This is a genomic window from Nostoc sp., assembly GCF_036916575.1.
In the GTDB taxonomy this organism is placed as follows: Bacteria; Cyanobacteriota; Cyanobacteriia; order Cyanobacteriales; family Nostocaceae; genus Nostoc.
In genome coordinates this window covers 1-189,339 of sequence record NZ_JBALGC010000143.1, presented here as the reverse complement: position 1 = coordinate 189,339, position 189,339 = coordinate 1, and the positions used below count along the sequence as shown (strand labels likewise).

The 189,339-nt window shown below is 41.7% G+C and carries 153 protein-coding genes, 1 other RNA gene and 9 pseudogenes; 82 read left to right on the top strand and 81 right to left on the bottom strand.

The features are described 5' to 3' along the window. A partial coding sequence (locus tag V7L29_RS32610) for a DUF4347 domain-containing protein (protein WP_334738084.1) occupies positions 1-1,756 on the bottom strand: 1,756 nt, incomplete at its 3' end. Between the two features lie 847 nt (positions 1,757-2,603). Here V7L29_RS32610 and dnaX point away from each other — a divergent pair. Then, on the top strand, positions 2,604-6,038 hold the full coding sequence (dnaX, locus tag V7L29_RS32605) for a DNA polymerase III subunit gamma/tau (protein ID WP_334738083.1): 3,435 nt from the start codon (positions 2,604-2,606) through the stop codon (positions 6,036-6,038). Positions 6,039-6,187: 149 nt separating this feature from the next. On the opposite strand, the gene V7L29_RS32600 is transcribed toward dnaX, so the two are convergent. After that, complete coding sequence (locus tag V7L29_RS32600) at positions 6,188-7,594, bottom strand: glycosyltransferase (RefSeq protein ID WP_334738082.1); 1,407 nt, start codon at positions 7,592-7,594, stop codon at positions 6,188-6,190. 810 nt (positions 7,595-8,404) lie between these two features. Between V7L29_RS32600 and ebsA the strand changes: the two genes are divergently transcribed. Continuing rightward, positions 8,405-8,779: a type IV pilus biogenesis protein EbsA gene (ebsA, locus tag V7L29_RS32595; protein ID WP_334689326.1), complete on the top strand. Its 375-nt coding sequence runs from the start codon at positions 8,405-8,407 to the stop codon at positions 8,777-8,779. 399 nt (positions 8,780-9,178) lie between these two features. Here ebsA and V7L29_RS32590 read toward each other — a convergent pair whose 3' ends face one another. The 3 genes from V7L29_RS32590 to V7L29_RS32580 form a co-directional block, all read right to left on the bottom strand. After that, positions 9,179-9,982 (bottom strand): PEP-CTERM sorting domain-containing protein, encoded by an 804-nt coding sequence (locus tag V7L29_RS32590; RefSeq protein WP_334738081.1) that lies wholly within the window; start codon positions 9,980-9,982, stop codon positions 9,179-9,181. 265 nt (positions 9,983-10,247) lie between these two features. Then, positions 10,248-10,880: an RloB family protein gene (locus V7L29_RS32585; protein WP_334738080.1), complete on the bottom strand. Its 633-nt coding sequence runs from the start codon at positions 10,878-10,880 to the stop codon at positions 10,248-10,250. Beyond that, positions 10,865-12,181 (bottom strand): AAA family ATPase, encoded by a 1,317-nt coding sequence (locus V7L29_RS32580; RefSeq protein ID WP_334738079.1) that lies wholly within the window; start codon positions 12,179-12,181, stop codon positions 10,865-10,867. Before V7L29_RS32580 ends, V7L29_RS32585 begins: the two co-directional genes overlap by 16 nt. 227 nt (positions 12,182-12,408) lie before the next feature. Between V7L29_RS32580 and V7L29_RS32575 the strand changes: the two genes are divergently transcribed. Continuing rightward, on the top strand, positions 12,409-14,325 hold the full coding sequence (locus tag V7L29_RS32575) for a GTPase family protein (RefSeq protein WP_334738078.1): 1,917 nt from the start codon (positions 12,409-12,411) through the stop codon (positions 14,323-14,325). Between the two features lie 418 nt (positions 14,326-14,743). Here the strand turns inward: V7L29_RS32575 and V7L29_RS32570 are convergent, their stop codons facing one another. Further along, positions 14,744-15,475 carry a peptidoglycan-binding domain-containing protein gene (locus V7L29_RS32570; protein ID WP_334689331.1) on the bottom strand — a complete coding sequence of 244 codons (732 nt, stop codon included), beginning with the start codon at positions 15,473-15,475 and terminating at the stop codon, positions 14,744-14,746. A 200-nt stretch (positions 15,476-15,675) separates the two neighbouring features. Between V7L29_RS32570 and V7L29_RS32565 the strand changes: the two genes are divergently transcribed. The 3 genes from V7L29_RS32565 to V7L29_RS32555 all read left to right on the top strand — a co-directional run bounded on the left by V7L29_RS32565 (position 15,676) and on the right by V7L29_RS32555 (position 22,090). Further along, positions 15,676-15,807 carry a hypothetical protein gene (locus V7L29_RS32565; RefSeq protein ID WP_334738077.1) on the top strand — a complete coding sequence of 44 codons (132 nt, stop codon included), beginning with the start codon at positions 15,676-15,678 and terminating at the stop codon, positions 15,805-15,807. Between the two features lie 286 nt (positions 15,808-16,093). Then, complete coding sequence (locus V7L29_RS32560; protein WP_334738076.1) at positions 16,094-16,732, top strand: serine/threonine protein kinase; 639 nt, start codon at positions 16,094-16,096, stop codon at positions 16,730-16,732. Between the two features lie 24 nt (positions 16,733-16,756). Beyond that, positions 16,757-22,090, top strand: coding sequence for an AAA family ATPase (locus V7L29_RS32555; protein WP_334738075.1), 5,334 nt, complete (start codon positions 16,757-16,759; stop codon positions 22,088-22,090). Between the two features lie 340 nt (positions 22,091-22,430). On the opposite strand, the gene V7L29_RS32550 is transcribed toward V7L29_RS32555, so the two are convergent. The 3 genes from V7L29_RS32550 to V7L29_RS32540 form a co-directional block, all read right to left on the bottom strand. Beyond that, entirely contained in the window at positions 22,431-22,826 is a 396-nt protein-coding gene (locus V7L29_RS32550) for a hypothetical protein (RefSeq protein WP_334738074.1), read from the bottom strand. A 613-nt stretch (positions 22,827-23,439) separates the two neighbouring features. Continuing rightward, positions 23,440-24,669 (bottom strand): ABC transporter substrate-binding protein, encoded by a 1,230-nt coding sequence (locus V7L29_RS32545; protein ID WP_334689334.1) that lies wholly within the window; start codon positions 24,667-24,669, stop codon positions 23,440-23,442. A gap of 203 nt (positions 24,670-24,872) precedes the next feature. Further along, positions 24,873-25,421, bottom strand: coding sequence for a 2'-5' RNA ligase family protein (locus V7L29_RS32540; protein WP_334738073.1), 549 nt, complete (start codon positions 25,419-25,421; stop codon positions 24,873-24,875). A gap of 394 nt (positions 25,422-25,815) precedes the next feature. Here V7L29_RS32540 and V7L29_RS32535 point away from each other — a divergent pair, with 394 nt between their 5' ends. From V7L29_RS32535 to queF, 5 genes are all read left to right on the top strand, one after another. After that, positions 25,816-26,082, top strand: a complete 267-nt coding sequence (locus V7L29_RS32535; RefSeq protein ID WP_334689336.1) for a YciI family protein — start codon at positions 25,816-25,818, stop codon at positions 26,080-26,082. Between the two features lie 37 nt (positions 26,083-26,119). Continuing rightward, an RNA gene (gene ffs, locus V7L29_RS32530) (signal recognition particle sRNA small type) lies at positions 26,120-26,216 on the top strand. Positions 26,217-26,241: 25 nt separating this feature from the next. Beyond that, the gene (locus tag V7L29_RS32525) at positions 26,242-26,628 is read left to right on the top strand and encodes a phasin family protein (protein WP_334689337.1); all 387 of its coding nucleotides are present in this window, start codon (positions 26,242-26,244) and stop codon (positions 26,626-26,628) included. Between the two features lie 143 nt (positions 26,629-26,771). After that, positions 26,772-27,191: a hypothetical protein gene (locus V7L29_RS32520; protein WP_334689338.1), complete on the top strand. Its 420-nt coding sequence runs from the start codon at positions 26,772-26,774 to the stop codon at positions 27,189-27,191. A 61-nt stretch (positions 27,192-27,252) separates the two neighbouring features. Next, positions 27,253-27,666 (top strand): preQ(1) synthase, encoded by a 414-nt coding sequence (gene queF / locus V7L29_RS32515; protein ID WP_334738072.1) that lies wholly within the window; start codon positions 27,253-27,255, stop codon positions 27,664-27,666. A gap of 270 nt (positions 27,667-27,936) precedes the next feature. Here the strand turns inward: queF and V7L29_RS32510 are convergent, their stop codons facing one another. From V7L29_RS32510 to V7L29_RS32495, 4 genes are all read right to left on the bottom strand, one after another. Continuing rightward, the gene (locus V7L29_RS32510; RefSeq protein WP_334738071.1) at positions 27,937-29,337 is read right to left on the bottom strand and encodes a cytochrome c biogenesis protein; all 1,401 of its coding nucleotides are present in this window, start codon (positions 29,335-29,337) and stop codon (positions 27,937-27,939) included. Positions 29,338-29,403: 66 nt separating this feature from the next. Next, the gene (locus V7L29_RS32505; RefSeq protein WP_334689341.1) at positions 29,404-30,144 is read right to left on the bottom strand and encodes a cytochrome c biogenesis protein CcdA; all 741 of its coding nucleotides are present in this window, start codon (positions 30,142-30,144) and stop codon (positions 29,404-29,406) included. Between the two features lie 482 nt (positions 30,145-30,626). Next, positions 30,627-31,523 (bottom strand): NmrA family NAD(P)-binding protein, encoded by an 897-nt coding sequence (locus tag V7L29_RS32500; protein WP_334738070.1) that lies wholly within the window; start codon positions 31,521-31,523, stop codon positions 30,627-30,629. Between the two features lie 512 nt (positions 31,524-32,035). Continuing rightward, positions 32,036-33,118 carry a peptidoglycan-binding domain-containing protein gene (locus V7L29_RS32495; RefSeq protein ID WP_334738069.1) on the bottom strand — a complete coding sequence of 361 codons (1,083 nt, stop codon included), beginning with the start codon at positions 33,116-33,118 and terminating at the stop codon, positions 32,036-32,038. Between the two features lie 486 nt (positions 33,119-33,604). On the opposite strand from V7L29_RS32495, the pseudogene V7L29_RS32490 reads away from it, so the two are divergent. The 5 genes and pseudogenes from V7L29_RS32490 to V7L29_RS32470 all read left to right on the top strand — a co-directional run. Next, positions 33,605-34,135: pseudogene (locus V7L29_RS32490) on the top strand (DUF3370 family protein); the annotation flags it as partial. 221 nt (positions 34,136-34,356) lie between these two features. Then, positions 34,357-34,692 (top strand): hypothetical protein, encoded by a 336-nt coding sequence (locus V7L29_RS32485; protein WP_334689344.1) that lies wholly within the window; start codon positions 34,357-34,359, stop codon positions 34,690-34,692. Between the two features lie 269 nt (positions 34,693-34,961). Next, positions 34,962-37,178: a peptidase domain-containing ABC transporter gene (locus tag V7L29_RS32480; RefSeq protein ID WP_334689345.1), complete on the top strand. Its 2,217-nt coding sequence runs from the start codon at positions 34,962-34,964 to the stop codon at positions 37,176-37,178. 79 nt (positions 37,179-37,257) lie between these two features. Further along, positions 37,258-37,632 (top strand): biotin/lipoyl-binding protein, encoded by a 375-nt coding sequence (locus V7L29_RS32475; RefSeq protein WP_334738068.1) that lies wholly within the window; start codon positions 37,258-37,260, stop codon positions 37,630-37,632. A gap of 251 nt (positions 37,633-37,883) precedes the next feature. After that, the gene (locus V7L29_RS32470) at positions 37,884-38,435 is read left to right on the top strand and encodes an HlyD family efflux transporter periplasmic adaptor subunit (protein ID WP_334738067.1); all 552 of its coding nucleotides are present in this window, start codon (positions 37,884-37,886) and stop codon (positions 38,433-38,435) included. Positions 38,436-38,720: 285 nt separating this feature from the next. Here V7L29_RS32470 and V7L29_RS32465 read toward each other — a convergent pair whose 3' ends face one another. The 3 genes and pseudogenes from V7L29_RS32465 to V7L29_RS32455 form a co-directional block, all read right to left on the bottom strand. Continuing rightward, positions 38,721-39,536 (bottom strand): PEP-CTERM sorting domain-containing protein, encoded by an 816-nt coding sequence (locus V7L29_RS32465; RefSeq protein ID WP_334738066.1) that lies wholly within the window; start codon positions 39,534-39,536, stop codon positions 38,721-38,723. A gap of 314 nt (positions 39,537-39,850) precedes the next feature. Next, positions 39,851-40,060 (bottom strand): annotated as a pseudogene (locus tag V7L29_RS32460) (nitrogenase component 1); the annotation flags it as partial. 15 nt (positions 40,061-40,075) lie between these two features. Further along, positions 40,076-40,351 (bottom strand): hypothetical protein, encoded by a 276-nt coding sequence (locus V7L29_RS32455; protein ID WP_334738065.1) that lies wholly within the window; start codon positions 40,349-40,351, stop codon positions 40,076-40,078. A gap of 310 nt (positions 40,352-40,661) precedes the next feature. Here V7L29_RS32455 and V7L29_RS32450 point away from each other — a divergent pair, with 310 nt between their 5' ends. Beyond that, positions 40,662-41,189, top strand: a complete 528-nt coding sequence (locus tag V7L29_RS32450; RefSeq protein ID WP_334738064.1) for a hypothetical protein — start codon at positions 40,662-40,664, stop codon at positions 41,187-41,189. Positions 41,190-41,249: 60 nt separating this feature from the next. Beyond that, positions 41,250-41,948, top strand: coding sequence for a type 1 glutamine amidotransferase (locus V7L29_RS32445; RefSeq protein WP_334738063.1), 699 nt, complete (start codon positions 41,250-41,252; stop codon positions 41,946-41,948). 121 nt (positions 41,949-42,069) lie between these two features. Here V7L29_RS32445 and V7L29_RS32440 read toward each other — a convergent pair whose 3' ends face one another. Next, positions 42,070-42,507, bottom strand: a complete 438-nt coding sequence (locus V7L29_RS32440) for a hypothetical protein (RefSeq protein ID WP_334689354.1) — start codon at positions 42,505-42,507, stop codon at positions 42,070-42,072. A 402-nt stretch (positions 42,508-42,909) separates the two neighbouring features. Between V7L29_RS32440 and V7L29_RS32435 the strand changes: the two genes are divergently transcribed. Continuing rightward, the gene (locus V7L29_RS32435) at positions 42,910-43,524 is read left to right on the top strand and encodes a Uma2 family endonuclease (RefSeq protein WP_334689355.1); all 615 of its coding nucleotides are present in this window, start codon (positions 42,910-42,912) and stop codon (positions 43,522-43,524) included. A 331-nt stretch (positions 43,525-43,855) separates the two neighbouring features. Here V7L29_RS32435 and V7L29_RS32430 read toward each other — a convergent pair whose 3' ends face one another. The 3 genes from V7L29_RS32430 to V7L29_RS32420 all read right to left on the bottom strand — a co-directional run bounded on the left by V7L29_RS32430 (position 43,856) and on the right by V7L29_RS32420 (position 46,297). Further along, positions 43,856-44,227: a four-helix bundle copper-binding protein gene (locus tag V7L29_RS32430; RefSeq protein WP_334689361.1), complete on the bottom strand. Its 372-nt coding sequence runs from the start codon at positions 44,225-44,227 to the stop codon at positions 43,856-43,858. Between the two features lie 626 nt (positions 44,228-44,853). Then, positions 44,854-44,976: a PLP-dependent transferase gene (locus tag V7L29_RS32425; protein WP_334738088.1), complete on the bottom strand. Its 123-nt coding sequence runs from the start codon at positions 44,974-44,976 to the stop codon at positions 44,854-44,856. 139 nt (positions 44,977-45,115) lie between these two features. After that, entirely contained in the window at positions 45,116-46,297 is a 1,182-nt protein-coding gene (locus tag V7L29_RS32420) for a pyridoxal phosphate-dependent aminotransferase (protein ID WP_334738087.1), read from the bottom strand. Between the two features lie 197 nt (positions 46,298-46,494). Here V7L29_RS32420 and V7L29_RS32415 point away from each other — a divergent pair, with 197 nt between their 5' ends. Together V7L29_RS32415 and ribD are read left to right on the top strand one after the other, a co-directional pair. Continuing rightward, positions 46,495-47,094: an MBL fold metallo-hydrolase gene (locus tag V7L29_RS32415; protein ID WP_334689357.1), complete on the top strand. Its 600-nt coding sequence runs from the start codon at positions 46,495-46,497 to the stop codon at positions 47,092-47,094. Positions 47,095-47,325: 231 nt separating this feature from the next. Next, positions 47,326-48,534, top strand: coding sequence for a bifunctional diaminohydroxyphosphoribosylaminopyrimidine deaminase/5-amino-6-(5-phosphoribosylamino)uracil reductase RibD (ribD, locus tag V7L29_RS32410; RefSeq protein ID WP_334689358.1), 1,209 nt, complete (start codon positions 47,326-47,328; stop codon positions 48,532-48,534). 49 nt (positions 48,535-48,583) lie between these two features. On the opposite strand, the gene V7L29_RS32405 is transcribed toward ribD, so the two are convergent. Next, a complete protein-coding gene (locus V7L29_RS32405) occupies positions 48,584-48,802 on the bottom strand; it encodes a hypothetical protein (protein ID WP_334689359.1) in 219 nt (72 codons plus the stop codon). 394 nt (positions 48,803-49,196) lie between these two features. Here V7L29_RS32405 and V7L29_RS32400 point away from each other — a divergent pair. Beyond that, a pseudogene (locus V7L29_RS32400) lies at positions 49,197-49,406 on the top strand (transposase); the annotation flags it as partial. A 466-nt stretch (positions 49,407-49,872) separates the two neighbouring features. Here V7L29_RS32400 and V7L29_RS32395 read toward each other — a convergent pair. The 3 genes from V7L29_RS32395 to V7L29_RS32385 form a co-directional block, all read right to left on the bottom strand. Beyond that, entirely contained in the window at positions 49,873-51,792 is a 1,920-nt protein-coding gene (locus tag V7L29_RS32395) for a protein kinase domain-containing protein (RefSeq protein WP_334738062.1), read from the bottom strand. Between the two features lie 109 nt (positions 51,793-51,901). Further along, positions 51,902-52,066 carry a hypothetical protein gene (locus V7L29_RS32390; protein WP_334738061.1) on the bottom strand — a complete coding sequence of 55 codons (165 nt, stop codon included), beginning with the start codon at positions 52,064-52,066 and terminating at the stop codon, positions 51,902-51,904. A 78-nt stretch (positions 52,067-52,144) separates the two neighbouring features. Beyond that, positions 52,145-53,194: a hypothetical protein gene (locus tag V7L29_RS32385; protein WP_334692644.1), complete on the bottom strand. Its 1,050-nt coding sequence runs from the start codon at positions 53,192-53,194 to the stop codon at positions 52,145-52,147. Positions 53,195-53,830: 636 nt separating this feature from the next. Here V7L29_RS32385 and V7L29_RS32380 point away from each other — a divergent pair. The 4 genes from V7L29_RS32380 (at position 53,831) to V7L29_RS32365 (ending at position 57,959) form a co-directional block, all read left to right on the top strand. Next, positions 53,831-55,759 carry an alpha-amylase family glycosyl hydrolase gene (locus V7L29_RS32380; RefSeq protein WP_334738060.1) on the top strand — a complete coding sequence of 643 codons (1,929 nt, stop codon included), beginning with the start codon at positions 53,831-53,833 and terminating at the stop codon, positions 55,757-55,759. A 545-nt stretch (positions 55,760-56,304) separates the two neighbouring features. After that, positions 56,305-57,045 carry a hypothetical protein gene (locus V7L29_RS32375; protein WP_334738059.1) on the top strand — a complete coding sequence of 247 codons (741 nt, stop codon included), beginning with the start codon at positions 56,305-56,307 and terminating at the stop codon, positions 57,043-57,045. A gap of 212 nt (positions 57,046-57,257) precedes the next feature. Then, positions 57,258-57,554 (top strand): hypothetical protein, encoded by a 297-nt coding sequence (locus V7L29_RS32370; RefSeq protein ID WP_334738058.1) that lies wholly within the window; start codon positions 57,258-57,260, stop codon positions 57,552-57,554. Between the two features lie 123 nt (positions 57,555-57,677). Beyond that, a complete protein-coding gene (locus tag V7L29_RS32365) occupies positions 57,678-57,959 on the top strand; it encodes a class I SAM-dependent methyltransferase (protein WP_334738057.1) in 282 nt (93 codons plus the stop codon). A 47-nt stretch (positions 57,960-58,006) separates the two neighbouring features. On the opposite strand, the gene V7L29_RS32360 is transcribed toward V7L29_RS32365, so the two are convergent. Next, positions 58,007-58,411: a hypothetical protein gene (locus tag V7L29_RS32360; RefSeq protein ID WP_334692649.1), complete on the bottom strand. Its 405-nt coding sequence runs from the start codon at positions 58,409-58,411 to the stop codon at positions 58,007-58,009. A gap of 191 nt (positions 58,412-58,602) precedes the next feature. On the opposite strand from V7L29_RS32360, the gene ppsA reads away from it, so the two are divergent. The 14 genes from ppsA to V7L29_RS32290 all read left to right on the top strand — a co-directional run bounded on the left by ppsA (position 58,603) and on the right by V7L29_RS32290 (position 77,994). Beyond that, positions 58,603-61,104, top strand: a complete 2,502-nt coding sequence (gene ppsA, locus V7L29_RS32355) for a phosphoenolpyruvate synthase (RefSeq protein WP_334738056.1) — start codon at positions 58,603-58,605, stop codon at positions 61,102-61,104. A 266-nt stretch (positions 61,105-61,370) separates the two neighbouring features. Then, the gene (locus tag V7L29_RS32350; protein ID WP_334738055.1) at positions 61,371-62,033 is read left to right on the top strand and encodes a glutathione S-transferase family protein; all 663 of its coding nucleotides are present in this window, start codon (positions 61,371-61,373) and stop codon (positions 62,031-62,033) included. Positions 62,034-62,285: 252 nt separating this feature from the next. Then, positions 62,286-62,873, top strand: coding sequence for a GNAT family N-acetyltransferase (locus V7L29_RS32345; protein WP_334738054.1), 588 nt, complete (start codon positions 62,286-62,288; stop codon positions 62,871-62,873). A 46-nt stretch (positions 62,874-62,919) separates the two neighbouring features. After that, positions 62,920-64,449 carry a dolichyl-phosphate-mannose--protein mannosyltransferase gene (locus tag V7L29_RS32340; RefSeq protein ID WP_334738053.1) on the top strand — a complete coding sequence of 510 codons (1,530 nt, stop codon included), beginning with the start codon at positions 62,920-62,922 and terminating at the stop codon, positions 64,447-64,449. A 541-nt stretch (positions 64,450-64,990) separates the two neighbouring features. Then, on the top strand, positions 64,991-65,140 hold the full coding sequence (locus V7L29_RS32335) for an ATP-binding protein (protein WP_334738052.1): 150 nt from the start codon (positions 64,991-64,993) through the stop codon (positions 65,138-65,140). Positions 65,141-65,881: 741 nt separating this feature from the next. Further along, complete coding sequence (locus V7L29_RS32330; protein ID WP_334692655.1) at positions 65,882-66,445, top strand: helix-turn-helix domain-containing protein; 564 nt, start codon at positions 65,882-65,884, stop codon at positions 66,443-66,445. A gap of 13 nt (positions 66,446-66,458) precedes the next feature. Beyond that, positions 66,459-69,179 carry a peptidase domain-containing ABC transporter gene (locus tag V7L29_RS32325; RefSeq protein WP_334738051.1) on the top strand — a complete coding sequence of 907 codons (2,721 nt, stop codon included), beginning with the start codon at positions 66,459-66,461 and terminating at the stop codon, positions 69,177-69,179. A gap of 79 nt (positions 69,180-69,258) precedes the next feature. Then, complete coding sequence (locus tag V7L29_RS32320; RefSeq protein ID WP_334692657.1) at positions 69,259-70,782, top strand: HlyD family efflux transporter periplasmic adaptor subunit; 1,524 nt, start codon at positions 69,259-69,261, stop codon at positions 70,780-70,782. A gap of 117 nt (positions 70,783-70,899) precedes the next feature. After that, entirely contained in the window at positions 70,900-71,652 is a 753-nt protein-coding gene (locus V7L29_RS32315) for a peptidylprolyl isomerase (protein ID WP_334692658.1), read from the top strand. Between the two features lie 1,607 nt (positions 71,653-73,259). Continuing rightward, a complete protein-coding gene (locus V7L29_RS32310) occupies positions 73,260-73,502 on the top strand; it encodes a hypothetical protein (RefSeq protein ID WP_334692659.1) in 243 nt (80 codons plus the stop codon). 353 nt (positions 73,503-73,855) lie between these two features. Further along, positions 73,856-75,022: a phosphotransferase gene (locus tag V7L29_RS32305; protein WP_334738050.1), complete on the top strand. Its 1,167-nt coding sequence runs from the start codon at positions 73,856-73,858 to the stop codon at positions 75,020-75,022. Between the two features lie 27 nt (positions 75,023-75,049). After that, positions 75,050-76,150 (top strand): T3SS effector HopA1 family protein, encoded by a 1,101-nt coding sequence (locus tag V7L29_RS32300; RefSeq protein ID WP_334692661.1) that lies wholly within the window; start codon positions 75,050-75,052, stop codon positions 76,148-76,150. Further along, a complete protein-coding gene (locus tag V7L29_RS32295; RefSeq protein ID WP_334692662.1) occupies positions 76,147-77,187 on the top strand; it encodes an aldo/keto reductase in 1,041 nt (346 codons plus the stop codon). The genes V7L29_RS32300 and V7L29_RS32295 overlap by 4 nt, the downstream gene beginning before the upstream one ends. Before the next feature lie 30 nt (positions 77,188-77,217). Further along, positions 77,218-77,994 (top strand): peptidylprolyl isomerase, encoded by a 777-nt coding sequence (locus V7L29_RS32290; RefSeq protein WP_334738049.1) that lies wholly within the window; start codon positions 77,218-77,220, stop codon positions 77,992-77,994. Between the two features lie 851 nt (positions 77,995-78,845). On the opposite strand, the gene trmB is transcribed toward V7L29_RS32290, so the two are convergent. After that, positions 78,846-79,520 (bottom strand): tRNA (guanosine(46)-N7)-methyltransferase TrmB, encoded by a 675-nt coding sequence (trmB, locus tag V7L29_RS32285; protein WP_334692667.1) that lies wholly within the window; start codon positions 79,518-79,520, stop codon positions 78,846-78,848. 851 nt (positions 79,521-80,371) lie between these two features. Here trmB and gyrA point away from each other — a divergent pair. Then, complete coding sequence (gene gyrA / locus V7L29_RS32280; RefSeq protein ID WP_334692668.1) at positions 80,372-82,978, top strand: DNA topoisomerase (ATP-hydrolyzing) subunit A; 2,607 nt, start codon at positions 80,372-80,374, stop codon at positions 82,976-82,978. Beyond that, the gene (gene lnt, locus V7L29_RS32275; RefSeq protein ID WP_334738048.1) at positions 82,959-84,575 is read left to right on the top strand and encodes an apolipoprotein N-acyltransferase; all 1,617 of its coding nucleotides are present in this window, start codon (positions 82,959-82,961) and stop codon (positions 84,573-84,575) included. Before gyrA ends, lnt begins: the two co-directional genes overlap by 20 nt. A 2-nt stretch (positions 84,576-84,577) precedes the next feature. Here lnt and V7L29_RS32270 read toward each other — a convergent pair whose 3' ends face one another. Beyond that, complete coding sequence (locus V7L29_RS32270; protein WP_334692670.1) at positions 84,578-84,715, bottom strand: microviridin/marinostatin family tricyclic proteinase inhibitor; 138 nt, start codon at positions 84,713-84,715, stop codon at positions 84,578-84,580. Positions 84,716-85,112: 397 nt separating this feature from the next. Here V7L29_RS32270 and V7L29_RS32265 point away from each other — a divergent pair, with 397 nt between their 5' ends. Next, the gene (locus tag V7L29_RS32265) at positions 85,113-85,325 is read left to right on the top strand and encodes a hypothetical protein (protein ID WP_334738047.1); all 213 of its coding nucleotides are present in this window, start codon (positions 85,113-85,115) and stop codon (positions 85,323-85,325) included. A 454-nt stretch (positions 85,326-85,779) separates the two neighbouring features. Beyond that, entirely contained in the window at positions 85,780-86,193 is a 414-nt protein-coding gene (locus tag V7L29_RS32260) for a hypothetical protein (protein ID WP_334692672.1), read from the top strand. Positions 86,194-86,280: 87 nt separating this feature from the next. Here V7L29_RS32260 and V7L29_RS32255 read toward each other — a convergent pair whose 3' ends face one another. The 5 genes from V7L29_RS32255 to V7L29_RS32235 all read right to left on the bottom strand — a co-directional run bounded on the left by V7L29_RS32255 (position 86,281) and on the right by V7L29_RS32235 (position 93,395). Then, positions 86,281-87,285, bottom strand: a complete 1,005-nt coding sequence (locus V7L29_RS32255; RefSeq protein WP_334692673.1) for a transaldolase — start codon at positions 87,283-87,285, stop codon at positions 86,281-86,283. A gap of 149 nt (positions 87,286-87,434) precedes the next feature. Continuing rightward, complete coding sequence (gene pyk, locus V7L29_RS32250; RefSeq protein ID WP_334738046.1) at positions 87,435-88,865, bottom strand: pyruvate kinase; 1,431 nt, start codon at positions 88,863-88,865, stop codon at positions 87,435-87,437. 274 nt (positions 88,866-89,139) lie between these two features. Continuing rightward, the gene (gene gap, locus V7L29_RS32245; RefSeq protein WP_334738045.1) at positions 89,140-90,183 is read right to left on the bottom strand and encodes a type I glyceraldehyde-3-phosphate dehydrogenase; all 1,044 of its coding nucleotides are present in this window, start codon (positions 90,181-90,183) and stop codon (positions 89,140-89,142) included. Between the two features lie 252 nt (positions 90,184-90,435). Next, positions 90,436-91,479 (bottom strand): DUF2891 domain-containing protein, encoded by a 1,044-nt coding sequence (locus V7L29_RS32240; protein ID WP_334738044.1) that lies wholly within the window; start codon positions 91,477-91,479, stop codon positions 90,436-90,438. Between the two features lie 932 nt (positions 91,480-92,411). Further along, positions 92,412-93,395 carry a CHAD domain-containing protein gene (locus V7L29_RS32235; protein WP_334738043.1) on the bottom strand — a complete coding sequence of 328 codons (984 nt, stop codon included), beginning with the start codon at positions 93,393-93,395 and terminating at the stop codon, positions 92,412-92,414. A 292-nt stretch (positions 93,396-93,687) separates the two neighbouring features. On the opposite strand from V7L29_RS32235, the gene V7L29_RS32230 reads away from it, so the two are divergent. Then, complete coding sequence (locus V7L29_RS32230; protein ID WP_334738042.1) at positions 93,688-94,755, top strand: DUF3616 domain-containing protein; 1,068 nt, start codon at positions 93,688-93,690, stop codon at positions 94,753-94,755. A 102-nt stretch (positions 94,756-94,857) separates the two neighbouring features. Here the strand turns inward: V7L29_RS32230 and V7L29_RS32225 are convergent, their stop codons facing one another. From V7L29_RS32225 to V7L29_RS32215, 3 genes are all read right to left on the bottom strand, one after another. Further along, positions 94,858-95,262 (bottom strand): NIL domain-containing protein, encoded by a 405-nt coding sequence (locus V7L29_RS32225; RefSeq protein ID WP_334688215.1) that lies wholly within the window; start codon positions 95,260-95,262, stop codon positions 94,858-94,860. Positions 95,263-95,586: 324 nt separating this feature from the next. Next, positions 95,587-96,291 (bottom strand): actin-binding WH2 domain-containing protein, encoded by a 705-nt coding sequence (locus tag V7L29_RS32220; RefSeq protein WP_334688216.1) that lies wholly within the window; start codon positions 96,289-96,291, stop codon positions 95,587-95,589. 23 nt (positions 96,292-96,314) lie between these two features. Then, positions 96,315-97,862: an FAD-binding oxidoreductase gene (locus V7L29_RS32215; protein ID WP_334688217.1), complete on the bottom strand. Its 1,548-nt coding sequence runs from the start codon at positions 97,860-97,862 to the stop codon at positions 96,315-96,317. A 318-nt stretch (positions 97,863-98,180) separates the two neighbouring features. Here V7L29_RS32215 and V7L29_RS32210 point away from each other — a divergent pair, with 318 nt between their 5' ends. Beyond that, on the top strand, positions 98,181-98,786 hold the full coding sequence (locus V7L29_RS32210) for a CDP-alcohol phosphatidyltransferase family protein (protein ID WP_334688972.1): 606 nt from the start codon (positions 98,181-98,183) through the stop codon (positions 98,784-98,786). Positions 98,787-98,932: 146 nt separating this feature from the next. Here V7L29_RS32210 and fdhD read toward each other — a convergent pair whose 3' ends face one another. After that, positions 98,933-99,772 (bottom strand): formate dehydrogenase accessory sulfurtransferase FdhD, encoded by an 840-nt coding sequence (gene fdhD / locus V7L29_RS32205; RefSeq protein ID WP_334738041.1) that lies wholly within the window; start codon positions 99,770-99,772, stop codon positions 98,933-98,935. Between the two features lie 143 nt (positions 99,773-99,915). On the opposite strand from fdhD, the gene V7L29_RS32200 reads away from it, so the two are divergent. Both V7L29_RS32200 and V7L29_RS32195 read left to right on the top strand, forming a co-directional pair. Then, positions 99,916-101,097: a serine hydrolase domain-containing protein gene (locus V7L29_RS32200; RefSeq protein WP_334738040.1), complete on the top strand. Its 1,182-nt coding sequence runs from the start codon at positions 99,916-99,918 to the stop codon at positions 101,095-101,097. A gap of 638 nt (positions 101,098-101,735) precedes the next feature. Beyond that, a complete protein-coding gene (locus V7L29_RS32195; RefSeq protein ID WP_334738039.1) occupies positions 101,736-103,958 on the top strand; it encodes an FdhF/YdeP family oxidoreductase in 2,223 nt (740 codons plus the stop codon). A 200-nt stretch (positions 103,959-104,158) separates the two neighbouring features. On the opposite strand, the gene V7L29_RS32190 is transcribed toward V7L29_RS32195, so the two are convergent. The 3 genes from V7L29_RS32190 to V7L29_RS32180 form a co-directional block, all read right to left on the bottom strand. Beyond that, a complete protein-coding gene (locus tag V7L29_RS32190; RefSeq protein WP_334693080.1) occupies positions 104,159-104,608 on the bottom strand; it encodes an orange carotenoid protein N-terminal domain-containing protein in 450 nt (149 codons plus the stop codon). Between the two features lie 489 nt (positions 104,609-105,097). Continuing rightward, positions 105,098-105,403: a hypothetical protein gene (locus V7L29_RS32185; protein ID WP_334693079.1), complete on the bottom strand. Its 306-nt coding sequence runs from the start codon at positions 105,401-105,403 to the stop codon at positions 105,098-105,100. A gap of 342 nt (positions 105,404-105,745) precedes the next feature. Then, positions 105,746-105,928, bottom strand: coding sequence for a hypothetical protein (locus V7L29_RS32180; protein ID WP_334693078.1), 183 nt, complete (start codon positions 105,926-105,928; stop codon positions 105,746-105,748). Between the two features lie 208 nt (positions 105,929-106,136). Here V7L29_RS32180 and aroA point away from each other — a divergent pair, with 208 nt between their 5' ends. From aroA to V7L29_RS32155, 5 genes are all read left to right on the top strand, one after another. Beyond that, positions 106,137-107,417 (top strand): 3-phosphoshikimate 1-carboxyvinyltransferase, encoded by a 1,281-nt coding sequence (gene aroA / locus V7L29_RS32175; RefSeq protein WP_334738038.1) that lies wholly within the window; start codon positions 106,137-106,139, stop codon positions 107,415-107,417. Between the two features lie 700 nt (positions 107,418-108,117). After that, a complete protein-coding gene (locus tag V7L29_RS32170; protein WP_334693076.1) occupies positions 108,118-108,669 on the top strand; it encodes a PEP-CTERM sorting domain-containing protein in 552 nt (183 codons plus the stop codon). 227 nt (positions 108,670-108,896) lie between these two features. Then, positions 108,897-110,513, top strand: coding sequence for an alkaline phosphatase D family protein (locus V7L29_RS32165; protein WP_334738037.1), 1,617 nt, complete (start codon positions 108,897-108,899; stop codon positions 110,511-110,513). 281 nt (positions 110,514-110,794) lie between these two features. Then, the gene (locus V7L29_RS32160; RefSeq protein WP_334693074.1) at positions 110,795-111,814 is read left to right on the top strand and encodes a FecCD family ABC transporter permease; all 1,020 of its coding nucleotides are present in this window, start codon (positions 110,795-110,797) and stop codon (positions 111,812-111,814) included. A gap of 64 nt (positions 111,815-111,878) precedes the next feature. Beyond that, positions 111,879-112,487 carry a hypothetical protein gene (locus tag V7L29_RS32155; protein WP_334693073.1) on the top strand — a complete coding sequence of 203 codons (609 nt, stop codon included), beginning with the start codon at positions 111,879-111,881 and terminating at the stop codon, positions 112,485-112,487. 48 nt (positions 112,488-112,535) lie between these two features. On the opposite strand, the gene V7L29_RS35720 is transcribed toward V7L29_RS32155, so the two are convergent. Together V7L29_RS35720 and V7L29_RS32150 are read right to left on the bottom strand one after the other, a co-directional pair. Then, positions 112,536-112,760 carry a 2OG-Fe(II) oxygenase family protein gene (locus tag V7L29_RS35720; RefSeq protein ID WP_442944305.1) on the bottom strand — a complete coding sequence of 75 codons (225 nt, stop codon included), beginning with the start codon at positions 112,758-112,760 and terminating at the stop codon, positions 112,536-112,538. An 18-nt stretch (positions 112,761-112,778) separates the two neighbouring features. Next, positions 112,779-112,943 (bottom strand): hypothetical protein, encoded by a 165-nt coding sequence (locus tag V7L29_RS32150; RefSeq protein WP_334693072.1) that lies wholly within the window; start codon positions 112,941-112,943, stop codon positions 112,779-112,781. Positions 112,944-113,329: 386 nt separating this feature from the next. Between V7L29_RS32150 and V7L29_RS32145 the strand changes: the two genes are divergently transcribed. Continuing rightward, positions 113,330-114,370, top strand: coding sequence for a FecCD family ABC transporter permease (locus V7L29_RS32145; RefSeq protein ID WP_334738036.1), 1,041 nt, complete (start codon positions 113,330-113,332; stop codon positions 114,368-114,370). 77 nt (positions 114,371-114,447) lie between these two features. Further along, entirely contained in the window at positions 114,448-114,615 is a 168-nt protein-coding gene (locus V7L29_RS32140; RefSeq protein WP_442944304.1) for a TOBE domain-containing protein, read from the top strand. Here V7L29_RS32140 and V7L29_RS32135 read toward each other — a convergent pair. The 13 genes from V7L29_RS32135 to V7L29_RS32075 all read right to left on the bottom strand — a co-directional run bounded on the left by V7L29_RS32135 (position 114,552) and on the right by V7L29_RS32075 (position 131,262). Further along, entirely contained in the window at positions 114,552-114,716 is a 165-nt protein-coding gene (locus tag V7L29_RS32135; RefSeq protein ID WP_334738089.1) for a hypothetical protein, read from the bottom strand. The two genes, V7L29_RS32140 and V7L29_RS32135, sit on opposite strands and share 64 nt — an antisense overlap. A 66-nt stretch (positions 114,717-114,782) precedes the next feature. Continuing rightward, entirely contained in the window at positions 114,783-115,397 is a 615-nt protein-coding gene (locus V7L29_RS32130) for a 2OG-Fe(II) oxygenase (RefSeq protein WP_334738035.1), read from the bottom strand. 43 nt (positions 115,398-115,440) lie between these two features. Continuing rightward, positions 115,441-116,433 (bottom strand): iron-siderophore ABC transporter substrate-binding protein, encoded by a 993-nt coding sequence (locus V7L29_RS32125; protein ID WP_334738034.1) that lies wholly within the window; start codon positions 116,431-116,433, stop codon positions 115,441-115,443. A 3-nt stretch (positions 116,434-116,436) separates the two neighbouring features. Further along, positions 116,437-119,160 carry a TonB-dependent siderophore receptor gene (locus tag V7L29_RS32120; RefSeq protein WP_334738033.1) on the bottom strand — a complete coding sequence of 908 codons (2,724 nt, stop codon included), beginning with the start codon at positions 119,158-119,160 and terminating at the stop codon, positions 116,437-116,439. Between the two features lie 266 nt (positions 119,161-119,426). Next, complete coding sequence (locus tag V7L29_RS32115) at positions 119,427-119,915, bottom strand: helix-turn-helix transcriptional regulator (protein ID WP_334738032.1); 489 nt, start codon at positions 119,913-119,915, stop codon at positions 119,427-119,429. 42 nt (positions 119,916-119,957) lie between these two features. Further along, entirely contained in the window at positions 119,958-120,419 is a 462-nt protein-coding gene (locus V7L29_RS32110) for a hypothetical protein (protein ID WP_334738031.1), read from the bottom strand. A gap of 374 nt (positions 120,420-120,793) precedes the next feature. After that, positions 120,794-121,498 carry a 2OG-Fe(II) oxygenase gene (locus V7L29_RS32105; protein WP_334738030.1) on the bottom strand — a complete coding sequence of 235 codons (705 nt, stop codon included), beginning with the start codon at positions 121,496-121,498 and terminating at the stop codon, positions 120,794-120,796. A gap of 50 nt (positions 121,499-121,548) precedes the next feature. Beyond that, entirely contained in the window at positions 121,549-122,361 is an 813-nt protein-coding gene (locus tag V7L29_RS32100; protein ID WP_334738029.1) for an iron-siderophore ABC transporter substrate-binding protein, read from the bottom strand. A gap of 972 nt (positions 122,362-123,333) precedes the next feature. Continuing rightward, a complete protein-coding gene (locus V7L29_RS32095) occupies positions 123,334-123,873 on the bottom strand; it encodes a hypothetical protein (protein ID WP_334738028.1) in 540 nt (179 codons plus the stop codon). A gap of 37 nt (positions 123,874-123,910) precedes the next feature. After that, positions 123,911-124,927 (bottom strand): iron-siderophore ABC transporter substrate-binding protein, encoded by a 1,017-nt coding sequence (locus tag V7L29_RS32090; RefSeq protein WP_334738027.1) that lies wholly within the window; start codon positions 124,925-124,927, stop codon positions 123,911-123,913. Further along, on the bottom strand, positions 124,927-127,524 hold the full coding sequence (locus V7L29_RS32085; protein ID WP_334738026.1) for a TonB-dependent siderophore receptor: 2,598 nt from the start codon (positions 127,522-127,524) through the stop codon (positions 124,927-124,929). The genes V7L29_RS32090 and V7L29_RS32085 overlap by 1 nt, the downstream gene beginning before the upstream one ends. 150 nt (positions 127,525-127,674) lie before the next feature. Next, positions 127,675-128,643, bottom strand: coding sequence for a helix-turn-helix transcriptional regulator (locus V7L29_RS32080; RefSeq protein ID WP_334738025.1), 969 nt, complete (start codon positions 128,641-128,643; stop codon positions 127,675-127,677). Between the two features lie 1,734 nt (positions 128,644-130,377). Further along, on the bottom strand, positions 130,378-131,262 hold the full coding sequence (locus tag V7L29_RS32075) for a metal ABC transporter permease (RefSeq protein ID WP_334693058.1): 885 nt from the start codon (positions 131,260-131,262) through the stop codon (positions 130,378-130,380). Positions 131,263-131,660: 398 nt separating this feature from the next. Between V7L29_RS32075 and V7L29_RS32070 the strand changes: the two genes are divergently transcribed. Next, complete coding sequence (locus tag V7L29_RS32070; protein WP_334693057.1) at positions 131,661-132,050, top strand: SCO5389 family protein; 390 nt, start codon at positions 131,661-131,663, stop codon at positions 132,048-132,050. Between the two features lie 38 nt (positions 132,051-132,088). On the opposite strand, the gene V7L29_RS32065 is transcribed toward V7L29_RS32070, so the two are convergent. After that, positions 132,089-132,832, bottom strand: coding sequence for a metal ABC transporter ATP-binding protein (locus tag V7L29_RS32065; protein ID WP_334693056.1), 744 nt, complete (start codon positions 132,830-132,832; stop codon positions 132,089-132,091). A gap of 59 nt (positions 132,833-132,891) precedes the next feature. Here V7L29_RS32065 and V7L29_RS32060 point away from each other — a divergent pair, with 59 nt between their 5' ends. Continuing rightward, positions 132,892-133,911, top strand: coding sequence for a metal ABC transporter solute-binding protein, Zn/Mn family (locus V7L29_RS32060; protein WP_334738024.1), 1,020 nt, complete (start codon positions 132,892-132,894; stop codon positions 133,909-133,911). Between the two features lie 404 nt (positions 133,912-134,315). Continuing rightward, complete coding sequence (locus tag V7L29_RS32055; protein ID WP_334738023.1) at positions 134,316-134,531, top strand: hypothetical protein; 216 nt, start codon at positions 134,316-134,318, stop codon at positions 134,529-134,531. A 13-nt stretch (positions 134,532-134,544) separates the two neighbouring features. On the opposite strand, the gene V7L29_RS32050 is transcribed toward V7L29_RS32055, so the two are convergent. Next, entirely contained in the window at positions 134,545-134,847 is a 303-nt protein-coding gene (locus V7L29_RS32050) for a hypothetical protein (protein WP_334738022.1), read from the bottom strand. Between the two features lie 111 nt (positions 134,848-134,958). Between V7L29_RS32050 and V7L29_RS32045 the strand changes: the two genes are divergently transcribed. Then, positions 134,959-135,303, top strand: coding sequence for a hypothetical protein (locus tag V7L29_RS32045; protein WP_334738021.1), 345 nt, complete (start codon positions 134,959-134,961; stop codon positions 135,301-135,303). 257 nt (positions 135,304-135,560) lie between these two features. Beyond that, positions 135,561-135,813: pseudogene (locus V7L29_RS35715) on the top strand (ISAzo13-like element transposase-related protein); the annotation flags it as partial. Here V7L29_RS35715 and V7L29_RS32035 read toward each other — a convergent pair. After that, positions 135,799-138,537 carry a TonB-dependent siderophore receptor gene (locus V7L29_RS32035; protein ID WP_334738019.1) on the bottom strand — a complete coding sequence of 913 codons (2,739 nt, stop codon included), beginning with the start codon at positions 138,535-138,537 and terminating at the stop codon, positions 135,799-135,801. The pseudogene V7L29_RS35715 and the gene V7L29_RS32035 sit on opposite strands and share 15 nt — an antisense overlap. A gap of 295 nt (positions 138,538-138,832) precedes the next feature. Here V7L29_RS32035 and V7L29_RS32030 point away from each other — a divergent pair, with 295 nt between their 5' ends. Both V7L29_RS32030 and V7L29_RS32025 read left to right on the top strand, forming a co-directional pair. After that, entirely contained in the window at positions 138,833-139,078 is a 246-nt protein-coding gene (locus tag V7L29_RS32030) for a hypothetical protein (protein WP_334738086.1), read from the top strand. A 30-nt stretch (positions 139,079-139,108) separates the two neighbouring features. After that, complete coding sequence (locus V7L29_RS32025; protein ID WP_334738018.1) at positions 139,109-139,345, top strand: ParE family toxin-like protein; 237 nt, start codon at positions 139,109-139,111, stop codon at positions 139,343-139,345. Between the two features lie 110 nt (positions 139,346-139,455). On the opposite strand, the gene V7L29_RS32020 is transcribed toward V7L29_RS32025, so the two are convergent. The 8 genes from V7L29_RS32020 to V7L29_RS31985 all read right to left on the bottom strand — a co-directional run bounded on the left by V7L29_RS32020 (position 139,456) and on the right by V7L29_RS31985 (position 146,890). Next, positions 139,456-140,058 carry a cytochrome c oxidase subunit 3 gene (locus V7L29_RS32020; RefSeq protein WP_334691716.1) on the bottom strand — a complete coding sequence of 201 codons (603 nt, stop codon included), beginning with the start codon at positions 140,056-140,058 and terminating at the stop codon, positions 139,456-139,458. A gap of 139 nt (positions 140,059-140,197) precedes the next feature. Further along, positions 140,198-141,850, bottom strand: coding sequence for a cytochrome c oxidase subunit I (gene ctaD / locus V7L29_RS32015; protein ID WP_334738017.1), 1,653 nt, complete (start codon positions 141,848-141,850; stop codon positions 140,198-140,200). Between the two features lie 335 nt (positions 141,851-142,185). After that, positions 142,186-143,166 carry a cytochrome c oxidase subunit II gene (locus V7L29_RS32010; protein WP_334738016.1) on the bottom strand — a complete coding sequence of 327 codons (981 nt, stop codon included), beginning with the start codon at positions 143,164-143,166 and terminating at the stop codon, positions 142,186-142,188. Between the two features lie 2 nt (positions 143,167-143,168). Next, positions 143,169-143,774, bottom strand: coding sequence for a DUF2231 domain-containing protein (locus V7L29_RS32005; RefSeq protein ID WP_334691713.1), 606 nt, complete (start codon positions 143,772-143,774; stop codon positions 143,169-143,171). Beyond that, a complete protein-coding gene (locus V7L29_RS32000) occupies positions 143,771-144,265 on the bottom strand; it encodes a DUF2231 domain-containing protein (protein WP_334691712.1) in 495 nt (164 codons plus the stop codon). The genes V7L29_RS32005 and V7L29_RS32000 overlap by 4 nt, the downstream gene beginning before the upstream one ends. Positions 144,266-144,734: 469 nt before the next feature. Beyond that, complete coding sequence (locus V7L29_RS31995; RefSeq protein ID WP_334738015.1) at positions 144,735-145,235, bottom strand: phosphate-starvation-inducible PsiE family protein; 501 nt, start codon at positions 145,233-145,235, stop codon at positions 144,735-144,737. 194 nt (positions 145,236-145,429) lie between these two features. Further along, entirely contained in the window at positions 145,430-145,660 is a 231-nt protein-coding gene (locus V7L29_RS31990; protein ID WP_334691710.1) for a hypothetical protein, read from the bottom strand. A gap of 408 nt (positions 145,661-146,068) precedes the next feature. Beyond that, on the bottom strand, positions 146,069-146,890 hold the full coding sequence (locus V7L29_RS31985) for an NADPH-dependent oxidoreductase (RefSeq protein ID WP_334691709.1): 822 nt from the start codon (positions 146,888-146,890) through the stop codon (positions 146,069-146,071). 231 nt (positions 146,891-147,121) lie between these two features. On the opposite strand from V7L29_RS31985, the gene V7L29_RS31980 reads away from it, so the two are divergent. Beyond that, positions 147,122-147,298 (top strand): hypothetical protein, encoded by a 177-nt coding sequence (locus V7L29_RS31980; protein ID WP_334691708.1) that lies wholly within the window; start codon positions 147,122-147,124, stop codon positions 147,296-147,298. A 3-nt stretch (positions 147,299-147,301) separates the two neighbouring features. On the opposite strand, the gene V7L29_RS31975 is transcribed toward V7L29_RS31980, so the two are convergent. From V7L29_RS31975 to nifH, 6 genes are all read right to left on the bottom strand, one after another. After that, positions 147,302-148,015: a 2OG-Fe(II) oxygenase gene (locus V7L29_RS31975; RefSeq protein WP_334738014.1), complete on the bottom strand. Its 714-nt coding sequence runs from the start codon at positions 148,013-148,015 to the stop codon at positions 147,302-147,304. Positions 148,016-148,125: 110 nt separating this feature from the next. After that, complete coding sequence (locus V7L29_RS35710; protein ID WP_442944303.1) at positions 148,126-148,335, bottom strand: hypothetical protein; 210 nt, start codon at positions 148,333-148,335, stop codon at positions 148,126-148,128. A 149-nt stretch (positions 148,336-148,484) separates the two neighbouring features. Next, positions 148,485-149,603 carry a homocitrate synthase gene (nifV, locus tag V7L29_RS31965; RefSeq protein ID WP_334738085.1) on the bottom strand — a complete coding sequence of 373 codons (1,119 nt, stop codon included), beginning with the start codon at positions 149,601-149,603 and terminating at the stop codon, positions 148,485-148,487. Positions 149,604-149,744: 141 nt separating this feature from the next. Further along, positions 149,745-151,202, bottom strand: coding sequence for a substrate-binding domain-containing protein (locus V7L29_RS31960; RefSeq protein ID WP_334738013.1), 1,458 nt, complete (start codon positions 151,200-151,202; stop codon positions 149,745-149,747). Positions 151,203-151,645: 443 nt separating this feature from the next. Further along, positions 151,646-151,999, bottom strand: a complete 354-nt coding sequence (locus V7L29_RS31955; RefSeq protein WP_334738012.1) for a hypothetical protein — start codon at positions 151,997-151,999, stop codon at positions 151,646-151,648. 148 nt (positions 152,000-152,147) lie between these two features. Continuing rightward, a complete protein-coding gene (nifH, locus tag V7L29_RS31950; RefSeq protein ID WP_334738011.1) occupies positions 152,148-152,972 on the bottom strand; it encodes a nitrogenase iron protein in 825 nt (274 codons plus the stop codon). Between the two features lie 898 nt (positions 152,973-153,870). Between nifH and vnfD the strand changes: the two genes are divergently transcribed. The 3 genes from vnfD (at position 153,871) to V7L29_RS31935 (ending at position 159,673) form a co-directional block, all read left to right on the top strand. Further along, the gene (gene vnfD / locus V7L29_RS31945) at positions 153,871-156,243 is read left to right on the top strand and encodes a nitrogenase vanadium-iron protein, alpha chain (RefSeq protein ID WP_334738010.1); all 2,373 of its coding nucleotides are present in this window, start codon (positions 153,871-153,873) and stop codon (positions 156,241-156,243) included. Between the two features lie 409 nt (positions 156,244-156,652). Continuing rightward, the gene (gene vnfK / locus V7L29_RS31940; protein WP_334738009.1) at positions 156,653-158,038 is read left to right on the top strand and encodes a V-containing nitrogenase subunit beta; all 1,386 of its coding nucleotides are present in this window, start codon (positions 156,653-156,655) and stop codon (positions 158,036-158,038) included. A 102-nt stretch (positions 158,039-158,140) separates the two neighbouring features. After that, positions 158,141-159,673, top strand: coding sequence for a nitrogenase component 1 (locus V7L29_RS31935; protein ID WP_334738008.1), 1,533 nt, complete (start codon positions 158,141-158,143; stop codon positions 159,671-159,673). 153 nt (positions 159,674-159,826) lie between these two features. Here V7L29_RS31935 and V7L29_RS31930 read toward each other — a convergent pair whose 3' ends face one another. Beyond that, positions 159,827-160,183 carry a hypothetical protein gene (locus V7L29_RS31930; RefSeq protein ID WP_334738007.1) on the bottom strand — a complete coding sequence of 119 codons (357 nt, stop codon included), beginning with the start codon at positions 160,181-160,183 and terminating at the stop codon, positions 159,827-159,829. Between the two features lie 222 nt (positions 160,184-160,405). Here V7L29_RS31930 and V7L29_RS31925 point away from each other — a divergent pair. Next, positions 160,406-161,614: pseudogene (locus V7L29_RS31925) on the top strand (nitrogenase component 1); the annotation flags it as partial. 260 nt (positions 161,615-161,874) lie between these two features. Here the strand turns inward: V7L29_RS31925 and V7L29_RS31920 are convergent. Then, a pseudogene (locus V7L29_RS31920) lies at positions 161,875-162,195 on the bottom strand (ISLre2 family transposase); the annotation flags it as partial. Positions 162,196-162,996: 801 nt separating this feature from the next. Here V7L29_RS31920 and V7L29_RS31915 point away from each other — a divergent pair. The 4 genes from V7L29_RS31915 (at position 162,997) to V7L29_RS31900 (ending at position 166,894) form a co-directional block, all read left to right on the top strand. Next, on the top strand, positions 162,997-163,788 hold the full coding sequence (locus V7L29_RS31915) for an ABC transporter ATP-binding protein (RefSeq protein WP_334738006.1): 792 nt from the start codon (positions 162,997-162,999) through the stop codon (positions 163,786-163,788). 40 nt (positions 163,789-163,828) lie between these two features. Further along, entirely contained in the window at positions 163,829-164,989 is a 1,161-nt protein-coding gene (locus V7L29_RS31910; RefSeq protein WP_334693431.1) for an iron-siderophore ABC transporter substrate-binding protein, read from the top strand. A gap of 55 nt (positions 164,990-165,044) precedes the next feature. Next, positions 165,045-166,265, top strand: coding sequence for an acyl-CoA dehydrogenase family protein (locus V7L29_RS31905; RefSeq protein WP_334738005.1), 1,221 nt, complete (start codon positions 165,045-165,047; stop codon positions 166,263-166,265). 110 nt (positions 166,266-166,375) lie between these two features. Further along, complete coding sequence (locus V7L29_RS31900; protein WP_334693165.1) at positions 166,376-166,894, top strand: GrpB family protein; 519 nt, start codon at positions 166,376-166,378, stop codon at positions 166,892-166,894. A 277-nt stretch (positions 166,895-167,171) separates the two neighbouring features. On the opposite strand, the gene nifE is transcribed toward V7L29_RS31900, so the two are convergent. From nifE to V7L29_RS31880, 4 genes are all read right to left on the bottom strand, one after another. After that, complete coding sequence (gene nifE, locus V7L29_RS31895; RefSeq protein WP_334738004.1) at positions 167,172-168,557, bottom strand: nitrogenase iron-molybdenum cofactor biosynthesis protein NifE; 1,386 nt, start codon at positions 168,555-168,557, stop codon at positions 167,172-167,174. A gap of 512 nt (positions 168,558-169,069) precedes the next feature. Then, positions 169,070-169,225 carry a hypothetical protein gene (locus tag V7L29_RS31890; protein WP_334738003.1) on the bottom strand — a complete coding sequence of 52 codons (156 nt, stop codon included), beginning with the start codon at positions 169,223-169,225 and terminating at the stop codon, positions 169,070-169,072. A 348-nt stretch (positions 169,226-169,573) separates the two neighbouring features. Then, entirely contained in the window at positions 169,574-169,951 is a 378-nt protein-coding gene (locus V7L29_RS31885; RefSeq protein ID WP_334693168.1) for a hypothetical protein, read from the bottom strand. 21 nt (positions 169,952-169,972) lie between these two features. Further along, positions 169,973-170,380, bottom strand: a complete 408-nt coding sequence (locus V7L29_RS31880; protein ID WP_334693169.1) for a hypothetical protein — start codon at positions 170,378-170,380, stop codon at positions 169,973-169,975. Between the two features lie 607 nt (positions 170,381-170,987). Between V7L29_RS31880 and V7L29_RS31875 the strand changes: the two genes are divergently transcribed. The 3 genes from V7L29_RS31875 to V7L29_RS31865 all read left to right on the top strand — a co-directional run bounded on the left by V7L29_RS31875 (position 170,988) and on the right by V7L29_RS31865 (position 175,742). Continuing rightward, on the top strand, positions 170,988-172,433 hold the full coding sequence (locus V7L29_RS31875) for an NAD(P)/FAD-dependent oxidoreductase (RefSeq protein ID WP_334693170.1): 1,446 nt from the start codon (positions 170,988-170,990) through the stop codon (positions 172,431-172,433). 215 nt (positions 172,434-172,648) lie between these two features. Then, positions 172,649-172,960: a hypothetical protein gene (locus V7L29_RS31870; RefSeq protein WP_334738002.1), complete on the top strand. Its 312-nt coding sequence runs from the start codon at positions 172,649-172,651 to the stop codon at positions 172,958-172,960. Positions 172,961-173,339: 379 nt separating this feature from the next. Next, positions 173,340-175,742, top strand: a complete 2,403-nt coding sequence (locus V7L29_RS31865; protein WP_334738001.1) for an FAD-dependent oxidoreductase — start codon at positions 173,340-173,342, stop codon at positions 175,740-175,742. A 10-nt stretch (positions 175,743-175,752) separates the two neighbouring features. Here the strand turns inward: V7L29_RS31865 and V7L29_RS31860 are convergent, their stop codons facing one another. Further along, positions 175,753-176,820, bottom strand: coding sequence for an NAD/NADP octopine/nopaline dehydrogenase family protein (locus V7L29_RS31860; protein WP_334738000.1), 1,068 nt, complete (start codon positions 176,818-176,820; stop codon positions 175,753-175,755). A gap of 505 nt (positions 176,821-177,325) precedes the next feature. Between V7L29_RS31860 and V7L29_RS31855 the strand changes: the two genes are divergently transcribed. The 6 genes from V7L29_RS31855 to V7L29_RS31830 all read left to right on the top strand — a co-directional run bounded on the left by V7L29_RS31855 (position 177,326) and on the right by V7L29_RS31830 (position 182,736). Further along, positions 177,326-178,576: a substrate-binding domain-containing protein gene (locus V7L29_RS31855; protein ID WP_334737999.1), complete on the top strand. Its 1,251-nt coding sequence runs from the start codon at positions 177,326-177,328 to the stop codon at positions 178,574-178,576. 32 nt (positions 178,577-178,608) lie between these two features. Further along, positions 178,609-178,752 carry a hypothetical protein gene (locus V7L29_RS31850; protein WP_334737998.1) on the top strand — a complete coding sequence of 48 codons (144 nt, stop codon included), beginning with the start codon at positions 178,609-178,611 and terminating at the stop codon, positions 178,750-178,752. A 48-nt stretch (positions 178,753-178,800) separates the two neighbouring features. Beyond that, positions 178,801-179,679 (top strand): substrate-binding domain-containing protein, encoded by an 879-nt coding sequence (locus tag V7L29_RS31845; protein ID WP_334737997.1) that lies wholly within the window; start codon positions 178,801-178,803, stop codon positions 179,677-179,679. 336 nt (positions 179,680-180,015) lie between these two features. Next, entirely contained in the window at positions 180,016-180,894 is an 879-nt protein-coding gene (locus V7L29_RS31840) for a substrate-binding domain-containing protein (protein WP_334737996.1), read from the top strand. Between the two features lie 64 nt (positions 180,895-180,958). Continuing rightward, positions 180,959-181,657, top strand: coding sequence for an ABC transporter permease (locus V7L29_RS31835; RefSeq protein ID WP_334737995.1), 699 nt, complete (start codon positions 180,959-180,961; stop codon positions 181,655-181,657). Next, positions 181,654-182,736, top strand: a complete 1,083-nt coding sequence (locus tag V7L29_RS31830; protein WP_334737994.1) for an energy-coupling factor ABC transporter ATP-binding protein — start codon at positions 181,654-181,656, stop codon at positions 182,734-182,736. Before V7L29_RS31835 ends, V7L29_RS31830 begins: the two co-directional genes overlap by 4 nt. 89 nt (positions 182,737-182,825) lie before the next feature. Here the strand turns inward: V7L29_RS31830 and V7L29_RS31825 are convergent. From V7L29_RS31825 to V7L29_RS35705, 3 genes and pseudogenes are all read right to left on the bottom strand, one after another. Further along, positions 182,826-183,806: pseudogene (locus tag V7L29_RS31825) on the bottom strand (IS701 family transposase). Between the two features lie 401 nt (positions 183,807-184,207). Then, a complete protein-coding gene (locus V7L29_RS31820; protein WP_334693179.1) occupies positions 184,208-184,801 on the bottom strand; it encodes a TetR/AcrR family transcriptional regulator in 594 nt (197 codons plus the stop codon). 826 nt (positions 184,802-185,627) lie between these two features. Next, positions 185,628-186,086: pseudogene (locus V7L29_RS35705) on the bottom strand (IS1 family transposase); the annotation flags it as partial. A 206-nt stretch (positions 186,087-186,292) separates the two neighbouring features. Between V7L29_RS35705 and V7L29_RS31815 the strand changes: the two are divergent. Both V7L29_RS31815 and V7L29_RS31810 read left to right on the top strand, forming a co-directional pair. Beyond that, positions 186,293-186,409 (top strand): annotated as a pseudogene (locus tag V7L29_RS31815) (transposase); the annotation flags it as partial. A gap of 364 nt (positions 186,410-186,773) precedes the next feature. Next, positions 186,774-189,339 (top strand): NACHT and WD repeat domain-containing protein (locus V7L29_RS31810; protein WP_334737993.1); only part of this gene is annotated, 2,566 nt, incomplete at its 3' end.

The window sequence follows — 189,339 nt, the reverse complement described above, 5'->3', positions numbered from 1 at the left end:
CGGGTGTAAAGGTATATGCTCCGGTGCTAGTGTTGAGGCTGAGTGTACCGTAAGTTCCGGTTTTGGTTACAGTTGTGCCATTGACTGTACCACCAATAATCCCGTAGGTGAGGGTTTGTCCGCTATCTGGGTCAGTAGCTATTAATGTACCAGTTTGAGCAGTAAAGGTGTCATTATTGGCTGTATCAGTGTAACTGATTGCAGTGGGAGTATTCAGAGTAGGAACAGTATTAGCAGGGGAATTATTTAGTACAACAATTCGCTGATTGCCATAATCAGGCACATAAGCTTTGGTTTGCCCCCCGGAAGTAGTGAAAAAAGCTAAACCGATGGGGGAGTTAAACTGGTTTTCGCCAGAACCGCTAGAACCAAAGGAAGAATCATAAGTGATTCCCCCTGTGGTGGAGTCGAGGTTGTAGATATCGATGTTGTTGCCGCTATAGTCTGTGACGTAAAGGAAATTGCCGTTAATTTCCAACCCAAATTGCCTGGTGATATTGGGAGAGTTATTCGGCAGGGTCAGTGCAGCATCCCAGGTTAGTTGACCTGTAGTGGGGTTAACCGTCATGACAACAATTCGCTGATTGCCATAATCAGGCACATAAGCTTTGGTTTGCCCCCCGGAAGTAGTGAAAAAAGCTAAACCGATGGGGAAGTTAAACTGATTTACGCCAGAACCGCTAGAACCAAAGGAAGAATTATAAGTGATTCCCCCTGTGGTGGAGTCAAGGTTGTAGATATCGATGTTGCTGCCGCCATAGTCTGTGACGTAAAGGAAATTGCCGTTAATTTCCAGCTCATATTGCCCGGTGATATTGGGAGAGTTATTCGGCAGGGTCAGTGCAGCATCCCAGGTTAGTTGACCTGTAGCGGGGTTAACCGTCATGACAACAATTCGCTGATTGCCATAATCAGGCACATAAGCTTTGGTTTGCCCCCCGGAAGTAGTGAAAAAAGCTAAACCGATGGCGCCGTTAAACTGGTTTACACCAGAACCGCTAGAACCAAAGGAAGAATTATAAGTGATTCCCCCTGTGGTGGAGTCGAGGTTGTAGATATCGATGTTTTTGCCGTTACTGTCAGTGACGTAAAGGAAATTGCCGTTAATTTCCAGCCCAAATTGCCCGGTGATATTGGGAGAGTTATTCGGCAGGGTTAGTGCAGCATTCCAGGTGAGTTCCAGAGTGTGGTGATAATTTGCCAGAGTGTCTGCCTGAAAAATAGTGGTGGCTTCTGTCATCCAGTTTTCCATACCCAAGTTGGTACGGCTAGCAATAATCCGGCTACCTGTCTGGTCAGCTAGTTGTTGAATGAATACTTCATCTGCACCGACTCGGCAACTGCACAGCACGATTTCATTCACTGCCCATTCGGACAACAGTGCCCGATGCGTTAGTATTGTCTGGCTTACAATCAAAGTTTTTCCCAGGTGAATTTTTCCGGGTTCTCCATGCGCCACAATGACTAAGCGTTCGTAGTGTCCCAGACTGAGCAACTGTGTAATTTGGGTGAGTCCTTCAGCTTGTGGGTCAATGACTGCGGCGTTTATCCCAGGTTGTAGCCCGACAATAAGGGTTGCATAATCCTCAACAGTTGGGTCAATTACAACCAGAGTTGTAGGGTTCAGAGGCTCATCTGTAGCATTCTTGACTTTAGTCGCATTGTGTCTAGAGGTAGACAGTGTGCTTTGGTTAAAAGTTTCGATATGAGCAACAGTCGCATCAATAAAAAGCAGTTGATTCGGTTTGTAATTCATGTTTAGGAAAATTTTGGGTTTACTAATTAAATGTTGCTGACTAGTACCGCAAGGCGGAAGTCAAAAGTTAAAAGTATTATGGAATAAGCTCTTTAGGGATTTTAAATGGTTGCTCTATTTACGCCGTGGCGTACTAGTTGGTATAAAACTTACGCACAAGAGATCCCCCAACCCCATTAAAAAGGGGATCTAGGTTTTAGGTTTTTAGTGCGTAAGTCCTATGGTATTTAAAAGCAGACCTAAATAGCTTGCTGATTGATTATTTGTAGAACAAGGACAAAGACTATACAATTGCTACTGTTATGCAACGCCTGAAAATCTTTAACTAAAGAAACCTCAAAACGTTAGTTTATGTAGCCTCAGCCTCCATGTCACAAGTTATTAGAAGTAGTTTAAAAAAGTATTTTTTTGTGATTTATGTAAATTTAACGATACTTTTTATTTAAAACTACAGTATAAACACTTAAAAAATTGCGTTTCTGTTCTGAGTCTAGCTTGAGATATGTATAGGACTTACGCACTGAAGCCTGAAACGTAGATTCTCCCTAGCCCCTTAAGGAGGTTGGGAGATTTGAGTGCCTAAGTCCTGATTGGGCAATAGTTATTCTTACTCACTTCTCTTGATAGAACAAGTGTACTAAATAATATGCTATAATTCCCATACATTGATGTTGAAATCATCTCTGGTTGCTTGCTTTGCTGAATGCCAAAATTTCCGGCATTAGTTGAGTCTGGCGCTATGGCAAAATCGACAAACAAAGCAGGTACGAAAGTTTAAAATAGTTGAATCCTAAACTCGACTCGGTGCTACTAATTAACTTTGAAAGGCATTGAAGTCTATATTTCCATGTCTTATGAACCCCTGCACCACAAATATCGTCCCAAAAGTTTTGCTGAACTGGTGGGTCAAGAGGCGATCGCCACCACCCTCACGAACGCGATCAGCACATCCAAAATCGCCCCCGCCTATTTATTCACTGGGCCTAGAGGTACGGGGAAAACTTCTAGTGCCCGGATTCTGGCTAAATCCCTCAATTGTCTTAAAAGTGACAAGCCCACTGCTGAACCCTGCGGCGTGTGTGAGGTTTGTCAGGGGATCACCAAGAGCTATGCCTTAGATGTAATTGAAATCGACGCCGCCAGTAATACTGGTGTCGATAATATCCGCGAGTTGATTGAAAAAGCCCAGTTTGCTCCTGTGCAGTGTCGCTACAAGGTTTATGTAATCGACGAATGCCTAACTGGAGATTCTCTGGTCTTGACTGATGACGGACTTAACAGAATCGATGACCCCAAAATCAAAGATAAGAGGGTTCTGAGTTACAACAACTCATCTCTTAAGTGGGAATTCAAGAAAGTTGTCAGGTGGTTAGACCAAGGAGAACGGCAAACCCTGGTTATCAAGACAACTAACCAAGAAATTAGATGTACGGGTAATCATTTAATTAGGACAAACCAGGGATGGCTACCAGCAAAGGACGTAAAAGAAGGAGTGAAGATACTATCCCCTGTGAATGTGGATGCGGCATCGTCATTTACAAATTTGGTATCGATGGACGCACCCGGAGATTTGCTAGCGGACACCAGTTTAAAGGCAATACATCAGGGCAAAAATCATACGACCTGGAATCCATCCTTAAACAAGCCGAATTACTCCGACCTTTCTGTGCTTGCGGGTGTGGAGAAAAGCTGGATATCCCAACCTTTTTACAAAAAAAGGGCCGAGGAATTATCAGTATTCAGTCTCGCTGGGAAAAACATCCATATAAAAAAGGACACGGAATTTGGGAACTTAGAACAGAAAAGTTCCTTGCAGATGCGGCAGTTATACAACCAAATGCACTTGGGCTTATCTACGGAACCTTGCTTGGAGATTGCTCTATCAGCTATCCCAATAAATACAGCAGATTCCCCAGATTGTGTTGGACACACTCAGAAAAGCAGCAAGAATGGTTGGAATACAAAGCCTATCGCCTTCAAGAATTGCGTCCAAAACTGCGAATTACATCTAACAAAGGATACGGAAACATATCAGTTACCTGTAACACAGGTTGCCATCCCCAACTCAAAGATGTCTTTGACATCGTTAAACCGAATAGGGATAAAAAACTTGTCTCTATGGACTGGCTTAATCGAATTACCCCAGAAGGAATTGCTTGGTGGTTTTGCGATGATGGTTCACTTGCCCTCAGTCCAGAAGGAAGTCCACAAATTCAACTACATACGGAAGGATTTTCTGCCGCAGAAAACCAACTCATTGCTACTTGGCTTACAGCAATGGGATACTCAGCAACAACAAAATTTTACACTAGAAGTAGTACAGGCAAGACATACCACTATATACGGTTGGGGGCAAGCACCAGTAGAAAATGGCTGGCAGACCTTAAACAATATTCCATTCCCTCGATGGATTACAAGTTTGGAGACAGTCGTATCTGTTCACCTCGCTGGGATTGAGCGAGTCTATGACATTGAAGTAGCAGATAATCATAACTTTGTGGCAAATGGGCTTTTGGTACATAATTGCCACATGCTCAGTAATCAGGCGTTCAATGCGCTACTTAAGACACTCGAAGAACCACCGAGACATGTAGTTTTTGTATTGGCAACAACAGACCCACAACGGGTGTTACCAACGATTATTTCGCGCTGTCAAAGGTTTGATTTTAGACGCATTCAGTTAGAGGCGATGGTTAGGCATTTAAGTGCGATCGCCTCTAAAGAAAACATTCATATTTCACCTGACGCTGTAACCCTGGTAGCCCAACTTGCTCAAGGAGGATTGCGGGATGCCGAAAGTCTACTTGACCAATTGGGTTTGTTAGTGGGTGAAGTGACACCAGAGCGAGTTTGGGATTTGGTGGGGACAGTAAGCGAACAGGACTTACTGGGGCTTTTAAATGCGATCGCTCAAGATAAACCCGAAGCAGTTCTGGACTGTACTCACAGAATTCTAGATCGGGGTCGAGAACCGCTAACTATTCTGCAAAATATCGCCGCTTTTTACCGTGATTTACTGATTGCCAAAACAGCACCTAACCGCCACGATTTGGTTGCTTGTACTCAACAAACCTGGACAGCGCTGGTTGAGTTTGCTCAATACTTGGATATGAGCGCGATTTTAGCAGGACAGCAACACTTGCGAACATCAGAAGTGCAAATTAAAAATACCACCCAGCCGCATTTGTGGTTGGAAGTAATATTACTAGGATTACTACCCAGTGCTACGAATATTCAGCCACAAGCTCCAAGTGTCACGCCGCAAGTTAACATACCCGCTATATCTCCAAGCTATCATCCTCCAGCAGTTGCTCAAAATCAGGCAGTCTCTTCTGTACCTTTAGCTGATTCGCAAACAAATCATAATTCTGCATCTCCCAATCATCAAACGGCTGTCCAAAATCAGCCTGTCACTTCATCTCCCGCAGTTGAACGGCAAACAAATCACAATTCTGCTGCTAATTCAGTTTCACCACCAACCCCAGAACCTGTTGCTGTTCCTGTATCACCTGCGAACGTTGAACCAGTAACTTCAGAAGTTATTGGGGAAGCAGAGTATGACTTAACTCAGGTTTGGCAAAAAGTGCTTGCTAACCTCCAGCCAAAATCAAGGCAAGAAATGCTGCGTCAAATGAGCCATCTCATAGAGTTCGATGGTGTTGTGGCTCGAATTGCGATCAAACAGGCATGGTATGACAAGGGGAAATCTTATCTACCAATGATTACAGCAGCTTTCCAGCAGACTTTCCAGCGTGAAATCCAGATAAATTTAGAAAAAGGAACTTCTTCAAACTCTACCTCAGCCAAAAAAAATCCTCCTCCAAAAGACTCTACTCGCCCTCAGCAGCCACCAACTCCCAGTTACAACCAGCAAATTCCTTCTCCAGCATCAGTACCACAGCCACCAACTCCCAGTTACAACCAGCAAATTCCTCCTCCAGCGTCAGTACCACAGCCAGCAACTCCATCACCAGCACCGACACCAGCACCAGTAAAAAGCGAGTCGGTAGCAAGCAATGGAAATGGCCTAAATGGAAATGGAGCAAATGGAAATCGGGCAAATGGAAATGGGGTAAATGGAAATAAAGTGCAAGCTTTGCCTCCATCCCCAACCCGAATAGCCGCACCTGATTGGGAAGTTGACGAAGTAGCGATCGCAGCTGTGCGTCTAGCAGAATTTTTTAACGGACAAGTTATCCGCTTCACAGAGGATTCAACAGAATTATCCGATTCTATGACTACACCTGAATGGGTAGAGGAATCAGAAGTTGATGATGAATGAAAATTGGGCATAAGGCATGGGGCATGAGGGGATAATGAGGCAGAGGGCAGGAGAGAACTTTCTTAGGTCTTTTCCACTCTGCCCAATGACGCCACTTGCTTTAAGTCGGCAGAGCCGCCCAACGCAGTGGCTCCCCAGTGCTCTATGCCCTATTCCTCATTCCCCGTATGCAAGGTTTTCACCCATTTCAAGCGCTTTTCTCTTACCGACATCCGAGCAGTAGTACTGCTCATGACGACTAACCAGTGCAACATATATAAATTGCCACGCAGGGTTTGCACCAGCATCATAAAATATGTAGAAAGTGGGAATTTTTGATCTTGACGTACCCGCTTCAGACCTGTAAACATCCCTACCATCGACATAGAAATGGACAAGCCTGTGATCGGACTTAAAATTGGTGGGCGATGACGAGCGATCGCCATTAATAAATCTGGTACTGTTGCTGTCGGCAAAATATACATAATCAGCAGAAACATCAGCAAATCCCAGCTTTTGCGTGTTCCCATACGGTTTTTGAGAATTAAATCCCAATAATCCAAATAGCGTTGATATCCGCCTTCTGCCCAACGGTTGCGCTGATGCCAGAGTGAAACTGCACTTATCACTCCTTCTTCTTGCACTGCTGGATGAAAAACACACTCAATATCCCATTTGTCTAAATGTAAACGGATTGTCAAATCCAAATCATCGGTAATGGTTTCCTCATTCCAGCCACCGCAGTTCTCCAAGGCTGAACGCCTGACAAATTGACCATTGCCCCGTAGTTCGCCAATGCCACCAAGGGCAGTCCGCTGTTGCTGAAACCAGGTATCAAGTGCCATTTCTGCCATTTGACCCTTAGTCCAAAAGTTTTCTTTGGCGTTGGCGATCGCTTTTCGCACCTGCACCGCCCCCACCTTTTCTCTTTGAAATAAAGGTATTACTTGTAGTAACAAATCTGGTGTCACTTGGGCATCAGCATCAAATACTGCTATAATTTCGCCTTTTGTCAGCGGCAATACCTGATTCAACGCCCCCGATTTGCCACCACTAGCTTCTGCTGAACGCCTTAGTACTTTCAGTTGCTGGTGTTTCTGCTCTAGTTCTGCTAATAAATGTGGCGTGCTATCACTGCTGTGATCGTCAATTATCCATACTTCGTAGTGCCCACCTGGATATTCCAGATTACAAAGATTTTTGACTAATTTAGCAATTACCGCTTCCTCATTTTTCGCAGCCACTAGCACCGATACAGAGGGCAAATCTCCCTGTATTTCTTTTGGATAGCGACGGGATTTAGTAAACACTACCACCAAAGCATGAAATCCTAGAATGGTGGTCAGTCCTAGAATAAATATGGAAGCCCAAGAAACTAAATGTAGAGCGATCGTGCCACTCCAGACGATAGTCAAGACTAAAGCTGCTTTGCGTCTACGACCTTGAAACCGGGGTGTTAAAGACAAAGGATCTGTCTCTAACACTGACTCCTCATCTACTGATAGGTCAGACAATAAGGAGTTGAGCGGATCAAGCTCTTGATAAGAATCTTCTTCGGGCCAGGAATTCGCTGGCATAGGTTAGGTTGCTTGATTCAAAAACCAGTATTTGTCTACAGTTAGTAATTTTACGGACAAATATCCCTAAGCTACTTTTCCCGATATTAATCGGAATGGGCAAACTGCAATACCCGCTATCCCTAAGCCAAAAGCCGCTGGGACTACCTTTGTTGTCACCGCCACTCTGCGTAATTACCTCGCATTAACCACGTTTGCTACTCTTAGACAGAGGCTTGATTCCTTTGATAGCCACTTGGGCAGGAAGCTTGTAAAGTCGGACTTTCTCCAATGAGAACTCCGGTTTGGGCAAAGGTAATAGCAAGGTAGCAGCAGCTTGTTGTTGGGAGAAACAGCAATAATGCCATCCACCACTTTACAGTCGGGATTTTTAGTGTTATAGTCTCCAACTTCGGTAACAGTTAATGCAGGATCATTGTAACCGAAATTTTAATATTTCTTAGCAGTAACTTCATTTATTGGGCATTGGGCATGGGGTATTGGACATGGGGCATGGTTATTTTCTCCTTGTCTCTGTGATCTCCCACCCTGCGGGAAGTTAAATCTATATCTCCCCCAGTCTTTTTTCTCTACGAGACACTGCGCGTAGCTTACTTCTCTGTAGGAGTACAATTTTGCGGAAAGTCTGATGCCTACGGCGGGCTGCGCCAACGGAGAAAATCTCCATTCAAAATTCTCCAAGATGAATGCATGAATTTTGAATTGATTTCTCCCCCACTCCTCCCTATGTGCTTTAGACACATCTTTTGGGAATACTACTAATAGCCACTAATATCCCCAGTTGCCAACTAACTTGAGGAATATTTAACAATGTCTATTGAGCAACTCCAGCCTGCCACTCAACAACAAGCTAGTGTTTACTTACCTTACGTTCAGGGCGCTAGGCGTAATTTCTTACCCCATGCCATCAGTCTTTATCAAAAAGGGGTCTTGGAGGGACACCGGAAGATAGAAGCCAGTGAACATGTCCCCTTTGTCGCCTCCTGGAATGTTGCTACCCTACCCTCAGATTTAATCCGTTGCCGAATCCAGTTTGATGGCAACGCTGACCTGAGTTACGAACTGATGATGGCTAGTTTCGAGTTTATTAATTTTTTAATTGAACTTATGGAGAACTATAAACGTTATCGCGTGACCGATTTTTCACAACCGTTTTACCGCAAGCTACTGCGTATAGATGATTGATTAAACTCAGCCGGACTTTTGCCAGTTCGGCTTGTCTTTAAAACTGTTTATATCTAATTTATTACTCAATACGGTTCAGTTAGCGCCAAAAACCTTTCAGGACTTACGGAAAAACTCTCTGGAACTCTTATTCCTTTGTGTCCTTTGCGCCCTTTGTGGTTCGTTTTTCTTAATTTTCGGGTAAGTCCTGCTCTTAACTGAACCGTATTGATTTATTACTCACCTGAGCGACTAGAAGTCAGATGTTAGTTGCTCCTCCGTGGAAACTAAAAAGAGCGCACTGGCTTGGTTACACGAGACTTTATCTGCCTTTACAGGTTAGCAAAACCTTGATTTTGTATTAGTCCACGGAGGTGGACGAGAGCTTGTGTAGTGGCGACTTCTAGTCGCCCAATACTTTTAAAACATCTTCTTTGAACAGATGTCTTTTCTTCTTTTTAAAACAATACCAAAACCAGCGACTATCAGGGTTCCGAGAACGCTTGCGGGTTCTGGAATAGAAGTTTCATTGATAGGTACTTTGATTCTTAAATTCGCCAAGGTAGCGTTAGTCAGAGTCAAGGATGTTACACTTGGCAAACCTGGGATATCGGACTGGAAATCAAAGACTGTAGGAGTTAAACTAGCATTGCGATCGCTATATCTCTCCCCATATCCACTCACTTCAAAAGTGCCCTGATACTGCTTTCCGGTGTCTGGGTCGGTGACAGTACCAGTGTATAAGGCTTTTGTGAGATTAAATTCATCCTGAACTACTCCTTGAAATGTCGTTCCTGGTAATTGTCCCTGGTATTTATACGGTGTCAACTGACCACCAGAGAGAACCGGCGATGTGAGAACACCATCAAATGAGACAATCGGAATGCCTTTAAAGTCAACAAAGTAATGCAGACTTCCATCAGAGCGTGTTTTTACCTTTAAATAGTCTGACTGGTATACAGGAACATAATTAGGATTATTATTAGTACCTAAGTTCCGGTAATAAGTTCCAGTGTTATCCGTATCAATACGAGTAATACTTTTATTAAAATTGGGATTATTTCTGGGAAGTTCGATTGTTCCTGATAATGTGCCAGTACTTTCAATTGTGATGAATTGAGCGGCGGAAGCACTTGCTCCATTAAAACCGATCATCACTGCTGCTAAACAGCTACTGCTAACAACTGCACAACCTAGCTTAATCTTTGATGAACTTAGTTTCATTAACAACTTGCTCCTAGAATCGCCGATTAAAAAACACACCTAATCTGCTGAGATTCATTGCAAATATTTCTCAAGCATGATTTATTATTCCCAAGTTTGTAATGGAAGTTTCATCGATCACAAAAAATCTTGTCAATCGCTATCTTTATTGTTGCTTGCATAGACGCAAAGCGACTTGTTGTCAGACATTGCTTCCGAGCATTTCAAGTTTTTATGACAAGCAATAATTAGATAAAGCTGATTAAAATAATTTTAAGTAATTTCTCTAATTATTCTTTAAACTTAATAAACTACTAATCAGTTTAGGCAAGCCACTACAGCAGGGATTTGAATGCTCAGATAATTCATTACGTTCTATTTGCTTTGCCATCTTCTCAGCACGTTGAATCACTTGTTCAGTTAACGATTTCAATGGTTTTGGATACAAGCACATTGATTTGTCGTAATCGGGTATATGCATTTCAAGCAAATTAATTAACCTATCACGAGTGATTTGTGAAAAATGGTCTTGAAAGTGAATTAGATACCAGAGTTCAAAACAAGGATTTGTAATTGCCAGATCAATTTTTTGGCTTTTAGCTCGATTTATTGCACTTTGCCAATTTGCCAGACTTTTTTCAATATGCTCATCTCCGTCAAAAACAGCCCAAGCCTTATCTTCTTTACTCCACTGCTGATTATCTTTCCTCTGCTGTCGTTCTTCAATGAGTCTTTCAATAATGCTGCGTGGATCAGTTTTGTTTTGATGAGGTAATACAATAATATCTAAAGTTGATGAACGTAATTCATTGCGGATACTATTGAAATAAATTGGTTCTGTTTTACTTCCTTCACAAGCAATTAGTATTTTCTGAGCAATATTTCTACTAGGTGGGTGACGGTTTAACTTTCTTGGCACTGCTCATCACCCTGTAAAATCATTTCCTCTTCAGATGGGAGGAATGGAACGGCTCCAAAACGACCATCTAAATAAGCTTTGTCAATCGCCAAATCATTTCGCACATGGAAATCAGTCAAGGGATATAACTCAGTGCTTTGATCAGAGCGCTTTTGTGTAAACCAAATTTGATCGCGTCGTAACAAGTTATTTCTTTGTAAGGTATTATCATGACTTGTCAAAATAAGTTGAGCGTTTTCTGGATTGGTTTTAGGATTTTGAAATCTTCTGATAATACTTCTAACAATATTGGGATGAATGTTTGTGCCTAATTCATCGACAATTGTTAATCCTCCTGTTTTCAGAGCTACTACTATCCGAAATGCTAAACTAAATAAGCGTTGAGTTCCAAGAGATTCTTCATCAAAAAGCCAAGCCACTAAATCACCGTCATGGGTGTGATGTACAGCATATATATTGTAGTCACTTGGATCATCATATTTCTTTACCATATCGATTCTTGACAATCCTGTGTCAAATTTTCGTACAATTGTCAATGCTTCTTCAAAAATTTCATTGGCTATAGGATGATCAGTACCTTGCAGTAATGTGATCGAGGTAATATCGTACATTTCATTTCCTAAATTAATTCCAACCCAGCGAGCTTTTAACCAGCGTAAAAGAGACTCAATTACATCTACCTTAAGTTTTCCTAATGTACTAATAAATAACTCATTTTCTCTAATACTATCCTGGAGTTGATTATGTGCTCCAGCAAAATCATCACCAGTTTTCCAGATAAATTTTTTGTTACTCTCATCCCATTGACGATGAAATAAACGACGAATCCGTTTAGTTTTGTTTAAAGCATAGTCTAAGTTTTCTGAAATTATATTATTTTTATTAATTACTAGTGAATAAGTATAAATATTATTATTGAATAAAGTTCTTAATTCAAATCTTGTAGGTTTTTGAGCAGAGATCCTATCTAATTTAAAAGGGTCTAGTTTTGCATATTTTAAGATTCTCTGGAATTTCACCACTTCCTGAGTACCATAAACCATAATAAGCAATAAATAATCCAGAGCTTGGATAATATTACTCTTGCCTGATGCATTAGCTCCAAAAATTGCCAGAACAGGTAAAAGCTCAATGTCCCATCCTTCAACATGATATCCAGATGCAATTTCATGATCTGACTTCACTCGTTTGCGTTTGCTGCTTTGACTTGTTTGACGATCGCTTTGTTTTTGAGCAACCGCACTTAGGGTTACAGGTTCTTTAATTGAGCGGTAGTTTTCGACTGTAAAATCTACAAGCATAATTCAAGGCGCACAAGGCAGTTTTTTGTGATTTATTCACGTAAATATTATCTTAAAGGTAGGCAAATCTCCACTTTTACCACAACACATCATATAAACTAGCAGCCAGTGTGAGCTATTATCAGCAAATTATTACACTCTAATACACGCGGTAATCCAGAAGTCACCACAAGATATTAGATCGACAATAGCAATATAAGAAGTCTAACCAAGGCAGGTATAGGGCAATGGTGCGATTAAAACCGTGGCAGTGGGTCGTCTTAGCAATCCCGATCGCTTTTATCATCATTTTTTTACTGGTATCCGCCGGTTCACAAATTCATGCGTGGGGCATTAATTGGATTTGGGGTGTATTTACCCTGGTATTTGTTGGTTGGCGTTGGCTGTTGGTGAAATGGACTCAACCAGCTGTTAACCAAGTGGAAGCTGTATTAACCCAAGTCCGCGAAGAACTGGAATCCACAGCAGAGGATACAGTAGGGTCACCAGTGGGAAGTGATGTTACAAAGCAAGCAGAAACCGCCCTCCAAGAGATTTTGCAAGCAGCACAGAGCGATCGCCCGATTTGGGAAGACTGGCAAACTTTTTGGACGCGATGCCAGGATTTGGTTGTAGCGATCGCTCATATCTACAATCCTCAAATTCAATATCCGCTGCTGAACATCTACGTCCCCCAGGCTTACGGGCTGATTCGGGGAACGGTGGATGATGTGGATCAGTGGATGCAGAAGTTATCCCCTGTCCTCAATCAGGTAACGGTTGGACAAGCATACCAAGCATACGAGGTCTACCGGAAGTTGGAGCCATCGGCTCGGAAATTCTGGAAAGCTTGGAACTGGGCACAGTGGGTCTTAAATCCGGTGGCAGCGGTAGCAAAACAAGTCAGTCAGGGTTACAGTAACCAGGCAACTCAGCAATTATTAGGGAATTTGAGCCAGTTATTCCGCGAAGCTGCCCTTAGGAACTTATGCCGACAGGCGATTGCTCTCTACGGACGTAGCACATTACCAGTTTCAGCATCCTCATTTACACCAACTTTACCCAAGGCAAAAACCCAAACACTCCGAGAAATCCTGACTCAAGCTCAACCAGCCGAGGTGGTTGAGCAAAAACCCGTGAATATTCTGCTGGTGGGGCGCACAGGGTCGGGAAAAAGTAGCCTGATTAACACACTATTTCAGGCGGATCTCGCAGCGGTAGATGTTTTGCCCAGTACTGATCGCATTCAGAATTATCAATGGCAAACTCAAAGTGGGGAAACCCTGACGCTTTGGGATACACCTGGTTATGAACAAGTCAACCGTGCTGCTCTCCGAGACCTAGTGCTTGATTATGCCACCGACGCAGATTTGCTACTGTTAGTTACCCCTGCTCTCGATCCTGCCCTCCAAATGGATGTAGACTTTCTGCAAGACATGAAAGCAGAAGTTGCAGATTTACCTGTGATTGCGATCGTTACCCAGGTAGATCGTCTGCGTCCCATCCGCGAGTGGCAACCGCCTTATGATTGGGAATGGGGCGATCGCCCCAAGGAAATTGCGATTCGCGAAGCCACTGAGTATCGCGCCAAACTGCTAGGAAACTTCTGTAATCTAGTTTTACCTGTGGTTACAGCTGACAGGAAAACAAGTCGAACCGCTTGGGGAGTGGAAGCGTTATCGTTGGGATTAGTAGATGCGATCGCCCCTACCAAGCAACTCCGTCTCGCCCGCTTTTTGCGTAACCTCGAAGCCCGCACCGTCGCCGCAGCCAAAATTATCGACCACTATACTTTCCAGATGACGACAACACAAGGACTAACGGCATTGCTCAAAAGTCCCGTCCTCCAGTTTGTTTCTACGCTCTCAACCGGATCTCCAGCCCTAGCCTATATGTTGGCGGAGCAAATTCCCGTAGAACAGTTGCCGATTGTGATTGGCAAACTCCAAATGGGATATGAGCTTTTCTCGCTTTTGAATACAGGTAACCTTAACCGGCTCAACTTTGAATTGGTATCCCTCTGGCCGCTACTGCTGGAAAACTCCGCTTCACCCGACCGCAACGCCTGGGCATTTGGTCACGCCCTAGTAGAGTACTGGACTCAAAATCTAACGGTTGAACAACTCCGGGAGCGATTTGAGTACTATCTATCGATTGCCAAATAATTTGTCTGCGTTGAGCAATTAATGTCCATTAGCGATGTCTAAGACGGGCTACTTCTTGTGCATCTTCCATTCTCTGGCAACTGCTACGCCTAAATAGCGAGTTTACTAACTATGGTACGTATTACAAGCAAATGAAGCAATTTTCCCCACAAAAACCAAGGGGAAATATACTAAATATAAACATCTTGAAAAAGCTGGTGTCAAGCTTACCTCAAGGCAGTTGAGCAAGTAGCTACCACCAAGATTGAAGCGTTGCAACGAGCTATAGATACCTAAATTATTTTTTTCTGAAGTTGTCACCAATAGCCAGAGACTGAGAACGAGACAAAGTTGAAAAATTCAGAGTGGAGGAAACCTCCACTCTGGTTTTTCGCTTAACTCAGAGTTATCTCTGAATTTTGCTGTATGTCCCATTTGTTTACTTCTTATTCCAGAGACTTAAAAATGCTTGAGAGATGGCTGGGGTGATCTGACTTTGTAAGTGGTTTAGTGCATCACGATGATTTTGATTGTTGTCATCATAATAAGTGAACACATTCGTCAGCTTGACAATCTCAGGATTTTGATCATTTGTCCCCCTCCATTTGTTAGTAACTTTGTATAAAACGTCCTTGGGTAGATTTTGTTGTAAGTTATTTAAGGCTGCGATGTAAGAAGGATTTTGAGGATTCTTTTGGAATTGGAGGCACAAATTTATCAGCTTGAGTTGTGAATGTGGCTTATTTGTTAGACTAGATTGCTGTAGAATTTGACGCTGTTCAATAGTAGCAATGCCATTTTCAGTTAAACCCTGAGATTTTTGAAATTTCTTGACTGCTGTATAAGTAGCTGGCCCATAAAATGGCTTGTCTGGAGGAATTTCGGCATTGGTTGCAAAACCGTGAAACTTCAATCTATTCTGAAGCCCTTTGACTGTATCTTCCATTACACTTCGAGTCTCCAAATCAGCGTTACCATTAACCACAAGTTTTTGTGAGTACTGTTTCTGAAACTTTTTAATCGCTTCTTCAGTAGGATCATCTGTCAAGGAGTTGTTATTACGCTTCCAGGGAGCAAATTTTGTCAGATCAGGGTTAGGGTCAATCTCAGGAGCTAAATATCCCAGCCCGATCAATATATGACGAATGACTTCAGGGCTACTAACAGCCATGCTTTTTGATTCCTTTGCTACTAAACTACCATTTAATGTATCTTGTTTTACAAAAATTAAGTAAGTAGAAATAAACAAATCTAACATGTCTTGTTTGCAAAGCGTTCTAAAAGTTAAGCGATGTGTGACGACAAGCTGCAACTCTTTGAGACGTTCGGCTTAGGCGACTATACACCGAGAAAAAAAGGTGGTTTTAAATCTTGGTGAGCGATCGCGATCGCTTATTCTCAACTATTGATGATACTACGCAATGTTTCCTTTACACCAGCTTGCAAGCGGCTCTCCGTACTTGTGCGATCGCTCTTTGCTATTTTGCCACATTTGTAAAATAAAGTTGCGATGTTAGTCGATTTTATCTAACTTTTATCAAACGGGCAGAAATGTTTTTAATTAAAAAGGTTGTTAATTTTTCATAATTTATGTGCAGAGTATTTTTTTATTAAGTTTCTTAATATTTTTAGACTACACAAATCTAATAAATAACTTATTTTAATAAAAAATTAACAGCAATAATTTTCGGCTAAATAAATTAAGTTTTATGTTATAAAAAATTGTTTATTGGGAATACTTAATTATTAAAGCCATTCAGAATAATTTGTTGAGAGGAGGTCAGCGCATATGACAATAGAACTAGATTGGACAGTTGTAATGGAAGGATATCAAATTGTTGAGCAACTTTACTTCAGTTCTAGGACTATTGTCTATCGAGGTATTCGAGATATAGACCTGCGACCTGTGATCATCAAATACCTCAAACGTGATTACCCATCCTTTAGCGAATTGTTACAGTTCCGCAATCAGTACACAATCACCAAAAATCTTGACTTACCGGGTGTCGTTCAACCCTACAGTTTAGAAACGTATCGCAATAGCTATGCACTAGTGATGCAAGATTTTGGAGGCATTTCACTTTGGCAATATACTAAGATACAGCCACTACAACTAAGTGAATTTCTGGCGATCGCCATTCATTTAGCTGACATTCTCAACGGACTCTATCAGCACCGGGTAATCCACAAAGATATCAAGCCTGCCAATATCGTCATTCATCCAGAGACAAAACAAGTTAAACTGATTGACTTCAGCATTGCTTCTCTGCTGCCCAGAGAAACCCAGGAAATTAAAAATCTCCACGTCTTGGAAGGTACTCTGGCTTACCTTTCTCCGGAACAAACTGGACGAATGAACCGGGGTATCGACTATCGCAGTGATTTTTACTCGTTAGGGGTAACTTTTTTTGAATTACTCACGGGTTAACTGCCCTTCCAGTCTAATGACCCGATGGAACTGATTCACTGTCATATTGCTAAACAACCACAACAATTAGGAGACGGCAGAGAAGAAATTCCGCAGGTGATTTCAGATATTGTGATGAAATTGATGGCGAAAAATGCTGAAGACCGCTATCAAAGTGCATTAGGACTGAAATATGATTTAGAAATTTGTTTGGCTCAACTCCAACAAACGGGTAAGATTGAAAGTTTCCCAATTGCTCAACGGGATGTGTGCGATCGCTTCCTGATTCCAGAAAAACTTTATGGTCGTGAAACCGAAGTAGCTACCCTACTGCAAGCTTTTGACCGCATCAGTGGTGGTAGTAGAGAAATCATGTTAGTAGTGGGCTTCTCTGGTATCGGCAAAACAGCGATCGTCAATGAAGTCCATAAGCCGATTGTCCGGCACAGAGGTTACTTCATCAAAGGTAAATTCGACCAGTTTGGGCGCAATATTCCTTTTTCGGCGTTTGTCCTGGCATTACGAGACTTGATGGCGCAACTGCTTACTCAAACAGATGCCCAACTGGATCAATGGCAGATGAAAATTCTCTCTGCTTTGGGTGAAAATGGGCAAGTGATTATTGAGGTAATTCCTGAACTCGAACGGATTATTGGCAAGCAACCTCCCACGCCTGAACTTTCAGGGAGTGCAGCTCAAAATCGCTTCAATCTGCTCTTCCAAAAGTTTATTCAGGTACTCACAACCCCAGAGCATCCCCTGGTGATTTTTTTGGATGATTTGCAATGGGCAGATTCTGCATCACTGGATCTGATGCAACTGCTGATAAGTGAGACAGAAACGGGCTATGTGTTGCTCATTGGTGCTTACCGAGATAATGAAGTCTCCCCTGCTCATCCACTAATGCTGGTATTGAACGACATTGGCAAAACTGGAGCGGTAATTAATACTATCACCCTAACTCCCCTCAAGCTATCCGAACTCAACCATTTGATTGCCGATACTCTCAGTTGTCCACCAGCGCTAGCAGCACCTTTGACGGAATTGGTATATCGAAAAACTAAGGGCAATCCCTTTTTCGTCACACAGTTGCTCAAGGCATTGTATGAAGAGGGATGGATTACCTTTGATATTGAGAAGGGATATTGGCAAGGGGATATTGCTCAAATTCAAGGACTGACGCTTACCGATGATGTTGTCGAATTCATGGCGGAGCAAATCCAGAAGTTACCCACTTCCACCCAATGTGTCTTAAAACTACCTGCCTGCATTGGTAACTCTTTTGACCTGGCAACCCTTGCAATTGTCTATGAAAAATCCCCAGATGAAACCGCCGTAGATTTGTGGAGGGCGCTGCAAGAGGGATTGATTTTACCAACCAGTGAAATTTATAAGTTTTTCCAGAACTCTGATAATGGCAGTGAATCATGCCAATTATCAATGACTACTGACCAACCCAATTACAAATTTCTGCACGATCGCGTCCAACAAGCCGCCTATTCTCTGATCCCTGAGGAGCAAAAACAAGCAACTCACCTCAAAATTGGGCAACTCCTGCTGAAGAATACAACCCTGATACAGCAAGAGGAAAAGCTGTTTGAAATTGTCAACCAATTTAATATTGGCAAAAATCTGATTAGTGAGCGATCGCAGCAGACTGAACTTGCTCAACTTAATCTGCAAGCTGGACAGAAAGCAAGAGCCGCAACTGCATACACAGCAGCATTTGAGTATCTTCGCACAGGTATTGCCTTGCTGGCTCAGGAGCGGTGGCAAACACAATATCAGCTAACTCTAGCACTTTATGAAGCTGCTACCGAGGCTGCTTATTTGAGTGGCAATCTAGAGCAGATGCCACAATTTGCGGCAGTCATTTTGGAATACGCCAGCACCCTATTGGATACGGTCAAAGTTTATGAAATCAAAATTCAAGCGGCTCAAGCCCAACATCAATTTCTAGAGGCAGTGCAAATTGCCTTGAAGATTTTGGAGTGTTTAGGAATCAGTTTTCCCCAGCAACCTAGCGAATCGGATATTGCCCAGGCGTGTGCGGCGACTAACTCCATCCTGGCAGGTAAACAGCCGTTAGATTTAATTGCTTTACCCCAGATGATGGAGCCTGAAAAGATAGCCGCCATCAGGATTCTCGCAGATGTCTCTTCTTGTGCCTATGTTGTCGCGCCATCTCTTTTACCATTTATTATTCTTGAGCAGGTGAATTTATCGGTTCAATATGGCAATACCTCATACTCAGCAAATGGTTATGCCTATTACGGACTGATGCTATGTGGGGTGATCGGAGACATTGAGTGTGGCTATCAGTTTGGACAACTGGCGCACTTGTTGCTCGAACAGTTGAATGCTAAAGAAATCAAAGCTAGAACCTATGTCGGAGTTCAGTGTAGTGTATGGCACTGGAAACAGCCGCTCCAGAACACCTTAACGTTTCTCAGAGAAGGCTATCAAAGTGGGCTGGAAACAGGAGATTTAGAATCGGCTACCATTTGTGCATTTGTTTACGTCATGCACTCTTGGTTTGTCGGCAAAGAACTGGGCGATCTCAGCCGGGAAAGTGTTGCTTTCCGTGAGCAACTGACTCACCTAAAACAGGAAGGACTTCTCAGTCATCTAACTATTTTTCAGCAAGCGATTTTGAATTTAATCGGTGATACGACCCAAGCATGGCAACTGATTGGTAATGCTTTCGATCAAGAGCAAATGTTACCAATCCTCCAGCGCTCAGGCGATCAGACGGCACTGTGCTATTTCTATATCAGCAAACTAATTCTCTGCTATGCATTTGGTAAGTTTGAGCTAGCAGTTGAAGCGGCGATCGCCATCAAAAACTACTTGGGTGGTGCTACAGGATTATTCCTAGTTCCAGTTTTCCACACCTATGACTCTTTGGCACATCTAGCTATTTATTCTAAAGTTTCTCACGCAGAACAACAATCCATTCAGCAACGGGTAATTGCCAACCAGGAAAAGATCAAAAAATGGGCTGACCATATTCCAGCAAATCACTTGCACAAGTATTATTTAGTGGAAGCGGAACGGTATCGCATTCTGGGCAATAAAGTTGAGGCGGTTGAATATTATGATCTTGCCATTGCTTTAGCTCAGGAAAATCAGTACCTCAATGAAGAAGCTCTAGCCAACGAACTTGCGGCGCGATTTTACTTGGGATGGGGCAAAGAGCGACTTGCTCAGGATTATTTACTCAATGCCTACTATGCCTATGCTCGTTGGGGAGCGAAAGCCAAGATTGAGGATTTAGAACGAGATTATCCGCATCTTTTAGCTCCCATTCTGCAACAAGACAAAATACAGATGATGGCTGATGTCACAATTAGCCCAGCTGACAACGGCACTTTAAACTTAAGTTATGCCAACTCCACGACATCTACCAGTAGTGGTGTGTCAGTTGCACTCGATCTGGCAACCCTCCTCAAAGCTTCCCACACACTCTCTAGTGAAATTCAGTTGGAAAAGTTGCTTTCGACATTGCTGAATGTTGTGATTGAAAATGCTGGAGCAGATAAATGTGTATTGCTGTTACTGGAAAAAGAACGGTTGTTAGTTGAGGCAATTACTACAGTTGGACAGTCATCAACAGTAATGCAATCGCTGCCCCTGGAAGATTCACAGGATCTGCCTATTTCACTGATCAATAAGGTTAAACGCACCTGGCAACCCTCGACTATTATCAATGCAACTACCCATCCTTTATTGATGGCTGATGCCTACATCATTCGTCAACAACCCAAGAGTTTGTTGTGTACACCGATTATTCATCAAGGCAAACTGCTAGGAATTTTGTATTTGGAGAATAGACTGACTACTGGGGTATTTACAAAAGATCGCGTCGAAATCCTGAATCTACTCTGCACTCAAGCCGCGATCGCTCTAGAAAATGCCCGCCTCTATCAGCAAGCGCAGACTTATGCTCAACAATTGGAGCGATCGCTTGCACAACAGAAGACCTTGTTCAATGTTGTTACCCAGATGCGAGAGTCTTTAGATTTGGATGCTATTTTCTGTGCTGTCACCCAAAATATTCGTCCCATTCTGAACGCCGATCGGGTAGGAATCTATCAGTTTGATCTCGCATCAGAATACAAATACGGCGAGTTTATTGCCGAAGATGTACTACCTGCATTTCCTTCTGCCTTGGCTGTCAAAATTCAAGATCATTGCTTTGGCGAGAACTACGCAACCTTATATAAACAGGGACGCTTTTGTGCAATGGCAGACTTACAAACAACTCCCGTGCTAGACTGCCATCGGGCGATTTTGGAGCAATTCAATATCAGAGCGTCGCTGGTTGTGCCAATTATGCAAGACAAAGAACTTTGGGGACTACTCTGTATCCACCAATGTGACCAACCTCGTCACTGGCAAACTTCCGAGATTCAATTCGCCAAACAAATTGCTGCACAAATGGGGGTTGCACTCCAGCAGACAGATTTACTAATCAAAACTCGCCAACAGGCAACCCAACTAGAACAAACACTCCAGCATCTTCAAGAAACCCAACTTCAGTTAGTCCAAAATGAGAAGATGTCAGCACTAGGGAACCTTGTTGCAGGAGTTGCCCATGAAATTAACAATCCCGTTGGCTTTATTGCTGGCAACCTTAAACCTGCTCAAGATTATGTGCAAGACTTGTTTGGGCTAATTAACCTATATCAAGAAAAGTTACCCAATCCAGGACAGGATTTGGAAGATGAAATCGAGGCAATTGATTTGGAGTATATACGGGAAGATTTGCCCAAATTAATCGACTCGATGAAACTAGGAGTTAATCGCATCCATGAGATTAGTACTAGCCTCCGCACTTTTTCCAGGTCTGATCAGGATTACAAAGTTCCTTTTAACCTACACGATGGCATAGACAGTACCATCTTAATTCTCAAACACCGCCTAAAACCTCATGAAAATCGCCCGGCAATTGAGGTGGTGAGGGACTATGGCAATTTACCTCAAGTAGAATGCTTTGCTGGCCAGCTAAACCAGGTATTTATGAATCTGCTAGCAAATGCGATCGATGCATTAGAGGAGTCTCATCGTCAGCGCAATTTAGCAAATATTCAAGCAATCCCCCATCAGATTATAATTCAAACTCGTCTGGCTGAAAATGGACAGCAAGTTTTGATTCGGATTGCAGACAATGGTATTGGAATGACTCAAGAGGTGAAACAACGAGTATTTGATTACCTGTTCACCACTAAGTCAGTAGGTCAAGGAACAGGTTTAGGATTAGCGATCGCTCAACAAATTGTTGTTGAGCGACATGGAGGAACGCTTAAAGTGGATTCAGTTTTAGGACAAGGAACAGAGTTTACAATAGTGCTTCCTGTTGCGGTTAAAACTCACTGAAAATTAAACTCTAAATTATAATCAGTGTCAAATTTCTCTCGTTCCTATGCCAAGCATGGGAATGACTGATTAGGGACTGCTACCTCAATCAATGTCTGACTAGAGCAGAGCCTTAATGAATGCATTCCCAGGCAGAAGTCTGGGAACGAGCAAAAAGAGTAAGCGATCACTTCGGGTTGCTTCCAAATAGCGATCGCATCTATTACAGCAGATTTAAAGTTATTGAAGTATAGTACTTTGGTCTACAAACCAGATAAAAAACCTTTTTGACTCCTAACTCCTAACTCCTGTACAGACGCGATTAATCGCGTCTCTACTCCTAACTTTTGCTGTAACTATACTAAGCAGTTTGAGCGCTCTTTTTTGATGTTTGCTTTACGCCACCTTTCAAGCGGGTTATCCTGCTTTTGCGGATGCGCTCGCTTTTGCGAATACCACCCGCCATCTCATATTCGCGGCTATCGTTACCGTACTTGAAAGCAACTCCCATCAACATTTTCGCAGTAAGATTACCCAAGCTTGTTTCTAACTGTTCAATCTCGGTTCGGTAAGAATCAATCATGGCTAGAGCACTGTTATACTCATCAATTTTGGTGCGTAACTGCTCAATTAGTTGTGTCAAGTTTTTTAAGTTGTAAGCATCCCCAAAATCTATGGTTGGATCAATCGCCTTCAGTCCAGAGGCTCTTAACTCAGCCTTTTCTAAAATGCGGGATATTAGTTTTTTACGAGACATAAATTTACTCTTGTCAAAAGCTTATAAAGCTAGTTTGCCTTACTGTAGCTAGATATTGGTTCAGCATAATCCGCAAAAATTTGTATTTTTTATTACATATAATTGTTAATCTCGTGGTTGAGCTTCAGCTTAACGGCAGATCGAGTGTTAGTAATGACAACTTCAGCATTCATAACAACACCTTAAGAGTTAAGAACAAAAACTTAAATTTTTCTTATACATGCTTTAATGTTAGTAACGACAACTTCAGCGTTTATAATAACAGCTTAATTGTTAGTGGCAAAATTTTATACTTTCCTTATAAATGCTTTAATGTTAGTAACGACAACTTCAGCGTTTATAATAACAGCTTAAGAGTTAGTAACAAAAACTTAAACTTTTCTTATAAAAGTTTTTGGCATAGTGACAACTCGTAAGCTGATACTAATTCAGTTTTTTGTGTAAGCGTAGCCTGCCTTTGCGCTATTTACGCGCCCGCTGTACTAGAAGCAATGAAACCGCTCTATTCAAGGGACACTATAAAAAGTATGCTAACAAATGTTATGGTAGTCAAATAATAAGAAATGCAAGCTTGAAACAAAAGTATTGTCAAGTGCAACTGAATATTGGCACTCTAATTAGCGTTTAAAAAAGAAAACTTACCATTGACACCGTTTGGTTCCATCTTGAGTTGTGCAACATAAAACTCTTTTTGAATTACATCACCTTCTGGTGTAAAAGCAATTTCACCGAGAGGAGTTTGATATTTTCCTCTTAGTAACTCTTTATTCAATTCTGTACGCAATTGTGGCAGTGTCAATTTGTTAATGTTACTTTTTTTATCTAAAGATTGAAGAGCTTCTACATATACCTGTAACGCAGCAAAAGCTTGAGCACTTACTTGGGGCGGTTCTCTATGATATTGTTCAAGGTAGGCTTTGCGAAATGCGGTGTTAATTTCACTGGCATACACAGGGCTATAAGCTTGAGCCACAATCACGCCATCACAAAGCGCTCTGCACACAGAAAATATATGGGATGTGTTAAAACCATTGCCACCAACAATTATTCCTTTATAACCAAGTTCTCGTAATTGTTTAACTAAATTACCTCCATCTACAGCTAACCCGGATATAATCGCTAAATCTGGTTTTAAATTAATAGCATCGCTGGCTTGAGCTTGAAAGTCGGTATCTGTAGTTTGAAACTTTTGGACTGTGACTAAATCCAATCCTAAATTTTTAACTGTTTTCTGAAAGATTTCTGTTTCCGACTTATTGAAAGCGTCATTTTGAGCGTAGAATACAGCTACTCTTTTAAGATTAGGATTTTGCTTGAGTGCCGCTTTCACCGAATAAGGAGCGACAACAGCAACAGATGAAGAAACACGAGCCACATAATCACCAATTTCGGGAATGCCTTTAGCAGTGTTTGATGCTCCAATAACTGGGACTTGATTGCGTTCTGCTACGGGGTCAGCGCTAAAAGCTTGTTGTGATAGAGTAGGGCCAACAATACCAACAACTTTATCTTTACTAATTAAAGTTTGAAAAGCGTTAATGGCTCCAACTTCATCGCCACCAGTATCTTGATAGACTAATTTAATTGGTCTACCATTGATACCTCCTTTGTCATTAAAATACTTCTGGGCAATTTTTACTCCATCAGTTCCCTCTTGACCAAGTAATGCTACATTGCTCGTTTGTGCAAAGGCGATACCGATAGAAATAGCATTAGCTGCACCTGTTGTCGCTGTTGGATTATTTGCGGAATTTGGATCATTACTGCCACTTTTACTACAAGCTACCAGCAGCATAGAGCATGTAAATAGTAAGGCAGTTTGATGTGTGAGCGCTTTTTTCATAAATACATGACCATGATGTTTGTTAGAATAATACTGGGTATAAAATGTCCAAGTAAATAGATGGTTCTAAATAAATATAAGATACTTTGTCTTTGCGAACGAAGTGAAGCAATCTCAGTCTTAGGGATTGCTTCACTCCACTGCGTTCCGTTCACAATGACATTTTATATTTAATTTCGCCCAGCTACTTTATATATTACTCATTACTCAGTAGCTAAAAAACCAAACTCCGATTTAATATTCCACCGCTTACCGTCGTGAAGCAGTAGCGTTAATTTATCGGCAGTAAACTCAAAATGCAATTGACGCTTTTCAAACTCTGGCCAAGCAGCTTTAAAGTTTTGCTTTGTTAAATCCCGAAACGCAACCGTCATGTGGGGTGCAAAAGGGCGGGTTTTAGAAACCTTGTCAACAATTCCCAAGTTGCTTTCTGTATAAGCCATTAAATCAGTTTGCAAAATTAAAAGTTCTTGACTTCTGACTACATTAATGTATACGACACGAGGCGCAAAAGCATCAAACCCCCTAAGTGTAATTGCTACTGGCTGTTGTCCACTTGCAAACTCCTTTAAGGATGCTTCTAGCAGCGGGAAGTTAGCATCTGCCCATTCAAAGGGCGGTTGCAGGGTAATATGAGGCGGAGACTTTAGCGCCCCGCTACTAGCATAGCGATCGGCAAAGTACTGCTTAATTTGGTTGGCGTAGTCTTGAATGTCTTGTGGTGGTAAGAGGGCGACAAAAAAACGGCTCATTCAATTTTGGATTTTGGATTTAAGATTTTGGATTATTAAGATCATTGCTGTTGAGTATTGAACGGCAAACGCCCAAAAGATATTACAGATATATGACAAAATGGAAATTTGATACTAAATGATGATAAGTAAATCGGCGAGAAAAATTCAATGTATGTAAACAAATATAAAATTAACGTCAGGGAGCCAGTGCGTTGCCTTGGTTGCTAAAGTTGTAGCAACTAGCGTTGTGTTATCGCTGAAAGTACGACACTATCGATAATCTAAGGTGAGTTACGCTGTTGCTAACGCACCGTACTGAAGATTGACTTTATAAATAGTCTTTAATCATGATTATTTCCAATCCAAAATCTAAAATCCCAAATCCAAAATTGTTATCAGAGGTCGCAAGCAAATGCCTTGGTTTGTAAAAATTGAAGAAGGCAAAGTCGATAAACCTACCTTTGACCAATATGTACCTGCCCACAAAGCCTACATTCAAGACTTGATTGCTAAAGGACACAAAGCGCGAACAGGCTATTGGGCCGAGCAAAGAGGCGGAATGTTGCTGTTTGAGGCAGCCTCAAAGGATGAAGCAGAAGCGATTATAGCTGATGACCCATTGGTGAAACACGGCTGCGTCAACTATCAGCTTTATGAATGGCGAATTGTTATGGAATAACACACACTTACTAACTTTTAATGTTATGCTTTTATAAGACCTGGATCTATGCGACTGCAACACCCAAATCTTGTCAGAACCGGAAGGTAGCAGCAACACGGGAGGCTTGTGGTAGGCGTAGTCTCCGGGTCGCCCTATTTTGAGGAGCGGTTAGCAACAATGCCTGGTTTTGGAGATATTGTTCAAAAAGCTTTTTACCTCGGTGTTGGATTAGCTGCTTACGCGGGTGAGAAAGCAGGGGGAAAATTAGCCGAAGTGCGATCGCAAGTCCAAAAACTGGCAGATGAAATGGTGGCAAAGGGCGAAATGAACACAGAAGAAGCCCGCCGCTTCGTTGAAGATATGATGAAGCAAGCCCAACAAGCCCAAGCATCTGGTGAAACCTCTGAGAAAACACCCCGTTCTGAACCTCGCCGCATTGATATTTTAGAGGAAGATGAACAACCAACGGTGAAAGAGGGATCAAGTGATGAGAACGTTGATAAACTACGCCAAGAAGTGCTAGACCTGCAAGACGAGTTAAAACGATTGCAACGCGATCAATAAAAAGCATTTTTTGATCGAAATATCAGTAATAAGTAGCACTTCAGATAGAAACTTGATAAGATACATTGCCTAGTGTATACTTTAGTGCTTCAAGCCAGATATCACAAACCGTCTTGTTTATAGCTTGTAAGGGCGTCAAGTTTATGGAACAGTGGCAAAAAGATTTAGTAGAAATCGTTGAAACAGTGGCTGATGAAGTAGAGCGTTTCTTCCTGGGAATGAGTGAAATGGTAGACGCTTTTTTTGAGCTAACGGAAGAAATCACTGAGCAAGCCCCTAACCTGATCACTGAAGTCGATCAGTATTTACAGGATTTGGCTGAACCAATGTTGGAAGCTTACTGGGAACTGGAAGACATTGTAACAGATATAGATCCGGGTTTTCCTTATTCAGTTGAACCCACATCTGAAAAAAATCCTGCCTGTATCGGTTGTACTCACTACCACGGTCAAGTTTATGGTGGTAATTTGTTAGTTTGTGCCATGCATCCCCACGGTTGTGAAGATGAGAATTGTCCAGACTGGGAGAAGAGTGTTGAGGAAGAGTGGAGAGTTAGGAGTTAACAAGCTAAAAAATTACTAAAAGGACGTAAAGACAAGTAAAATAACCAATGACAAATGACAAATGACAACTGATAAATTACCTGAAAGTATATCCCAGGCAAGCCAAGAAATTAAGTATGGCGAACGCAACATTGCGGAAGGTAAACTAATTACCTTTCCGAATCCGCGTGTGGGGAGGCGATATGACATTAACATTACTTTGCCGGAATTTACCTGTAAATGTCCGTTTTCCGGTTATCCTGACTTTGCGACAATTTACGTTACCTATGTGCCTGATGAGCGAGTAGTGGAATTGAAGGCGCTTAAGCTTTACATTAACAGTTACCGCGATCGCTACATTTCCCACGAAGAATCTGCCAATCAAATTTTGGATGATTTTGTAGCTGCTTGTGATCCGTTGGAAGTTATTGTGAAAGCAGATTTTACGCCTCGCGGCAATGTACATACTGTGATTGAAGTGCGTCACCAAAAGTAATATCATCACTGATTAATGCAGATGGCATTAATCGTCTTTATTCAGCAATTTTCTTGATGGCAGATTGCACTTGAACCACAACTTTTTTAGACAAAGGAATATATCCGAGTTCCAAACTGGATTTTTGCCCCTCAATCACAGCCCAATCAAGATTAGTACTAGAAGGGACTTCTAAAAAATAATATTACTCAACAAAATCAAGGGTAGGCGCTTAATAAATAATAATCATTATCAGAGGAACGCAGAGGATTACTTTGCGTTCCTATGCGTTTAAACTTCAGTCGCCGTCTCTTTCTCCTCAGCTTTTGGCTGTGAACTCAGCCGATCTAAAATCTCTAAAACCTCTTGTTCAAAAGCAACTTGGGCGCGATTAGTTTTGCCACCTACATACAAGCGATCGCCTTTTTGCAATGCCCAGATTTGCGAGTGAGAGAAGTAACTCATCACCACACCCAGCATTAGCAAGCCAAACCCTGAGTAAACAATTGGTATGCCTGGATCTGCTTTAATTTGTAAGCCAGTGCTACCAATGACATCCAGAATTTTCAGCTTCACGCCATTAACTTCAGTGAACATCCCCGCGCGGACTGTATCAACGAGTTTGCCAGTGGCATCATAAATTAATACCATCCCTTGTAAGTCTTTCGCTAACAGGGAGACACCCTCACTCAAATCAGGTTTAGTCGGAACCCACGTTCCCCAAATCCGCCCGTTACCGTTGGTGTTCAATTGCGCCATTGGTAGCTGAAAAACCGGGCTGTTGTTAAATTGGACGCGAACAGCTGCAATTCCCCAATCAGTTTGATAGAAAGTTACGCCATGATAACGCAGAGGCTCGTTGACAAAAATCTTTTTGTGGTCAACTTCCTTTCCCTGATTATTCAAGACAGACATATCCGAATAAAATTGATTAATGCTGCCAGATGGAGTGTAGTCAATCCAAAAACGATTGACGCGCACAGCCCAATCTTTCGGGACTTGAGCTGCTGCTAAAGGCCCTGCATCTACAATATTTCTCACCTGAAATGTATCGCCACTGGCAACCATTTCCTGAGCCATAAACCCAGTCATTGCTCCCCAAATCCCCCCTAGCAGAATAGCTACAATGCCAATATGAACGATAATTGGGCCGATGCGTCCGACTATTCCCTTGCGGGCGTAAAGGAGATTTTCTTTTTCTTGATCTGGAAAAATTTTATAGCGGTGTTTTTGTAATATCTGGTTCAAGGAATCTAAGGAACCAGTATCTAGTTCTGCACTTAAAGCTAACTTTTGAAATTGCCGTGGTTCTTCGTAATATTTCCAGCGTTGGGCAGCTTTTAAGGCTGGTAACTGACGGGTAAAAGAACAAGCAGTTAAGCTGGTTCCAAATAATATGAGTAATGCCAGAAACCACCAGGTACGATATACGTGGTCTAACCCAACTAACTGAATTACCTTCCAAGTTAAGAAACCAAATAAAGCTGGATGTTCTGGGTAGTTAGCCTGGTAGAATCCGGGTGACTGACCTTGTTCAATTACAGTACCGGTGGAGCTAAAGATTGCAATTAATAGCAGGAGGGCGATCGCTAGTCGTAAGTTGGTCAGTACAGGCAAAAGCTCCTGCCGTAAGAACTGCCCAGGTACTGCCCACCATTTTAATTCTTTGGAGACTGAATCTTCTAAAGTCATTATGTGTAAAATCTAATAAAGATTTTGATAATATAAATCTCAATCAAGCACTATCAAAGAATGAAATTAAAAACTGCCAAGGGGAATCCGAGAAATTAAGGAAAATACACCGAATCCTACCAATAGTGCCCCGCTAACTGGGTTAATCCAACCAGACCAGCGACGCAATTCCAGTAGCTTTTTAATTGAAGCTGTAAAAGTACCCGCCAAAATCAATGGTGCAACATAACCGGCTGTGTAAGAAAGTAGCAAAACAGCGCCTAAAATTAAGTCTTGTGTATTGGCAATCCAACCCAGTAAGCTGGCTAAAACAGGCGTGCTACAAGGGGATGCGACTAAACCGAAAGTCAGCCCCAGCAAATAGGAACGCAATCCTGCTGGTAAATCTGGCGAAATCCAATTCGTTTCACCTAAGGATGGAAATTGCAGAGGTAGTGCTTCCAGTAAGTTTAGCCCCATGAGAATAGCGATAATGCTGACGATAATCGGCAAACCGATTCCCACTTGACCGTAGACTTTTCCCACAAAAGCTGCTATAATGCCTAGTCCTGCCAATGTAGTTGCTAATCCTAGAGCAAACCAAGTTGATTGGGCAGCTGCTTGCAAGCGACTTTTAGCTTCATAACCACCGATGTAACCAATGGTAATTGGCAGCATAGAAAGCATACAGGGTGTGAGACTAGTGAGCAAGCCAGCTGCAAAGATGATACCAATACTCACCACGCTCAGGTGTGTCAGTTGGTTAGAAACAAGATTGTTGGCAAATTGTTCTAGTTGGTAAATTTGGGTTTGCAGGTTATCAAGCATGGGGAGTTTATGAGCGGGAAATGCTTACTATGCTTGAATTTTAGCTTATTTTTGGATGTAGAGTCAGCAGAACTTATTATCCGAACCTGATATCATCTAAATTTCATCTGCCCAAGGAAATGTATCTAAAATACAATTAATCTCGGATTATCCTTGAAGAAGCACGCTGGAGTATTTGGCATGATGATTGCATTACCGGGATTTCAGATTGTCACTTTGTTAAAACAATACTTCGGACAAAATCAGGCAACTATAGCACCGTAGGACAATAGCTCCTGATAGTTAGGATGAGATTTAATTGAAGTCGGCTCCAACTCTAACTCTAATACTTTTTCCAAGATATACAAGCACCATGCATTGCTACCTCCAGCTTCAACCCAATACAGGGTAGATTCCAATAAATGCGATTGTTGATAACTGCACGTTAGATTTTTGAAATTACCTCAATAGCGCTTGTCCACTGGACATCAGGATAGTGATCGTTATCCAATGGCTGATTTTGTCAAATTTTGTTCTTTGGTTATTTCCGCGACGGCGGCATTAATCGTGATTTGTCCGCGCCGCGTTTCAATATCGCCGTCTTCAAAAACGATCAGACCGGAGTTGAAGCCGCGCATCATTTCGCTGTATGCGTTGACCGCTTCAGGCGAAAAGCCGAAACCAGAAAGCGTCGCCTGCCATTCGCTTTCGGGAATGGCGACGGCTTGCACGTCGCGTTTGAGAGTAGCGGCGAAGGCGGCGGCGACATCGTTCGGCGAATAGTCCGCCGCGCCGTGTAGTTCGATAATGCGCTTGCCCGTCCAATTCTCGGTCATCGCTTCGGCGGCGGTGCGCCCGATGTCTCTGGCGGAAACCATCGGAATCTTTCGGTCAAGCGGAGCGTAAAAACTCGGCATCACGCCTTGTCCGGCAGCGATCGCAGCCACGCCGCTCCAGTTTTCCATAAACGATGCCGCCCGCAAAAATGTGACGGGAATTTTTAAATCGCCGAGAATGTGCTCTAAATGATACGTCGTTAGAATGTTGCCCGTGCCCTCAGCGTGCTGTGAGCCGACCGAAGACAGCAACACGACCTTGCGCGCGCCGGAATTTTCAACCGCTTCGAGGTAACGCTTGCCGAGGTCTTTCGCCACCGCAAACATATCGGCGACGTTATAAGCCGTCGGATTCATCGCATAAATAGCATCTGCTTCACGCATCGCGGTGGTCATTGCATCCGTGTCGGTCAGTTCGGCAAAAGTGACTTCCGCTCCCTTCGCACGCCAAGCGTCGGCGGTTTTGCCCGAGCGCAGCACGACGCGCATCGGAAGTTGTTTTTCAAGCAAAGCATCGGCGACCGCAGAACCCGTCTGTCCGCTCGCCCCGAAAACTACATACATAAATTTCTCCTGCTTAATTAGGTATCTAATTGCTGTCGTTATTTTCTATCTTGCTATCCGGGATAAAATAAGTCAAAGACGAAATCACGTACTAAGTGTAATTTTTTTTGGTGCATAGATTTATCGAATGATAGCTTTCTTGTCAAAACTGTCTGGACTATTGTTAAAAGCAGGGATAAAAGCAATCATATACCGTGGAATTAAGGTTAAAGATCAGTGTGCCCAGTAATTATCAAAGGGCTACGTCCAGAATAGTGTACACCCAAGAATATAGCTCATCAGCAAGCGATCGCTGTCGGATTTCAATAGCATATTTCTCAGCCTGTAGATCCAGAGGAATTAGTGAAGGTGATCGCCTTATGAGTCCATTAGGAAATTTTCGCTTGTGGGAAGATTTGCTGAGGTGTAATTTGTAGCCCTGCAAATAAGGAATCTTTGTAAGCTTTTTCTAACTTGTAGGACTTACTGTCCAAGCAGGCTCACGAGGATGAAATAATTTAGAATACTATTTATTAATGTCCATCATTAGACCAGTGAGGACGATCGCTAGATAATTTGATTACACCGTAAGAACTACCTAGCTGCCATAAAGTAGAATTTTCATAACTCGTTCGTGGCTCACCAATGCTGACGATAGTTCCACTAGCGTTTTTGATCTTTAAGGTTCCTGACCAAGTAATTTCCCAATCAATTGCTAATCTTTGGGTATGACGAGAGGTAAGAACAGGTCGAAAAGCAATATTATAGGCAGACACCATTTCTTTAGCAGCTTGGACAGAGCCAGCGTTAGTGTAATGTAGCCAATTAATATCTACATTGGGCATAGGTGGAACATCTTTGGCAGCAATTTCATTATTACTAATACGAAAAGCGTAATGCATTAAATAAGCCCGTTCTGAGGAACGAAATACTGAAGCTATATTAATAGTAGCTCCGGCATTTATTAAGGCTTGCTCAAAAGTTTGTACTTTTTGACGGAAGGGAGAAGCCAAATCATCAATTAAATTGCTGTCTGGAAAAAAATTAACCCAGTTTTTTCCACTAAGTTGTTGTCTTAATCTTTTGGCGTATTCGGTTATATTGTCTAAAGCCAACTCAAAATCAATACCAAGCTTGGTTTTTGTTGCATTAGAAAGCTGTTGAGCTAACGCGGATCGAAAATTGATGTCTCTTTTCTTATAAGTTTCGGTTAGTCCCCTGATACTGTTGGGGCCAAAGTCTCCATCAACTACTAACGGAGGATTTAAAGGAGCGATCGCTGTCAAACTTTGTTGTAAATTTTTGACCTCATTCTCGCCAAAGTTAAGATAGGTTAATAATTTTTTGACGGCATTAGTATAAATAGTAAAATAGATGGCAAAACCTTGCTCTAATGCTTTTTTATAAGTACCAGTATCCACAACTCCCGTCACTGCTAAACCATTCCGATTCTGATATTCACGAGTTGCTTTATCTGTAATATTCCCAAAATCTCCATCAACGGCAGCAATCGGGAAATCATTATCTAACAGAAATTGCTGCCAAGCAATTACATTAAGTCCTTCAGACTGTTTCTGGAGAGTAAGAAGTTGCAAAGCTTGAAGTTTAAAGGCCATAGTATTTATGTAATGAAACAATTGTTTTAAGCTAATTGTTCTATCAATGTTTGTCGGATAATTTCAGTCACAATCGCTGCCAAATTGGTATCTCGTACTTCATTAGAGCTATTGGGAGTCCAACAAACACTATTTGATAAAACCCACTTTGGATTTTAACATCCGCAGTTATGCTAGCTTTCCTTTAGAAGTACTTAAAAGAGAGAACAGCGATGGCTGCGCCCGCCGTAGGCATCGCATTTTCAGAAATCCGCTTCCAGGAACTTATAGTAATAACTTGTTATATTTGACACCACAGCTTGATTAACAAGCAAATTTATGCTAATTAAATTCCTATCACCTATATTCATCCCTCTATTAGGAATTGCCATAACTCAAACCTTTGGATGCACAACTTATAAAGATAGTTCAGCGATCGCTCAAACTTCACCTCAGCCAGCACCCCAAGAAATCGTACAACCAGGAGAAGTTCTAGCTTTACCAGGCAAGTTGGTGGATAATCCCCAAACCACAAATCTGACTATTCCCCAGCGTGGTAAAGCTATCTCATATACTTTAGACACATTGCGAAATGGTCGATTGGGCACTCAACAAATCCAAACAGCCAAGATGCTGGTACGTTATCCAGATACGGCATACGAAGCACATGGTAATTATGGGGTGGAATATAAACTCACCTTACCTTTAAGCAACAATACCAGCCAAAATCAGACCGTGACCGTTACTTTGGAAACACCTTTGAAGGAAGATAAATTATCCCAAGGTGGTGTACGTTTCCGCAAACCATCCCTAGATTTTCCTTTCTTCCGTGGTACAGTGCGGCTACGCTACTTCGATGACCAAGGTCAACAAAAGACGCGCTACGTACATCTATGGCACAGAACTGGTCAGGTGTTAGAACCATTGGTGCAGGTTGTACTTCCACCTTCGACTAAGCGGATAGTACAGGTAGATGTGATTTATCCGCCAGATTCGACACCGCCGCAAGTGCTGAGTGTAAGAACTTTAGAAAAGTGAGAATTGACATACTCCCCCGAATGAATTCGGGTTCCTAAAAAGTTTTAGTTATCTTCGGAAATTAACTTTCCAAAATTGGAAAGTCAATTTCCAAATTTGACGATGTGCATCTAATCAAATTTACCTATTGTAAAAAAGTGCAGAGAGGGCAAACACCTAAAACGCCAGCGCCGCACAGACTCAACTTACTAACCTGCTTCAATTAACTAAGGAGAAAAACAATGTCTAACATCAACAACCAAGACCTCTACAGCATCGAATTGGTGCAAGACCTTGATCATGAAGATGCTGCTACTGTTAGTGGTGGTAAATTATACCTTTCTGGTGGATACAATAATACTGGATATGAAATAGGTCTCTCACACGGATACAAGGATTTAGGCAAGTATGACGATACAGCATCTTGGTATGAGAATACGGGTAACAAAGGTTGGTATGCCTACACTGGTAAGTATTACACAGGTAAAGCATACTATCTAAAACCATACAGCAAAGGTAACTTTAAGGGTTATTTAGCCGGTGCTAACAACGACATCGAGTCTGTCAGACCTGCATAGTAGCTCGGTTCTATTTCATACCGCAGACTAGAATCCTGAAAAACCTAAAACAGAAAAGAATGCTCTCACATAAGCTTTTAGCTGAGTAACATCCTTTTCTAGCTGTTTGTAGGGGCGAGGTCGTTTTCGCTCCTACTTTTTTATTTCAATGAAGATGGCACAAATAAATGTAAATGGTAATACCCATAGCAAGATTTGAGCGTCGAAGTACGCGAACAGCATGAGAATCAAGTCGCAAACGGCGTAACCAAGTAATTCCCAAATTTTTTATGAAATACCAGGTTGTTCTCCAACATAGTGAAGAAGATTGCGGCGCTGCCTGCCTTGCAACTATTGCCAAACATTACGGACGCACTTTGACTCTGAGCCGAGTACGAGAAGCGGTAGGCACAGGGTCGCTAGGTACTACCCTACTTGGTTTAAATCGGGGCGCAGAAGCTTTGGGATTTAATGTCCGCCAAGTCAAAGCTTCTCCTCAACTGATCGACAGCTTAAATAAAGCTCCAATGCCCGCCATTATACATTGGAAAGGCTACCACTGGGTAGTTTTATACGGTCAAAAGGGAAAAAAATATGTAATTTGTGATCCTGGTGTTGGTATCCGTTACCTCAGCCGTCAGGAATTAGCCGAGGGTTGGAGCAATGGGATTATGCTGCTATTGCTGCCAGACGACACCCGTTTTTCCGAGCAGCCAGATGACAAAATGAGTGGTTTTGGGCGCTATCTGGTGCGTGTTTGGCCCTATCGCTTCCTTCTGGGCCAGGCGATCGCAATTAATATTGTAATCGGACTTTTGTCTCTCGCCTATCCTTTGATGATGCAACTCCTCACTGATGATGTGTTAGTGCGGGGAGATACTCAATTACTAACTACCGTGGTAATTGGGGTAATTGCCATGAACTTGTTTAAAAGTGCAATTGGTTTGGTACAGTCTCACCTCATCGGTCACTTTGGTCAGCGGTTGCAATTAGGACTGCTGCTAGACTACGGTCGAAAACTTTTACACTTGCCCTTATCTTACTTTGAAGGACATCGTAGCGGGGAAGTCGTCAGCCGAATTGCCGATATTCATGCTATCAATAATTTAGTTTCACAGATTGTTCTTGGTTTACCTAGCGAATTTTTTATTGCTCTAGTTTCCTTGGGCTTTATGCTCTTTTTGAGTTGGCAACTGACTCTGGCTTCCGTATTGGCCTTTGTGATTGTCACCTTAGTTAACCTGCTTTTCCTACCCGCCTTGCGCCAGAAAACCCGTAAACTTCTGGTTTTAGGCACTGAAAACCAAGGCTTTTTGGTGGAAACCTTTCGCGGCGTCCAAGTACTCAAAACGACCCAAGCAACTCCCCAAGCTTGGCAAGAGTATCAAACCAATTATGGTCGCCTCGCTAACTTGGGCTGGAGTACGATGAAGTTGGAACTCTACAGCAGCACATTCACTAATATTCTTTCAACTTTAACTAATATAGGTTTACTCTGGTTAGGCAGCTATTTGGTAATTAATCAAACATTATCCATCGGTCAGCTGCTAGCCTTTAACGGCATGAGTGGTAACTTTCTCGGTTTTCTAAGTTCAGTAATCGGGTTAGCTGATGAGTTTATTACTGCCCAAATTGTCATCCAACGGATGGCAGAAGTGATTGACGCTACCCCAGAAGATTTGAACGCAGAAAAAAAACCTTGGGCAAAAATTCCCACTGATGCAAATATTATCTGCACTAAAGTTAACTTCCACCATGCTGGTAGAGTTGATCTGTTGCAAGATTTTTCGTTGACTATCCCTGGTGGTAAAGCTATTGCTTTAATTGGTAAATCTGGTTGTGGTAAAAGTACCCTAGCCAAACTGATTGCTGGTTTATATTCCCTCCAGTCAGGCAATATCCGTTATGGCATCTATAATAGACAAGACTTATCTTTAGAATGTCTGCGACAGCAGGTAGTTTTAGTACCGCAAGACCCGCACTTCTGGAGTCGCTCAATTTTTGATAACTTCAACTTCAGCTATCCTGACGTGACTTTTGAAGAAATTGTCACAGCTTGCCAGATAGCAGGAGCTGATGAATTTATTAGCGAATTACCTGACAAGTATCATACCGTCTTAGGAGAATTTGGAGCTAATCTTTCTGGTGGACAACGCCAAAGATTAGCGATCGCCAGAGCGATAATTACTAACCCGCCGATACTGATTTTAGATGAATCCACAGGCGCTCTCGATCCGGCTAGTGAAGCTGAAGTACTAGATCGACTGCTTACCTATCGCCAAGGCAAAACCACAATTTTAATTAGTCACCGCCCGAAAGTCATTGAGCGAGCCGATTGGATTGTATTACTAGAGAAAGGACGTTTGCAAATCCAAGGTTCTCCAGAAGAATTGCGCCAAATTCCTGGCGACCACTTGGGCTTTTTAGAAGATGTTCGCTCATCAACTCCTAGTTTACTGGTGAAATCTTCCGGTCATGCTAATGGCAAATATGCCACCATCAGTTAATTTTCTTTGAGATTTTGGATTGCTCCTCGACCATCCCTTGCCCTCAAAAATCATCCCTCCTTTATCCTGATTCTTTATTATGGTTAGTCAGTCTAATTCTGTCTTGCTGCCCCAAGCTGAAGAAAACGATTTTCTTCCACCACTTGGTAGTTGGACTACTATAGGCGGTGTGATCACATTGGTTACTGTGACAATAGCAGTTGCCGTCGCCTCTGTAACTAAATACAAAGTCACTGTTCAAGCACAGGCAAGTCTGCGTCCTGCTGGTGAGTTGCGGCTGGTTCAGGCTGCTACGGAAGGCCCAGTTATGCGGATTTTTGTGAAAGAGAATCAAGTTGTCAAAACAGGAGATGCGATCGCTATTATTGACGACTCCCGGCTGCAAACCCAAAAGAGCCAGCTAGAAAGTGGTATTGGGCAAATAAAATTACAACTGGTTCAAATCAACGCTTAGATTCATGCCCTAGATAACCAACTTGTAGCTGAAACTGACCGCAGTAATCGTGTGGTTGCAGCAGCTCAAGCTGAATTGAGCAGTCGCAAGCGGGACTATCAAGACAAGCAAATTACCACTGTTAGTGATGTCCAAGAAGCCTCTGCAAATATGAGGCACAAGAACGCATTGCTCAAGAAAAAGCTACGGCGCAAGCTAACATCGCCACATCAAGCAAAGAACGCAACGCGCTTATTCAGCAACGGATTGAAATGCAAAAACAGTTCGAGCATGATAGCCGCCAACTTAAACAAGTGAATATCGAGCTCAAGGAAACGATCATTTCTGCAACAGCAGACGGTGTTATTTCCAAGCTTAACCTACGTAACCCCGGCCAAACATTGCGCCCTGGAGATGAAATCGCCCAAATTGTACCTACTTCTGCCCCCTTGGTGATTAAGGCAATGGTAGGAACTGAGGATAAAAGCAAGTTGAAGCCAGAACAAAACGTCCAAATGCGAGTTTCTGCTTGTCCTTATCCAGATTACGGTACTCTCAAAGGTAAAGTTAAATCAATTTCTCCAGATGCCTTTTTTCCAGCAGCGAATAATGGTGCTGCTACAGGTGCTACTACAATTGCAACTACTACCAAAGGTGCTGCCTTCTATGAGGTGACAATTGAACCTCAAAGTCTGTCTTTAGGTCGAGGAAACAAACAATGTTCGATTCAAATGGGAATGGAAGGCAGAGCCGATATTATTTCTAAACAAGAAACTGTACTCCAATTATTTTTGAGAAAAGCAAGGCTAATTGTAGATGTTTGACGTTGCTGGTTGCCTTTTGGCAATATATCTAGAGAAACGTTTGTTTTGCCAGTTTATGTAATTTTTAAGAAAAAAGAACTAATGTCAGGAATTGAAATATCCCAAGAGTTACAGGAAGTTTAGCTAAATAGCAGTTTTTTGACAAATGCTGCTGCTTTCAACATTAATTTATCCTGTGTATGAATTGGCGTGTTGAGAAAATTCTTTAGTAAGGTTGAGACTGCAACAGTTGAACTTATCCAACTGTTGCAAGTTAAGGATTTAAACCTCTAAAATCTGATGCATTTAGTGCAATACTTGACGATATCTACGCAATTTCCATGCTGGGAGACAAGATAAGCCGATTAACAAGAAACCAGAGATTGATGGTTCTGGAACTTTAGTAATTACCAACGAAAGATTATCTGCATAAGCGTCGTTTACTCGTCCTCTTGCATAAGTGGCGTTCAGCAGTACATTAATTTGACGTGTACCCACAGGTACAGAGCCATCAGTTGACTGCAAAAATAAGCCTGTGATGTTGTTTCTTTGCGCGGGAGTTGGCGAAGTAATACTAGCTATGCCTAGAGAGTGGTTAGCTTGATCAAGGAAAGTAATCTTCAGTGCTGCGCTATCTTCATCAGTGCTATATCCCCCCAACCAGCCGTTCAAGTTAAACCTACCTTGACCTGCATCAATAGTTGAGGCCAGATCAGATATATCAATTAATTGCGAAGCACTGGAAGAGGCTCGATCAGCACCGCCAAAGAATAAATTTGCGCCGCGATCGCTTGGCCCAGGAACATCAGTACCAGGAACAGTAACGTTCACTACATTGCCTGAGGGGTTGGTAAAGCTAAAACCTGTTGCCCCATACTTTAAGACACTGAAACTACCTGTCGTAGTCCAGCCAGGGATAGTAGGTATATCAGCCCCAACAGCGTTATCAATTGGGTCTCCTTGCCCTTGTTCTGCATCACCATTTACTATCAGATTAGTGCCAAAGGTGGCAGCATAGATCGGATTAGAAAGCAAGAGACTAAATGCAAGTCCTGCTATCAAGGTTGTACCAATCTTGGCCATTGTTTGAGGAAAAAAAGGAAAGATAGTTAGTTTATTCATAGTTTGTTTTCTCTTTAGATTTACTAACAGCTTGCTTCAAAATTAACTAGATTGCTCGATTTTCTAACTATTCTATGTTTTCGATTAAAAATATCATACCAACTTGGTTGGATAAAATCAATTCAACTACGTAACTAAACGCTGAATTTATCAAAACTTTAAGTAAAAACTTTTGATTCTTTATACAGATAAAACCCGCCTACGCGGGTTTCAAATTCCTTGAGTCCGTCTACGCGGACTACCCTTCGGTTTCTCCAAAAAAGTATGTTTGCAAGATGAACCGCGATTTCTAATCAACACGTATATTTGCTTCTCTATGTCCAATAAATCTCTTTAAAACGAAAAGCTCTATCCCAATCGTTAGCAATTACTTCCATCATATTGATCATGCCTTCATAGCTAAAATATGGCTTGTCAACATAAGTTTCTCTGTTAGTGGGGCTAAATACATCAAAAGCAATTTTGATTCCCAATTCCTCTGCCATGTATTTTTCCCATGCCGAGCCAATCACAGCATCAACATCAAACTCTTTTAAGGTCTATTTTACCTGATAGCCATCTGCCGAAAATACTACGCGGGGAGCAAGACTGAGGCTGTGTAATTCTTGCTCCAAAATTGAACGAGAATCAGGCATCGCTGAACGAAATAATAAGACTTCCGGAATCATCTCTAATTCTTCAAAGAGCATTCTGATTAGTCCAATGCCAAGCCTCCCATCCGCAGATACGGCAATTCTACAGTTACGATATTGGGGAATAATCATCAATGCTCGTTTGCGAAGTGTATCTACGACCTCATGAGCATTATACCCCAATACGCTTGGGTTAAGAATTTCTTCCTTCTCTTTGCGTCCTTTGCGTCCTTGGCGGTTCGTTAAAAAAATTGATTTGAAGAAAGAGTTTTAGCCTTAACCCAAGCGTATTGCATCATACCCAGCTGCGACAGTGGACGCGCAACCCTGTGGAGACTAAATCACAATACTGACATCTTTAATCCCAGCAACTGTAGTTGCAATACCTTCAAGGGCACAGCCAACTACTGGGTCTTTACTATGGTCACAATTGTCAAAAGTTTTTCCAGCAGACATTTTTTTCTCCTGTTTTTCTAAGGCTTGACTATGGTAAATGCGTTTCACGCAGCCTGTAGCGACTTTTGCCTTAACATTTCCGTGTTTCGCGCAGCCTGTAACAGCTTCTGTCTTAAGAGTAGCGACTTCTGCCTTGACGTTTCCGTGTTTCGCGCAGCCTGTAATAACTTCTGTCTTAAGAGTAGCGACTTCTGCCTTGACGTTTCCGTGTTTCGCGCAGCCTGTAATAACTTCCGTCTCGACGTTTCCGTGTTTTGTGCAGCCTGTAATGGCTTCTGTCTTAAGAGTAGCGACTTTTGCCTCGACGTTACCGTATTTCGCGAATGCTGACCATCCTAGACATCGAGTAGCATTAGAGCATCAACAATCGATTTACCGCTATATCAAGAGCCTTGCTCAATCCGCAGAAGTTTCATCACCGGAACATTTAGCCCGACAACTGCTTCTGCTCGTGCAAGGTGCGATCATGGTTGCAATGATGGAAGGAAGTTGGTCAACCGCTTCTCAGGCGAAAAAAGTGGCGGCAACGCTAATCCAGATTGGATCAAAATCCGGCGTTACATAAAGTCTATTATATGATTTAATGTAAAAAATCACACTGCAACTAAGTTCGGAGCAGTCAGGGATGAGAATTCATTACTTACAACACGTACCATTTGAAGGACTTGCTAGTATTGAACAGTGGTTGACAACGAAAGATCATATTCTCTCTGCAACTAAGTTTTATAACGGTGACACTTTACCATCTGTTGATGACCTAGATTGTGTAATAGTAATGGGTGGGCCGATGAATATTTACGAGGATGATAAGTATCCTTGGTTAACTTTGGAAAAACATTTTATTAAAGAAGCAATCAAAAAAAATAAAATAGTTATTGGTATTTGTCTTGGTTCGCAGCTACTCGCTGATGTTTTAGGTTCTAAAGTTTACAAAGGTCAGGAGAAAGAAATAGGTTGGTATCCGATTGAAGTCACAACAGAAGCACAAAAATCTCCTGTTTTTGCTTCATTTCCTGCGTCTTTCCCTGTGTTTCATTGGCATGGTGATACTTTTGACTTACCTTCGGGTGCTGTACGACTAGCCTATAGTGAAGTATGTGCAAACCAAGCTTTCATTTATGAAGATAGAGTATTAGGTTTACAATTTCATCTAGAATCAACTAAAGACAGCGTTAGGCAAATTATTGAAAATTGCGCTTCGGAATTAGTTGTAGGTAAATATATTCAGAAACCTGAAGAAATGCTTGCACGAGATGATGATTTTAGTAATATAAATACTGCCATGTGCAAAATTTTAGATTATTTTGCTACTTTTACGAAATAAACCGTTCTTAGTCGTGAAATACCTTTTAAAGCAAAATTAGAGTTTTAATTACATGGTTAGCATAGTCTTGCTCCCAAGTCTCTAAACAGTTTTTCAGAGATTATTGAAACAATATTACAATTTATCGACAATATTTTTGGAGAAGAGATACAGCTAATTCATAACTATTAGGTTGAGTTTGTATTGCATAGGCTTCTCTTTCTAAATCTTGTCTGGTAACATCAGTATAACGCATAAAAAAAGGTCGAGCATAATTGCTAGGCTGAATATTTAGACCCAAAACTTTTATTTTTCCTTTTCCTGCACATACCTGTGCAGCATGAACAGCTTCATGAATTATGGTCTGAGTCCCAATGTGTAACTCAAACACTACTGGATTAATCCAAATTTTTTTGTCAACCTCTCTTAGTAAACCGTATGCTCCTCGCTTTGGTGGTAGCTCAATTATTACTTGAAAACCGAACTTTTCTAATTGATTTTTTAAATTGAGAAATTTCGGTTCAGGATTAGATGTCTGAGAAAGCAGAAATAGAGAATTTAATATTAAAAATTTATTCACAAAACTAGCATTGCTCAATTCAAACAGTATCACCCATCTACCCACAAGCCGACAAGCCGATTGCCTTACTCTTCCCCCTCAGTTCACGATTATCCAAGGCTTTGAACAGACGAAAAAATAGAAACCGACAGGTCAGACCATCTGTTTGATGATCCACGCTTCAGCAAAGTTAGCTGGAAAAACAGGACAAGCTTGGCGAGAAAAATGGGAACAAGACGATAACTCACGTTAATTTGATTACTTCAGTCCTTGGATTTTAGAGGAAAGATAGAAATGCGTCCTCTTTGTACCTCCTGAACAGGTTACCAGTGCCGGAGGCGATCGCAAAGACAAGCGTGTAGAATGTGTTAGTTAATAGGGTAGGCATCTTTCACTTAAATCCCTATTGTCTAAGAGCTCAAGATGGTACAGACACCCGCCAGTCCAGAAACCGAAACCTTGTTGATTGAGTTGCCTAAGACAATCGGGTTGTACGTCACCCAGAAACAGTTTGCCGCTTTAGCAGCAGCCAACCGAGACTTGAGACTGGAAAGAACCGCAGATGGAGAGTTAATTGTGAACCCACCAACGGGTTGGGAAACTGGAGAACGCAATTGGAGTATTTCAGGAGAGTTATATTTATGGTGGCGTAATTCAGGCGAACCGGGTAAAGCCTTTGACTCCTCGACTGGCTTCATTTTACCCAATGGTGCGACTCGCTCACCCGATGCCTCTTGGGTGAGCCGAGAACGTTGGCAGACACTTACTCCAGAACAAAAAGGAACGTTTCCTAATATCTGTCCGGATTTTGTTGTAGAGTTACGCTCTAGCTCAGATCGGCTTGGGTCTTTGCAAGCTAAGATGAAGGAGTACATTGACAATGGCGCTCTGCTGGGCTGGTTAATCGATCCGCAGCAGCGACGGGTGGAAATTTATCGACCCGGATTGGCAGTGGAAGTGTTGGAGAATCCGACTGAGTTGTCCGGTGAAGCGGTGTTAGCGGGTTTTGTGTTGAGTTTGCGTCGGGTGTGGGATTGAAAATTGAATATCTCTTAGATGAATCTGCAATCTGCCAGGGGAGTGTCACTTTCTTCCAGAGGTTTCCCCTAGATACCATAGTTACTTCAACAGATCCCAAGCTAACAATGATTCTACTGGATAAAACTATTTTTAATGCGTTCCCGTTCAGGTTGCCGTAGACATCGCTTCTAATCCGGAAACTAATTTAAGTAATATTAATGCTTTTTAGAGTATTGGTTTAGACTTGCATCAACTAATAATTTTAGAAGTCTTTACTTCAAGCGCCCAGACCCGAAGGACTGAGCGCTTGAATATTAGGTTGCAGATAAACTTCTGCGAGGTAGGAGAATTATGCAGGCATCATGTGCATACTTCTGCAAGACTCTGCACACTTACGGCAAGCGGCAGCACATTCCATCATTTTCGCGTCATCGCTCATCATCTCACAAGCCATTGCAGTGCGATCGCACATTTCAGCACACAGCATACAAGTGCGTTCCATGAACTCAGAACCGCTCATCATCATATTCATGCACATCATACACATTTCAGAGCAATCGCGCATCATGCTCATCATGCTCATCATGCTCTTGTCCATGTCCTTACCACCTTTGCTCATGCAGTAAGTCATTGTTTCCATGCACATTTTGTGACATTCCATGCAAGCATCCATGCAAGCTTGCATTTCGGGAGTCATGGTTTCAGTCATCATCATCATCATCGGAAATACCTCCTGATTTTTTGATGCATAAATACTGTCCTTGGAAGGACTACTCATAACATTAGTCCTATCCTTTTAAAGAGTCAATGGGGTTTTTAATCCAGAATTTATAAGCCTACTATCCCGATATAATTACCGGAAATCTTAATTAATTCTACACTAGTTTAGTGTTGTTTTTATGGAAATTACTACGCACTAAGGCTTAAAAACCCTAGTTTTTGAGTGGGGTTTTATTAAGCAAGTTAACTTTCCGTCAGAAATTAAAAGTTAGAGTTAAATCTGAATCAAAAATAATGTCATGTTTTTTAACAAACGTCAAAAGAAAGTATTTATGAACTTATATTAACTCAAAACTTATTAACTTTTATTAACTTGAAGATAGACATGCTTCAAAATTCGTAATTCGTAATCACCCTCTCTACGAGACGCTCTTGCTAGCTGGCTTTTGAGTAGGGGTACGAATACTCGCTAACGTAATTTGTAATTATGTTTCTGGTGGAATTTAAATCCCTGGCGAAACAAAGCTATCTATGAAAGTAGGGATCTCAAACCCTATAGTTAATTACGATAGATCAAGTTTACAACGCCGAATGAAAATCGGTTTTTCCTACGCCAATGACCAATTTTCAAGCTAGAGCATTTTCTAAATCAGCTTGCAAATCTTGCTGATGTTCAATTCCTACCGAAAGACGGACTAAATTATCCTTTATTTTGCGTTTGAATCTTTCTGCTTCTGGTGTAGCTTCAATAATAGTGCCATTCGTATTGAATTAATTTGGATGCTGAAACGAACCGCATACTCCTACAAAGAAGCAAGCTAGCAAGAGCGTCTCCAAGAGTTGGACGCAAAGGGCGCGAAGAGAAGAGAGGAGAAGAGAAAAATAGATATTAAAATCTTACTTTTAACGTTGGCTGTAGTTTGAGTAAGCGATCGCTCGCTGTTTGTAATGTCTCAGGTCTTTTGCTGAAGCAAAATCTGATCAATGAATGTCCTTTTTCTGGTTGGCTGAAAAAGCTGGAACCGGGAACTACGGCAACACCAATCTCTTTAATTAGATGGTAAGTGAATTCAACATCTGTTTTGTAGCCGAATTTGGTAATATCTGCGAGCACGTAATAGGCTCCTTTGGGAAGGAAATAGGGAATGCCAACTTGATCTAGAATTTGTAAAATGCTGTCTCGCTTCTGGTGATAAAGTTTGGCTAGTTCTTCATAATACGATGGTGGTAGTTGCATGGCGGCAACTCCGGCTCGTTGTAATGGTGCAGGAGCACCAACGGTGAGGAAATCATGAACTTTGCGAATCGCTCCTGTCAATTCGGGGTTTGCCAAAATGTAGCCGACTCGCCATCCAGTGACGCTATAAGTTTTGGATAAACCGTTAATAGTAACAGTTCGTTCTTCCATACCCGGAAGTGTCGCTAAGGCAATATGTTGAGTGCCGTCATAGAGAATATGTTCATAGATTTCATCAGTGAACGCTAACACATCCCACTTTTGACAAAGTTCAGCAATTAGGCTGAGTTCTTCATGGGTGAAGACTTTACCTGTGGGATTATGGGGTGTGTTGATAATAATAGCTTTGGTATTGGCATTGAAAGCTTGACGCAACTGTGCTTCATCAAATGTCCAATGGGGAGGATGCAGTGTCACGTAGCGGGGTTTAGCACCAGCTAAAATCGCATCAGGGCCGTAGTTTTCGTAATACGGCTCAAATACAATCACTTCGTCACCGGGATCGACTGTCGCTAGCATTACAGCTGCCATTGCTTCTGTGGAACCGCAGGTAACGGTGATTTGGGTTTCGGGATCGATATCCAAGCCGAGATACCAACGAACTTTGTTGGCGATCGCATGACGAAATGGGCGATCGCCCCAAGTAATGGCATACTGGTTGACATCTGCCTCTATTGCTTCGTAAGCTGCCTGTTTCAACTCCAAGGGACAGGGAAAATCAGGGAACCCCTGCGCCAGATTCACTGCACTATATTGCAGTGCTACCCTTGTCATTTCTCGAATCACCGACTCTGTAAACTGGTCTGCCTTCGCTGATATTTTTTGGCGCTGCATCTGACTCACCCCTATACCTCCATTGATCTCTATTGCGGTTATACGGGAATTTCTATAAACCAAATAAAATTCATAGTATCGATAGATTTATCGTAGTATACTCAAATTCCAGATCCAGAGAGAATGCAGCCTTATAATCTATATACTTAATTATTGATATTAATAGTCAATTATTGAAGTAGTGATCCAGAATCATCATGAAATCTTTGCACCGTCCCGATCTCTATAGCTGGTCTAATTTCAATCCGGCAAGAAATATTGATTTCAATGGGATTGCCTGGATTCGCCCAGATGGCAACATCTTGATTGACCCAGTAGCCCTATCAAACCATGATTGGAATCATCTAAAATCCCTCGGTGGTGTAGTTTGGATTGTGCTGACGAATTCCGAGCATATCAGGGCAAGTAAAGAAATTGCCGATCAAACCTATGCTAAGATAGCTGGCCCTCTGGCAGAAAAAGACACTTTCCCTATACCTTGCGATCGCTGGCTGTCTGATGGTGAAGAATTTGTGCCAGGACTTAAGGTGATTGAACTCCAAGGCTCGAAAACTCCCGGTGAATTGGCTCTGTTATTGGAAGAGACGACTTTGATTACAGGAGATTTAGTCAGGGCACGCAAAGCAGGTAGCTTAACTATATTGCCAGATGACAAGCTGCTGAATCGAGAGGAGGCTGTTGCTTCTATTCACAGATTGGCTCAACTGAGTCGGGTAGAAGCAGTGCTAGTGGGGGATGGTTGGCCCGTCTTCCGCGATGGAAGCGATCGCTTACAGGAACTTGTAGCGACGCTGTAAATGGTAGGGTAGCACAGCTAGCTGTGCTACCCTACAGGAAATTGTAGTTTCAAATAGATGAAAAAGGCTGTAAGAAGAATTGTAATCTGAATATTAAAGGCTGATGCAAGTTAAGACAGCTATTGATAGCACCTGGATTTAACTCTGTTTAATTATCAGGAGCAAAGTGCGATTCTCCTGTGAAAAGGCTGCGCGATCGCGTGCAGAATATTTACAGTATTGTCTAAAATTATGGATAATTCCCCAGTGGTCGCTCAAGCAGATGCATCCTTACCAAATTACACTCAGGAAAATATACTTTTAGTGGAGTCAGCGGTTGGATCAAATTCTTCTATAAAGGAAAAGGTAGGAAGTGACTTTGACTCTCGCATGATGCTGCGGTGTTTGGAACTTGCTCGCCGCGCTTTAGGACGTACTTCGCCAAATCCGCTAGTCGGAGCGGTGATTGTCAAGGATGGCGAGATTGTCGGCGAAGGGTTTCATCCTCGTGTAGGTGAGCCTCATGCAGAAGTGTTTGCCTTGAGGGCAGCAGGCGATCGCTCTCGTGGTGCAACAATCTATGTCAGCCTCGAACCTTGCAATCACTACGGACGTACTCCCCCTTGTTCGGAAGGATTGATTAAAGCTGGAGTGGCAAAAGTGGTAGTAGGTATGGTTGACCCCAATCCACTGGTAGCTGGCGGTGGTATTGCCCGTTTACGTGCGGCGGGGATCGATGTATTAGTAGGAGTAGAAGAGTCAGCTTGTCATCAGCTAAATGAAGCTTTTGTGCATCGCATTCTCTACAAACGACCTTTGGGAATTTTAAAATATGCCATGACTTTAGATGGCAAAATTGCTACTACCTCTGGTCACAGCGCCTGGGTGACAAGCCAAGAGGCCCGCACTGAAGTACATCAGCTGCGGGTAGCTTGTGATGCAATAATTGTCGGTGGTAATACAGTCCGACAGGACAATCCTTACTTAACCAGCCATCAAGTCGGGGCACATAATCCCCTACGGGTGGTGATGAGTCGCCATCTGAATTTACCGGAAAGTGCCCATCTATGGCAAACTGCAGATGCTCCGACTTTGGTGTTGACACAGCAGGGTGCTAACCCCGATTTTCAAGAACTGTTGCGAAAATTGGGAGTGGAGGTGGTGGAATTAACATCACTTACACCAGATAAGGCAATGGCGTACTTATATGAGCGGGGTTTTTGTAGCGTGTTGTGGGAATGTGGTGGAACCTTAGCTGCTAGTGCGATCGCTCAAGGAGCAGTGCAAAAAGTTCTAGCATTTATCGCCCCGAAAATCATTGGTGGTAGTATTGCTCCCACACCTGTGGGCGATTTAGGTTTTACTACTATGACTGAGGCGTTGTCTCTAGAACGTGTTCGTTGGCGTGTAGTAGGCTCTGACTGTTTAGTAGAAGGTTATTTCCCCCAAAAAAGACAATAGTCAATAGTAATAACACTTGACTCTCAATCAATTAATCGTGATTTTGCGTTCATGAACACTGACGTTCATGGGCAATATCACGTATAAGGGCTAGCCGAGATTGAATGTAGTGGCACAGAAAATCAGTTTCGTTAGAATCTAACAACACTTGCGTTTCGGTTTGTTTCACTAACCACTGCACCAAGTTAGCATCATCAAGTTGCAAGAGGAGCTTGGCTTGGGCGGTTTCAACCACTGACCAAAGCTGACGCATAATTGTAGGAGTCATCAAACCTCAATTGAATAATTAGCTTAGTTGTCTTCAGATTACACAATTTTGATCGCACTTGACGACATGAATGTACAAGCCGAGACAAGTATTATTAAAAACTTAATAATGGTATTTATAACTTTATGAAGATTAAGAATTTAAAACTCAGTTGTGAAAATGGGCATGGGGCATTGGGCATTGGGCATGAGAAAGACAGATTTTCATGGGTTTAGTTGCAAAACTTAGAAAACAAATGCACTAATTCTAAAAACTGGGTTTTTGTGCTTGATCAGACCGAAATTATGTTGATTGTAGCCCAAAAAAGCCAGTTTTTTAAAGAATATATTGAATCTGGAATCTGTCTTATAGAATACAAAACCTTGCAAAAGCTATTTAACTGTCAAATAACATTTGTATCGATCAACAGCGGGTAGAAAAGCGAGAGCCAACTGGCAAAACCCTTGGTATTGATGTTGGTTTGACTCACTTCTATACTGATAGTGAAGGCAATACAGTTGAAAATCCTAGACACTTGCATAAAAGTGAGAAGTTGCTTAAACGTCAATACGCTTGGGTTAAGAGCAGGACTTACCCGAAAATTAAGAAAAACGAACCACAAAGGGGAGGCAGCGCGGTCTTCTCCCAAAGGGAGACGCCAAAGGCGATGGGGGTCTCCCCCATGAGGGACTGCGGGAGCAAAGGACACATAGACGCAACAGCGGCTTAAGGCAGGGTAGGAATAAGAGTTCCAGAGAGTTTTTCCGTAAGTCCTGAGTATAATTAATCTGACTACTTAATAAGTACTGGCAATAGTTAAGTTTAGTAAACTTCATAAAATACAGGATTGATTTTATGCATCCTCAACTAATTTCTCATGATTTGAAGAATATTTAACACAGATGATTACTGTTACTAATTTCCGCAATACCTTCTGAGTACGCCACTTCTTCGTAGTACATAAATACTATTAATTAGCGATCGCGCTGTGCCAGTTGCGTAAGTCCTGGACTTGAAGGCGCGAAATATGATTGCGCCAAGCATTAATCGCTTGAAGTGATTAAGTTTTGAAAACAATGTTTCCCAGGAAATTAACACCTTTTGGCTGTCGATGGACTTACAAAATCATGTAAATTTACATCCCAAATGCTAATGTAAATAAAATCACATTTTTGGCGGATAATCTGACCTTTGACTGAGCCATTCTTAAAACTAAAATTATCAGACTGGTGCTGTTGTACCTGTTTGAGTCCCTGTTTAATATCTTCAGTGGCTTGCCCACCTAACAATCCATTCAAGGTAGCCTCCATTACCTGCGGTTCTACCGATTGGGCAAAAGATACCTCAGTTTGACGCAGTACTTTAGAATTACGATCAAATAAGTAGCCAAGGTCAATTTTGTCTGGCACTAATTTGTAAACGACAGCACGGGTATTGCCCCATGCGCCTCTTAAATCTTTACTTGGTCTACCGAGGGTAGCTTCTACAATGTTTCTTGCTGTACCTGTAGGGAATGCGGGAACATTTTGTCTGCTGGTAGTGGCAGCTAATTTACTGCGGGGCTTGTTCTGTGGTGTGGAACGCACTTCTGGTGTGGGAACTGCGTTGACATTGCCCGCCTTCTCTACGAGACGCTTTGCGAATGGCATCGCCTGATTCTTTGGTTCTGGCTGTGGTGTGGATACTGCTACTGGTGCTGGAGTATCTGAAGTTACAGGCTCCTTTTCTAGGGGTGGTGTGAATACAACTGGGGGATTAGAGGTTGGCAAAGGATCAGGAATTACTGGCGGTTTTGGTCGTGAGGTTGGTACAACTGGAACTGGAGAATGAGAAGAAACAGGCGGATTGAGAGATGCAGGAGTCGAAGGCAAAGATTCTGGCGATGGGGTGGGACTTGTGGCAATGGTTATTTCTGGTTGTTGCTGACGAGTGAAGCTAGAAATTGCAACTGCACCAAGCAAGCCGCCTACCAGCAAACTACCAACAATTACAGCAGTTTTCTGCCAATTTCCACCAGAGGAAGACCTGGCGATACCTTCTCTACGAGAGGCTACGCCAACGGTGAGCTTCGCTAACGCAGAATTTTTTTGTGGCGAATATAATGGCTGGATTTGTCGAGTCGATGTAGCAGTAGGAGAAGAAATGACTGTGGAAGTATTTGCAGCGAATTCAGGGGGTATATTAATAGCAGACTGCAAGGCGTGTAGCATTTTACTGGCAGTGCTATAGCGATCGCCAGCATGGGGCTTAATAGCCTGATTAAGTACCGTCGCCAATTGGGAAGAGACGTTAGGGGCGTACTGCTGCCAAAGTATTTCCCCAGTTTTGGGATCAGTTAGTAGTTCTTGCGGGTGTTTACCAGTTAGCAGATAAATCGCCGTTAAGCCTAAGCTGTAGATATCAGTGGCGTAAACTGGGCGTCCAACGGCTTGTTCGCTAGGCATATACCCAGGCGTACCAATCACAAGCGATCGCGTGGGGTATCTTTGAGAATTCACCACTGAACGGATTGTTTCTTTGACTGCACCAAAATCAATCACAACTGGGTTGCCATCAACAAAACGGAGAATGATGTTATCTGGCTTGATATCCCGATGAATAATACCTTTGCTGTGGACATAATCTAAGACTGAGAGCAGACTCAAGAGAATTTGCCGAACAGCAGTTTCACTCTCAAATCCTTTGGCTTCGACAATTTTTGTCAAGGTTTGGCCGTGAATCCATTCTTGGACGAGGTAAAACTGCCCGTTCTCAGAAAAGTAGGCGTAGAGTTTAGGAATTTGGTGACTACTTTCACCCAAATATTCCAAGGTTGCTGCTTCCCGTTCAAACCGCTGTTGGATAAGTTGGTAGGTTTGCGGGTCATTATTGGTTATCGGTTTTAGTTGCTTGATCACACAGCGACGGCGAGAAGGCATATGGACATCTTCTGCTAGAAAGGTTTCGCCAAACCCACCAGCGCCGATTACTTGGATAATTTGATAGCGATTATTCAGCAGGGTTATTGTCATGGAAAATTACAAGCGTAGACAGCCAGTGCGGAGCCGGAGACTTCCTGTCTTCTTTGGGCTTGTCGTCAGACATCGCCCTTTCCAAATGTACATCAGATGAGTTGATGAGTTATGGACACTTAATTGAAAACGCCATCGGTTCCCAATAGTTTATTGGTATGATGGCGTGAATTCGTTTTGCGTAGGCGTAGCCCGTCGTAGCGAAAAGTTGGAGCAAAGGCTTCTTCCGTTGGCGCAGCCCGCCGCAGGCATCCAAACTTTTCAAGGCAGACATCGCTTTTTTGGATAGAGAAATTACTTAATACGTCACCAGAAAAACTCTATTTCCGACGCTTTTTTGCGGTGACGTGTACTAAGTGAACTCTATAGTCTCAATAAACTCTAAAATACTCTGCTTGATGTCTTCGGCTTCTTCTTCAAGGGAATCGGGAGTTTCGCCGTCAATAAAGCTCTGCTGACTACTAACTATATACAAAAATTCACCACTGATAAAGGTGAGCAGCCCTCGGTAAGCGTCTAATCTGATCGCAGTTCCATTATTTTCTTGCTTAGAAATTGTCGAACCTTTGGGCATATCGATTAACACGTAGTAAGCACCTCGCAAAGTATCTTCCAGATATTCGGTATACTCGACAGAAGCATCTGGTACATTGGCAAAAATCGCTTGAGGTACATACTTGTCTACTAAGATTGTTTGTAAATATTCTTCTTGTCCAACAGACTCCAGTTCCTCTAACTGTTCCAGGGGGAAAGGATAATAATCGATTCTCAGCAAAGTACCGATGTCATCGGAAAAGCCAACTACTCCTTCCTGGCTTTGAATTCTACCACCTTGCTGCGGATCAACCGGAATCGACACCGTAAAATTACCTAAGGGTGATTCATAGGTCTGTTGACTAAAATCTTCTATGACTACTGTTTCATCTTCGTCGTCTGCATATTCTTCCTCTTCTGCTTCTTTAAAGGCTGCAATTACCTCTTTAATAATTTCCTCTGCTTCTTCATCCTCAAGTTCCAAGGCTGCTTGTAGCTTTTTGAGATAAGCTTGTTTCGATTTAGGGATGGTGAGTTCATCGTCTAAAAGCACTATCACACCAGCTGCAAAACCATCCAGCACTAATTCATCTGAGAGAGATACTTTGGCGACATTAAACAAAGGCCCAATTCCCTCTTCTTCGACAATGTCTATGAGTCTATCAACTATTTCTGCGATTTCATCTTCTGAGTATTCCTCAAAGACCTCGAATTCCCAGAGGATACCCGCTAAACTTTCTGCATCTATATCCTCAATGGATAAATCAGCGATCGCGGTAACAGTTGCGATCGCCGCCACCGCTTCCTCTGGACTTAGTGATTCCTCTGATGTCTTTGGTGAGTTAAAAACCTTGTCATATTTTGTCATAATTGCTACCTAAATTAATTCTTTGATAGTAATAACAGATTGAAAGTGACAATGGTCAGTTTACTAATGGAGCAAATCTTCTAGAGAAAAATAGGTTTTAACCAGCTATTGACTTTCCAGGACAAATTCTGGTTTCACACCCAAGGAGTTAACTCAGAACTTGCACCAGTCCCCACAGCCGCCTCAGAATTCATTTTAGGGCTACTAGCTAAAGTCTTCTAAAGAAGACTGAATAAGGATTGGAGTCCACTTGAGCGGACTTGCGCTATTAGCCAGAGAATTTATTCTCTGGTAGGAAAGTGGGCAGGTGCAAAATATAACTTAAGGTGTTCTAAAATCCGTTCTCGAATATACACTTAAACACTAGCTAGGCTCAATATTTACCGCAAGTCACTTTGACTAGATATTGTAAATTTTTGTGATGAAGCAATTACCGTTAATAATTGCTATCATTTTTTAGTTTTTATCCTCTAGCAGATGAATTATGTCTACCGATGGAATTATAAACTAGCTAACGATAGATACCTATACCGTGGGCAGGATGTGACAATGCCGAAGTTTGTAGTGACACAGAATACTCGAAACGTTGTACTGTTGGATATACAAACGTGTAGTTCATGAAGTTTTGAGTTTTTTATGGTAAAGACCCCACCATCCCAGTTTTCACCAGATCAATATAAAGTAGATCCTGCAAAGGAAAACGTAGAAGCTCTTATACAAGAACCGCAGTTAGATATTGAGATTGCTCTAGAGTTCCTTTACACCAGAGATATTGAATTTCGTCAGGAAACAATTTATTTTCTGGTAGTCGATCGCTTTTATGATGGCGATCCGGATAACAGCGAAGGTGAAAACTCAGAACTGTACGATCCAAGTAGACAAGATTGGGGTAAGTACTGGGGTGGCGACTTGCAAGGTGTGATCGATAAATTAGATTATCTCAAAAACATGGGGGTTACGGCCCTTTGGCTAACTCCACTGTTCGAGCAGGTTGAAGAGTTATTTGTTGGCAATGCAGCGCTACATGGCTATTGGACAAAAGATTTTAAGCGGCTTAATCCTCGCTACATTGCTCAAGGAGAGAACCCTTCTTTAAACACCACCCAAGAAGAAAAAAATACGACCTTTGATCGGTTAATTACAGAACTGCACAAGCGGAATATGAAGCTGGTGCTGGATATTGTCTGCAACCATAGCACACCTGATACCAGCGGTAGCAAAGGGGAATTGTATGATGATGGCGTCAAAATTGCTGACTTCAATGATGATGCTAATAATTGGTATCACCACTATGGCGAAGTGCAAAACTGGGAAGACGATTGGCAAGTACAGAACTGTGAACTATCGGGTCTAGCAACTTTCAATGAGAACAATATTGAATATCGTGAGTATATCAAGTCAGCAATTAAACAATGGCTAGATCGGGGTGTAGATGCACTGCGGGTGGATACTGTCAAGCATATGCCCATTTGGTTTTGGCAAGAATTCACTGGCGATATGAGCAATCACAAACCAGATGTATTTATTTTTGGTGAATGGATTTACAGTAATCCTAGTGATGATCGCTCAGTGGAATTTGTTAACCACTCAGGCATGACACTTTTAGACTTTGGTTTGTGTGTAGCAATTCGAGCCGCACTGGGGCAAGGTTCAGAAAACGGATTTCAAACAATTCAATACATTTTTGACCAGGATTATCGCTATAACGGGGCAACAGAGCTAGTCACTTTCATCGATAACCATGATATGTGCCGCTTCCAATCGCTGAACCCCGATCCAGCGATGCTGAAGGTTGCGATCGCCTTAGTTATGACTTGTCGCGGTATTCCCTGCATTTACTATGGCACAGAACAATATCTGCATAACGACACTGATGGCGGTAATGACCCGTACAACCGTCCGATGATGGAAAGTTGGGATACCGAGAGTGAGATTTATCGTTGCATCAGGCTGTTATCTGGCTTACGGCGACTCAATCCAGCTGTGTCAATGGGTAGCCACTGGCAAAAATACTTAACACCTGACATTTACTGCTATGTACGCCGTTATCGTGACTCCGTGTGTTTTGTAGCTTTAAACCGGGGAGGAGAAGTTACCTTACCAGAAGTAGAAACAGAATTGCCCGATGGGGAACATACCTGTATAGTGACTCGCAACAAATACGAGGTCAAAGACGGGAAAATTTATGATTGGCAACTCGAAGAACGGGGAGTAATTGTTTTGAGCCACGTCGGAGAACGGATTAAAGCTCAGACTATAGTACGAGTACAACTTAACGGCGTGCAGACCCAACCAGGTGAAACAATCGTTGTCATGGGAGACTGTCCAGAGTTGGGTAACTGGGATATCAGCAAAGCGTATCCCCTAGAGTACATCAACACTAATACTTGGTTTGCTGAAATTCCCTTTAATGAGAGTGCCGGAAATCTCATAGCTTATAAATATGCCATGTGGCGGGAAGGGCGATCGCCTCTGCGGGAAAATCTCGTAAATCGCCGCTGGGTGATTGCGAAAGAAGGTACCGTTAAATGGCGTGATACCTGGGCATCGGGACGGGAATCTTAGAAATTTCAGATAAACAATGAAGTGTGAAGGAGCAAAATTTTCATCTTTCGCACTTTATTGTATGTGAACTGATAGCGCTTCTTATACCCTGTGGTAAGCCGTTACACGTCTATGTATGCAATACTCTAATTTATAAATGTTTCTTCAATATATTTTAGTTTCTAGTGATCCCGATCACACCATTTTTTAAGTAAAAACAGATAGTATCAAGCATATAAATACCTAATAACTGTCAAAACAAGAGCTAAGAGGCTTTACCTTTTACAGAATAAAAGGATGCATGATACCTTTATGAGTACTAAACTCATATCAGTTCAAAATTCATGCATTATAGCAGTTTTCATGTATTTGAACCACATCTGTCGTAGGGGCACAGCAATGTTCCGTAGAGCGTGGTCTATTTACCTGAAAATAGCTGTAAGAAAGAAAGCCTGATTGAGTGTGGGTTTCCAGGTTTGTATGTGTCACATTCTTTTTTGAAATTGGTATCACCAGTTTTCAATTCTTACCAAGTCATCTAAAAAATGAGGAAAAGGTAAATGGTAATGCTCGACCTCTTACTAAAAAATCAATTAAGTGCTACAAAAACACTAAAAGCTAAAAATGAAATCTTTGCACGAGTTCAAAGTCGAAAGCCAGAAACTTTAAAAGCCGAAATAAATTTTTACAAAACTGAATTACTTCCTTATTTTATCAAGTTGAGTCAACACAATCCTGTCTTAAGTGTGACAGAGCAAGTACGGCTTTTAGTGGGTGTTTGGACACCAATCTGGTCTACGATATCGTTTCATGAAACTTTACCGCAAAGAATACAAGAGCAGTCCTTCCAAATTTTCCAGCGTGATGGTTACTGTGCCAGTATAGCTCGCTATCTACTGGGAAAAGAGTCCTCTTTATCTCAGAATTTTCAATCAAAATTACCAGCTTATGATTTCATGGCAATCCAAAAATATGGAGTTCAAAATGGTAAATGGTATCTTCAAAACATCGATAGATTTCAGGCTTTTAAAAATAGAGAAACTCCTCTAACTTTAGAATCAGTCTATAACTGGTTTACTAATGTAGTTAACACTAAAGTCAAACTGAATACGTCAAAAGTGGATTTGCCTAAAGCTCTCAAATTAGAAAACCTAGAGATTAATCATGCTAATGAATTTCAAAAAACATACTTAGCAACTTCTCAAGTGTTTGAACATTTATATATAGATAATGACTTGCGACTTGTAAAAACTCAAACAGATGCCTCACATCTACCTAGTTACACAATTGCTGTAAGGAGGCAATAAGGATAATAATTTCTGTAAATCGAAAACTTTTTGTCAGATGCCAAGTATAATACTCAATCTAAAAATAAGCAGAACCAAAAATCTTCCTTTTCGTTAAAAAAATACTTTATTGAAGCTGTAAAAGATCAGCTTTCTGAGTTAGGCAGTTAGGCTTTATTCCTTGGATTTGCTAGAATGACGCACAGAGGCTTGATAGTAGGAAAACCGAGTCAATGTCTATCATCATTTCTCTTAGTCCACAAGTAGAAGCACAATGTGAAAAAGCTGCACAAGAGGGGCAAGATGTAAGTCTTGTTGCTACTGAACTGCTAACTCGTATTCTGGAGTGGGAGTTGCAAGACTCGGAAGAAGTTTTTACGGGTATCCAGCGTAGTTTGGATGATTTTGAGGGGAGACGTTCCTGTTCGTTTCAAGAGTTTGCCGAGGAACAACGCCACAAGTACAATCTGCGAAATACATTTGGCGAAAATATAGGAAATGTTGCCCAAAGCAGAGAGGACAATAGTTGATTGAATAAGTGGTACAAAGAAGACCTTGCATTTATTCATGATGACGGTTTCCGTGACTTCGCTCTCAAATCCACTCCTGGCATCTTATAAATCCTGGCTCAAAACAAAATACATGATGGACTAGTGGTTAACTTGGGTTGCGGTAGTGGATTATGGGCACAAGAACTCACCAAGGCTCATTATCATGTTCTCGGAGTTGATATTTCTAAGTCGATGATTAATATTGCACGAACAAGAGTGCCAGATGCCGAGTTTCGCATCGATTCACTATTTAAAATCGATATTCCGCCGTGTAATGCCGTCACTTCCATTGGTGAATGCCTCAGCTACCTATTTGATCCAGATAACGATCGCCAAACGCTTGTTCAGCTTTTCCACCGCATAGTCGATGATTTGGTATATTAGGCTATAAATATATACAGATAATTTATTTATTGAACACGTCTGTTTTGTTACTTATGGGATTGGGCGATACGCATTTCGATATCTGACAATGTTTGTAACAATAAACGAGTTGCCTGCAATTTCCAACCCCATTTCTGAATTCTGTAAGCTAATACAGTTCCAACTACAGACGCTAACAAGCCTATGGGTTGATTTAAAGAAATTCCTAATAACAAACCCAATCCAGCGATTCCCCAAAATGGTAAGGCTACCGCTTGTCTTTGTTCTTCGACAACTTGGGTAATTATATTAGATTTCATAGTAGCGAGTAATGCCTCTTTAACTTGCTGCTGTTCTGTAGCCGATACTGTTAAACCGATTTTACGGCGCAGTTTTTCCATTTTACGGGCATCAGTGCTGTATTCAGTTAGCTCATCTTCTGCCATTTTCAGCAGTCGTTTTAGTTGGATCATTGTGTAATTGCTTCAGGTATTCAGATATACCCATTATCTCGAATAATTGTTATTTATAGACTATGGCTAGGAATTTAATTGCACAATCTAAAATCACCTGACTGGCTGCAAAATCTAAAATTGAAGATGGAAAAAATATACTAGCGGTTATGCACTGATCAAGTTGAGTATAAACTTAAAAGGTAATATTTATGGCTACTGTATCTAAAAGCACTTTATCTGTATCTGCCAAAGAGCGATCGCTCATCCTGTGGTTTGATGAAGTTGGTATTGGTGATATTCCTGTAGTTGGTGGGAAAAATGCTTCACTGGGGGAAATGATTCAACAGCTAACGCCTAAAGGTATTAATGTTCCCACCGGATTTGCTACCACTGCTTATGCTTATCGTTATTTTATTCAATCAGCGGGGTTAGAAATAAAGTTACGCCAGCTGTTTGCAGATTTAGATGTTGAAGATGTCAAAAATTTACGAGAACGGGGAAAAAAAGCGCGATCGCTATTAATCCACACCCCATTTCCTGTAGAATTGCGACAGGCGATCGCTAAAGCTTATCAGAGTCTCTGTGAGCGATACAACGCAGAGACAGATGTTGCAGTCCGTTCCAGCGCCACTGCTGAGGATCTGCCCGATGCTAGTTTTGCCGGACAGCAGGAAACTTACCTCAACGTTGTCGGTGCCGAAGGAGTTTTAGCAGCTTGTCATAAATGCTTTGCTTCTTTATTTACTGATCGCGCCATTTCTTATCGTCACACCAAAGGATTTGACCATTTTAGCATTGCTCTGGCTGTGGGCGTGCAAAAAATGGTGCGCTCTGACTTAGCAACCTCTGGGGTGATGTTCTCCATTGATACAGAAACCGGATTTAAGGATGCGGCACTGATTACAGCCGCCTACGGTTTAGGGGAAAATGTTGTTCAGGGGTCTGTAAATCCCGATGAATATTATGTTTTTAAACCAACTTTAAAAGCTGGTTTTTGCCCAATTATCGATAAAAGATTGGGCAGTAAAGAACTGAAAATGATTTATGATGACGGTTCTAAATTTACGAAAAATGTTTCAGTTTCGCCCAGCGAAAGAGGAAAATTCGCTCTGAATGATCAAGAAATTTTACAACTAGCAAATTGGGCATGTTTAATTGAAGACCATTATTCCCAAGTCCACGGCATTTTCACGCCAATGGATATTGAGTGGGCAAAAGATGGAATTACTAATCAACTTTTTATTGTGCAAGCGCGTCCCGAAACTGTCCAGTCACAGAAGACGGGAAATGTGTTGCGGAGTTATCGGTTGGTATTGGGAAATAAGGAATGGGGAATAGGAAATGGGGAAAAATCTTTTCAATCCCCAATTCCCACTCCTGAATCCTTAATCCCTCTTGTTATCGGACGGGCTATTGGAGAAGCGATTAGTCAAGGAAAAGCACGCCTAATTTTAGATGTTCACAAACTTGACCAATTCCAAGTTGGGGAAGTTTTGGTCACAGAGAGAACTGACCCCGATTGGGAACCGATTATGAAACGCGCCAGTGCAATTGTCACCAATTCTGGGGGGCGCACCTGCCATGCAGCAATTATCGCGCGAGAATTGGGTGTACCTGCGATCGTCGGATGCGGCAATGCTACAGAAATCTTGAAACCTGGTCAAGAGGTAACAATTTCTTGCGCTGAAGGGGAAGAGGGAAAAGTTTATGCGGGCTTATTACCTTTTGAAGTTGAAGAAGTTCCTTTAGAGAACTTACCCCGCACCCGCACTCAAATTTTAATGAATGTTGGTAATCCCCAAGAAGCATTGAGTTTATCTGCAATTCCCAACGATGGGGTAGGTTTAGCGCGGACAGAATTTATCATCGCTAACCAAATTCAAATTCATCCAATGGCGTTGATTCACTATGATTTGTTAAAAGATGAATTTATGAAAGCTAAAATTGCTGAAATTACCGCACTTTACGACGATAAACCCCAGTATTTTGTAGATAAATTAGCCCAAGGCATCGGTAGAATTGCCGCAGCATTTTATCCCAAACCTGTAATTGTGCGAATGTCAGATTTCAAAAGTAACGAATATGCCAATTTGTTAGGTGGGCGACAGTTTGAACCCCATGAAGAAAACCCAATGCTGGGTTGGCGAGGAGCGGCGCGTTACTATGATCAAGGCTACAGGGAAGCTTTTGCCCTAGAATGTCATGCCATCAAGCGGGTACGGGAAGATATGGGTTTGACGAATGTTATCCCGATGATTCCCTTTTGTCGTACTCCCGATGAAGGGCGTTTGGTTTTAGCAGAGATGGCAAAAAATGGTTTAAAGCAAGGGGTTAACGACTTGCAGATTTATGTGATGTGTGAGTTGCCCAATAATGTAATTATGGCTGAGGAGTTTGCTGAGGTATTTGATGGTTTCTCAATTGGTTCCAATGACCTCACTCAGTTAACACTGGGGATAGATAGGGATTCGGCGTTAGTGGCGCGGTTATTTGATGAGCGCAGTCAGGGTGTAAAGCGAATGGTGAAAATGGCCATAGAAGCGGCGAAAAAATGCGATCGCAAAATCGGTATTTGTGGGCAAGCACCCAGCGACTATCCAGAATTTGCCCAGTTTTTGGTTGAACAAGGAATTGACTCGATTAGCCTAAATCCTGATTCAGTTTTAAAGACAATGCTAGAAGTGGCAAAAGTCGAGGGTACTAATTTGTAAAAGGTTGCTCCACCTCTGACACTGTTCTGGGGTACTCAGTTGAGGCAAAGTCTAATGCAAGCGAAACGATACAAGTGGTCAATCGCAAATCGCAGCATCAGCCGCGCAAAATGTAACACTATTGGTAATAGTGTTACATCTGTCTTTTTGCGATAGTTCCGCCGGTGCTTTTAATGCCAGCTTTGACGCTGATATCTAGAGTTGCTGTTCTTGCCGGACAGAACACATACCCAAAGCAGAAAATTGGATCAAAAGGAGAAATCACCATGACCCTGACAATGACACCCACTATTACCGCCTTTGAACAGTCGCCTGATGGCGGCAAGGGACTGGCGCGTGACATGCGCGTTCGCTGGGCGCTCGAAGAAGTGGGCCAACCTTACAACGTTCGTCTTGTTTCGTTCAGTGAGATGAAGCAACCCGCGCACCGTGCGCTTCATCCTTTCGGGCAAATTCCAACCTACGAGTCAGGTGATCTCGCCCTGTTCGAGTCGGGGGCGATCGTGTTCCATATCGCACAGGGCCATACAAGGCTGTTGCCAGACGATGCGAATAGTCGAGCGCGAGCGATCACATGGATGTTTGCCGCACTTAACACGATGGAGCCGCCAATCGTTGATTGGGGAATCACCACGTTATTAGAGCGTGATCAGGCCTGGTACGAGCAGCGCCTGCGTGTTGTCGAAGGTCACACCCGTAATCGGCTCTTAGAACTTTCCAGTCACCTTGGAGATGCCGACTGGCTTGATGGCGCATTCAGCGCAGGCGACCTGATGATGGTGTCAGTGCTGCTCAGATTGAAAAACTCGGATATGCTCTTTGACTATCCGAATCTCTCTACCTATGTTGCCCGTGCCGAAGCGCGGCCCGCCTTCAAGCGTGCTTTCGCCGCTCAATTAGCGGTTTTCACTGGCAAGCAACCGAATTAGTGAAGGCAGATATACCAAACGATCAGATTGTGTTAGGGTTCTGATCTGAAGAACTGCGGAAAGATTCAGAATTTGCGTAGTTTACCGCCGCAGGCATCGCATAACCAACGGTAGTTGAACTTCTGGATAACTGCCCATAGCATAGCGATCGCCATATTTTGTTTGTGTGATTGTCTACAAAACTTTTGACTGCTCAACCATAAGTATTTTAGTATTTTGCAGAATGGCGATTTATTTTAGCCAAAAGTTAAAATGACAATCCTTTTGGAAACCGAACGTTTGATAATTCGCAGTTGGATACCCGAACGCGATGCCGAACAAGCCTTTGTAATGTACAGTGATCCTGAAGTTACGCACTTTCTCGGTAAAGCTTCTCGCCCAGCAAGCATTGAGTCACAGCGTCAGCGCTTAATTGAAGGTATCGAGCGAATGCACCAACGCAACAATGGTACTGGATCTTGGGCAATTGTCGAAAAGGAAACTACAACAATTGTGGGAACTATCCTTTTGTTACAATTGCCCGACAAAGATGGTTTACCCACTCAAGATTATGAGGTAGGCTGGCACTTGAGGCGAGCTTCTTGGGGTAAAGGATATGCAACAGAAGCAGGACGAGTTATGCTCAACTACGGATTTAGTGTTTTGAACTTGCCAGTGATTTATGCCGTAGTGAAGCCAGAAAATCATGCCTCAATCCGTGTAACTCAAAGACTGGGTATGAAAGCAATGGGGCGGACAAACAAGTATTACGGTATTGAACTACTCCTGTTCCAACTAGATGCATCTGAAGAGTGGAGAGGGAGCAGGGGAGCAGGGGAGCAGGGGAAGCAGGGGAAGTAGGGGAAGAAAGAATAACTAATGCCCAATGACTAATGACTAATGACTAATGAATAAAAAGTGGTTCCGAATTGGGATAGTGAGTGTATTTCTTCTCTCACTTGCCTTACGGTTTTGGGGACTGGAGCGATTCAACACTCTGGTATTTGATGAAGTTTACTTTGCCAAATTTGGTAATAATTATCTCACGCATACGCCATTTTTTAATGCTCATCCACCGCTGAGTCAATATATTATTGGTATCGGCATTTGGATTGGCAGTCACATTCCTTTTTGGCATGATACGGTAAATGGGCTGACAGGTTCAATGCGATCGCCTTGGACTTACCGTTGGTTAAATGCCCTCACTGGCTCATTTATCCCTTTAGTTGTGGCTGCGATCGCTTATCAGTTGAGTTATCGTCGTAGCTTTGCAATCCTTGCAGGTTTGTTCACAGCTTCTGATGGCATCTTTCTGGTTGAGTCTCGCTATGCTTTAAGTAATATTTATATCGTCATCTTTGGTTTGTTAGGGCACTGGTTTTTATTATTGGCATTAGATAACCAAAATCGGCGACGTTCTTTTTGGTTAGTTTTTGCTGGCATTACTTTTGGTGCGTCAGTCGGTAGTAAGTGGAATGGTTTATGGTTCCTCTCAGGTGCTTATCTCATTTGGGTAACAGCTTGGATAATTCATTTGATCCATTCTTTTCCTAACCCCAAACTCTTTTTTACATCCCCCTCATTGAAGGAGGCAGAAGGCAGGAGGCAGGAAGCAGAAGTCAGGAGTCTGGAGTCTGGAGTTAGTACTTATTCTCTCTCATCTCAGACACCACTACAAAACTTGACTCAGCTAAATATTTTTCAGATGCTGTTTTATCTAGGAAGTATTCCAGCTTTTATCTACAGCATCATCTGGATTCCCCACCTTCAACTAGATAAAACATATGGATTTATTGCAGTACATCAGCAAATTTTGAAGTTTCACTTACATTTAGGTGGCAATAGTCCCAATGTGCATCCTTACTGTGCTGCCTGGTACAAATGGCCGTTGATGACTCGGCCAATGGCATATTATTATCAAACGGCTGAAAGTGTCACTGAACCATTACCTGTAATGGGGCCTCCTTTACCTGCTAGTGCTGGACAAGTTATTTATGATGTCCATGCAATGGGCAATCCATTTTTGTGGTGGTTTGGTATTGCTGCCATGTTGTTTTTAATAGGGATGCTGGTGTCACAAGTAGTGATTTTTTGGGTGAAGGAAAAGCGTTTTTCTGTGCCTGCAACTCTTAGTGTTGATACTTGGATTGCCTTGTATTTAGTTATAAATTATGCTGCTAACTTATTACCTTGGGTGGAAGTGACAAGGTGCGTTTTTATCTACCACTATATGTGTGCAGTGGTGTTTGTATTTTTAGCGATCGCTTGGTTTGTTGATCAATGTCTTCGCAGTTATTATCAACAACTCCGGGCGGTAGGTGTCACCATTACTTTTATCATTCTGGTTGCTTTTATTTTCTGGATGCCTGTTTATTTGGGTTTACCCCTCTCTCCTAATGGTTATAAGCTGCGAATGTGGTTCAACTCTTGGATTTGATTAAAAGGGCATTGGGTATGGGAAGAACAATCTTAGCAATGCTATTAAGTATTCACTCCCAGACGTCATAGTGCGCTTTGAACTAATTGATCAGGAAAAAACAGTAATATTCCGAATTCGACCTACATTTTGCATGACTAAATATGTCTAAAATTATGCCCTTCGCAGGTTGTTTCGTCAAAATCGGAATTTTAATAAAATGCCTAAAACTCTTTTCAGATAAGGGATTTAGACTTTTTATCATCTATGGGGGTGATAGAAGCGTTTAAGCTCAAACCATCTTAGATTATTGACAATGGTGTCAATAATTTCAATTTTGATATGAGCCTGGGTTGCGTTAGCGTAGCTCACCGTACCCCTACGGAGAAGCAAGCTACGCGTAGCGTCTCGTGGAGAAGGTATCGCACCTATAGAATCTGAAGTTTAAGCCCTGGAAAGGTTGTTGTACCTGGGTTATGGAAAATAACAAAATTTTCTAATTCACTTGCAGAATGAGGTTCAAGATTAGGAAATTGGCATTCCTAAAGAAGACTAAAAGCGAGTGTTTCAGCCTTTCCAACATGCGGACAATGTGAGAAATATTTCTGGTACTGCCTTGGGTCTGGTGATCGCCAAAAATTGTGTGGAAGCACAGGAGGGCAAAATTGTAATTAATAGTCAAGTTAGAGTCGGTACTACATTTAACAACTAAGTATAAAATAAGCTTTTTTACTAGCTTTTGAGAGCAAGTATGAACAATGCTTTTAAACATAACGTGTAGGCGTAGCCAGTCGTAGGCATCGCTAACCCCAAAATTGCGTTTTATACCCCCTTGTTCGACAAAATTTTAAGTACTATTATTTATTTGAAAACTGCTCTCAAAGGGATTTTCATCCGTGGTAACGGCGATTCTGCTATGACTTTTTTTCTCTGTAGAAAAAAAATTATCTTTACAAAAACTTTATTAAAATTTCGTGACTATTTCCGTAATTTATAAATAGGATTTGTAATCTAATCTATATTTACAAAAGCAATACACAAAACCTTGCTGTTAAAAACATCATTTATGCCATCTGTGTACAACTTTATCTCAAACCTAACCTCCAACCCTTTCCTTGGTAAAGGAGGGAAGCAAAAATTAAAGCCTCTCTCCCACAGAGAGAGAGGAATAGAAGCGGGGTTTCAAGAAGAAGTCGCACATTACGTTCATTTGTTAAAATTCAATTCCTTAGCATCAAATAAAAAACAAAATGTGAGATGTTTTTTACAACAAGGTTATCTATTACAGCTACATGGAAAAATTAGCTTTTGCATAGCTCTACTTATTTCTACTTAGATGATACATAAGTGCCAAATTATGCATCTAAAACAAAGCATTCGTGTGTCTAACCAACTAGTCAATTGTACGTGTATGTCCTACTGTCAAACGAAAATTCAAACAAAATATACAAATGTGACTAACAGTAAGTATTTAACATCATTTCAGCGGAAATTACTGTTAGGAAGTTTAGAAAAAAGTTTACCTGAATCTTACCGACAGCGCATTGAAATCATGTTGTTGGCAGATGAGGGAAAAACTCAAACAGAAATTTGTCAAATTTTGGGGTGTTGTCCAGCAACAGCACGGCATTGGATGCACATAGCCCGGACGGGGATGGCGCACCAATGGCAAGATTCCCCCATTGGTCGCCCGAAGGCAATAAATGACGAGTATTTAGAACGTTTGAAAGAACTGATTAGGAGTAGTCCCCGCGATCATGGCTATGCTTTTCGCCGCTGGACAGCAAACTGGCTGGGGAAACATCTGGTAAAAGAATTTGGGATTGAGGTGAGTGATCGCCATATCAAGCGACTACTCAAACAGATGGGATTATCCACACTACCAAAACCCAGTAATGTTAAACAAAACAACACTGAACAGGCTCAAAGTTCCAAAATTTTGATTAGTGACCTGAAATCGACAACTATTGCCGATAATTCTGAATTGTTACTTATTAACTTTGCAAAACTAGGATAAGATTTAGACATTTATGGCGCAAGAGATATCCGCTCAGTTGCTTTCTGTGCAACAGTTCAACAATACTCTGGGTTATTCTCTTTCGACAGAGGAATTTCAACACTATCTTCAACAAGTTAAATTTATTAACCCGAAAGTCGGCAAATTCTGGCAAGGAACTGATGTCCAACCAGGAATCTATATTGTGATCGCTGGTAAAGCAAGGTTGCTAGATAGCGCCGATGAGTTAATCGCCACTTTGGAGGCGGGAGAATCATTTGGGGAATTTACCTTGTTTAAGCAGGATGACTTTAAACCTTATGCAGCAAGAGCTTCAGTAAACTTGCAACTGTGTTTTGTTCCGGGTGAGGTGTTGTGGCCGTTGATGGCTAAATATCCCCAAATTCGGGAGCATTTGTGGGCTAAGGCGCTATCTCGTAACCCTCAACAAGTGGACTCAGATAATCCCCCATCTGACTCAAAAAGGCACCATGAAACGAAGATTTTGTCAACGCCAGCAGTAGAGCTACGCGAGAAAAAGATTAGCAAAGCCTATTTTCCCAACTCCAGGCAGCGAGTCGGGCATTTATTACAGCGTGTGATTCGGCGCTATCCGTTTTTTGCACAACAGAGTGGATCGGATTGTGGTGCAGCTTGTTTAGTGATGGTGTCTCGCTATTGGGGGAAAAACTTTAGTGTAAATCGCCTGCGGGATATGGCCAATGTTGACCGCAATGGCTCGTCACTGCGGGGGTTATCGGCGGCGGCGGAAAGTATTGGGTTTACCACGCGACCTGTGAAAGCGAGTCTTGATCAATTGGCGAAGCAAAAATTGCCTGCGATCGCCCACTGGGAGGGGAACCACTACATCGTTGTCTATAAAATAACTCCTAAACAGGTGATTGTGGCAGATCCTAATATTGGTCAACGCACCCTCAGCCATGCCGAATTTAAAGCCAACTGGACTGGTTACACATTGCTGCTGCAACCGACAGCCATGCTCAAGGATACCAAAGAGACTTCTACCCCCTTTTGGCAATACTTTGAGTTGATGAAGCCTCACTCTTTAGTAATCTTGGAAGTGTTTGTCGCTTCCTTATTTATCCAGATATTTGGACTTGTTACTCCCTTATTCACGCAGTTAATTTTAGACCGAGTGGTGGTACAGCGTTCTGAACTCACATTAACGGCGGTGGGGTTAGGGTTACTAATTTTTAGTTTATTCCGGGTGGCGATGACGGGGTTGCGGCAATATCTGTTAGACCATACGGCGAATAAACTCGATTTAGCATTGATTGTGGGATTTATTCGCCATACCCTGCGGCTACCCTTGAGTTATTTTGAGTCCCGTTATGTGGGGGATATTATCTCTCGTGTACAGGAAAACCGTAAAATTCAACGCTTCCTTTCTGGTGAGGCGTTGTCCATCCTGCTGGATTTAGTCACTGTCTTTATCTATTTAGGATTGATGTTTTGGTACAGCTGGAAAATGGCGTTGCTGGTGTTAGTGATTGTACCGCCTTTTTTCCTGCTGGCATTGATTGCCACACCTTTTTTACAAAAGATTTCTAGAGAAATATTTAATGCTGTTGCTAAGGAAAGTAGCTATCTGATTGAAGCCCTTTCTGGTGTGCGAACAGTTAAATCCACAGCAGTGGAACAGACAGTGCGTTGGCATTGGGAAGAGTTATTAAGTAAGGAAATAAAAACTAACTTTTCCGGGCAAATTATCAGCAATCGCCTGCAAATATTTAGCAACACAATTGAAGCAGTGGTAACTACCATCTTGTTGTGGTTTGGGGCGTACCAAGTGATTCACGACCAGCTAACCATTGGGCAATTGGTAGCATTTAATATGTTGCTGGCAAATATTATAACACCCTTCCAACGATTAACAGTTTTATGGAATCAATTGCAAGAAGTGGTGATTGCCGTAGAACGCATTAATGATGTGTTGGATACGGAACCTGAAGAGGATTTGCAGCACCAGGTACGGCAATCTTTACCAGCTATTAAAGGTAATATTTGTTTTGACAACGTGACGTTTCGCTATCACCCTGAAAGCGATATCAATGTTTTGGCAAATCTTAGTTTTGAAATACACAGCGGGCAAATGGTTGCCCTGGTGGGACGGAGTGGTTCGGGGAAAACCACGATTTCTAAGCTGGTTTTGGGGTTATATCCCCCCACAGATGGCAAAGTGTTGATTGATGAGCATGATATTACCAGTCTTTCGTTGCGTTCTCTACGTGAGCAGGTTGGGGTAGTTGACCAAGATACCTTTTTGTTTGGCGGAACGATTCGGGAAAATATTAGTTTGGCACATCCTGGGGCAACTTTGGCAGAGATTATTGAGGCGGCGCGATTAGCGGGTGCTGATGAGTTTATTAAAAAGTTACCTATGGGTTATGAAAGCCAGATTGGTGAAGGAGGGGGGATGTTGTCTGGAGGACAGCGACAAAGAATTGCGATCGCTAAGGCGTTGTTAGGCAATCCCAAGCTATTGATTTTGGATGAGGCGACTTCCCATCTAGATGTAGAGTCAGAAAGGATTATTCAGACGAATTTAAACACAATTATTCAGGGCAGAACCACCTTAGTAATTGCCCATCGCCTTTCAACTGTGCGGAATGCAGATTTGATTTTGGTGCTTGATCGCGGGGTGTTGATTGAGAGTGGGACTCACCAAGAGTTGATGGCGAAGCGGGGACATTATTTTTATCTCAATCATCAGCAGTTAGATGTTGCGGGGTGAAAGAAGAGGACAAGAAGGAAGCTTTTCTTGTCTCCCCACTGCGAAAATCCCAAATCCCAAATTGTTATCAGGAAAAATCATGCCAAACACATTGAATGGAAGGGTTCAAACCCAAATCTATGAGGTAGAACAGCCCAAGGAAATTTTAAGTGAGCAAACACCAGCTAGATCAACTGATGATTGGGCTGACGCAACCAAGGATTTACTTGATAGCTTGCCCCAAGTTTGGACAAGGGGATTGCTATATTTTTTGGTGGTGTTTGTATCTATCATTTTACCTTGGGCGATGCTATCTAAGGTGGATGAAACGGGGACGGCAAGAGGGCGACTTGAGCCAAAGGGAAAGACGGTTCGGCTGGATGCTGCTGTGGCAGGTACTGTTGCCGAAATTCGTGTAAAGGAAGGTGATTCAGTTAAAACTGGACAGACTTTACTGGTATTGGAATCGGAATTAGTTAAGGCGGAATTGCGGCAGGTACAGGATAAGTTGGAGGGGCAATTAAATCGACTTTCTCAGTTAAATTCATTTAAAAGTCAGTTAGTTGTATCTTTGACAACGCAACAGCAACAAAATCAATCTCAACAGTTAGAAAAGCAGGCTCAAGTTGATCAAGCGCTACAGAATCTGAATGTTCTTAAGAATTCCTACGATTTACAAAAAGATGAAAAATTGGCTCAAGTCAATCAGGCACGGCAAACTCTTGAGCATAGTCAAACTGCTAATAAGTTAATAAACAGTATTTTGGCGAGTAGCGAGCGAGAAGTTAAACGCTATCGCAGTCTTTGGCAGTCAGGGGTTATTTCAGAAACTTATGTTGTGGAGAAGCAAGACATAGCTAAAGACAAGCAACAGTTATATGAACAAAATAAATCAGATATTCAGCAAGCTAAACTACGTTTGGGAGAACAACAGAGTAGTTATGAGCGGACTATTCGGCAAGCAAATGCAGATATTGAACAGGCACAGTTGCGACTGAAAGAACAGGAAAGAAGTTATCAGACCTTGACTCGTTCCAGCAAGCTAGCTCTGCTAAAAATCGACGAACAACAGAAGAATCTGGAGACAGAAATTACTACGCTTCAGGCAGAAATTGCTCAAAATATGAGTCAGATTGTCTCCTTAAAATTTCAGTTAGGACAACGAGAGTTAAGAGCCACAGTGAATGGTAGAGTGTTTCAGTTACCGATACAACGGGCTGGGTCTGTAGTGCAGCCAGGAACTATGATTGCGGAGATTGCACCCCAAGGTTCGCCTTTAATAATTCGGGCGCAAATGGCGACAAATGAGAGTGGTTTTTTGCGAAAAGGTTTGCCAGTCAAGTTAAAGTTTGATGCTTATCCATTTCAGGATTATGGAATAGTGGAAGGAAAATTATTAGAGATTTCTCCTACTACCATACAGGTGGAAACATCTAATGGGAAGGTAGCAGCTTATGACTTGGAAATTGCCCTAAAACAAAATTGTATTCCCTCAGGTAATAAATGTATTACCTTGCATCCTGGGGATACAGCGACAGCTGAGGTAATTGTGCGTCAGCGTCGGATTATTGATTTTCTGCTTGACCCATTTAAAAAGTTGCAGCAGGGCGGTGTGAAATTGTAGAGCCGCGGTACTTATACATTCCTAAACCTAATCACCTTATAAGTAACGAAAGGGGACGGAAAGCTCCCGTCTCAGCGAAAAACATTTAATGTCGTTTATCTACTTAGGAAAAACATCATGTCACAAACTATTATTATTACCAATGAAGATATTCTTTCTCAAGTAAAGCTATCTTGCAAAATTCCTGAGTTTGTTGAGGGGATTGTTACTCGCAAGGTTGTAGAAAACGCCGCATTTGAGGCGAGTCTCAAAGTAGAGACAGAGGAACTTCAGATAGCAGCAGACCAAATCCGGTTAATGAACAAACTCAATAGTGCTGATGATACCTGGGCGTGGTTGGAAAAACATAGTCTTTGTATAGATGATTATGAAGAAATTGTCTACACCACCGTCATTTCTGGGAAGTTAGCCGCTCATCTGTTTGCAGATAAAGTTGAACTCTATTTCTTGGAACACCAGCTAGATTATGCAGGTGTGGTCATGTATGAAGTTTTTCTGGATGATGAAGACTTGGCGATAGAACTCTTTTATGCGATTAAGGAAGGTGAGATGAGTTTTTATGATATTGCTCACAAATACATCCAGGATACGGAATTACGTCGCAAAGGGGGATATCAGGGGATAGTGCATCGCAAAGATCTAAAGGCGGAAATTTCTGCTGCTGTCTTTGCTGCCAAGCCTCCCCAACTTCTCAAACCTATAGTGACATCTTCGGGAGTACATCTGATTTTGGTGGAGGAAATTATTCAAGTGGAATTGGATAATGCCCTATACCAAAAAATTGCTTCAAATTTGTTTTCTGAATGGCTAAAGGAACAAATCGCTAAAGTTGATGTTGTTAACTACTTAGGCTGTAATTCCGAAGCCTAACCTTAAGTCCTACTCTGTTGGCAACAGTGTTATACACTCCTTTTTGGGGTGACGCACAAGTACGAAGCCTAACCTTAAGTCCTACTCTGTTGGCAACGGATAAACTTGTTACATTCCTTTTTCCACACTCTCTTAATAAAAGTGCAATTACCTTAAGCTCTCACGAATAACTACACACTAGTACCGCAAGGCGGAAGTCAAAAGTCAAAAGTCAAAAGTATTATGGAATAAGCTCTAAAGAGCTTTTCAATGGTCTGCTTATTTACGCCGTGCTGTACTAGGTAGACACTAGACACGACCTCTGTGAAACATCATGCTATCGGAATTACCTCATTTTCATCTGTTCTGGTGTACGCAGTTGATGATGCCTACTTATTTAACCTCTCCAGAAATTAAATATGCATTATCAAAAACCCTTGTAGAGACGTAGCAGTGCTACGTCTCTACGTTCTTTTTCACCAGATGTCTATTTAACCTCTCATATCATGTCCCGCAAATCACTTATGATATATCATTGCCAGTGAAACGTACTCCTACGGAGAAGCAAGCTACGCGGACCGTCTCCAAGAGTTACAATTTGCTTGCGGTTTAAGATTGCTTCTCTAGGAGACGCTATGCGACCGAGCGTCACAGCCCATCGTAGACATCGCCAAAAACCGGACTTATAATGTTTAGCCCAAAACAGGTGTTTTACCTGTAATCACATACTTGAGTTTTTGTCAACATATAGTTAGTGGACTGGCTCTCTAAATCCCTCTAAATCCATGCCACGTGCTAAAGAGCCGGAACGCTAAGAGCGAACAAGTCGGCAGAGCGCAAGGGTGCAGTGGCTCCCCGATAAATTGGGGGACTTTGATTCCGGTTCTCCCTTTTTAAGACTTGCTCGGCAGGGTGGTTTCACACAAGCACAGAAAAACTAAAACTGGGTTTCAAAGCCTCTCCCCCCGTGGGGGAGAGGTTTAGAGAGAGGGAAAAAGCCTGGACACAAAACGAGAAATCAAGACTTATGTATTTTTCTTTTTTCGTATGAAACTACCCCCTTTTTAAGACTTGCTCGGGGAGATCAATAAGTGCTTAAAGTACCAGCCAACCACTTTTCAAACAACCTCTCAGAGATGTAGTCCCTCAGAGAGAACATTAAAGGACAAAACTCCTACACTAATGTCTGTAAAAGTAATTATAGAACCATTGATTTCTTTAATGTAAGGGACTTCCAAAGAATAAATTATTCCAAAAAAACAAGAGACAGCAGATATTTAATAATGATAATTATTATGAGGGAGATAAAAGGGGTTGCCGACGGCAACCCCTTTTCTCCCAATACGGTTCGGTTAAAATTCCTCGCCTGCGACGACCCCCTTTTAAGGGGCTAAAAGAGGGTTATAATCCCCATTCCTAAGGGTGAGGTTAGGGGGATCTTTAAAAGATTAAAACGTGTCAAATGGGAATTTCGTGACATAAAAGCTTTAGTTGTGTCTCTCAAAGCGACTTAGAAAGCTTGATTTTCAGGGTTTATTCAAGAATAATGAAATCAAGAGATTAGACAAAACAAAGTTTAACCCTCTAACGAAAGTTGCTCAAACTATTTTTTTTGAAGGAGAAATATCATGGCTTCCATTAAAATTTCTGAATTACGTCCCGTTGGTTCTGAATTGTTCCAAGATTCCGAAAGCTTCCTAAATGAACTAAATGCTCAAGATATGGAAGGCGTCATGGGAGCTAGTGTTGCCGTTGCCACTGCACTTACCCAGTCTGTAGGTTCAGTAGCTACAGTAGCTTCAGCATCAGGCGGTCAGATCAGCCAAAGCGTCGGTTTTACTGCGGTAGCAACTTTGAGTATCGCTGGTTAGGATATAAGTGATACGCGGTTTTTCATGACAATTTTTGTATAGGGGAAAGTCTAACTTTAGAAACTAACCATCTGACTACGTTTCTAAAGAAACTCTCCCACAGCTAGCTGTAATGCAAAGACTTTTTAGATATTAACATTATATCTAAAAAGTCTTATCTATTATTTACCTGGATTTTGGTTACTTGATTCATCGGAGATATTGAATTAAGAAAATAATGTTGGGATTGACGAAAAAACTGAAAAATTCTGGGTAAATTTTTACGGTAAAATTCAGATGAAGTAGTTCAAAGACTTATAGGGATTATAAGCAGTCCCAGAAATATCAATTTTTTATGTGGCAAAGCTGAAAATATGACATTTGTATTAAGCTATCAAAATGTTTTTAATTATCTGATAGATAAAAGTCTCTCTACTCCTGAAGAGCAAGCCCAAAGTGAAATAGAACACAAATATGCCAAAAACTTTAACTTGTTAGTTAGTTTAGCGAATGAGCGCAAACTGCTTGTTAAGCAAGAACGTCTCAATCGAGAAGGGAAAACGGCTGGTGAATTTTTAGGGGAATGGCGGATTCAGGAATTTTTACAGAAGTTCCCAGAAATAAGCCAGATGCGCTTTTGGCTTCCAGAGGGAATTAATTTTAATCCAGAGGATTCAATTATTGTTTTCAACTACCTGGTTAACTATCGTGATTTGATGGATTTTTACGCCAAGGAGAGTATCTTTCCCAAGACGATCGCGACTACCATCGGTACTATTCTAGCCAGAATTCATCGCTTGACTCTAGACCGTCAAGACTATCAAGACTTTTTCTCTCAAAATAAAGAGAATCATTCCGTTGCGACAATTCCCCATTTGGTTAAAGATATAGGAGTGATTGGTCCAGAAGTGTTTGGCTCTGTGCCTGCTGATGGACTAAAATTTTTTGCCCTTTATCAGCGCTATGACAGCTTAGGACAAGCTATTGCAGAACTAGGCTCTTCTTTAACTCCTTGTTGTTTGACACACAATGATCTTAAACTAAACAATATTCTATTATCTAATGATTGGGAGCAAGAAACTGTAGGCAACAGCATGGTGCGATTGATTGATTGGGAGCGTTCTAGTTGGGGAGATCCTGCCTTCGATTTAGGCTCGCTTATTGGCAGCTACCTGCATATCTGGTTAAGTAGTTTAATTACCAGTAAAGCAATAAGTATCGATGAGTCTTTGCGGATGGCGACAACTCCATTGGAAGAAATACAACCTTCCCTTTCTGCTTTGGCAAGTGCTTATGCAGCTGGCTTTCCGGAAATTTTAGAGCGTCGCCCTGATTTCTGGCGGCGAGTTATGCAATTCTCAGGTTTGAGTTTGATTCACGTTATTCAGTCAACACTTCAATACCAAAAATCTTTTGGCAATACGGGTATATGTATGCTTCAGGTAGCTAAATCTTTGTTATGCCGTCCAGAAGAATCGATTCCGACGATTTTTGGTGTACAAGCATCAGACCTAACCCTCACAAGCGTCTCTCCAGCTTAACTTTTTATTATTTATAGGTAAGCCCTCATGCAACTGTTAGGTTCGCGAAAAATTCAACTAGACACTGTTCCAGAGCCATTGTATGCATCACTGCAAGACATCATTAATAATATTAATATCCAATCTAACTTTTGTATTAGCCACCCAGATTACAAACCATTAGAATTGCCAGAGTTGGTAGTCTCCCGCTTTCAGCAGTTGCCCTTAGATTTACAGCACAAGTATCGAAAAATACAGTTATGTGGTTTTCTCTACGGTATCTATTACAATGGCTCCCTAAAACGCGTCTTGGCACTTGATGGAGAGACAACAAATTTAGCAATTAACCAAAATTTAGAAAATAACACCTTTTTAGGTCTGGATTTGGCATTCTATGATCGCCTCCATGAAAGTAACAAGGGTGAAGGCTACTTTAGTCCCAATTGGCTGGTGGTGAAAGAAGAGCCAGATGGCGCTTTAGCAGTACACAAAGATGGTTTGACTCTGCGTATTGAGCGCAGTAAACATTTACAACCGCAAGACGAATCTACAACTGTGGGGAACCCAGTTGCGATCAAACTGCCCAAGAATTTGGTGCAAAACGGTTTTTACATGGCAGTTAGTAATGCAGGCTCTTACAGTGGTAAAAATATAGTACGAGTCTATTTCAACTTAACTACTGATGGTGCAGTTGCAGTCATGGAAAGCTTGACTACACAACTTAATGCCATCGCCCTGCCTTTCAACTTTAAAGCGTTATACAACCCTTCAGATTATGGGCGTCATGACTCAGCGGTGCTTTACTTTAACAAAAACAACTATGAAGCTGTCCACCCAGTACTAGAAAAGGTGTATGCTGAACACCAATCCCATTTTAGTCCAGAAGTGCCTTTATTTACTAAATTTATCGCACCAGGGTTGGCGATCGCTGAAGAACCAGACCAAAAATTTGGCGAAAAAGAGAGCTTTGGGATGAATCGCTGTCAAATTGTAACCAATGGTTTGATAGAAGCTTGGGAGCAAGAGGAGAATTCGCCAGAAAGTCGGATGGCATCGATTTTGGCACAATTCTCTGCACTGGAAATTGACCTACAACGTCCTTACCTCAATGCCAAGTCTGAGGATATTTACCCAGCCTTAAAGTCATGAAAATTACTAATCTTGTTCCTGATATTCAAACTCCTGATTTTCAGCCGCAGTTAACAGCTGCTGAGGAACTTGCTATTGCTAATAGTAGATTTGCTCAATCAGATCTACCTTTTTACCGCAAACTTGGGCGGACTGACTTAACTGTTAGTTGTTTAGGACTGGGAGGTGGGGGCCACATCTCCAGTGAAGATACCCTTTACGCCTTCGACCAAGGCATCAACTTTTTTTTCTACTCCAGCGACTTACATCAATATCTTTATAGTTCCATGCGTCCCGCGCTCCGCCAATTATGCGGACGCGGTTCCTTAATGCGTGAGAAAGTAGTTCTGGCAACTGTCAGTTACATGATTAAAACCCCAGACACAGTAACCACCTATTTATTCGATCAATTTATCGACCTGGGTATTGACTACATTGATGTGTTTTTCTGGGGCTGGATTGATGAGCATAATCATCCTGCTTTTGAGAAATGCATTAGCGCCTCTGACGATGTCCGTGGCCCCAATACAGTGTGTCAGCGCCAGATGGAAAGAGTGTTTGGCGTATCCGAAAAGCTGAAAAAAATGGGTGCAGTGCGCTATATTGGTGCTTCTTTTCACGACCATGACCTAGCAAAACAATGGTTGAATAGTCCCTTGTTGGATGTTGTGATGGTGAGGCACAACGTGGCACATCGTACAGCCCAAAGCAAGGTTTTCCCTCATTTGGATGCCAACGATCCCCATCGACCAGGGATTGTCACCTTTAAGTCATCAGGTATGCTTAATGCCCTCTGGCAACCCCCAGTTGGTCTACCAACTGGATGCTGGCAACCTTCAGTCCCAGATTTATATCGCTATTCTTTAAGTCAAAACTCTGTAGATATTGCCTTAGCAGGTTGGCAAACTCGTGAACATGTAGATGCAGCGATTCAGGCTATGCAAAAGGGCAAACTTACTCCTGAAGAAATCGACTACCTCAACCTTTACGGTGACTTACATCGCAACCGCATCAAACCTCACGAAATTCCTAGAGAACGTTTGCTTGTTGGCAGATAGAAAACAATATTACTTAAATATCATCAAGCCATGACAGAACAATTACAACAAACTTTACCGCTCAAGGTTTTAACCAACGAACCCGTACAAGCCCATCCAGCAACCGATGCAGAAATCCTGACATATCTGCGTCATTCTGCTAGGTTTGCAGAAATTGCCATTGCTGCTGAACGTGAGTCATTAGTTTTAGCCAACTGTAACCACTTGGGAATTGAAATATCTGATGATGAATGGCAAGCCGCTGGCGATGCTTTTCGCTTGGAACATAAGTTATGGGGAAATGCAGAAACTAGTGCATGGCTGGATGAACAGCGTATTAGTGTAGACGAGTGGTCGCAAGGAATTAAAGTAGCACTGTTGGAGAACAAGCTTAAAGAACATCTGTTCGGTGCAACAGTGGATGGCGCTTATATTACTAACCGCGACAACTACAGACGGGTGGCGCTATCGCAAATTCTGGTTACTGACTTGGCAACTGCTTGGAAAATCGTGCAAATACTACGCGAAGGACAAGCTTCTTTCTGTGCTTTGGCTTTGGAACATTCTAAGGGTAAGCAGTCGCAAGAAAATGGCGGCTTTGTCGGAATTCGCTATTTAGTAGAACTAGTACCGGAAATCGTCAAACCCCTTACCGAAGCTAAGGAAGGTGAAATTATTGGTCCTGTGCAAACAAAAGTGGGGTATCACGTTCTGAGAGTGGAAAAGTGGTTTCCCATAGAATTGAATCAAGCAGTCAGAGAACAAATTATGGACTCGTTGTTTCAAGTGTGGTTGCAAAATTTGAAAAATTCCCACCATCAGGCTTAACACAGGACTGACAAAAAATAAATTATTCAAAATTATTTGTACATTTGTAGGGGCGCAAGACTTTGCGCTCCGGAGATGTGATGTTTTATTTAACTGGAAGTCCCTACGCTTGTGGGGGGACAAAAAGGGCTAGTACCGCAAGGCGGAAGTCAAAAGTCAAAAGTCAAAAGTATTATGGAATGGGCTTTTTAAGGATTTTAAATGGTTGCTCGTCTTGCAAATGCACTATTTTGGCAGTAATTATTGGAAATTCTTCTGATTAGATCGTTAATTTCAAGTTGACTCTGATATTTTCTTTCCATGTTAATTTTCCTCTAAATCTTGACATTTTTAGGCTTAAACACTGAATTAAGTTGCCTAAATATGTCCTCATTATAGGAAAAAGGAAAGCTATTAACTCTATTTTTAAGACTCTCAATTAGACATAAATAAAACTTTTATGTCACTAAAAAACAAGTTTTTAAATATCCTTATCCTATTTTTGGGGAGAGGCATATATCAGTTAATCAAGCCATATACTCTTGCATCCTATATAAATTGAATATTTCGAGTAATTATAGTCATTAACTATAATATTTATGTCCAAAAATTATTGCCAACTGGCAGGCAATGTCTAATGAAAATATACTCCACATAATAAACTCCTCAGAGATTATAAGTAGGTAGGCACGATAAAACCGACATATGTTTAGTTTTGTAAAAACAGTGAAATAACGTATTTGTGAGGTATCTACTGAATTTATATTTCGTTACATATTTGGAAATTTTCCCGCTCACTTACTTATGATTTATAAAATGTCAATATGTCAAGCAAAATTTGGCGTTTATAGTGCTAGATGCTCATACCGTCATTACCCCTTATTCACAGCTTCTTGCTTGACAAATAAAGCCCGATAAACAGGTTCACCCTTTTTTTGCGTACCTATTTCCCGTTCTGTGGGGACTGGTAGCGGGTTTTCAGCTAGCCATTCTTCTGTACCAACTTTCTGATAAGCTGGGTGAGCAGCAAAGCGATCGCGCATTTCCACAGCGACAAATTCCATATCTGATTGCAGAAACACAACTCCACCAACCGCAAGATAATTAGCTAATTCTGCCACTAGTTCTGGTTGGACTACACGACGTTTAGCGTGGCGGGTTTTAAACCAAGGATCGGGGAATTGAATTGTAACGCGTTGTAAACTTCCTGGAGGAAGCGAAGATAAAAGCGATGCCTGCGGCGGGCTTTGGCTACGCAATGAGTTATTCACATTGCAAAATAAGTAATGCAGATTTGTTAAAGCCAACTCAGAACGTAACTTATTCGCCTCCATCACCAGCGGTTCCCGAATTTCTAAGCCGAGAAAATTCCAGTTGGGTTCTATTTTGGCCATATTTACCAAAAACAGTCCTTTAGCGCAGCCAATATCTAAATGTAGTGGTTGATTTGGCTTGGCATAAATTTTTTCCAAGTCAAGGGGACTTGCTGGTGTTTGATACTTTTTACCAAGTGGATTAACATGCTGGCGGACTCGGACTGCTGCCAAAATTTGCTCTCCTTTACGTGAAAATATCTTGATATACTAACTGTGAAACTCCTTTTCGACTGATGAACTGTCACAAACGTTTGAAATTGTACTCAATCAGGAAGCGTAGCTTGCCGCACTTCTCTACGAGATGCTGCGCGTAGCTTGCTTCCCCGTAGGGGTACGACAGGCTACTTCGACTTCGCTACCTCGGCTTTGCTCGGCACAAGTCAGTACAAGTCAGTGACCACCGTAGGCATCGCCTCATCGAAAAAAAGCCAACCTGTGCTTAAGTGTTAAGCAAAACGTAAAACCTTTATCACCTGAGACTTTGAAGAAACTCTTGCTTGAGCGCAAAATAGTTAGTAATCTCTGCAAAAGTAAGCGGTGTAACTTTTGTTTCTGCTCTGATTGGCTGTAATAGAGCGTTTAGGCTGCAATATGAACTGTTAGCTTTTCTATATACGCAACCGTAACTCATACCAGGTATCCGAAAGTAGTCACCTATTTCTAGTTGTTGGAAAGTCATCAGATCCTCAGAATTTTTGGGAAATAGCGGTTATAAAAGTAAGAGCTTATAAAGCCAATTTAGATTATTCTCTTAAATTTACCCTGTCATATTTCAAGTTAGGTCAATTTGCACTAAGCAAGCTTTTAGTTCATTGCTATATTTAATTAGTTAATCGCCTCTCAAATGTAATTTATTATACCCTTTAATCATTAGATATTTGAGTTAGTTATCCCGGCAAAAAAAGGCAATATATGTTAAGATTGTATCAAAATATGGCAATTATTCAAGAGCAATTTAGAATAATTTTGCGCTTTGTTGAAGATAAAAGCTAAAATCTACGATTTTTGGAGATTTTTAGGTTATGACAACCTCACAGGAGAGGATTATCCCGACAGACTTGCGAAACGAAATGTCGCAATCTTATCTGGAATACGCCATGAGCGTGATAGTGGGTCGGGCGCTGCCAGATGCCAGGGATGGTCTAAAACCTGTGCATCGTCGCATTCTCTACGCAATGCACGAGCTAGGTCTGCTCCATGATCGCCCGTTTAAGAAATGCGCCCGTGTGGTGGGGGAAGTGCTGGGTAAATATCACCCCCACGGCGACACGGCAGTGTATGATGCCTTGGTGCGGATGGCGCAGGATTTTTCCATGCGATCGCCCTTAGTAGACGGACATGGTAACTTTGGTTCAGTAGATAACGATCCGCCTGCGGCAATGCGATACACAGAATGCCGCTTGCAAGCTTTAACTAGTGCCGGTCTACTGCATGACATCGAGTATGAAACCGTAGACTTCGCCGATAACTTCGACGGTTCCCAGCAAGAACCGACAGTGCTACCATCGCGGATTCCCCAGTTGTTGCTCAACGGTTCCTCTGGGATTGCCGTGGGCATGGCAACTAACATTCCGCCGCACAATTTGGGCGAATTGATTGATGCTTTGGTAGCAGTGATCCACAATCCAGAAATCACCGATCTCGAATTAATGCAGTATGTGCACGGCCCAGACTTTCCGACTGGGGCGCAGATTTTGGGGACATCTGCCATTCGAGAAGCTTATACCACCGGGCGTGGTTCCATCACCATGCGTGGTGTAGCTAACATTGAAACCGTTGAACAGCGAGGACGCCCAGATAGAGAAGCAATTATTATCACTGAATTGCCCTATCAAACCAACAAAGCGGCGCTGATTGAAAAAATCGCCGAAATGGTGAACGAGAAGCGTCTAGAGGGCATCGCAGATATTCGTGATGAAAGCGATCGCGACGGGATGCGGATTGTGATCGAACTCAAGCGTGATGCTTATCCCCGCGTCGTTCTGAACAATCTCTACAAGCAAACGCCACTGCAAGCTAACTTTGGAGCTAACATGCTGGCGTTGGTGAATAGCGAACCCCAAGTACTCACCCTCAAGCAGTTCTTAACTGTATTCTTGGATTTCCGGATCGAATCTATTGCTAGACGCACCCGCTACGAACTGCGGAAAGCTGAGGAACGCGACCATCTCCTGCAAGGGTTATTAATTGCGCTGTCCCATTTAGATCCGATTATTGTTTTGATTCGCCATGCTCCCGATGCGCCCACAGCTAAAGGTGAATTAATCACAACTTACGGGCTTTCGGAAGTGCAAGCAGATGCGATTTTGCAGATGCAATTGCGGCGGTTGACTGCCTTAGAAGCAGACAAAATTCGTTTGGAACACGAGGAATTGCAGGCGAAAATTACCGATTTGCAAGATATTTTGGCACGCCGGGAGAGAGTGCTAGAAATCATTGAAACTGAAGTCGGGCAACTGAAAACTAGCTTTGCCACACCCCGCCGCACAGTGATTTTACCAGGGGAAGGGGAATTAGAAGATCGTGACCTAATTGCCAATGAAAAAGCGATAATTTTGCTTACAGAACAAGGTTACATTAAACGGATGCCAGTTAACACCTTTGAAGCGCAAAGCCGTGCAACCAGAGGTAAAGCTGCAGCCAAGGTGAAAGATGATGACACCGTTGAGCATTTCTTGACTTGCTGCGATCACGACAGTATTTTATTCTTTAGTGAACGGGGCGTCGTCTACTGTTTGAAAGCCTATCAAATTCCCGTGAGTTCGCGTACCAGTCGCGGGACACCTATTGTCCAAATGCTACCGATTCCCAAAGAGGAAAAAATCACCTCAATTGTACCCGTTGATGAGTTTAGCAACGAAGAATATCTGGTCATGCTCACCAAGGGCGGGAATATCAAGAAAACCGAATTGGCAGCCTTTAGTCACATTCGCGCCAATGGCTTAATTGCCATTTCCTTAGAAGAAGGCGACCAACTCCGGTGGGTACGACGCGCTAGAGTAGAGGACAGTGTAATCATTGGTTCTCGTAACGGGATGGCGATTAATTTCCGGTGCAACCACGAACAACTGCGTCCTTTAAGTAGGGCGACTCGTGGGGTGAAAGCCATGAAACTCAAAAATAAAGATGAACTTGTGGGTATGGATATTCTCCCCGCAGCAATTCTGGAAACTTTGGATATAGTTACAGAAGCCGAAATTGAAGATATCGAAACAATTGAAACAGAAGATATCGAAATTACCGAAACTAATGAAGAGTCCACAGAAGTGTCTAGTAATGGTATTGTTGGCCCTTGGGTGTTAGTAATTACAATGGGAGGATATGGTAAGCGCGTACCAGTTGGCCAGTTCCGCCTGCAAAACCGTGCCGGTCAGGGTTTAATGGCAACCAAATTCAAAAACCGCAAAAACAAAGACAAGTTGGCAACCCTACGCATTGTCAACAATGATGATGATGAAATGATGATGGTGACAAATCGCGGTATTATCATCCGTCAAGCGGTAAATGCGATTTCTATCCAATCGCGATCGGCAACTGGAGTCAGAGTGCAGCGTTTAGACGAAGACGACGCCATTACCGGAGTGGCAATAGTTCCACCTGATGCTGGCGATGCAGAAGAAGCTGAATAAAAAGCAGGGGGAGAGGTTAACTTCCTCACTCCCTTACTTAATTGCCTTAGCTAGCGGCATTTTAATGGGGCTGACTGTCGCCCCTGTCGGCGCATGGTTCTTGGCTTGGATTGCTCTAATTCCCTTATGGGTGCTAGTTGTCACTTCAGCCAAAGGCAAAAACCAATTCCCCCCTGCTTTCCTCTGGGGTATTGGTTATCACGGTGTCGCCCTATTTTGGATTACCGGAATTCATCCGATGACTTGGTTAGGCGTTCCTTGGTTGCCAAGTTTGGCAATCACCGTTTTTTGCTGGGGATTTATCACTGTATTGGGAGGGGTATTTGTTGCTATTTGGGCGGCTGTAATGGTTCGCCTGAGCGAGCAAAAACCGTGGCTACGTATACTGATTGGTACAGCTGTCTGGTGCAGCTTAGAGAGTCTATGGAGTGCCGGGCCTTTGTGGTGGAGTTCTCTTGCTTACACACAAAGCCCGCACAATCTTACAATTGTACATCTAGGGCAACTCTCTGGCCCTAATACTGTGACAGCAGCGATCGTTGCTGTGAACGGGTTAATTGCTGAAGCATATATAAACCGCCTTCGCATAGCGTCTCGTAGAGAAGACACCAAGATTTCTTCTGTGTCCTTTGCGCCTCTGCAGTTCGTTAATAAATACTTAGCTACCGCCACAGGACTATTAATTACCTTACATCTCATCGGTTTTATCTTATATAGCCGTCCCATCGCCCAACCCCCAGAAGCAGCCTTGAAAGTGGGGATTGTTCAGGGTAATATCCCGAACCGACTTTTACGGAGTTCCGAAGGGTTTCGTCGCGCTCAAGAAAATTACACCAGTGGGTATATAACTTTAGCCGACCAAGGTGTAGATGCAGTCCTCACCCCAGAAGGAGCCTTACCTATTTTCCAGCGTAACTTGATGGCAACTGCCTTAGTCGCAGCCGTAAAAGAAAAAGGCGTAGTTGCTTGGATTGGAGCTTTTGGGGAACGGGGAGAGAGTTATACAATTAGTTTATTTACTTTCAACAGTAAAGGTGAAATTGTTAGCCGCTACGATAAAGCTAAATTAGTACCTCTGGGAGAATATATTCCTTTTGAAAAAATTTTAGGCAGGATAGTTCAGCGCTTGTCGCCTTTGGATGCACACCAAGTTCCTGGTTCAGCAAATCAGCTATTTGATACCCCTTTTGGTCGGGCGATCGCTAGTATATGTTACGAATCTGCTTTTCCTGAGCAATTTCGTCGTCAAGCCGCTATGGGTGGGCAATTTATCCTCAGTTCTTCTAACGATGCCCATTACACTGCGGCTATGCCATTCCAGCATCATGCACAGGATATAATGCGGGCAATTGAAACTGATCGATGGTCAGCACGGGCAACTAATACAGGATATTCAGCCTTTGTAGATCCTCACGGCAGAACTTTGTGGATGTCTGGATATAATACCTACGAAACTCATGCTGAAACCATTTATCGCCGACAGACGCAAACTTTATATGTGCATTGGGGTGATTGGTTGACACCGTTGTTATTAATATCTTCTGGAGGATATTGGCTAGCAAAAAATAGACTTATTACAAAAGTAACTAACGACTAAAGTTACAGCACTTCAACTTTACTTGAGTCATCGCCATCTGATGGATACTTTTGCGTTACCGCCACTTTTCCACCACTGATTATTTCTGATTCTTTTTCAGATATTTCTTCACAGAGTTGTCCTTGTAAAAAGGGGAGCATTCCAAATGTGCAAGTTTATTTTCATAACTTATTTGATTTTTGAAATACATAGAAAAGAGCCAGTGCGTTGCTTTGGTTCCTAAAGTTACCGTGCTGGCTCCCTTTAAAAGGGTTGCTCTTTTGTGATCTTTACCCCCAATTTATCGGGGTCGCCGCAGGCGGGGGGATCTTATCCGAAGCGCATTGCAGACTTTACCAACTAGCGATCGCTTGACTATCTAAATTTACCCTTGCCCCTGACTCAAAAGTTGAGCAAAGTAGAAGCGATCGCTGACTCTACAGAATTTCCATTTGAAAGCTAAATTCTGGACATTAAACATCTGGGAAAATTAATTATGCGTTCACTCAAACCCTTGGAGAGAGGCAAAATTTCGCGTCTCTACATTCTTTTCTGGAAATGTCTATTTATAGCGATTCATTTAAATTACTTTTGAGGCTTTCACCAAATGAATTAATTACTTATCGGGATTGGAATGTTTTTCGGCTCTACTATTGGCAACTACATCCGAAATTCTGGGGTGAAAGTTTGCTCTCGATTCCCTCGATTTTATGGAACGTTATTCGGGCATTCTGGGTATTTGGATTGGGTATGGCATCTCAAAATATTTAGGGTTTATTTGAGTCAGGTTGACTGAAGCTATAAACCTGCTAACAACTAGTTATTTACAGTTTTTACTAATAAAATTTAACATTTATCGTTTACATTCAATACACTTTTGATATATTTTTTGGAATGGAGATAAGTCTGAGCTAAGGCTTGCTTAAATCAAAACATGGGAGCATTTTGCCCTTACTAGGAAAGGTTTTCCGGACTATTTCCCCAGAAAAAATGTAGTGTATTCAATTAATAAACGCTATAATTTTTCGATGTAGAAAAAATTAAATTTGACTAGATACTGATTATTTATATACATAGATTGAAAATATTACAATTATCCATAAGGATGAAATTTGAAGATAAAGTTTCATCTTAAATTAAATTTAAAAAAAGTGGATGAGTGGTAATTTTTTGACTTTAAGGTGTTTAATAAAGTTATTACCAAAAGTTTAGTAGAAGCAAAAACATGAAAGGTTTCAGGAAGTTATCCTCAATAGCACTATTGCTGTGTGCCTTTGTGTATCCGCCCTCATTAGCTGAAGCGAAGGATATTTCTCTAAGTAATGTTCGCAATGAACAGAGCGCTGCGCCAGAGGCTAACCTCGTTGGAGATAAAACCGGAGAGCTTTTAATTGCTCGACGGCCGTCAGGACGATACCAAATGATCCGACGACGGCAGATTATCCGACAACGGCAGCATTTCGGAGGATACGAAAATAACCGACGACGGGAGCGTTTTGAACGATACGAAAATAACCGACGACGGGAGCGTTTTGAACGATACGAAAATAACCGACGACGGGAGCATTTCAGAGGATACGAAAATATCCGACGACGGCAGCCAGTTGGACAATACCTGATTATCCGACAACGGTATTAATGACTGCTGATGCAACTAAGCCAATTGTTAATGGTTAGTGGTTATTAGAATAACCACTAACCATTAAATAATGACTATCGTTAGGTTCTAATGAGTTGCTACTACCTCTCCTTCAAGGCGAACTAATCGGTCTGCTAAAAGTTTTTCAAGGTCTTCTAATGCCTTGGTGAAACCTTTGATGCCTTCGTCTAGTTTGTCAGTTGCCATGCGGTCAGCGGCGTGCAATTTGTCATAGGTAGCTTTGTCAATGGATATTTTTTCAATTTCCAAGCTTGCTACCTTGGCAGGGTCGAGTTTGCGTGGTAATTCTCCAACGGTTGCCTGCAATTCACCTAAAAGCGACGGCGAAATCGTCAACAAATCACTACCTGCGAGTTCAGTAATTTCACCAATATTACGGAAGCTAGCTCCCATAACTTCGGTTTTATAGCCGAATTTTTTGTAGTAGTTGTAGATTTTGGTGACAGACAAAACTCCTGGATCTTCGGCTGCTGGGTAGCTATCCCGTCCGGTATCTTTTTTGTGCCAGTCGAGAATCCGACCAACGAAGGGAGAAATTAGGGTAACGCCAGCATCTGCACAGGCGATCGCTTGGTGAAGACCAAACAACAAAGTAAGGTTACAGTGAATACCTTCTTTTTGGAGGATTTCCGCAGCCCGAATGCCTTCCCAGGTGCTGGCAATTTTAATTAGCACGCGATCGGGGCCAATTCCAGCGGCTTTATACTGGGCAATTAATTCCCGTGCCTTAGAAATTGTAGCTTCGGTATCGTAGGATAAGCGAGCATCCACTTCCGTAGACACACGACCAGGAATGATTTGTAAAATCTTTAATCCAAAGGCAACTGCCAGACGGTCAAAAGCTAGAGAAACTATCTGTGTTTGGGTAGCTTTGGCTCCAGCATCTTTCTTTGCCTGGAGTAAAGTTTGATCAACAATTTCCTGATATTCCGGCATCTGCGCCGCAGCAGTAATCAGAGAAGGATTGGTGGTGGCGTCTTGGGGTTTGAACTTTTCAATTGCCTGGATATCCCCTGTATCCGCAACCACGACAGTCATTTTCCGCAATTGTTCCAGTAAACTCTTAGACATAAAATGCTCCGTGATGAATGTTACAGGATTTACTTTATTCCCCAGTTCTTTACACTCTCTACTATTCCTTCAATTCTGATTTTGGCAATTTTTCGGAATCATTGCCCAAGTTTGCTACTATCCACAGCCACAGCCCTATTCTAAGCGCCTTATGCCGAAATTAGCTGTCCAATGGAATGCACTTTGATTAAACTAGTTGTTCCCGATTTACCAATTGGAACCCCAGAGGTAATTACCACCTTATCGCCCTTATTCGCTAGACCCATGTCTACAACAGTGTCTACCACATTCGTAAACATCTCTTCGGCATTGTGGACTGGTGGGATCAGCAAAGCTTCCACACCCCAAGAAAGCGCTAACTGGTGATAAGCAGTGATGTCAGAGGTTAGGGCAATAATGGGAGAAGTTGGCCGGTATTTAGACACCATTCTTGCCGTACTTCCAGAGGTCGTGTTACAGAGAATTGCCCGTGAGCCTGTTTCATAGGCGATGCGACACACTGATTCTGCCACCGATTCGGTAACGCTGAGACTGCCTGCTTCATGACACCAGGCATGTCTGCTACCCTCATCTAAAGCCTGTTCCGTCCGCACGGCGATATTGTGCATCATCTGGACAGCGGCGATGGGATATTGTCCGACAGCGGTTTCACCAGAAAGCATTACCGCGTCTGTTCCATCCAAGATGGAGTTAGCAACATCGGTTGCCTCGGCGCGGGTGGGGTCAGGGGCGCTAATCATCGACTCTAGCATTTGGGTGGCTGTAATCACCGGCTTGCCAGCACGATTGCAACGGCGAATAATATCTTTTTGAATCAGGGGTACTTCATGAATTGGTACTTCCACCCCTAAATCGCCACGGGCAATCATAATCGCGTCAGCAACTTTCAGAATGGAGTCAAAGTTTTCTACTGCCTCTGCTCTTTCGATTTTGGCAATTAAACGGATCGAAGCGCCAGCGGCTTCAATCATTCGCTTGGCGGGTTCTAAGTCTTGTGGCGATCGCACGAAAGACACCGCTACCCAGTCTACACCCAACTGAATCCCAAAGCGCAAATCCAGCAAGTCTTTTTCGGTGATCGAACTGACAGGTAAAGGAGTTTCTGGCAAGTTTACTCCTTTGTGCGTAGAAATTAACCCGCCAATTTTCACCTGGGCGCGAATGTGATCGGCATCGCGAGCGGTAACAATCAACTTAACGCGACCATCATTGATCAAAATCGGTTCGCCTGGTCGCACCATTGCGAATAAAGTCGGCAATGGTAGGGGTAGTTCCTCGATAGTCTCACCCTTTTCTTGCAAAACAAAGGTAACTTCACTACCAGCTTCTAAATTTAACCCTTCCGGTGGTAAAATTCCCAAGCGAATCTTGGGCCCACACAGGTCTTGCATAATTGCGATCGGCTTTTGCTGCTCACTACTAATCTGCCTAAGATAGTGAGCTGTTTTGGCGTGGAATTCATAAGCCCCGTGGGAAAAATTCAGCCGCGCCACATTCATTCCAGCTTCTACTAAGGCTTGCAACCTTTCAGGTGCAGATGTAGCCGGCCCAACAGTACAAATGATTTTGGTTCGACGCATAGGGATTGGGGGTTGAGGAATAACCTGCAAATTTGGATGCTTTGAGCGATCGCCCAAAGCATCCAAATTTACACGTGTTTCATATCACTGATTTACTAAGTAAAGATACTAGATGACGTTTTGTTTTCGAGGTATTAACCATTTGACCCAAATCCCTAAAGTCAAGGGTCAAAAGGAGCCAGTCGCATGGGCGGGTCTCCCGACTTGTGCGAACTGGCGTTCAAAAGTTAATGACTTATGACCCATGACCAATGACAAATGACTAATTGACCAATCAAACCACAGCCGCTGTCGGTGCGAGTTCTTCCTTATGTAACATAGACAACATCAGGTCAATCACGCGATTCGAGTAGCCCCATTCGTTGTCATACCAAGCAATTACCTTGAAGAAGTTGGAGTTTAACTCAATCCCAGCACCTGCGTCAAAGATACTAGAATGGGTATCGCCTTGAAAATCTGTGGAAACTACTTCTTCATCTGTATAGCCCAGGATACCCGACAGTGAGCCGGCGGCAGCCTCCTTCATGGCAGCACAGATTTCCCGATAACTGGTGGCTTTGGCAGTTTTAAAAGTTAAATCAACTACAGAGACATCCGGAGTCGGAACTCGTAATGCCATACCAGTTAACCTACCTTTCAATTCTGGTAAAACCAGAGCTACGGCTTTAGCTGCGCCTGTGGAGGAGGGAATAATATTCTGGCTTGCACCTCGACCACCCCGCCAATCTTTTTTGCTGGGCCCGTCTACAGTTGGCTGGGTGGCAGTCATGGCATGGACTGTGGTCATCAACCCTTCAGTCAACCCAAAGTTGTCATTGATCACCTTAGCTATGGGAGCTAAACAGTTTGTAGTGCAGCTAGCATTGGAGACAATTATATCTTTGCTGGCCTCAAACAAGTGATGATTTACACCCATTAGTAGAGTAGGAACTCTATCTGGATCTTTGGTGGGAGCGGAAATTACCACTCGCTTTGCACCTGCCTTCAAGTGGTTTGCGGCTCCTTCGTAGTCAGTGAAGAGTCCCGTAGATTCCACGACATAATCTGCACGTAATTGTCCCCAAGGTAACTCTGCTGGATTCCTCACGGAGACACAAGGAATGAAATGCCCGTCAATGAGGATGCCATCTTCCTTGGCTTCAATCTTGTGCTTTAATTTTCCGTGGGTTGAGTCGTACTTTAACAGGTAAGCGAGGTTATCTGGTGGTACTAGGTCGTTAATCCCCACAAACTCAATGTTAGGGTTATCGATGCCAGCGCGAAGCACAAGTCGCCCGATTCGACCGAAGCCATTGATACCAACTTTCAATTTGGTCAAGATTAAACCTCCCGTTGTGGAAATTTGAACAAAAGGAGAAAGTTAAAAGTCAAAATAGATTGCCTTCTACTCTTTACTTTCTGATCCTGACAGTCTCAGTCGGCTAAAGGATATTTACTTGGCATCTTTTAAGGTTTGGGGCATTGGAGATTAGGGATTGGGAAAATCCCCCTTTAATTTACTACTTATTTCTTTGAGCTAATTGTTCGAGTTTTTACAAAGTTTGATACATTGTGAGATCGTCCAGACTGTTCAAATAATTTGCCCTTGCAATCCACGATTCGTTAGAAGGTAAACAGCAAAAGTTCCTAGCCAGTGACTAGCTGCATAATGTTCAATTACAACATCAGCTAGTCCATTTTGACGATGGTGAACGGCAGCAGAGCGAAGTGTTTCTATGCGGCGATCGCCATTTGCCAATCCAGAAATGATCCCCTCAAGCATCCAAGCGCGACTGAGATTAAGACCCCAGAAGTGGGATTGCATATAATCTTTAGGATTATCTACTATGTTCGGTTGTAACCAATTTGCACAATTCTCAATCGGTATTTGGGGAAGAAAATCGGTGAGCCAGTCAGTGAAAGCTGTTGTTGGCAGGACTCGCCGCATCAAGTCTGCTTCAGCAAGGCCAGGAGAGAGAAAATCGTAGCCAAGCGGCTCGAATTGTAACGAGTAGTTGCGATCGTTGAGATAGAATTGCCGGGCTTTGTTCTCCACTAACTGAGTGAAATCAGTATTTTCGGTAATCCGTGCCCAATCTAGCATCAAACCAAGTGCAAAAGCTGTTTGGCTATGCATTCCTGTGCGATTTGGAAGTTTCAGTCCGTCAATCCAGCACTGTAAATTACCTGCAATCAACTTTTCTAGCGGTTCCAATACAACTCGCCATTCTTTTGCTTGAGGATAATTCCACTCGTGAAGTTCCGCAGCCAGTTGCAGAAGCCATGCCACGCCATAAGGAAATTCATAAAAGGGCAGCCGCTGAAAATGGGCAATCTCTCCTTGAATCTTCTCAGGTGTTAAGCTCTGCTCAAGTGCTTGCTTTGACGCTGCATTAAAGGAAGCTTCAGGAAAGTGACGCATGAGACGTACCAGCAACCAGTGACCATGTACAGCTGAATGCCAATCTAAGCAGCCATAAAAAGCAGGAGTCAATTCACGTGGTGGTTTTATATCCTCGTCGCTATCAGCCCAATACAGATTACTGTTAGGATACTCCCGCCCGATACAATCCAGCACTAATTGAGCAAATTGTGCCGCAGTCGTTTGATTAATCTCCAAATTATCGGCTGGCATGGTCACTTAGTACAGTTTTGCCTAAAAGCGTAGCGTTTTTAATTCAGGGGAACGCATTAACATTGTATCGGAATACATTGACATTGTAAGGAGACACATTAACATTGTATCGGGATGCATTGGCATTGTAAGGAGACGCATTAACATTGTATCGGGATACATTGGCATTGTAAGGGGACGCATTAACAATGCGACCGAAACTTTTACGCTTTGTAGTTAAACGCAGGTTGATTTTGGGCTTTCTAGGTATTGTAATATGAGTTATTTTTTTAAGCTTCTTAACGGCTTTGTTGCACAATCATGTCCGACATAATAATCAAATCTGCCCAAGCCCATTCTTGTTCTTTTTATGATTTGGCAAATTGGCAACTCTGAGAAAATTAACTGTGTTATTTTCAAAACTATATAAGGTGTATTTATACTTTCAAGCTATTTAGACGGGCTGCAACCCGTCTTTATTTATCGCCAGTTACCTTTAATTATCGGAAATTACAGCATATTGCAGGTAAATGAAGTACACGGGTAGGGGCACAACATGTTGCATTGGTGTCAACTTCAGGTGAAAGCCAGTCTATAATCAGCTTTTAGAGATTGCCTCGTTCCCAGTCTCTGACTGGGAATGCCTAATGAGAGGCTCCGCCTCTTACTTGCGGCAGAGCCGCAATGACGAGCATTTCTAGCCTCTGGCTAGAAACGAGGTTTTAAAGGGGTTTCGGTTTAAGTTGACACCTATGGCATCTTGCCCACTCAGTATATGCAATTTAAATGTGAAACAGCTTAGGAAGCGCTGTTGGACTAATTTCAGGTTTGCGCTCTGCCGAAAATACCCGTGTTGTACAGATTCCCCAGAGCAGTGTTTATGTTTTGTCGCTGGAGGCTCCTATTCAATTCTCTGCTCGTTAATCCAATCCTTGACCAACAAAGAGTAACTTTTAACCTATTACTCCTGAAAGCGGGTGCAGTATTGTTAAATGAAAACTATGCCTGGTTTCAGCTTTCAGATACCGTTCTTGCAAAGGTTGCCATTGCTGCCACGATTGGTAACGATTTTCAGTTAACAAGTTAGCAAGGGTGGGCAACTGAGTCTGAATTTCTGACTTGAAAACATCTGAAAGCCAGTCAGTTAAGACGGCACTATCTTGCATCGTACCCAAAATTTCTTGGATACTTTTCACTTCTGTAAGATCAGCTGCGTAAGACTCGCCATATAACTCAGTAAATAACTCCATCTGGTAGCGTATACGTTTAGCTTCTTTTCGCAAACTATGAAGAATTTCACCTTCTGTTGTCAATTGTTTTTCTACCTTTTCTGGTTTCCAGCTTTTCTGAATTTTCACTTCTGATTCTACAAATTGGGTGCCAACTAGCCAACCCGGATGCAGTAAAAAGCTACTTACTTCTGGTAAAAGTAAATCTGGTAGCACTTGCTGAATAGTAATAGATGCCAAAGGTTGATAACTGGGTTTGTCTAACCATTTATCCAATGCATCTTTTAGAGACTTGTAAGATTCATCCTTTAACGTTTTTTGTACACTCGATTGTACATCTTCACGTTGTTTAGCCAAAGCTGTAAAAACTGTTTGCAGAGATTCCTGCTCTTTGCGGGGTAAGTTTGGTTTGTAATTGTTTTCTAAACTTTCTTTGAGTACGTCTAAATCTCGGAGACTACCAAGACGACGGGCTATTTTACCGATATTTTTATCGCTGACTGGTTTCGGCACATCCACCGCTAGCTCAAACCGAGTTACCGCTGTCCGTAGACGACGCATTCCCACTCGCATTTGGTGCAGCGCTTCTGGATCTTCATCTTTCTTCACTGATTTTTCCCACTTCAAGGTTTTTTTAAAGTGTTTTTCAATCGCTTGGTAGGCGTAGTCCCCTAGAGTTTTTACCGTGGGTTGTGTAGCTAATTTCATAATTGTTCTTAAATGACGAGTACCTCATGAGGTTATTGCATAATAACATTAGTTAAAAATTTACATCTACTTTTGATATTTTTTACGCACTGAGAGGTGTAAAGTATGCTTATGACTATTGATAGTTACATACTCTTCGATAAATATGGAATATTCATCAAAGGTCTAAATAGCAGATTCCCCCTAGCGATTTGATCTAAGCTATGGTTTTTAGATAATTCTTTTGCCGGCGATTTAACTTTAAATTATAATAGCATGATTAATAGTTTTATAACTATTAACATGATTTAGAATGCCAAACTTACATTTGCTCAATCAAGTTTCTTTGAGTTTTGTAGATAATTTTAAAGAACATAGAGAAGACTTATCAGCAGTGTTGCTAACACATCAAAAGTATTTATGGTTGGAGTCAGATGAAACCTCAACTCTTGAACGTCTCTCTTTGGTTGATACTGATAAATTTACAGACCACCAACAATTTCGGGTAGCAGATTTTATCAATTTACCTGCACCAGAAGACCAGGAAATTGATGTAGAAGGACTTGCTTACACTGATTATTACCTATGGTTTGTTGGTTCTCACAGCTACAAACGTAAAAAACCCAAACCCGAAAATACAGATGCAAAAAATTTTAAAAGGCTAGCAAAAATTGAATCAGAACTCAACCGTTACCTTTTAGGACGGATTCCGATGATAGAGGGTAAGTTATTTTCATCTTGCCCACACCCCAAAAATCCAGCTGTGCAGTTGAATGCCGCTAAACTAGAGGTGACGAACCAGGGTAATTTGCTAATGACAGCTTTAGCAGATGACGCCCATTTAGGCTTGTTTATTAAGGCAGCAATTCCCGGAAAAGATAATGGCTTTGATATTGAAGGAATAGGTATTTATCAAAACCGCATTTTTCTGGGTTTGCGCGGCCCGGTATTGCGGGGTTGGGCTGTGGTGCTGGAAATAGAGTTAGAAGATTCTATCTCTGGACTCATGAGACTGAGAGAAATTGGGGAAGTGAAGGAATTATATAAAAAGCATTTTATCTGGTTGAATGGTTTGGGAATTCGGGATTTGCATGTAGATGGAAAAGATTTGTTGATTTTAGCCGGGCCAACGATGGATTTAGATGGCCCTGTGCAAGTTTATCGCTGGATAAATGGTGTGAATTCGCAAGAAAATGTTTTCAGCAATCCAGATTTTGTGCAAGATATTCCTTATGGAAATCGCGAAGAACACGCTGAGGGAATGACACTGTTTCAGGAGGTAGCTGGTATACCTTCGCTATTGGTAGTTTATGATTCTCCAGCAAAAACTAGACTGGTGGGTGATGGTAGTGTAATCGCGGATGTGTTTAAGTTGGGCTAAAATCAATTTTGGGTCGCACCTTTGGTGCGCTTCCAGCGTAACTGGGATTTTGGATTGGTGAGAAAATAGGATGGTTAATCCTCCGTGGTGTATGCGGCAATCTTAAAGGTTAGTAGAGATTGCCTGTACGGGACAGGTGGGGATACACTGCTCACAGACGATACAGCGCGATCGCGTGAATGTCAACTTGTATGTCTCTGGGTGGAGGGTGAGGGCTTCGGTAGGACAAACCCCAGTACACAAACCACAGTGGACACACACATCCTCGTTGATCGCAATTTCGCCTAATGTATAAGAAACGTTAACATGGCGCGATCGCATCCACTCGATGGCGGCATCTAATTGATCGATGTCTCCCGATAGTTCCACTACCAGTTTGCCAATTTGATTTGGGGCAACTTGGGCGCGGATAATATTGGCGGCGACGTTGAACTCTTTGGCCAGTACATAAGTGACTGGCATTTGCACCGCGCGTTTCGGGAAGGTGAGTGTTACTCGTTTTTTCACAGGTTTAGCAGAGGGTTTTTTCTGTTGTAGCGTGATATAAATCTTAGATTAACGCAAACCTAAAATTTCGGAAATCGCCGCTACAATATCCAGATAAAAGTTGGCTTTCAGACGAATTTATTCTAATAATGCCTGGCGATGTCTGACGACAAGCCCTCCGGGTTCGGGGGTTCGCAATCGACGGGAACCGCCAAGACTGCGACCCCCTCACCGCTACGCGTCTACGCAGAGTAAATTAACCAAAACCCCAAATTTTTGAATTTCGCGATTTTGTTTTCCCAGCATAATATCTGTTGTATATTTGGTGAAATTACTAATGACTAATTAACGGATTCCCAAGAGATAGCTAATAGCTTGAATAACACTCAAATAGAAATTACCTTCTCTTTCGCGGAATAGTTCAAAGGCAGAACCGGGTGTGCCAAAAAACGGTCTGAGAGTCCAGCCTAACTGACTACCTACGAAAGCGTAAAGAAATAACCAAAATTGTAAAATTTTCTGGCGTGTCTTGCTACCTTCATTATCTTGTTCTAAAACTAAACTCGTGGCGTGATATAAAGACGAAATACCAATAAATCCAGTTAATGCAAAAATGAATACATTTAACAGAATTAAAAATTGGTAATTCTTGGTGGTAATCAAGAAAAAGAGTGTGATTGGTGCAAAGCTAAATAAAAGTACGCTTGTGACTGAAACAGCAGTCAGCACTAATGTTAAATGCTGTGCAAAAGTCCGCTTGGAGCCAAAAATAATGTTAGCAAAGTACAGCGTTGGAATACAAATCAAAAGTGTGATTAAATAAAGGGCTGGGAGTTTAATGGCGGAAGACAAAGCTTGCATCCAACTATGGTATGCACCAATGATTCCGCCATATGCGGCGAGAAATAAGGAACTGCAAACCAGCAGAGAAATGATTTTAGTTGGTAATCTTGTACCTTGGCGAACTTCCTCTAGAAAACCTTGGCGATCGCGCAGAAAACCAATCAGCACCGCAAAGTATTTTATTCCTAAAGATTTCCGTTCAATCATGTTATTTTCACACAGGTAAAATTCTAAGTTTCATCTGAGTAATCACCGCCAGAACCATACTTCCAGGCATCAATCAAACGATGCCAATAATATTGTTGTTCATTTGGTTGATTCTTAATCCATGTTTCTAGCATTGGACTCAACCAAAACAAGGCAGTATATACACCTAAGTTCCCGTAATGCACCATCCAATCTAATAAACTTCCTAAACCTACTTGGGGAATTATCTTGGCAACTAATACCGGATGGGATAAACCAGTTTTTAACAGTGTTTGCGTTAATGCCGAAAACTGCACTATATCCTGTAAAAATGGTTTTAGCACTGGTGTACCCAACTGTTGCATTTCCTGAAAAACTGTCGAGAGTAGTTGGTTAATTTGATCTGAAGCAATTTTCTGATTTATACCAACACTCATCGCCCTTTGAAACAACCAGGTGACAGTCAAACTTGGCTGATAGGGTTGCAGTAGTGCTAAGGCTTTTGCAGATAATTGTTCTGTTTCCAGGGCTTCGGAAATGCCAAATGTTAAACGCTTCAGGTGACGCACCATCGCCCCAAAACCACCAAAACTTAAGGGAGATTGACTACCACTGCTATCTCCCGCTGGTAAAATGCGATTCCAAGGAGTTTTTAGGGGACTTTGGCGATAGGTGGGAAAGAAACCAAATAGCGCCCGTTGAAATTTCAGCTTGCTCAATTCCACTCCCTGATATTCTGGTAATAGACGCAGATATTCCTCAAATAGAGCTTCTAAACCCAAACGTTGGGGATGTGCATCCATGTAGGTAAACAAGTAAGTGGTTCTGCCATCCCTGGCTGGGAAGGCTTCCCAGAAATACTGACATTGATTATGCAAAGATGTAAATGATAATAACAAGTCGCCTGAGTTATTTTCCGGAAAACCTTGGGCGCAACTTCCTACCACTAAGCACAGGGCATCTGGTTTTTTGCCTTGGCGTGCTTGTTGGGTGATGGGTGAAAGATGTCCCATCGCGTCGATTAACAACCGAGTTTTGAATTGGTTATTTACCATCACCCCATCTGGATGAACCACCGCTTCCGTAAAGGGTGTGTTTTCTAACAACTTTCCCCCAGCGGCGAGAAATCGGCTTTTCAAAGTAGCCAGTAAATAAACTGGATCTACGCCGATATTCAAAACATCCTCTACCCAAACTTCTGTACCGCCATCAAAACTAACTTGTGCTGGGTTATATTGAGTGGCGATCGCACTTGCTAATTCTTCCTCTGTTAACAAGTTCAATTCCACAAACACATCTAATTCTTTGCGAGAAATATTCCACTCTTGTTCCCTCCCCCGCAGAATTCCCCGTTCCATCAACGCCACGCGCAGTCCCTTCACCACCAAGGCGCAACCAATTAAAATGCCTAAAGTGCCACCGCAGATAAGCACATCGAAATCTACAACGCCTAAAGGCTGTTGACTTTCTTTAACTAAGGTTGGTACTGGTGCGGAGTTTTCGCGCACAGATGTTAAGATGCGATCGCCTTGGCGCAACCCTCCTAAAACGTCGCCTGGTAATTGGGAAAGAATTTCTTCAGTTAAAGACATTTTGGAAAAACTCAACTCTACATTCCAAAACTACCTGAGAATGAAGAAAGTAGATACGCTCATGACTAGATAATTGGTAATTAGAACTCTTAATTACGAATTACGAACATGGTGTTGATCGCGATCAACACCATGCCGTTCTCAAGCAAATGTTTGGGAACGCCACCCATTCGTTCTAATATTGTTTGCCGACGGGATTGACGAGTGCGTCTTCTTCAGACTCCAACGCGTTTTAAATAAAAATCTATATCTTTAGAAAGATGTGGTAACTGTCAGTGTTATAGATATTCAAAGACCACATAAAATTCAAGTTCATCTATGACCACAAAGCCTTGGGATGCTCAACTTGCTTACTGGCTAGTTCGACCTCTAAAAGACAGTTGGGTAAACCCCAATCATCTCACCACAGTGCGACTTGTGACAGGGTTGGCGGCTGCCGTAGCAATTGCGGTTGGCGATGCCATCTGGGCTAACATTGGGGCAGGGCTATTTGCTTTATCCAACTTTTTAGATCACACAGACGGTGAATTAGCTCGTTTGAGTGGAAAAAGCAGCAAATGGGGACATCAGTATGACCTCGCTAGTGACGCCATCATCCACATTCTTTTGTTTGTATGTATTGGATATGGTCTTAGGGAGGGAAAATTTGGTTGGTGGGCGTTGCTTATGGGGATATTATCTGGCGTGTCTGTTGCTTGCATCTTTCATTTGCGAAACCAAATGGAACAGCGTTTAGGTAAAGACGCCAGCCGTCAACCAAATTTCGCTGGGTTTGACATTGAAGACGTGCTGTATTTGTTTCCGATAGTTACCTTATTGGATGGACTAGAGCCGTTACTAATGGCAGCTACAATTGGGGCACCAACCTTTGCTATATGGGTAATTTGGCAATTTTGGGCACTCCCGCAGTCTGAATCAAACTAGTATAAAACGCACTGGCTTGCCTACGAAAGTTGTTCTTTATTACAGCAGTTTTCATGTATTTGAACCACATCTGTCGTAGGGGCACAGCAATGCTGTGCCCGTAGAGCGTGGTCTATTTACCTGAAAATAGCTATAAATCCGTGTTCTTAAACAGCGTTTATTCTTTGCAAACCAGTGTAAACATTGAACCGTTCTCCGCGGAGGAATCCAATTAAGGTAATCCCGAATTCCTTGGCGACAGACACCGCCAAACTACTGGGAGCGGAAACAGAACAGACAATGGGAACTCCAGCAGTTGTAGACTTTTGCAAAATCTCAAAACTAGAGCGTCCACTGACCAAGACAATACAATTATTTAAAGGCAACTCGTTACTGAGCAAAGCTGTACCAATCAATTTATCCAAAGCATTGTGTCGCCCAACATCCTCTCGCAGGTTTAACAGTTGTCCTTGAGCATTGAAGGTAGCCGCAGCGTGCAAACCCCCTGTAGCAGTGAAGATACCTTGAGCAGCGCGAAGCTTATCAGGTAGGCTGTAGATGATCTCAGATGTTACCGTTGGGCCAGAAGGAATCACTGGACATCCCCGCAGACGCAAAGCCTCAAGGCTAGCTTTACCACATACCCCACAGGCGCTACTAGTGTAGAAATGACGCTCCAAAGGCTGTAAGTCTGGAATCAACCCATCGCGCAGTTCTACATTTACGATGTTATGGCGCTGCTCACCATCTACTAATTCATCTACGCAGTAGCTGATGCGTCGGATATCTTCCCTGCGACTAACGACTCCTTCACTGTAAAGGAAACCAGCAGCTAGTTCAAAATCTGCCCCTGGTGTCCGCATAGTTACAGCTACCGTCTTCTGGAAAGGAATAAGGCGAATTTCTAAAGGTTCTTCTGTGGTGAGTTGGTCTAAACGAGACCGTATTTGACCTTTTTCTACCATCCAAACAGTGGCTTTGGTTTTGCTTTTAATTAGCGTTCTCATATTTGTGATCCTTGGTAAATTGAAATTTTGATACTAATCTGGGAACAGAGTAATGCTATTTGTATATCAGATGTCAGGTTGATGCTCACTAACTAGTTTGTGCGATTGAGCTAGCTCGGCTAGGTTTCTGTTTAGGAAGTAAAATGAACCTAAAATTTTTGGCTTTCCGCAAAATTTTATTTGCAATAGTCTTTGTGATTTCCCTTGGTTTTGCAGGATACTTAGTGGGTAATAACATTAGTCAGAGCCTAATTGGAAAATCTCTTGCTAGACAAGTCATGTCTACCTCCACCGTAGGAAAAAGTTCTCAACTACAGACACTTTTAAATGAGATAGTTGTAGAACAAAAAATACCTGGTGCCGTAATGTATATTACTACACCGAAAGGTTCTTGGCTGGGAGCATCTGGTGTGAGTAACTTGTCAACTAAAACCAGGATGAAACCTACAGATGGCTTTTCTATTGCCAGTATGAGTAAAACTTTTGTGGCGGTGGTTGTGCTGAAATTAGTGGAGCAAGGAAAGATAGGATTAGATCGGGCGATCGCTACTTATCTCCCAAGAGACATCAGTCCTCATATTGTCAACAGCGATAAAATTACAGTTCGTCAACTACTCAACCACACCAGTGGTGTTGCTGAATACCTAGAAACAAAAGAGTTTATTCAAGCTACAGCGAAAAGAAGTCGCTCACAGCCTTGGACAGCTAGAGAAGCTATTCAGTATATGTACCAAGAACAACCGCGTGCAAATCCCGGAGAAAAATTTATTTATACTGATTGCAACTACATTCTTTTAGAACTGATTGTTGAAAATATAACTAGAGGAACTCTCGCACAAGCAATCCGCAGTCATATTTTAAAACCATTAGGATTAAAACATACCTTCACAGAATTGCGCGAACCGACAATTGGAGAAGTAGCTACAGGTTATGGCGATCGCAATCACGATGGTAAGCTAGATAGCTACGCCCAAGTCAATGATGGCAATGGTTTAGGAGATGGTGGATTGGTTTCAACAGCAGAGGATTTAGCCAAGTTCGCTAAAGCGTTATTTGTCAAAAAAACCTTACTTTCCTCTAAGATGATCAAAGAAATGCTGAAATTTAAAGATAATGGCCAAGGCTATAGTTATGGGTTGGGTGTAGAACGGTTCTCATCTCCTTTGGCAAAAGCAATTGGGCATAGTGGTACAGCCTATGGCTTCGTAACATTGCTGGCATATCTCCCCAATCAAAATACCACTATAATAGTGCTGCTAAACAATCAGGGTGTTGATATTAAATCAATAGCTAGGACAGGTCTAGAGGTTGTCCAGAATAAATGATCATAATTTGTAATTATGCTTGTAGGGTTAGCATTACAGCAGATTGCAACGTCGGTGAGGTACAGATGATCTTAAGGGCACAGCAGTGCTCATAGGTGTCAACTTAACGTGAAAGCTAGATTTGGCGAACTTTCCAGGTTTGACCCTCACCCCCAACCCCTCTCCCAAAATTGGGAGAGGGGGGCAAATTCTCTAGTTCTCCTTCTCCCAAGTTGGGAGAAGGGGTTAGGGGATGAGGGCAAAACGTCCTCTCAAAGCAGATTTTTTCTTAAGTTGACACCAATGAGCAGTGCTGTGCCCCTACCTGTGTACTTCATTTACCTACAATCTACTGTATAAATTGAATCCTGTTAACCTTTTTCTACCACCCAGACAGTAGCTTTGGTTTTGCTTCCAGTTCGGATATTCATTTAATTACTAAAATTACAAACTTTTGCTACCTGGGCAATTAGCAGCAGCGTATCGCCTGATAAAGTTGCTGTGTGGATTAGGGATACTGTTGAGACAGTGCTAACCCACTACTGCCATCCAGAAATAGTCAGCGCCGAATGCCCAGACTTTTAAGATTTTTGCTACTCAAATGCTACTTAAAACGGTAGCCTAGAAGAATCACTTTTCTCACTCCACAGGGGCGCATCATGTTGCCGAAACCCAAGAAATATTGGACACCTCAGCATTGGGCAAGTTGGAAACCTTTTGGCATTGGCGAACAGTACCCCAACAACTACTGGGAAGTCTTTCGGGCAATCTGGCTGTCTCGTGACAAACTACCCTATGCGTGGAATATTCTTAATAAAGGCGTCTGCGATGGTTGCGCCCTCGGAACAACCGGGATGAAAGATTGGACTTTAGATGGCCTCCATCTGTGCAATGTCCGGTTGCGGCTGTTGCGGATGAATACTATGCCAGCTTTTGACCCTGTACTATTAGAAGATGTCTCGCAGTTACAAAAGCAAAAAAGTGCCCAATTACGAGACTTGGGACGGCTTCCTTACCCGATGATCCGTCAACGAGGTGAAAAAGGCTTTCGCCGTGTAAACTGGGATGAAGCTTTAGGGGTAATTAGCGATCGCATCCGCGCTACTACACCAGACCGTCTCAGTTTCTATATTACCAGTCGCGGTACTGTCAACGAAACTTATTATGTCACCCAAAAAGCTGTGCGGGCAATGGGAAGCAATAATGTTGATAATGCTGCCCGCATCTGCCATTCTCCCAGCACGGCGGGACTGAAAGCTGCTCTGGGTGCAGGGGCTACCACCTGTTCTTATAAAGACTGGATTGGTACTGATTTATTAGTCTTCATTGGCTCCAATGTTGCCAATAATCAACCTGTTACCGTCAAATATCTCCATAATGCCAAGAAAGCTGGCACAAAAATTGTAGTTATTAATACTTACCGTGAGCCAGGAATGGAGCGTTACTGGGTGCCCTCAATTGTGGAAAGTGCCCTTTTTGGTACAAAGTTTGCCGAAGACTTCTTCTTAATCAACATGGGCGGGGATATGGCATTTTTAAATGGCACAATTAAACATATAATTGCTAACAACTGGGTAGACCAGTCATTTATAGATTTATACACAGATGGCTTTGCCGAACTCAAAACATCTTTAGAAAGCCAATCTTGGGAAGAATTAGAGCGGCTTTCTGGTACATCCTGCGAAGAAATGTACGCCTTTGCCAAAATGGTCAAAGAAGCTAATAAAGCTGTATTTGTCTGGAGTATGGGCATTACCCAGCATGAATGCGGCGAAGATAATGTGCGAAGTATCATCAACTTAGCTCTCACCAAAGGTTTTGTTGGTCGGGAAGGCTGCGGTTTAATGCCAATTCGCGGTCACTCTGGGGTGCAGGGTGGTGCAGAGATGGGATGTTACGCCACAGTATTTCCTGGTGGTAAACCTATCACCCCAGAAAATGCTGCCCAGTTGAGTCAACATTGGGGCTTTGAAGTGCCAGCAAGTAAAGGTTTAATTGCTCCAGAAATGATTAACGTCGCACATCAGGGGCAATTAGAAGTGTTGTTCTCTGTGGGAGGGAATTTCCTAGAAGTGCTGCCAGAACCGGATTATGTCGAAGCGGCGCTCAAACAAATACCTTTGCGGGTACATATGGATATTGTTCTCTCCAGCCAAATGTTGGTGGAACCTGCTGATACTGTGGTGCTTTTACCTGCGACGACTCGCTACGAAATACCAGGAGGAGTCACAGAAACTAACACAGAACGCCGGGTAATTTTCAGTCCAGAAATTCCGGGACCGCGCACTGGGGAAACGCGTCCAGAGTGGGAAGTGTTTTTAGAATTGGCAAGGCGCGTGCAACCAGATTTGGCAGATAAGCTGGCTTTTGCTGACACAGCTGCTATCCGTCAAGAAATTGCTCAAGTCGTCCCCCAATATGCTGGTATTCAACATTTACAGCAGGCTGGCGATCAGTTTCAGTATGGCGGGTCACATTTGTGCTTTGGTTGGAATTTCTCTACACCAGATGGGAAGGCACACTTTGGGGTATTATTGCCACGCCAAAGAGAATTACCAGAAGGTTATTTCTTAGTAGCAACGCGCCGAGGCAAACAATTTAATAGTATGGTACAGGAACGCAAAGATGCAATTACTGGGGCAATGCGAGAGGCGGTGCTAATGAATGCTGCTGATGCGACACAGTTGGGTTTAAAAGATAGCGATCGCGTCATTCTTAAGAATGAGTTAGGCGAGTTGTTCTGTCAAGTTTATATTGCGCCAATTCAGTCAGGAAACTTGCAAGTCCATTGGCCAGAAGGGAATGTGCTACTAGATAAAAGTAAGCGATCGCTTGAAGGTGTGCCTGATTATAATGCGATCGTGCAGTTGGAAAAAATTTGAATCAAGTCTCATTTTTTCAGCTTTAACACTCCCAACAATATATCCATTAACTTGTATGAAGCGTACCGCAAAGATGAGCATCTCTGCGGTAGTTTTAAGTTAAGATTATAAAAGTAAAGCAAAAATAGCTAAGTCTAGCTTAATTTGCTACTTTCAGTTATCCCCAATTCTAGAAAGCTATTGAGAGTTCTTGGACTTGACTAACCCAAGTCTTGCACCAGAGTCAGCAAGAAATTAATCCGCTCCTCAAACTCTAGATTTTTGATCAATGCGACAAATTCATCCGTTTCAGCAGGTGGTTGATAGTCAGATGGCACTGGAGTGATGGTTCCATCCTCTATTCCTTGTGCCAGCAGCAACCAAACGTCTAATCTGGAATTGGCACTTAGAGCATTATAGGCTTGGCTGATATTATTAGCTGCACCCTTAATAATGTCGCGTTGCGCTTGCAGTTGCTCTTCATGAGACAAGTCTAGGAATTGGTCAAACACCGCTTTAGCAGGAACTTCTATCCTTTCAGGAGGTGCCGGCTGTAGCTGCTCTTTAAGATCCAAGTAACCTAACCAAAGTAAGCCTAGCTGAGTATCTACATCAAAGCGTTTAAAACTTTCTAAAGCCGGTTTTGTTGCTTCATTAGCTGTGTAAGTCATAAAAAACTCTACCTAAGTTAAGGGTATTCTGATTTCTTCTGTTACTGAAATGAGAAAATTTGCTTTCAGTAGCTTCATATAACTTAACAAACAAATAGAGATGGATAACTCTACTTAGGGTAGAAGTTGGACTCACTACATAAGACAGAGATAGATAACTCAAGTTGCTACTTACAAAAATGCCTGCTTCGATGTATAGGAAAGCAAAGATAAAAGTTAAAACCTTAAGTAACGTTTGTGACTGTAAGGGTTTTGCTCATATCGAGACATTACCCGCTTCTATCCAAATGAACAAAAGTTCTACTCTAATAATTGTCTTGCTGATCAAGGACTTGAGTATCAGCCTCAACCTTCCCAATATTTTGAAGAGCTTGTTTAGCTTTAAAGCTGACACTCGGTGTCAGCAACTCTTGCCTTGGACGCAGTAGTTCAAATCAAAATCCCTGCCACAGTGGACAGGGATAGTAATTTTTAGCTAGGGCTTGTCTGCTAGCTAACAAAATCTTTGTGGGCAGCGACAAGCATCTGAGCCTGCCTTAAAACGTTTCCGAATAAATAAAAAGGAATCTGCCAAGCTGCAACGGTAACTTCTTTGACTATATCCTGTACACTAATTGCGATTAATTCATGCTCTGGCGGCTCTCCCTCAATTGTACCAGACCAAGTAAAAGCTAATAAGAAATCATCGTCTCCAGGTAAGGATGCAATCAAGCATTCTTCTGGTGTTGGCTGGCAAATAATTCCATAATCATTTGCGAGTTCTACTAGTCTTTGAAAGTTGTTTACGTTCGTCATCTTTCCTTGGGATGTAATTTAATCTCAGTTTTAGAAGAAATCAAATTTTTATTTCCATAACTCAAGTGAGTTGCTATATAGCAGAAATTACGAATTATTAATGATTTGGTCAGAGTTATGAATTATTAGAGTTCAATCAGGCTTAAGTCCAAAATCTTACTGCGATCGCCTGCTTGTATCAGCAACAATTGTTACTGTTTTAAAAAAAGCTAGATTACCTACTTTTTCGGTTGACCGTATTTACATATACCTCCCTTCGTTACAATTTCAATATTGATACCCTAATCTCACCCAGACTGACAGAGTGCATTAAGAATTGCGTAGACGCCTAGCGGCTTGTGGTCACATCGCTTTTGGGAGAACAGCTGTAAACCCAAGTAGAAAAACATGCTCGTCAACATTAGATTGTTGGATCACCTTGGCATAGATATGTTCTTCTTGATCGGAACCGCTATATATTGACTGAGTGCGATCGCACAACCTGCGAATGCCAACAAAATATAGAGATGCTTTACTCCATTTCATATTGATAATGCCTGGGTTATAGATTAGTCAGGTGAATAAATCAAGTATTCCCAAAAGCAGAGTCAGATTTTCCACTCAACTACGAATTATTGGGCATAGGGCATCGGTTAATAATCAATAATTCTTCTCCCCCTGCCTCCCCTGCCCCTTTTGGTCACAATATGGCAATATATAAAGTTGTAGCTGACCGCGCACATAGAGGTTGAACGTGGATACCATTGCAATTCTTGCTCTAAATCGGCCAGTGGATGCCACGGTAGAAATTCCCGGTTCTAAAAGTCTTACCAATCGGGCCTTGCTTGTCGCTGCTTTGGCGCAAGGTGACTCCATTTTAGAAAATGCCTTATTTAGTGAAGACAGCGAATATTTTGCCAAATGCGTAGAGCAATTGGGCATTCCCATTACTTTGAATCCTCATCTGGCACAAATCCAAGTGGCGGGAAGAGGAGGCAACATTCCAGCTAAACAGGCAGATTTATTTGTGGGTTTGGCAGGCACAGCAGCACGGTTTATTTCGGCACTGGTGGCATTGGGTAACGGCGAATATCGCCTAGATGGCGTTCCTCGGATGCGAGAACGACCAATGGGTGACATGCTGACGGTGCTGCAAACGGGTGGAGCAACCGTTAACTTTGAGGGAAACTCCGGGTTTATGCCCTACACCGTGTATAGCCAGGGATTCGCTGGCGGAAATTTTCGCTTGAAAGCCAACCAAACAAGTCAGCAACTTTCGGCGTTGCTGATGATTGCGCCTTATGCTCAACAAGATACGAGCATTGAGGTTGAGGGTACGCTGGTTTCTCAGTCTTACGTCAAAATGACCTGTAGCCTAATGGCAGATTTTGGCGTAGAGGTGATTCAAATCGGCGAGAATCAATTTCAGATTAAAGCAGGTCAGCGTTACCAAGCTCGACATTACACAGTAGAACCGGATGCGTCAAATGCTTCTTACTTTTTTGCCGCCGCCGCCGTCACGGGTGGCCGGGTGCGCGTCAAACATTTGACTAAACAATCCTGTCAGGGTGATATTCTGTGGCTGGATGTTTTAGAACAGATGGGTTGCCAAATTAATCACTCCGATGATTACACTGAAGTGACAGGGCCAAAGCAATTGCAAGGCATCGACATTGATATGAATGATATATCAGATTTGGTGCAAACATTAGGAGCGATCGCGCCTTTTGCCAGTTCACCTGTTACCATCCGCAATGTCGAACATATTCGATATAAAGAAACTGATCGGATTCGAGCTGTGGTCACAGAGTTGCGTCGGCTGGGAGTTAAGGTTGAAGAATTTGCAGATAAACTAAAAATTGAGCCTGGCCCCATTACCCCAGCGGCAATTGAAACCTATCACGATCATCGAATGGCAATGGCTTTTGCTGTCACTGGCTTGAAGGTTCCAGGGATTGTGATTAAAGATCCTGGCTGTACAGCGAAAACCTTTCCAGATTACTTTACCCGATTTTTCCAAATGTTAGAACAATAAGAGATTGACCAGTGTTCTCGTAGGGTGTGTTATACCGCAGGCTAACGCACCAACTCTTTTTACCTTTTGGATCAGCGCTACCAACCTTCAAGGATAGGGCTGAAACTCCTGAAATTCTATGCGTAATAATCACTCGAAAACTTTTAACATAAATATCTTATACCGATTACCTGTGAGGTTGCATAGAACAATTTGCTCAAGCCTCAAGTCTGGCCAAGCCTGATTTTATTCAGTTTCACAAATAATTGGTATTAGTTATCGGCTAAGTATTTCATTGGAAAATTTAAATTTGATTTTATTTTACCTTTAATTAAAGTTTGCTTAAACTCATGATTCTAAAATAGGGTGACTCCAAAGAATTGGAGAATTATTGATTTTTCTGAAAAAGGGAAAAATCATTGATTTTCATCACTGTTCTAATCAGTGATGAATACCCATTTTGAAAAGAAGGAAGTTACACCGATTTTCTGTAAAATTGCACTTAATAATTACTCATTTGCCGCTGTTAGATAACTCATTTCTTCCTTTGCGCCCTTCTCTACGAGACGCTGCGCGTAGCTTGCTTCTCCGTAGGATTATGCGGTTCGTTTAATTAAGATTAAGTGCATGTTCATGGAGAATTGGTATTAGAAACAAACTATTTCTATACCTTGCAGTATGCATTGCTTGCTTACAGAAGTTTATCGTGAGGAAAACTGAGATGAAATTGGTTACAAAATTAGTGCTTGCTGCTGCTACTTTTACTTTAGGTTTTACTAGTATAGATGCAAAATCTGCATCTGCTGCAATTATTAATTACGCTTTCAGCGTTGATAGTCCTGTAACTAAAGGAAATGGCTTTTTCAGCTTTGATGATTCAACTTTCACTAATGAAGATAATCCCGTAACCACGATTAAGTCACTCTCTTTCCAACTTAACGGTGACTCTACCGTTTACACTGAAAAAGATGATACAAAATACCCAGATTTTCCTCTTGTTTTTTCAACCACATCCTTAACAGGAAAAACATATTTGGCATTAGATTATCTGTTCAATGATAAAGCTAATCCTTCCAGTTCTATAAGTTACGAAATTATTGGTGAGGATTTTACAATTTTCTCCAGAACTTCTCCAGATGCTAAACCCATATCAGGTAGAGTTTCGTATACACAAGTTCCAGAACCTACACCTTTAGTTGGCGCTCTCTTTGCTTGTAGTCTGGGCTGGATGATGAAGATAAAAGTAACATCAATGAGAAAGGTTAGATTTTAACCTTAGTTAAGTTGATATTAACGCTTTCTTTGCCAAGGATTAATCTCTTCCTAATATGCTTTGATGTGGCAAAACAACATCTAATACATTGATGCCAGAAGAAAAAATTAGGAATTAAAACCTGATTTTGGGAAGGGAGTTAGTTACGAAGTTTGTCTAAGATCACTTTGCCTTCTTCGTGTTAGCTGTTGCTGCGCTTTAACTTACCTGTTAGTCAGGAGTAGAGAATGGTAGATTACCGGAATTTTGAGCAGTTCCTACACAGTCGAATCAAACGACGCAACTTAATTATCGGCGCAGGAGGATTGTCTGGTTTGGCGATCGCTAACCAATTTTCTCATCAAAGAGCGATGTCTGCCGACAAGCCGCTAGGCGTTTACGCTAGAAGCAGATTTTCTAATTATCCTTTCACTTTGGGTGTAGCGTCGGGTGACCCCTATCCTACCAGCGTAGTGATTTGGACTCGTCTAGCTCCCGAACCCTTAAACGGAGGTGGAATGCCACCTGCTAATGTGCCAATTCGCTGGGAAATGGCAACTGATGCCGATATGAGGCGCATTGTCTCCAGAGGTACGGTACTGGCAACTCCACAACTAGCTCACTCAGTTCGCGTTGTGGTAGAGGGACTGCAATCTGATACTTGGTACTGGTATCGGTTTCTTGTCGGCCAAGAGGCTAGCCCCATTGGCCGTACTTGTACAGCTCCTCTAGCAGGTGGCTACTTAAATAAATTAAACTTTGCCCTTGTCTCCTGTCAGCACTATGAGCAGGGGTACTATACTGCCTACAAATATATTGCCCAGGACGACCTCAACTTGGTAGTGCATGTTGGAGACTACATCTATGAAGGCGGAATCTCAAACAATCGCCCCAGACAGCATAATAGTTCCGAAATTCTAACCTTGGAAGATTACCGCAACCGTCACGCCCTCTATAAAACCGATTCCAATCTGCAAGCAGCTCATGCAGCGTTTCCCTGGATCGTTACCTGGGATGACCACGAAGTGGAAAACAACTACGCCAACGACATCTCAGAAATTGATACTGAACCAGATCAGAATCGGGCAATCTTCCTCCAACGGCGGGCTGCTGCCTATCAGGCTTACTACGAACATATGCCACTGCGCCCCTTCTCGCGTCCCGTTGGCCCCGATATGCAACTTTTCCGTCGGCTTTCCTTTGGTAACTTAGCCACCTTCCATGTTTTAGATACCCGTCAATATCGCACCGATCAGCCCTGTGGTGATGGCACTAAAGAACGTTGCCCAGAAAATTTAGATCCGAATGCAACGATTACTGGCAAGCGTCAGGAAGATTGGCTATATCGTGGTCTAAATAGCTCACAGGCTAAGTGGAACGTTTTAGCCCAGCAAGTTGTAGTTGCTCAGATAGACACAAAACCTGGGAAAGGCGGAACCTATAGCATGGATAAGTGGGATGGTTATGTGGCTTCCCGCGATCGCCTCATGCGTTTCTTAGAACAGCGCAAACCATCTAATCCAGTAGTTTTATCAGGTGATATCCATTCCAACTGGGCAATGAATTTAAAGGCTGACTTTAATAACCCAGAATCTACTACAGTCGGGAGTGAATTCGTCTGTACCTCAATAACCTCCGGTGGAGATGGGGCAGATACCAGTCCAAATGTTCAAGCTTACTTACCCGATAACCCACACATTAAGTTCTTCAATGGTCAACGGGGGTATGTTCGCTGTGCGCTGACTCCCACAACCTGTAAGACAGACTATCTAGTTTTATCAAACGTCACAACTCCATTTGGCGTAATTAGTAAGCGGGCTTCATTTGTGGTTGAAAATGGTCGTCCCGGAATACAACAAGTCTAATCGTTTAATTCCCAGGTATTGAAACCAGATAATCACAGATGGATACAGATAAATCATTAGTATTTATCTGTATCATGACTTACGCTGTAGACTATCAAGATCAGAAAAAAAGCTAATGATCATCTTGAAGCTTACAATAGTGCGATGATGGAAAGTTCATGTCGTAGATGATCGCTCACTTTATAAACAAATTAAAAAGGCGATACCTTATGATATTCTAGCTATATGCTGAGTTTCCTACCATAGCAACCTTTTATACTTTTTAGTTCTTAAATGTTGCAATGAACGCAACCACTACCAATTCACAAAGACACTATATTCGTATCTTGAGCTTAGTTATAGCAATTTTGTTGCTGTTACTAGGCATATTTGCCAGCATTGCCTACGGTGCGGCTGACATTTCTACTTCTCAAATACTTACCGCTTTTACTAACTTTGATGACTCCACTGAACATATCATTATTCGCTCAATGCGCCTACCACGCACACTGATTGCAAGTATGGTTGGTGCAAGTTTAGCTATAGCTGGGGCGTTAATGCAAGGACTCACCCAAAATCCCCTAGCTGCACCTGGTATCTTGGGGATCAATGCAGGTGCAGCCTTAGCAGTAGTAATAATGGTCTTTGGCTTGGGTACATCAACACCCGCCCTGATTGCTCTTGTAGCATTCTTGGGAGCATTGTTAGCAGCCTTAGCAGTTTATTCTCTTGGTTCTTTGGGACAAGGCGGCGCAACACCATTGAACTTGACTATTGCTGGTGCAGCCCTCACCGCCTTACTATCTTCAATAACTACAGGTGTACTGATTTTAAGCGATCGCACTTTAGAAGAAGTTCGCTTCTGGCTAGCAGGTTCTCTCGCCGGACGAGATTTCAATTTATTTTTAACTGTGTTGCCTTGGATGGTAATAGGATTATTAACAGCTTTTGCCTTGAGTAGACAAATCAACGTCCTCAATTTAGGAGAATCGATAGCTACAGGCTTAGGTCAGCAAACAGGTTTGATCAAGTTGGCAACAGCATCGAGCGTTGTCATATTAGCAGGGAGTTCTGTCGCATTAGCAGGGCCTATCGGCTTTGTCGGTCTACTAGTTCCCCATCTGGCGCGGGGGGTAATGGGCGTTGATTATCGTTGGGTATTGCCTGGTGCAGCTGTGTTTGGTGCGGGTTTACTAGTATGGGCAGATTTAGCAGCGCGTTGGTTAATTAGACCCCAAGAATTGCCTGTTGGCGTGATGACAGCACTATTAGGAGCGCCGTTTTTGTTGTATTTAGTGCGTTGGCGGGTGAAGAGAGGTTGATGGGCAAGGGAGTACAATCAATGTTGAAACCATCTATTATTTTGCGTTGGTGATCGCCATCATCATGAGCAGAGCCAAAATTCTCAACCCATCTGAGAGCTATACTTTTAGCAAATATGCCGAATTAGCCTACGATAGTGCCGATATTCTTGCTGAATTCGGCGTTACCCTACTCAATAGCTCACTCCAACTCCCACAACAGTTACCAATCGATCCAGAACCATTGAGAACAGAACTGCAAGAAAATCTCACTTTGGTAGATCCTGTTTCAGAGATAGCTAGACGTGAAGCACTGATATTTCCGATTCTCAAAACTATTTGTAAATTTATTAAAGTACCGCTGAAAATTGAATATCCTGTCAGAGTGAGCAATTGGCTCAAAGGCAGTTTTGATTATTTCATTCCTAGCGAACAAAATTTATTAGTGATTGAAGCTAAAAATGCCGATTTAGCAAGAGGTTTTACCCAACTGGCGGTAGAATTAATTGCCCTGGATCAATGGACTGATTCACCAGTTCCAATGCTTTACGGAACTGTGACAACGGGGGATACCTGGAAATTTGGCATTTTTCAGCGTCAAGAAAAAATAGTTCACAAGGATATTAACACATACGCCGTTCCTAGCGATTTGAACTTGGTGCTTTCTACTCTCTTTGGTATAAGTTTGAGTTAGGTGGAGAATTTGCTGATTTCGGCACAGCGATCGCCTATACAATACACCTTACAAACTAAGTTTCCAAAAGCAAACCTGCAAACTCAATCGATAATCTGCTGCTTCAGGTAAAATTGGTGTTATTGTATGCCAAGAATTGGCGGACGGTACAAAAGCTATAGAAGAATCGATTACAGGAAGTACTTCATAAAAAGTAGATTCTGGTTGGTCTTCCTTAAGTATTCGGAGGCTCCCTCCCCAATTATTAGACCATTTCTCATGGAAGTATAGCAGATGAGTTAGCGATATTTGTTAACTATCTTTGTGAGGAGCAAACTGAGTATGACCTGAAGGATAACTACGAAATGCTATGATCATGCCATGATTTTTTAGTTGTAACTTCAGTAGTTCTTCCATTATTTCTCGATAGTCATAACTCCATAAATCCTTAATTAAAGCCTGCCAAATATCACTCAAATCTTGAATTGAAGAAGTAACTTTGCCATTTTCAATTCAGTTACAGCGTTTTTCAGGTAAATGAGGTACAGGTAGGGGCACAACATTGTTGTGCCCTTACAATAATTTGTACCTTACTAAGTTGCAATCTGCTGTATGCAACGCCCAATTCTGATTATTCCAGTAAAAGTAACACATTTAACTAAATTATGCCTACTTAGTTGGTAAGTTAATTAGATAATTAAAAATTAGCACACACAAAACTCACCTTAAAAATATGGAGCCATAGATATGCCTTTAGGTGTAATCATTACAGATCCGGTAGTTCCGCATTTAACCAAGGTAATTGTGGGCGTAGTGCCATTAGTCTTGTCTTTAGCTAGTGCGTTAGTGCGATAAAAAAGAAAATGACAACAATTCAAAATTCCAAATTTCAAATTAAAAACTCAATACTCAGCAAGAAACTTGTAACTAAAGTACTGTTACTACTGCTATTACTCACGCTCGCAGTCTTGGGGATGAGTCTGAGTTTAGGAGATTATCCTGTGCCGCCAGCAGACATAGTGAGAGCTGTTCTTGGTTTACCAACAACAGATCCAGAATCTCCCTTTGTTGTTGTCACTTTGCGTTTACCGAGAGTGTTAATCTCTTGGTTGGTAGGAGTGGGCTTGGCAATTGCTGGTGCAATTTTACAAGGATTGACACGTAATCCTTTAGCTGACCCTAGTATTGTTGGGGTAAATGCAGGTGCAGCCTTAGCAGCTGTGACTTTGATTGTACTATTTTCGGCTGTGCCGACTATGTATTTACCCTTTGCTGCCTTTGGCGGTGCTTTTGTTGTAGGCTGTCTGATCTACTTGCTAGCTGGGACAGGAGAAAAATCACCTCTGCGATTAGTGTTGGTAGGAGTAGCATTAGCAGCAATTATGGGAGCTTTTACTACTTTGATGTTGACTTTCGGTCAAATCAATGATGTTACTAGAGCGCTGGTGTGGCTGGCAGGTAGTGTTGCTGGTAAAAGTTGGGAGCAACTTTGGCAACTGCTACCTTGGATAATTGTCTTCGTTCCCTTTGCTTTACTGCTGACGCGAGAACTGGATACTTTGCAACTAGGTGATGCAGTAGCTAAAGGACTCGGTAGCCGAGTCACATGGCAAAGAAGCAAATTATTGTTAGTGAGTGTGGCACTGGCTGGGTCAAGTGTGGCGATCGCCGGTACAATTGGCTTCGTGGGATTGATGGCTCCTCATTTAGCACGCAGATTTGTCGGCTCAATACATCAAAATTTACTACCAGTTGCTGCCTTAATTGGGGGATTATTGGTAGCAGCAGCAGATTTTTTGGGTAGAACTCTATTTTCTCCCACAGAATTACCTTGTGGTTTGCTGACTGCTGCCTTGGGAGCGCCTTATTTTATCTATTTAATGTATCAAAGGCGACGGCGATGAGTAAGAAAGGAAGAAATTAGGTGTTGCAGTTTTATTGTTTAATATTCTTGTCTTACTGCATTGTAAATTACATCTAAATTTACCATTTTTGTACTTTAGCTATTGTGGTCATATTAGAAATCGTACCTGGGGTAGAAGTGACTGCAATTATTACCAAGGAGTCGGTAGAGGAGCTTCAACTTCAAGAAGGAAAACAGGTGATCGCTGTGGTTAAAGCGTCTGATGTTATAATTGCTATAGAATAGTCCGAAGTGAGTAAATAAGTTGTGGCGATCGCTTCATTGATGCACAGAAGAAAGCTGTTAACCAAAAGTTTTCTGGGAGCGATCGCTTTTAAGTGCTTCATTAGCTATGGCATCATAATTTGAGTAAGGTAAAGTAACGGCTACAGCTCATTTAACAACACCCCAAACTACTCTTGTGGTTTATAAAAGCAGGCTTTGAGAGCATATCGAATCTGAGTAACATCTGGTGCGATATGTGGCACCATATGCCAAGAATTATCAGAACGCACAAAAGCAACGGAAATATCAAACAAAGGGGGAATATCAAGAAAACCAGAATCTGGGTTTTCTTCTTTCAAGATTCGGAAACATCCTCCCCAGCGAGAGTCCCACTTTTCACAGAAATAGAACATATGAACGAGTGTATTAGCTGGATGATCGTGGTGAGGATATGTGCCGTGTCCTGGGTTGTATCGGTAAAAACGCATCCCCAGGATTTGGTTACTCAAATCTAATCCAGTTAGTTCTGCGATCGCATTTCGATAACCAGAAGAACGCAATTCATCTATCAATTGAGTCCATGCACTTCTTAATGGAAAAACTCTTTGTGTTCCTTCATCCAAGGAACGCCCAAACCCGTGTATGTAACCATCATCTCCATCGTACTCAAATTGGTCTTCTGGAGGCGGGGTGCTGACTAACTCGTGCTTGGCTGACTCACGAATGACGTTGTTGAAGAGAATCCAACGGTAAGGATAGTCATGAATTTTACCGTTGCGAATTGCATCTAAATCTAACAACATAATTTACTCTACTTGCGAAAATAGTTTTAAACTGAATGAAGCGCTAAAGTAAATATTTAAATAAATCGTCAAGTACCTGATTGGCGGCGAAAGGAGTGTTGCCTACCCAATGGAATCCGACTCGATAAGCTTTACCTTGCTCAACTGCCTTCAACTTGAACCATAGTGGCATAGATTGTAGGCGCTTAAAGGTTGCTGTTGGATACTTCTCTGAAACAGAAGGGCCGGAAGAGGTGACAAAGATGACATCCCCATCTACTTCCGGTAAATGTTCCCAGGAAATATAATAATGAAACGTACCTATTCCTTTTAAACGAGTGGGTAAAGTATTTAGAGCTTCTTGAGAAACAGTGTTTAACAAACCAACCTCCTCAAAAATGCCACCTAAGAAGCTACCCTTCTCTCTGAGAAATAGACGACAAATTTCGCCGTCTCCCAAACCAATTACTGACACCTGAGTATTTATGAGTCGCTGAAGCGCCGTAGTTTTAAACTCTGTTACACGAGTATTGTATTGAGTCATGAAACTTTGAGCAGCCTCCGTCTTACCAAGAACTTCGGCAGTCTGCATCAAGAGTCCCTTCCAATCCTTCGCGGCATTAAAATCAATCAGTACTGTCGGCGCGATGTGTGATAAAAGCGGGTAGATGTCCTTGTGAACAACATCAGTGCCTAAAATTAAGTCTGGCTTGAGAGCCAAAACCTTTTCGATATTTGTTGGTAAAAAGCCGACATCGACAACACCTTGACTCTGCTGAAAATCAATTTGTGATTTGTCAGCCCATTGCAGCGGCGCTCCTACTGGCTTGACTCCTACAGCTATAGCATCTGACCATAAATAACCATGTAGAATAACTATTCGTTGAGGATGGACAGGAATTTGAGTTTTTCCCATTGCGTGTTGAACTATGCGAACTGGGACTTGGGTGTAAGCACCTTTAAGATCAGTTACCTGTTGGTAATTTTTCAGGGAAAAAGCGATCGCCCCAAGTATAATCAACAGACTAACTAAAACAATTCGCACTATTTGATTCATTACCTAAAATTCCCACTTCACAGTCAACTCTGCTGTAAAAGGACGACCAGGAACAACCCGTGTGTCATTACCAAAAGGTTGGTAATACACGGTGTCAAACAAATTTTTGAAGTTAACTCCAACATTAAAGTTATTTTTCTGATAATAGAGGGCTGCATTGGTGATGAAGTAACTCGGTAAGCGGAATGAGTTCGCTAAATCTGCAACTGTCTCGCTAACGTAGTCCAAACCAATACCACCGCCAAAGCCTTTCAAATCCCCTTTGGAAATAGTGTAAGTTGTCCATAAACTAGCAATATGTTCTGGTGCGGTAGGTAGTTGATTACCGACTGGAATTCGGTTGTCACTCGTCACTTCACCGTTGGTATAACCATAAAAGCCAATCACATTCCAGCCAGGAAGAATTTCTCCAGCCACCGAAAGTTCTACACCTCGGCTTCTTTGCTCACCCGTTTGCACACTAAAGCCTGGATTAATTGGGTCAGCAGTCAAAACATTAGTAAGTGTTAATTCATACAAAGCAAGTGTTGCAGACAGTTTCTTATCAAACAAATCAGTTTTAACACCCACTTCATACTGAGTGCCGCGCCGTGGTTTAAACAGACTATTATCAAATGCAGTACCAATTACTTGCTCAAAGGAACGACTATAGCTAGCGTAGAGTGAGACAGGTTCTATCGGTTGATAGACAATACCTACACGGGGGCTAAATGCAGAATCAGACTGACTGGTTGTCGTTGAGTTAAGAAAATTAGTAAATTCACTGTCTACAAAGTCATAACGTCCACCCAAAAGTAGTTTCAGGTTGTTGGCAATGCTAACTTGATCTTGAATATAAATGCCCAAAGCATCATTTTTGGTTTTAAAGTCGAATCTCCGAAGGATACTACCTAATGGTTGTCCATATACTGGATTGAACACATCGATCAAACCAGCATCTCTTTGAATCGTATCGAATTTAGGATTGATTTCTCTTAATAAGTCAAACCCGAAAAGGAGTTGATGTGCAATACTACCAGTCTTAAATTTACCGACAACGTGGGTATCTGTAGTATAGTTGTTATCGCTGACGGGATCTAGATAAATGTTTTTTATTCTACTAACAGTACGGTTATCGGGGTTTAGAGAACTTGAAATCAGCGAAGCACTACCAGTAAGGTTGATAAAGGCATATTGGAACGAGTTACTAATCGACCAATTTTCACTGAAGCGATGCTCTAAGTTGTAAGACAATCGACCAAATTCTTGGTTATAGCCATCATTAAGTTCTCCTAGATAACGACTGCGAGGGATTTTACCATTAGGGTTAGGCAGTACTGTTGCACCTGGAGGCTGAGTAGTATCAGAAGTTGACTGTTTTAAGTTAAGATACTCGCTATCAAAAGTTAGCTTTGTATTTTCTCCAATGCGCCAACTAATGACTGGTGCAATAAAGTAACGTTCTTCATTATAAAAGTCGGTAAAGTCCTCAGAGGTTCTATAAGAACCATTCAAGCGATACAAAAGACTAGCATCTTTTGTCAATGAACCAGAGAAATCAAATGCAGGTTGATAAAATTGATAACTACCAGCAGTAAAATCAATAGCGTAGTAAGGTTGACTCAAGGGTTGTTTGGTTACTACATTAATGATGCCTCCTGGAGTAACCTGACCATAAAGCACAGAAGCTGGGCCTCTAAGAACTTCTATTCGTTCTGTGTTAGTAGTAGAAATTTTTAAATTACCAAATGTTCCAAGTCTGTCTAGCAGTCCATTTCTATAGGTATTTCTGGTATTAAAACCTCGAATTGTAAAGTTATCTACAATTCTAGACGAAGGTCCATACTGTAATACGCCAACATTTTGTAGTACATCACTTAAGTTCTGCGCCCCTTGGTCTTCGATAACCTGTCGAGGGATCACCTGAATTGACTGGGGAATATCGCGCAGTGGCGTGTCTGTTTTTGTGCCAATACTTGTATTGGGAACTCGATACGTGTCTGGCGGTGCAGTCACCTCCAGTTCAATTGGTGGTTGCTTTTCCTCAGTAGGGGGTTTTTGCTCAGGTGTTATTGGTTGCTGTACAGTCGATGCAGCAGGAGTTACTCCAAATACCAACCCTTCAGTCTGACTATCGAATAACTTTATAACAGGTGTACTTGTTTCCCCTACTACTGTCACCCGCAAAGTACTTGCATCTACATTTGTAACTGTAACTAATGCAATTCCAGAGAAAGGCTTCTCTTGCCGAAAATCACCACCTACAAGCTGTAATTGAGCATTGGGGATATCTGCAATATATGAATTCCCTTCTTTTTTCGGTGAAACTTGTAATTTAACAGAATTAGCTGTAATTAAAATTAACTCTATTCCTTTGTCGGTGGTATTCACCTTCACATTTGTCACTGACACCACATTTGATGTGACTTGACGAGGCAGCGCGTTGCGGAGCCAGCCGCGTGGGCGGGTTTCCCGACTTGAGCGGACTGGCGTGGGGTTCCCCCCGTTGTAGCGACTGCCGTTTAATTGGGGTACAAAGTTCTGATTTCTGGATGTCCTTAACAAATATGTTGCACTCGTTTTCTGAGCCTGAATTTCACTGGCAGAGTAAATTTTACTCTTGACTTCACCTAAATTTGCATTAGATTTTTCAGATAATGGTTGTTGAGCATTAGCTGAATCAACTACAGTGATGGAGAAAACTGCTATTAACAAGGTACTAGCAACAAATAAAATATTCAAACGCATTTTTTATACACTCCCAACTAGCACACCACATAATAAAGGCAAAAGTCAAAAGAAAGAATGCTTATCTGACAGGCTTTTTAATGATTTAAGATAGTAACTTGATTCTTCTGTAGGTACTATTTAAAACAATTTCATAGTATAAATCCGTAGAAATTACAAGTTAATTACCAACCTAATTGGTAAAAAATGTGTTTATACCAACTTCAGTTATTGCTAAAGAATACAATACCAACGGCGATCGCATTTTCTTTGAGCCGGACTTTTTTTTATTCGAGACGGACTTTTTTTGTCTGATATGACTTGGGATTTACTCCAAACTTTTTATAAAAGGCATAGCTAAATGAAGGTAAACTAGCGTAACCTACTGTTCTAGCTACTTCTGTGACATTCATATTTTTTTCAATCAGTAGCTTTTGGGCTAGTTCCATGCGATGGTTATGTAGGTAGCCAAAGACTGTAGTACCAAAAATTTGCTTAAACCCTTGTTTAAGTTTGCGATCGTTTAATCCCACCTGTCGTGCTAGCTGCATCAGAGAAGGTGGATTATGTATATGTTGTAATAAAATCTCTTTAGCATAACAAATACGCTCAATCTCAGAAGGTTTAAGCGCAGTCGTTATTAAATTACCTTGATTAATTTGTAACTCTTGCTCAACCATTAATGCTGTTAGTTCCCATACCTTGCTTTCAAAATATATTCGCTTAGTTATACCTTGGTATGGACATTGAAGAATTTGCTGCACCGCTAAAAGCATTGCTGGAGTTTGGATACCATAACGCTCATAAGTAGGTTGAGTTTAATGTCTAAATAAATGTTTTAACGCCGACGGAATTTCTCCAGAGCTATCTGATACAAATGAGTAAAAAACTTCTGGTTCTATATGAACACCGACTTCTACTAACCCAAAGAAGTCGTTATAGAAATTAGTTGACTTAAGAGCCATACCACTACCGCTCAAAAAGTATTGTCCTGGTCTACTGCCAATGTTTTGAGCTTGAGAACCTGCCAAAGGGAAAAATTGAAATTCTATCATGTGTCCTCTAACAGGAGATTCTACAACTACTGATTTTTGTGATTGATAGTTGTAGATACTTAAAAGTACATCATCTCGTAGATGAATTTCTCGGTGAAATCCCTCACCATATATAATTTGTAGTTTGCGTGTTATGTCAAAATTATCAGAATCGCCATTTTGCCAAATTGGCTCTTCTTCATTAAATAGTTTCCAATAATCTGATAATGATAGGATTAATGTCATCACTTATCTAACGAGATTTTAAATAAAAAATACAAACATACTACAAATTGTAACTTTAATGATTATCTAAATATAAATAATTGTCTAAAAAAATTTTCGCCATCAAATACTAAATGGCCTTTTTAAGGCTAGTGTATCATCAATTGCTGTTAAAGTTATCACGTACTTTTAGCGATAAATGTAATCAATTGAACAGTTTAATAAATTTAACCAACTATATTGGTATATTTATTTGTATACCTTATCCCTTAAAGCTATAAACCTTTACAGACGGTGAATTGCCAAATCAAAAGAGCGCGATCGCATTCTAATACATATTAGAGCTAAATAATTTTTTCGATGGCCTACAATTAGTGCAAGAGTGCGATCGCTTTCTATTTAGGAACAGACGAAGATAGGTACGGTTGCCAATAAGTAACCAATAAAAACAATCGGTCATCTGGTGCGTGGGGTGCAACTGGAGTACCCATATGCCAAGAGTTTTCAGAAAATACAATTGCAACAGAGGTATTCAGTATCGGAGGAACTTCGCAGATAACTGACTCAGGATTCTCTGATGCTAAAACCTGAAAACAGCCACCCCAATCAGATTGCCACTCTTGATTAAAGAAGTATAACTGAGTGACTGTAGTACCAGAACGAAAATCAGTATGAGGAGTACGACCAAAATGCTTTGGACGAAGACGACGGAAACTAACTCTGGTAATGTGGTCTTTTAAATTTAGTCTTAATAAGTCTCCGATAGCTTCTCGATGAGCAGGAGAAAGCAAATTAGTAATGAACTTTTGCCACGACTCATTTAAATTCTCATATGAAGAACTAATTTTACCTGACTCGACTGATTTCCATAAGTCTTTTCTGAACTTCTGTATTCTTGCAATATCTTTGAGTGTACAATATGCTGGCTTTCTATCAAAAAAGCCATTACCTTCCCAATGAAATTCCTGAAACTGGTCTATTGATGGATAAGTTCTAGCTAACTGTAAACTGTCTTCTTTTGTGAGTGCATTTTGAATAAAAGCCCAGCGATATGGAAACTCATATACTGTAGCGTTGCGAATAGTATCTAAATTTAGCATGATACATTTATTTTAAATAACAATACTCAAATTTATTAAGTAATTTACTGCTATTTTACCAAGTATTGAAATAAATCATCAATGACTAGGTTTGCTGAGAAATAGCTACCATAAAGCCAATGTTTTCCGACCACAAACACTTTACCTTCTTGGACAACCTTTAACTTCGACCACAGAGGTTGTGTCATTAGTTGCTGTATCCCTTTTTGAGAATCAGCAGAATTTGGAAAGCCATTAGCAACCACAAATAAAACATCTCCATCAGCTTCTGTAAGCAATTCATTAGAGATAGCCTGTCTGACAGGATTACCCCACATTCGTAAGCTAGCCTTGCTATCAAAGTCTTGTGAAGAGGGACGTGACAAACCTGCATCTTCTAAAATCACTCCAGAGAATACACCTTTTGTTAACAAGCTTACTGTCTCAGGTATAAGAAGCACCATAGAAACTTTTGTTGTTTTGAGCCTGTCACCCATCTTTGTTCTAAACTCAGTTAAACGTCTGTGATATTTCGCTACAATTTGTTTAGCTAAATCAGTTTTTCCTAACACATTTGCTACTTGCACAAATGGTCTTTGCCATTCACCAAGTTCTTCTAAGCTAATCATAACAGTAGGTGCAATTTGCGACCACTGTTTATAAGTGTCCCGAAACCAACGCACACTACCTAATATTAAATCTGGTTTTAAAGCTAAAACTTTCTCTAAACTGGGTGTCCAACCAATGTCTGTGAAGTTATATTGTTTTGCTTGTGTACCTAACAACTCTATATCTACTTTCGGAGCGCCGACAAGCTTAAACCCGAAGATGATAGCTACTTCTCTAGCGTATACATCCAATGCAACTATTCGTTGTGGATGCAAAGGAATTACTGTTTCACCAATTACGTGTTTGACAACCTTATAAGAGGTGAAATTTCTACTACTATGAAAATGCAAGTTTTGGCTTTTTTGGTAGCTACAAGCACACAATAGTAGAAAGCAGCATAGACTAACTAAGAACATTTTTAAGATATTACTTATATTGAGTTTAAAAGTACTAAATAGTACATTAAAGTGTTTCAAAACTGCCACCTTAACATCAACATTGCTGTAAATGATTGTTCTGCATAAACTAGTAAAAGACCTCTAGCCTTTTCAAAATATTTAAAAAAAGTGAATAAGCAGTCCGTTTTATTGGTCTTGAGAGGCATAGAAGTAAGCAGACTCTATAACTAAAGTAAAATTACTTCTATTTCACACCATTGAAGATTGAACTTTACTGAGTTTCGATTAAAATCACTCCAGAAAAAATACCTTAGAGCGATCGCCTACAATCAGTGCTGTGTGAAATGCTAAGGGTGACTGGCGACAAGTGCAGAAACTAATACTGATATGTGGTTCTCGCTAGGTCAAGTGTGGCGATCATTGGGACTATTGGCTTTTAGTCAAGTTTGTAAAATAGTAACTTTTGCTGTTTAAAGATATCATAAAGTACTGCTTCTGCGGATTGCTGAAAAAATATTAGTACGAAAGTTAATCGCGTTCGATTTACTTCTGGTATAACTGGAGTTACTGTATGCCACGAATTTTCACTTGGCAGTATAATGATTGACGAACATGGATTTTTTTGCATGGAAGCAAAGCGAATAATGTTCAAATCAAGCATAATTAACAACCTTTCTATTTAAGATAATTAAGTGATGTATTTATGCTACAAGCCATAGACGCTTATACTTCTTAAACTACTAACTATTTATTGTTTTTTTGAGCAAGATACTCCTGTTGCTTGATAAATGCAACCTTTAGAGTAAGTCGGGACTGAGTAGCTTTTTTTGATACTGGGGTCACAGTATGCTAGGAGTTATCTGAGCGCACCAAAATGACTGAAGTATTGATTAGTGGAGGAATTTCCTGAAAAACAGAGTCAGCATTGTCGTCTTTTAGAATACGTAAACAACCACCCCAGTTAAAATCCCATTCTTGATTGAAATAAAACATTTGTACTATGCGGATAATGAGGGAATCAGGATGGGGAGGAAAGGAGTTTTCTATGTCATAACGAAAGAAGTATATATACATTAAATCGTCCATTAAGTTAAAACCTGTTAATTCACCAACAGCGGCTCGATAAGCAGCGGTGTGCAGGTCATCAACTAGTTGCTGCCAGAGGTTATTCAACTTGGGATAATCAGTAATTCGTGGCTTAGTAATATCCTGAATCTCATCAAATACCATTTGCATCGGAAACCCTTTGCCATCTTGATAAAAACCTTCTTGAGGATAGTTATTGGATAGCTCTAAACTCTGTTTTTCTGGAAACAGATTTTGCAAAAATGCCCAACGATAGGGTACTTCTTGCATTATTCCCGTGCGAATGGCATTTAAATCCAGCATGATAGACTCTTTTTACAAAGAACAATTTCAAATTCTATTACTCGTTGAGCAAATACTTAAATAGATCGTCAAGCACGCGATTAGCTGCAATTGAACCACAGCATATCCAGTAATCTCTAACCAAATAAACTTTGCCCTGCTGGACAACTTTTAACTTTGACCACAATGGTTCAGAACGAAGTTTCTGAAGTACCTTTTGAGAAGTTGTGTTGGCAGTAGATGTTGGGCTAACAAACAGAACATCTCCATCAACGTCTTCTAGAAGTTCCCGTGATAGATTATAAGCAATATTCCCTCCTTTGCCAGGGGTTGCCTCTTTATCTGACATTTGTGAAGTTGGGCGAGCCACACCAGCCTCCTTTAAGATAAGTCCAGAAAATGACTTTTTGGTGAATACAACCATTATTTCAGGTCTAGGGCTTAAAAACGACACAACAGTTTTTTGGAGTCGGTTGCCCATCTTGGCTTTGAATTGGGTTAAACGTGCATAATATTTTGCCAGAACCATCTCGGCTAACTCGGTTTTACTTAAAGCATTAGCTGTTTGTATAAATGTGTCTTTCCATTCCTCAAAACTGTATTTATATAAAACAGTAGGTGCTATGTGCGATAACAATTCATAGGTTTCTTTGTTATCAATAGTGCTACCTAAGATCAAGTCAGGTTTAAGAGCAGTAATTCTTTCTATATTAGTGGGTCTCCATCCAATATCTTTTATGTTCAAACATTGGTCATCGCATGGTTGAAGTTCTAATAAGTTCTTTTGAGGAGCGCCTAACAACTTCACTCCTAAAGCTAAAGCATCTTCAGCTAAAAATGGATCTAATGCAACTATCTTTTGTGCGCTAACAGGAACAAGAGTTTCACCCATTGCGTGTTTCACCAGCCGAAAAGTGGCTGATATTGGTTTCTCTAAAGAACTTCGGTGAGGAGTTGCTGATTCACGAAAAGGGTAGGTACAAGAAGAAACTAACAGCAGAGTTACTAGACTGATGAAAGACAGTCGAAAAACACGGTACATTTTTATCCGCAGTGAGATTTTATCATTCCTCATCAAAACTCCCACCCTGCTGTTAACACTACTGTAAAGGGATCGCTAGGATATACCTGTGTAGCACTTCGAGGAGTAAAATACCTAACATCAGATAAATTTTTCAGATTAAGTGCAAGGCGAAGGTTATTTCTGCGATAGTAAAGTGCAGCGTCTAGTTGTAAATAGCTTGGCACACTGAACGAGTTATTGAGGTCGCCCTGCCGAGCGCCAACATAGAATATACCAAAACCGCCTCCTAGACCTCGCAAGCTCCCATTAAGAATAATGTAAGTAGTCCATAAACTAGCACTATTTTCAGGGACATTCACTAAAAAATTTCCTACTTTATACCTGTTGTCACTGGTAATTTGTGCATAGGTATAGTTGTAGGACGCAATCACATTCCAACCTGGCAGAATTTCACCAATCACATTTAATTCAACACCCCGACTTTCTTGCTCCCCGGTTTGAATATTAAATGATGGATGAACAAGGTCTTGTGTGAGAACATTGGATAAGGTGAGTTGATACAAAGCGAGTGTTGCGGATAATTTATTATTGAGTAAATCTGTTTTGACCCCAACTTCATATTGAGTGCCACGACTAGGTTCAAAGAGACTGCCATCAAAGGTAGCACCAACATTCTGTGTAAATGATTGGCTGTAGCTGGCATAGAGGGAAACAGGTTCGATAGGTTGGTAAATAATACCTACACGAGGACTAAAGACAGAATCGCTTTGACTGGTGGTTTGGGAAGTTATAAAATTTGTAACTTCATTTTCTGCAAAGTCTAAGCGTCCACCTAAAACTAATTTTAGGTTGTTGAATAACTTTACTTGGTCTTGAACATAAAGCCCTAGTGCATCATTTCTTGTTTTGGTGTTACTTCTGGATGTAACAGAGCCTAAAGGTTGACCATATATAGGATTAAATAAGTCGAGTGAACCTGCTTGTCTAACGATATTTTCTGAAGCAAAAAAATCTCTGAGTAAGTCAAAACCGACTAACAGTTCATGCTCAACATTGCCTGTTTTAAACTTACCAACGACGTTAGTGTCCATCACATAAGTATTTTCCAAAGCTGGTCCATTAAAACTGGTTTTTATCCGATTTAAAGTCCGACCATCTGATAGTAGACCTGTGGGAAAGAAGATATCTTGATTATTGCGTACAAACCTGACATCAAAAGCATTTCGCAACGCCCAATTATCATTAAACTTATGCTCTAGGCTATAACTAAGCAAAGTTGAATAAAGAAAGTTTGAATCTGTTGGCTCTGAAACATTAAGATTTAAGGGAATCTTGCCATTAGGATTCGGTAGTACAGTTCCCACTGCTGGCAGACCATTATTAACACTGTCTTGTTCCTGGTCTAAAAACTCTCCTTCAAGCTTAAAGGTTGTATTCTTATCCAGACGAAAAGCGAATACTGGTGCAATTAGCAAGTTCCGACTACTGAGAAAGTCAATAAAACTTCCCGAATTATTGTAAGAAAAGTTTAAGCGATATAAAGCAGTTTTATTAGAGTTTAATGGGCCAGAAATATCAAGGGCGGGTTGATAAAAGTCATAGTTCCCAACGCTCATGTTGGTAGTAAAATAAAAATCAGAAAGTGGCTGTTTTGTAATATAGTTAACAGTGCCTCCTGGAGACTGTTGACCATAGAGTACCGAACCCGGTCCCTTAAGAACCTCCATCCGTTCTACATTCGTTAACTGAGTGCGACCAGAATCAATGCGAGACGGATCTCTTAGACCATTGCGAAGAATAACTCTAGATTGTTGAAAACCTCGAATTGTAAAGATATCAGCATTAGTACTGCCTGGAACGAGCGCCCCTACTACACCTGCATTTCTAAGCGCATCGGTAAAATTTTGTGCTTTTTGATCGTCTAAGACCTGCCGAGGAATTACCTGTATCGATTGGGGAATGTCTCTCAGTGGTGTGTCTGTTTTTGTTCCTACATTGGTATCAGGAGCCCGATATGTATCTAGTGGAGCTGTCACCTCCAATTCAATTGGTGGTTGGTTTTGTTCTGTTTGGGGTTGTTGCTGTGGCGTAGTTGTTGGTTGTTGTGCAGTCGATGCAGCAGCACTCACCCTAAATACCAACCCTTCTTGTGTACTATCAAACAAATTGACTACAGGCGCACCAGTTTCACCCGCAACCGTCACCCGTAAAGTATTTGCATCTTGACTTGCAACCGTCACAGAGGCAATTCCTACTGCTGGCTTTAATTGTTGAAAACTCTCGCCACTGGCAAGCTGCAACTGAGCATTAAAGATGTCTGCAATGTAGGAATTACCCTCTATTTTGCCTTTAACTTGTAATTTCTGTGAATTCTGTGTGACTAAAATTAACTCTATTCCTTTATCTGTGACGTTTACCTTTACATCTGTAACTGACACCACATCTGATGTCGCTTGACTTAGTTGGGTAACTTTGTTCTGCTTTTTAGGTATTCTCAACAAATATGTTGCACTAGTTTTAGCAGACTGCACCTCACTGGCAGAGCGAACTTCAGCCGATGGTTGTTCGCCATAGGCAGAATTAGCTACAGTTATACAAAGGATTGGTATTAAAGTGCTAATAACAACATAGAAGAATTTCACAAGCATTTTTATCCGCTCCAGACCAGTACACTACACAAGAAGAAAGTTGGTAAAGTAAGCCATTTATACCAACCACAACTATTCACTAAAGAATACAATTGTTGGTGCGATCGCGTCCTCTTCGAGCCAGACTTTTTCTCTTCGAGCCAGACTTTTTTATCCGTGACAGGACTTAGGACTGACGCCAAACTTCTTGCGAAAGGCATTGTAAAATGAGGTTGGGCTAGCGTAGCCGACTTGATGTGCTACTTGTGTAACATTCATTTGGCCTTGGATGAGCAAGTTGTGTGCTAGTTCCAGACGATAATTGTGGAGATAGCCAAATACTGTAGTTCCAAAGACAGCACGGAAGCCTTCATTAAGTTTGCGATCGTTTAATCCGACTTGCTGTGCTAGCTGTATCAGAGAGGGTGGATTATCTAGATGTTTTAACAAAATTTCTTTAGCAGAATAAATACGCTCAACTTCTGATGGTTTTAGTTTTTTAATCTCAAGGCAACCTTGATTAATTTGTATTTCTTGGTCAACCATCAATGCTGCTAATTCCCAAACCTTACCTTCAAGATATAATCGCTTAGTCATATCTTGGTAAGGACATTGAAGAATTTGCTGCAACACTCCTAGCATTGCTGGAGTTATAGTTCCATAGCGCTCATAAGTCGGTTGATCGAAAGGTCTAATTAAATGTTGTAAATTTTTAGGCAATTCTCCAGAGGGATCTGCCGCAAATGAGCGAAAGGTTTGGTAATTTATATAAATTGCTACTGTTATGATCGAGAATGACTCTTGCAAGAAATCTGCACTTTCAAGAGCCATACCACTCCCGCTCAAGAAGTATTCTCCACTCCTGAAGTGAATATCTTGTGATTTTGAGGCTACCGGAACAAAAAATTGAAATTCTATTGGATGTTTTCGATAAGGACATTCTACAAGCACTGATTTATTGTCTTGACAATTGTAAATATCTAGGTTTACGCAATCTCGTAATTGAATTTGTCGGTGATATCCTTCTCCAAAAGCATACTTTCGTGTAATGTCAAACTTATCAAAGCAGTTATCCTGCTGAACTGGCTCTGCTTGATTTAATAGTTTCCAGCAATCTGCTAGTGAAAGAATGAGTGTCACGTCGCTTCGCTCCAAATTCAAAATTCAAAATGAATACAGCATAAGCGTTTCATTGATTTAGAATGGTGAACCAGCGCTCTTGGTAGGGTTTCCAACGCCAATCGCTCATGGGGAGCCAGTGCGTTGGGCGGCTGTGCCGACTTAAAGCAACTAGCGTGGAAACCCCCAAAACCCTGACGCTCAATGACTCACTAACGCTACGCTAACGGGTTCAACAGTTACTCCACTTGGAGAAACCCTAAGACTATACTGCTTCACCGCGCTGGCTCCTTCGCAGGCGACTGGTGAACCCGAAGGGGTGGTTTATTTACGCTTACACCGTGTTGTACAAGTTATTAATTATTTGATATAACCTTATACTTATCACTATTTGTATAAGATAAATAGTATCATTTATCACATTTTACCAATTTTTTTGGTAAATAATTATGACAAACAAGTGCTCGCTCCTTCTAAGACTACTTATAATTTTCTTTTGAAACATCAATTAACGGCGAGTTTTATAAATAAATGATTCGAGCTTTTTAGGAATAATGTAAGTGAATTTGCACTTGCTTAAGCATCCTATTTAGGCAAAATTTGTTCTCCTGAAAACTCGTGCATTATTAATAAAACTTATAGAAAAAATAATTGATAAGTATAGGAAAAGCGATCGCCTAAATATCACTCATAAAAAATGTCAGAATAATAATAAGTTTAGAACTACCAAAAGTCATATTAAATTAAGTTCACTTTTTAAACTAATTGGAGTGGTTCGGCGACTATCCAAATTACATCGGCAGATGTAAATTTAACTACCGGGGCATTGAAGATTATTGATAGTAAGAATGAAACCGAAACTTGTAGTATTGTCATATATATAACAAAGTTCGATTAAGTACTTAACCATTGCTGCATGATTTGTTGTGCCAGTTCGTAGTCACGCCCAACTAGGTAGGAAAAATGATAGTAGGAGGCAACATAGAAGTCACACCCACAAGGGGTACAAATTTACACCAAATTCCGGAGGTGTTATTATTGAGCATCCTGTTTTGTCAAACCAGGAGTTCGTAAAAGCAAAAAGAGATTTTTAACTGGGTGTTGGACTATCTGATCTGTTAGATGACTGCTACGAACCTGTTCCAAGCTGCTACGAGTTAGAGGGAAATTTCTATGCCTGCCCGTACTGTCATGCGCTAGCTGGTGTAAATCCGCAAGGGCAAGTAATTGCCAACTCTAGCTGTAACCGTTGTCCACCTGGCCGCAGGCTCAAGCGCAAAGTAAAACTACCAAGTGACTGCTTAAAACTCAAGTGTGGCATCGAACGCTTTTGGCTTTACCCTGGACGTGCGGAAATTCAACTCTTTCAGAAGTTAGTAGATTTGGGGCTGGAGGTTAAACTTTATCCAGAGTGCGATCGCTGCCGCAGTTCTCGGATCTTCTGACCGCATCGAATATCACGAGTACGAGACACCAAAGGACTTTGACGCTGTACGTAACCAGCAGGACGACGTATACTTCCTTACAGGATCGGAGATTGACGAGCAGAAGTTAGCTGGTAAGCTAGTGCCTGGGCCTACTGTTTTTATAGAATCTAATGCGGTGATGGTGGCATCTACCTCAGCTGCACATCACGTCAATGACCTCGCTGGGGATAGCATCTGCTTTATGAGATGTAAACTCTTACCCATATCACAATAAATGAGATGAAACGAGCCAGAAAATTCTGACGCAGGGCAACAGGATGCTACTGGCTCACTTTGGATTTTGAGATTTGAACTGGCTAAGAAGCCTACCTCTTCGATGACCAATTTCTGGTCTAGTTAAAATTCCTTGGGTAGGACTTAAAAATAATGCTAAGAAAAATAGCACAGAAACAACTAAAACGATCGCCGCACCTGATGGCACATTTAAATAGTAACTAATATACATCCCAGTTACACTGCTAATCACACCAATAACAGCACCTAAATGCATCATTTGATATAACTCTTTTACTAATAAATAAGCTGTAATTCCTGGACCAATCAGTAGCGAAACAACTAATACTACACCCACAGTTTGCATACTGGCAACAATCGTCAAAGTAATAGCACCATTTAAGGCAAAATGAATCAAATTAATCGGTAAACCACTCGCTTGAGCGCCAAGCGGATCGAAAGTGTAAAATAATAATTCTTTGTAAAAAAGTTTTACTAAAATCAAGACAAAAACTGTGATAATTATAGTCCGCTTCACATCATCTGTAGTTACGCTCAAAATATCGCCAAATAAAAATTCATGCAGGTCTAATTTGCTTTTCAGTAGCGTAATCAGCATGATACCCAAAGCTAAAAAACCAGAAAAAACTAACGCCATTGCTACGTCAACTTTAATACGGGATTGAGATTGAATCCAAGAAATAACAAAGGTGCTGAGAGTTCCACAGATAAATGCACCTAAGAAAATATCGACACCTAAGAAAAAGGCTATAGCTAGTCCTGGTAAAACTGCATGAGCAATTACATCTCCTAGTATTCCCATGCGTTGAACAATAAGATAATTACCCACAACGGCGCAGAGAATGCCTAATAGAATCGCTGTCGCAAGTGCCTCACGCATGAATTCAAAACTTAGGGGTTCTAAAATCAAGTTTAACATCAGCAAAAATCTCCCTAATTTACTAAGAATTTGATATTTTTTACGGCTTCTATATTTTCAAGTTCTGAGAAATTAGAAAAAATCTACTCATGAACTTTTGCATTTATCTTGACAAAATTGATAGATAATGCCCATCAAAGTTTTACAAATGCAGAATATTACTTTTGTTTGCGAACGCACCAATAACTATACAATAATGATTATCATTATTTCTGGAAATTAGGTCAAACTTGACTCTTCGGCTACTTCTCTTTCAGAGACGCTAGCGCGTAGCTTGCTTTCCCGTAGGGGTACGACTACGCTCAGTACAAACTCGCTCAGGGTCAACAGTGAGCGTTCGCAGAGCGTCTCGGAGAGAAGCCGAACTGTTAACTCTTAAATTCAACAAGGTAAACTAAATGTCATTAAATATAAGTGTGCATCTGATTGAACAAGCCAAAGCGGGTGAGGTTGACGAAAAAGAGTTTGTCGCAACCATCAGACAATCCTTACCTTACGCTTGGGATGTTGTAGAAGGTCTTGCAGAACGTCTAATTAGAGGTGAAGAATGGGCAAATCATGCAGTTCCACCCCCTAGCGAACAAGCACGCGCTCAATTATTGCGAATGATGGGTGGAGATGCGATTCGTGGTGCAGTCGAATCTCACTTTGGCATCAAGTTGGCATTTCAAAATTGTCATAATGTTGCTGTCTTTCACCCAGATAAATTAGATTCATCTGTATATCTAGATTTCATTTCAATTCGTAGTCAAATCCTCAATCAAACACCTGAATTAGTAGACTGTTAAAGTTCAGGGTCTAGCGCATCAAAATTCATAAATTAGTTTTAATGCTCTCTGCTGTAAGAAACATATCTATTTAATAACAATACATTATCTCCATAGGCGCGTTGAATATTATCTGCTGTCATTACTTCTCTTAACGAACCATTAGCAATTATTTGTTTATTTAATAACAGTAATTGGTCGCACTTTGTCAAAGTTGTTCCCAAATCGTGAGTGACTACTAATAAAATCTTCCCTTGAGATTTTAGTTCTTCAAAGACATCAAAAATGATGGCTTCTGTCTTTTTATCAACTCCTACAAATGGCTCATCAAAAAATAATAGTTCAGCTTGTTGTGCTAAAGCTCGTGCTAAAAATACTCGCTGCTGTTGTCCCCCTGATAACTCTCCAATTTGACGCGATCGCAACTCTAACATCCCCACCCGCAACAGAGAATCTTTAACTATTTCTTGAGATGGACGTGAAGGTGTACGAAACCAGCCTGTATGCACAGTCCGCGCCATCATCACCACATTCCAAACTGTTATCGGGTAATCCCAGTCAATTTGTGATCGCTGTGGTACATACGCAACAGAACTTAATTGTTGTTTCAAAGCGCGAGATCGAAACTGTACAACCCCACTTGTGGTTGGTACTAAGCCCAAAATCGCCTTTACCATCGTGCTTTTACCAGCACCGTTTGGGCCGATTACACCCAGAATTTGTCCTGGTAAGGAGCAAAAACTCACATTCTCAACCGCCATGACTCCCCGGTAATTTACAGCTAAATCTTTAACCTCTAACATATATAATTTTCACCATTTATATGATAATGAGAATCACTATAACTGAAGTCATCAGATTTATGATATCTCACAATCTGCAATTCAAAGCCTTAACTGCTCTTGCTTTAACATGCGGAGTACTTGGATGTAGTCCAACATCAGAAACCAGCCAACCGACTCCCGCACCTGCAAATAATGTGGCGGCTCCCCAAACAGGTACTTCACCTGCATCTGAAGCTAGTGGGAAAGGCCCGTTAGTAGTCGCCACTAGCACTGTTACTTGTGGCTTAACCAAAGAAATTGCAGGCGATACCATTGACCTCAAATGCTTAATCGATCCCGGATCAGATCCGCACGTCTACCAACCCAAGCCAGATGATAGTAAAGCAATTGAGCAGGCTAAGTTAATTCTCTACGGTGGCTACAATTTTGAACCTGGTCTAATCAAGCTAATCAAAGCAACCTCAAATCCTGCCCCCAAGGTGGCTGTTGATGAAGTTGCAGTCCCCAAACCTCAGCAGTTTGATGAAGATGGTAAAACTGTTACCGATCCCCATGTATGGCACAATGCCCAAAATGGGATAGCTATAGCACAGGTGATTTCTCAACAGTTGGCAAAGGTAGCTCCAAATAATGCTGCAACCTACACTAGCAACACCCAAAAACTAACAAACGAAATTAGTCAGATAGACACCTGGATTAAATCAGAAATAGCCACGATTCCACCTAAGCAACGCAAATTAGTTACAACTCATGATGCTTTTGGTTACTATTCCAAAGCTTATGGAATTCCTCTTGATGAGGCGCTAGGGGGCATTAGTACGGAAGAAGCACCGACACCTGCGCGGGTAGGTACATTAGCGAAGGATATTGAAAAAGAGGGTGTACCGACGATTTTTGCAGAGACAACGATAAACCCGAAACTCATACAGGCGGTAGCAAAAGAGGCAAAAGTAAAGGTTTCAGACCGAGAATTGTTTGCTGATGGTTTGGGCGAAAAAGGAACAGAGGGCGAAACTTACCAAGGAATGCTGATTGCCAACACACGCACGATTGTCGAAGGTTTAGGAGGCAAGTATACGCAGTTTGGGCCTAAATAATTGTAGTTTTAGTTTGAAATTTAGCATAACACCTACCCAAGAGCCAACAAAACAGGGTTAGACTTCTGAAAATGAGTCACAAGAAAATCAGCTTTTGAAAAACTCAAGTTATGCGATAGCCGAAGGCTTAAGCTTCGCTTATCACCTCCGGCGGGCGGTTACGCCATCGCTAACCTACTAACCCAAGTTGCTAGTTACTCTTACGAGCGATCGCATTGCTCCGATTAAGCAATAAAATGCCCTCCAAGAAGAAAATTAGGAGGGCTTATGCTAAACGAAATAATTGCCTTTATAACCCGCAACTTGGGTTACTAAGGATTGTTGGTTTTTCTCTGGAGAGAGTAATGAATATACAAATCCTGCCTCAGCAATCAATATAGTCACATTTTTGTCATAGATTTGTCATGTCTTTGTCAAACCAGTGTGCAACTGTTAGCTTAATATCAAAGCTATCGCTTTGTGACATCCCCCAACTTTTAGAAATCCAAGCTCAACAGCAAATATCTGATTACAGCAACATTATCTGTAATCAAAAATCATCAAATGCCGAATCTTCATCAATGATTTTCTGCTCATTAACCACTGATGAAGACCAAAATAAAGTTCTCAAAATTTGTTGATGTTTTGAGTAATTTAAAATCCCAAAGGACTAGTCGGGGCAGAGCCGTTTTGCAGGAGCATTTGACGTGCCAAGTTCATACAATTGACACACGTACAGCCAAACTTTGTCTGAGCATACTGTTTAACCATACTGTCTAAAATTTGAGATTGTTGAGGAAAATCTGATTGTGAGTTAGTGCGAGTTGTATTTACTGTTGGAACAGGTACAACTCCTGGTATTTTGTTTGGCATCAAGGCCTGAGCAGAGTGAGAAGCTAGGAGTGCTGTAGCTAAAGAACCCGAGCAACCAAGCAGTGTTAAAAGATTCTTGTTCATAATTACGTATTTCTTGTTTTTTACAGCTATTACTCAAGAGTAAACTATTGAGTAATAACATGGTTTATACTAATGCTAAACTTTCATTTGATAAACTACAAGCTGATTTTTATGATGAATAAAACAACATTGACACTGCTTAGTACCTCTTGCATGGTGTCTTTGTTAGTCTTGATGAGTCATACTGCTGTTGCAGAAACTAGACCAACTATAACTCTGAGCAATAGTACGCCACAAAACCAACAAATTGGCACTGTTGCTTCACCAATAAATACTTCTGCTACACAAACCATTGGTACAGCTGGCGTGCAAGTAAATCCACGAGTTTTTTCTCTAGATCCCAATAGTGATACTGTTGGAAATGTAGCAATCGCTAAGTTTGGTTGTGACTGCTCTAGTTGTCGTGCATTAGCGCTGAGGATGCTACAAACTGGTCAGTTGACTCTTTGCTCGTAATTCTCACAGATGCAAATATTATCTGTAGTATTTTTTGTGTAATTTATTTGACGTAATATAGCCATTGTCTAAATGCATCTAAATTACTCTTGGCTACTATACAGATAATAAATAGACTGCGACGCTAAAAAGTGGTGTAAGAGAACTCCACAGAATGATTGATCCTATGATTCAGAGAAAGATAATTTCAGTGTGCAGCCTACCTTATGTCTCCAAAATCTATCATTCAACTCACCGAGAACCTAAAATCTCTTTACATGAAAACAGCGAAAAAACTCAAGGAAAGCGACCGACGACGATTGAATGATTCAGGTTATACATTAAAACGAGTTCTTAAAACCAAGTCTATCAAGAAGATTCCAGAAACAGAAGCCATTTTTGAACAAGTCGAACAAATTAATACTGAAGCTGATAAATAATGACCCTCATACTCTCCGAATCTCCATTGATGCGAAGGTGGCACTCAAGATTGGAGAATTTGACCGACGAGCCCTATCAAAACTCCCAACTTACTGTTCCCTCCACAATAAATGGGTCTTCAGGATAAACAAGGTTGATATTTCGAGCAGTGAAGTACCGAACATCGGATAGATTCTTGAAGTTAAGTGCAAAGCGAAGGCGATCTAATCGATAGTAGACAGCAGCATCAAGACGTAAATAACTCGGTAGACTGAATGAGTTGTTCAGATCCCCCTGCCGTTCGCCGACATAAAATAAACCTAATCCAAACCCTAACCCTTGCAAATTTCCTTTACCAAAAGTGTAAGTCGTCCATAAACTCGCGCTATTCTCAGGAACATTCACTAGTTGATTGCCAATAATTGCTAGGTTGCTATCCTTTGTCACCTGTCCATCCGTATAAGCATAGGAAGCAATCACATTCCAGCCTGGCAATATCTCGCCTGTAACGTTGAGTTCAACACCTCGACTGCGTTGTTCCCCTGTTGCAATAGAGTAGGTGAGATGATTAGGGTCAGTCGTCAAAATATTAGATAAAGTTAATTGATACAAAGCCAAGGTTGAAGAGAGTTTCCCACTAAAGAAATCAGCTTTAACTCCTACTTCATATTGAGTGCCACGACTGGGTTCAAATAAATCACCCTCAAACGTAGTTCCAGGATTTTGGGAGAAGGATTGACTGTAGCTGGCATAGAGCGAGACGGGTGGGATAGGTTTATAAACAAGACCTACACGAGGACTAAATGCAAAGTCTGATTGACTTTGATTGCCACTTGCCTTTAAAAAATTAGTAACTTTATTATCAACAAAATCTCCGCGTCCGCCCAGAACCAAGTTCAGGTTATTAGTAAGTAAGACTATATCTTGAACATAAAAACCGAGCTGATCGTTTTTAGTTTTTTGATTAATTCTAGAAACAATACCACCAGGAAGTTGACCGTAGACAGGATTAAATAAATCTAGAGGTGCAAGAGTCCGCATCGTCTGATCGAACTGAACAATATCTCTGTACAAGTCAAAGCCAGTAACTAATTCATGCTGAAGGCTGCCAGTTTTAAATTTACCTACCACATGATTGTCTAAAGCATACTCGTCATCGGCAGCAGGTCCTAGATAGTCTTGCCGTGTGCGGTTTATGCTCCGTTGATCGGCTCGTAGAGAGCCAGGATTGGCAGTATCTGTTCTGTATCTTAGAGACCTAATATTAAAAGCATTTACCAAAGACCAATTATCACTAAAACGATGTTCAAAGTTATAGCCTAGTAGCAGGGAACGACGATTGTTTGTGGCACCTTCATCTAATGTGTTGACATTGAGTGGAATCTCTCCGTTTGGATTAGGCAAGACAGTTCCGACAGCAGGTAGCCCCGTTCTATGGGCCTGCTGCTGATCTCGGAACTCGCCTTCAAAAGTCAGCTTCGTATTCTTACCTATTTGCCAACTAACAACGGGTGCAATTAGATAACGTTGATTGTAAAAGAAGTCAATAAAGCTTTCTGTGCTGATGTAGGAAGCATTTAAACGATAAAGCAGCGTTTTGTCAGAATTGAGAGGGCCAGAAATATCTAAAGTTGGTTGATAGAAACTATAACTGCCAAAAGTCATACTAGTGGCGAAGTAAGGCTCACTCAGTGGCTGCTTGGTGACAAAGTTAATCGTGCCACCCGGATTACCTTGACCGTAAAGCACAGAAGCTGGCCCCCTCACAATCTCTAACCTTTCAATGTTGGCGAGTTGAGATTGTCCTGATACTGCTCCTGCTGTATAGTCTTTGATACCATTGCGAAGGATGTTGCTCGTCTGAAAACCTCTAATTGTAAAGACATCACCATTGGTCGGCGAATTAGCGGCTTGGATAACACCGACACTCCTTAAGGCATCAATGGTGTTAACGGCTGCTTGATCCTGCCAACTCTGCCGAGGAACCACCTGAATCGACTGAGGAATGTCCTGTATCCGCCTATTAGTCCGAGTCCCTACGGTCGCATCGGGAACCTGATACCTAGTGTCTGGGGTACCAGTTACTACTAGTTCTATTGGCTCTTGGTTTTGCTCAGGCGTAGTTGTTGGTTGTTGTGCTGTTGGTGGTGTAGCCTCTGGTAAAGAAGCTATTGTATTAACTTCAAACACTAAACCCTCAGTAACACTATCAAACAATTGCACTTGCGGCGGACTCTGGTTACCCACAATCGTCAATCGCAGTGTATTGTTAGCAGTATTTGTAACTGTCAATTCAGTAATTCCTGCTACTGGCTTTGAGCGTCGGAAACTCTCTCCACTGGCAAGCTGTAACTTGGCATTGGGAATATCTACAATGTACGAGTTACCCTCTGTCTTCGGTGAAACTTGCAATCCCTTCGAGTTAAGCGTAACTAAAATTAACTCTATGCCCTTAGTAGTAGTATTCAATTTCACATCTGTAACTGACATTACATCAATTGTGGGTTGACTGAGTTGAGCAATTGAGTTTTGTCTGTTGACCTTAAATATATTTGATTTGCCGATAAAGGGATGTTCTATAGAATTTTGCGTAGACGCAAAGCGGCTTGTTGTTAGACATCGCTTCGCTTTCTCATCAGTGACTAAAGCAGATTGAACAGAGGTTTTTGTGACTACCGATGCGTAGGCATAGCCCGCCGCAGGCATTGCTTCTTTATTGGCTGGGAACTGTGCAAGAGTTGGCTCTTGCTTGACTAGATAACTACCAAAACCGACACAAACACTTGCTAGGAAACTTAGCAAACACCCATTGCACACACCCCAATAACTGCTCATTCCACTCTCCTACCAGTTTTTATGCCAATATTCTTTACTTACGCAAGCAAAACTTACATCGCAAAGTATAAACAACATTGAGTCGGAAATCAACCATTTATGTTGTTTTCCAGACAATTGTGAGTGATGATGAGAAGGATTCTTGACAAGATGCTAACATTTGAGTTTTACTCAGTGTTCCATGCTTTGAGAGCAACTTTACAGAATAGGGCGAGGCTATGAGGCGGATAATAAAGCTTTCAGCAATTCAATAAGCGATAATGGTTAGTAACTCTTTGGTAGAAGTACTTTTGCAATTACTGAATTACTTGAAAGAGCGATGCCTGACGGCAAGCTGCGTTGCGTCTACGCCCAATTAAAAACTTTACCCCCTGACGAGCAGGACGTGATCGCAACGATGATTCTAGGAGAACTTGAAGATCAGCGTCGCTGGGATGAGTCGTTTGCACGTTCCCCAGACCTGCTAGCAAAGCTTACTGCCGAGGCGATGGTTGAACATCGTGCAGGCAAGACACAAGAGTTAGATCCAGAAACATTGTGAAATCTCGTACAACTTACTCAATTTCGTAAAATGTTTGCCGATCTACCAGAGCAGATTCAGGAACAAACCCATAAGGCAAATCAGCAATTCAAGCAAGATCTAAGTTATCCGAGCTTGCGATTTAAGAAAGTTCATGCTGAATTGTCATCTATTCTGCACGAATTAACAAAAACTTATCGAGCAGTCGGTCAATTAGATGAAGACACTGTAATCTGGTTCTGGGTTGGTTCTCATGCAGAATACAATATACTGCTCGAACAATTGTAAAAATGCAAGCTAACAATTCAAATGCAGCGGATGGTTGAAAGCTGCCTGTGCTGATTTGAGCCATTATTCTGCAAAGCTATCTTCCACACAAAACCTTAGATAACAGAGTGTCATTGCCAGATATAAATCAGGACAAACAAAACAATCCAGACGACATCAACAAAGTGCCAGAAAATGGAAGTAGCATTGACACCAAAATGACTTGTGTCGTAGTTACCAGGGATGAAAGAACGACCCAAAACAAGTATCTGCAACAAAATGCCAGTGAGAACGTGCAAACCGTGGAAGCCAGTCAGTAAGTAGAACATTCCACCAAAGACTCCTGTGGTAAAGCCAAAAGAAAGGTGGCTCCACTCGATCGCTTGTCCAACTAAAAAGTAACTTCCCATTGCGATCGTTAAGACAAGAAACTGGCGAAATTTCATCAAGTCGTGGCGTGCAAGGGCGCGTTCTGCCAAGTAGATAATAAAGCTACTGGAGACAAGAACCACTGTATTAATTGCCGGATCTCTGACTTCTAGTCCGGAAAAACCAGCAGGCAACCAGTCAGAATTTGTTGTTTTGTAGACAATATATGCGGTAAAAAAACCGAGGAAAATGAAAGTTTCTGAAAGCAAGAACACAATGAAGCCGAACATCTTGCTGCGTTCTTCATCATGGGTATGCTCGTGTGAAGGATGGTGTGATTTTTCTGAAATGATGGAACTGTCCATTGTTTGAATACTCCTATATATTTGTCTCAGCTCCAAGTGCAGAGAAAAAGAGCAAAATATTAGTTTGCGATCGCCTAATACCTGATCTCAAACTCTCTGCGTACCTTTGCGTGAACCTTCGCGCCCCTTTGTGTTAAAACTAATGCTCGTCGGCTACCAATGGTTCAGACTTTCCATATCCGTAAGGTTCACCCACAACAACTGGAATTTTCTCAAAGTTCTCTACAGGAGGTGGTGAAGCAACCAGCCACTCTAGCCCAATTGCTCGCCAAGGATTCTTCGGTGCGTGCTGGTCATGTATCCAAGAACCAATCATATTCAGAATGAAAGGCAAAGTAGACACACCTAGCATAAATCCTCCAATACTGGCGATAATATTCCAAAATTCATACTCTGGGGCATAAGAAGAAACTCGACGCAACATTCCTTGCAATCCTAATGGATGCATTGGGAAGAAATTGAGGTTAGTACCAATGAACGCCAGCCAGAAGTGCAACTTACCTAAGCCTTCGTAGTACATACGTCCAGTCATCTTGGGGAACCAGAAGTAAATCGCAGCAAACATCCCCATCGTGACTGTGCCATATAGAACATAGTGGAAGTGACCCACCACATAGTAAGTATTATTGACGTGGACATCAATGGGAACAGAGGAAAGGGTAATGCCAGTGATACCTGCAAACACGAACAAGATTAATGCACCAAATGCAAACAGCATTGGTGTATCAAATCGTAGCTTACCACCCCAAATCGTTGCAGTCCAAGCAAATACTTTAATGCCAGTAGGCACAGATACGAACATGGTTGTGAGCATGAAAACCATCCGCATCCAGCCGGAAGTACCACTGGCGTACATATGGTGTACCCAGACTATAGCGCTAACTCCAGCAATCAGCAGTGATGAAATAGCGACAATTTTATAGCCAAACAGAGGTTTGCGAGCAAAAACAGGGAAAATCTCCGAAAAGACTCCAAAGACTGGCAGAATGATTACGTAAACAGCAGGGTGGGAGTAAAACCAGAAAAAATGTTGAAATAAAACTGGATCGCCTCCCTTGGTGGGGTCAAAAAAGCTAGTTCCAACTGTTAAGTCGAGTAAAAGCATGACTGCACCTGCTGTTAACACAGGTAGTCCAAACAATTGGATAATCTGGGCGCTGAATACATTCCAAACAAACATGGGCGTGCGGAAGGGAGTCATACCGGGTGCACGCATCGTGACAATTGTGGTGACAAAGTTAATCGCCGCCATAATTGAGGAAACACCTGATACTGCCACTGCCAGAAGCCAGATAACCTCACCATTGATTAAATTTCCTGTCGGGTTTTGCACGCTGACGGGAGGATATGACCACCAACCTGCTTGCGCTGGCCCACCAGGTACAAAGAAACTGACCATCAGTAGGATAGCAGCGACTGGTACCATCCAGAAGGCAACAGCATTAAGTCTGGGAAACGCCATATCTCGCGCCCCAATCATCAGAGGTACAAGATAGTTAGCAAAACCTGTAAGTATGGGGAATGTCCATCCAAATAGCATTATGGTGCCGTGCATGGTGAACATTGCATTATACACACTGCGATCAAGGAGGTCTGCTTTTGGAGTAATCAATTCTCCACGAATGATCATTGCAAATAGACCACCGACTAAAAAGAGAATAAAAGCGGTAACAATATACTGAATACCGATAACTTTGTGGTCTGTGCTGAAGCTAAAGTAGTGCTTCCAGTTAGTTGTCGGTTCGTTTTGAGGTTTGTCACCTGTAATACCTTTAACGGAAATATTAGTCATTTATCTTTTTTCCTTTGTTCTCTCTTACAAAGTTGAGGCAGTCTGTTGGCGGGGTTCCCCCGCTTAAAGGAACTGCCGTCTGATGCTTACAGCAAGCCCTCCGGGTGACGCTCTTGCGTCGCTCTAAACGTATCCCTTCGGGGAAGCAAGCTACGCGCAGCGTCTTGTAGAGAAGCTATACCGTAGGCTTTACGCTGCTTTACTACAAAGCGTCTAGGTCGGAAACCTCCGCTCAACGCCACAAAATTCCGACGCAGGGCGCTGAGGTAGCATTGGCTCGACTTTGCGCTTTGTCATTTGTTTACTCATTTCCCGGTTGCAGGATACTTAAAGGTTTATTCCTCGTGCAAAAGCGTAGAGGCGCATAGAGGAGCAGAGTCAGACAAGCGACGAATTACTTTGTTAGAATTGACTATGGGTGCTTGTGCAGGTACTACCGTAGCCCAACCTTTGATTAATTCTTTGGACTCTTGGGCGTATTCAGAAGCTGCTTGATTATTTGCAATGCATGGTTCATGGTTTGCTGCTTCTGTCTGCCATGTTTTGTAATCTTCAGGGGACTCGACAATGACATCTGCCTGCATGGTTGCAAAGTAAGTGCCGCTAAATTGAGAATCGGTCAATTGATATTTGCCAGTGCGAATAGGGGTGAATTCAAAGTCAATATTGCGGTTGGGAATAATGTCTTGCTTGACTCGGAAAGCGGGAATATAAAAGCCGTGAATAACATCTTCTGAATGCAATGTTAAACGGATGCGATGATTGATGGGTAAATGTAGTTCAGTGCTAGTGGTATCTGTTTTTGGATATCGGAAAACCCAAGCCCATTGTTTGGCATCGACTTCAATATCTTCAACTGGCAAGACATTAACATTTTCCCTGTCCTCTTTCACTGGTGCAGCAGATGCAGATTTCATCAAGGCTGGAATATGCATGTGCATAGCTTCCATTGGGCCTTGAATTCCCATTTGCTGGTAGATTTGGTAACTATAGGTAGCAATCCAAAATACTAGCAATACAGGAATTGCAGTCCAGACAATTTCTAATGTGATATTGCCTTCAATGGGGGGGCCATCACTAGTATCATGTTGCTCTGCTCGATGGAAAATCGCTGAGTAGATGAGTGTTCCTGTAACTCCAATGAAGATAAATGCTCCTAACGTGATTAAGAAACTAAACAACTCATCCACAAGGTGCGATTCAGATGCGGCTTGAGGAGGCATCCAAGAATAGGTCCACTCCCCTATCCAAAGACTAACAGCAATTAAGGCGATCGCAGTTACACTCGAAATCAAAACTTTTTGGATTTTCTTCATGATTACCTCAGTAGTAAGTTGGGGTCTTTGCCCAAGCGCAACAACATATCAGCAGTATTGTGAACCCCAAACTCAGCAGCTAAGTGCGCTCCTAACGTACCGTGGATGAACATGATGAATATGATGAACAGTCCAGAAAATAGATAACCCCACTGCACCTGTTGAGCGTCATCCCGATCCCAAACATAGCGTTGGAATCCTCTCCAAATAGTCATCCCAACAATCAGCACTAGAAGAAGAACACCACCTACTCCATGCCAAAGCATTGTTTCCACCCCTTCCAATCCCCAGGCACTTTTTACCCCAGTGAGTGGTTCTGCCAACATAATTTCGTAAAAACCTGTTGTCACTGTAAAAATTGTGATCAGTGACGAAGCTATCATATTGTACCAACCAGCTTCAAAGAAGCTAGAACGATTAGCAGGAATTGCTAAAAACTTGAAGACTGGTTTTTGTAGGGGGAACAGCGTACCAATGAAATCAAAGGTAATACCAAGGATGAACAAAGCTATAGTGAGATGGACTAGATTTGGGTGAATGGGTATAGGGTAAGGTAACCCATTTGCTCCCAAATGAGTTTTAAATTGGTCAACAACTTCAGGATTCATCGTAATAAGCCCTCCTTCACCGCTTCAACAACAGGTACAGTATGCAGTCCATATACCCAAACCAATTCATCTCCGAAATACACCTGTACGCCTACCAATATGGTCAAAACTAGACCTGCTGCTAGGTAATAAACTGATACCTTTTTAGGATTACGGCAATGAATTACATAACGCCAAGCTGTAATGGCTGTCAAAATTCCTGAAAGTGACCAGCCAAGGATAGTGTGTAAATTCAATACTGGTTGAACAGCATCATAAGGTTGTGCTAAACCTGCTTCAAATTGACCAAAAACAACGGCGATGAAGATGGAAATCGTAGCGAAAAACATATTCCACCAACTCACCTCGAAAAGACGATAATTATTAGTAAAGTAGGCAATGACATCACACAAAAAGGCAAACAATACCATTGCAATTACAAAATGGACAATGATGGGATGTATTGTATCGGGATACGGTAAATTATGGTTATTCAGAAGACTCTCAAGCATGGTATTCTACTCATGTGTTAGTGCTTAGTAGTTAACAATCAATACTTCATTGGAATTCGTAATTAAGAAAGAAATTATGTAGGTTGGGTTGAGGAACGGAACCCAACATTTTCGAGACTTTGTTGGATTTTACAACGTTCAACCCAACCTACCATCTACTTTTAATTCGTGAAGGCGATAAGATATTAAACAGAAACACAAGGATATTAAATGTTACTAATATCGCTTGCAAGTTGATACACTTCAACAAAATTTAAAATGCTTGACTGATTTGATTCTGCTTCTACATTCATGAGCTAGCTAGATACAAAACCATATTTTTAAGCGAAATCTTGCAGAGCTCAAACTTGTCAGGAAAATTGTTTGTCTTTATGTGTGCTTTTGATTCTCCATACATAAAGAATATCATACATCTGGCAAATTTACTTGCGTCTACCAAATTATTTTTAAAGAGTATTTACGGTTACAATCAATCAGAAGCTAGAGTATTTTTAGTCAATAATTGTACTTTATCTGTTGTTTCTGGGTTAGCAATTTTGACCTGCTCCAAAAACCGAGATATCCAAGGTAAAGCCCCAATAATTGCTGTTAAAACTACTAAAAATACAGCTATGCCAAAAATTTGGTCGCGAGGAATTTCGAGAACGCCGCGTAAAATTACCTCTCTCAAAGCAGAAACAATAGTAATTTCCACTGCTGCGGTTACGGATGTTCGCTGTTGTTGTAGATGATCGATTAACAGGCGGAACAACTCTACTAAAATCAAGATGAACAGGATATCAGATGTTACTTGTCGTAAATCTAAGGGATGCAAAAATGAGAAGAACATATCTCCCAGTCGAATCAGCATCACACAGAATAAACCAAGACACAGAGAAATGATAATAAAGTCTTGAAAAAACTCCAGGTTTCGTACAATTCTATTCCGTTGTAACCAGTTGTTGAATTTTGAAGTTAGCTCTTTTAGCATGGTATTTCCTAACAGTCTAGATTTATTTATTTCCATAATCAAAATAGTGCTGAGTATCTAATGTCGATTACTCAGCACGCGGCTCAATGCCCCGCCACTGCTCTAAGCGCAGCCATGCCCGCAGGGCTTACGGAACTCAGTACTGTATTCAATCCCCATTATTTAGCTATAGGTTTACATTCAGCACTATTGACCTATTTTGAACCGTTGGGATTATGTTGCACATTTTCTCCGATTTTCATCTTAGATGCTGCGTTTATTAAGCTATTCGCAGCCTTAATGATCTCTTGTAAGTTTTCGTTAAGCAGATTCTCATTAAGCGAGGCTTCTGATAAGTAAGTTTCTACAAAAATCTCGACTCGATTAACAATTATTTTGCTTTGAGAGCGTAGTTTGTTTAAATCTTTGGTAGACAAGTCATTCATTGTTTGAAGCTCCTTTGTATTTCGCTGGTTAATTCTACATTTTTAGTCAGTAATTATCATCACAAAAGCGATTCTTACAGGTTCAATACTTCTTGAATAAGGATTGAGTTGTCCTAAATTCAGATCCCCCCGCTTATGGCGACCCCCTTTTTAAGGGGTAAAAGAGGGTTAGAAGCCCTCCTTTTTAAGGGTGGTTAGGGGATCTGCAACGACTAATTGCCCTAACCAAGAAGTATTGCTTACAGGTCAGCTCTTGTTGGAAAGATAAAGCTTGCCGAAATACCTTTTACAGCAGTTTTTGGCGTTGCTTAATGAGGTACGATTTATTTACGCAGAGAGAAAGTTTGTGATTTTGGATACAATTCAATCTAAAATCCAAAATCTAAAATTCAAAATTCCCAACTTTTTTTACAGCAACTTTAAGCCGAAGTTGTTGAGAGTTTGACGTAAGTTTTTGCATCCTTTTAAATAGTCTAAGGTTGCAATCCGCTCGGCTGAGTTTTGCGACCAATCAACAGCGGCATTCATTTTATGTTCAGTGTAGAATTCTTTCATGATGTCGTTGTAGTGAGCGATCGCTTCATCTTGTTCTGCCAATTTATAAGTTTCCCGGTGGAATACAACTGACTGTGGTAAACGCGGCTTAATAGCAGGTTGTACTTCAGGATTGGGATAACCTACACACAATCCAAATACAGGGAACACAAAAGGTGGCAAATTTAATAGTGTTGCTACTTCTTGCGTGTTATTACGAATTGCACCAATATATACCGTTCCCAAACCAATAGATTCAGCAGCTAGAGTCGCATTTTGCGCTGCTACCGAGGCATCGATTACTGCTTTAAACAACAATTCTATGTAATCTAGAGCCACATGAGGTAGTCCGCGACTGTCAGCAATATGAGCCATACGACCTAAATCTGCCAACCAAACCAAAAATACAGGAGCCTGGTTAACCCATACTTGGTTATTAGATAGCTTGCATAATTCTGCTTTGCGCTCTGGATCTTCAACCGCTACCACACTCCAGGTTTGCAAATTAGCTGAACTAGCAGCAGATTGAGCAGCTGCAACTAGCCATTCTAAGGTTCCTGGTGGTAAAGGGTCAGATAGATAAGACCGAACTGAACGGTGAGACAGTAATGTTTGTAGAGAGTCGTTCCAGTCAATTTCGTAATTGAAGGGAATCTCACCGTAGCGCGATCGCAATAGTTCTGTAGGATTAGTCATGGTCAACTTTTGAACTCCAAAACGTTTTTACGATTTCACAGAGATTCCCAACAAAAAAAACAAGGAGAACAAGGAAGAAGTACAAAATCAGGAGGCTGATTAACTAACAAAAATCAATACAATTCTTGTTGTGTCAATCTGAAAAAAGCAAGACAGTGTTAATCATAGATTCTAGGTTGGTTAGGTTTTGTTCGTTGAGCTTATCATTTGATAGATAAAGCCTTTTGAAATATGAACTTTATAATTTTTTCTGACGGACGTGACAAAAGGGGAATAACGCTCTATCACTTTCAGGTTGATATATACGGTAAGCAGCAGCAACAGAAGCACGGGAAGGATTTGGATCGCAATGTCCGTGAAATTGTAGAATTCTTTATTCATATCAGGCATCCACAGACAAATACTTGACTGCTACGCGGCTAGCTGGGTTTCTCCAAAATCTGGGGTTAGGCGATCGTTGCGAAAAAAAGCAACTCGTAAAGCCAGCCGACACTCAGATACAGGGCAAGTAAGCGGAGTTACCGTATGCCAAGAATTGTCAGAACGCACGATCACAACTGAAGAATCGCTCAGGGGTAGAATATCTTGGAAGACAGATTCCGGTTGAGAATCTTTGAGAATTCGCAAACAGCCTCCCCAGTCTACAGGCCATTGTTGATTGAAAAATAGCAGATGAGTTAAAACTTTGTTCGGCTCATCTGTATGAGGACGATGCAAATGTCCTATATTATACCGACGAAACCCTACACCCATTGCACAGCCCTTTAGCTCCAACCCAGACATTTCTGCTAAAGCTGTGCGGTAAGAATCTGTCCACAGTTCTTCTATTAACTGTCGCCAAACATTACTAAGGTGTCCTAAGTCACTGGAAAATCTCCCATCTGCAATGCGTTGCTGCCAACGACTATCACCAAATCTGAGCATTAAGGAAATATCTTCGTTGGTGACAAACATTTTTCTCCACAGATATCCGTATCCCTCCCCTTCTGACAAATGAAACTCTTCGTGGGGAAAACTGGCAGCTAGTTCTAAGCTTGTCTCTGTTGAGAGTAGGTTTTTGATCAAAGCCCAATTGTATGGGACTTTTTGCATTGCTGTGGTATGAATGGACTCAAAATTGAGCATGGTAGAAAAAAATAATTTACTATAGTTAACCAATCCTGACTACCCTGGACATCAAGTGGTATTGGAGCAGCGTAGCATCAACAATCAATTGACCTCTACAACTGTTATCACTACTCAAGAAAGTTAAATAGGTCAAGATCGACCTCTGTAGAATCAAACCGCTTATCCCGCTTTTTGAGTAATTTTGGTTCGAGAGTACGCACTAAGGAGCGCAATACATCAGTTTTAGTGCGTTGAAACCGCTGGCAGTATTGCTCCAAAAGTTGCAGCTCTTCTCTTGACGATTGAAAGGTGATCCATCCTTGGTCTTTTCTCGGCATAGTTAATACCAATTAAATTGGTAATATATTAGCACTTGATACAATGATTGCGGTTGCAACAAAGACAAAATTGTTATGCATTCTTAACCAACTTCACTAATCAGTAATCAGTTATCGGATGTATTGATAACTGTTCACTGATAGTGCATTTACCCTTGGGGAACCAAACTCAGGAGTTCTTCAACTGTGAGACTGCGCTTAACTTGTACTGACTGATGCTTGACGGCATCCAGCACTGATTGAATTTGTGGCTGACTGAGGGTGATTCCATGTTGTTGCAGTACACTCAGTATTAGATGCCGACCGGAATGTTTGCCTACGACTAAACGACGTTCCCAACCAACATCTTCTGGTGCGAATGGTTCGTAAGTACCCGGATTTTGTAGGACACCGTGAGCATGAATGCCCGATTCGTGTGCAAAGGTATTTTCACCCACGATCGCTTTCCAAGGGGGAACCGGCCAGTTGGCAGCTTTTGCAACTAACCGTGACAGTTCCAGCAGCCGTTTTGTATTAATACCCGTTCGGACACCGTAGATATGTTTGAGTGCCATCACTATTTCTTCCAACGCCGCATTACCGGCGCGTTCGCCAATTCCGTTGACTGTGGTATTGACTGATAGCGCCCCTGCTTCAATACCAGCCAGCGAGTTCGCCATTGCCAGTCCAAAGTCATTATGCGTGTGCATTTCAATTGGAATGAATAGGTGATGCACGAGTGAGCGAACTTTACTGTAAGTAGTCAGAGGGTCGAGAATTCCCACAGTGTCACAAAAGCGAAACCGGAAAGCTCCCCACTGTTGAGCAGAGAAAGCTACATCTAATAGAAAAGATGGATCGGCTCTAGAAGAATCTTCTCCGCCAACAGATACAGCTAAACCGCGATCGCAGGCAAAATTTATCGCATCTTCTAGACGGTCTAGCATTACCTGCTGCTTACCGCCAAACTTTGCGGCAATCTGAATCTCCGAGACTGGAACAGAAATATGCACCCGTTGCAAACCACAATCTATAGATGCTTGAATATCAGATAAATTAGCACGGTTCCAACCAAGTAATTTAGCGCTTAATCCCAGATTAGCAATGGCTCGGATCGACTCTGCTTCTTCTTGCCCCATTGCCGGAACGCCAATTTCCAATTCTGGAACGCCAATAGAATCTAGAAAGGTGGCGATCGCAATTTTTTCTTCAACGTTAAAAGCTACACCTGCTGCCTGTTCACCATCTCGCAAGGTTGTATCGTTAATTTGAATGGGATGTTTGTTCATCATGAGGTGGTGATTCACGATCAGTTAACTTGTTGTGTAGTTTTGATTTACTTGAATAGTTCTTCACAAGTGCTCAGTAACCAAGCTAGTAATTACGAATTACGTAGCTTGCTTCTCGCCGGAGGCGAGTATTACGAATTACTAAATATTCGCTACAACTTCTCCAATATTGCTAACGTCATAGCCACCGAGAATCTCTAATTGCGATTGAACTAGCCGATGTCCTAAAGTACTGAGCAACTGCTGTACTGGTATTTCTTCTAAGTATTCTTTGAGAATCACCAAATCGTAGCGCGAGCGATGCAGGGAAATAAATCCCAATCCAAAGGCAGCAGCTACGGATGCTGTACTGACACCTACATCTGCAATTCCTGAAATTACAGATAAAGCGACATCTTGATGGTTGTAAACGATATGGTCAAATCCTTTAACTGTGTGTAATGATATCTGTTTCTCTTGGAGTTTGCGTTCCAAAAGTATACGACAACTAGAACCTAATTCACGGTTGACAACAGTTGCTCCTAATTCCACTAAGTCACTGACTGTTTTGATTCCCTTTGGATTTCCTGGTGCAACTAAAAGTCCTTCTTCCCAAACCCCAAGGGCGATTAAAACTGCACTCCTGCCAGCTAAAGCTTTCCGCACAAAGGGAATATTATGCTCCCCAGTTTCCGGATCGTACAAGTGCATCCCTGCAATGTGAACTTCACCTTGGCACAGACTACGCAATGCTGCCATACTATTGGCGAGAATATGATGAACTCGCAGTTTGGGATGCCAGCGTTCAGATGCTCTTGCCCAGAGGGAAATCATCGGCGTACAACCAGCGACCACAACTGTATTTTGCAATCTCTCCACATCATCAAGCAGTCGAACCAATACTTTATTTGTACTTGTCTGGTTCTGTGCTTCATCCTCCGCCAACGGCAGTTTGCTTACACTGACAGCAGTTTCTATTTTGTAGGGAGCCGCTCTTTGCTGACTTGTTTGCTGTTGGACGTAGCTTTTCTGGCAGGGTAAGTGTTCCTGAGGGTTAGAAACTGGTTGGGAAACCTTCTGTTCGCCTAAAGGCGAGTATAAGAAAAGATCGTCCGCAGAGAAATCTTCCAATGCTTGTGATGCTCGTGGACTTGCTAACGCTACCCTATCGCTCTTAGCGTCTCCCCTTGGGAAAAAACTAGACTTAGCTTCACTATCAGAATTTTTCTCTGTAAATTGGTGGCTCACGGCAACTGCCTCACCATCGGCTGGAATCATTTCTAGGCGAAAAGCATCGTTCCCAACCAGAGGATAAGCTATCCATCGACCTCCAACCCGCGCTAAACTAACTCGCAATTGCTGTCCGCACTGTACTGATTTGTTAAGAACTGCCTCAACTTCTGGTAAATTTTGCTCAAACCAAAATAAGTCCTCGACTTGGCAACCAAGTGCTTTAGCTAAACGCAGTGACATAGCAACAGAAGGAGCATATTGTCCCGATTCCACACCACCTATACTCTGACGGGTTACGCCAGCTATATTAGCCAAATCCTGCTGACTCATGCCTAAACGAGTTCTAATTGACTTCAGGTTATTGTAAAGATTTATGTCTAGTTTCATGAGGCTGTATCTCTCCGTTAGAAAAAGTTGCAGTGGACAAACTTAATCTGTAGGGACAATAGCAAGGTTATTTAATGTTTGCCGTTTTTGTGGGAGACATGTTGATATATATTTTGACATTTCACTTATCTGCCGCAAGCATAACATACATTTTGCCAATATACTTGCATCTGAGGATACTATTTAGCGTTGGCGCAGCCCGCCGTACCCCTTCTCCTTCTCCTATCGGAGACGCTGCGCGAACGGGGAAGCAAGCTACGCGGTAGCGTCTCTGAAAGAAAAGGCATCGCTTTTTCATTATTTGCTAACTTATACTAAGTTGCGAAGAAAAATAGTATCCCCAGGAGGCAAGAGGCAAGGAAGTAGGGAGAGAATTTTTAAATAATTTCTCCGTGTGCCTGCGTCTTCCTCATCCCCCTCATCCGTAAGTCCCAATTAAGATATCAATTGCATTTTCTAGTTGGTACTGACACATAATGAAGTTCCAACCACAGAATAGGGTTTCTTTTCTTTAATGTTGAGGCAGGATCGCGGATAATGCGTGTAGCATTCATGCAAACAGCGTCCGATATTCCTAGATCTCTAGCAGTGCCTCTAAGAAGGTCTTTGTAGTCATTAACTGAAGCAAACAGCAGATTGGGCGAAAATACAGCAAAATGTTGAATAAGTTTCGAGGGGCAGCCCCAGTAGGAGTTTACGAGTTCAACGTGGCAGTACTGGAGCAACTCACCGAGTTTGGAACAGCGTTCTGTGGCTACGCTAATAAATTTTTGGACTAATACCTCTTCGGTTAACATAATAAGTTCTACTCCTTCAATGAGGTAGACAAATTTTGACGTAGTTGATAACGTCGATTTCTCAAATGTTGGTAAGAAACTTACGCAGTTTTTTCTGCTTTTTCGAGTTAGAGGTTGCCAATTGCTCCAGACACTTTATTACGTCGTCTTAGTCAAACAACCCAAACTTTACTAGCAGTTCCTCAAGCCGCTCGTTGGACATAGATTTCGGAATTACAAAATCTGTGTTCCGGTCAATTGCTGTTGCCAGGTTGCGATAGTGCTGTGCCTGTTCGCACTCAGGGGCATACTCAATCACCGTCTTGCGGTGAAACTCTGCCCGTTGCACCATGTTGTCTCTGGGTATGGAGTAGATCATTTGAGTATTCAGTTTCTCAGCTAGAGCCTCAATTAGATCGTTTTCTTTATCAACTTTGCGAGAGTTGCAAATCAATCCTCCCAGACGTATACCGCCTACAGGGGCATACTTCTGAATGCTTCGGCAGATGTTGTTGGTGGTAAACATTGTCATAATTTCCCCAGAAGTGACGATGTAAATTTCTTGAGCTTTGCGTTCACGAAGGGGCATGACAAATCCACCGCATACCACGTCACCCAGGCCATCATAAAATGTATAATCAAGTTTAACTACATCATCATAAGCACCAAGCTGTTCCAGCAACCCAATTGATGTCAAGATGCCTCGACCCGAACATCCTACACCAGGTTCCGGCCCACCTGATTCTACACAAAGCGTCTTCCCCCATCCCTCTTGGCGAAAGTCTTCTAGATTCACGTCATCTTCTTCTTTACGCAACGTGTCGAGTACAATCTTTTGATGAAGTCCCCCTAAAAGAAGTCGGGTAGAGTCTGCTTTTGAGTCACACCCTACAACCATTACCTTACGACCCATATCACTTAATCCAGCCACTACGTTTTGAGTCGTTGTGGACTTACCAACCCCCCCTCTTCCATAAATAGCAATCTTCCGCATGAAAACCTCGGTAATGGCACAGATATGTCGATTCGTAATTCGTAATGTAAAGTTGTAGCCTCTAACTTTAGTTATGCAGACAAAGAAATTTTTTGCTGATTTCAAACTTTCACATTTATACGTGAGTTTGAATTACGATTATTTTGAGCAATCAAAAAATTTCCACAGGGATGACAGGTAAATAATAAATTTCTGCTTCATTACAGCAAGACAAACATCATTTCCCCTGGAAGAAAGATACATAAGAAAATCAGTCCAGCCTACGCTATGGCAATGGTTTCGCCAAACGAAAAACCGATTTTTGACGGCTTTGCTCCAGTTCGATTAACGTTGTGCCGTCACCAATAACTTGTAAGGCTGGTCTGAGACTCACTTCAAAGGAACCTAAGAAGTTTTCCTTCTCTTATTAGATTCCCTATAAATAAAGAATATCATACATCTAGCCAATTTACTTGCGCTTACTAATTAATTTACAAACAGTATTCGTGGTTACAGTTAGTCAATAGGTCGAGAGCCTGAAAGCCCATAATTGCGTTATTATGTTGTTTTGAGTTGAGTAAATATGGCAAATTTATCTAATTCATATATCTATAAACAGGATATAAATCAAAGAATTAATCTCTTTATATATAGTTAGAACAGTCTGTCTATTTTCATAAAAAATATCTGATTTACCTCAGAAAACATTGCTTTTATTTTAGACAGAACTGTCTATTTATCGCTGATATAATCTTTTATTCTCCTACATTTTTTCGATTATTGTTATCAGATTTACTATTATTAATTACAGATGTTGATAGGATTTAGAAATCAAGGAAATCAAAGAAGTTTTCTTCTTGAATACAAAGCCTTGAATCATCTTTCTTAAGATCAGCTATTGCAGAAGGAGCAATCAGCCATGCCAACCAAGTTGTTTAAATGCGACGAAACGATTCCCGAACGGGAAAGACACATATATATTAAAGAAAAGGGAGAAGATACAACCCAGTTTCTCCCCAGCGCCAACGTGGAAACCATTCCCGGCTCTTTGTCTGAGCGCGGATGCAGCTATTGTGGTGCCAAGCTAGTGATTGGTGCTGTCCTCAAAGATACTATCCAATTAATACACGGTCCTGTAGGTTGTTCCTACGATACCTGGCACACCAAACGCTATCCCAGTGACAACGGCAACTTCCAACTCAAGTATGCCTGGTCATCAGACATGAAGGAACAGCATATTGTTTTTGGTGGTGAGAAATTACTCAAAAAGACCATCAAAGAAGCTTTTGCTGAATTTCCTGACATCAAGCGGATGATAGTGTACACCACCTGCTCTACAGCTTTGATTGGTGATGACATTAAGCCAGTAGTCAGAGAGGTGGAACAAGAACTTGGTGATGTCGATATCTTCACTGTAGAGTGTCCAGGTTTTGCTGGGGTGAGTCAATCTAAAGGACACCACGTTCTTAACATTGGCTGGGTGAATGAGAAAGTCGGAACCCTTGAGCCAGAGATTACCAGTCCATATACGATCAATGTGATTGGGGATTACAACATTCAAGGAGATACCTTTGTCCTTGAAAAGTATATGGAAAAAATGGGCATCCAAATCATCGCCCATTTTACAGGTAATGGTACTTATGACGCATTGCGTGGGATGCACAGAGCGCAATTGAATGTGACTAACTGTGCGCGGTCTGCGGGATATATTGCCAATGAGTTGAAGAAAAGATATGGCATTCCCCGGATTGATGTCGATACCTGGGGCTTTGACTATGCTAAGGAAGGGTTACGCAAAATCGGGGCTTTCTTTGGTCTTGAGGATAAAGCCGAAGAGGTCATTGCCGAAGAGGTAGCCAAATATGAATCCAAGTTAGCTTGGTATAAGGAGCGCTTGACTGGCAAGAAAGTCTGTATCTGGACTGGAGGCCCTAGATTGTGGCACTGGACAAAGGCGCTAGAATACGATTTGGGGATGAGAGTGGTAGCGATGTCCTCGAAGTTTGGTCACCAAGAGGACTTTGAAAAGGTAATTGCCAGAGGTGAAGAAGGGACTATCTATATTGATGATGGCAATGAACTTGAGTTCTTTGAAGTGCTAGAGATGGTCAAGCCTGATTTGGTTTTGACCGGACCACGGGTGGGTGCATTGGTGAAGAAGTTACACCTGCCTTATGTGAATGGTCATGGCTACCACAATGGTCCTTACATGGGCTTTGAAGGTGCGGTGAATATGGCACGTGATATGTACAATGCCATTAATTCCCCCCTGATGAAGTTGGCTCAGAATGATATCCGCGAGGATGTTTCTGTTGTTAATGGCAACGGCAAAAGCAACAGCAATGGCAATGGCAAAGTTGCTAAAAATACCTCTGCGGACATGACTTCATTAGTTCAAGCGCCAGCTAAGGAAACTACCTCAGCAGTTCAAGCGCCAGCTAAGGAAACTACCTCAGCAGTTCAAGCGCCAGCTAAGGAAACCACTGCCAAGGTTCAAAAGCCAGTTGAAGAAACCACTGCCAAGGTTCAAAAGCTAGTTGAAGAAACTATTGCAAAGGTTCAAAAGCCAGTTGAAGAAACCACTGCCAAGGTTCAAAAGCTAGTTGAAGAAACCATTGCAAAGGTTCAAAAGCCTGCTGAAGAAACCATTGCAAAGGTTCAAAAGCCTGCTGAAGAAACCATTGCAAAGGTTCAAAAGCCTGCTGAAGAAACCACTGCCAAGGTTCAAAAGCCTGCTGAAGAAACCACTGCCAAGGTTCAAAAGCCTGCTGAAGAAACCACTGCCAAGGTTCAAAAGCCTGCTGAAGAAACCACTGCAAAGGTTCAACAGCCAGCTAAGGAAACTATTGCAAAGGTTCAACAGCCAGTTGAAGAAATGACTCCACAGGTTCAACAACTAGTTAAAGAAACCATTGCACAGGTTCAACAGCAATCTGCGGAAATCACGTCATACATTCAAGAGCGAACTGAGGAAGTTACGTCATTAATACAACAACGGTGTTTGTGGCAGTTTCACTCGCGCTCATGGGATAGGGAAGAAAACATCAATGGTGTTCTCAATCAAGCCGCCAAAATCTTGACTGGGGAACAAGTGGTTCTGGAAACCCTTGTTGACAGAGCTTTTTATGCAGACGCAAAACTCCTTGTAGCTGACCTGGAAAAGAAGTTCCAATGCTTGAGTAAGATGGAGAACAGCCAAAAGAAGGCAGTACTGGAGTCTGTTAAAAACAGATTGATCGGTATTGTGATCACCAACTCCTTAAACGGTGAATTGCACCATTCGCTTTATTAAAGCAATCGGTAATTCAACCTAAACGAACAGCGTTGTTCAATTGGAGTAAGAATTAGAGTCTTGTCATTCTGTTAGTTGTGCCAAAATTTTCCTACAGAGTAAAGAGCGATGTCTACGATCGCCTGTGCCTACGCCAAAAGCATTCCCAAAAAGCTTAGTGTCCGCGCATCGTCTAATACGGAAGTATTTCGTTTAGTTTTCAAGACTTTTGGAAAATTCAACTCTACCCTGCTTCTGTAATTGACGCTAGGCGTAACTTACTTCTTGGTCACCTAAAGCTTTAGCAAACGATACGCCGCAGGCATCGCTCCACTTACTTCCTTAAACTCAAAATGACAATTCATATCTCCGTTCAGCAACGCCAAACAAACACGCATCACAAAGTCTACACTATCTAGGAGCTAATAGGATGTCTGTAATCGTCAAACAGAAAGAACGCAGTGGAGTAATCAATCCAATTTTTACCTGTCAGCCTGCTGGAGCCGAGTATGCTTCCATCGGAATCAAAGATTGTATTCCCCTGGTACATGGAGGACAGGGGTGTAGTATGTTTGTTCGGCTCCTGTTTGCCCAGCATTTGAAGGAAAATTTTGACATTGCTTCTTCTTCGCTGCATGAAAATAGCGCTGTCCTTGGAGGTATACCACGTATTGAGGAAGCTGTAAAGACTTTAGTCGCACGATATCTCGATTTACGGATCATTCCTGTTATTACGACTTGTTCAACCGAGACGATTGGGGACGACATCGAAGGAACCATTAACAAGCTCAACCGCCACTTAAAGAAAGAGTATCCCGATCGCGACATTAAGCTGGTTGCTGTGCATACTCCTAGTTACAAAGGTAGCCAGGTAACAGGCTATAATGTCGGCATCCATGCAATCATTTCTACCTTGGCAAAAAAAGGCGAACCAACTGGTAAGTTAAACGTCATTACTGGGTGGCTCAACCCTGGAGATGTTACAGAAGTTAAGCGTATCTTAAAAGAGATGGATGTTCCAGGAAACATCTTAATGGATACAGAAAGCTTCGATGCGCCCACCATGCCCGATAAGACAAGTTTTGCCTTTGGGAATACCACCGTCGAAGACATCGTTGATTCTGCTAACGCCATCGGTACCATCGCTTTATGCAAATATGAAGGCGGTAGCGCGGCTGAATTTTTAGACGAGAAGTTTAAGGTTCCGGCGATTGTTGGCCCAACACCAATTGGTATCAAAAATACCGATATCTGGCTGCAAAATATCAGCAAATTAACTGGTAAACCAGTACCAGAATCTTTAGTTAAAGAACGGGGTAAAGCTATCGATGCGCTCGCCGACCTCGCTCACATGTTCTTCGCTAACAAGAAGGTAGCTATTTACGGAGATCCCGATTTAGTAATTGGTCTAGCAGAGTTCTGCTTGGAAGTTGAGTTAGAGCCAGTGCTACTTTTGTTAGGCGATGATAACAAGATTTGTGCAAAAGACCCCAGAATTAAGGCTCTGGAGAACATCTCACCTACTGATATCGAAGTGATCACCAATGCAGACCTCTGGGAACTAGAGCGTCGCATTAAAGATAAATCCATGCAAATCGACTTGATTTTGGGTCATTCCAAAGGTCGATATATCGGTATTGATAACAATATTCCGATGGTTCGGGTAGGCTTCCCCAGCTTTGACCGTGCAGGTCTGTGGAAATACCCCGTAATTGGTTACAAAGGAGCAGAATGGTTAGCAGACAACATTGCTAACGCCATGTTTGCAGATATGGAGTACAAACGCGATCGCGAGTGGATCTTAAACGTTTGGTAAAAAGCTGAAGAGGACACTTGAAGATTTGCCAGATTCCCGACTCTCTAAGAAGTCGGGAATTTAATCACCCACGCTATAGAAACTTACGAATTGGGAGCTATCATGACTGCAACAAGTATAGATCAGAATGTCGTATTTTACGGAAATTTGAGCGAACTGTATCGCTTGGCAAAAGAGGGTAAGATTAAAACGACTTTACAAGGTAGTCATACTCGCCCCTGTAAATTCTGGACTGCAACAAAGATTTTAAGTGGGATTAAAGATGCGATCGTGATTTCTCACGGGCCAAGTGGCTGTGCTTATGGTGTAAAGCGGGCATATAAGCTGACCAATAGCCGCAATAGTGGTTCACCTTATGAACCTGTGGTGACTACGAACATGAGTGAGAAGGCGGTGATTTTTGGTGGTGAAAAAGAATTAGCAGGCGCGATTCGAGAAGTAAATGAAAAATACCATCCCGATGCGATCGTTGTTGCCACTAGTTGTGCGTCTGGTATTATTGGGGACTGTGTTGATGATGTGGTGAATAAGGCGCGTGGCGAAATCCAGTCTGAAATCATGACGATACATTGTGAAGGATTTGCCGGGGAGTATCGCAGTGGATTTGATATAGTATTTCGGCAAATCGTAGACTTTATGGAGCCACCAACTCCAGAACGGAAGGCACAACTAGCCGATGCTGTGAATATTGTGGGCGCAAAGATGGGCCCTGAAAGAACAGAAGTCGAAACTGATGTTAAAGAACTGGTGCGATTGATAGAAGGAATGGGGGCACGAGTTCATAGCGTCATCGCTGGTGACTGTACTTTAGAAGAACTCAAGCAAGCACCGAGTGCGGCAGTCAACTGTACTTTATGTTTGGATCTTGGCTATACCATCGGCAAAGCCATGTCAGACAAGTTCGGTACTCCGCTAAACTCTACCATCCTTCCCTATGGAATCGCTGCTACAGAAAAATGGCTCGAAGGGGCGGCAAAATATTTAGGCATGGAAGAACAAGCGGCTGCCCTAATGGAAAAGGAATATGCCGCAATTAAGACTGAATTTGAAGCAGCTAAGGGTTATATAGAGGGGAAGTTAGCGATTATCGAAGGACATGATGCTATCAAGTGCTTATCCCTTGCTCACATGTTGGATCGTGATTTTGGGATGCGTGTAGTAATCTATAATTTCCATCCCTGGAGTACAGAAGCACGAGAAACCAGTGTAGACTACCTATTGGAAACAGGGTTAGACCCGGAAATATTGATTACGAAAGGGACGCTGGCCTTTGGCAAGTACGAGTCCATGAAACAAACCGAAGATGAATTACTGGATTTCATTGGTGGTCTTGATGCAGAATCGGTAGTTTATTTTGGTTCTTCCTTGAGTTTCCCCCATATTCCTGTCGTCGATTTAAATGCTATCTTAAATCGTCCCAGATTTGGCTATCGCGGAGCCTTAAAGGTCGCAAGGTGTATTGAAACAGTACTCCAATATGCCTTTAGACCTCGGAGTGCTTTAACCAAGCAAATGGTATTCCCTAAAGATTCCGGGTTAGCATCTGTTCAATCACTAAGCGGAAAATTAGCTCAAGACATGCCTGATTGTACCGTATATGCACAGAAGAGACGGGGAAAATGTATGAACGAGTAATAAATGAAATGTGACTTTGCTAAATAAAAGTATGGATTTGTCTCAAACAGAAAATTGTAGGTTGGGTAGAACTTTAGTGTTACCCAACAAACTCTTCGGAAATGTTGAATTTTGTTCCTCAACCCAACCTACGTAGACTGATACGGACAAGGCTTAAGCCAAAAATGTCAAGGCAGAAGCTGTTACAGGCTGCGCGAAACACGGAAATGTCAAGGCAGAAGTCGCTACAGGGAAGGCAAAAGCTGTTACAGGCTGCACAAAACACGGAAACGCCAAAGCAGAAGTTGCTACAGGGAAGGCAGAAGCTGTTACAGGCTGCGCGAAACACGGAAATGTCAAGGCAGAAGTCGTTACAGGGAAGGCAAAAGCTGTTACAGGCTGCGCAAAACACGGAAACGTCAAGGCAGAAGTTGCTACAGGGAAGGCAAAAGCTGTTACAGGCTGCGCGAAACACGGAAACGTCAAGGCAGAAGTTGCTACAGGGAAGGCAGAAGCTGTTACAGGCTGCACAAAACACGGAAACGCCAAAGCAGAAGTCGCTACAGGCTGCGTGAAACGCGTTTACATAGTCAAGCTTTAAAGAAACAGGAGGAATAAATGTCTGCTGAAACGACTTTTGACAATTGTAACCATAGTAAAGACCCAGTAGTTGGCTGTGCTCTTGAAGGTATTGCAACTACAGTTGCTGGTATTAAAGATGTCAGTATTGTGATTTAGTCTCCACAGGGTTGCGCGTCCACTGTCGCAGCTGGGTATGATGCTCATGAGGTTGATTTCACTAAGCGGAAAGTAGGTTGTACTCGTCTTTTTGAGTCAGACATTGTGATGGGAGCGTCTGAGAAACTCAAAGGGATGATTAAAGAGGCTGATCAATCTTTTGATTCTAAGGTGATGTTTGTCGTTGGAACTTGCGCGGCAGACATTATAGGTGAAGATATTGCGGGATTATGCAACCAGCTCCAGCCAGATATCAAAGCCAAACTCGTTCCTTTAATGGCTGGTGGGTTTCGGGGCAATGCTTACGATGGCTTAGAGATGGGTTTGGAAGCTTTACTTCCTTTTATCAAAAAAAGGCAGACCAAGAGAAGGGGCAGGAAGCCAAGGATTGTAAATATCATTGCACCACAGGCAAATCTGAATCCTACTTGGTGGGCTGATTTGGAATGGGTAAAGCAGACGTTAAAATCTTTAAGGATTAAAGTACAAACGGTCTTCTCTCATAATACCTCCTTTGAAGAACTAGAGCAAGCTGGTGAGGCAACTGCTAATATTGTTCTCAGTCATGATGTTGGGTATAAGTTTGCTCGGAAAATGCAACAGACTCATGACATCCCTTTGATCCTTGATGATATACCTTTACCAATAGGTGTAAATAACACTACTCGGTGGTTGAAGGCATTGGCGGCACATTTCAAGATAGATGAAAAAGTGGAGCCAATCATCAAACAAGGCGAAGAAATGGTCGTAGATACACTTCGCAAACGAGCATTGATGATTATTCCCCGATATCGTAACTGTAGAATTGCCGTATCTGCGGATGGGACGCTTGGTATTGGACTAGTCAGAATGCTTTTTGAAGAATTGGAGATGATTCCAGAAATCTTATTATTTCGCTCGGCGATGCCTGATTCTCGTTCAATTTTGGAGCGAGAACTGTACAGCCTCGGTCTTACTTCCCATATAGTATTTTCGGCAGATGGCTATCAGGTAAAACAGACCTTAGAAGAGTTTGATGTTGATGCTGTGATTGGCTCGGCATGGGAAAAATATATGGCAGAGGAATTGGGAATAAAAATTACTTTTGATGTATTTAGCCCCACTAACAGAGAAACTTATGTTGACAAACCATATTTTGGTTATGAAGGCATGGTCAATATAATGGAGGTGATTGCTAACGATTGGGATAGAGCTTTTCGTTCAAAAGAGATTCATTGGACTTGACACTCTCCTTTGCTAGGCAGCGGAAATTCTTTGTTCAACAAGTCTACTTAACCTAAGCTCGACTTTATCTATTTTCGTGGAACGCGACTGCATACGCTAAAACCCTTGTATATGTGACGTTTTACTTTTTCGATTTAACCGATAATCAGTGATATGGAAAAAGGTTTTGCCAAAAAGCTAGGGTTTTTGCCGTATAAAGAGAACCCAGTTCTTAATTTTGGATAAAGTCGAGCTAAGAGGATGTCTGAGAAGTTTTGCATTAAAGTTACTTCAACATTCCCAACTGTTAATACTTGTCGCTTTTTATAACCATGCTTTTGCGTTGTCTTATGCCACCATCCCTGTGTCTGCTCCATTGATTTTTTGAAAAAATCTTGAGATTTAGACAGATTATGAAGCAATAAAGCAATACATTCTTCGGCTAAAATTAATGCTGATTCCCTAATCTTGTCCTTACGTAACTTTAAAATTTGTCCATCAAATTCTGATATGTTCGTTAATTCTAAAAGTTTCGTAACTCTTTATTGAAAGTGTGACAATAATTTGCTCAAATCGAAGGTAGAATATATGTTATTTTTCATTCAGTGTAGGCATTCCCGGTTTTGATGTCAGATATCAAAACTTTTATTATTCGGGAATCCTACCTTTTTTTGCCCCAAAAAAAACGGTAGGATTCATATCCTAAAATCGTCAGCAAACTTAAGTCAGTATTAGTACGTTATGAAAAGTAGTAAATTTTTTAAGTACTTTGCATTTTCTTACGTAATATTTCAATTAAATGATGTGGTATTTTTACTTATATTATACGTATTGATGCTGTTTCCACAGGTGTTGAACCCTCGTAAATGGCGAAGGTATTGCTTTTATTTTGGTAAAGGTATTGTCAAAGGTAAGTTATTTAACGTAGTCTAAATATTACCAACTTAGTGAGCAACATACCAATAAATATTTGATACAAATCTTAAAAATACCATTCTAAATCTTGCTGTTCCAATGGGGGCAACTATTCATTATGCTACTCAAATTGAGTATTGAAACCGTTTTTAATCAAAATCATCTGGGATAGTGGTGGTTTGTTGAACCAAGCCTAATGTCAGGGTATCTTTACCAAGTGCAAGGCTAAATAGCCAACATTATTGGTAGTATCATCACAATATGATTTACATATCTGTCGTGAAGGGCGATGTCTACGACAAGCCCTTACGGTCTACGCGGTTCTTGAGGAAGAGTCTTAGTATGTGATGACTCAAAAGTTTAACACTCTAGCAATTGTAACAAGACACTGCTGTATTAGGCGATCGCTTTTTTGCATTGCATCCAAATGAAATTATACCGTAGACAAACTAAACACTTATGTCCTGAGCTTGCGCTCCCAAAGCCTTATGGAAAATACAGCCCTTAAAACTCAACATCTGAGCCTAGCTTACGACGGCAAATCCATCATATCCGATCTTAACCTGTTAATTCCCACAGGACAAATTACTGCTTTAGTTGGCCCTAATGGTTGTGGAAAATCTACTCTACTGCGAGGTTTAGCTAGATTACTCAAACCCCATACTGGTGCTGTATATCTCAATGGTGCTGATATTTTTCGACAGTCAACAACTAAAGTTGCACAACAACTCGGTATTCTTCCTCAAGGGCCAGTTGCACCAGAAGGATTGACCGTGCGAGATTTGGTAGCACAAGGTCGTTATCCATATCAAAAAAGTTGGCTGCAATCTTGGACACCTGAAGATGAACGTCAAGTCAGCAAAGCACTGACAACTACAGACCTCAGCGAATTAGCGCATAGAGCTGTAGATACCCTTTCTGGTGGACAAAAACAACGTGCTTGGATAGCTATGACTTTAGCGCAAGATACGCAGATTTTATTATTGGATGAGCCGACAACTTTCTTAGATTTAGCTCATCAAGTGGAAGTACTGGAATTATTGGGGGATTTGAATCAACTTGAAGGGCGAACAATTGTCATGGTGTTGCATGACCTGAATCAGGCGTGTCGTTATGCTCATCAGCTAGTAGCTTTACGTGATGGCGCTGTTATGGCTCATGGAACTCCAGCAGATGTCATGACAGAAGAAATGGTGCAGGAGGTGTTTGGATTAGCTTGTCGAATTGTACCAGACCCAGTAGTAGGAACACCTTTGTGTTTACCTCTAAAAAAGAAATGATTGCATGGGGTCTTGATATAGAGCATACAACAATATATCGATGGGTGTAGGAGTTGAAAAAACAGACATTTTGTTCTTTGCAAGTTTTTGCAATACAACCTTTTGCACAGTCAAGACGCGATCGCTCTACCATAACCTATATTTTCTTCACTTTGTCAATAGTATGCTTAAGTTCTGCTTAATTGTGCTGCTCACGCTCTTGGTGATTTCTGCTTGCAGCTCCTTTGGTCGTCAATCACCAAACCGCGATCTAGCCGTCGTTCCTTCAACTCAAACATCATCTGCACCCGTCCACGTAGTTAAACACGCAATGGGTCAGACTCTAGTTCCCGTCCATCCTCAACGAGTTGTCGTCATAGATCCGTGGCTAGTGGAAATACCTCTAGCTCTAGGAGCCAATCTGGTAGGTGCTCCAGATCCAACTAAAACTCTCCAAGGGCTAGGGTTAGAGGATAAGCACCCAGGCGTTGAAAACATTGGTGCGGTTCTGACACCACCGAACATGGAAAAGGTTATAACTCTCAAGCCGGACTTGATCTTGGGCACGACGCGGAACCGGGATACTTACAGTTTATGGTCTCACATTGCACCTACCGTTTTACTGAAGGTGCAAAGCAATGGAGACTGGAAAAAACCGTTTATGCCAGCAGCAAAAGCTCTGGGTAAAACCGAGACAGCAAAACGTTTAATGGATAACTATAAAGCACGTTTAGCCGAATTGAAACAAAAGATGGGTTCCCGACTCAAAAAAACTTTAGTTTCCGTCGTGCGCCTGATCCCACAGACAATTAACCCCTTAACTAAGGGTGCATTCTCTGGAGTAATTTTAGAGGATGCTGGTTTAATCCGTCCTGCTTCGCAAAATCTGGATGCTAAAGCCACTCAAAAGAAAGCGGGCAACCCTGTTGGCTACAATATCTCTCCAGAGAGCCTTACCCAGATAGATGGTGATATCCTATTCATAGTGCGCTACGGCTTCAAAGACCCTACACAGTCAAAGATAGCTGTCAATCAACTTATGGCAGAACCTCTGTGGTCAAAGCTTAATGTTGTTAGGCAGGGTAAAGTTTATGTAGTTGATGATTATTATTGGCTCACAGGTAGCTACATATCAGCTAATCGAGTGATTGATGATTTATTTACTTATATTTTGCAGTCATTTCAGAAGGTAGAAGGAACCCACTACTTACAAAAATTATAATAAATCAACTGGTGCAAGATTAGCTACTAAAAACAAGTTTATGAAACTCTATTAGATGATATTCAATCTAACTCTCAACAAGCTAAATCTGATTGAGCGTATTAGCCAACTTGCAAGCGATAAGTTCGCCTCTCGCGCCGCTAGTTATGACCACAATGCTAGCTTTCCAAAAGAAGATTTTGCAGACCTTTTTCAAGCAGGTTTGAATGCGCCTGCTGTGCCAACTGAATACGGTGGTCTAGGGTTAGGACATGATCGCGATATCTTTACCCTGTGGATGATGACTAAGGAACTGGCAAAAGTGGATTTATCCCTAGCCCGTTGCTGGGAAGGACACGCAAATGCCCAAGTTTTACTAACGGCTATGGCTAATGAGTCTCAGAAAATGCGCTGGTTTGAGGGTATTGTCCAGCGTGGCGAGATATGGGCGGCTTGGAGTGGAGAACCTCAATCTCAGATTCCAGGTCAAAAAGCCAGCCTTGGCACAAGTGTGCAAGTGGTAGATGAGGGATACATCATTGATGGCACAAAGGTATTCGCCACCAGTGCCCCAGAAGCACAGTGGGCAATTCTCTTGGTCAACACAGAAACTGCTGGGGGAGCGCGTCATAGTAATAGCTCACTAACATCAGTATTATTACTAGCCTGCAATCTATCCGACCCTAGTATTAGCTTTGATGATAGTTGGTGGCAGCCAATAGGAATGAGAGGTACAGTGAGTTACTTAGTTCGCTTTGAACATACTTTCATCCCTAAAGAAAACTTGATTGGCTATCCAGGACAGTATATCGAGCAGGAGTGGCAAACGCGGTTTACACCTCAATATGGCGCTGCTTTTCTAGGAGCTGCTGAAGGAGCCTATGATTATGCTTTAGCATACATCAACAAACAAGAAAAAGGACACGACCCCTACATACAACACCGAATTGCTAAGGCAGCAATTAATATAGATGCTATGCATCTCTGGCTGCGGCAAGTAGCCACTCTTTGGGAAACAAGCCAGGTTTTACAGGCGAAACAAGCAGGCAATCGTGCCCGTTATATAACTGAACAACTGGCTTTAGAAACGGTAAATGACTGTATAAATGCTTGTGGAGCTCGCTCCTTGATTCAACCGAGTCCTTTGGAGCGAATATTGCGAGATTTGTCCTTTTATGTATTGCACGATAATTGCGATCGCGTTTTGGCTTCAATTGGTCAGGAGATTATAGGGCAATCGTGCGATCGTGCCTATTTCAACAGCAACTCAACTAGCCAAGAAAACCTTACGGAGTAGGATATTTATAATAAAGTTTTGGACAGATTAATTATAGATAAGGGTGCTAATTTAACAGAGTAATTTTGATCAAAATTACATAATGTTTATTAGGGGGTGGCACTTCTTTAATGCCTGAACAGATTGTCATTGTTGAATATGATCCTAGCTGGCCCTCACTCTTTGAGAAGTTGAAAACTCCTGTGGCTGAAATTCTTGGCGAAAGCGCGTTAGCTATCGAACATGTTGGCAGCACATCCGTGCCTGGACTTGCTGCCAAGCCAATTATTGACATGGATGTAGTGGTGCCATCAACTGCCTGCATTAGAGCTACTATCCTTGCACTCGCCACCCTTGGATATGAGCATCAGGGCGATCTCGGTATCAAAGGGCGCGAAGCCTTTCTCTGGCCATCGAACACACCGCGCCACCACCTCTATGTTTGCCCACGCGATAGCAAGGAACTCCGTCGTCACCTATTGTTTCGTGACTACCTGATCAAATATTCCTCCGAAGCGCATAGATATGCACTCCTCAAACGTGAACTGGCGCAGAAGTTCGCGTCGGATCGCCAAGCATACACTGATGCCAAGTCTGAATACATTCAAATGATTACTGAACGGGCGTTGCATGACCTTGAAGCAATCTGAATAACTAGACATTTGACCCAATGTATGGATATTAAAGCAAGTAATTTTAATAATTATTTACAACTTGTCCCATTTGCCACGTATTTTGGCATACCCCCTGGTTTCCACGCCACTTCCTTCAACGGGGGGAACCCCCCTTCAGGTTCGCCAGTTGCCTGCGGAGGGAAACCCTCCCGCAGCACTGGACTCACCGCAACGGAGTGGCTCCCTATGAGCGACTGCTAGCGCAAAGGAACGCAGGTCTTGCCAAAGAAAATTCGCTACAAACTCGTAAAATTCAGCAATGCCAGATTTTTTCATCCCAAGGAGCAGGTTTGGTAACTTGCTCCCACACAGGACTATATAAAGCTTCATACAATTGTCGTGCCAGTTCAATCAACCCTATATAACCGGTGTAGGCATGATGGCGTTCATGGTTAACATCCAAAAAAGGAATTTGGGCTTTGAGTGCTGTATATTTATTGCCAGTCCCACTAATCAAGATATCAGCTTTTGTATCCTTCAGTACTTGTAATAGTGCTTGCGGGGTTGCTTCGTGCAAAATAATGCCATCTTGACCGAGATATTGTTTAATTTTGGCTTTCTCCTCTTGTGTGGTCTTAGCGTTAGTGCTAGCAATCACTTCCATTCCCAAATCTTTAGCGGCTAAAATAATCGACCAAATTTTTACACCACCAGTACAAAGAATAATCCGCTTACCTTTCAACCGCGCACGGTAGGGAGCTAGTGCAATATTTAGAGTTGCGTTTTCTTGTGCAATTAACCGTTCTGTACGTTGTTGAAGATATTTATCCCCTAATGTTGCTGAAATATTTCGCAAGCAATGGTTTAAGTTTTTTATACCGAAGAAAGATTCTTCAATATAAGGAATTCCATAAAGTTCTTTCATTGCTTGCGCCATTGGCAGCACAACATTTGAGCAAATGACTACATTCAACTTGGCACGATGAGCATAGCAAATTTCTTGATAGCGAGCATCACCCGTAATTTTGGAGAGAACGCGTATACCCAATCTCTCGAATAGTGGTAAAACATTCCACAAATCACCAGCAACGTTGTACTCACCAACAATATTGATATCGAAAGGGGTGGTAAATTCTGGTTCTGCGGTTCCGATTACATATTTCAATAAAGTTTCATTGCCAATATGATTACCTAAATTTTTACTACCCAAAAATCCAGGAGAATTTATATAGATAACCGGAATATCAATTTTCTGTGCAGCAAGTTTACAGACACTATCGATATCATCACCAATCAAAGCGGTAATACAAGTAGCGTAGACAAAAATAGCCGCAGGATTATAGCGTTGAGCAACATCGAGAATAGCTTTGTACAGTTTCTTTTCACCACCAAAAATGACATTATTCTCGCCAAAATCAGTAGTAAAAGCAGTTTGATATAATTGAGAGTCTGACGAGAGACTACCATGAGTTGCCCAAGGATTATGAGTACAACCAATACCACCATGTACTAAATGAACAACATCAGTAATAGCTCCGACAGAAACCATCGCTCCATCTAAAGGACAATTTCCTTGGCTTGCACCTGGTTGTGGTAGTTTTGTGCAAGTTAGTTTTTTCTTGTCACTCAATTTTTTTTGCTTATATTTGCAAGCTGTTTCGTTGAGTGGTTCGTTAGTTGTTACTTGAGTATTTTTCATGCGTTTCCTCGTACTGAAGATTAATACAAAAGAGTCAAGATTTAGGAGTAAAAAGGCGTAGTGTCTTTAACAAAGTTATTTATTAGCCTAAAATCTGCTCTAATAAGCAATAGCTGAAATCTTTAATTCGAGTAGCACGCATCTTACTAATTACAGTTTTTGCTACTGACAGCACAAACATAAAGTTTTTGAAAATCGTTCTTTGGCTTGAGCGCTGACACTCATTTGGCAGACAGTCATTTAATTTGTCAAGCTACACAAAAAATATTGTTTAAGTCTTTGCATGATTGGAATAAAAATTCTTGAATTCACTTGACTTTCAAATCTTAACAATGATTGTAAATAATAATAGTAAAATTTATGACAATATCGTAAAGTGACGTTAATTTTTTTAGGATAAGTCAAGTTATAAACAGACAGTTTTGTCTAGGTAAAAAAATATAATTATTTTGAGATTCACACGATATTTATAATGAAAATAGACAGACTGTTCTAACTATATTAGTGATAACTTAACTACGTTTCATCCCTCCTGATAACTGATGGGGATATTTATTAACAGCTGCTGAGACTCCCACTAAGTCAAGATATCTTACAGCTTCAGCAATGGCGGCTTTACCAGCAGCTTTACCTGTAGTCTCAAGGGCATAAATAACATTTTGCAGCACAGTCTGCCAAGGTAGGAGTTGTTCAAAATCCTGAAAGACAACGATCCGATTTTATCGGTGTTCTAGGGGGATTTAGGTTTCAGGCTTCAGTGCCGTAAGTCCTGTATACATTGTTGAACTTATTACAAAAAGGGAGTCAGGACTGCGATCAACAGCTCTAACTCCCCATCCTCTACAATTATTATCATTCCTCTTGAGTGAGGATTTTATTTTTTGGAAATCCCTTATCACCCAGTCCTTGAAAATATGGATAATGATAAGGCTTTTAGTTCCAGCGTTTAGATGGGTACACGTTGTCTTTGGTGTTAAACTCTAGACTTTTTGTACAGCAAGGCTTGTGAAGCTCTTTTAGTCCACCTGATAGTAAAACTCTCGACAGAGAAAATTGGGTTGGCTGCCATCCTTAAACTTGTGAAAGGCAGCAATGACCCACAAACCTTTGTTCATGTTCGCTGCTAACAAGGATTCTACTGAATCGCGATCAAATTTCGCACTGAAAGCTTTCTCATTTATATTATCTACAAACGGTGTCACCTCAGTCTCACCCCAATCTTTGAGAGACTGGGCGCCATAAGCGTGCATAATAATTTGCTCATTATGCTTGGTTAAGATAAATTTCTCGATCCATTTAGTCTTTGTGTTCGAGTTTATCCAGGTTCCTAAAAAAGGCGTGAAATCGATCGCATTGTCCTGGGGCTGGTTTCCGTAAATTTCGTTTCGCTCCATCTTAAAATCTTCCTCTTGTAACTAACGATGATAAAACTCACGGGCAAAATGATCGGTTCGACCGCTACCATCTACGTAGCGGGTATAGGACTGAATGACCAAGATTCCCAATTTTTGGTTTGCCACCAAATGTGTCTCAACCCCGTCTAACTTGTAAAAAGCGTGGAATCCTGCTGCTATAAGTGAGGTTCCCGCAGCGTAAGGCACTGCTTCAACCTTACCCCAGTCAATTGGATTGGGTTCGTTGGCTCCATAACCTTGAAACGTCAGGCGACCGTCTTGCTCAGTCAGAACTACCCGCACCAAATAATTAGTATCCGATTTAGTATTGATCCAGTTACCGACTAGAGGTGAGAGTTCTATCGGCTCCTTGGTACTAGGGCGTTGGTCAGCCTGCATATAGTATGCGTATTGAGTTGTTTGTGTCACTAGCTAACTCTCCAATGAATAAATTGCAGCATTTTAATAATAAATATAAACTAGTTCTTAGCGTACATATAGCTGAAATAATATTTTATTAATAAATTAAGTTTACAGAGACTGACCTACATTAGCGAGTGGCAGGAAAAAAATATTTTCTGAGTACAATATTTTATAATTTCTTAGCTGTATTTCATTAATATTCTCCCTGCAATAATTACTACTCAAGAGCTATTTAAAAATTATCGTAACCAGATTATTTAAGTAATTATTCTTTCCCTTTTTTGCTAAGAAAGATGTGACTAATCTATAGCTCTCTTTTTGGTGAAGGTATTGATATGTAAAAAGCTTCTGATTCTATGAAGTTAGAAGCCGACCCGCGTTTTGTGTGTTTAAATAACTGGAGTCTAGACTAAATACGAGGGTAAAAAGATAACACCCTGGAATTATTGGTAGGAAGATTTTGAATCTGTTGCCTAATTCTAAAAAATTGGTATAACTTTGACTACTTTCATTATTTTTCAATTGTTCTAAATAAACAGCAACGAAGATCATAATTCTGCTACACCTTTGTTAAGAGAAGTTACAAGGCTTTTAACACAAGGAAATATTTTTTATGGTAGTTTCACTTGAGAAGAACGTACCACATCAGGTTGTAATCATTGGTGGAGGCTTTGGTGGACTGTATACAGCAAAGACTCTCAAGAAAGCGAATGTTAATGTTACTCTCATCGATAAACGTAACTTTCATTTATTTCAGCCGCTTTTATATCAAGTTGCCACAGGTACGCTATCACCTGCTGATATCTCCTCACCATTACGATCTGTATTCCGCAAAAGCAAAAATACACGAGTGTTCTTGGGAGAAGTAAATGATATCGATCCAGAAACCCAAGAAGTTATTCTGGGTGATAGAACAATACCCTACGATACATTAGTTGTTGCCACAGGTGCTAACCATTTCTATTATGGTCACGATAACTGGAGACCATTGGCTCCTGGCTTGAAAACTGTTGAAGACGCCATAGAAATACGTCGCCGGATATTTTCGGCATTTGAAGCAGCAGAAAAAGAAACCGATCCCGAAACACGCCGTGCTTGGTTGACCTTTGTAATTGTCGGTGGTGGCCCTACAGGTGTGGAATTAGCGGGTGCGATCGCAGAGTTGGCACATAAAACTCTCAAAGAAGATTTCCGCAACATCGACACCTCAGAAACTAAGATTTTGTTATTGCAAGGAGGCCAGCACATCCTCCCTCATATGGCACCACAGTTATCAGAAGTAGGAAAAGTATCCTTGCAAAAGTTGGGTGTGGTAGTCAAAACAAACACCAGGGTGACAAATATTGAAAATGATATCGTTACTTTTAAGCAAGGCGATGAAGTTGAAGAAATTGCCTCAAAAACTATATTATGGGCAGCAGGTGTGAAAGGTTCCTCTATGGGGCAAGTTTTAGCAAACCGCACAGGTGTAGAGTGCGATCGCTCTGGGCGTGTGATTGTAGAACCAGACTTGACGATTAAGGGTTATAAAAACATCTTTGTCATCGGAGATTTAGGCAACTTCTCTCATCAAGATGGCAAACCCTTACCTGGTGTTGCACCCGTAGCCAAACAACAAGGAGAATATGTAGCTAAACTCGTTCAAAAACGCCTTCAAGGTCAAATACTACCACAATTTCGTTACAATGACGTAGGTAGTTTGGCGATGATTGGCAAAAATTTAGCTGTTGTAGATTTAAGCTTCATTAAACTCCAAGGTTTGGTTGCTTGGATATTTTGGTTAGTCGTTCATATCTACTTCTTAATCGAGTTTGACACTAAATTAGTAGTAGTATTTCAGTGGGCATGGAGTTATATCACTCGTAATCGTCGCTCTAGATTGATTACAGGTCGAGAAGCTTTGGAAGAAACGAAAACTGTTACCAACAGCACTAATTTGGCAACTAAAATCGTTAACCCTCCCACTCAACCAACACCTCATTCACAATTGCAATCTTACACTGCGGATATCGAAGCAGCAACTTCCTGGTTAACATCATCAAAACTGGGTCATCATTAAGACAACCTTTGCTCTCAATACCTGTAAATTGGTTTTCTCTTTTTCATTTTCAGCCACAGGTGCGGCGGCATAATTGCCTTCTGTTGCGAACAAGACAGTTTTCTCGCACCTACTGAAATGAAACGAATAGTTAATGAATAAAGCCTGCAAAAGTGTAACCATGTTTTGTGTTGTTAACGGGAGAAAAGCCAACACAACCGAAGGAGTAACCCTCAATGACTCAATACCAAGACTTCATAGCTGTCGCTTCTAAATTTATTGAGTACGACCCTGACGCTAACTGGATATTTCGCTACATCGTTGATGGACTCACCAACCACGGATTCAGCACTAAAATGTCTGAAACTTATACCACACTTGTCATCGGGCAAGAGTTCTTCAGTCCCAGTCAAAGCGATTTTACCTCTTATATCAATACTGCAATATCAGAGTTCCCACAGTTAAGTCCTGAAGGTCACACCTCACTGCTAGAAGTTACTAGTAAATACGTTCAGGACTATTATCACCCACAAGTTGATACACAATAGACCTCTTGCAAAAGTCCTGATTTTAGACACTTTCTCTGTGCCTCTGCGCCTCTGCATGAGGCAAAAAATATTTATGCAAGAAGTCTATTTTCTTACCCCACCCTAACCCTCCCCTTATAAAGGGAAAGGGGAGGAACCAGTTTCCCCCCTTATAAAGGGGAGACTAAGGGGGGTAATAATTCGGTTAAAATCACAACATATCACTTTTAAGATAACCTCTTAATTATTAATCGAAAATATTGCTAAGTAATACTCGCAATAAATACTAAATGCTAAAAATATATTAACCATAAATCGAGCTAAAAAAACTCAAGTTAATATTATTAATTGACCAAGCTAATGCATTTGATTTGTACTGCAAAAAAAGCGAGAATCTTTAATGAGTAACCTATTGCCGGACACTGATGTAAATATTTTAGTAATTGGGGCGGGAGTAAGTGGTCTCACAACTGCTATATGTTTGAGAGAAGCAGGTTTTAGTGTTGTGATTGTTGCAGATCGTTTTGCCCCAGATTTAACGTCTATTGTGGCAGGTGCATTGTGGGAATGGCCACCGGCAGTCTGTGGTAGTCATGGTGCTCCCAGGTCTCTGGAACGCTCCAAAGAGTGGTGTATGACTACTTATAATAAATTCAAGAAAATACACGCAGAGTTTGGTTCAGAAGAAACAGGACTTTATTTAAGGGATGCGTATTTCTATTTCAAGGATGTTTTGGAAAATCGACCTGATGACCTTCGCAAAATGAATGAGTTGAAGGATAAGGTTGATGGATTTGAAAGAGGCTTACAGATTGTCAAAGAAACGATTGATTTGAGTTTTAAAGGAGGTATAAAAGATGCTTATAAACACATGGCTCCGATGACAAACACCGATGTTTACATGAAGTGGTTACTTCAATACGTAAAGAATATTGGATGTGAGATTATCCAGGAAAAAATCACTACCAATGTAGTTGAAAATGAACAGGAATTACTTCATCGTTTTAATGCAAGAGCAATTGTTAACTGTGCTGGACTAGGTTCGATCGCAACTACAGGGGATACTTCCATGTATCCCTTGAGGGGCGCACTTGTTAGGGTTAAGAATCTGGGGAAAGTTGTCACAGACGCTCATTGTATTTCCCACGAAGAATCTTCTTCAAATGAGCAAGACATCGTTTACATAGTTCCTAAAGGGGATGATTTGGTAGTCTTGGGAGGATTAACGCAGCAAGACGAATGGGATACAAACCTATCTCTTGAGGTTCCAATTATCAGACAGATGTATGATAGTTGTTTGGAGTTTCTACAGGAATTAAGAGAACTCCCACTAGATGAGAAGGAGCCTGTTAGGACTGGTTTACGGCCATTAACAGAGGAAAATGTTTGTGTAGAAAGAGTTTTAAACACACACGTATTTTATAATTATGGACATGGAGGGTCAGGAGTAACTCTGTCATGGGGATGTTCACAGGAAATTCTCCAATTGATACAAAAAATGCTCCATGAGGAGGTAAATCCAGTTGCCTTGGACAGTAGTAAGGTAGATAGCAATAAACAGACTGTTTTTGTACTGCATGATATGCTTCCCTACGAAACTGATTTTAAGCATATCCAATCGGATAATAGAAATCTGATTTTACTCTGTAGTAGACGAGGACTCAGTAAGGTTGTACCCTCCCAGTATCAGTACTTGGATCTTGTGCAGATTGTAGAACCTTATAATTTGCAAAATCTGCTCCAAACTTATCAACAGATTCAGACTAATTATAAACTTTTGGATAACAATCGGATTGTTACCAATGATGAATATTCAGTATTGTTAGCTGCACAGTTACGTGAAGCTTTAAATTTGGTAGGCGATCGCCCAGCAACAATCCGTCAGTTTAGCGATAAGAGTTACCTCAAATCTGCCCTGAAAAATTCCTTAATTCGAGTACCAAAGTATCTGATTTTTGCTCAAGACCAATACCGTCAAGAGCCAGTTTCATACTTAAATTTTGTTCAACAAGAACTAGGTAATCACATCTTTATCAAACCAGTTACTGGAACTGGAAGTGAAAAAACTAAAATAATCCATACTGTTGATGATTTGAAAGCTTGGTGTAACAGCAATGCATATTCAGATGAAGAATTTGAATTCAATGAATTCATTAAAGGTCAATTATACAATACAAGTGTTGTGATCAAAAATGGTCAACCTTGTTATTTTGCTGCTTGTAAGCACTATCGACCGAATGATGAGTTTATTCATGGCGCTCGAATCGGCAATATTGTTGTTAGAGAAGAAGAGCCAGAATTTCAGAAACTTTGGCAATTTTCAATTAACACGTTACAAAGTTTAGAACACGGTTATCCCCAAAATGGTGTAATCAATATTGATTTCTTCTTACAAGAAGGTAGCGAAGAACCAATTCTGATGGAAGTAGCTGCACGCAGTCCTGGAGAGCTTGTCTCAAGAATGTTTGAGATATATCAAGGGGTATGTCTAAACGAGTTACATCTCCAATTACAGATTGGAGATTCCCCTGACATCATTCTCAAGGACAAGAATAAGTGGAAGTACAGTGCTTACTCGATTTATCCCAAGCAAGACGGTGTTGTTACAGCAATTGAAAAGCCAATTCTCGAAAGTGATGTGAAAGTTTATTGGCAGATTTATTTGGAAGAGAAATTGAATAAATCGCAAAGTATGATGGATGTTGCCATTGGCATTGTTTTGAGCCATCATGACTTTTCAATTCTTCAACGGGATTATGAGATAGTCAATTCTACCAATTTCTACAATACTAAGAAAACGTGAGTTCGATGAGTTAAAGTTCTTGAGCGAGCTGATGCCGATCCAATTCTAGAAACTCAGCGTTCCACTCCAAAGGGATGTCAAGGAACTTATTTCCGATTGTGATGCAACTGTCTAGAAATGGTGTTTCTACTCTAGCTAGGCGAGCTAATACTTGTAGGGGAAAACAGCCATAAGGCAGATCCTCAACTAAATAGCGGTGATGAGGATTATACAGCGTCGTACTGGAGTAGGCTCCAACCTGCTGCATATGTTCGTAAAGGGACGATCCCGTGGTTCCGTATGCGATTTGATAGTGGCTTTTGATATCAATTAAGTTAGGCACTTCCAGTGCTTCACCTACTGCAATGCGATCGCGATCTAGGTGGTCGATAAGTCCAACAGTACGGTGACCAAGGTTATGATAAGGGTTGTAATCCTCACCAGATTCCCATTTAGCTAATGAAGTCAGAAGCAAGGGAAGGTGGATAATGTCATTAACTTTATTGAGATTAATTTCTAATACCGAGGTCGCAGCGCATAAATTACTAAAGACAGTTTGGTAAGCGCTCACAATCCGATCTGTCATCATTTGATTCTGAGCTGACACAAAGAACTTTTTAGTGAGCGTACTAATCTTAACTCGATCCTCCATATTACTGCGACTGACAAAAGGAGTATTATTGACATCAGCCACAACAGGCAACTGTTCCCTAGCTATTCCCAATCTCTGGAGTACCTGACAAAAAACTCGACTTGCAAAGCGACTAGCACAGAAAACCAGAATATTCATTTGAGGATTGACATATTCAGCTAAAATCTTGGCGTAGGGTTCGATGTCTTGACCGCGACAACATATCAATACATTGAGTGGTAGCTTACCACCATTTAGTGCCGCCAACTCATAAATGTTATTGGAACAAGCTGCAACTCGATAACTTCCGGGAGAAACCGATCCAATTGAGTGAATGGTTCTTGTCTGGGCAACAATAGAAGAACGTCGAGAGAAAAGGTAAACACTATATCCTTGAGTACTCAAATAGACAGCTGTTGCTAAACCAATGTGTCCTCTGCCTACAACCAGGTAGCTATTTTGTAGCATTATCCGAAAACCATAAAAAGGGATACCTTAAATTCACCACTTGCATAAAAATTTTGTCTGGGCGTTGCTAAATCCAAGTGTGAATCATGCGCTTGCCTCAAGGCTGCAAGCGTTGTGCGCCTGCATTGGCACATAACCTTGGAGCGGATTTATTACTTAAGCAACGCCATCTGAACACGCGATCGCTAATAAAAATCTGATGGTTAACATCTGGACACAGGTACGTTGCCTGAAAATTTTTCGGCTTCAAATCGTTCATCTTTACTACAAAAAGTAAAAAAATATGTAGCTATAAATACACTTATCGCGAGAAAATCCCAGAAAAACTTTTTATTGTTTAGCAATTATTTTAGCGATGTGTATGGTATGCTTGCTACGGGTAGATAAAAAACAGTAATAAACTAACAAAAAGTCTGAAGTTACTTGACTTCCCGCAAAAACAAAAATCTGGCAATGTCAGCTACGGCTTTTTGTAACGGAGAGAAACAGCCTCATAAAGCAGGATATGAATATTTGCAATAACCTGAAGGCAATTAGAAATCGTCTGGGCATGAGTCAACAAGAATTAGCTAATATAACTGGCGTAACCCGCCAAACTATTGGTGCTGTGGAAACGGGACAATGTGCGCCTTCTGTTACTATTTCCTTGCGTTTAGCTAAGGCACTTGGTTGCCAAGTTGAGGACTTATTCTGGCTAGGAGAGGAGGATTTACCCAAAATTGAGGCGATTCTTGCCGATTCGACCCCTGATAACCAGCAATCACAAGTTATTCTAGCACGGATTAGGGATCGATGGATAGCTTATCCCCTATTAGCCAGAGATGCTTTTCGTATCGAAATGATTCCATCTGATGGTGAGGTAGTTGCAGTGAGCCACCCCATTGTAGGGAGTGGCGATAGCGCAAGCGGTAGCAACATAGGAGCATCACCTCTAAGGGTGGACGGGTTCCCCAGTATAACGAGGAACGAGCTTTACCCTGAGGGTGAAGCACAGAGCCAGACAGGTACAAATAAAGTCCAGGTTCGGCTTCTGGATGATATGGACAAGTTGCACAACACAGTTGTGATTGCTGGTTGTACACCTGTGCTTTCCCTTTTAGCAAGAGCAACTGAACGCTGGCATCCGCAACTGCGAGTTCATTATCGTTTTGCCCATAGCAAGGCTGCATTGCGTAGTTTATGCCGAGGTGAAGTTCACATTGCAGGGATGCACTTATACGATCCCCAAACTGGGGAACATAACATTCCCTTTGTGCAAGAAGCCTTAATAGATAAGAGTGCTGTCTTGATTACTCTTGGGGTTTGGGAAGAGGGCTTGTTAGTTCCACCTGGAAACCCAATGAAAATTAAAACAGTTTCCGACTTAGTAGAATTTGGAGCAACTGTTGTCACCCATGAAGTGGGTTCTGGCAATCGGATGCTTTTAGAACGGAAACTTCAAGAAGAACGAGTGCCATTAGAGGTTGTGAAAAGCCTCAATCGCATCGTTCACAACCATCAAGAGGTTGCCTTATCTATAGTTTCAGGAGTTGCTGATGCAGGTATCAGTACGGCATCTATAGCCGCTACCTTTGGTTTGGGATTTATTCCCCTTCATAGTGCGCGATACGACTTGGTGATTCTCAAGGAATACTTGGAAGAAGCACCAGTACAGCAATTTATCAATATGTTGGGAAATCGGCTAGTGCGCTCGCAATTACACATTCTCGGCGGTTATGACATCAGCAAGACTGGGGAAGTTGTAGCAAATATTTAAAGTCATGAATCATCACTTTATTATAAATAACCATGCCATTCAGATTAACGACAACACCTTGCTTGCGAAATGGCGAACAAGCCGCAAGTATAGCCAACGTTAAGGAAAAAATTGCGATCACTCTTAGGGTTCCCGTAGGCATCGCTCCTATGCTGTCTCAATGTGTTTTTGTGTAACACCCTATTACTCTGTCAATGCGTAAATCCTATATTTCCAGAGGTTCCATGATTCGGAGAATTTTCATTGCATTTTTGGCATGTTGCTTGGCGATTCTGAGTGCTGAAGCTAGTGAGATGCTAGGGAAGCAAAACCCAGCCATTGCACAGTCACCAACGAATAAAAATTTGATTGTGGGGATCACAACCAGCATTCAGGACAGTGGGCTGCTAGATGATTTAGTTCCGGCGATTGAAAAGAAAACAGGATATAAGCTCAAAAGCATTTCTGTCGGCACTGGACAGGCTTTGGCTCTAGCTGAAAAAGGTGAAGTTGATGCCGTATTCGTCAACTCACCTAAAGCCGAACGCAAAGTTTTGGCAGATGGTGCGGTAACTAATCGGCACTTGGTAATGCACAATGATTTTGTGATTGTCGGCCCAGATACGGATAAGGCAAATATCCGAGGCAAAAAGAATGCTGTAGAAGCATTCTCCTTGATTGCTAAAAACAAAACGTTGTTTATATCGCGGGGTGATGACTCAGGTACTAACAAACTAGAAAAAGATTTATGGCAACAGGCTAATATAAAACCATCTGGCAGTTGGTATCAGCAAACAGGTTTAGGAATGGCGGAAACTTTGCAAGTTGCTAATCAAAAACGGGGATATACCTTAGCAGATCGGGCGACATATATATTTCAGCAAAAAAACTTGTCTTTACCAATACTGGTGCAAGGAGACAAGAAACTGTTGAATTTGTACCATGTCATGCAGGTGAATCCTCTGAAATTCCCGAAAGTGAATAGTGCAGGAGCTATAGCGTTTATTAATTATGTCTTATCTGCTGAAGGACAGACACTGATTGCAGCTCACGGGCAAAAACAGTTCGGACAACAGCTATTTTATCCAGATAGCGGTAAAACAGAGAAAGATTACGGCTTTTAAAGAAACTTGAGCATCAGCTCATCAGGGTAAACGCATCAAAATTACTCTTGATCGCAACCAAGGTTAAGAACCAACAAAAAATCAGCATTTCTTGATGCGTTTGCCCTGATTAGATCGTCAAGGGTTGCTCAACTGCATGTTTCACCATTATTTTCCAATTTTTCATCCTTATGGGCAGACAAGAGTTCTGACTACAGCGATCGTTATGGAAGTATAGAAAGGAAATTACGATGTGGCGATGGCGATCGCATATATTTTACTCCTGATTACATACACCGTTATCGTATTGCTGACTATCCTACAGCATGACATAAATTATATATTCCTAGAGGTTCCATGATTCGGAGAATTTTCATTGCATTTTTGGCATGTTGCTTGGCGATTCTGAGTGCTGAAGCGAGTGATATACTGGTCAAGCAAAACCTAGCCATTGCCCAGTCCCCAGCAAATAAAAATGTCATCGTGGCAATGACAACCAGCATTGAGGATAGTGGGCTGCTAGATGATTTGGTTCCAGCAATTGAAAAGAAAACAGGATATACCTTAAAAAAGGTTGCAGTCGGCACTGGACAAGCTTTGGCTTTAGCTGAAAAGGGTGAGGTTGACGCTCTATTTGTCAATTCACCGAAAGCCGAACGCAAAGTTTTAGCAGGTGGTGCGGTGATTAATCGCCACTTGGTAATGCACAATGACTTTGTAATCGTCGGCCCAGATAGTGATAAAGCAAAGATTCGAGGGAAAAAGAGTGCTGTAGAAGCATTCTCTCTGATTGCCAAAAATCAAGCATTGTTTATATCGCGGGGTGATGACTCAGGTACTAATAAGCTAGAAAAAGATTTATGGCAACAGGCAAAAGTCACACCCTCTGGCAGTTGGTATCAGCAAACAGGTTCAGGGATGGCAGAAACATTACAAGTCGCTAATCAAAAACAGGGATATACCTTAGCAGATCGAGCAACATATATATTTCAGAAGAAAAACCTGTCTTTGCCGATACTGATGCAAGGAGATAAGAAACTGTTGAATCTTTACCATGTCATGCAAGTAAATCCTCAGAAATTTCCTAGAGTGAATAGTGCAGGAGCTAAAGCGTTTATTAATTATGTCTTATCTTCTGAAGGACAAAAACTAATTGCAGCGCACGGGAAACAAGAGTTTAAACAACCGCTATTTTATGTTGATGGCGGTAAAACAGAGAGAGATTATGGCTTTTAAAGAAAAAGCATTAGAATCATCAAGGGTTGCTCTACTGCATATTTAAGTATACTTTAACAGATTTGTGAATACAATCATCGAAGGAGCTTTGAAAGCTCTTGAACTATTAACCAATGGCAATAGTGATGTTTTTCAGGTGATGACAATGACATTGTTCGTATCTGGAACAGCTACAGCTATTAGCGTTTTATTGGGACTACCGTTAGGACTGTGGCTGGCATTAGTCGATTTTGTTGGTAAGCAGGCTGTGACTAGTTTGATTAACTTCGGCATGGGATTGCCACCTGTGGTAATCGGTTTAATCGTTAGTCTGTTTTTGTGGCGGTCTGGGCCATTGGGAAACCTTGACTTGATTTATACGCCCACAGCGATGATCGTCGCCCAAACAATTATTGCTTTGCCAATTGTCGCTGGGTTCAGTTTTACAGCAATTATCAGTATAAATCCGAAACTACGCTGGCAACTATTGTCAATGGGGGCGACACAGTGGCAAGCCAACTTGTTGCTAATTAAGGAAGCACGTTTAGGATTAATGGCTGCTGTCATCGCTGGTTTTGGTCGCGTCATCTCAGAAGTTGGTGCATCGATGATGGTGGGCGGCAATATTAAGGGACAAACAAGAGTTCTAACAACAGCAATTGTTACGGAGGTAGGAAAAGGAAACTACGATGTGGCAATGGCGATCGCCTACATTTTACTGTTCATCACATACACTATTATCGTGTTGCTAACTATCCTACAGCATGAAAGGAAAATTCTATGAGTACTAAAGAGTATGTCCTGAATATGCAACAGGTTAGCGTCGATAGTAAAACACGTAAAAATATCCTCTCAATTGAAAATTTGACAGTCCGTCCTGGGGAACTGGTCGCTGTGCTTGGCCCTAATGGCGCTGGCAAAAGCACTTTGTTAAGAACAATCAATCTATTGCAACCTTACCGTGGTGAGATGCAATTATTTGGTCAGGATGTCCGCAATGCCAATAAAACATTGTTGCGTCGTCGTTCGGCTTTGGTATTTCAAGAAACATTACTACTGGATGACACTGTTTTTAATAATGTTGCCAAGGCATTAAAGTTTCGGGGAACACCAACGCCCAAGATTCCGCAAAGGGTACATACTGCACTTAAAACTTTTGGCTGCGAACACTTGGCAAATCGCTCAGCTCGTTCGCTGTCTGGTGGTGAAGCAAAGCGAGTTTGTATCGCCTGCGGATTAGTAGCTGATTCAGAATTGCTGCTTTTGGATGAGCCTTCTGCCTCTTTAGATGTGGGAATACGTGCTGAGATTATTGAGAAAATTAGACAATGGGCCCAAGCTAGGGAAGCGGCAGTCATATTAGTAAGTCATAATTTTACAGATATATTGCATTTTGCTGAACGGGCGATCGCTTTATTTGACGGTTGTATTGTACAGGATGATAAATTGGAAACCCTGATGCGCCGACCAGCTAATGAACAGCTTGCGAGATTAGTAGGGATAGATAATGTTATTCCATGCCAGGTAGAACGGGGAAACCGTGGTTATTCAATCAAGCTCGCAAATGCTATAGAGTTTTTATACCCTGGCGAAGTGAAAACACCAATCACAGCTTGTTGTCTGTCTGGCGATGCTTTTTATCTTAATAATACAAGTTCCTTAATTCCACACCAGCCACAAGTAGTCACCATCGAAGGACGAGTGGAACGGGTTTTACGTGGTATCAGAAATTATACTATTTGGGTTAAAGTCAGGGAACAAAGTTTAATCGCTAGAGTACCTCAAAGTCATATATCCAGCGATGTGTATCCCCATGAAATAATAAAGCTAGCATTTAATGCGGCAGATGTACATTTTGTTTAGAAAAAATGGCGCTACTGAATTTAGAGACAAAATATAAAAATTAGCTATTCTCAACTTTTACTCTCTGCGTCTAACTTTCTTTTGTCACTCTAGGCAGAGGAAAAAGAGAAATAGTCTGACCAAAGGGATAAAAATAGATGATTGTGCAAGGTATTCATGATGCTAATCAGGTAAGAAAATCCGCTTTTTAGTTGGGGTATAGAAAATACCTTAAGCCAAGGTTTAATCAAATTGAAAAGAATGAAAGGTTGAACAATAAGACGTAAATTATTCAGGATATTCTTCCAACCATAACTTTCATCCCACAAAGGGTGTTACGCAAATATTCGGAGAATATAGCTGTGAGATTTTTGGAAGACACTTGAATGAAGGCTAACCATGAGATAGGTACTACAAACTATTTCCCACCATCTCTGAATCTGAGGATAATGAGTTAGCCGAAAATCTGCCCATCCCAGTTCATTTTTGCTTTGTTTGAGTCCATATTCTACCCATGCTCGTAACCCGTAAAGATTTCCAACTTCTGAGTATTTAATACCCGGAACATGCGTCATTAAAAACCAGGTTGAATTCTCTGGAAGCTTTTCCGTATCCGTCGTGACTTGCCAATAACGAATATCGCACCGCCTACCAAAAATAATCTCTCTAATATATCGAACTTCCTGATTACCATTCGAGAAAACACGGTCAAATTTTCGCCATTTGTTATACCTGACACTTTGCCCTTTTGGTAGCCAAACTCCGTGGTTACTACGTATAGCTATGACAAAATGGATTAGAATCAGCGATCGCTCCTTTAATACTCGCAGTATTAATTCTAATCTTCGCTTATTTAATGATTTTAACGACCACCGTGATCCTGTTAAAAAATGATTTATGAACTGCTGATTCTCTAACCCAACTACCTTGGCTATTTCTGGTAAGGTTTTCTTTTTTATTTGCGATATCATTCCCAAATGTAAGTTTCGGAAATTTTCAAAACTCCTAACTTCTGGAAATATGTTTCGGTAGATTGCACAATACTCGTCCACAAATTTAATGCTGGGTTTGGGGCTTCTTGGCTGTGTCATCCTCCCCTCCTGGCTTTCAGACCTCTTTTCTGATTTTACTCTTCCCAGAGTGACAAAAGAAAGTTATCCCTTTTTCATCACTCTGGTCAAATAAAAATTTTAACTAACTTCTAAACAAGGCACAGAAACTGGGTTTGGAGCTTTATTTTCTAACATTATGGACAAAATCATCTCTTTGGACTGAAAGTCTTGTGTAGTAAGGATTATTGTTTTATTCTATCATGAGAGTGATGAAAGAGCGTTATTAAAATCATCATCCCATACAAGCATTTTTTCAGGTTTCTGAATATATTTATCTATAATTAATTCCGAAGCACAATTTTCAAGAATTTGGCGAACGCTCCTGACTGCTCTGAATTAAGTTGCAGTGTGGTTTTTTACATTAAATCACAAAATAAACTTCATGTAACACCAGACTTTGGTGCTGTCTGGATTAGCGTTGCTGCTACTTTTTTTGCCTGTGAAGCGGTTGACCAACTTCCTTCCATCATCGCAACCACGATCGCACCTTGCACGATTAGAAGCAGTTGCCTAGCTAACTGTTCCGGTGATGAAAATTCTGCGGCTTGAGCTAGGCTTTTGATGTAATGGTAAATCGATTGTTGATGTTCTAATGCTACTCGATGTCCAGGGTGGTCAGCATTGGCTAGTTCTATTGAAGCATTAATGAATGCACAACCTCGGAAATCTGGGCCTTCAAACCATTCTCGCAGAGCATCAAATATTGCCAAAAGTTGTTGGGATGGGTTGGAAGTTCGTTGCTCAATCGTGGTTTTGAGCCATTCGTACCACTGTTCATCCTGTTGTCGCAGCCACGCTTCAATCAATGCATCTTTTGACTTGAAATGATTGTAGAGCGACATCTTAGCAACGCCAGATTCGGCGATGATTCTGTCAATACCGACGTTGCGAATTCCCTCTCGATAAAACAAGCTTGATGCCGTATTTAGGATGCGATCATGAACAGATTTACGGGTTGTTTTCGCTTTATTCATTTACATCACATCCTTGAATAATATGTATTTCTTAAACTTTCAAACGATAATAATGACAAAAAGTTTCTCAATTTCTCGATTGATTAAACCTAATGTTTAACTATTTTTTTGCAGTTAATTAATTAGTATGTTTACATATAAGTAACGTTTCTTATCGAAAACATTTTTTAAATATATATGCAAATCGGTATTAAACGAATAAATAATAAATTTCGTAAATCTTAAACTAATTTTATGTTTGGGTATTTTTTTTTTGTGATAATTAGGGTTTTTCAACCATATTAATGTTGAATTAAACTTCTTTTATCCAATTGCTTAAATTGCAAATCTTGTTATGGTCTGCTTGTTCTATTTTTTTTTCGCCCAAGCTTTGATTATTTCTAAAACTTGATAAAAAAACTATATGTAAAAAATCAAGGATTTATCCCAAAAGTGATTGATGAACTGTAAGCAGACCAAAGTCTCCCCAGAACTCTAGAACTGCTAGCGATCAAGTGCTTCCACAGGCCTCCAGAAACTTGTGGAGCAAGACCTTCAGTTCATCAAACCATTGCTTAACTTATGGGATTTGCATGGGATTTGGTTTTTTCACTACAGCACAAGTGCTTGGAGATCCTTTGTGCTTGAAGTGGTTTAGATTCCCTATAAATAAAGAATATCATACATCTGGCCAATTTACTTGCGCTGACAAATTAATTTATAAACAGTATTCGTGGTTACAATTAGAGGCTTAAAAGTTAAAAAATATCCAAAAATTTCATATCATAATCCTCTTAAATCAAGCTGTAAACCCAATCATTTAGAGCAGGGGAATAGAGAATAGCGTTAAACGGCTATTTTCGCCTTCTACTCGTGTCATGTAAGTCTTACTAACAATATGATCTTCATTGCTGATCAAACCAGGGTAAACTGGGTAACCATCTGTCACATAAAAATCAGAATGCCAACAGCTTATAATTTGCCACAAAAGCTTAAAAGTTTTGGAACTGCGGTCTTTTAAAACCCAAGCTATAACTCCCGAATTATGCTCCTACAACTGCTATCCACAACCAAATTTTGTTTTTTTACCTACAAAAGTTTCGAGTTCATCAACTTGAGTAATTTATGGTATTTCATTCTATTCAGGTGAATTAGGCAAGGTATTTCCCAGAGTTCTCACCTAATTTATTACAGTCGTATAATAGCGAAGCGTTAGCGAGTCCGCAAGCGTCTGTACTTTCTTTACTCGCTCAATCGCACGAAATCCTAAACCATTCACGTACATTTCTAAACACTCTTTTTTTAAGGGACTTCCAGAAAATAAAATATAGAAAAAACTCAGTATAAGAATAATTATTATTCTCATGCGGAGAGGGGTGGGGAAGGGGTCAGCCGTCGGCTGACCCCTTCCCCACCCCTATTTTTTGTAGTAAATTCAAAGATGGTTCCATTTTTAGGTGCTTGAGGTGTTCATAAAATTAAACGATCCGTTAAAAGATTTGTTGAAGGAAAGGTTGGTTTAATCAGTACCGTCGTCTCAGTAAGGATTATGAGCGTCTCCCTGAAATGAGCGAAGCTGCGATATATGCTGTTATGACTCGTATTATGCTGCGCCGCCTTGCCCTCTAAAGATTTACTTTATAAATGGTCTCTAAATTTTCGTTACATAGTTATAAATTTTCCCGCCGACTTACTTACACCCAACTGCACGTGCATAGCGCATTGGCTCTAAGTACAGCATTTCATGAATTCGTAGCGTTTTTAAACGCAGAGGGGCGCGGAGGTAAACGCAGCGAAAAGTTCTGCGGCCCTTTGCGTTTTAAAATAAACTCAAACATTTGGGATGCTCCCTGAGAAATTTGCTCTTATTCTGTTCTATTTCTATTGCATGAGTGCATAAGTTAATTTCGGTTTCATCTATAAGAATTCAGTATAAGTGTTTTTCATGTAGCACCTTTTTTGGCTATTTCGCATAAACTTTTACCCTTGTTCTATGGACTCAACCCAATCAATTCATAGTAATAACCCAGATGTCAAAACAATTTTAATTTTGGCAGCCAATCCGGAAGGTACTTCGAGGTTACAACTGGATAAGGAAGTACGAGAAATTGATGAAGGGTTGAGACGAGCTTCTAAGCGCAAGCAGTTTAGGTTAGAGCAGAAGTGGGCAGTACGTCAGCGTGATTTTTACCGAGCAATCTTAGATTACCAACCCCAGATTGTTCACTTCAGTGGGCATGGTGCTTACGTTGATGGCATTGTCTTAGGAAATGAAGCTGATGAGCTAGCGTTTCTCAACGCAGATGCGCTCTCCAGTATGTTTAAGTTATTTGCCACCAAGGGAGTCGAGTGCGTACTTCTCAATGCTTGTTATTCAGAAGTGCAAGCAGAGGCTATTAGCCAATATGTAAAATATGTCATTGGCATGAATAAAGCTGTGGGTGATAAAGCAGCTGTTGCCTTTGCTGTGGCATTTTACGATGCGCTCGGTGCTGGGGAAGATGTGGAGTTTGCCTATGAATTAGGCTGCTCTCAGATGATAGGTTTTTTGGAGCAGCAAACTCCGGTTCTGAAGAAAAATGAATTAACTAATGAGTTAACTGATGTCCCGACTACTTTTGAAACAGATGTTATTCCACCCAATCCTTACCAGGGATTGTCTGCTTTTAGGGAAGAGGATGCAGCTTTCTTTTTTGGACGGGAGACTTTTGTTAATGAGTTAGTTCAGACGACTCGCAAACAGCCTTTGGTAGGTGTGGTTGGTCCGAGTGGTAGTGGTAAATCTTCTATCGTGTTTGCGGGACTGATTCCGCAGTTGCGAAGTGAGGGAAACTGGCTGATTTCATCTTTCCGTCCTGGTAATCAACCTTTTTATCAGCTGGCTTGTGCGTTGGTGCGTTTATTAGAGCCAGAACTGAGTGAAACTGGACTACTGCGGGAAGCAGCAGGACTGGCAGGTAATATGCAGCAGGGTAGAATTACTTTGCAGCAAGTAGCGTCTCGCATCAAAGAAGGCAACGGTGGTAAACGTCTGTTGTTGGTTGCAGACCAATTTGAAGAACTTTATACCCTTTGCCAGAAGGAAGAACAAGAACGCTTTGCTGACGCTTTCTTGGAGGCTATTTCTCCAGAAATGACACTGGTTTTCACGTTACGAGCGGACTTTTACGGCTATGTACTTTCCTACCGTTTGTTTCGGGATGCGTTGCAGCAGTATACACCTCAGTTGTTGAGTTCGATGAAACCAGAGGAACTGAAAGCAGCGATCGCACTACCCGCACAAAAGCTGGAAGTGCAATTAGAAGCGCAACTGACGCAACGAATTTTGGATGATGTGGGACAAGAACCGGGTAATTTGCCTTTGTTGGAATTTGCTTTAACTCGACTGTGGGAGAAGCAAGAAAACCGGGTGTTAACTCACCACGCATACGATGAAATTGGCGGTGTCAAGAAGGCGATCACCAATCATGCAGAACAGGTTTATCAACAACTTAGTGGAACACAGCAAAAACAGGCACAGCGAATTTTTGTGCAATTAGTGTGTCCTGGAGAGGGAACGGAGGATACTCGGCGTATAGCTACTCATGCGCAGGTTGGGGAAGATAATTGGGGCTTGGTGAGTTATTTGGCGGGATATCAAGCGCGGTTGGTGGTGACAGGACGACGCGAAGACCTCACCCAGTCCTCTGGGACACCCCTCTCCTTAGCAAAAGGAGGGGTTGGGGGAGAGATTTCTTTTGCGGAAGATACGGTGGAGGTGGTGCATGAAGCGCTGATTCGGGAATGGGGAACTTTGCGAGAGTGGATAAATGCTAACCGTCAGTTTCGCACTTGGCAAGAAAGGTTAAAGGTGGCATTACGAGAGTGGAAAAATAACAACCATGACGCTGGGGCTTTGTTGCGTGGTGTGCCGTTAACTGTGGCGAAAGATTGGTTGCACAAGCGTGCAGAGGAAATGACGCAGGAGGAGCGAGATTTTATTCAAGTTAGCGGAAAACAACGGGATAGGGAGAAGCAGGAACAAGAGCGCACACGGCGACTGACAATTATCGGGCTAGGTAGCTTCTCTATAGTATCCTTGGGTTTAGCAGGTTTAGCCGGTGTGAACTGGTGGCGTGTTGCAATAAGTAGAATTAATATTCTTGCTAATACCTTAGATGTAGTTTTGCAATCAGATCCGCAAGAAGCCTTAAAAACCAGTTTAAAAGCTGTTGTGCTAATGCGGCGTACACCTTGGGTAGACGCAAATACCCGAACGCAGGTGGAAGTGGGATTAGTGCGTACAGTTAACAGCGTGAACCCACTAAACATCTTGGGAAGGCATAAAAGCTGGGTTTATGGCGTCACCTTCAGCCCCGATGGCAAGATGCTGGCTTCTGCAAGTTCTGACAAGACGGTGAAACTGTGGGATACCTCCACCTACAAAGAAATTAAAACCCTAACTGGGCATACAGACGAGGTTAATGGCGTCAGCTTCAGCCCGGATGGCAAGATGCTGGCTTCTGCAAGTCGCGACAAGACGGTGAAACTGTGGGATACCACCACCTACAAACAAATTA

Excerpts from the sequence above, each read along its gene's own strand:
- dnaX (WP_334738083.1), top strand. The coding sequence starts at position 2,604 with ATGTCTTATGAACCCCTGCACCACAAATATCGTCCCAAAAGTTTTGCT.
- V7L29_RS32600 (WP_334738082.1), bottom strand. The coding sequence starts at position 7,594 with ATGCCAGCGAATTCCTGGCCCGAAGAAGATTCTTATCAAGAGCTTGAT.
- ebsA (WP_334689326.1), top strand. The coding sequence starts at position 8,405 with ATGTCTATTGAGCAACTCCAGCCTGCCACTCAACAACAAGCTAGTGTT.
- V7L29_RS32590 (WP_334738081.1), bottom strand. The coding sequence starts at position 9,982 with ATGAAACTAAGTTCATCAAAGATTAAGCTAGGTTGTGCAGTTGTTAGC.
- V7L29_RS32580 (WP_334738079.1), bottom strand. The coding sequence starts at position 12,181 with ATGCTTGTAGATTTTACAGTCGAAAACTACCGCTCAATTAAAGAACCT.
- V7L29_RS32575 (WP_334738078.1), top strand. The coding sequence starts at position 12,409 with ATGGTGCGATTAAAACCGTGGCAGTGGGTCGTCTTAGCAATCCCGATC.
- V7L29_RS32570 (WP_334689331.1), bottom strand. The coding sequence starts at position 15,475 with ATGGCTGTTAGTAGCCCTGAAGTCATTCGTCATATATTGATCGGGCTG.
- V7L29_RS32560 (WP_334738076.1), top strand. The coding sequence starts at position 16,094 with ATGACAATAGAACTAGATTGGACAGTTGTAATGGAAGGATATCAAATT.
- V7L29_RS32555 (WP_334738075.1), top strand. The coding sequence starts at position 16,757 with ATGGAACTGATTCACTGTCATATTGCTAAACAACCACAACAATTAGGA.
- V7L29_RS32550 (WP_334738074.1), bottom strand. The coding sequence starts at position 22,826 with ATGTCTCGTAAAAAACTAATATCCCGCATTTTAGAAAAGGCTGAGTTA.
- V7L29_RS32545 (WP_334689334.1), bottom strand. The coding sequence starts at position 24,669 with ATGAAAAAAGCGCTCACACATCAAACTGCCTTACTATTTACATGCTCT.
- V7L29_RS32540 (WP_334738073.1), bottom strand. The coding sequence starts at position 25,421 with ATGAGCCGTTTTTTTGTCGCCCTCTTACCACCACAAGACATTCAAGAC.
- V7L29_RS32535 (WP_334689336.1), top strand. The coding sequence starts at position 25,816 with ATGCCTTGGTTTGTAAAAATTGAAGAAGGCAAAGTCGATAAACCTACC.
- V7L29_RS32525 (WP_334689337.1), top strand. The coding sequence starts at position 26,242 with ATGCCTGGTTTTGGAGATATTGTTCAAAAAGCTTTTTACCTCGGTGTT.
- V7L29_RS32520 (WP_334689338.1), top strand. The coding sequence starts at position 26,772 with ATGGAACAGTGGCAAAAAGATTTAGTAGAAATCGTTGAAACAGTGGCT.
- queF (WP_334738072.1), top strand. The coding sequence starts at position 27,253 with ATGACAACTGATAAATTACCTGAAAGTATATCCCAGGCAAGCCAAGAA.
- V7L29_RS32510 (WP_334738071.1), bottom strand. The coding sequence starts at position 29,337 with ATGACTTTAGAAGATTCAGTCTCCAAAGAATTAAAATGGTGGGCAGTA.
- V7L29_RS32505 (WP_334689341.1), bottom strand. The coding sequence starts at position 30,144 with ATGCTTGATAACCTGCAAACCCAAATTTACCAACTAGAACAATTTGCC.
- V7L29_RS32500 (WP_334738070.1), bottom strand. The coding sequence starts at position 31,523 with ATGTATGTAGTTTTCGGGGCGAGCGGACAGACGGGTTCTGCGGTCGCC.
- V7L29_RS32495 (WP_334738069.1), bottom strand. The coding sequence starts at position 33,118 with ATGGCCTTTAAACTTCAAGCTTTGCAACTTCTTACTCTCCAGAAACAG.
- V7L29_RS32485 (WP_334689344.1), top strand. The coding sequence starts at position 34,357 with ATGTCTAACATCAACAACCAAGACCTCTACAGCATCGAATTGGTGCAA.
- V7L29_RS32480 (WP_334689345.1), top strand. The coding sequence starts at position 34,962 with ATGAAATACCAGGTTGTTCTCCAACATAGTGAAGAAGATTGCGGCGCT.
- V7L29_RS32475 (WP_334738068.1), top strand. The coding sequence starts at position 37,258 with ATGGTTAGTCAGTCTAATTCTGTCTTGCTGCCCCAAGCTGAAGAAAAC.
- V7L29_RS32470 (WP_334738067.1), top strand. The coding sequence starts at position 37,884 with ATGCAAAAACAGTTCGAGCATGATAGCCGCCAACTTAAACAAGTGAAT.
- V7L29_RS32465 (WP_334738066.1), bottom strand. The coding sequence starts at position 39,536 with ATGAATAAACTAACTATCTTTCCTTTTTTTCCTCAAACAATGGCCAAG.
- V7L29_RS32450 (WP_334738064.1), top strand. The coding sequence starts at position 40,662 with ATGCGTTTCACGCAGCCTGTAGCGACTTTTGCCTTAACATTTCCGTGT.
- V7L29_RS32445 (WP_334738063.1), top strand. The coding sequence starts at position 41,250 with ATGAGAATTCATTACTTACAACACGTACCATTTGAAGGACTTGCTAGT.
- V7L29_RS32435 (WP_334689355.1), top strand. The coding sequence starts at position 42,910 with ATGGTACAGACACCCGCCAGTCCAGAAACCGAAACCTTGTTGATTGAG.
- V7L29_RS32430 (WP_334689361.1), bottom strand. The coding sequence starts at position 44,227 with ATGATGATGATGATGACTGAAACCATGACTCCCGAAATGCAAGCTTGC.
- V7L29_RS32420 (WP_334738087.1), bottom strand. The coding sequence starts at position 46,297 with ATGCAGCGCCAAAAAATATCAGCGAAGGCAGACCAGTTTACAGAGTCG.
- V7L29_RS32415 (WP_334689357.1), top strand. The coding sequence starts at position 46,495 with ATGAAATCTTTGCACCGTCCCGATCTCTATAGCTGGTCTAATTTCAAT.
- ribD (WP_334689358.1), top strand. The coding sequence starts at position 47,326 with ATGGATAATTCCCCAGTGGTCGCTCAAGCAGATGCATCCTTACCAAAT.
- V7L29_RS32405 (WP_334689359.1), bottom strand. The coding sequence starts at position 48,802 with ATGACTCCTACAATTATGCGTCAGCTTTGGTCAGTGGTTGAAACCGCC.
- V7L29_RS32395 (WP_334738062.1), bottom strand. The coding sequence starts at position 51,792 with ATGACAATAACCCTGCTGAATAATCGCTATCAAATTATCCAAGTAATC.
- V7L29_RS32390 (WP_334738061.1), bottom strand. The coding sequence starts at position 52,066 with ATGTCTGCCTTGAAAAGTTTGGATGCCTGCGGCGGGCTGCGCCAACGG.
- V7L29_RS32385 (WP_334692644.1), bottom strand. The coding sequence starts at position 53,194 with ATGACAAAATATGACAAGGTTTTTAACTCACCAAAGACATCAGAGGAA.
- V7L29_RS32380 (WP_334738060.1), top strand. The coding sequence starts at position 53,831 with ATGGTAAAGACCCCACCATCCCAGTTTTCACCAGATCAATATAAAGTA.
- V7L29_RS32375 (WP_334738059.1), top strand. The coding sequence starts at position 56,305 with ATGCTCGACCTCTTACTAAAAAATCAATTAAGTGCTACAAAAACACTA.
- V7L29_RS32370 (WP_334738058.1), top strand. The coding sequence starts at position 57,258 with ATGTCTATCATCATTTCTCTTAGTCCACAAGTAGAAGCACAATGTGAA.
- V7L29_RS32360 (WP_334692649.1), bottom strand. The coding sequence starts at position 58,411 with ATGATCCAACTAAAACGACTGCTGAAAATGGCAGAAGATGAGCTAACT.
- ppsA (WP_334738056.1), top strand. The coding sequence starts at position 58,603 with ATGGCTACTGTATCTAAAAGCACTTTATCTGTATCTGCCAAAGAGCGA.
- V7L29_RS32350 (WP_334738055.1), top strand. The coding sequence starts at position 61,371 with ATGACCCTGACAATGACACCCACTATTACCGCCTTTGAACAGTCGCCT.
- V7L29_RS32345 (WP_334738054.1), top strand. The coding sequence starts at position 62,286 with ATGACAATCCTTTTGGAAACCGAACGTTTGATAATTCGCAGTTGGATA.
- V7L29_RS32340 (WP_334738053.1), top strand. The coding sequence starts at position 62,920 with ATGAATAAAAAGTGGTTCCGAATTGGGATAGTGAGTGTATTTCTTCTC.
- V7L29_RS32325 (WP_334738051.1), top strand. The coding sequence starts at position 66,459 with ATGGCGCAAGAGATATCCGCTCAGTTGCTTTCTGTGCAACAGTTCAAC.
- V7L29_RS32320 (WP_334692657.1), top strand. The coding sequence starts at position 69,259 with ATGCCAAACACATTGAATGGAAGGGTTCAAACCCAAATCTATGAGGTA.
- V7L29_RS32315 (WP_334692658.1), top strand. The coding sequence starts at position 70,900 with ATGTCACAAACTATTATTATTACCAATGAAGATATTCTTTCTCAAGTA.
- V7L29_RS32310 (WP_334692659.1), top strand. The coding sequence starts at position 73,260 with ATGGCTTCCATTAAAATTTCTGAATTACGTCCCGTTGGTTCTGAATTG.
- V7L29_RS32305 (WP_334738050.1), top strand. The coding sequence starts at position 73,856 with ATGACATTTGTATTAAGCTATCAAAATGTTTTTAATTATCTGATAGAT.
- V7L29_RS32300 (WP_334692661.1), top strand. The coding sequence starts at position 75,050 with ATGCAACTGTTAGGTTCGCGAAAAATTCAACTAGACACTGTTCCAGAG.
- V7L29_RS32295 (WP_334692662.1), top strand. The coding sequence starts at position 76,147 with ATGAAAATTACTAATCTTGTTCCTGATATTCAAACTCCTGATTTTCAG.
- V7L29_RS32290 (WP_334738049.1), top strand. The coding sequence starts at position 77,218 with ATGACAGAACAATTACAACAAACTTTACCGCTCAAGGTTTTAACCAAC.
- gyrA (WP_334692668.1), top strand. The coding sequence starts at position 80,372 with ATGACAACCTCACAGGAGAGGATTATCCCGACAGACTTGCGAAACGAA.
- lnt (WP_334738048.1), top strand. The coding sequence starts at position 82,959 with ATGCAGAAGAAGCTGAATAAAAAGCAGGGGGAGAGGTTAACTTCCTCA.
- V7L29_RS32270 (WP_334692670.1), bottom strand. The coding sequence starts at position 84,715 with ATGCTCCCCTTTTTACAAGGACAACTCTGTGAAGAAATATCTGAAAAA.
- V7L29_RS32265 (WP_334738047.1), top strand. The coding sequence starts at position 85,113 with ATGTCTATTTATAGCGATTCATTTAAATTACTTTTGAGGCTTTCACCA.
- V7L29_RS32260 (WP_334692672.1), top strand. The coding sequence starts at position 85,780 with ATGAAAGGTTTCAGGAAGTTATCCTCAATAGCACTATTGCTGTGTGCC.
- V7L29_RS32255 (WP_334692673.1), bottom strand. The coding sequence starts at position 87,285 with ATGTCTAAGAGTTTACTGGAACAATTGCGGAAAATGACTGTCGTGGTT.
- pyk (WP_334738046.1), bottom strand. The coding sequence starts at position 88,865 with ATGCGTCGAACCAAAATCATTTGTACTGTTGGGCCGGCTACATCTGCA.
- V7L29_RS32240 (WP_334738044.1), bottom strand. The coding sequence starts at position 91,479 with ATGCCAGCCGATAATTTGGAGATTAATCAAACGACTGCGGCACAATTT.
- V7L29_RS32235 (WP_334738043.1), bottom strand. The coding sequence starts at position 93,395 with ATGAAATTAGCTACACAACCCACGGTAAAAACTCTAGGGGACTACGCC.
- V7L29_RS32230 (WP_334738042.1), top strand. The coding sequence starts at position 93,688 with ATGCCAAACTTACATTTGCTCAATCAAGTTTCTTTGAGTTTTGTAGAT.
- V7L29_RS32220 (WP_334688216.1), bottom strand. The coding sequence starts at position 96,291 with ATGATTGAACGGAAATCTTTAGGAATAAAATACTTTGCGGTGCTGATT.
- V7L29_RS32215 (WP_334688217.1), bottom strand. The coding sequence starts at position 97,862 with ATGTCTTTAACTGAAGAAATTCTTTCCCAATTACCAGGCGACGTTTTA.
- V7L29_RS32210 (WP_334688972.1), top strand. The coding sequence starts at position 98,181 with ATGACCACAAAGCCTTGGGATGCTCAACTTGCTTACTGGCTAGTTCGA.
- fdhD (WP_334738041.1), bottom strand. The coding sequence starts at position 99,772 with ATGAGAACGCTAATTAAAAGCAAAACCAAAGCCACTGTTTGGATGGTA.
- V7L29_RS32200 (WP_334738040.1), top strand. The coding sequence starts at position 99,916 with ATGAACCTAAAATTTTTGGCTTTCCGCAAAATTTTATTTGCAATAGTC.
- V7L29_RS32195 (WP_334738039.1), top strand. The coding sequence starts at position 101,736 with ATGTTGCCGAAACCCAAGAAATATTGGACACCTCAGCATTGGGCAAGT.
- V7L29_RS32190 (WP_334693080.1), bottom strand. The coding sequence starts at position 104,608 with ATGACTTACACAGCTAATGAAGCAACAAAACCGGCTTTAGAAAGTTTT.
- V7L29_RS32185 (WP_334693079.1), bottom strand. The coding sequence starts at position 105,403 with ATGACGAACGTAAACAACTTTCAAAGACTAGTAGAACTCGCAAATGAT.
- V7L29_RS32180 (WP_334693078.1), bottom strand. The coding sequence starts at position 105,928 with ATGAAATGGAGTAAAGCATCTCTATATTTTGTTGGCATTCGCAGGTTG.
- V7L29_RS32170 (WP_334693076.1), top strand. The coding sequence starts at position 108,118 with ATGAAATTGGTTACAAAATTAGTGCTTGCTGCTGCTACTTTTACTTTA.
- V7L29_RS32165 (WP_334738037.1), top strand. The coding sequence starts at position 108,897 with ATGGTAGATTACCGGAATTTTGAGCAGTTCCTACACAGTCGAATCAAA.
- V7L29_RS32160 (WP_334693074.1), top strand. The coding sequence starts at position 110,795 with ATGAACGCAACCACTACCAATTCACAAAGACACTATATTCGTATCTTG.
- V7L29_RS32155 (WP_334693073.1), top strand. The coding sequence starts at position 111,879 with ATGAGCAGAGCCAAAATTCTCAACCCATCTGAGAGCTATACTTTTAGC.
- V7L29_RS32145 (WP_334738036.1), top strand. The coding sequence starts at position 113,330 with ATGACAACAATTCAAAATTCCAAATTTCAAATTAAAAACTCAATACTC.
- V7L29_RS32135 (WP_334738089.1), bottom strand. The coding sequence starts at position 114,716 with ATGAAGCACTTAAAAGCGATCGCTCCCAGAAAACTTTTGGTTAACAGC.
- V7L29_RS32130 (WP_334738035.1), bottom strand. The coding sequence starts at position 115,397 with ATGTTGTTAGATTTAGATGCAATTCGCAACGGTAAAATTCATGACTAT.
- V7L29_RS32125 (WP_334738034.1), bottom strand. The coding sequence starts at position 116,433 with ATGAATCAAATAGTGCGAATTGTTTTAGTTAGTCTGTTGATTATACTT.
- V7L29_RS32120 (WP_334738033.1), bottom strand. The coding sequence starts at position 119,160 with ATGCGTTTGAATATTTTATTTGTTGCTAGTACCTTGTTAATAGCAGTT.
- V7L29_RS32115 (WP_334738032.1), bottom strand. The coding sequence starts at position 119,915 with ATGCTTTTAGCGGTGCAGCAAATTCTTCAATGTCCATACCAAGGTATA.
- V7L29_RS32110 (WP_334738031.1), bottom strand. The coding sequence starts at position 120,419 with ATGACATTAATCCTATCATTATCAGATTATTGGAAACTATTTAATGAA.
- V7L29_RS32105 (WP_334738030.1), bottom strand. The coding sequence starts at position 121,498 with ATGCTAAATTTAGATACTATTCGCAACGCTACAGTATATGAGTTTCCA.
- V7L29_RS32095 (WP_334738028.1), bottom strand. The coding sequence starts at position 123,873 with ATGCTGGATTTAAATGCCATTCGCACGGGAATAATGCAAGAAGTACCC.
- V7L29_RS32090 (WP_334738027.1), bottom strand. The coding sequence starts at position 124,927 with ATGAGGAATGATAAAATCTCACTGCGGATAAAAATGTACCGTGTTTTT.
- V7L29_RS32085 (WP_334738026.1), bottom strand. The coding sequence starts at position 127,524 with ATGCTTGTGAAATTCTTCTATGTTGTTATTAGCACTTTAATACCAATC.
- V7L29_RS32075 (WP_334693058.1), bottom strand. The coding sequence starts at position 131,262 with ATGTTAAACTTGATTTTAGAACCCCTAAGTTTTGAATTCATGCGTGAG.
- V7L29_RS32070 (WP_334693057.1), top strand. The coding sequence starts at position 131,661 with ATGTCATTAAATATAAGTGTGCATCTGATTGAACAAGCCAAAGCGGGT.
- V7L29_RS32065 (WP_334693056.1), bottom strand. The coding sequence starts at position 132,832 with ATGTTAGAGGTTAAAGATTTAGCTGTAAATTACCGGGGAGTCATGGCG.
- V7L29_RS32060 (WP_334738024.1), top strand. The coding sequence starts at position 132,892 with ATGATATCTCACAATCTGCAATTCAAAGCCTTAACTGCTCTTGCTTTA.
- V7L29_RS32055 (WP_334738023.1), top strand. The coding sequence starts at position 134,316 with ATGTCTTTGTCAAACCAGTGTGCAACTGTTAGCTTAATATCAAAGCTA.
- V7L29_RS32050 (WP_334738022.1), bottom strand. The coding sequence starts at position 134,847 with ATGAACAAGAATCTTTTAACACTGCTTGGTTGCTCGGGTTCTTTAGCT.
- V7L29_RS32045 (WP_334738021.1), top strand. The coding sequence starts at position 134,959 with ATGATGAATAAAACAACATTGACACTGCTTAGTACCTCTTGCATGGTG.
- V7L29_RS32035 (WP_334738019.1), bottom strand. The coding sequence starts at position 138,537 with ATGAGCAGTTATTGGGGTGTGTGCAATGGGTGTTTGCTAAGTTTCCTA.
- V7L29_RS32025 (WP_334738018.1), top strand. The coding sequence starts at position 139,109 with ATGTTTGCCGATCTACCAGAGCAGATTCAGGAACAAACCCATAAGGCA.
- V7L29_RS32020 (WP_334691716.1), bottom strand. The coding sequence starts at position 140,058 with ATGGACAGTTCCATCATTTCAGAAAAATCACACCATCCTTCACACGAG.
- ctaD (WP_334738017.1), bottom strand. The coding sequence starts at position 141,850 with ATGACTAATATTTCCGTTAAAGGTATTACAGGTGACAAACCTCAAAAC.
- V7L29_RS32010 (WP_334738016.1), bottom strand. The coding sequence starts at position 143,166 with ATGAAGAAAATCCAAAAAGTTTTGATTTCGAGTGTAACTGCGATCGCC.
- V7L29_RS32005 (WP_334691713.1), bottom strand. The coding sequence starts at position 143,774 with ATGAATCCTGAAGTTGTTGACCAATTTAAAACTCATTTGGGAGCAAAT.
- V7L29_RS32000 (WP_334691712.1), bottom strand. The coding sequence starts at position 144,265 with ATGCTTGAGAGTCTTCTGAATAACCATAATTTACCGTATCCCGATACA.
- V7L29_RS31995 (WP_334738015.1), bottom strand. The coding sequence starts at position 145,235 with ATGCTAAAAGAGCTAACTTCAAAATTCAACAACTGGTTACAACGGAAT.
- V7L29_RS31990 (WP_334691710.1), bottom strand. The coding sequence starts at position 145,660 with ATGAATGACTTGTCTACCAAAGATTTAAACAAACTACGCTCTCAAAGC.
- V7L29_RS31985 (WP_334691709.1), bottom strand. The coding sequence starts at position 146,890 with ATGACTAATCCTACAGAACTATTGCGATCGCGCTACGGTGAGATTCCC.
- V7L29_RS31980 (WP_334691708.1), top strand. The coding sequence starts at position 147,122 with ATGAACTTTATAATTTTTTCTGACGGACGTGACAAAAGGGGAATAACG.
- V7L29_RS31975 (WP_334738014.1), bottom strand. The coding sequence starts at position 148,015 with ATGCTCAATTTTGAGTCCATTCATACCACAGCAATGCAAAAAGTCCCA.
- V7L29_RS35710 (WP_442944303.1), bottom strand. The coding sequence starts at position 148,335 with ATGCCGAGAAAAGACCAAGGATGGATCACCTTTCAATCGTCAAGAGAA.
- nifV (WP_334738085.1), bottom strand. The coding sequence starts at position 149,603 with ATGAACAAACATCCCATTCAAATTAACGATACAACCTTGCGAGATGGT.
- V7L29_RS31960 (WP_334738013.1), bottom strand. The coding sequence starts at position 151,202 with ATGAAACTAGACATAAATCTTTACAATAACCTGAAGTCAATTAGAACT.
- V7L29_RS31955 (WP_334738012.1), bottom strand. The coding sequence starts at position 151,999 with ATGTTAACCGAAGAGGTATTAGTCCAAAAATTTATTAGCGTAGCCACA.
- nifH (WP_334738011.1), bottom strand. The coding sequence starts at position 152,972 with ATGCGGAAGATTGCTATTTATGGAAGAGGGGGGGTTGGTAAGTCCACA.
- vnfD (WP_334738010.1), top strand. The coding sequence starts at position 153,871 with ATGCCAACCAAGTTGTTTAAATGCGACGAAACGATTCCCGAACGGGAA.
- vnfK (WP_334738009.1), top strand. The coding sequence starts at position 156,653 with ATGTCTGTAATCGTCAAACAGAAAGAACGCAGTGGAGTAATCAATCCA.
- V7L29_RS31935 (WP_334738008.1), top strand. The coding sequence starts at position 158,141 with ATGACTGCAACAAGTATAGATCAGAATGTCGTATTTTACGGAAATTTG.
- V7L29_RS31915 (WP_334738006.1), top strand. The coding sequence starts at position 162,997 with ATGGAAAATACAGCCCTTAAAACTCAACATCTGAGCCTAGCTTACGAC.
- V7L29_RS31910 (WP_334693431.1), top strand. The coding sequence starts at position 163,829 with ATGGGTGTAGGAGTTGAAAAAACAGACATTTTGTTCTTTGCAAGTTTT.
- V7L29_RS31905 (WP_334738005.1), top strand. The coding sequence starts at position 165,045 with ATGATATTCAATCTAACTCTCAACAAGCTAAATCTGATTGAGCGTATT.
- V7L29_RS31900 (WP_334693165.1), top strand. The coding sequence starts at position 166,376 with ATGCCTGAACAGATTGTCATTGTTGAATATGATCCTAGCTGGCCCTCA.
- nifE (WP_334738004.1), bottom strand. The coding sequence starts at position 168,557 with ATGAAAAATACTCAAGTAACAACTAACGAACCACTCAACGAAACAGCT.
- V7L29_RS31885 (WP_334693168.1), bottom strand. The coding sequence starts at position 169,951 with ATGGAGCGAAACGAAATTTACGGAAACCAGCCCCAGGACAATGCGATC.
- V7L29_RS31875 (WP_334693170.1), top strand. The coding sequence starts at position 170,988 with ATGGTAGTTTCACTTGAGAAGAACGTACCACATCAGGTTGTAATCATT.
- V7L29_RS31870 (WP_334738002.1), top strand. The coding sequence starts at position 172,649 with ATGACTCAATACCAAGACTTCATAGCTGTCGCTTCTAAATTTATTGAG.
- V7L29_RS31865 (WP_334738001.1), top strand. The coding sequence starts at position 173,340 with ATGAGTAACCTATTGCCGGACACTGATGTAAATATTTTAGTAATTGGG.
- V7L29_RS31860 (WP_334738000.1), bottom strand. The coding sequence starts at position 176,820 with ATGCTACAAAATAGCTACCTGGTTGTAGGCAGAGGACACATTGGTTTA.
- V7L29_RS31855 (WP_334737999.1), top strand. The coding sequence starts at position 177,326 with ATGAATATTTGCAATAACCTGAAGGCAATTAGAAATCGTCTGGGCATG.
- V7L29_RS31850 (WP_334737998.1), top strand. The coding sequence starts at position 178,609 with ATGCCATTCAGATTAACGACAACACCTTGCTTGCGAAATGGCGAACAA.
- V7L29_RS31845 (WP_334737997.1), top strand. The coding sequence starts at position 178,801 with ATGATTCGGAGAATTTTCATTGCATTTTTGGCATGTTGCTTGGCGATT.
- V7L29_RS31840 (WP_334737996.1), top strand. The coding sequence starts at position 180,016 with ATGATTCGGAGAATTTTCATTGCATTTTTGGCATGTTGCTTGGCGATT.
- V7L29_RS31830 (WP_334737994.1), top strand. The coding sequence starts at position 181,654 with ATGAGTACTAAAGAGTATGTCCTGAATATGCAACAGGTTAGCGTCGAT.
- V7L29_RS31820 (WP_334693179.1), bottom strand. The coding sequence starts at position 184,801 with ATGAATAAAGCGAAAACAACCCGTAAATCTGTTCATGATCGCATCCTA.